A 183,078-nucleotide genomic window follows, 5' to 3' on the forward strand; every position below is an offset into this window, starting at 1 on the left:
CGACTGGTCTCGACGGGACGGACTCGCGGTCGAGGTCACCGCGCTGGATGCCGACGCGAGAGCAGACCGGTGGGCGCGCAGTCGCGGCGGGGGCGTGGAGTATCGGTGCGCGTACACCAGCGACCTCGTGGATGCCGGTGCGACGTTCGACATCGTGATCTCCAACCATCTGCTGCACCATCTGTGCGACGACGAGCTGACGGCACTGCTCGGGGAATCCGCCGCGCTCGTCCCCGACGGCGGTCTCGTCATGCATCGGGACATCGCGCGCGGCCGGCTCGCGTACCTGGGTTTCGCCGCTGGCACGCTCCCGTTCGCGAGGAACCTGCTCGCCGGCTCCTTCATCCGCGCTGACGGGCTCACCAGCATCCGTCGTGCGTACACGCCGGCCGAGCTCGCCGCGGTCGTCCCCAGCGGCTGGCAGGTGCGGACCGCCTTCCCGGCGCGCCTCGAGCTGCGGTACGAGGTTCCAGATGCCGGATCATGACGTCGCGATCGTCGGCGGGGGACCCGTCGGCCTCCTGCTGGCCTGCCTTCTGGCTCACGCCGGGATCGATGTCGCGGTCTATGAGAAGCGGAGCATGGGCGATGCCCGCTCCCGGGCGATCGGGATCCACCCCCCTGGCCGTGCCGCCCTCGACGCGGTGGGGCTGGGCGAGGAAGCGAGACGCCAGGCGCTGGAACTGGACGGGGGTGACGTGCTCTGCAGCGGCGAGGTGCTCGCGTCGGTCTCCTTCACCTCCCGCCAGCAGGTGCTGATCCTCCCGCAGCACCGCACGCATGCACTCCTCGTCGAGCGCCTCGCCCATGTACAGCCGGATGCTGTGCATCTCGGCCAGGTCGTACGCGACGTGCGCGATGAGGGAGAGGTCGTGCGGCTTTCGCTCGAGGCAGATGGTGTGGGCCGTGAAGTCACCGCGTCGGTCGTCGTCGCGGCAGATGGGGTGAGGAGCGGGGTTCGTCGCCTCCTGGGCGTCCGATGGCGTGCGCGACGCGGAAGCGGCTCTTACGCGATGGCCGATGTCGCCGATGTCGAGCCCAGCACAAGGGTGCGGCTGTACTGCGAACCAGGCGGAATCGTGGAGTCCTTCCCGCTTCCCGATGGACGACGGCGCTGGGTGGTGGCCGATCCGTTGGACCGGCTGCACGACGGAGCCGCCTTCGCACGGGAGATCCAGGATCGCACCGGCATCCGTCCGGGTGAGGCGACTGCGCTCGAGCCCACCGTGTTCCGGGCGCAGCAGCACCGTGCGTCGCGGGCGGCCGTCGGCCGCATCGTGCTCCTCGGAGATGCACTGCACGAGACCAGTCCGATCGGCGGTCAGGGGATGAACCTCGGTTGGAACGCAGCGCGACGCCTTGCGGCAGCCATCGAAAGGTCGTTGCGGAGCGGGACGCCCGACTTCGGGGCGTACGAGCGCAGCGCACTACGTTCTGCTGCACGTGCGCAGCGACGTTCGCACTTCTACATGACGATGGGGCGTCCGGTCGATGGGCTCTCTCTCGGTGCTCGTAACGCCGTGATCAGGGCACTCGGTTCGCCTCCGTTGCGCCGAAGCGCTGCCGATCTGATCACCATGCGGGGCCTATGAGCCGTCATGAAAGAAGGAAAACCCGGCCTCCGAGTCGAACTCGGAGGCCGGGTTTTCCTTCTTTGACAGTGCGCCTGAGGGTCAGAAGTTGATCATGTGGCCCGCGAGGCCGTGGAAGCCCTCCTGCAGTGCCTCCGACAGGGTCGGGTGCGTGTGCACGTTGCGCGCGAGTTCCAGCGCCGTGAGGTCCCACTTCTGCGCGAGCGTCAGCTCGGGGAGAAGCTCGGAGACGTCAGGGCCGATCATGTGCGCGCCGATGAGCTCGAGGTGCTCGGCATCGGCGATCAGCTTGACGAAGCCGACAGGCTCGCCGAGGCCGTGCGCCTTGCCGTTGGCCATGAAGGGGAAGGTCGAGACCTTGATCTCGCGGCCTTCGTCCTTGGCCTGCTGCTCGGTGAGGCCGAACGAGGCGACCTGCGGTGAGCAGAACGTCGCGCGAGGCATCATCCGGTAGTCGCCCAGCGTCTGCGTCTCGGCTCCGCCGATCGTCTCGGCCGCCACGACACCCTGAGCCTCCGCGACGTGTGCGAGCTGCAGCTTCGCGGTGACGTCGCCGATCGCATAGATGCCGTCGACGTTCGTCTTCATGTGGTCATCGATGTCGATCGCGCCGCGCTCGGTGAGCGTCACACCCGCCTTGTCCAGGCCGAAGCCCTCGACGTTCGGCGCGAAGCCGACGGACATGAGCACCTTGTCGGCATCGATCGAGGCCTGGTTGCCGTCCTTGCCGGTGTACGTCACCGTGACGGACGAGCCGTTGTCGACGATGGTCTCGACCTTGGTGGAGGTCAGGATGTCGACGCCGTAGTTCTTGTACTGCTTCGTGATCTCCTTCGACACATCGGCATCCTCGTTGGGGAGCGCGCGGTCGAGGAACTCGATGATCGTGACCTTGACGCCGTAGTTCGTCATGACGTAGGCGAACTCCATGCCGATGGCACCGGCGCCGACGATGACGATCGACTTCGGCAGTTCCCGGCTGAGGATCTGCTCTTCGTACGTGACGACGTTGTCGCTGAGCTGCACGCCGGGCAGCAGCCGAACCTTGGAGCCGGTCGCGATGATGACGTTGTCGAACGTGACCTCTTCGGTGCTGCCGTCGGACTTGGCCACCGAGATGGCCTTGGGACCGGTGAAGGTGCCTCGACCGTCGTACTCGGTCACCTTGTTCTTCTTCATGAGGAAGTGGATGCCTTTGACTCGGCCGTTGGCGACCTCGCGCGAGCGGTCGAACGCCTTGCCGTAGTCGATCGTGAACTCACCGGAGATGCCGAAGAATTCGGCCTTGTGGTTCAGAGTGTGGGCGAGCTCCGCGTTCTTCAGGAGAGCCTTGGAGGGGATGCAGCCGACGTTGAGGCAGACACCGCCCCAATACTTCTCTTCGATGACCGCGGTCTTCAGACCGAGCTGTGCGCTGCGGACCGCGGCGACGTACCCGCCGGGGCCCGCGCCGAGGATGACGACGTCGAAATGTGGCATGCCTAAAGCCTATCGCTCTGCAGGCTCGTCGGAATCGGAAGCAGCGTCGTCGGAATCGGAAGCAGCGTCGTCAGAATCGGAAGATGCGGCGCTCTTTCGACTGCGAGCGACGAGGACCGCCACGAGAGCGCCGGCGCCTCCGGCAACGACGAGGGCGATGAGGATCCATGGCAGGACGCGCAGGAATGCGTCGCCGTCTGCGGGGGTCCCCTCCTCGGGCGCCTGCGTCGCCGGCGTGCTGCTCTCTGCCGACGGCGTCGTCGCCGCATCCGGTGCCGGGGAGGCAGGAGGAGAAGTCTCGGGGGCGGAGTTGTCGGATGTCACGGTGAAGTCGAACTCGCCCGAGGTCGGATGTCCGTCGCTGGAGACGACCTTCCAGATCACGTGATACTCGCCGGCCGTGCCATCGGATGCGAGCGGTTGGATGACCATCGCGCCGTCGAGCTCGGGGTCGCCCTCCGCGACGTTGTTCTCGTCGGCATCGAGCACCACGACCTCGGTCGAGCCTTCGCCGCCGATCAGCGCCGCGCTGAAGGTCAGCGTGAGCTCGGGGGGAAGCAGCTCGATGCTCGAATCGGCGGCCGGATTTGAATCGACGAGCGAATCATGGGCCGCCGCCGACTGGGGCCATGCGAAGAGCAGCACGAAGGCGGCGAGCAACATCGCAGCCAGCGCGAGGGGGACGGCGGAACGTCGAACTGTGAGGGTGCGCACAGTCTCAGCATAGGAAACTTCGTTGTGCGGGCGCTGACTCGCACAGACCCTCCCGGCGGCGGCGTGTGATCAGTTAGTCTGGTGTCAGAGGAGGGCCACCGTGACAGACAACGACAGCCGATCGGCAGGCGACGCCGCAATTCATCGCGGCGGCGAGCAGAGGCACGACGCCACACAGACCTTCGGACACGACTCCGATCTCTCCTTCGTGCCATTCGGCGCAGAGCTCACCGATGTGGAGCAGACGGCGATCGCTGCGCTTCCCGCAGGGTCCGCGCTGCTGCTGGTCCGCTCCGGCGCGCTGGCTGGTGCGCGTTACCTGCTGGACACCGATGTCACCACCATCGGACGCCACCCCGAGGCCGATATCTTCTTCGACGATGTCACTGTCTCGCGTCGCCACGCCGAGATCACTCGCAGTGGCAATGCGTTCGAGATCACCGATCAGCGCTCCCTCAACGGCACGTACGTCAACGGTGAGCGCGTGGATCGCAGCGCGCTGGCGAACGGCTTCGAGCTGCGAGTCGGCAAGTTCCGGCTGAACTTCTTCGCTTCGACCGCTGATCTCCCGGCGGCGAACGCCTGATGGTGGCACTTCACGCCCGCGATCGCTCTGCGTCCGCGGGTCTACTGAGCATTGGTCAGGTGCTCGCCCGGCTCACTCCGGAGTTCCCCGATCTCACGTCGAGCAAGCTGAGGTTCCTCGAGGTGCAGGGCATCGTCAGCCCGTCGCGCACCGAGTCGGGCTACCGCAAGTTCTCGCAGGCCGACATCGACCGTCTGCGACTCGGACTCACCCTGCAGCGCGATCACTACCTGCCGCTGAGCGTCATCCGCGAGCAGCTCGACGAGGCTGAGGCCAACGGCGACGCGTCGACGGCCTTCCCTCCGCCACCATCGATCGCTCCTGCCCCCAGGCGCTATCGGCGTGATGAACTGCTCTCCGCGGCCGGCGCCGGCCCGCAGATCCTGAACGACGCCATCAGCACCGGCATCATCGCGGCGGCTGAGAGCTATCCCGAGACGACCGTCACCCTGCTGCGCAGCCTCGTCGCCCTGGACCGCCACGGGATCGAGCCACGCCACCTTCGCACGCTGCGCCAGAGCGCGGAGCGCGAGGTCTCACTGATCGAATCGGCGATGTCGGCGCTGCTGCGCCGAACGGATGCCACATCAAGGGGGAAGGCGCGCGAGATGGCGCCCGAACTCGCCACGAAGATCGACGAAGTGCGCTCGCTCTTCGTCAAGGAAGCACTCACTCGAGTGCTTTCGTAACGAACTGGTTGCGACACACCTTCGCCGATGCGCGGATGTCATTGCCGGTGCCGGGGCACTGCTCTAGCGTGGGAGTTAATTGCTTCAGGGAGGACTTCATATGAATGCGGATGAGCTTTCAGGCGACCCGCGGTTCGTCACCGAACTCCTCTTCACCGACGGTCTGCCCGCGATGGACGACGAGGTCGGTTACCGCGGCGCGGTCGCCGCTCGCGCTGCAGGCATCACATACCGTCAGCTCGATTACTGGGCTCGCACCGAATTGGTCGAGCCCACCGTCCGTGGTGCAAGCGGCTCCGGCTCGCAGCGCCTTTACGGGTTCCGCGACATCCTCGTGCTCAAGCTCGTCAAGAGACTGCTCGACACCGGCATCTCGCTGCAGCAGATCCGCACCGCCGTCGATCAGCTGCGTGCCTCAGGCATCCGCGATCTCGCCGGTACCACGCTCATGAGCGACGGCGCGTCCGTGTACCTGTGCACCTCGAACGATGAGGTCATCGACCTCGTCAGCCGTGGCCAGGGCGTCTTCGGCATCGCCGTCGGCAAGGTCCTGCGCGAGGTCGAGTCGACGCTCGTCGAGTTCGACCCCACTTCGCCCGATCCGGTCGACGAGCTCGGTGCTCGTCGCGCCAAGCGCACGGCCTGAATCTTCGATGGGCTCGATGCCCGTCCAGAGAAAAACGCGCTCAGCGATGCTGGGCGCGTTTTCGTCTTGACCGGTCAGGCCTGGGCGCCGCTCTCCGGAACGGGGACGCGGCCGGTGCGGATGATCCGATCCAGCAGCAGGTCGAAGTCGGCTGCGAGCTCCTGGGCGGAGTCTCCCGGCCAGATGTGCAGCGGCTTGGCCGCTCCCTGTGCCTGCTGCAGCGATGTGCGCTCCGGCAGCTGGGGGGAGAGGACCAACGGGCCGAACATGTCGCGCAGCTCCTTGATGCGGAACTGGTGCTCGATCGACTGCGGGCGCACGCGGTTCACGACGATGCCCAGCGGCTGAAGGCGAGGGGAGAGTCCTCGGCGGATCTCCTCGATCGCGCGCAGTGCACGATCGGCGGCCGCCACGGAGAACAGTCCGGGCTCGGTGACCACGATGACCCGGTCACTGGCCGCCCAGGCCGTGCGGGTGAGCGCGTTCAGCGAGGGAGCGCAGTCGACCAGCACGAGGTCGTAGTCGCTCTCGACGGCAGCCAGTGCCTCTTCGAGCTTCCAGACGTCGCGCACGCTGGGGTGCGGGCCGTCGAAGTTGATGGCAGACGGGCTGCCGATGAGCACGTCGATCGTGCCGGGGTGCACTTTCGCCCAGCCGCTGGAGGTGATCGCCTGACGGACGACCTTCTCCTTCGGGTTCGCCAGCACGTCGGCGATGTTGAGCCGGCCGGCGACCTGGATGTCCATGCCAGTGGACACATCGGATTGCGGGTCGAGGTCGACGACGAGGGTCCGGACGCCTCGGGCGAAGGCCGCTGAGGCCAGTCCGAGAGTCACGGTCGTCTTGCCGACGCCTCCCTTGAGAGAACTGACGCTGAGTACGTGCACGGAGACCACGTTACCTTCCCCTAGGCTTGGAGCACACTCAGCCCCGCCCCGTGAGCGTCGAATACGGCGTACAACGAGTCATCAGAGGTGTGCATGTTCCAGAAGATTCTTGTGGCCAACCGCGGTGAGATCGCGATCCGCGCGTTCAGAGCCGCTTTCGAAGTAGGAGCCCGCACGGTCGCGGTGTTCCCTTATGAGGACAGGGGTTCTCAGCACAGGCTCAAAGCCGATGAGGCATATGAGATCGGCGAACACGGACACCCGGTTCGCGCCTATCTCGACGTCGACGAGATCATCCGCGTGGCGCTCGAATCCGGGGCCGATGCGATCTACCCCGGCTACGGTTTCCTCTCCGAGAATCCGGAACTCGCTGAGAAGGCGGCGGCGAACGGCATCGTCTTCATCGGTCCGCCGTCGAAGGTGCTCGAGATGGCCGGCAACAAGGTCGAAGCCAAGCACCACGCGATCGAGGCCGGTGTCCCCGTGCTGCGGTCGACGGAGGCATCCTCCGACGTCGACGCACTGGTCGCCCAGGCCGATGACATCGGGTTCCCGCTGTTCGCGAAGGCGGTCGCGGGTGGCGGAGGCCGAGGAATGCGCCGTGTCGAGACGAAGGGCGAACTCGCCCCGGCACTCGCCGAGGCCATGCGCGAGGCGGAGAGCGCCTTCGGTGACGCTCGGATGTTCCTGGAGCAGGCAGTCGTGCGCCCCCGGCACATCGAGGTGCAGATCCTCGCCGACAAGACCGGCGAGACCGTGCACCTGTTCGAGCGCGACTGCTCTGTGCAACGTCGTCATCAGAAGGTCGTGGAGATCGCTCCTGCCCCGAACCTCGACGACAGCATCCGCACCGCGCTTCACGGATATGCGATCGCGTTCGCCCGTTCGATCGGTTACGAGAACGCGGGCACCGTGGAGTTCCTGCTCGAGACCGCAGGGGAGCGCACCGGAGAAGTCGTCTTCATCGAGATGAACCCGCGCATCCAGGTGGAGCACACCGTGACCGAGGAGGTCACCGACGTCGACCTCGTGCAGTCGCAGATGCGCATCGCCGCAGGGGAGACGCTCGCCGAACTCGGTCTGCAGCAGGGAGACATCCGACTGCGCGGCGCGGCGCTGCAGTGCCGTATCACCACCGAGGATCCGACGCAGGGATTCCGTCCTGACACGGGCAAGATCACGACGTATCGTTCGCCCGGTGGCGCCGGGATCCGCCTCGACGGCGGCACAGTGCATCAGGGCGCGCAGATCAGCCCTCACTTCGACTCGATGCTTTCGAAGCTCACCTGCCGCGGGCGTGATTTCGAGGCGGCCGTCGGCCGTGCACGTCGCGCGCTGGCCGAGTTCCGCATCCGTGGCGTCTCCACGAACATCCCGTTCCTGCAGGCGCTTCTGGCGGACGACGCGTTCATCTCGGGCGACGTCAGCACCTCCTTCATCGACGAGCGGCCCGACCTGCTCCAGGGGAGGACCTCGAAGGACCGCGGTACGAAGCTGCTGAACTGGCTGGTCGATGTCACGGTCAACAAGCCGAACGGCGCGCACCCCGGTGTCGCAGACCCTGTCACCAAGCTGCCGGACGTCGATCTGAATGTCGAGCCGGCCCCCGGCTCGCGTCAGCGTCTGCTGGAGCTGGGGCCTGACGGCTTCGCCAAGAGCCTGCGTGCGCAGAGCGCACTGGCCATCACCGACACCACGTTCCGTGACGCGCACCAGTCGTTGCTGGCCACCCGTGTGCGCACACGCGACCTCGTCGCTGCGGCTCCATATCTCGCCCGGCTCACGCCCGGTCTGCTGTCGGTCGAGGCCTGGGGAGGGGCGACCTACGATGTCGCGCTCCGCTTCCTCGGTGAGGATCCGTGGGAGCGCCTGGACAAGCTGCGCACCGCGTTGCCGAACATCAACATCCAGATGCTGCTGCGCGGGCGCAACACCGTCGGATACACGCCGTACCCGAGCGCGGTCACCGAGGCGTTCGTCGCCGAGGCCGCGACGAGCGGTGTCGACATCTTCCGCATCTTCGATGCTCTCAACGACGTCTCGCAGATGCGCCCGGCGATCGATGCCGTGCGCGCCACCGGCACGTCGATCGCCGAGGTCGCGCTCTGCTACACCGGCGATCTGCTCAATCCCGCGGAAGACCTGTACACGCTCGACTACTACCTCCGCCTCGCCGAGCAGATCGTGGATGCCGGCGCACATGTGCTGGCCATCAAGGACATGGCGGGGCTGCTGCGGCCTGCTGCGGCCGCGAAGCTCGTCACGGCGCTGCGTGCGCGTTTCGATCTGCCGGTGCATCTGCACACGCACGACACCCCGGGTGGGCAGCTCGCGACCCTGCTCGCGGCCAGTGCCGCCGGCGTCGATGCGGTGGATGCGGCATCCGCTCCTCTTTCCGGCACGACGAGCCAGCCCTCGTTGTCGTCGCTCGTCGCCGCTCTGGTCCACACAGAACGCGACAGCGGAATCGACCTGGATGCCGTCTCCGATCTCGAGCCGTACTGGGAGGCCGTGCGCAACCAGTACGCGCCGTTCGAGTCCGGCCTGCCAGGTCCCACCGGCCGGGTGTACCACCACGAGATCCCCGGCGGTCAGCTCTCCAACCTCCGCCAGCAGGCCAAGGCGCTGGGTCTCGCGGATGACTTCGAGCTCATCGAGGACATGTACGCCGCAGCCGACCGCATCCTCGGTCGCGTCCCCAAGGTGACGCCCTCGTCGAAGGTCGTCGGCGACCTCGCCCTGCATCTCGCTGCTGTGCGCGCCGACCCCGCCGACTTCGAGGCCAACCCGGAGAAATACGACGTGCCGGACTCGGTCGTCGGATTCATGGCAGGCGAGTTGGGCGATCTTCCCGGCGGCTGGCCCGAGCCCTTCCGCACTAAGGTGCTCGCCGGTCGTGAGGTGCGTGTGGGCCTGACCGAGATATCGGCTGATGATGAGAAGGCGCTGGCCGGCTCCAGCCTTGAACGTCGGGAGCGGCTGAACTCGCTGCTGTTCCCCGTGCCGACGCGCGAGTTCGCACAGCAGCGCGAGTCGTTCGGCGACCTGTCCGTGCTCGACACCAGCGACTACCTGTACGGCCTCGTCCAGGGGCAGGAGCATCTGGTCGAGATCGACCGCGGTGTGCAGTTGTACGTCGGGCTCGAGGCCATCGGCGAAGCCGATGATCGTGGCATGCGAACGGTCATGACGACGCTGAACGGTCAGCTGCGACCGGTGTTCGTGCGTGACCGATCGATCGCGGTCGATGCGCACGAGGTCGAGAAGGCTGACACCGCGAAGCCCGGTCAGGTGGCAGCACCGTTCTCTGGAGTGGTGTCGTTGAAGGTCGAGGTCGGCGACGTCGTGCGTGCCGGTGAGCCGGTCGCATCCATTGAGGCCATGAAGATGGAAGCGGCCATCACCGCCTCTGTCGACGGTGTCGTGGAAAGGCTCGCGATCGGCGCCACTCAGCAGGTGGATGCCGGAGACCTTTTGGTCGTCATCCGTCCTGCCCAGTAATCTTGGGCGAGCGACACGCTCGCCCAAGCTTGGAGTGACACAGTGACACCGAAGAACGAACCAGACTCCGCGGAGGACGACAACCGCGGCATCCTCGACGAGGCAGCCTCGTTGGACACCACAGGAATCGGCATACTCGGACAGACGGCGCAGGTGAGTGTCACCCTTCCACAGGACGCGGATGACGACCTCGTCGACGACGCGGTCGTGGACGGTGAGATCCTCTCGGAGCTCATCGTCGACCCGCCGATCGACGCCGCTGCGGTGGCGGCCACCGATGCGAGCGTGGGTCGTATCGACGATGACAAGATCGGCATCGTCATCGAGATCCCGGCGGAGCAGCCCGCGGAAGAAGAGGTGCCAGCGGAGGTGCTGGACGCGTCGGATGAAGTGATCGTGGAGGCTGTCGTCGAGCCCGAGCCCGAGGCTGTCACGGATGCCGAGCCGCATGCGCAGGCTGATGACTCTGCGGAGGTCGTCGCGGATGAAGACGTCTCCGCAGAGACCGCAGACGTGATCGTGGACCCCGTGGTCATCGCCGCGGCCGCTCCGGCGGAGCCAGCACCGAAGAACAACAAGCCGAAGTCCAAGAAGAAGCCCCGCGCTCACGCGGCGACGCCGAGCGAGCCTGAGCCTGTGCCGGCACCTGTTGCTGAACTTCAACCTGAACCTGAACCTGAAGCTGAACCGGCTCCTGAGCCGGTGACGGAGTCGGACAAGGCGCCTCGTGAGAAGGCACCGCGCGGCGAGAGCGCGACGTCGGCGTGGATCGCCGCCGCATTGCAGCAGGAGGCCACGCCGGTCCCGACACCGACGCCCGCGGCGTCCGTTCCGGCCGAGAAAGCGAAGAGCGAGACTGTGATGAACCCAGATGAAACGCCCAAGTCGGCCCAGAAGCCTGCAGAGACGGCGATCGCTCAGCGGTCGGCGGTGTCTCGACCCGAGGTCGCGCTGACCTCGAAGCGGCTCGGAGACCAGCTCGGTCAGTCGACTCGTGAGTCCGCCGACCTGCTGACCGCCGACCGGCTGCTCGATCCTCATCAGGTGACGAAGCCGGAGCCGGAGGGCGCGTGGAGTCACTTCCTCTACGCGGCTTCGGGGCGACGAATCAACATCGGTGACGGCAGACGTGCCCGCGCGCGCAAGGCGCTCACCGCACGGATCTCCGCACCTCTCGTGGGCGGTGCGCGCTTCGTGCCGGTACTGTCGCGCAAGGGCGGTGTCGGCAAGACGACCATCACGGCGCTGCTCGGCATGGCGCTGGCTGATGCTCGTGATGACCGAGTGATCGCAGTGGACGCGAACCCGGACCGCGGCACGCTGGCCGATCGCATCGTCCGCACGCACAGCAGATCCGTTCGTGACCTCGTGCGCATCCACGATGAGGTCAAGGGTTATCACGATGTCTCGTCGATCGTCGCACGCGATTCCACGCGACTCGACGTGCTGGCATCGGATGCGGATCCGCGCATCGCCGAGGCTTTCAACGATGACGACTACCGGGACGTCGCGAATGTCGCGGCGCACTACTATTCGCTGGTGCTCACCGACACCGGCACGGGCATCGTGCACTCCGTCATGGGAGCGACGCTCGATCTCGCGGACCAGCTCATCATCGTCTCCGGTCTGAGCGTCGACGAGGCACGGCTCGCCTCCGAGACTCTGACCTGGCTCGAGACGAACGGCTACGCCGAGCTCGCACGACGATCGATCGTCGTCCTCAACCAGTCGACGCCGGGCAGCCCGCTGGTGCGGTTGAACGAGTTGGAGGCGCACTTCGCCACACGTGCGAAGAGCGTCGTGCGGATGCCGTATGACTCGCAGATCGCCGGTGGCGGCGCGATCGTGTTCGCCAACCTGCAGCCTGAGACGCGTCAGGCCGCTCGCGAGCTCGCCGCCTCGCTCGTCGAGGGCCTTCGGGCGAGCGCTGCCTGATGGCGGTTCGCGAGATCCGGGTCTTCGGCGACCCTGTGCTGCGCACGGTCTGCACACCGATCGTCGAGATCGATGACGGCGTGCGCGCGCTCGTCGCCGACCTCGTCGAGACCGTCGAGCTCCCGGGCCGCGCCGGTGTGGCGGCTCCTCAGATCGGTGTAGCCGCGCGCGCCTTCAGCTACAACATCGACGGCGACATCGGCTACGTGCTCAACCCTGTGCTGACCGAGGTGCGCGGCGAGCCGGTGCCGACAGGGGAAGGCTGCCTCTCGGTTCCTGGCCTCTGGCACGATGCGCTCCGACACCCGTGGGCGCGCGTCGAGGGGATCGATCTCGACGGCAACCCGGTGGTTCTCGAGGGCGAGGGACTTCTCGCGCAGGCGCTGCAGCATGAGACCGATCATCTCGACGGCACGCTGTACCTCAGCAGACTCTCGCCGGAGGATCGCAAGATCGCCATGCGCGAGGTGCGCGAGAGCGATTGGTTCTGAATGAGGAACGCCCCCGCTTCGGCGGGGGCGTTCCTCATTCTCACCTGCGTCAGCCGCCGAGCGCGACGTTGGTCGTGTTGACCGGCTCGTCGTAGATCGCCGCGACGTCGTCTGCGAAGTCCGCCATGATGACGTTTCGCTTGATCGACATCTTCGGCGTGAGGTGACCGCTGTCCTCTGTCCACTCGATGTCGAGGATCTTGAACTTGCGGATCGATTCGGCCCGCGACACGTTGCCGTTCGCGATGTCCACGGCGCGCTGGACCTCGGCGCGGACGGCTTCGTTCTTCGCTGCCTCGGCCAGGCTCATCTCGGCCGGGAGACCGTTGTTGCCGAGCCATGTCGGCAGCATCTCGGAGTCCAGGGTGATCAGCGCGGAGATGAACGGTTTCTGGTCGCCGACGACCACGACCTGCCCGACGATCGGGTTGGCGCGGATCGGGTCCTCGAGCGCGGCCGGGGCGACGTTCTTGCCGCCGGCCGTGACGATGATCTCCTTCTTGCGGCCGGTGACCGTGAGGAAGCCCTCCGAGTCGAAGCTGCCGATGTCTCCGGTGCGGAACCAGCCGTCATGGAATGCCTCGGCTGTGGCCTCCGGGTTGTTCCAGTACTCCTTGAAGACGTTGATGCCCTTGACTTCGATCTCGCCGTCGTCTGCGAGTCGGACCCCGACTCCGGGGAGTGCGGGGCCGACGGTCCCGATCTTCGACTTGTCGGCGAGGTTCACCGTTGCCGGAGCCGTCGTCTCGGTGAGACCGTAGCCCTCCAGGATCACGACCCCGAGGCTGTGGAAGAAGTGGCCGAGGCGCGGGCCGAGAGGCGCGGAGCCGGAGACCGCGTAGACGATGTTGCCACCCATGGCTGCGCGCAGCTTGCTGTACACGAGCTTGTCGAACAGGGCGAACTTGATCTTGAGCCCGAACGGGATCTTCTTGCCCTCTTCGAGCAGGCGGGAGTGCTCGATCGCCGCGGCCGCAGCGGCGCGGAAGATCTTTCCCTTGCCACCGGCCTCGGCCTTCTGCTCCGCCGAGTTGTAGACCTTCTCGAACACACGCGGCACAGCGAGGAGGAAGGTCGGCTTGAACGAGCCCAATGCGGGCAGCAGCTGCTTCGTGTCGGGCTGGTGCCCCGTGCGCACGCCGGCGTGGATGTTGAGGTGCGAGATGAATCGCGCGAAGATGTGCGCCGTGGTGATGAACAGCAGGGTGGATGCCCCTGGCGTCTCCACGACGGCATTGAGCGACTTCGCAGAGTTGCGGCAGAGCTCGACGAAGTTGCTGTGGGTCAGCACGCACCCCTTGGGGCGTCCGGTCGAACCGGAGGTGTAGATGAGGGTCGCGATGTCGGATCCCACGGCGAGGTTGCGGCGGCGCTCGATCTCTGCGTCCTCCACGGCGACGCCCGCCGCCGTGAGCGTGTCGATGGCGCCGAGGTGCAGCTGCCAGACCTCGCGGATCAACGGAAGATCGCCGCGGACCTCGTCGAACTTGGTGAAGTGGTCGGCGGATTCCACGATGAGCGCCGTGGCTCCGGAGTCCTCGAGGATCCACTGGATCTGTGAGGGCGAGCTCGTCTCGTAGATGGGCACCATGACTGCGCCGGCGTAGAACAGGGCGAAGTCGACCAGTGTCCACTCGTATGTGGTGCGTGCGAGGAATCCGATCTTCTCGCCGGGCTGGACGCCCACCGCGACGAGGCCCTTCGCCAGCGCGATGACAGCGGTCTGGAAGTCGGCAGCGCTGATGTCGCGCCATCCGTCACCGTTCGGCACGGAGAACAACGCCCGGTCAGGAGTGGCTTCTACGCGCTTGGCCAGCAGATCGGTGACGTTCGCATCGGGATCAGCAGGGACGATCGCGGGAACTTCGAATTGAACCACGGCAACTCCTTCGGTACCGGTCGGGCACGGGTTTCCCATGAGTCTAGGGCACAACGTTCGCTGAATCGTGGCCATTTTGGAATTGAGTCACGCGGCTTCTGACACTCAGTCGCGCCTGTCGCGGCATCCGTTCACGAGTGTCATGACGGGCGGCGGCGGGCCCGGGGATAGACTTCGTGACGATGTTCTACTGGCTGATGAAGTACGTCGTGATCGGCCCCGCGGTCAAGGCGATCTTCCGTCCCTGGATCGTGGGTCGCAGCAACGTGCCCAAGAACGGCGCGGCGATCCTCGCGAGCAACCACCTGTCGGTATCCGACTCGGTGTTCCTCCCGCTGCTGATCGACCGGCCGATGTCGTTCCTCGCCAAGAGCGACTATTTCACCGGGCGCGGGCTCAAGGGCTGGGCGACGAAGTACTTCATGAAGGCCACTGGCCAGATCCCCATCGACCGCTCCGGCGGGAAGGCCTCTGAGGCCTCGCTGAACACCGGCCTTCAGGTGCTCGGTCGCGGCGACCTGCTCGGCATCTACCCCGAGGGCACCCGCAGTCCCGACGGCAAGCTGTACCGCGGTCGTACCGGCATCGCACGGATGGCGCTCGAGGCGAAGGTTCCGGTGATCCCCGTGGTCATGGTCGACACCGACACCGCCATGCCGATCGGCCGCAGCGTGCCACGGATCGTGCGGGTGGGAATCGTGATCGGCGAGCCCCTGGATTTCTCTCGCTACGAGGGCATGGAGAACGACCGCTACATCCTGCGCTCCGTGACCGACGAGATCATGGTCGCCCTGCAGCGACTGGGGGAGCAGCAGTACGACGACGTCTACGCGTCGTCCGTCAAGGATCGGATGCCGCAGCGCTCCTGACGGCTGCTGTCATGACGGCAGGGCAGGGCCCTGTCGGCCAGTAAGCTGGGAAGATGCCTCAGCAGCACGACGCCGCCCTGGATGCTTGGCGCGCACTTCCCATCAAGCAGCAGCCGTCCTGGCCCGATGCGGACCGCGTCGCTGACGTGTCGTCGCAGATCGCGGCGCTCCCGCCGCTGGTGTTCGCGGGTGAGGTCGACAACCTCCGCGATCGCCTCGCGCGCGCAGCATCCGGCAAGGCGTTCCTGCTGCAGGGCGGTGACTGCGCCGAGACGTTCGCCGGCGCCACCGCGGAGCAGATCCGCAACCGCATCAAGACCGTTCTGCAGATGGCCGTGGTACTCACCTACGGTGCATCGATGCCGATCGTCAAGATGGGCCGCATGGCGGGGCAGTTCGCGAAACCGCGCTCGAGCGACTCGGAGACACGCGGCGACATCACGCTGCCCGCGTACCGCGGCGACATCGTCAACGGCTACGACTTCACCGAGGGCTCCCGCCAGGCAGACCCCGGTCGCCTGCTGCAGGGCTACCACACGGCTGCCTCCACGCTGAATCTGATCCGTGCCTTCACGCAGGGTGGGTTCGCCGACCTCCGTGAAGTGCACTCCTGGAACAAGGGCTTCGCGCAGAACCCCGCCAACCAGCGGTACGAGCGCATGGCCTCTGAGATCGATCGTGCGATCAAGTTCATGGAGGCTGCCGGCGCTGACTTCGACGAGCTCAAGCGCGTCGAGTTCTTCACCGGCCACGAGGGCCTGCTGATGGATTACGAGAGCCCGATGACGCGCATCGACTCGCGCACGGACACGCCGTACAACACTTCGGCTCACTTCCTCTGGATCGGGGAGCGCACGCGCGATCTCGATGGGGCGCACGTCGACTACTTCTCGAAGATCCGCAACCCCATCGGCGTGAAGCTCGGCCCGACCACCACGCCCGAGACGGCGCTCGCGCTCATCGACAAGCTCGATCCGAACCGTGAGCCCGGCCGTCTCACCTTCATCACGCGCATGGGTGCGGGCAAGATCCGCGACGCACTGCCGCCGCTGCTCGAGGCCGTTCGCGAATCCGGAGCGCAGCCGCTCTGGGTCACGGACCCGATGCACGGCAACGGCATCACGACGCCGACCGGATACAAGACGCGTCGCTTCGATGACGTGGTCGACGAGGTGCGCGGCTTCTTCGAGGCCCATCGCGCCGTCGGCACATTCCCCGGCGGCATCCACGTCGAGCTCACCGGTGACGACGTCACCGAGTGCCTCGGCGGTTCTGAGCACATCGACGAGGCCGCCCTGGCGACTCGCTACGAGAGCCTGTGCGACCCGCGCCTGAACCACATGCAGAGCCTCGAACTCGCGTTCCTCGTCGCCGAGGAGCTCGAGAAGCGCTGACGCGTTGTTGAGCCGGTGAGCGGTGCGCTCAGCCGGTGAGCTGGATCGTGAGTTCCACCGCGCTGCCGGCGCGCAGCGACCCGTCGGATCCCGGGTTCTGTGCCGTCACGACTGCCATGTCGGCGAAGCCGGGAAGGTCTCCCCACGCGGCGTACGTCGAGGTGAAGGCGCCTTCAGACGACGCCAGAATGTCCTTCGCCTCCGCGAGTTTCTTGCCTGTGACGTCGGGAACGGCGAACAGCTGCGGTCCGAGCGAGACGACCAGCGTCATCGTGTCGCCGGGTCGCCAGTTCGGAGATCCCTCACGATCCGGGATGCGGATGACCCGCCCCTGCTCGACGTCGTTGCTGTACTCCTCGACGGTCGTCGTCTGGATGTCCTTCTCGCCCAGTGCCGAGGATGCCTCGGAGGCCGTCATCCCGATGACGTCGGGGAGTCCGCCCAGTGACACGATCAGGTGTGCGGTGTCGGCCTCGAACACGTCGCATCCTTCGCCGCAGCCGATGTCGTCGCCGCCGGCACGCGGGGTGATGCTGGCATTGATGACGACGCCTTCGTCTGCTCCCGAGTAGAGCAGGAGATCGTCATCAGCGACGGCGATACCGAGCTCTGCGAGATAGCTGCGTGCCTCGTCTGCGGTCTTGCCGTTCAAAGCATCGACCGCACGTGGAGCCGGGCCTGTCGAGACGAAGACGTTCACCTTTGTGCCGCTGTCGAGGCGCTCGCCCTCCTTCGGGTCGGTGTACAGGGCGATGCCCGGTTCGACGTCGACGGAGCTCTCTTCCGCGCGGACGGGGACGAACCCCTCTTCAGTCAAAGCCGCGGCGGCTTCCTCATAGCTGAGACCGGCCACCGGCGGCACGCCGACGAGCGAGCCGGGACCAGACCCGAACCACCAGCCGACTCCGCCAGCGGCGACTGCGAGCAGAAGCACGAGTGCGAGGAGGAACGCGCCACGGGCCCGTCGCTTGGAAGTGCGTCGTCGCAGCAGCGTGGCATTGTCGAGGGGCTGTTGAGGTGTCACCTGCCCAGCGGAATCCTCGATCACCATCGTCGAGGGGATGACCTTGGTCAGTTCACCGGAGTCGCTCTGCGAACGGATCGGTGTCGTCGTCGTCGCGACAGCGGCGGGGGACACCCCGAGGGATCGCTCGATCTCGCGCAGACGATCGAGCATCTCCTGCGCGTCGTTCGGTCGCTCATCCGGCGACTTCTCTGTCGACCACAGAACCAGCTCGTCGAGCTGCTCGGGCACCCCGGGGTTGCGCGCGCTCGGGCGCGGCACCGACTCGGTCGCGTGCTGGAACGCGATCTGCATGGGCTGCTCGCCCTTGTACGGCTGCTCGCCGACGAGCATCTCGTAGAGCATGATGCCGAGTGCATAGATGTCACTGCGAGCGTCGGCCGTGCCGCGGGTGACGAGTTCTGGAGCGAGATAGGCGATGGTTCCCAGTAGCTGCTGACCCGTGGCGGTGTTCGCCGTGGTGGCGCGGGCAAGGCCGAAATCGCCGATCTTGATGCGGCCGTCCTCGGCGAGCAGCACATTCTCAGGCTTCACGTCGCGGTGCACGATGCCGGCCTTGTGCGCAGCGGCGAGCCCGGCGAGGATCGCGTCCATGATCGTTATCGTCTGCGGGATCGTGAGACGGCGCTGCTCGCGCATCAGCTCACGCAGGGTGATGCCGGGAAGATACTCCATCACCAGATAGGCGAGTTCGCCGTCCTGGCCCTGATCGAAGACGTTGACGACGTGAGGATCGGCGAGGCGAGCAGCCGCACGCGCCTCCTGGATGAATCGGCTCTGGAAGACCGAATCGTCGCTCAGGTGGCCGTGCATCACCTTCAGGGCGATCCTGCGCTCCAGACGAAGATCGGTGGCGACGTACACGGTGGCCATGCCGCCTCGGGCGATCCTGGCGCGCACCCGGTAACGGCCGTCGACAAGCCGCCCGATGAGGGGATCAGCCTGCTGATTGGTCGTCACGTACAGAGTCTATGAAGAAGTGGCTGGCAGACCGCGGAGCGGCTCACCCTTTCGACGACCGGATCGGCTGGGAATCAGCCATACAGGGCGATCCACTTGTAGGCCTGAGCCTCCCACTGGTCGTAGCGATCCGGGTACGCCGAGATCTGCACGGCCTGGGCGGCATCCTTGAAGGCTATGCCGTCCCAGCCGCCGACATCGAGAAGTCCTCGGGTCGTCGTGCCGTTGGGGTCATGCGCGCCACCGTAGAAGACACGGATGCTGCGGTCGCGATCCATGATCTGATCGGCTGTGCCCCAGCCGGTGCTCGGTCGCTGTTGGAACAGACCCAGCGAGTCGCGGTCCCCCCAGTCGAGATTGCGCAGCCACGATTCGACCATGGAAGTCGCCAACGCGATCGCGATGCCTCGATCCGAGACTCCGAGCTCGCGCCCGATCCGGATGATCATGGTGGCGTTCTCGGCCTGTGCCGCGTTGAGAGTCGCCGTTCGGGCCGGTAACGGCGCGGATGTCGCGGGCGCGGCCGGTGCTGCTGTCGCGGGCGCGGATGCTGCCGGTGCTGCTGCCGCGACGATGATGGATTGCCCTGGGTAGATGATGGAAGACGCGCTCAGGCCGTTCGCCGCGTAGATGGCGTCTACAGATGTGCTGTGCTTCTTCGCGATCGCGAAGATGGTGTCGCCGGCGACGACCGTGTGCGCTGTGCCGCTGGCAGCCGGCTTCGCGGGTGCAGGGGACGGCGCCACGGCCGGTGCGGGGGCGGGTGCAGTCGTGCCGGAGATCGCGATGGTCTGCCCGGGGTAGATCACCGAACTGCGGCTCAGCCCGTTGGCGGCGAGGACAGCTTCGACCGTCGTGCCGTGCTTCTGCGCGATCGCGAAGATCGTGTCACCGGCGACCACTGCGTGCGTGCTCTTGGAGGAGGCCGGAGCTGCGGGGGCCGCCGGAGCCGCCGCAGCGGGTGCTGCAGCCGGAGCAGCCACGGCGAGCGTCTGGCCCGGGTGGATCACCGATCGCCAGCTGAGGTCGTTCCACGTTAGGACGTCGACCGTACGCAGGCCGAAGCGCTGCGCGATCGAGAACACGGTGTCGCCCTCCTGGACGGTGTACGTCGTGGGATTCGTCGTGGCCGGCAGCACGCGAGACAGTGCGGTGAGTCGACTCTCGGAGCCGCGCTCCGCCGGTGCTGCGGCGGTGGCCGGTGCGGTGTGGATCGCGCTCGCGAGCACACCGAGGACGGCAGCTGGAACGCCGAGCTGGACGTATCTGGCGCGGGTTCTCATGGTGTTCGGTCTCAAGGTTTCCCCCCTTTGCTGACCCTGAAACGCTGACACGGATGTAAACGGATGTCAATCAAAGTGACTGATGTGACTGAAGTGGAAGAAGTCCTGATGTGCGGTACGGAGCCGAAGGTGAGATAGTCGAAACGTGTCTGAGACTGCCCCCGAACCCACGGCCATCACCTGGCTGACGATGCCCGAGCTCGTAGAGCGCCTTGACGAGCCGCTGGGGCGCGTGCGTCGGATGATCTCAGAGCAGTACCTGGTCGGATCTCGCAGGAACGGAGTCTTCGGCGTCCCCGCGCAGTTCATCGTCGACGGCCATCCGCTGTCTTCGCTGCGTGGCACGATCATCGTCCTCACCGACGCGGGCTTTTCAGACGACGAGGTGATCGACTGGTTGTTCAGTGAAGAGGAAGAGCTCGGTCGTACGCCGATCGCGGCTCTGCTCGACGGACACAAGAGCGCGGTCCGCCGCGTCGCACGAACTCTCGCCTGACCGAACTCACGCGGTGCGCACAGTCGCTGCACGTGCGAGATCTCGCAGCTCGCCGACGGCGGCGTTGTCAAGCGGCGCACCCGAGAGCGCGCGGTCGGCCTCCTGAGCGTAGACGTCGATGAGCTCCTCCACGCGCGCCAATGCGCCGGACTTGGCGATGGTCGCCTGGAGCGCGGAAACCTGGTCCGCAGTGAGCGCCGCATCCCCGAGCAGCTCATCGAGCACTCGACGGGCCGAACCATCCAGATGCTCACGCGTGAACGCGATCAGCACGGTGCGCTTGCCCTCGCGCAGATCGTCTCCCGCCGGCTTTCCGGTGAGCGACTGATCACCGAACACTCCGAGCACGTCGTCGCGCAACTGGAATGCCATGCCGATCGGATGACCGAAACGGCGCAGCGCATCCTGTTGCGATTCGTCGGCCCCCGCGAGCAGCGCGCCCAGCAGCAGTGGCTGCTCGATGCTGTACCGCGCGGACTTCAGCGACACGACGCGCAACGCGCGGTCGGCGTGCTCAGAGAGGGGATTGACGAGCCAGGCCGACTCCTCCGCGATGTCGAGGAACTGACCGGTGGTGACGTCGCGCCGCATACGGGCGTACTCGCGGCGGACCGTAGGGGCCTCCTCGAGGCCTGTCAGAGCCGACTCCAGCAGGTCATCGCTCCACGCCACGAGGAGATCCCCGAGGAGTATCGCGGCAGCTCGCCCGAACGACTCGGCGTCTCCTGACCAGGCGAGCGAGCGGTGCTGATGCTCGAGCGAACGGTGCGCTGCCGGTCGGCCGCGTCTCGTGTCGGAGTTGTCGATCAGATCGTCGTGCACGAGAGCGGCGGACTGGAATATCTCCAGTGCGGCGCAGAGGTCCCACAGTGCGTCCGTCTCGGTGGCTCCGCGCGCGGAAAGACGCGCCACCGAGCCCCAGCCTGCGTGGCAGAACCGTGCTCTCAGACGCTTGCCCCCCTGCAGCGTGGCTGCTGCGGACGCGAAGAACATCTCGGCATCCGGACCGTATTCCTGCGCCTGGGAACCGAGCGCGGAGAGGAACCGATCAAGACGAGCGGAGACGGCGTCCTGGACAGGCGTGGAGGAGGGCACGATAATCAGCTTAGGTTCTCAGCCGATAACTAGCCTCGGCGGTTCTGCGAGCGTAGAATGAAAGACACTGAACCAAGGGGGGCGTCATGCCACTGTCTGAACAGGAGCAGCGTCTGCTCGATGAGATGGAACGCCATCTCTTGCACAACGACGCAGACATTGTAACCGCGCCCTCCGGCGATCGAACGCTCAGCTACCGCAACCTCGTGTACGGCGCCGTACTGCTGCTCGTCGGTGTCGGTGCTCTCGTCGCCGGCGTCGCCCTGGGCGCTCAGCTCGGTCCTGTCGCCAGCATCATCGTGGGAGTGATCGGATTCGCGGCAATGGTCGCGGGCGTCATCCTCGCCGCGACCCCGGTGCGTCGGGTCGGCGGCACTCCTCGTGCTCGAACAAGTGCAACGTCGAAGCCACCGCAGGCCTCGGCATCGTTCATGGATCGTATGAACGACCGTTGGGATCGTCGCCAAGACGGCCGCTGACCCCCTACTTCATCAGCCCGGATGCATTGCGCATCCGGGCTTTTCTGCGTCTGCGGGTGTCTGCGCACCCTGACGACGCGCTGAGGCGCACAGCGATCTCGGCTTTTCCCTCCACCGTCCTCCACTGATCACTCGCGCCGTTTTTCGCCGGAATCACGGGGGAGTCGAGCGTCGCTCGAACGCGATATGCCATGCTGTCCACGTTTGCTCATATGAAAGTGGAGCAAAGTGGAGTAAAGTGGGGCTCACCTCGAGTTGGCCGGACGCAGAGGGGGTGATGGCCGATGTTGTTGGGAACGCATTCACCGAAGCTCGACGACAAAGGCCGAGTCATCCTGCCCGCGAAGTTCCGTGAGGACCTCGGCGGCGGCATCGTCGTCACCCGCGGTCAGGAACGGTGCCTCTACGTGTTCAGCACGGCCGAATTCGAGGCGATGCACGAGCGGATCCGACAGGCGCCGCTCAGCAACAAACAGGCTCGTGACTTCCTGCGCATGTTCCTCTCGGGGGCCAGCGCTGAGATGCCGGACAGCCAGAACCGCATCACCATCCCAGCCCACCTCCGTCAGTACGCGGGGCTCGAGAAGGAGCTCATCGTCACCGGCGTGGGTGCCCACGCCGAGATCTGGGATGCCGCGGCATGGAACGACTACCTCGCCGCCGGTGAGGACAACTACTCAGAACTCGAACAGGAGGTGATTCCGGGACTGTTCTGACCTCGACTGTGATGCCCCGCCGCTCCCGCCCCGACACACTTCCCCGGTGCCGGGTCGAGAAGCGGAGGGGGATCAGAGTCGAAGGTCACCCGAGAAGATCATGAACCTTCGCGACATCCACACCCCGGTCCTCCTCGAGCGATGCATCGAGCTGCTGGCACCTGCCCTGCAGCATGACGGTGCTGTGCTCGTCGATGCGACGCTCGGCATGGGCGGACACTCCGAGGCACTGCTCGAACGATTCGACAACATCCGTTTGATCGGGCTCGACCGAGACACCGATGCCCTGCGCATCGCCGGCCAGCGGCTCGAGCGCTTCGCCGACCGGATCACGCTCGTGCACACCGTGTACGACGAGATCGGGATCCACGCGCACGGCGCGTCAGGCATCCTGATGGATCTCGGCGTCTCCTCTCTGCAGCTGGACGAAGCAGAGCGTGGTTTCGCATATTCCAAGGACGCCCCACTGGACATGCGCATGGATCAGACGAAGGGCACCACCGCCGCCGAGGTCCTGGCGACGTACAGCGAGGGCAACCTCCGCCGCATCTTCGAGCGCTACGGCGAGGAGAAGCTCGCCGCTCGTTACGCCCGCTTCATCGTGCAGGCGCGCGACGAGAAGCCGCTCGTACGCTCGCAGGACCTCGTGGATCTGCTCCAGGCCGCGACGCCGGCCGCCGTGCAGCGTGCTGGTCATCCTGCCAAGCGGGTGTTCCAGGCGCTGCGCATCGAAGTGAACTCCGAACTCAGCGTGCTCGCCGACGCGATCCCTGCCGCAATGGATGCGTTGGCCGTCGGTGGACGGATCGTCGTCATGAGCTACCAGTCGCTCGAGGACCGTCTCGTGAAGCAGGCGTTCGCCGCAGCATCCGCTTCGACGGCACCTGCCGGACTTCCCGTCGAACTGCCGCAGCACGCGCCGCGATTCCGCACCATCACGAAGGGCGCGGAGCTCGCCGGCGACGACGAGAAGGCACGCAATCCTCGTGCCATCCCGGTGCGACTGCGCGCCGCGGAACGAATCAGGGAGGCAGCATGAGCCGTCAGGCCGCGACAGCACTGCTGCCGGAACCGATCACCCCTGCACCCCGCGCACCGCGGCGGCTGAAGCCCGTCAGCGCGCCTGCGCGGCGCGCCAAGCCCAAGCTCGCCTATGCCCTCATCGCACTCGGCGGTGCGGCAGCCATCGGCATCGCGCAGATCGGGCTGTCTTTGGCGATAACGCACGACTCGTTCGTGCTGGCGGATCTCACGTCCCAGCAGCGTGAACTCAATCTGCAGGCGAGTGCACTCGAAGACGAGCTCGCCGGTACGAGTTCGCCCCAGTTGCTCGCGACCAAGGCCTCCGAGCTGGGAATGGTGGTCGCGGGGTCTGCATCGTATCTGCGCCTCAGCGATGCTGCCGTTCTCGGCGCGAACACCGGCGCCGACGGGAGATCCACGATCGATCCGAACGGGACAGGTGCAGTGCACAATGCACTGCTGAACCAGAAGGCGCTTGCGACGGCTGCTGAAGACGAGGCCGAGGCCTCCACAGACGGCACTGCCGATGCCGTCGATCCGAATCTTCCCCCGCCCATCACCGACGGACTCCCGAGCCCGACGACCCGCTGAACACGACTGAGAGAGCGACATGACGACAAGAGCCACTCGCGGCCCACGGCGCCGCACCGTCGTCGCACTCGCGGTCATCCTCGCGGTGCTGTCGGCATTCGTCATCCGCCTCGTCGACATCCAGGTGGTGAGCGCCGACGATCACGTCGAGGACTCGCTGCAGGTCGGACAGCTCGGCGACACCGTGACGCTGTACGGCAGCCGCGGCTCGATCGTCGACACGAACGGCACCACGCTCGCATCCAGCGTCACCGTCTACGACGCTCAGCTGGACCCGAAAGTGATGAAGCAGATCGAGGACAATGCCGAGAACCCGCCGAAGGTGGCGTGGGCTGAGGCAGCAGACCAGATCGCGGCGATCACTGGACAGGACGCCGAGGAGATCCGCACAGGAGTCGCTGAGACGCTCGCGAGCGATCCGAGTTCGCAGTACTACCCGCTCAAGAAGGGGCTCAGCACCGAGAAGTACCTCGAGCTGCGCGATCTCGGGCTCGTCTACCTGCACATGAAGCCTCGCGAGACCCGCGTCTACCCCAACGGCGCCGTCGCCGGCAACCTGATCGGTTACGTCGACAGTGCAGGCGCCGGCCAGTCCGGTGTCGAGCAGTTGGAGAAGCAGTGCCTCTCGCCGACCAGCGGGGAGCGCACGTACCTGCGTGGCAAGGACGGCAATGTCATCCCCGGCAGCGACCGCACCGTCGCGGCGGAGGACGGCGGATCGGTGCAGCTGACGATCGACAGTGACCTGCAGTGGTACTTGACGCAGATGATCTCCGAAGAAGGGCAGAAGATGGGCGCCCAGTCCGGAACCGTGACCGTCGTCGAAGTGAAGACGGGCAAGATCCGGGCCGCAGCTGAATGGCCGTCGCTCGACCCCAATGACCTCAACGCCTCTTCGCCCGATGACTGGGGCACGCGCCTGTTCACCCGCACCTTCGAGCCTGGGTCGACCTTCAAAGCGATCACGGCTTCCGCAGTGCTCGACTCCGGCGCAGCCGATCTGAACACGACAGTGTCCGCGGCCAGCAGGGAGACCTTCCCCAACGGCGCCGTGATCAACGACGCGTTCGTGCACGGTGCAGAGAACTACACACTCGCCGGCGGACTCATCGACTCGTCGAACGTGACGCTGTCGAAGTTCGGCACGATGGTCGATCCGCAGGTGCGCTTCGACTACCTGCAGAAGTTCGGCGTCGGCGAGAAGACGATCGACTTCCCCCGCGAGGAGCCAGGCGAGCTGCACCCCGCCTCGGAGTGGGATGCCCAGTCGCTGTACACCACGACGTTCGGGCAGCACTTCACCATCACTGCTCCGCAGCTCGCCGGCGCCTACCAGGCGATCGCGAACGGCGGCGAGAAGATCGACCTGTCGCTGATCGAGTCGTGCACCAAGGGCGACGGCGAGGTCGTGAAGGCGGACACACCTGCACACGAGCAGATCATCAAGGAATCGACCGCCGACACGGTGAGCAGGATTCTGGAGAACGTCGCCGTGCAAGGTGGTCTGTCCAAGATGATCGAAGTTCCCGGGTACCGCGTCGCGATCAAGACGGGCACCGGTGAGGTGCCAGATGGCAAGGGCGGGTACAAGCAGGGGGTGTACTTCACGAGCATGGTCGGCTTCGCTCCGGTGGACGACCCGCAGTACGTCGTGGTGGTCACTCTCGACCAGCCGACTAAGGTTGTATCGTCCACCGCCACGGCATCCGCCTTCCAGCAGGCGATGACACAGGTGCTGAAGACCTACCGTGTCTCGCCCTCGACCGTCCCGATGGACGAGCTGCTTCCCAAATTCAAATAGCCGGCACTGAGCCGCGCATGGAGATTTCATGATCGCCCTGACGCTTGCCGAGATCGCCGCAGTTACCGGTGGCGACTTGCGTCTCGTAGACCCCGACACCGCGGAGACCACTGTGTCCGGCGTCGTCGACACCGACTCGAGGAACATGGCCCCCGGCGGCATCTTCATCGCCAAACCCGGAGCGGAGACCGACGGGCACCGCTTCGTCTCGGCGGCGGTGGCGGGTGGAGCGTCATTGGCGATCGTCGAGCACGTCGTCGACGCGCGGGTGTCGCAGGTGGTCGTGAAGAATGCCGTCGCCGCTCTCGCTGATCTCGCCCGAGCCGTCGTCGCGCGGGTGCGCGCAGGCGGCCGACTGCAGATCGTCGGAATCACGGGCTCGAACGGGAAGACGACCACCAAGAACCTCCTCGCCCGCATCCTCGAGGACGAAGGCGAGACGATCGCGCCGATCAACTCTTACAACAACGAGGTGGGCGCGCCCGTCACCATGCTCCGTGTGACGGAGGACACCAGATACCTGGTGAGCGAGTTCGGCGCCGCGGGTCCTGGCAGCATCGCCCATCTCGCAGGTCTGGTCGAACCGGACATCGCCGTCGTCCTGATGGTCGGGATGGCTCACGCCGGCGGCTTCGGCGGTATCGAGGCGACGGCCAAGGCCAAGGCGGAGCTCATCTCTGCCTCTCGCCCGGGCGGGACCGCCGTGCTGAACATCGACGACTCGCGGGTCTCGGCCATGCGCGAGACAGCCGAGACGCGCGGTATGAACGTGATCGGCTTCGGTCAGGACGGCTCCGCCGACGTCCGCGCGAGCGAGGTCCAGGTGGCGGCGGACGGCACCAGGGCCGTCATCACCACGGCAGATGCGAGCCTTCCACTGCATCTGAAGGTGCTCGGCGCCCACCACATCACCAATGCCCTCGCGGCGATCGCTGCCGCTGGTGCTCTCGGCGTGCCACTCGCGGACGCGATCGCGCGTGTCGAGACCGTCCAGGTCGCCGAGCGCTGGCGGATGCAGCCGCTCGGCAACGACCGCGTGCGCATCATCAACGACGCCTACAACGCCAGCCCCGACTCCATGGCCGCCGCTCTGCGGACGCTCGCCCAGATCACCGGCCCCGACGAGCGCACTGTTGCCGTCCTCGGGGCGATGAGCGAACTCGGCGAGAGCGCGGGGGAGGAGCATGACCGCATCGGACTGCTCGCCGTGCGCCTGAACATCCGACGCATCGTCGTCGTCGGACCCGAGGCGCGCCGGTTGTACCTCTCCGTCGTCGGCGAGGGGTCGTGGGACAGTGAGGCCGTCCACCTGCCTGACCAGGACGCCGCATTCGAGTACCTGCGCACCGAGCTCCGTGACGGAGATCGTGTGCTCGTGAAATCATCCAATTCCGTGGGGCTTCGGCATCTCGGCGATCGTCTGGGAGAATTGTTCTCGTGAGATCACTCCTCATGGCGGCTGCGATTTCGCTCGCCTTCACCCTGTTCCTCACCCCCGTCTTCCTCCGGCTGTTCCGCCGGTGGGGCTGGGGGCAGGTGATCCGCACCCCCGAAGACATCGCGAACCCCAGCCACAGCGCCAAGCGGGGAACTCCGACGATGGGTGGCCTCATCTTCATCGTCGGCACCATGGTCGGCTACTTCGTCGGTGTCTACGCCGGCGGCAGCACCCCGGCCCTTTCGGCGATCCTCGTGCTCTGGCTCATGGTCGGTTTCGGTGCCGTCGGCTTCATCGACGACTACATGAAGGTCAAATCCCAGCGCAGTCTTGGTCTCTCCGGATGGCGCAAGGTGATCGGGCAGCTGATCGTGATGATCCCGTTCGGGGTCGTCGCGCTGAACTTCCCGAACCAGTTCGGTCAGAGGCCCGCGAGCGGCTACGTCTCGCTGTTCCGTGACATCACCTGGCTCGATCTGTTCAGCTTCGGCGTCATCATCGGTTGGATCGCGTACCTGATCTGGATCGCCGTGATCGGCATCGCCACGTCCAACAGCGTGAACCTCACCGACGGCCTGGACGGTCTCGCATCCGGCGCGGGCGTGTTCGTCGTCGGGGCCTACAGCCTGATCGCCTTCTGGCAGTTCAAGCAGTCCTGCGCGAGCGCGGGAGTGGACACCGGAGCTCTCGACGCGTGCTACGAGGTGCGAGATCCGTTCAGCCTTGCGATCGTCTCGGCATCATTCGCTGCCGGGCTGATCGGGTTCCTCTGGTGGAACGCGCCGAAGGCCAAGGTCTTCATGGGCGACGTCGGTTCGATGGCGATCGGCGGCGTCATCACGGCGATGGCGATCCTCACCCGCACCGAGCTGCTGCTGTTCGTGATCGCCGGTGTGTTCGTGCTGTCCTCCGGATCGGTCATCGTGCAGCGCCTCTACTTCAAGATCACTCGCGGCAAGCGCCTGTTCCTGATGAGCCCGTTCCATCATCATCTGGAGATGCGCGGCTGGTCGGAGATGACGATCGTCGTGCGCCTGTGGATCATCGCCGGCCTCCTGGCGGTCTCCGCGGTCGGTCTGTTCTATGTCGAATGGCTCACCGGAGTGGACGGATGAGCATCGCTCGCCTGGATGCGCTGACCAGCTGGCACGCGGACTGGAAGGGCCTGCGCGTCGCGGTGCTCGGACTTTCCGTGACGGGTTTCTCCGCGGCGGACACCCTCGCGGAGCTCGGTGCCGATGTGCTCGTGCTGTCGGAATCGGCTGCCGAGGAGTACGAGCGGCTCGTTCCGGTGATCGGCGCCCGCCTCGAACTCGGCGCACTCGAGGTGCCCCAGTCGCTGCGGGACTTCGAGCCGGAGGTCGTCGTCGCTTCCCCCGGCTTCTCACCGTCGCATCCGATCATCCGGTGGGCACAGGATGAAGGCATCGCCCTGTGGGGGGATGTGGAGCTCGCCTGGCGGGTACGCGACAAGGTGGTGCGTGCGGACGGCACCCCGGCCGAATGGGTGCTCATCACTGGCACGAACGGCAAGACCACGACGACCCAGCTCACCGCCACCCTGCTCGCAGAGGGTGGACTGCGCGCTGCACCGTGCGGGAACATCGGCATCCCGGTGCTGGACGCCGTACGCGATCCCGCCGGCTTCGACGTGCTCGTCGTTGAGCTCTCCAGCCATCAGCTCTGGTACATCGGCCAGAGCCGCGGCGTCGGTGAGCTCGTGCCCTATGCGTCCGTGTGCCTGAATCTCGCGGACGACCATCTCGTCTGGCACGGGAGCGCAGACGCCTATCGTGACGCGAAGGCTTTCGTCTACCGGAACACCCGCGTCGCCTGCGTGTACAACAAGGCCGACGAGGCGACGCGCATCATGGTCGAAGAAGCCGAGGTCATCGAAGGTGCTCGGGCGATCGGGTTCGACCTCGGCGTTCCAGGTCCGAGCGATCTCGGCGTGGTCGACGGCATCCTCGCCGACCGTGCGTTCCACGCCGACCGCGCGCGCAGTGCTCTCGAACTCACCACGGTCGCCGATCTCGCCGAAGCGGGGCTTTCGGCACCCCACATCGTGCAGAACATCCTCGCCGCGAGCGCGCTCGCGCGCTCGCTCGGCACGACGCCGGAGGCGATCAGGCGTGCGCTGCAGGCGTTCCGTCTCGACGAGCATCGCATCCAGGTCATCGCCCGCCACGCCGGCATCACCTGGGTCGACGACTCCAAGGCCACCAACCCGCACGCCGCGGCGTCGTCGCTGCGCGCATACCCCGGTGCTGTCTGGATCGTCGGGGGCGACCTCAAGGGTGTGGATCTCTCGGCCCTCGTCGCCGACGCCGGAAGAACCGCCGGCGCGGCGCTCGTGATCGGCGTCGAACGCGGCGAGGTGGTCGCGGCATTCGAGCGACACGCGCCCGCAGTGCCGGTGATCGAGGTGGTCACTGACGAGACTGAAGATGTCATGACCCGCGTGGTGGAACTTGCCGCAGGGATCGCCGATGACGGGGGAACGGTTCTATTGGCTCCCGCCGCGGCATCCTTCGACCAGTTCACCAGCTACGCGGATCGTGGCCACCGCTTCGCCGACGCGGTGCGCACATGGATCGATCGGGGGAGCGCCGATGACGCAGGTAGCCCGCCCACCGCGCACTGACCAAGGGCAGCGACGAGGCCTCGCCGCACGCGTCTCGCTCGGACGCATCTTCACGCCGCCGTCGAACGAGTTCGTCCTCATCGCGTCCACGGCGCTTCTGCTGACCGTCTTCGGGATCATCATGGTGATCTCCGCCACCAGCGCCACAGAGGCCGGCGTGATGGACACGGCCATCAAGCAGGCCATGTTCGCCGCAGTCGGCATTCCGATGATGTTCCTGGTCAGTCGCCTGCCGGTCGCCTTCCTCAAGAAGATGGCGTGGCCTGCGCTCATCCTCGCAACGATGCTCCAGCTTCTCGTCTTCATCCCCGGCATCGGCGTCGAGAACGACGGCAACCGCAACTGGATCAACGTCCTGGGCTTCTCCCTGCAGCCATCGGAATTCCTCAAGCTCGCGATCGCGCTGTGGGTCGCCTACGTGCTTCTGCGCAAACGCGTGCTGCTGGGTATCTGGCACCACGTGTTCATCCCCGTCATCCCCGTCTCTCTGCTGGCGATCGGCACGGTCATGGCGGGGCACGACCTCGGTACCGTCATGGTGCTCGTGCTGATCCTTCTCGGCTGCCTGTTCTTCGCGGGCGTCAAGCTGCGCCTCTTCATCCTCCCCGTGCTGCTCGGCATCATCGGGGTCATCGCACTGGCGGTCGTGAGCCCTGACCGGATGCGACGCATCTCGGCGGTGTGCACCGACATGACCAACTACGAGAACGACTGCTATCAGTCGATCCATGCCGTGTGGGGCATGGCGAACGGCGGGATCTTCGGTCTCGGCCTCGGCAACTCCCAGGAGAAGTACGGCTGGCTTCCGGCTGCGGCGAACGACTTCATCTTCGCCATCGTGGGCGAAGAACTCGGCCTCATCGGCTGTCTCGTGGTTCTCGCGCTCTTCACGTTCTTCGCCGTCGGTGCGTTCCACATCATGCGCAAGACGACAGACCCGTTCATCCGCGTCGCAGCCGGCGGCATCACCGTGTGGATCCTCGGCCAGGCGCTCATCAACATCGGCGTCGTGATCGGCATCTTCCCCGTGCTCGGCGTGCCGCTGCCGTTCATGTCGCAGGGCGGTACTGCTCTGCTCGCCGTGCTCCTTGCCTGCGGCGTGCTGCTCGCCTTCGCTCGCACGATCCCCGCATCCCCGCGGGGTAAAGTCACCAGGTGACCACGTACCTCCTCGCCGGCGGTGGCACCGCCGGCCATGTAAATCCGTTGCTCGCCGTCGCCGATTCGCTGCGTGAGCGCGACCCTGCGTCGAGCGTCCTCGTGCTCGGCACGAAGGAAGGGCTGGAAGCCCGACTCGTTCCGGAGCGCGGCTACGAGCTGCTGATCGTCGACAAGGTCCCCTTCCCACGCCGGCCGAACACGCAGGCGGCCGCGTTCCCCGGGCGCTTCAGGAAGGCGATCGCGCAGGTGCGCTCGCACATTCGCGAACACCGCGTCGACGTGGTCGTCGGGTTCGGCGGCTACGCGTCGGCACCTGCCTATCTGGCCGCACGTCGCGAGAAGGTGCCGTTCGTCGTGCACGAGGCCAACGCGAAGCCGGGGCTGGCGAACGTGCTGGGCGCTCGGCGTGCAGCGGGAGTCGGCGTCGCGTTCGAAGGCACCCCGCTCAAGGGCGGCGAAGTGGTCGGGATGCCGTTGCGCCACGAGATCGTGGATCTGGACCGTTCAGCCACACGGTCGGAAGCTGCAGTGCAATTCGGGCTGGATGCTGCGCGGCCAGTGCTGCTCGTCTTCGGGGGCTCGCTCGGTGCGCAGCGACTGAACGAGGCGTTCGCGGATTCCTGGGGTGACGTGCTCGCGGCGGGGTGGCAATTGCTGCACGTGACGGGAGAGCGCAGCGAGCTCGAGGACCCTGAGGTTCCCGGATACGCGGTGCGTCGCTACGTCGACCGGATGGATCTGGCATTCGCGCTTGCCGACCTGATCGTCTCCCGCGCGGGCTCCGCGACGGTGAGCGAGGTCAGCGCACTCGGTATCCCCGCCGTGTACGTGCCGTATGCGGTCGGGAACGGAGAGCAGCGGTTGAATGCCGCCTCTGCGGTCGCCGCAGGGGCGGCGATCCTGCTGCAGGACGGCACCTTCACCGGTGAGGTCGTCCGCGAGGAGATCATCCCGCTGCTGACCGACACCGATCGCCGCGCCCGGATGGCGTCTGCCGCAGAGCATGTCGGCACCCGCACCGGCACGGAGAACGTGATCGCGATGATCGACCGAGCGCTCGGCAGCGCGAATTAGGATGGACAGGACATGATCAGACCTGACCTCTCGCTCCCGATCCCGGACACCATCACCGCCGCCCACTTCATCGGGATCGGCGGATCCGGGATGAGCGGCCTCGCGAAGATGTTCCTTGATGCCGGCATCCGCGTGTCCGGATCCGATCGCGCCGACAGCGATGCGCTGCGGTCGCTGGCAGCGGCCGGAGCCACCGTGCACGTCGGCCACGACGCGGACCATCTCGGCGATGCCGACACCGTTGTCCACACCGGAGCCATCTGGCCCGAGAACCCTGAGTTCGTCACCGCCAAGGTACGCGGTCTGCATGTCATCCACCGCTCGCAGGCGCTGCACTGGCTCATCGGCGGACGTCGTCTGATCTCGGTGGCAGGCGCGCACGGCAAGACGACGTCGACCGGGATGATCGTGACAGCGCTGAAGTCGCTCGGCACTGACCCGAACTACGTCAACGGCGGAGTGATCGAGCAGCTGGGCACATCCAGTGCGTCCGGAGCCGACGACCTCTTCGTCGTCGAGGCCGATGAATCCGACGGCACGTTCCTGCTCTACGACACGGCGATCGCCCTGATCACGAATGTCGACCCGGACCACCTCGACCATTACGGATCGGATGACGCGTTCCACCAGGCGTTCATCCGGTTCGCGGACGCGGCGAGCGAAGCAGTGGTGATCTCCAGCGATGACGCCGGTGCGCTCAGGGTGAAAGCAGGCCTCTCACATCAGAACGTGATCAGCTTCGGCGTCGCCGCAGACGCCGACGTCCGCCTGACCGACATCTCGACCGCAGGCCCGGTGGCAGCGACCATCACACACGGGGAGCGCAGCGAGCGACTGCAACTCGTCGTGCCAGGAGCGCACAACGCGATCAACGCCGCTGGGGCCGTCGCCGTACTTCTGACCCTCGGTCATGAGCTCACAGATGCGGTGCGTGCTGTCGAGGGATTCGCCGGTACCGTGCGCAGGTTCGAGCTGCACGGTGTGGAGCGGGGTGTCAGCGTGTTCGATGACTACGCGCATCACCCGACCGAGGTGAAGGCCGCCCTGGTGGCGGCTCGCAGTGTCGTCGGCGACGGCCGGATCATCGCGATCCAGCAGCCGCACACTTACTCGCGCACTCAGCACATGTATCGCGAGTTCGCCGATGTGCTCGAGACCTACGCCGATCACACCGTCATGCTCGATGTCTACGGAGCCCGTGAAGACCCGGTACCAGGGGTCACCGGGGCGCTCGTCAGCGACGCATTCAGCGACCAGGAGCACGTGCACTACGTCGTCGACTGGCAGGCGGCTGCCGACTACACGGCGACGGTCGCACGTGAAGGCGACTACGTCATCACGCTCGGATGCGGCAACGTGCACCTGATCATCCCTCAGGTGCTCGAATCACTGCGGCGGACGACCGGAGTCTGACCGATGCGTCGCCCGGCACCGCTTCCGACTCCGCCGGAGCAGGAGACGAAGCCCACCCCTGCTCGTTCGCCGCGCCATGCGCGCGACGAACGAGCGGATCGGGACACGTCCGCGCCGCAAGGGGACGGACAGGTCGCTCCGATCAAGAGCATCGAGGACGTCGGTGCGGACGCCGACGACCAGGAACCCGAATCGCTGGAAGGCCTCACAGCAGGCGACGTCTGGCGTGCCGCGCGCGCGCGCCGCAAGGCCCTGCGCGCGGAGATCCGTCGCTTCACACAGCGCTCGCGGCGTCGGCGACTGATCTGGCTCGGTGCGATCGGCGCCGTGGTCCTGCTGATCGGGGGCAGCGTCGCGGCCGCGTACAGCCCGCTGTTCGCCGTCGAGAAGATCACCGTGGCCGGCGCATCGGCTCTTGATGCAGCATCCGTGGAGGCTGCTCTGAGTGACCAGCTCGGCACGCCGTTGGCGCTCGTGAGCGAGAGCGAGGTGAAAGCTGCGCTCATCGCCTTCCCACTGATCGAGACCTACGCACTCGAGGCCAAGCCGCCGCACGACCTCGTCGTTCGGATCGTCGAACGCACACCGATCGGCGTGATCGAATCCGGCGCCGGCTTCACTCTGGTCGATGCGGCAGGTGTCGCGCTGTCGACCACAGAGGCACGCCCGGAAGGACAGCCGGTGATCGCTGTCGACGGCGGCATCGAGTCCGACGCGTTCGAATCGGTCGGACTCGTCGTTCGTTCGCTCCCCGCAGACGTCCGAGCCACCGTCACCGACGTCTCCGCCTCCACACTGGACGACGTCACGCTGAAACTCTCGAGCGGGCTCACCGTGGTGTGGGGGAGTGCGGACGAGTCGGCGTACAAGGCCAGGGTGTTGGCGACGACGATGCAGGCGAACCCGGCTGCGCGAGAGATAGACGTCTCCTCTCCCGACGTCATCGTGGCCGGCTGACCCGAGGCCCACGAGCGGCGCGGTCGTGCTGCAGGTGTTCTTGCACGTCAAAGCGGCGACACGCCCGTGTCTTTGCGCTCACGAGGGCCTGTGGCGCATACCTTCGATCAAGAGAACGCAATACCGGGAAATACTTTACACCTCTAGTTGAGGTTTAAGGTTCACATTCGTTTCCAGGCTCGACACATCGGAGGCCGGCCATGAGCCAGAACCAGAACTACCTCGCCGTGATCAAGGTCGTCGGCGTCGGCGGTGGCGGCGTCAACGCCGTGAACCGCATGATCGATCTCGGCCTGCGCGGGGTCGAGTTCATCGCCGTCAACACCGACGCGCAGGCGCTGCTCATGAGCGACGCCGACGTCAAGCTCGATGTGGGCCGTGAGCTCACCCGGGGTCTCGGCGCGGGTGCCGACCCCGAGGTCGGACGTCGTGCTGCCGAGGACCACGCGGAGGAGATCGAGCAGGCCCTCACCGGTGCCGACATGGTCTTCGTCACCGCGGGTGAGGGAGGCGGAACGGGTACCGGTGGTGCTCCGGTCGTCGCCCGCATCGCCAAGTCGATCGGTGCGCTCACCATCGGCGTCGTCACCAAGCCGTTCTCATTCGAAGGTCGTCGCCGTCAGAGCCAGGCAGAGGCCGGCGTCTCCAAGCTGAAGGAAGAGGTCGACACCCTCATCGTCGTGCCTAACGACCGGCTGCTGGAGATCAGCGACCGCGGCATCTCGATGATCGAGGCGTTCGCCACTGCCGACCAGGTGCTCCTCGCCGGTGTGCAGGGCATCACCGACCTCATCACCACACCGGGTCTCATCAACCTCGACTTCGCTGACGTCAAGTCGGTCATGCAGGGCGCCGGATCCGCACTGATGGGCATCGGCTCCGCTCGTGGCGCGGATCGCGCGATCAAGGCCGCAGAGCTCGCTGTCGAATCTCCGTTGCTCGAGGCTTCGATCGAAGGCGCGCACGGCGTGCTGCTCTCGATCCAGGGCGGTTCGAACCTCGGCATCTTCGAGATCCACGACGCTGCAGATCTCGTCAAGGAGGCCGCGCACCCGGAGGCGAACATCATCTTCGGTACGGTCATCGACGACACCCTCGGCGACGAGGTGCGAGTCACGGTGATCGCGGCAGGCTTCGACGGCGGAGAGCCTTCGCTGCGGCTCGACCCGATGGTCGTCTCGCGCCCGGCGGCCGACACTCTGCCCGAGGTCTCCCTCTCGGATTCCGCCGAGGCTCCTGCTGCCGAGCAGAAGCAGAGCGAGGCCCCCCAGCAGCCCGCACCGCGTATCGCGGCGACGAGCCTGGAGCCGGCCTTCGCCGACGACGACATCGACATCCCCGAGTTCCTGAAGTAGGGGCGACTTGTCCGACCTTGCTGCGCGGCTGTCTGCGATCGATTCGCAGATCGCGGACGCCGCGCGCATCGCAGGGCGGGATGCCGCGGACATCACCCGCATAGTGGTGACCAAGTTCCATCCGGCGTCCCTCGTGCGCGAACTTCATGCGCTCGGCGTGCGTGATGTCGGTGAGAACCGTCAGCAGGAGCTCGAAGCCAAGAGAGGCGAGCTCGACTCGCCCGAGGGCGAGCGGGAGCTCGACGGACTGCGTTGGCACTTCATCGGTCAGGCGCAGACGAACAAGGCCGCCTCGATCCGAAGGAGCGCGGACGCGGTGCACTCGGTCGACCGCATCAAGCTCGCCGATGCACTGCACAGAGCGGCGGGCAACACCGACGAAGTCGAGCCGAGCGTCCTCGATGTGCTCGTGCAGGTCAATCTCACAGACGACGACGGTCGAGGCGGTGTCGCCCCTGAGGGTGCGCTGCACCTGGCGGAGCACATCCTCGCACTGCCGTCGCTGCGGCTGCGCGGAGTCATGGGTGTCGCACCGCTCGACGAGGCACCGGCATCCGCTTTCGCCCGCCTGCGCGGCATCGCAGACACGATCACGGCGCTCGACCCGAGCGCCACCTGGATCTCCGCCGGCATGACCGGCGACTTCGTCGAGGCGATCGCCGCAGGTGCGACACACCTGCGGATCGGCTCGGCAATCACAGGACCACGACCTGACCGGGGTTAACCTCGAATCAGATCAGCCCACGTCGAACACGGAGGACACGATGGGAAACCCGCTCAAGAAGACCATGGTGTACCTGGGACTCGCCGATGAGGAAGAGGCCTACGAAGAGCAGCTGGCTCCGGCCCCTGCTCGGGCTCACCGTGAGCGTGACCGCGATCGCGAACACGAGGAGGCCGCGCCTGCCCCGGTGACGCCACTGCGTCGCCCCGTGGCTGTGCGTCAGCCCTCGGCCGGCACCGTCAACGAGATCCTCACGGTGCACCCCAAGCAATACCGCGACGCGCAGCTGATCGCCGAGAGCTTCCGCGAGGGCGTTCCTGTCATCATCAACCTGTCGCAGATGAGCGACGCCGACGCGCGTCGCCTGATCGACTTCGCCAGCGGGCTCTCCCTCGGCCTGTACGGCCGCATCGAGCGCGTCACCAGCAAGGTGTTCCTGCTTTCGCCGGAGAACATCGCGGTGTCGGGTCATGGCGGCATCGCGAGCGCAGACCCGGAGTCTGCGGGCTTCGATCAGTCATAAGCCGTGACCGCACTGGTCTCGGTGATCGCATCGATCATTCATCTGGTCCTGTTGATCTACATCTTCGTGCTCTTCGCGCGGCTGATACTCGACTACATTCCGCTGTTCAATCGTGAGTGGCGACCCAAGGGTGGCGGTCTCATCGCCGCAGAACTCGTGTACACGGTGACCGACCCTCCGATCCGGCTGTTCCGGCGCTTCATCCCTCCACTGCGCATCGGCACGCTCTCACTGGATTTCGGCTTCACCTTCACCATGCTGGCCGTGCTGATCCTGATGTCGATAGCGCGCGCGTTCATCTCCGTGTGACCGGGCGGCGCTGCCGCTGACGTCTCACATCGCGTCACTTGCGAGCGGGGACTATGCTTGCTCGGAGGTGCGCGCCCCGGGTACGCGCCGGATCAATACCGAGCCACACTTCAGTCACTGGCAACAGAACTCATCGAAAGAGGAGCCGAGAACAATGGCACTGACCCCGGATGACGTCGTCACCAAGCAGTTCCAGCACGTCCGTTTCAAGGACGGCTTCGACCCGGACGAGGTCGATGACTTCCTCGACGAGATCGTCGTCGAGTGGCGCAAGGCCCTCGAGGAGAACGCCGAGCTGAAGACGAAGCTCGCCGCATACGAGTCCGGAGAGACTCCGGCTGCTCCGGCCGCCGAAGCGCCGGCCGTCGTCGACGAGGTCCCTGCTCCCGTCGTCGCAGCGGCTCCCGCTCCTGTCAGCGAAGCCTCGGCCGGTGGACCCACGACCGCGACCGCCGGCATCATCGAGCTCGCGCAGCGTCTGCACGACGAGCACGTCGCCGAGGGTGAGGCCAAGAAGAGCCAGCTCATCTCGGAGGCGCAGGCCGAGGTCGACCGCATCCGTGCCGACGCTCAGGCGAAGGAGCGCGAGGAGTCCGCTCGCCTCGAGCGCGAGCGCAACACGCTCGAAGCGCGCATCACCGAGCTGCGCAACTTCGAACGCGACTACCGCACCCAGCTTCGCGGCTACATCGAGGGCCAGCTCCGCGATCTCGACGAGAAGTCGGCATCGACGGACTCGACCCCGGTCTCGGCCATCGGGCTCTAGGTCGTCCCTTTGCCAGGACGTCGTCCACTCAGTCGGTCGGCGGCCGGTGTCATCGTCGCGGTTCTCGCGGCGCTGGTGCTGGCCGCCGATCAGTTTGTGAAGCACCTCACCATCGAGAATCTGCCTCTGCATGAGGTGGTGCCGGTACTGGGTGAGTTCCTTCAGCTGTACTACATCCGCAACTCTGGTGCGGCATTCTCGCTCGGCAGCGAGGTGACGTGGATCTTCACGATCGCGCTCACCGTCGTCGCCGGCATCATCATCTGGAAGTCGTTCGGTCTGCGCTCTCGGCTGTGGGCGGTCGTGCTGGGACTGCTGCTCGGCGGCGTACTCGGCAACCTCACCGATCGGCTGCTGCGCGAGCCCGGCTTCGCGGTCGGCCATGTCGTGGACATGATCTCGATGCCGTGGATGATGCCCGCGATCTTCAATGTCGCCGACATCTTCATCGTGTGCGGCATGATCGCCGTCGCGCTGCTCGTCGTGCTCGGACTGCGCTTCGACGGCACGCGCGAGCGGGACGACGTCGCGCCGGGGGCAGAGGTCGATCCCGACGAATCCGCCGACAGGAATACCGACACCACCGCTGATGCGGAGGTCCCCGCGGCCGAGAAGGCTCAGACTCCGATCGACGCTGAACCCGAACAGGCCAACTGAGGATGGAATCCCGGTCGCTGCCGGTTCCGGACGGCCTCGAGGGCGCACGCGTCGACGCGGCGCTCGCGAAGATGCTCGGCTTCTCGCGCACGTTCGCCGCAGAGGTCGCGGAAGCCGGAGGCGTGAGCCTGGACGGCGTGACGCTGGGCAAGTCCGATCGGCTGCACGCCGGCGGCTGGTTGAGCGTGGACTGGCAACCGAAGGAAGAGCCGAAGATCGTACCGGTCGTCGTGCCGGACCTCGGCATCATCTATGACGATGACGACATCGTCGTGGTGGACAAGCCGTCCGGCGTGGCCGCCCACCCGTCGCAGGGATGGGACGGCCCGACCGTGCTCGGGGCGCTGGCGGGTGCAGGATTCCGAATCGCCACCAGTGGTGCGGCCGAGCGGGCCGGCATAGTTCATCGGCTGGACGTCGGAACGAGCGGTCTCATGGTGGTCGCGAAGTCCGAATCCGCCTACACGGCGTTGAAGCACGCCTTCAAGGAGAGAACCGTCGAGAAGGTCTACCACGCGGTCGTGCAAGGACATCCTGACCCGCTCGCCGGCACCATCGACGCGCCGATCGGACGGCATCCGAACCACTCGTGGAAGTTCGCCGTCACCCCCTCGGGCAAGGACTCGATCACACACTATGAAACGCTCGAGGCGTTTCCAGGGGCCTCGCTGCTCGAGATCCACCTCGAGACCGGGCGCACGCATCAGATTCGCGTGCACATGGCCGCTCACCGGCATCCGTGCGTCGGCGACCCGCTCTACGGCGCCGACCCGAGGATGTCGGCCAGGCTAGGACTCACTCGTCAATGGCTGCACGCCCATCGGCTCGGATTCACCCATCCGGCGACGGGGGAATGGGTGCAGTTCGAATCGCCGTATCCTGCCGATTTCGTGCGCGCATTGGAGATTCTGCGCGGGGAGTGAAGGCGGATCGTCCGTGGCATCCGACACACTGAGAACATGACGATCGACGTGCGCCCGGCGACCGTGTTCGACGATGTCGCAACGCTCGTCGGCCCGAAGAAGGCGACATCGAACGTGTGCTTCTGCCTGAGCTATCGGCTGGGGAACAAAGAGAACGTGGCGCTGCGCGGAGAGGCGCGTGCTGAGCGCGTGCGCGAGCTGTGCGACCACGACCCGCCCCCGGGGGTGATCGCCTACCTCGATGACGAGCCCGTCGGATGGGCGGCGCTGCATCCGCGTCGAGACACGAGTTTCGCCCGCAACCGATTGATCCCGCACGTCGACGAGCTCGATGTCTGGTCGTTGTGGTGCTTCCGCGTGAGGCCGGGACATCGCAAGCAGGGCGTCATGCATTCGCTGATCGACGGAGCCGTCGCGTACGCGCGCGAACGAGGAGCGCCGGCGATCGAGGGGTACCCCGTCGACAATCGGGGGGAGAAGGTCGATCTCACCATGGCGTACGTCGGCACGAAGGCGATGTTCGAGAAGGCGGGTTTCGAGCAGGCCGCCCTGACGAGTTCTGTACTGAACGGATTCCCACGGGTGCTGATGCGGCTCGACCTGCGAAAGAATCCGTGAACTGTTTTCGCGCGGCAGAGCAATACACAGTGTGAGACAGCGAGATCATCGCGCGATCGGTCGACGATCCAGGAGCCTTCTCCGGGATCTTCGAGCGGCACGTCCGTCCTGTCGGCGGATACATCCGGCGGCGAGTAGGGGTGGATGCCGTCGACGATGTCCTCAGCGAGACATTTCTCGTGGCGTTCCGCCGCCGTTCGTCCTTCGACGGCGCATGGGAATCGGCGCTGCCCTGGTTGCTCGGAATCGCCACGCGTGTGATCAAGAGCCAGCATGCGGCGGAAGCGCGCCAATGGCGGGCATTCGAGTCCTCGGCATCCGCCAACGCGGTCATCGAAGAACTGCCGCATTCGTTTTCAGAATCACGACTTGATGCCGACGCCGCACTGCGTGCGCTGGCACCGAGGATCGCGGGACTGAACAGGAAGGACAGGGACACCCTGCTGCTGTACGCCTGGGGAGACCTGACGTACGAGCAGGTCGCCGTGGCTCTCGATGTTCCGGTGGGCACGGTGCGTTCTCGTCTGAATCGCGTTCGTCGCAAGCTCGCGCCGCCAGGATCGCATGGCGCGACCCGGCTGACACCCATAGTCACGATGATGGCGAAGGAGGAGAGCGATGTCTCTTATGGAACGAGTGCGTGAGATCGGGGCGGATGAGGCCGACACAGCTGACGAGAGCGTTCGGCTGGCGCGGAACGCACTTTCGCGCGAGATCGCGCGAAGCGGGCAGCCGGAGAGGTTGCGCCGCACGCGTCGCCGCTGGGCGGGGATCGGCATCGGAGGATTAGTGGCCGGCGCCGCGGCGACGGCGATCGTCATCGGCTCCGTGTTGGCACCCGTCGATGCGCCGACCGCATCGGCAGCGGACGCGCTGAATGCGGCGGCGAACGCGACGCTCGCGGCAGTCGCGCTGGACCCGGGACCAGGGCAGTACATCAGGATTCAGGAGGTCTCGACGCAGGAGCTCGGCTGGACACCGGATCCGAGCCTTCCCGAGGGAGGGTACCTCGACGGTCGCGGCTCGGCCACGCAGGCGTCTGTGCGCCAGTCGCGGTCACTGTACGTGCCGGCCGACCGATCACAGGACTGGGTGGAGGACTACGACGAGTCCACCGAAGTGCTGGAGGTGTCCGGACCTGATGCTGCTGCTGCACGCGCGGTGCTCGAATCCGAAGGCGCCGGTCCGAGAATGGGCGTGCAGGTGTATCCCGGTGGCATGTACACCCAAACAGGTGCCGGTGCTGAAGGCGTCGACCCGGAGGACGTGCTCACGTTCTCGCGCAACGCGCTCGCCTGCTACTACGACGAGATGCCGCGTGATCCTGAGGAGTTGGTCGCATGGCTCGACGATTCCTCGTACGAATATCTTTCGGATTGTCCTCCGCCGCAACTCGGGGAACCCATCGATTTCAACCTCGCCCCGGCGGACCTGCGCGCCGCTATGTTCCAGGCGCTCGCGCTCGTCCCCGGGGCGCACGTCGAACGTGTCGAGGGCGATATCACCACGATCGCCTTCCCGGAGGACGGTGAGAGCGATTGGATGCAGACCGTCGACGTGGACACGTCGCAGGGGCTGATCGTCGGTCGAGGGAATCTTGACGGCGGCAGTTGGTCGAGTCGCGTGCACATCACCGTGATCGATCAGATCCCCGCGTCCGTGAACGCGCCGCAGCCGTAGCATCCGATATGGGTTCCGCGGGTGCTCAGTGCGACCTCGGGCCCCATACCAAAATGCCGACGTCTGCGCCCCGACGTAGACTCGAGCACGTGGCATCCGACTCCTTCGTACACCTGCACGTGCACAGCGAGTACTCGATGCTGGATGGTGCTGCCAAGATCAACTCGATGACGCAGGCGGCCGCCGATTACGGCATGCCGGCCATCGCTGTCACGGATCACGGCAACACCTTCGCGGCCTTCGAGTTCTACAACGCGGCGAACAATGCCGGCGTGAAACCGATCATCGGCCTCGAGGCCTACGTCACCCCCGGAACGCACCGCAGCGACAAGACGCGTGTGGCCTGGGGGTCGCCGGATCAGAAGCGCGACGACGTCTCCGGTTCCGGTGCCTACACCCACATGACCATGTGGAGCCAGAGCACCGAGGGCATGCACAACCTCTTCCGGCTGAGCTCGCTGTCCAGCCTCGAGGGCCAGTACTTCAAGCCCCGTATGGACCGCGAGCTGCTCCAGACGTACGGCAAGGGACTCATCGCCACCACCGGCTGCCCGTCCGGCGAGATCCAGACCCGCCTGCGCCTCGGACAGTACGACGCAGCGCGTGCCGCCGCGGCTGAGTTCCAGGACATCTTCGGCAAAGAGAACTACTTCGCCGAGATCATGGATCACGGACTCTCGATCGAACGTCGGATCATGACCGACCTCCTGCGTCTGGCCAAGGATCTCGGCATCCCGCTCGTCGGCACGAACGACTCGCACTACACGCATCAGCATGAGGCCGACGCGCACGCGGCTCTGCTGTGCGTGCAATCAGGCTCGACGATGGACGACCCGAACCGCTTCAAGTTCGACGGCGACGGCTACTACATCAAGACGGCGCAGGAGATGCGCCAGCTCTTCCGCGACAACCCGGAGGCGTGCGACAACACGCTGCTGATCGCCGAACGCTGCCAGGTCGATTTCAACACCTCGGCCAACTACATGCCGCGCTTCCCTGTGCCCGACGGCGAGACCGAGGACAGCTGGCTCATCAAAGAGGTCGAGGCCGGGCTGCACTACCGCTACCCGTCCGGCATTCCCGACAAGGTGCGCAAGCGCGCCGAATACGAGACCGGCGTCATCCTCCAGATGGGGTTCCCCGGCTACTTCCTCGTGGTCGCCGACTTCATCAACTGGGCCAAGGACAACGGCATCCGCGTCGGTCCCGGCCGTGGTTCCGGTGCCGGTTCCATGGTCGCCTACGCGATGAAGATCACCGACCTCGACCCGATCGAGCACGGCCTCATCTTCGAGCGCTTCCTCAACCCTGATCGTGTCTCGATGCCCGACTTCGACGTCGACTTCGATGATCGTCGCCGCGGCGAAGTGATCGACTACGTCACCGAGAAGTACGGCTCTGAGCGCGTCGCGCAGATCGTCACGTACGGCACGATCAAGTCCAAGCAGGCGCTGAAGGATGCCGGACGAGTGCTCGGCTTCCCGTTCAGCATGGGCGAGCGTCTGACCAAGGCCATGCCACCGCCCGTGATGGGCAAGGACATGCCGCTGGACGGCATGTTCGACTCGAAGCATCCGCGGTTCAAAGAAGCCAGCGAATTCCGCACACTCATCGAGACCGATCCAGAGGCCAAGACGGTCTTCGACCGTGCCGTCGGGCTGGAGGGTCTGAAGCGGCAGTGGGGTGTGCACGCCGCTGGCGTGATCATGTCGAGTGAACCTCTGCTCGACATCATCCCGATCATGCGCCGCGAGCAGGACGGCCAGATCGTCACGCAGTTCGACTACCCGTCGTGCGAGAGCCTCGGCCTGATCAAGATGGACTTCCTGGGGCTGCGCAACCTCACGATCATCTCGGACGCGCTCGACAACATCCGCACCAACAGGGGCGAGGAGCTCGATCTCGAGCATCTCGAGCTCGATGACCAGGGCGCCTACGATCTGCTCGGCAAGGGCGACTCGCTCGGCGTGTTCCAGCTCGACGGCGGACCGATGCGTTCACTGATGCGTCTGATGAAGCCCGACAACTTCGGTGACATCTCGGCGCTGATCGCGTTGTACCGGCCTGGCCCCATGGGCGCGAACTCGCACACGAACTATGCGCTGCGCAAGAACGGGTTGCAGCCGATCACCCCGATCCATCCGGAGTTCACCGAATCGCTCGCCGAGATCCTGGACGAGTCCTACGGCCTCATCATCTACCAGGAGCAGGTGATGGCGATCGCGCAGAAGGTCGCCGGGTTCTCCCTCGGCCAGGCCGATATCCTCCGCCGCGCGATGGGCAAGAAGAAGAAGTCGGAACTGGACAAGCAGTTCGCGGGCTTCCAAGCGGGAATGCACGCCAACGGGTACTCCGACGGTGCGGTGAACGCGATCTGGGAGATCCTGCTGCCGTTCTCCGACTACGCGTTCAACAAGGCACACTCCGCCGCGTACGGCGTGGTCTCGTACTGGACCGCATACCTCAAAGCTCACTATCCCGCCGAGTACATGGCCGCACTGCTCACCAGCGTCGGCGACTCCAAGGACAAGATGGCGATCTACCTGAATGAGTGCCGCCGTATGGGCATCCAGGTGCTGCCGCCGGATGTGCGGGAGTCGATCAACTTCTTCGCGGCAGTCGGTGACGACATCCGCTTCGGCCTCGGCGCGGTCCGCAACGTGGGCAGCAACGTCGTCGACGGCATCGTCCAGGCCCGAGAGAAGGAGAGCTTCGACTCCTTCCATGACTTCCTCAAGAAGGTGCCGCTGCACGTCTCGAACAAGCGGACAGTCGAATCTCTGATCAAGGCTGGCGCGTTCGACTCGATCGGCGACACTCGCCGCGCACTCATGGAGATCCATGAGGATGCTGTGGAGGCGGCCGTCGGTCAGAAGCGGAACGAGGCGCAGGGTGCCATCGGATTCGACTTCGACAGCCTGTACGACGCGGTGGAGGAAGCCGTGCCTGCGAAGGTTCCTGATCGGCCCGAGTGGGTGAAGAAGGACAAGCTCGCCTTCGAACGCGAGATGCTCGGCCTCTACGTCTCCGACCATCCGCTCGCCGGGCTCGAGGTGCCGCTCGCCAAGCACGCGTCGATCTCGATCAGTAACCTGCTCGCCTCGGAGGACCTGCAAGACGGTGACCAGGTCACTGTGGCCGGTCTCGTAACGAGCGTGCAGCATCGCGTGGCGAAGGCCAGCGGTAATCCGTACGGCATGATCACCGTCGAGGACTTCAACGGTGAGGTCACCGTGATGTTCATGGGCAAGACCTACACCGAGTTCCAGCACACGCTGCAGCAGGATGCGATCCTGGCAGTGCGCGGTCGGGTGTCGCGTCGGGATGACGGCCTGAATCTGCACGCGCAGTCGGCGTTCTCGCCCGACGTCGGTTCGTTCGATGCGGCGGGCCCTCTCGCCCTGGTGCTCGCCGAGCAGCGCGCGACAGAGCGGGTGATGAACGACCTCGCCGAGGTGCTGCGGCGTCATAACGGCGAGACCGAGGTGGTGTTGAGAGTACACAGAGGCAGCACGGCGAAGGTGTTCGAAGTGCCGATGCCCGTGAAGGTCTCCGCCGATCTGTTCGGCGACCTGAAGTCGCTTCTCGGCCCTGCCTGCCTGGGATGACCGGGTAGTTCTCCCCTTGCATCCGGACACGCCGCCCGGATGCAACAGGTAGTATCGGGACGCGTTGGGCGCGCATGATCAGTCGGAGTGCGCCACGTTGAAAGGACCACGCTTCATGAGCACGGAATCTCCCCTCCCCAGCGACTCGGAGCCGTTCAACGACTCGGAGCACGCCGCCGACGCCACGCCTCTCGCGGAGGACGACGGTGTGCTCTACGACGAAGAGGTCACTCCGCAGTATGGAATCGTCGGCTTCACGCTGCGTGAACTGCTCATCGTCGGCGTATGGTTCATCGCCTTCGTCACGTCTTTCTTCCCGGTCTACGCCTACGAGGGCTCCACCTCGCTCTGGGCGCAGGGTATTCAGTGGATCCTCGCTCTCGGACTGCCCACGGCCGCAGTGTTCCTCATCGTGCTCCGCCGCTTCTCGCCGGACGGCATCCGCAGAGTGGGCTCGCTCGGAATCGACCAGTTCGCATCCGTGTCGTTCTCAGTGAGCGCTCTCTTCTGGGCAGCGGCCAACTGGGATCTCATGATCGTCACGGTGGCCACCGGCGACTTCGCTTTGACCTGGCTCACGATCCTCCAGCTCATCACGGCGCTCGCACTCGTCGTGCTCACCGTCTTCGCGCCGCTCATCCCCGGACTGCGTGACGACTTCCGCGGGCGCCTGGTGACGCTCGCGCATCGCAACGCCAACCCCGTCCGTCCTGTGATCGAGCGACCGCGTCCCGAGAAGCCCGCGCCGGCGCAGCAGGAGACACCGGTCGTGGATCCTGAGCTCTCTGATGACGAGCGCACGAGCGACGAGATCGCGCACCTCGGGCTCGGCGATCGCCTGTCTTCCACGTCGCACGCGTCGAGCAGGGAACGCGGCATCGCGCCAGGTGTCGGAGACGAGATCGGTCTGGGCACGACTGTCGGCGCTGACGACAGCGAGTACGTTCCCGCGTACGCGCGTACGTCGCGCGGCCAGTTCGACATCGAAGACGATCAGGATGCCGTGACACCCGACCTCACCGAACCGACTGCCGCGGCAGATCGCGAAGAGGTCGTCGAGACTGCAGGGAACGAGAATCTCACGGAGGTCATCGACGATCTCGACATCACGGCACCTCGCGAAGTGACTGCCTCGCCGGAGGCGATCACCGAGACATTCGCCGATGCCTCTCCAGCCGTGTCGTCGCAGCCGTTCTGGGCCCTCGCCCCCACTGAGCGCGATGTGTTCGACGAGCGCGGGGAGCCCTTGTTCCGCATCGGTCCGAGTGCATGGGCTCTCGTGGTCGAAGACCGTGGCGGCGCTTACGTGGTCCGACACGACGACGGTCGCATCGGTTACCTGCACGACATCGCAGACATCACGAGGGGCTGACGTGCGCACCATCGATCTGCGAGGGCAGAAGCTCTCGCCTGCAGACATGCTCGCAGCTGTGCCTCGCGCCACACAGGCCAGGGCCGAGGCGCTCGAGACGGCGGCGCGGATCGTCGAAGACGTGCGTGCCGGGGGAGAGGACGCCCTGCGCGCGCAGGCGGAGAAGTTCGATGCGGTCACAGGACACGCCGTCCGTGTGCCGAAGTCTCACCTCGACGACGCCGTCGCATCTCTCACATCCGAGATCAGATCCGCTCTCGAGGAGACGATCCGTCGCGTGCGTCAGGCGTCCACCGCCCAGGTGCCGGATGATCGTGTGACGGAGATCGGCCCTGGCGCGCGGATCACGCAGCGCTGGCAGCCTGTTCAGCGCGTCGGCGTCTACATCCCGGGCGGCAAAGCGGTCTACCCCTCCAGTGTGATCATGAACGTCGTACCTGCGCAGGTCGCCGGTGTCGAGCAGATCGCGCTCGCCTCCCCGCCGCAGCGCGATCAGGACGGCCGGATCCACCCGGTCATCCTGGCCGCGGCCGGGCTCCTCGGCATCACCGAGGTGTATGCGATGGGCGGAGCCGGCGCCATCGGGGCTTTCGCGTGGGGAGTTCCCGGCCTCGACCTCGACCCTGTCGATGTCGTCTCCGGGCCGGGCAACAACTACGTGGCCTCCGCGAAGCGCGCCGTCGCAGGAGTCGTCGGCACGGATTCAGAGGCCGGAGCGACCGAGATACTCATCGTCGCGGACGCCGCAGCGGACGCACGTCTGATCGCGGCCGACCTCATCAGCCAGGCCGAGCACGACGAGCAGGCCTCCGCCGTGCTCGTGACCGACAGCGCGGACCTCGCCGAGCGGGTCGCGACAGAGGTCGAGCAGCTGGCTGCCGCGACCAGGCACAGCGAGCGCGTCGCAGTCTCACTCGCCGGCCCGCAGTCGGCGATCGTCCTCGTCGACGATCGTGCCATGGCGACGGCCTTCAGCAACGCTTATGCTCCCGAGCACCTCGAACTGCACCTTGCCGACGCCGAGGCCGCGGCATCCGCGTTCACCAGCGCCGGTGCGGTCTTCGTCGGCGATCAGACGCCGGTGAGTCTCGGCGACTACATGGCCGGCAGCAACCACATTCTGCCGACCGGCGGTCAGGCGCGCTACGCGCCCGGCCTCGGCGCGTACACGTTCCTGCGTCCGCAGCAGGTCATCTCCTACGATCACGCCGCTCTCGCGGTCGTGCGCGAAGGCGTCGTCGCTCTCGCGAACGCCGAGGTGCTGCCGGCGCATGGCGAGGCGATCGAAGCGCGCTTCCAGGGAGCGGCCCAGCCAGCGACTACGCTGTAACACCATGCACTGCCCCTTCTGCCGTCATCCGGACTCCCGCGTGATCGACTCCCGAACGAGTGACGACGGACTCTCGATCCGTCGGCGTCGTCAGTGTCCCGAATGCGGGGGGAGATTCACCACCACCGAGACGGCGAGCCTCAACGTGATCAAGCGTTCGGGTGTCATGGAACCGTTCAGCCGAGAGAAGGTCATCTCCGGTGTCCGCAAAGCCTGCCAGGGGAGACCTGTGACCGAGGCGGACCTTGCGATCCTCGCGCAGCGTGTGGAAGAGGCGGTGCGTCAGACCGGCGTCTCGCAGCTGGACGCCAACGAGATCGGTCTCGCCATCCTCGGACCCCTGCGGGATCTGGACGAGGTGGCGTACCTGCGTTTCGCGAGCGTCTACCAGGCGTTCGATTCGCTGGAGGATTTCGAGAGCGTGATCAGCGAACTGCGCGCCGAGCACGCTCAGTCCAAGACGGAGTCCGCTGAACGGTAATCTGGCAGGGATGTATCCGCTGCTCTTCCGCGCCGTCCTGTCGCGCTTCGAACCCGAGTTCGCCCACCATGCCGCGATGGTGGTGATCCGTGTGCTCGGCGCACCGCCGTTCTCGTGGGCCACGCGTGCGCTCACGTCGCCTTCGACCGAGCAGCGAGTCGAAGCACTCGGCCTCGCCTTCGACTCGCCGTTCGGCGTCGCCGCAGGTTTCGACAAGAACGCCGTCGGTGTTCGCGGGCTTGCCGCCCTGGGGTTCGGTCACGTCGAGGTCGGGACGATCACCGCCGTCGGTCAGGACGGCAACCCCAAGCCTCGTCTTTTCCGTCTCGTGCAGGATCGCGCCCTGATCAACCGGATGGGCTTCAACAACGCGGGCGCGGATGCTGCGGTACGGCGCCTCGAGAAGCTCCGTCGACGACGTCCGAAGACCGTCATCGGCGTGAACATCGGCAAGAGCCGAGTCGTCGATGTGGAGCACGCGACCGCCGACTACGTCGCCAGCACCACGAAACTCGCACCGCTCGCCGATTATCTGGCCGTCAACGTCTCCTCGCCGAACACGCCGGGCCTGCGCGGTCTGCAGGCGGTCGAGACGCTCGCGCCACTGCTGCGGGCCGTGAAGGCAGCAGCAGGGCCGACACCGCTGCTGGTGAAGATCGCTCCTGATCTCCCAGACGAGGAGATCGTCGCGATCGCGAGACTCGCTGTGTCGGAGGGCCTCGATGGGATCATCGCCCACAACACGACGATCAGCCGTGAGGGCCTCGCAACGGACCCTGAGATCGTCGAAGCGGCGGGGGCAGGCGGGCTCTCAGGTGCGCCACTGCGCGAGCGTGCGATGGCGGTGCTCGAGGTGGTCCGCGCGGCCGTTCCGAGCGAGTTCTGCGTCATCTCGGTAGGCGGAGTCGACACTGCTGCAGACGTGCAGGAGCGGATGGATGCCGGTGCGACCCTGGTGCAGGGCTACACGGCGTTCCTCTACCGCGGACCGCTCTGGGCGCGTCAGATCAACCGGGAGCTGGCTCGGATCAATGCCGCGAAGCGGCGCTGAAGCGAGCGCGACTCGAGTTGAGTGAGCGTAGCGAGGCGATACCCCGCTAGGCCGGGTACTGACCGCGCTTGACCTGCGGCTTGGGCAGGCGCATGAAGCGCATCTGGAGCGCGCGCATCCCCGCGTACCAACCGAGGCCCTTCTCCATCCGATCCTTGCCGAACTTCGCGGCGACCTTGCGCTTGACGCGGATCCCGAGCAGCACCATGTCGATCACTGCGACGACGATGAACGCCCACAGGCCGATGAATGCGAAGAACGAGAACGTCGGATCCGGGACGAGCGACACGAGGATGACGACGACCATGAGGGCCATGACCCATTCGGCGAGGTGCCAGCCGGCGTCGACGTAGTCGCGCACCCACCGGCGCTGCGGGCCCTTGTCGCGCGGCGGAAGGTACTTGTCCTCGCCGGCGGCCATGCCTGCCTGTGCGCGCTCGCGCTGCTCGCGCATCTGCGCCTTCGCCGCCGCGCGAGCCTCTTTGGTGTCCGCCACCAAAGGTCGTCGACGTGCTGCTTCCTGCTCGGCGCGGCTCGGCGTCGGGCGTCCCTTGCCGGCGACCGGCGTCTGGGCCGCGTCGTCGTTCGTCGGTGGGGTGGAAGTGGCCACGAGGCTCCTCGGATAGAAATCGGTGTTCAGCCTTAAGATTACTCGCATGACTTCACACACGCCGAACGTCGACCCCACGATCGAATCAGCAGTCACAGAGGCGGTGGCCATCGGCATCCCCTCGGCGCTGTCGGATCTGGGCGATCTCGTGCGGATTCCCGGGATCGCATGGCCCTCGTTCGACCAGACTCAGCTCGAGCGCAGCGCCGAACGCGTCGCCGCGCTCGCGACGGACACCGGCGTCTTCGACGACGTGAGGGTGCTGCGCGCGGCGATCCCCGGCACGGAGGAATACGGGCAGCCGGCTGTGCTGGCGACTCGGGCGGCGAAGGGCGGCAAACCGACCATCCTGCTCTACGCGCACCACGACGTGCAGCCCCCAGGCGCCGAGGAACTCTGGGAGACGCCGCCGTTCGAGCCCACAGTCAGAGACGGACGTCTGTACGGGCGCGGCGCCGCCGATGACAAGGCCGGCATCATGGCGCACATCGCATCGTTGCGGGCGGTCTCCGAAGTGCTCGGCGACGACCTCGAGTTGGGTGTCTCGTTGTTCATCGAGGGGGAGGAGGAATACGGCTCCGCATCCTTCGCGCAGTTCCTCAGCGACAACGCCGAGGCCCTTCGAGCGGATGCGATCGTCGTCGCCGACTCCGGAAACTGGGACTCGACGACTCCGGGGCTCACGGTTTCCCTGCGCGGGAACGCCCGCTTCTTGATGAAGGTGCGGACGCTGGATCACGCGTCTCACTCCGGAATGTTCGGGGGAGCGGTGCCTGACGCCATGATGGCGACCGTGCGCCTGCTGTCCACGCTCTGGGACGAGGACGGTGCCGTGGCCGTCGACGGCATGTCCGAGACCGACACACCGACGCCCGACTACAGCGAGGAGACGCTGCGCGATGAGGCTGGGCTGCTTCCCGGTACGTCGCCGATCGGACGCGGCAGCATCCTCAGCCGAATCTGGAACAAGCCGGCCGTCACGGTCATCGGCATCGATGCCACCAGCGTGGCGTCGGCTTCCAACACCCTTCTTCCGGAGGTGACGGTCGTCATCAGCGCGCGCGTCGCACCGGGGCAGACGGGTGAAGACGCGTACAGAGCACTCGAGGCGCATCTGCGTTCGCACGCCCCCTTCGGCGCTGAGCTGACGTTCTCCGACGTCGATCTCGGTGACGGATTCCTCGTCGACACCAGCGGCTGGGCTGTCAGCCTCGCCCGCCAGGCGATGGCGGACGGCTACGGAGTCGATCCCGTCGATCTCGGCGTCGGAGGCTCCATCCCGTTCATCGCCGACCTCGTGAGGGAATTCCCGCAGGCGCAGATCCTCGTCACCGGGGTCGAGGATCCGCACGCCCGTGCGCACAGTCCGAACGAGTCGCTGCACCTCGACACGTTCCGGCACGCCGTCGCCACCGAGGCATTGCTGCTGACCCGTATGAACGAGATCACGGACTGAGCGCGTTTCGCACCGGATCAGCGCCCGTTCGGGCGCCCGAAGGTAGAATCAGAACAAACCGCCGCCTGCACGCGCGGCCTGTCACAAGGAGCGACATGAGCGACACCACGCTGACCACAGAGACCTCGACCGCACACGGCGTCACCCTGACCGACGCGGCGGCGACCAAGGTGAAGAACCTCCTGGAGCAGGAAGGCCGTGACGACCTCCGTCTGCGCGTCGCCGTTCAGCCCGGCGGATGCTCTGGTCTGATCTACCAGCTCTACTTCGACGAGCGCTACCTCGATGGCGACGAGACCGTCGATTTCGACGGCGTGGAGGTCATCGTCGACAACATGAGCGTTCCGTATCTGGACGGTGCGGCGATCGACTTCAAGGACACGATCTCGGAGCAGGGCTTCACGATCGACAACCCGAATGCGGCTGGCAGCTGCGCCTGTGGAGACAGCTTCCACTGAGCGCAAGCCGTGCCCGACCTGCGTGGTTGGCATGAATCAGGTGTGAGGTTGCCCTAGACTTGACTACGCCTTGTCCGTCATCTTGAAAGGTGCATCGTGCCCTCGAAACGCCGCCTTCGTTGGGTCGCCATTCCTGTGGGAATCGCGACAGCCGTGGCCCTGGCGGGATGCTCTCCCACCGAGCTCCACGGATTCCTCCCGGGCTTCGTAGAAGACGGCACTGCCGCAACGAACCAGACCGACCGCGTCGCCGGTCTCTGGGTGAACTCCTGGATCGTCCTTCTCGCCGTCGGCATCATCACGTGGGCGCTCATGGGATGGGCAGCCGTCGCGTACCGCCGTCGCAAGGGCCAGACCGGCCTGCCGGTGCAGATGCGCTACAACATGCCGATCGAGATCTTCTACACGGTGATCCCGCTGATCCTCGTGATGGGAATGTTCTTCTTCACGGCCCGCGACCAGGCTGAGATCGAGACGCAGTGGGACGACGCAGACGTCGAGATCACCGCGATCGGCAAGCAGTGGGCGTTCGACTTCATGTACGCCGGCGAGGACGACGATCTTTCCGACGCCGTGTGGACGATGGGTGTGCAGGCGCAGCCCGATGCCGAGGGCAACGTCGACACGGAGAAGCTGCCGACACTGGTGCTTCCGGTCGACCAGAAGGTGCACATCAGCCTTCAGTCGCGCGACGTCATCCACTCGTTCTGGATCATCGACTTCCTCTATAAGAAGGACATGTACATCGGGAAGGACAACTCCTGGTCGTTCATCCCGACGCGCGTGGGCGAATACGCCGGAAAGTGCGCCGAGCTGTGCGGTGAGTACCACTCGATGATGCTCTTCAACGTGAAGGTCGTGGAGCAGGACGAATACGACGACTACGTCGAGTCCCTCCGCGAAGAGGGGAACACGGGCGACATCACAGACGCGTACGACCGTCTCAACAACCTCCCCGGCACCACAGGAACGACGTCCGAGACGGACTCCGAGGAAGAGGGAGAGTAGACCTCATGTCGACCACCACTGAGTCACCAAGTCAGACAGCCCCCGGCGCTCGGCCGACGGCCATTCCGGCACGCCAGGCAGCTTTGATGAGCTCCTCGCGCGTCGAGCAGAAGGGCAACATCGTCGTCAAGTGGATCACCTCCACTGACCACAAGACCATCGGGTACATGTACCTGATCGCCTCGGTGCTCTTCTTCCTCCTCGGCGGCGTGATGGCGCTCGTCATCCGTGCTGAGCTGTTCGCGCCGGGAATGCAGATCGTTCCCACCAAGGAGCAGTACAACCAGCTGTTCACGATGCATGGCACGATCATGCTGCTGATGTTCGCGACGCCTCTGTTCGCGGGCTTCGCGAATGCGATCCTGCCGCTGCAGCTCGGGGCGCCTGACGTGGCGTTCCCTCGTCTGAACGCATTCGCATTCTGGCTCTTCTCCTTCGGCTCGATCATCGCGATCGCCGGCTTCCTCACCCCGCAGGGTGCGGCGTCGTTCGGTTGGTTCGCATATCAGCCGCTCGCCAGTGCGACCTTCACGCCCGGCGCTGGTGGAAACCTCTGGATGGTCGGACTCGGCATGTCCGGATTCGGAACGATCCTCGGTGCAGTGAACTTCATCACCACGGTCATCACGATGCGTGCGCCCGGCATGACGATGTGGCGGATGCCGATCTTCAGCTGGAACACGCTGATCACGAGCCTGCTGATCCTGATGGCCTTCCCTGTGCTCGCGGCCGCGATCTTCGCCGCTGCTGCCGACCGCATCCTCGGCGCGCACATCTACGATCCGGCCAACGGCGGCGTGCTGCTCTGGCAGCACCTGTTCTGGTTCTTCGGCCACCCCGAGGTCTACATCATCGCGTTGCCGTTCTTCGGCATCGTCTCGGAGATCTTCCCGGTGTTCAGCCGGAAGCCGATCTTCGGGTACAAGACCCTCGTCTACGCGACGATCGCGATCGCGGCGCTTTCGGTAGCGGTGTGGGCTCACCACATGTACGTCACCGGTTCGGTGCTGCTGCCGTTCTTCGCACTGATGACCATGCTCATCGCGGTACCGACGGGCGTGAAGATCTTCAACTGGATCGGAACGCTCTGGCGAGGCTCCGTGACCTTCGAGACGCCGATGGTCTTCGCGCTCGGCTTCCTCGTGTCGTTCGTCTTCGGCGGTCTGACCGGTGTCATCCTCGCGGCTCCGCCGCTGGACTTCCACCTCAGCGACTCGTACTTCGTCGTCGCCCACTTCCACTACGTCGTCTTCGGCACCGTCGTGTTCGCGATGTTCGCCGGCTTCTACTTCTGGTGGCCCAAGTGGACTGGACGGATGCTGAACGAGCGTCTCGGTTACGTGCACTTCTGGATGCTGTTCGTCGGCTTCCACATGACGTTCCTCATCCAGCACTGGTTGGGCGTGGACGGCATGGTGCGTCGCTACGCGGACTACTCGGCAGCCGACGGCTGGACCTGGGGCAACCAGGTGTCGACGATCGGTGCGATCATCCTCGGTGCGTCCATGCTCCCGTTCTTCCTGAATGTGTGGATCACGGCGCGCAAGGCGCCCAAGGTCATGGTCAACGATCCATGGGGTTACGGCGCATCGCTCGAGTGGGCGACCAGCTGCCCACCGCCGCGTCACAACTTCACGTCGATCCCGCGCATCCGCAGCGAGCGTCCTGCGTTCGACCTGAACCACCCCGAGGCCGCGGAACATCCTGTCGGCGTACCGGAGCCCGCCTTCGCGGGTGCAAGCGGAGAGGCCAAGTAAGCCATGCGATCGAACGTCGTCCTCTGGTGGGTTCTCACCGTCTTCTTCCTGGTCGTCGCCGCGGTGTACACAGGATGGAACATCCTGGCTCACCCAGGCCTCGAGCTCGTCAACCAGATCGAGTGGGTCGGTTCCGTCGCGTTGCTCTTCACCGCCTTCATGGGCGCGATGGTCGCCGTCTACCTCCAGCGCACGCACAAGGCTCAGGGCGGCGAGCTCCCCGAGGACATCCTCACCGCCGACATCGATGACGGAGATCCTGAGCTCGGTGAGTTCAGCCCGTGGTCGTGGTGGCCCATCGTGCTCGCGGCCTCTGCTGCGGTGTTCCTGATCGGCATGGCCGTCGGACACTTCCTGCTGCCGATCGGCGTCGCGATCTTCGCCGTCGCGATCGTCGGGTGGGTGTACGAGTACTACCGTGGAAACTTCGCGCGCTGAGTCGCTTCACTCATGCGGAAGGCCCCTGGACTTCGGTCCGGGGGCCTTCTCATTCATAAGGGCGGTGGGATACTCAGGCGTGTGTGCGGATGCGCGCGACGCCCGTGAGCGGGTCGACCGGGCGACGGTGGATGCCGTCGGCGTCTGCAACGGGGTAGCCCTCACGGACCCAGTACTCGAAGCCGCCGATCATCTCGCGGACCCGGTATCCGAGCTTTGCGAACTCCAGGGCCCCTTTGGCGCCGGCGTTGCATCCTGGGCTCCAGCAGTACACGACGACTTCGGACCCTGCGGGGATCTCCGCCGGGGCGCGGGTGGCGATCTCGCCGTAGTGCATGTGAATCGCGCCTGCAACGCGTCCCTGCGCCCACGCCTCGTCGGAGCGGACATCGATGACCACGACTGGATCCCCGGCCTTCTGGCGGGCGTAGAGGTCGCTCGCGTCGGTCTCGTTCGCGAGTTTGGCGGCGAAGTATTCGGCGGGTTCGATCATGGATCCAGCTTAGGGAGCCGTGGGCTGACGCGACGCGTTCTCACGGTCGCGCAGCATCCGATTTCCGCCATCATCGAAGTGGGGCCGTCATCTGAATGCGTGCACCCCAACGCTCCAGCTGGAGTCGAGACTCGACCTCGACCAGTTGCAGTTGGAACTCGCTCGTCGGTGCGCTCGGCGTGAATCCGCAGGACGCATAGAACGGTGCGTTCCAGGGCACGTCGCGATACGTGCGCAGCGTGAGCTCCCGGTGACCTCGGCCGAGCGCCTCGGATTTCGCTGCGGTGACCAGCATCCGTCCGTATCCCCGACGACCGTGCTCAGGGAGGACGGAGAGCTGTTCCAGGTGGGCGATGCCCTCGATCTCGAGCACTTGGACGAAACCGACGGTGCCTGCGCCCTCTCGTCGCATGAGCAACGTGAATCCCGGGTACGCGGCGCGTTCAGCTGCCGGTGTCGCCGGCGGCCATTCCTGGGCTGAGAAGAGCGCCGTGAGAAGCATGTCCCCGGCAACCTCGATCTCCTCGAGTCGGACGAAGTCCTCCGCGTCAGCGAACAGGATCTCAGTGGCAGGCGACATGATCTCGAGCGTAACGAAGAAGGCCCCGTCCGCGCTCCGAGGAGCGGCGGACGGGGCCCGGGGGAGCGGCGGTGTCTACTCGCCGTCCTCCGTCTTCTTCTTCGGCTTCTTCACCGGCTCGGTGGCGATCACCGAACTGGGTGTGTTGGCGGTCTCGTCGAGGTGTGTCTCGGCCGGAGCCGACAACGGTGCATCGGGTACGCCTGCGCGCGCGTGGGCGCCCTGGATCTCCTCAGCCTCGGCCTCGTCCATATGTGCCGTGACGTGACGCTGGTGCGCGTCCGCCGCCGCGATCTCGGTCTGCGTGAGCGGGGCGAGACGATCCTCGTAGAACCAGCGCGAGATGGAGGAGCGCAGGTTCTCGGTCCACGGGATGCGTCCCTTGTCGTTGGGGCGCACGACGAGGGGCTCGTAGCCGTCGACGTCGATGAGCTTCCAGCGGTCGTACGTGTCGACGGGCTGGTGGACTTCGATGTACTCGCCGCCGGGGAGGCGGACGATGCGGCCGGACTCGTAACCATGCAGCACGATCTCGCGGTCCTTCTTCTGAAGCGCGATGCAGATGCGCTTGGTGATGAAGTAGCCGAGGATCGGACCGAGGAACAGCAGCGCCTGAAGCGTGTGGATCACGCCTTCCATCGTCAGCATGAAGTGCGTGGCGATGAGGTCGGAGGATGCTGCCGCCCAGAGGACTGCGTAGAAGATGACGCCGGCGGCACCGATCGCAGTGCGCGTCGCGGCGTTGCGCGGACGCTGTGCGAGGTGGTGCTCACGCTTGTCTCCGGTGATCCACGCCTCGAGGAACGGGTAGATCGCGACGGCGACGATGAACAGGCCGAGAACCAGCACGGGAATGATGATCCCGAACGACCAGGTGCGGTCGAGGAAGACGAGATCCCAGTTCGACGGTGCCAGACGCAGCGCGCCATCCGCGAATCCGATGTACCAGTCGGGCTGGGTACCTGCCGAGACGGGGGACGGGTCGTACGGTCCGTACGCCCAGATCGGGTTGATCTGGAAGAACGTCGCGATCAGCACGATCGAGCCGAAGACGATGAACAGGTAGCCGCCCATCTTCGACATGTACACCGGCATCATCGGGTAGCCGACGACGTTGTCGTTCGTGCGGCCGGGGCCGGCGAACTGGGTGTGCTTGTTGATGACCATGAGCATCAGGTGCACCACGATCAACGCGATGACCAGCATCGGCAGCAGCAGGATGTGCAGCGAGTAGAGGCGGCCGACGATGTCGGTGCCGGGGAACTCTCCACCGAAGATCAGGAACGATGTCCACGTGCCGATCAGGGGGAGGCCCTTGACCATGCCGTCGATGATGCGAAGGCCGTTGCCGGAGAGTAGGTCGTCGGGGAGCGAGTACCCGGTGAAGCCCTCGGCCAGCGCCAGGATGAACAGCACGAATCCGATGACCCAGTTGAGCTCGCGCGGCTTGCGGAATGCTCCGGTGAAGAACACACGCAGCATGTGGATGCCGATGCCTGCGACGAACACGAGAGCGGCCCAGTGGTGGATCTGGCGAACCAGCAGGCCACCGCGCAGGTCGAACGAGATGTGCAGCGTCGACTCGAGCGCCGCCGACATCTCGATGCCGCGCATGGGCGCGTAGGCACCCGTGTAGTGCGTCTCGACCATCGATGCCTGGAAGAAGAACGTCAGGAACGAGCCTGAGATGAAGACGACGACGAAGCTCCACAGCGCGATCTCGCCGAGCATGAAGGACCAGTGGTCGGGGAAGATCTTGCGACCGAGCTCCTTGACGAAGCCCGAGAGGCTGGTGCGCTCATCGATGTAGTTCGATGCGGCTCCGACGAATCGGCCGCCGAGGGGCGCTTTGTTGTCCTTGTCCTCTTTGGACAGCGTTGCGGTGCTCAATGGCGCTCCCAGAAGCTCGGGCCGACAGGCTCGGTGAAGTCGCTGCGCGCGACGAGATAGCCCTCTTCATCGACGGTGATCGGCAGCTGCGGCAGCGGGCGCGCGGCCGGGCCGAAGATGACCTTGGCGTGATCGGTGACGTCGAACTGTGACTGGTGGCACGGGCACAGCAGGTGGTGGGTCTGCTGCTCGTAGAGTGCGACGGGGCAGCCGACGTGCGTGCACACCTTGGAGTAGGCGACGATTCCGTCGTACGACCAGTCCTTGCGATCCTCGGCCTCGACGAGCTGCTCAGGACGCAGTCGCATCATGAGCACGATCGCCTTCGCCTTCTCCTCGAGGTACCCGTCGTGATGGCTCAGCTCGGCGAGGTCCTCGGGGATCACGTGGAATGCGGAGCCCAGCGTGACGTCCGCCGCACGGATCGGTGTGCCGTCGGGGTCGCGCACAAGACGCTGCCCCTCCGCCCACATGGTGTGCTTCAGCAGGACGACCGGGTCGCCGGCCGTGGGGTCATCAGGAGTGCTGTGGGGCGCGAGACCGCGGAAGAGCGCGACGCCCGGGATGATCGATGCGACCACCGCGGCGAACAGCGAGTTGCGGATCATCGTGCGACGCCCGAAGCCGGACTCCTCGTTCGCGTCTGCGAACGCCTTGACCGCGGCTTCACGTGTCGAATCCTTGCCGCGGGTGGGGTGGCGGTGCTCGACGAACTCCTTGTCGGACATCAGCGCCTTGGACCAGTGGATGGCCCCGATCCCGAGTGAGAGCAGTGCCAGCGCGATGCCCAGACCGATGAAGAGGTTGTTGTAGCGGATCGAACCCAGCGAGCCGTCTTCGATCGGGAACAGCATGTACGCCGCGACAGCCCAGATGCTGCCCGCGAGCGACAGGTAGAACAGGGTGTAGACCGTGCGGACCGCGCGCTTCTCAGCCTTGGGGTCCTTGTCGGTCATCCGCTCACGGTGTGGCGGCAGCCCCGGGTTCTGCACGGGATCGCTGACTGCGACACCCAGCCCCGGAGAGGGCTGGTAGGCCCGGTCAAGGGCCTTCGAGTCGTCGTCGTGTGCCATGGTGCTCCTCGTACGTTCCTCTTCGATGAATAAGCGTCAGTTGGACTTCGCCGTGATCCACACGGTGATGGCGACGAGGCCACCGATGCCGAAGATCCAGACGAACAGGCCCTCCGAAACGGGGCCAAGGTTGCCGAGCGAGAATCCGCCGACCGAGACCGACTCCTGCTGGAAGATCAGCGCGGAGATGATGTCGCGCTTGTCCTCGTCAGACAGGTTCATGTCGCCGAACACCGGCATGTTCTGCGGGCCGGTGACCATAGCGGCGTAGATGTGCAGCGCGCTGGTGTTGGCGAGGCCCGGGGCGTACTTGCCCTCGGTGAGAGCACCACCGGCGGCAGACACGTTGTGGCACATCGCGCAGTTGACGCGGAACAGCTCGGCGCCGTGCGCGACGTCGCCCTCGCCGTCGAGGATCTCATCGGCGGGGAACGTGGGACCAGGCGCTTCGGACTGCACGTATGCAGCCATCGCGTCGATCTGCGGCTGCGTGAACTGCGGTGGCTTCTGCGGAGCCTGCGGCCCCTGCATCTGCAGCGGCATGCGCCCGGTGGCCAGCTGGAACTCCACAGAAAGCTCGCCGACGCCGTAGAGGCTCGGACCAGCGTCTGTGCCCTGCAGGTCGAGACCGTGACAGGTGGCGCAGTTGGACTGGAACAGCTTCTCGCCGTCTTCGACGCTGAGCGCTGTGCTCGCGCTCGTCTGGGAGTCGGTCGCGGCGATTGCCGCTGATGCTCCGGCGTAGATGCCTCCCGTGATGAGGAGGCCCGCGCCGATCAGCGCAGCAGCAGCCAGGGGGCTACGTCGTCCGTTTGAGCGACGCTTCTTCTCTCGTGCCATTTCGCAGGTCAGCTCCGCTCTTATTTCAGGAAGTAGATGACGAAGAACAGCACGATCCAGACGACGTCGACGAAGTGCCAGTAGTAGGACACAACGATCGAGGAGGTCGCCTCCTTGTGCGTGAAGTTCTTCACTGCGAACGCGCGGCCCATGATGAGCAGGAACGCGATGAGTCCGCCGGTGACGTGGAGGGCGTGGAAGCCCGTCGTCAGGTAGAAGGCCGAGGCGTAGGAATCCGCCTGGATCGGCATGCCTTCGGCGACGAGCTGGGCGTACTCCCAGACCTGGCCGGAGACGAAGATCGCTCCGAGAGCGAAGGTGAGCCAGAACCACTCGATCATGCCCCAGCCGAACAGTCGGCGACGGCCTGCGCCGTTCAGCTGCCCCTTCGCGAGGCGGTACGGCTGAAGGTCTTCCGCCGCGAACACGCCCATCTGGCACGTCACGGAGGAGAGAACCAGGATCGCGGTGTTGACTGCGGCGAACGGAACGTTCAGCAGCTCAGTGCGGTCTGCCCATAGTTCGGGAGACGTGCTTCGGAGGGTGAAGTAGATCGCGAACAGTCCCGCGAAGAACATCACCTCGCTGCCGAGCCACACGATGGTGCCGACAGCTACCGAATTCGGGCGCTTGATCGTTCTTGCCGCCGGGGCATAGGTCGCTGAGGTGGTCACCCCTCCATTATGGCCGATCTGCGGGCGTGATTCTTGCATCGGCCACACCCGTTTCACTGAACCAACACTTAGGGGAGCCTAAGAAGACGCTGCGAATCCTCGGTGAATTCAAGGGAAATCAAGCATGCACGTCCGTAGGGCTCAGTGCAAGGAATTTATTCGCGCCGATAGGATCACAGACATGCCTGATTCCTTGACATGGCCCGATGTGCTCACCACCCTCCTGGAGCGGCGCGATCTCAGCGTGTGGGAGTCCACGTGGGCGATGCGTCAGGTCATGCAGGGGAAGGTCTCGGACGCGAAGCTCGCCGGCTTCCTGATCGCGTTGCGTGCGAAGGGCGAGACGATCGATGAGATCGTCGGGTTCCGCGATGCCATCCTCGAGGCCGCCGTTCCGTTGCCCGTCTCGGCCAACGTCCTCGACATCGTCGGCACCGGCGGCGACCGAGTGGGAACGGTGAACGTGTCGACCACGGCGGCGATCATCATCGGCGCAACGGGCATCCCCGTCGTCAAGCACGGCAATCGGGCGGCCAGTTCGGCCTCCGGTTCGTCCGACGTGCTGGGCGCGCTGGGGCTGGAGTTGTCGCTCGCTCCCGAAGAAGTCGCTGCAGTGCTCGATCGCACCGGCATCACGTTCGCGTGGGCGGCAGCATTCCATCCCGGCTTCAAGCACGCGGGCACGGCTCGAGGCGAGCTTGGCGTGCCGACGGTGTTCAACATGCTCGGCCCGCTCTGCAACCCGGCGCGCGCCGAGGCGAATGCGGTCGGCGTCGCGCAGTTGGAGCGCGTTCCCCTGATCACCGGCGTGTTCCGCACCAGAGGGGCGACAGCCCTCGTGTTCCGCGGCGACGACGGTCTCGACGAGCTGACGACGACCGGCCACAGCCGTATCTGGGAGGTCAACCTCGGAGACATCCACGAGCACGACCTCGACCCTCGCGATCTCGGAATCCCGACCGCGGATCTCGCCGACCTCATCGGTGGCTCTCCTGAGCACAACGCCGGAGTGCTGCGCGACACGCTCGACGGCAAGAAGGGTCCGGTGCGCGACATCGTCCTCCTCAATGCCGCCGCAGGAATCGTCGCGTTCGAGCTGTCCCAGGACGCGACGCAGGTGCAGCGTCCGATCCTCGATCGCCTCCGCGAAGGGTACGCACGCGCTGAGGCTGCGGTCGACGACGGCAGCGCTGCGGCGAAGCTGGAGGCATGGGTGGGCGCGACTCGCGAGCTCGCCTCTGCCTGAACGATCATGGATCCCGTCGCCGCACTGCTTGAGATCGCGACCCTGCTGGAGCGGGAGCGGGCCTCGAGGTACCGCGCGAAGGCGTTCCGCCAGGCCGCGGCGACCGTTCAAGGGCTGCCCGACGAGGTGCTGAATGATCCGACGCGGCTTCGTGCCGCCAAGGGCATCGGTGAGTCGACATTCGCTGTCATCCGCCAGGCGCAGGCCGGAATGACACCGGACTACTTGGTGGAGCTGCGCGGCGAGGTCGAGCCGGAGCGGACATCCCTCCTTCGCGGAAAGCTCCGCGGTGACCTGCATGCGCACACGGACTGGTCGGACGGAACGACTTCGATCAGCACGATGGCCGAGGCGGCGCGCGCGCTCGGACACGAGTATCTGGCGATCACCGACCATTCGCCGAGACTCAGGGTCGCACGTGGGCTGTCAGCAGAGCGCCTTCGCGAGCAGGTTCCGCTGGTCCGCGCCGAGTCGACAGCGAATTTCACCCTGTTCGCCGGGATCGAGGTCGACATCCTCGACGACGGCGCTCTCGATCAGGAAGCTGACCTGCTGAGCTCGCTCGACATCGTCGTGGCGTCCGTGCATTCCAAACTGCGCATGGAAGCGCGACCGATGACCGCGCGCATGATCGCTGCGGTGAAGAACCCGCACGTCAATGTGCTCGGGCACTGCACCGGACGCCTGGTTCAGGGCGACCGCGGCACACGCCCGCCCTCTCAGTTCGACGCGCAAGCGGTGTTCGACGCGTGTGCGGAGAACGGCGTCGCCGTGGAGATCAACGCTCGCCCGGAGCGGCAGGATCCGCCGGACGAGTTGATCGCCATCGCGCTGGATGCCGGTTGCCTGTTCTCACTCGACTCGGATGCGCACGCACCGGGGCAGCTGTCTCTGCTCGACTACGGCGCCGAACGTGCCGAGAAGGCGGGCGTGCCCGCCGAGCGGATCGTGACGACCTGGGGCGTGGACCGACTGAGGGCCTGGGCGGAATAGCTCACCGCCGCCGCGCTGGACGCGCGGATCAGCGCCCGAGGGCCGCGATCGCCCGATCCATCGACGAACCAAGGTTCCACTTCTGCGCGAGAGTCGTGGCGGCATCTGCCTCGGACGGGTCGAGCGCGCGCACCGGCTCAGTGGGCGGTGCGATGTCGAGTGAGCGTGCGACCTCGACCACGGTCGGTGCGACGTCGAGGTACAGGGAGGCGCCGAGGATCTTCGCGCGCAAGCCCGCGCTCATTCCTTCGCCTGCTTCGGCAGCCGCTCGGATGCCGGCGAGATCGCCGTGCGTCTGCAGAAGGGTTGCCGCGGTCTTCTCTCCGACTCCCGGAACCCCGGGGAGTCCGTCTGACGCGTCACCGCGCATCGTCGCGAAGTCGGCGTACTGCGAGGGAAGCACGCCGTACTTGGCTACGACGCTCTTCTCGGTGAGGATCTCGAGGTTGCTCATGCCGCGGGCGGTGTAGATGACCCGGACGCTGCGATCATCATCGATGAGCTGGAACAGGTCACGATCGCCCGTCACGATGTCGACCGGCATTGCCGCGAGCGTTGCGAGGGTTCCGATGACGTCGTCCGCTTCATGGGCTGCGACACCGATGATCGGAATTCCGAGTGCGGTCAACGTCTCGCGGATCAGTGGAATCTGCGCTTCGAGCGGGTCAGGCACCTCTTCGACGTCGGGACCCGCAGGTACGACCTCGACGACACGATGCGACTTGTAGCTGGGGATGAGATCGACGCGCCACTGCGGGCGCCAGTCGTCGTCCCAGCAGGCGACGATGTGGGTCGGCTCGTACAGGGTGACGAGCTTGGCGACGATGTCGAGCAGGCCGCGCACCGCGTTGATCGGGGAGCCGTCCGGCGCCTTCACCTTGTCCGGTACGCCGTAGAAAGCACGGAAGTAGAGGGAAGCGGTGTCCAGCAGCATCAGCCTGTCGCTCATGGGATCAGCATGGCACAGGGCTCTGACGGCACAGGGCTCTGACTGCACAGGGTGTTGACGGCGGAGGGCGTCAGCAGCCGGGGGAGCTCGGCGCCTGCTCGCAGGTGTGCGCGACAAGAGCGGTGTGAGCCTCGAAGATGCGGATCTCCTGCGCTGCCCCGACTGAGGTGACCTCGCCTGAGATCGGGAACCAGCCGACTCCGAAGTCGACCTCCGCGGTGTAGCGCACGTCGACCTGAGCCGAGTAGGTGCCACGCTCGGCGTACGTATGGCTCGTGGGTGTGGGGGTGAATTGGGCCTGGCCGAGATCAGCCCAGGACTGGCCTCCGGAGGTCGTGGTCGCCGTCGTTCCATCACCGAAGCTGAAGTCGTAGCCGGCTGGAGTGAAGCGCACGGCGACGGGGAACCCGAAGAGCGAGTCGTTCACAGTGTGGACGGATGCTGTCGCGACGAAGTTCGTCGGCAGGCCGACCACGCCGACGTCGTCGGGCTCGCCGGCGATGGCAGAGCCGTCCGGGGCGAACCTCGCGACATCCGCGATGGTGATCGCGGGGATGGTGGGAGCGGCGTCCTCCTCTGCCGGCTCGTCTTCAGTCTCTTCGGATGCCCGGAAGCAGTGGATGTAGGAATCCCAGTTGTCCAGGCACGTCTGGAAGTTGAACTCCGGGGGTGGCGTCCAATCGGACGGCGGGGTCCAGGGCGTATCGGTGCCTGGGTTCGGATTTGGGTTGCCGATCGGGGAGGTGCCGGGGGTCCCGGGGTCCGTTCGGGTGTCGTCGATGATGATCTCGCTGCCCGTATTCGTTGGGCACAGACCAAGAAGTTCAAGTTCCTTCGAGCACGGCTGGTCCGCAGCAGCGACGGTAGCGGGTGTGGACAACATCGCGCATGCAACCGCGAGGCTTGCCGCGACAGTCAGTATCAACCGCGGTCGCAAGGCTCCTCCTTTGCTGAATCCTCCATTGAGATCAGTAGCTCGCTGTCTACCCCGATAAAACTGATCGCTTGGGCGACAACGGGGACTCGGTTACTGGGTGTTACGTCGGTCCCGTCCTCGTCGATGACTTGGGTCTCGGTGGCATCGAGGCACACGACGGCCTCCACTTGAACGTCACCGTGCTCGAGCTTGGCTGAGACCGGAGTGAACGATGCGACCTCTACGTGGCCGACTAGATGCAAGCCCGCAGTCTCCAGTCGATTCAACGCATCGATGTCGCCCTCAAGCGCAGTGCCGATCAAGAAGTCCTGCGGATTTGGGTCAGACTGGCCGTTTCGCCGGGCGTTGCCCGCATCGTTGTACGCCCGATAGACCTCTTCCGCCGCGGCGAACGCCTCCGCTTCCGACGCGAACGCGGCGGTGGGTGTCGGCGTCGGCTCGGGAGTCGGCGTGCAGGCGCTCAACGCTGACGCCGTGAGCGCGAGCAGTGCCAGCATCCGGATCCGGCTCGACTTCGATCGGGGGAGTGTCACCCGTTCACGGTAACGTGAAGCCCCGGCATCCGTCGGAGTTATCCACAGCACCGTTCGTGACGATTCTCTGATAATCTGAAGCGTCACTCGTGGCGTGCACACGCATGCCCGGTGGTTGAAAATCCAAATCCATTCGCTTCAGGCGATCACTCATGCGTGCATGAGCGCCCGTGGCCCGAGTACCCACCCAACAAGGACAACCCACTACATGACTACCGCAACGACCGCCCCGGCCACCAAGCAGGTCGCCATCAACGACATCGGATCTGCTGAGGACTTCCTGGCCGCGGTCGAGAAGACTCTGAAGTTCTTCAACGACGGCGACATCATCGAAGGAACGATCGTCAAGATCGACCGCGATGAGGTTCTGCTCGACGTCGGATACAAGACCGAGGGTGTCATCCCCTCCCGCGAACTCTCCATCAAGCACGACGTCGACCCCAACGAGGTCGTCAAGGTCGGCGACGAGGTCGAGGCTCTTGTTCTCCAGAAGGAGGACAAGGAAGGCCGTCTGATCCTGTCCAAGAAGCGTGCGCAGTACGAGCGTGCTTGGGGCGACGTCGAGAAGATCAAGGAAGACGACGGCGTCGTCACCGGTACGGTCATCGAGGTCGTCAAGGGTGGACTCATCGTCGACATCGGCCTCCGTGGCTTCCTGCCGGCATCGCTCATCGAGCTGCGCCGCGTCCGCGACCTGACCCCGTACCTGGGCCAGGAGATCGAGGCGAAGATCCTCGAGCTCGACAAGAACCGCAACAACGTCGTCCTGAGCCGCCGCGCGCTGCTCGAGCAGACGCAGTCCGAGTCGCGCTCGAACTTCCTCAACAACCTGCACAAGGGCCAGGTCCGCAAGGGCCAGGTCTCCTCGATCGTCAACTTCGGTGCGTTCGTCGACCTGGGTGGCGTTGACGGCCTCGTGCACGTCTCCGAACTGTCCTGGAAGCACATCGAGCACGCGTCCGAGGTCGTCGAGGTCGGCCAGGAGGTCACCGTCGAGATCCTCGAGGTGGACCTCGAGCGCGAGCGCGTCTCCCTGTCGCTCAAGGCGACGCAGGAGGACCCGTGGCAGGTCTTCGCCCGCACCCACGCGATCGGCCAGATCGCACCGGGCAAGGTCACCAAGCTCGTTCCGTTCGGTGCGTTCGTTCGCGTCGCAGACGGCATCGAGGGCCTCGTGCACATCTCCGAGCTCTCCAGCAAGCACGTCGAGCTGGCTGAGCAGGTCGTGTCCGTCGGCGAAGAGGTCTTCGTCAAGGTCATCGACATCGACCTCGAGCGTCGTCGCATCTCGCTGTCGCTCAAGCAGGCCAACGAGTCGGTCGACCCCAACGGCACCGAGTTCGACCCGGCCCTGTACGGCATGCTCGCCGAGTACGACGACAACGGCGAGTACAAGTACCCGGAGGGCTTCGACCCCGAGACCGGTGCGTGGAAGGAAGGCTTCGACTCCGCACGCGAGGCATGGGAGCAGGAGTACGCTGCAGCCCAGACCCGCTGGGAGGCTCACAAGGTCGCGGTTGCCAAGGCAGCCGAGGCCGAGGCCGCTGCAGGCGACGACTTCGCTGCGGCACAGTCCTTCACGAGCGACTCCGGCGCCGGAACGCTTGCCGACGACGAGGCTCTCGCCGCTCTGCGCGAGAAGCTCTCGGGTGGCAACGCGTAATAACGCCATTCACGGAACGGGTCGTCACCTTCGGGTGGCGGCCCGTTCTGCTTTCCCCGCGTCGCGGCTTTTCCCCCGCGTCGCGGCGCCGATGGGAGCTTTTCGCATGCGGGGCGGGCTGAATGCGTGCGGAAAGCTCCCATCGGCAGCATCCGCACGAGCCTGGCGCCGCTGCCCCGGCCGGTGTGACGGAAGATTACGCTCGCTTTCGTAACATGGGTGCGCCTCCACGACGATAGGGGTATGTCCTCCGCACTCCTTGCTCCGCGCACCAGCGCGCCGGTCGCCCTGGGTGCGGCGAACGCCGTCCGCCTGGAGAACGTCGAGCGCGGATTCCCCATGCCGGAGGGGCGACGCGAGGTTCTGCGCGGGGTCGACGTCGAGTTGCGGGCCGGCGAGATCGTCGCGGTGGTCGGTCCGTCCGGCTGCGGCAAGTCAACGCTTCTCCGGCTCGTCGGAGGACTGGATGCCCCGACGAGCGGACGCATCAGCCTCGACGGCACCGGCGTCACCGACACCGATGAGCGAACCGCGATCGCGTTCCAGGAGCCCCGACTGCTCCCGTGGCGCACGCTCGCACAGAACGTCGAGCTGGGGCTGCCGCGCGGCACGCGCCGCCGAGACGGACGCGAGCGCGTGCGCGAACTCCTGCACCTCGTCGGCCTCGACCACGCCGCCGACCAGCATCCGCGCGAGGTTTCCGGCGGGATGGCCCAGCGCGCTTCGCTCGCGCGTGCCCTGGCGCGCAACCCGGGAGTACTGCTGCTGGATGAGCCATTCGGCGCTCTCGACGCACTCACGAGGCTCCGGATGCAGGATCTTCTGCTCGAGATCCACGCAGCAGAGCCCACCACTGTCCTCCTCGTCACACATGACGTCGAAGAGGCCCTCTATCTCGCCGACCGCGTGCTGCTGCTGCGCTCGCTCGTCGGTGAGACAGGCACGGACGCGACGTCAGTCGCTCGCACCATCACCGTGCCAGGCATTCGCCCGCGTGACCGCGCCGATCGTGGCCTCGCGGACCTTCGCGCCGACCTTCTCGAAGGACTCGGCGTCGACACCCACCACCGCATTTCCACCGAGGAGACCCGATGAGCACCATCACCCGCCGAATCGTCCCTGCGATCGCCATCGCCGGAACGATGATGCTCGTCGCCACCGGCTGCGTCGCCGGAGAGAACGCCGGAGCCTCCGAGTCCGACGGCTCCGCTGCCACGGGCGAGTGGTCCTCCGACACGCTCACCGTCGACTTCGCGACCTACAACCCGCTCAGCCTCGTCATCAAGGACCAGGGCATCCTCGAAGACATCGTCGGCGACGACGTCGAGGTCGAGTGGGTGCAGTCCGCCGGATCCAACAAGGCCAACGAGCTGCTGCGCTCCGGTTCGGTCGACGTCGGATCGACGGCCGGATCTGCCGCATTGCTCGCTCGCGCCAACGGCTCGCCCATCCAGGTCATCGACATCTACTCCCAGCCCGAGTGGTCGGCCATCGTGGTCGGGCCCGACAGCGAGATCACCTCGCTCGAAGACCTCGCCGGCACCTCGATCGCGGCGACCAAGGGCACCGATCCGTACTTCTTCCTGCTGCAGGCGCTCGAAGAGGGCGGCCTCTCGCTCGACGACGTCGAAGTGCAGAACCTGCAGCACGTTGACGGGCGCGCGGCGCTCGACGGCGGCTCAGTGGACGCCTGGGCAGGTCTTGACCCGATCATGGCAGCAGCCGAGGTGGAGTCGGGCGACCAGCTCATCTACCGCAACGTCGACTTCAACACCTACGGCTTCCTCAACGCCACCGAGGACTTCATCGACAACCACGCCGATCTCGCTCAGGCCGTCGTCGACGCCTATGAGCAGGCACGCGTCTGGGCGCTCGAGAACCCTGAAGAGACCGCCGCGCTGCTCGCCGAGGTCGCGGGCATCGACATCGCGGTGGCCACGACCGTCATCGAGGAGCGCTCCAACCTCGACGTGAACGGCATCCCCGGCGACGCGCAGATCGAGGTTCTCGAGAAGATCGCCCCTGTGCTCGTCGACTCCGGTGATGTGCAGGGCGGACAGGCCTCCGTCGACAAGGCCCTCGAGACGATCGTGAACGCCACCTTCGCCGAGAAGGCGACCAAGGGCGAATGATCAACCCGGACCAGCGAGTCGTCGTCCCGGCGGATTCGCGGGACGCCCTCGATTTCGCCAAGGGGGAGCGCAGACGAGCGGATGCCGGTACCCGAGGCATCTGGGATCGCACGGGCGTCCGTGTCGTCGCCGGACTGCTCCTACCCGTCATCATCCTCGTCGTCTGGCAGGTCGTCACCACGAGCGGCCTGGTGCCGCCGTATCGCCTTCCCACACCGGCATCCGTGTTCATCGCGGGCGTCGAGCTGGCCGAGGCGGGCCAGCTATGGACGCATATCGCGATCTCGGTGCAGCGCGTGCTGCTCGGGTTCGCGATCGGATCCGTGATCGGTCTCGCGATCGCCGGGATCGTCGGCCTCTCCAGACTCGGCGATGTCCTGCTCAGCCCGACCCTCGCAGCCCTCCGTGCCGTGCCTTCGCTGGCGTGGGTGCCGCTGCTCATCCTGTGGCTGCAGATCGGGGAGGAGTCGAAGGTCACGCTGATCGCGATCGGTGCCTTCTTCCCCGTATACACGACAGTCGCCTCAGCGCTGCGTCACGTCGACCCGCAGCTGGTCGAAGCAGGTCGCTCGTTCAGCCTCCGCGGATGGTCGCTGTTTCGCACAGTGCAGCTCCCGGCCGTCGTGCCCTCGGTCGTCTCAGGTCTGCGTCTGGCGCTCGCGCAGGCCTGGTTGTTCCTCGTCGCCGCTGAGCTCATCGCGTCCTCGATGGGACTGGGCTTCCTGCTCACGGACTCGCAGAGCACAGGGCGCGTCGATCGCATCCTGCTCTCGATCGTGCTGCTCGCGCTGCTCGGGACGATCACGAACGGCATCCTCGCGCTGGTCGAGAAGCACCTGCTCAAGAAGTGGGCGTGAGCGTGACCGAAGCCCGATTGCAGGAGTCGCGCGAATACGCACCTCCGGCCGCTTTCACCGCGCAGGCGAACGTCACCTCCGAGGTCTACGCCGAAGCGGATGCCGATCCCACCGCATTCTGGGAGCGCGCAGCCCGGCGACTCGACTGGGCTGAACCGTGGCACACCGCGCACGAGTGGGAGCCGCCCACCGACGGAGCGATCCCGGCGGCCCGCTGGTTCGTCGGCGGCAAGCTCAACGTCGCGCACAACTGCGTCGACCGCCACGTCGAAGCAGGCCGTGGTGACAAGGTCGCGCTGTACTTCGAGGGCGAGCCGGGCGACCGCGCGGCCGTGACCTACGCCGATCTGCGGCGGCGCGTATCGCAGGCCGCCAACGCCCTGATCTCGCTCGGCATCGAGCCGGGCGACCGTGTCGTGATCTACCTCCCGGTGCTCGTCGAGACGATCGTGATCACGCTGGCGTGCGCGCGGATCGGCGCCGTGCATTCGCTCGTCTTCGGTGGCTTCTCGGCCGAGGCCGTGCGCTTCCGCCTCTCGGACACCGGAGCGAAGCTGCTCGTCACGAGCGACGGGCAGTACCGAAGGGGAGCGGCGACCGAGGTCAAGTCGACGGCCGATGCCGCAGCCGCCGACCTGCCAGAGCTGGAACATGTGCTCGTGCTTCGACGCACCGGCCAGGACGTGCCGTGGACCGAGGGCCGCGATGTCTGGTGGCACGACGTCGTCGACACCGCTTCGACCGAGCACGAGACGCAGGCGTTCGACGCCGAGCATCCGCTCTTCATCATCTACACCTCCGGCACCACGGGAAAGCCCAAGGGGCTGGTCCACACATCCGGCGGTTATCTGGCGCACACGAGCTGGGCGCACTGGGCGCACTTCGACGCCAAGGCGGACGACGTCCACTGGTGCACGGCCGACCTCGCGTGGGTCACCGCGCACACGTACGAGATCTACGGGCCGCTCTCCAACGGACTGACACAGGTCATCTACGAGGGCACGCCGGACACGCCTCACCGCGAGCGGCATCTGGAGATCATCGAGCGCTACGGCGTCACGGTCTACTACACCGCGCCCACTTTGATCCGCACGTTCATGACGTGGTTCGGCTCCGCGCTGCCGCAGGGACATGACCTCTCGAGCCTGCGCCTGCTCGGCACCGTCGGCGAAGCGATCAACCCGGAGGCGTGGATCTGGTTCCGTCGCAACTTCGGCCGAGATGAACTGCCGATCATCGACACGTGGTGGCAGTCCGAGACCGGGGCCGCGATGATCGTGCCGCTGCCAGGCGTGACGACGCTGAAGCCCGGCTCCGCCACCGTTCCGCTGCCCGGCATCGACGCGACCGTGGTCGACGAGTACGGCGACGAAGTCGCGCCGGGGCGCTCCGGAACGCTGGTCGTGCGGCGCCCGTGGCCGGGCATGGCGCGCACGGTCTGGGGGAACCCGCAGCGCTACCGCGACTCCTATTGGGCGACCTTCGCCGGTCATGGCCGGCACGGCGGATACTACGTCGCCGGCGACGGAGCGACGAAGGATGCCGACGGACACATCTGGATCCTCGGACGCCTCGACGACGTCGTGAACGTCTCCGGCCACCGGCTCTCCACGATCGAGATCGAGTCGGCTCTCGTCGCACACGAGAGTGTGGGAGAAGCAGGCACCGCCGGTGTGTCCGATCCGGTCACAGGCCAGGCTGTCGTCGCTTTCGTGACGCCGGCCGGGACGGCAGCGGTGACGGAATCCGATCTCCGCGATCAGGTCGCGCAGGCGATCGGACCGGTCGCCAAGCCGAAGCACATCGTCGTCGTCGCCGACCTGCCCAAGACGCGCTCGGGGAAGATCATGCGTCGCCTGCTCGCGCAGCTGTGGGAGGCTGAACAGGATCGACGCGCCGGCCGGGAGCCCAAGGCGCTCGGAGACACGACATCACTGCAGAACCCGTGGGCCGTCGACGGCATCGCCGACGTGCTGGCCGCGGCTTAGACGAGGACATCATGACGGAAGAGCACCGCTTCGGGTTCCGCACCCGCGCACTCCACGCGGGCGGCACGCCCGACGCATCCACCGGCGCGCGAGCAGTGCCGATCTATCAGACGACGTCGTTCGTGTTCGACGACGCAGCGGACGCCGGCAACCTCTTCGCCCTGCAGAAGTACGGCAACATCTACTCGCGTATCGGCAACCCCACCGTCGCCGCGCTGGAAGAGCGACTCGCGTCACTCGAAGGTGGAATCGGGGCTGTGGCCACGGCATCCGGCATGAGCGCCGAGTTCATCACGTTCGCCGCTCTCGTCGGGGCAGGCGACCACGTCGTCGCCTCGGCGCAGCTGTACGGCGGCACGGTCACCCAGCTGGATGTCACTCTGCGGCGCTTCGGAGTCGAGACGACGTTCGTGCCATCGAGCGACCCGGCCGACTTCGCTGCCGCGATCAGGCCCGAGACCAAGGTCGTCTACGTCGAGATGATCGGCAACCCGTCGGGTGAGATCGCCGATATCGAGGGCCTCGCCGCGGTCGCGCATGAGGCCGGAGTGCCACTCGTCGTCGACGCGACGCTTGCCACCCCCTACCTCGCGCGGCCGCTCGAACACGGTGCGGACATCGTCATCCACTCTGTGACCAAGTTCCTCGGCGGGCACGGCACGACCCTCGGCGGCATCGTGATCGAGAAGGGCACGTTCGACTGGGGAAACGGCAAGTTCCCGCAGATGACCGAGCCGGTCGAGTCGTACGGCGGCATCAAGTGGTGGGACAACTTCGGCGAGTACGGTTTTCTCACGAAGCTCCGCTCCGAGCAGCTTCGGGACATCGGTCCTGCGCTGAGTCCTCAGTCGGCGTTCAACCTGCTGCAGGGCGTCGAGACTCTTCCTCAGCGCATCGACGCCCATCTCGTGAACGCGCGGATCGTCGCGGAGTGGCTGGATGCTGACCCCCGGGTGTCGTATGTCACCTGGGCAGGATTGGACGCGCATCCGCACCGTGAGCGCGCGGCCAAGTATCTTCCGCTCGGACCCGGTTCCGTGTTCGCGTTCGGCGTCGCAGCCGAGGACGGGCGCGCAGCTGGGGAAGCCGTGATCGAGAACCTGCAGCTCGCCTCGCACCTCGCGAACATCGGCGATGCTCGTACGCTCGTCATCCACCCGGCGTCCACCACGCACCGCCAGCTCACCGAGTCGCAGCTCGGTGCCGCGGGCGTGCGTCCGGATCTGATCCGCATCTCGGTCGGCCTCGAGGACCCGGACGACATCATCTGGGATCTCGATCAGGCCCTCACCGCAGCGACAGGAGCGACCCGATGAGCACGTCGATCCCCGCGGACTCCTGCGCGCTGCCGTCGCCGACGGATGCTGTCGCCTGCGCGCTGCCCGGCGTCGCCGTCGACGCGGCATCCGAACGCACATGGACCGGTCCGAACCAGCAGGAACGCTTCGCACTGCTGCGCCGAACGAGGTCGGTCGCCATCGTCGGGGCATCCAACAACCCCTCCCGCGCTTCGTACTTCGTGACGACGTACCTGCTCTCCAGCTCGCCTTACGACGTGTATCTCGTCAACCCGCGCGAGAAGGAGATCCTCGGCCAGCCCGTCTACGCATCGCTCGCCGAGCTCCCCGTCGTACCAGACATCGTCGACGTCTTCCGCAGGCATGATGACCTTCCCGGCGTCGCGCAGGAGGCCATCGATGTCGGAGCGAAAGCCGTGTGGCTCCAGCTCGGCTCCTGGCACGAGGAGGCGGCAGCTCTCGCGGAATCCGCAGGGCTCTCGGTCGTCATGGACCGCTGCATCAAGATCGAGCACGCGCGATTCCACGGCGGTCTGCACCTGGCGGGCTTCGACACCGGGGTCATCAGTTCCAAGCGTCAGCTGCTCGCACGCTGAATCAGTCGGAGATCGGGTGGGCGAGCCGATAGCCTCTCGATATGTCAATCGGCACGATCTCGCGGTGGAGCGGCATGCCCATCGACCGCACGCGTCAGCGAACGGTCACGCTCAACCAGCTTCTGCTCGGCGTGGTCGCCTTGATGTCCGCACTGATCGCGTTCGCGATGGAGGCGATCACAGCCGTCTCGTTTCTGCTCGGGGGACTTCTGCTCATCACGGTTCTGACGGGCGCGGCCATCGCCGTTCCCTGGAACCGCATCCACCCGCTGTGGAGTGCACTCCTGCCGATCGGTGACATTCTGGCAGTCGCCCTGATGCGAGAATCCAATCCTTCGGCCGGGTTCGCCCTGTTGTGGATCTTTCCGGCGATGTGGATCGCAGCGGCCTTCGGTCTGCTCGGGCTCGTCGTCGCGAACGTGCTCACCAACGGTGTCTACTGGTTGACCATCTTGATCGATCCGCGGCAGTCGATGGCGCCAGTCGTCTTCCTCGTTCCGATGACGATCATCGCGATCTCGACGAGCACCTACATCGCAACCCGGCGCGCGACAGCGCAACGGGCACTTCTCGATACTCAGGCGCGGCTGCTGGCACGTGCTGTCGAGCGCGCGCGCCGGCAGGAGGACACCGTGACGGAGGTTCTGGATGCCGTCGACTTCGGCGTGATCCGATTCGGCGCAGACGGCGACGAATCCGTTCGCAACGAGGCGCACGCGAGGATGCAGCGAATGCTCGCGCCCGATGGTCGAAGGCGTGGAGTGTACGCGAGCGACGGAATCACCGAACTGGCCTCCGACGCCATCCCGCTCGCACGTGCACGTCGCGGAGAGATCTTCGACGGCGACATGGTCTGGCACGGAGAGCCGGGAAAGGGGCGACGTGCGTTCAGCGTCACTTCCCGCGCCCTGGAAGGACGGACAGGGGAGCGCGTGGGGGGTATTCTCGTCTCCCGTGACGTCACCGATGAAGTGATGGCGCTGCGTGCACGCGAGGACCTCGTCGCTTCGGTCTCACACGAGTTGCGGACCCCGCTGACCTCGATACTCGGCTACCTGGAACTCGTGCTGGACGGCGACGACCTGTCCTCATCGGCGCGGCGCGGCCTCGAGGTCGCTGAGCGCAACGCCGCCAGGCTGTTGGACATCATCGCCGATCTTCTCGTCGTCTCCGCCGATGATCACGGGGGAGTGCGACTGTCGATCAAGGCGGAGAACGCCAGCGTCGACGGGATCGTGCGGGCCTCTGTCGAGGCCCTCGTCCCTCGAGCGGCCGAGCGCGACATCGTTCTGGATGCGACAGGGGTTGAGCAGGTCACGGCATTCGTCGACCCGCTCCGTGTTCGTCAGGTCGTCGACAACGTGATCGGCAATGCCGTCAAATACAACGTCGAGCATGGGCGGGTGGAGATCGGCGTCACCACCGACGCCGATCATGCGTGGATCGTGGTTCGCGATCATGGCCATGGCATCTCCGCGGAGGAGCTTCCGCGGCTGTTCGAGCGCTTCTTCCGCGCCGATGCCGTGCGAAACACGTCGATCCATGGCAGTGGCCTCGGTCTGTCGATCAGCAGAGACATCGTCAGGGCGCACGGAGGCGAGATCTCGGTGCAGTCAGAGCTCGGGAGAGGAACGACCTTCATCATCCGCCTCCCGATTCGCGAGAAAGGAAGGAACAGCTGATGGAAATGGACATCTTGTCCGTCTCGGCGATGACGGCCGTCGTCGTGATCGTGGCCGGCGTCGTGTTCATCCTGGAGACCCTTTTCCGTGAGGACGACATCGTCAGCAGACTCTGGTCGATCGGGTTCCTCTCCGGCATCCTCGCATCCGTGTCCTATGTGATCTGGGCATTCACTCCGGATGCGTGGGGCGCGGTCGCGATCGGTAATGCCGCGTTCGTCTCAAGCTCAGGATTCATGTGGCTGGGGTGTCGGAGCTTCAACAACCGCACGCTCGGCTGGGCGGGCATCGTGGTGGCCGCCTTCACGGTCACTGCAGGTGTTGCGGTGCTCCTCGAAGGGCCACAAGGCGGATCATGGGCCGGAGCCGAGATCATGTTCCTCGCACTCTGCCTCCTCCCTGCGGCAGCCGCATCGGAGATGGTTCGGGGATCGCTCGTCGGCATCAGAACGTCGATCAGCCTGGCCGTGGTGTTCGGCGCACAGGCCATCTACTATCTCGCGCGTCTGATCGTTCTGCTGGCCACAGGTCGGGACGGCGAGACATTCACGCAATGGTGGGGAACCATTCCGACGAGTGTGCTCACCATCACCCTCACCGTCGTCGCGGTCGTGATCACATCGCTGTTGCGCGCTGAGCGCACCGGCCTCAGAGGCCGCCGGACGCTGACTGCTCCAGGAACCAGCTTCAGCGGCGTGCTCGAACCACGATGGTTCGAGAGATTCGCGGCGGATGCGATCGAACGCGGGGCACCGAGAGCGGAGATCCTCGCGGTGATATCCACACGGATCGACGACCTTCCGCAGGTCGTGACGGCGTTCGGGGCGAGCGAGGCCGAGGACCTTCGCACGGCTTGGTATCGCGCCGTACGACTCTACGCCCCGACCCAGGCATGGATCGGTGACGACGGAAGCGGCGGGATCGCGATCAGTACGGTCGTCGAATCTGAGGCCGACGCCAGACGGCTGGCGGCAAGTCTGCACAGCGCGATCTACGACGCGCTCGATGCCGTCGAGGGCAGCGTTCTCCCGGTACTGGGCGTGGGCGTGGCGTTGAGCGACGTCGAACTTCATGACGCGGGTTCACTCATTTCGCGGGCCAGAGCCGCTGCGGCCGAGGCCGCGCTCAGCGAGGACAGCAGCGTCGTCGTCGCGGCCCCTGAAGATACTCAGGGAGTGAGTCGGTAGCCGATCCCGCGGATGGTCTCGATCCACCGAGGCTCTGATGGGGTCTCGCCGAGCTTGCGCCGCAGGTTGGCGACATGCACTTCGATGGCTCGGGTGTCGTGTTCGCTGACGAAGTCGCTTGACATTCCGCGCTCACCGCGGACGACGAGTGCGAGCTGAGTCTTGCTCACCACGCGGCCGCCCTCCTCGAGCAACTCGAGGAGGATGTCGAATTCGCTCCGGGTCAGCTCCACCTGCTCGCCGTCGGTCTCGGCGATGCGCATATCCGAGTGCGCGCGCAGACCGCGATGTTCGCGCCAGCCATCAGGTTCGGGTCGGCTATCCGTAGGCGCGGCGACATCGTCGTGCAACGCGCGCGGACGGCGGAGCATCGCCTCGATCCTGGCGCGCAGCTCGCGCGGACGGAACGGCTTGGTGATGTAGTCGTCCGCCCCGGACTGAAGTCCCTGGAGCGCGTCGATCTCTTCCGAACGAGCAGTGAGCATGAGCAGGTACGTGGAGCTGATCGCCCGGATGCGCTTGGCAGCCTCGAAGCCGTCCATTCCCGGCATGCTGACATCCAGCGTCGTGATGATCGGATCGTGCACGCGCACGAGTTCGATGCCTTCCAATCCCGCTCAGGCGGCATGCACTGCGAATCCCGCCTGCTCGAGGATGTCGGACAGCAACGAGCGGATGTCGGGTTCATCCTCGATGACGACGGCAGTGCGCATTGGCAGCGGACCCTCACTTTCCCGCTCCACGCCCTCGCAGTCAGCGCCGGTAGCGGGTCGAGCTGCGGGGAGCGGAGCTTCGGTGATGATATCGCAGAAGATTCTCGCGAACGCTTCACCCGGCATGAACGCTGCCGTACCCAGAGGCGTCGATCACGAGCACATCGCCGGCGTGCTGCCCAGACGCTCGACCGCCTGGAAGTAGATCGTCGTCGTCTGCCAGTCGACTCCCGTGCCGCGCACGCGCGGGAGTTGAGAGCAGTTCCAGCCATCACGCGGCGTGAACTGGGCTCCGCTCAGCACCCTCGCGGTACTCCAGGACCAGGAGGAGGCGTTGCCGGTCGCTGTCGTCAGATCGACGTCGAAGCTCACCGAGCGCGTCCCCTGAGGAGTCTGGAAGTTGATGTAGTAGTTCCGCGTCTGAGCTCCAGGGGTTCCCCAATTGTTGTAGGTGATGCCGCTCACGACGCACCCGTTGAGGGCCTTGCCGTTGGGTCCGTAAGCGACGCAGGTGCTCACGGAGGGCGTCGACCAGGTGCCGGCCTTCACGACCGCTGACACACTGGTCCGATCAGCCCAGGCTGCGGAGGTGCTCTCGAGAGGTCCCTGACCGGCGGCAACGATCCCCAGCGTGCCGCCGATCAGGAGAGCGAGTGCGACGGCGAGGAGGCGTGATCCCCTCACGCCACAGCCAGTTTCGGGGCGGGTCGATCGGCGTTGGGTGTCAACATCGTGAGCCCCAGCAGTCCGAGAAGCCCCACCAGCAGTGGCAGCGCGACAGCGGGAGTCGTCATCCGCATGATGGCGGTGCCCCAGCCGGACAGCTGCAGAGACGGCTGCCAGACGTCGCCTGAGACGGCGTAATCCAGTGCATCCGAGAACGCATTGTTGTCACCCTTCATGGTGACCATGAATCCGCCGTGACCATCGGGTTCGATGGCTTCGATGCGGTGCGTCACGAGGTCGCCGGTGAGGTCACTCGGCACACTGATCACGTCGCCGACATTCAGGGCATCAGCGGAGACACGGGTATCGATGATGAGATCGCCGGTCATGATTCCCGGTTCCATCGAACCCGAGATCACGACCAGGGGTTTGATGACCCCTGCCGCGCTCGCGCCCCATACCAGGCCGCACGCGGCTCCCACCGCGGCAAGCAGCCAGAGCATGATGAAGGAGAGGCGGCGCACGGTCTGCATCATCGTCGTCTTTCTTCAGTCAGCGGACAGGATCAGGAGGTCGCGGTCGCAGAGACGGTCACGACCATGGTGCCGGACTTGCCCTGGTTCGTCGGCGCCCAGTCAGCGGGTGTGGTGACGGTGAGCTGGAACTGGTCCTGCGCGCCGGTGGTGCCGGTCGGAGTGAGGGTCGCGACGAGGCCGGCCAGCGCAGGCGTCGGCTTCGTGGTGAATGTGGTGCTCGCACCGAATGCCACCTGCGAGGTGAGAGCGGCGTTGACGGTGCTCTCGTTGCGCACCCAGAGGTCGATCGTGCGAGTCTGTCCTGGCAGCAGGTCGACGAACTTGCTCGCGGGGATGACCAGCTCGAGGGTGTCGGCCGTGTCCGACTGCGCCCAGGTCTTGCCGTCGAGCGAGCCTTGAAGGTCGAAGGTCGCGGCCGCGGCGGGTGCGGCGAACAGGGTGTTGTCCGTCCACGCGGCGCTGGTGATGGCCGCGCCGACGCCGCCGATGGCGAGGGCAGCCAGGCCGAAAGCGACGAGGGGGTGGCGTTTGCGGCGCTCCTGCGTGGGGGCGTTCTCCGTGGTGTTCTCCGTGGTGTTCGATGTCATGCTCTGAGGTTATGAAGAGGACCTCAGCCCCCACCCAAGTCCGGCTCAGCAACGCCTGAGGTTCTGTCGAAGATCTCGTCCGGAGCGAACGCAGACGACATGGCAGACTGATTCATATGCCTCTCATCGCGCTGACCGGGGGAATAGCCTCCGGAAAGTCCACGATCGCCCGCCGTCTTGAGTCGCTCGGTGCGGTGGTGGTCGATGCGGATCAGATCGTCCGCGACGTGCAGTCGCCCGAATCTCCGGTGCTGCGGGAGATCGCTACGGCGTTCGGTGACGAGGTGCTCGACTCATCCGGGGCGCTGGATCGCGCTGTCCTCGGTGCGCGCGTGTTCTCCGATCCGGAGGCCCTCGCCCGGTTGAACGGCATCGTGCACCCCGCTGTGCGTCGCGAGTCGCAGCGCCGATTCGAGGTGGCGTTCGCCGAGGACCCGCACGCCGTGGTCGTGTACGACGTACCGCTGCTCGTCGAGGCGCGCGTCGACGACCCGTGGGACACCATCGTCGTCGCGCACGCACCGGCCGAAGAGCGCCTGCGCCGCCTGATCGAACTGCGCGGGATGGAGCCTCGGGAGGCACAGAACCGCATCGACGCCCAGGTGGCGGACGAGAAGCGGCTCGCGATCGCGGATGTCGTGGTCGACACCGCCGGCTCGCTCGAGCACACTGAGCAGCAGGTGGACGCGCTGTGGCAGCGTCTGACGGAAGAGTGAATGCGGACGATCTCTTCGCGGGACATATTCCTCGGACGCGGTCGTACCGACGGCTGATCGCAGGGTTGTTCTTCGCCGGTGTCGCGACGTTCGCTCAGCTCTACTCCCTGCAGGCGGTTCTGCCGCAGGTCGCCGCCGATCTGGAAGTACCGGCGGCGACGGCGGCCTTGACGGTCTCCGCCGCGACCCTCGGGATCGCGGTAGCCGTCATCCCGTGGTCCCTCGTCGCGGATCGCATCGGTCGGATCCCTGCGATGGCGATCGGCATCATCGCCGCGACGTCCTTCGGGCTCGCGGCACCGCTGAGCACTGAGATCACCGTGCTGCTGGCACTGCGCCTCGGCGAGGGACTCGCGCTCGGCGCCGTGCCAGCGGTGGCGCTGGCATACCTCAGTGAAGAGGTGCACGCGCGGCATGTCGCGGCAGCCGCCGGCAGTTATACGGCGGGGACCACCGTGGGCGGACTCTCCGGGCGTCTACTAGCGGGACCTGTGGCGGAGGCGTTCGATTGGCGCGTCGGCGTCTGGAGCGTCACGGCTGTCTGCGCCGTCGCCGCAATCCTGTTCCTCCGGCTCGTGCCGCGAGCGCGGCGGTTCGTCCCGGGACGGATGCGAACGGATGCCGGACCGGGCATGTTCGCACGCCTCATCCGTGCGCTGCGCTCACCCCGGCTGCTGGCGCTGTACGCGCAGGGCTTCCTTCTCATGGGTGCGTTCGTCGCGGTGTACAACTACCTGGGCTTCCACCTGATCGCGCCGCCGTTCCTCCTGCCGGTCTGGTTGGTGACCCTGCTGTTCCTCGCCTACCTGGCCGGTACGGTGTCGTCACCAAGGGCAGGGGCGCTGGCCGTGAGGTACGGACGTCGCCGCGTGCTGCTCGCGGCGATCGGGCTGTTCGGGGCCGGGGCGGCCCTGATGTACGTGCCGTCGCCGATCGTCATCCTCATCGGTCTTGTCATGTTCACCGGCGGCTTCTTCGGAGCGCACGCCATCGCATCGAGCTGGGCGCCCGTACTCGCTGATCCGGAGAGCCGTGCGCAGGCGCCCTCGCTGTACTACTTCGCGTACTACGCCGGCTCGAGCCTGTTCGGGTGGGCGCTGGGAATCGTGTTCGGTCAGGCCGGCTGGGAATGGTTCCTCGGGGGCGTGATCGCCATGGGAGCTCCCGCCGCACTCATCGCGACGGCTCTGCTGCGTTCGGACCGGATGACGGATGCCTAGACTCGAGTCCGTGCAGCACACCCTCCTCGACGCCTACGACTCTCAACTGCGCACCTCCTCGGAGATGTTGCGCGTATCGAACACCGGGCGGCACGGCCCGTTGTGGTTCGCTCTCTTTCCCGGCGGGCACGGATTCGTCACCTACGAATCCCTCGACGGCGCCGACGAGGCCGGGATCGCTGAACTCGTCGACGCGGCGCTGGAACACTTCGGAGCCCGCTCAGATGTCGAGGACATCGAATGGAAGACGAGGGCGCACGATGTCGCGCCGGGTCTGCACGAGGCTCTCGTCTCCCGCGGCTTCGCGCCGGAGGAATCGGAATCGATCATGATCGGGGAAGCCGCGCTGCTTGCTCAGGCATCGCCGATGCCTGCCGGAGTGGAGATCCGGCAGGTGCGCGACGAGGCAGAGATCTGGGCGATGGAGAAGATGCAGGGCACTGTCTTCGCCGATCCGGGCTGGGAGGCGCGCGCACAGGCGACCGTCGCCGAGTGGTCGGCAGGCTCCGACATCGGGCTGTGGATCGCGCTTGTGGACGGTGACGTCGTGAGCGCTGGACGCCTCGAGCCGGTCGCCGACACGGATTTCGCGGGGCTGTGGGGCGGAGCGACCCTGCAGCAGTGGCGTGGCCGCGGCACCTATCGTGGGCTGACAGCCCGCCGGGCACGTTCTGCGCTGCTCCAGGGGAAGAAGTATCTGAATGCGGATTGCACCGAGCTGTCACGACCGATCCTCGAGCGATCAGGACTGGTCAAGGTGTCCACCACCACGCCGTACATCCGCCGTCAGCCGTCGACCTGAGCCGCTGATCGCCTCCGGCCACGACGTCGTCGGAAGAACAGCACGACCGCGACGATCAGGCCGATCAGAAGAAGGCTCGCGAGCACGGGAACGATGATGGCGAGCGCGGCGAGCAGGAAGGAGGCTCCGTCCTCGGCTGTGCTCAGCACCGGCGCCGCGAGTCCGCCGGTGACGGTGTTCGCAGCCACCCGCGCGCTGGCCTTGACGATGTGCACCACCAGCGCGATCACGATGCCGGTGACGATCGGCACCCAGGTGTTCTCGGAGAAGAAGGACGAGGGATCGTCGACGGCGACCGTCTGCGAGCTCGCACCCGCGCCGAACACGATCCCACCGGAGGCCGGCCGCAGCACGCTCTGGACGATGTCGTTGATCGAGTCGAGCGCGGGGATCTTGTCGGCGACGATCTCCAGCAGCAGCAGGACGCCGAGCACCCACAGGGCGATGTCGCTCGAGATCCACGACCAGCCGGATGGAAGACTCACGGCCGGAAGAAAGCGGTCGGCGAGACCGAGCAGGAACAGCGGCATCCAGGCGTTGAGCCCTGCCGAAGCCGCAAGGCTGGAGCCGATCAGGAACTCGATCACGGCCCCACTATAAGGCGTCGATTTCTCGACGCGGGCCCGTACGCATGGCCCGCGACCCCGATGTCCGAGGGGCCGCATACGCTGGAACCATGCAACCCACGCGCAGCGTCCGTCCCTTCGAGGTGATCAGCGAGTACGAGCCGGCCGGCGATCAGCCGCAGGCGATCGCCGAACTCGCGTCGCGCATCAACGCCGGCGAGACCGACGTCGTCCTGCTCGGTGCGACCGGTACCGGAAAGTCCGCGACGACGGCCTGGCTGGTCGAGCAGGTACAGCGACCGACCCTCGTGCTCGCGCACAACAAGACCCTCGCCGCTCAGTTGGCGAACGAGTTCAGAGAGCTCATGCCGAACAACGCGGTGGAGTACTTCGTCTCGTACTACGACTACTACCAGCCGGAGGCGTACGTCCCGCAGACCGACACCTTCATCGAGAAGGACTCCTCGGTCAACGCAGAGGTCGAGCGTCTGCGTCACTCCACGACCAACTCGCTGCTCTCTCGTCGCGACGTGATCGTGGTCTCCACCGTGTCCTGCATCTACGGTCTCGGTGCGCCCGAGGAGTATCTGCGCGCGATGGTCGCGCTGCAGGTGGGGGAGCGTTACGACCGCGATGCGCTGATCCGCCAGTTCATCGCCATGCAGTACAACCGCAACGACGTCGACTTCTCGCGCGGCAACTTCCGGGTGCGGGGCGACACCATCGAGATCATTCCGGTCTACGAAGAGCACGCGATCCGCATCGAGCTGTTCGGCGACGAGATCGAAGCGCTCTACACGCTGCATCCGCTCACAGGCGACGTCATCGAGAAGCTCGACGCGGTTCCGATCTTCCCCGCATCACACTACGTCGCCGGCACGGATGTCGTGCAGCGAGCCATCGGCACGATCGAACACGAGCTCGCCGAACGCCTCAAGGAGTTCGAGCGCCAGGGCAAACTGCTCGAGGCGCAGAGGCTTCGCATGCGGACCACATTCGATCTCGAGATGCTCCAGCAACTCGGATTCTGCTCCGGCATCGAGAACTACTCGCGTCATATGGACGGCCGTGCGCCTGGCGAGCCGCCGCACACGCTTCTTGACTTCTTCCCCGATGACTTCCTCATGGTGATCGACGAGTCGCACGTGACCGTGCCGCAGATCGGCGCCATGTACGAGGGCGACGCCTCGCGCAAGCGCACTCTGGTCGACCACGGCTTCCGCCTGCCCAGCGCGATGGACAACCGGCCGCTGCGGTTCGACGAGTTCAAGAACCGCATCGGTCAGACCGTGTACCTTTCGGCGACGCCGGGCAAGTACGAGATGGGCATCGCCGACGGTATCGTCGAGCAGATCATCCGCCCGACCGGCCTCGTCGACCCGGAGATCATCGTCAAGCCGTCAAAGGGGCAGATCGACGATCTGCTGGAGGAGATCCGCCTGCGAGCAGGGCGGGACGAGCGGGTGCTCGTCACGACGCTGACGAAGAAGATGGCGGAAGAGCTCACCGACTTCCTCGGCGAGCACGGAGTGCGAGTGCGGTACCTGCACTCCGACGTCGATACGCTGCGGCGCGTCGAGCTGCTCAGCGAACTCCGCTCCGGCGTGTACGACGTGCTCGTCGGCATCAACCTGCTGCGCGAGGGGCTCGATCTCCCTGAGGTGTCTCTCGTCGCGATCCTCGACGCTGACAAGGAGGGGTTCCTTCGTTCGGGGACATCCCTCATCCAGACGATCGGACGTGCCGCCCGAAACGTGTCCGGCCAAGTGCACATGTACGCCGACAAGATGACCGACTCGATGGCGAAGGCGATCGAGGAGACCGATCGTCGTCGCGAGAAGCAGGTCGCGTACAACAAGGAACGCGGCATCGACCCGCAGCCGCTGCGCAAGAGGATCGCCGACATCACCGACGTTCTGGCACGCGAGGCGTCTGACACCGAAGATCTGCTTCGAAGCAAGAACAGGACGAAGTCCGGTCGCGGAAAGAGCCCGACGCCTCAGCTGCGTCGAGAGGGGATCGCGGCTGAGGGCGCGGAGCAGTTGGAGGACATGATCAAGGATCTGTCCGATCAGATGCTCGCGGCGGCGGCCGAGCTGAAGTTCGAGCTCGCCGGTCGACTTCGCGACGAGGTGCAGGATCTCAAGAAAGAGCTGCGCGCCATGGAGCGCGCGGGGCACGCATAAGGGCGGTGATGTCGAGCATGGATGCTGCTGCCACTGAACTCGCCGATCGGGTTCGAGCGCTGCTGATGTCAGAGCCAGGGCTCGAGGAGAAGCGCATGTTCGGTACGCGCGCGTTCTTGCTGAACGGGCGGATCCTCGTGGGCACCCGCAAAGAAGGTGTGCTCCTCGTGCGGGTCGCTGAGGAGAAGGGCGCTGCGCTGCTGGCCGAGCCTGGCGTCTCAGTCGCCGTGATGGGTGCGAAGACGATGGGCCCGAGTTGGTTGGACGTGGCACCGTCGGTGATCGAGGGCGATGATGCGCTGATGTCGTGGATCGACGCTGCACGGGAGAGTGCAGGGGATTAGAGTTCGGCGGTCGAACCAGCTCAGGGGCCGGTCAGGGGCAGTGCATGAGAGGTTTCGGGCCGGACCGGTCGATCTCGTGTTCAGTCATGGGATGACCGCACAGTGGGCACGCCCGCTCGGCTCGCTGAGAGGCCGTCGGTGGAGGAGTGGCCTCGTACGGGCCGACGGCGGCCGGACCGGCGAGGCGGATGAGGTTCTTGTTGAACCAGCGATACAGCCCACCCGCTTCGCGGATGCGTGTGCGGAGCGGCACTCGGTCAGAACTGTTCGTCATGTTCATTAGTGTACTAATGATTAGCCCAATCTGTATAATCGGGTTGTGACCGATTCGGACGACCTCCTCAAGCTCGAGAACCAGCTGTGCTTCGCCCTCGTGACGGCAGCACGCAATGTCGTGGCGATCTATCGTCCGATCCTTGAGCCGCTCGGACTCACACACCCGCAGTATCTGGTGATGCTGGCGCTCTGGGAGCGGTCGCCTCGCACGCTCAACGACCTCGCTGCAGAGCTGGCGCTTGATCCTGCGACGGCGTCGCCGTTGGTCAAGCGCCTCGAGAAGGAGGGCTTGATCGCACGAGAGCGCAGCAGCGAGGATGAGCGTCGCCTCGACATCCGCCTGACGCCATCCGGACAACAGCTTCGGCAGCGGGCGCTCGACGTTCCTCACCAGGTCATGGCGGCCGTGCACATGGACATCCAGCAGGTGGCGACGCTGCGCGACGGGTTGTCCCCATTCGCAGGTCGCGCTCCGATCGGCGAGATGCGGGCAGAGCGCGGCTGAGACCGTTCCTGAGCATGGACACAGAGCCGATGTCTGTGGCCCCTCGTAGACTTGTCCGGTGCCCATTGTCCCCGTTGCCACCCCCAGCAAACTCAGTGTTCGCGGTGCCCGCGTACACAATCTCAAGAACGTCGACATCGACATCCCGCGCGACTCGATGGTCGTGTTCACCGGCCTGTCCGGGTCCGGGAAGTCGAGCCTCGCGTTCGACACGATCTTCGCCGAAGGCCAGCGTCGCTACGTCGAATCGCTGAGTGCGTATGCGCGGCAGTTCCTCGGCCAGGTGGATCGTCCGGACGTCGATTTCATCGAGGGACTGAGCCCTGCGGTCTCGATCGACCAGAAGTCGACGAACCGCAATCCGCGGTCGACCGTCGGCACGATCACCGAGATCTACGACTACATGCGTCTGCTGTGGGCGCGCATCGGCATTCCGCACTGTCCTGAGTGCGGAGAGAAGATCCAGCGCCAGACGGTGCAGCAGATCGCCGATCAGCTCATGGAACTGCCAGAGCGAACCCGCTACCAGATCGTCGCGCCGATCATCTCGCAGAAGAAGGGCGAGTTCGTCGATCTGTTCCGCGAGCTCGGCGCCAAGGGGTACTCACGTGCGATCGTGGACGGCGATCTCATCCAGCTGGCCGAGCCGCCGAAGCTGAAGAAGAGCTACAAGCACGACATCGCGGTCGTCGTCGACCGGCTCGTGGCATCCGATGACATCCTCGGGCGGGTCACCGACTCGGTCGAGACGGCGCTCGGCCTCGCCGGCGGCGTCGTGCAGGTCAACTTCGTCGACGAAGAGGGCGACGATGCGTGGCAGTCGTACTCCGAGAAGCTCGCGTGCCCCAACGGGCATGCGATCACGCTGACCGAGATCGAGCCCCGCACCTTCTCGTTCAACGCGCCGTTCGGCGCCTGCCCGACGTGCTCCGGCCTCGGCACGCGCATGTCGGTCGACGTCGATCTGATGCTCGACGATGAAGAGCTCTCGATCCGCGAGGGCGCCATCATCCCGTGGACGACGCAGGGCAAGGGACTCTTCCAGTATTACGAGCGACTGCTCGAGGGGCTCGCCCGCGACCTCAAGTTCGACCTCGACACCCCGTGGAAAGACCTGCGTGTCGACGTGCAGGACGCGATCCTGCGCGGTGACAACTACAAAGTCACGGTCAAGTGGAAGAACCGCTATGGCCGTGAGATGCGGTACGCCTCCGGCTTCGAGGGTGTGGTGCCCTACATCGAGCGTCAGTACGCGCAGGCCGAGAGCGACAACCAGCGGGCGCGGTGGGCCGAGTACCTCCGGGAGGTGCCGTGCCCCGCGTGCGACGGCAATCGCCTCAAGCCCGAGGTGCTCGCAGTCAAGGTGCACGGTCACTCGATCGCCGAGGTCTCGCACCTCAGCCTCGCCGATGCCCGCGGCTTCATGGAGACGCTGACACTCACCGAGCGCGAAGCGAAGATCGCGGCCCAGGTGCTGCGTGAGATCCGGCTCCGCCTCGACTTCCTGTTGCAGGTGGGTCTCGCGTACCTGAACCTCAGCCGTGCCGCCGGTTCGCTCTCCGGTGGAGAGGCTCAGCGGATCAGGCTCGCGACCCAGATCGGTTCCGGGCTCACTGGCGTGCTCTACGTGCTGGACGAGCCGTCGATCGGCCTGCACCAGCGTGACAACCGCCGCCTCATCCAGACGCTGCAGACGCTGCGCGACCTCGGCAACACCCTGATCGTCGTCGAGCACGACGAGGAGACGATCGAGGCCGCCGACTGGGTCGTCGACATCGGTCCAGGTGCCGGCGTCAACGGCGGTTCAGTCGTGCACTCCGGTCCGTATTCGGCGCTGCTCACCGAGACCGATTCGATGACGGCCGACTACCTCGCGGGGCGCCGAGAGATACCGACCCCGAAGAAGCGCCGCAAGATCGACAAGAAGCGCATGCTGAGCGTGGTCGGCGCCAGGGCGAACAACCTGCGCAACGTCACCGCGGAGTTCCCCCTCGGCGTGCTCACCGCAGTCACCGGCGTGAGCGGCTCCGGCAAGTCGTCGCTGGTCAACGACATCCTCTACCGCGTGCTCGCGTCCAAGCTCAACGGCGCGCGCACGCTCGCAGGAAAGCACACCCGCGTCACCGGGCTCGACAACCTCGACAAGGTCGTGCACGTCGACCAGGCGCCCATCGGTCGTACTCCACGATCGAACCCCGCGACCTACACCGGTGTCTTCGACCGCATCCGCACCCTGTTCAGCGAGACGCCGGAGGCGAAGGTGCGCGGCTACCAGCCCGGCCGATTCAGCTTCAACGTCAAGGGCGGTCGCTGCGACGCATGCTCGGGTGACGGCACGATCAAGATCGAGATGAACTTCTTGCCCGACGTCTACGTCGACTGCGAGGTCTGCCACGGCAAGCGATACAACCGCGACACCCTCGCGGTGCACTACAAGGGCAAGAACATCGCCGAGGTGCTCGAGATGCCGATCGTGGAGGCCGCAGAGTTCTTCGAGCCGATCCAGGCGATCCACCGGTACATGAAGACGCTCGTCGACGTCGGCCTCGGATACGTGCGACTCGGCCAGTCGGCGACGACGCTCTCCGGTGGTGAGGCGCAGCGCGTCAAGCTCGCCACCGAGCTTCAGCGTCGCAGCAATGGCCGCAGCATCTATGTTCTCGACGAGCCGACCACCGGTCTGCACTTCGAAGACGTCCGCAAGCTCCTCGAGGTGCTGAACGGCCTGGTGGACAAGGGCAACACCGTGATCGTGATCGAGCACAACCTCGATGTCATCAAATCCGCGGACTGGGTCATCGACCTCGGACCGGAGGGCGGCTCCGGTGGCGGCGAGATCCTCGCGACCGGCACGCCGGAGCAGATCGCGCGCGTCGAGGAGAGCCACACCGGCATGTTCCTCGGCGAGATCCTCGGTGCGGGACGCGGGGCGCGGAAGGCCAGCTGATGGCCGACGTCCTGCCGTACAAGCCCACGCAGGGCGAGATCCCCACGGATCCGGGGGTGTATCGCTTCCGCGACGCCGAGGGTCGCGTGCTGTACGTGGGCAAGGCCAAGAACCTGCGCCAGCGGCTGTCGAACTACTTCGCGCCGCTGCGCACGCTTCACGAACGAACCAGGCGGATGGTCACCACCGCCTCGTCCGTGGAGTGGACGGTCGTCCCCACCGACGTCGACTCCCTGCAGCTGGAGTACATGTGGATCAAGGAGTACGATCCGCCGTTCAACGTGCGCTACAAGGACGACAAGTCATACCCGTTCATGGCGGTCACACTGGGGGATGAGGCGCCACGCGTGCTCGTCACCCGCAATCGCAAGATCCCTCGGGCGCGGTACTTCGGGCCGTATCCGAAGGTGTGGGCGGTGCACGAGACCATCGACCTGATGATCAAGGCCTTCCCGATCCGCACCTGCAGCGATGCGAGCTACAAGCGCGCTATGGCTACGGGGCGACCGTGCTTCCCCGGCCAGATCGGCAAGTGCGGTGGCCCGTGCTCCATGAAGGTGACGATCGAAGAGCACCGGGCGATGGTCGACGATTTCGTCGCTTTCATGGCCGGAGGCGATGAGCGCTTCACGAAGGAGCTCACGAAGCGGATGCTCTCGGCATCCGCCGCGATGGACTACGAGGCCGCCGCGAAGTATCGCGACCAACTCGCATCGATCCAGGCTGTACTGGGTAAGAGCTCGCTGGTGCTTCCATCCGACGAGGACGCCGATCTGTTCGGCATCGCCGAGGACGAGCTGGCGGCGACGGTGCAGCACTTCGTGATCCGCGGCGGCCGTGTGCGCGGAGTGCGTGCCACGACGATCGAGAAGGAGATCGACATCTCCGGAGCGGACCTCGTCGAGCAGGTGCTGCAGCGCACCTACGGCGAAGGTGTGGATGTGCCACGGCGCATCCTGGTGCCGTCGCTGCCGGATGATGCCGCTGAACTCGAGGAGTGGCTGCGAGAGCGGCGCGGACGAAAGGTCGAGATCGCCGTCGCCCAACGCGGTCAGCGCGCGGAACTGATGCGGAATGCGACTCTCAATGCGACGCAGGCGCTCATCCGCCACAAGACCCGTCGCACCAGCGATTATGTCGCGCGCACCCAGGCCCTCACCGACCTGCAGGATGCACTCGGTCTCGAGACGGCACCGCTGCGCATCGAGTGCTTCGACATCTCGCATCTCGGGGGAACGAACGTCGTCGCCTCCATGGTCGTGTTCGAGGACGGGCTTCCGCGTAAAGACCAGTACCGCTCCTTCAACATCGCCGAGACCACAGACGACACCGACTCGATGTACCAGGTGCTCATGCGGCGCCTGGCGTACCTGGACCGTCCGGAAGAGGCCGATGCCGCGATCGTCGATGCATCGCCGGGCTCGGTGATCGAGGTGTCAGGGGGCGAGGTCCGCACAGATCCGCTCGCCGTCGACGGCGAAGTCGTCACCGTCCGCAAGAAGCCCCGGTTCTCGTACCCGCCCCAGTTGCTGCTCGTCGACGGTGGAAAGCCCCAGGTCGAGGCGGCGGCTCGTGCGCTGCGCGACGCTGGTCACACCGAGATCGGGCTGTGCGGCATCGCCAAGCGGCTGGAGGAGGTGTGGCTGCCGGGGGAGGACTTCCCCGTCATCCTGCCCCGCACGAGCGAGGCGCTGTATCTGCTTCAGCGCCTGCGCGACGAGGCGCACCGTTTTGCCATCATCCACCAGCGAAAGCGCCGCAGGCGCGACATCACTACGGTGCTGGATGAGGTGCCAGGGCTCGGCGCTTCGCGCATCAAAGTGTTGTTGAAGCACTTCGGATCCGTGACGGCGCTGCGGGGTGCGAGTGCGGAGGACATCCAGCAGGTGCCGGGCATCGGGCCCACTCTCGCTCAGAGCATCCATACGCACCTCGCGACTCGATAGGCTGGTGTTCACAGCGAGAGGAAGTGTCGATGTCCGTCGAGGAGAAGAACGAGTTCCTCATCGTCACCGGCATGTCCGGTGCTGGGCGTTCCACCGTGGCGAACGCCCTTGAGGATCTCGGCTGGTACGTCGTGGACAACCTTCCGCCGCAGATGCTGCGCCCGTTGCTCGATCTGACGGATCTCGGCGGGGGAGCACTACCGAAGGTCGCGGCCGTCGTCGATGTCCGTGGCCGCAATCTGTTCAACGACTTTCCCGAGGTGGCGCGTGCGTTGCGCTCAAGGGGCAGCGTGCGCGTGGTGTTCCTCGATGCGTCCGACGACGTCCTGGTCCGCCGGTTCGAGTCGGTCAGACGTCCGCACCCGCTGCAGGAGGACGGCACGCTGCTCGATGGCATCAGGCTCGAGCGCTCGCGCCTGACTCTCGTGCGCGAGGCGGCCGACATCGTCATCGACACGTCGTCATTGAACATCCATCAGCTGGCGACTCAGGTGTTCGAGGCGTTCTCCGACGAAGGAGCGGCGCGGCACCGGTTGACGATCCTGAGCTTCGGGTTCAAATACGGTCTGCCCACCGATGTCGACCTCGTCGCCGACATGCGCTTCCTGCCGAACCCGTTCTGGAACGACGACCTGCGCGGTCTCACGGGTCAGGATGCGCCGGTTCGCGATTATGTGCTCTCGCGTGAAGGCGCAACGGAGTTCCTGGATGCCTATGCCGCGGCGCTCGTGCCGGTGCTCGAGGGCTACCAGCGCGAGAACAAAGGGCATTCCACAGTCGCGATCGGCTGCACAGGAGGCAAGCACCGTTCGGTGGCGACGGCAGAGGAACTCGCGAAACGACTCTCCTCGATTCCCGGTGTCGCCGTCAATGTGCGCCACCGAGACCTCGGCCGCGAGTAGAACGGCGCGACGCCCGGTAAACTGTTCCTTTGCGTCGCGATCCGGCGCATGACGCTTTACAAGGAGTCCCGTGGCACTAACCACCGACGTCAAGGCTGAGCTCGTCAGCATCCGCAACGCACCCCCGACGGTCCGCGTCGCGGAGGTCACCGCAATTCTCCGGTTCGCCGGAGGACTCCACTCGATCGCCGGTCGCGTCGCAGTCGAGGCCGAGGTCGACGCTGACCTGCTGGCTCGTCGCGTTGCCCGCGATCTCGCCGAGATATACGGGGTTCGCCCGGAGATCGCCCAGGTGCAGTCCGCCAGCTCGCACGACGGGGCACGCTACGCGGTGCGAGTGATCGCAGCCGGGGAGACCCTCGCGCGCCAGACGGGTCTGCTCGATCAGCGACGCCGTCCGGTTCGTGGACTCCCCAACAGGCTCACCACCGGATCCCGCGAGGAGATCGCCGGCCTCTGGCGCGGTGCGTTCCTCGCCGCCGGCTCGCTCTCAGAGCCCGGACGCTCTGCCATGCTCGAGGTCTCCTGCCCGACATCCGAGGCCGCAATGGCTCTGGTCGGCGCAGCTCACCGGCTCGGTGTCGCCGCCAAGGCCCGCGAAGTACGCGGTCTGCCGCGCGTGGTGGTTCGCGAGGGCGAAGCGATCCGTTCGATTCTCAGCCAGATGGGTGCGCAGAAGACGGCAGCCGCATGGGAGGAGATGCGTCAGCGCCGTGAGGTGCGCGCCGGCGTGAACCGCCTCGTGAACTTCGACGACGCCAACCTTCGTCGTTCCGCGCAGGCAGCCGTCGCCGCATGCGCGCGCGTCGAACGCGCTCTCGAGATACTCGCCGACGATGTGCCAGACCACCTGCGCGTCGCCGGCGAACTGCGCCTCGCGCACCGCGATGCGAGCCTCGACGAACTCGGTCACCACGCTGATCCGCCTCTCACGAAGGATGCTGTGGCAGGTCGCATCCGCCGGCTGCTCGCCATGGCGGACAAGCGCGCGCAGCAGGAGGGCGTTCCCAGCACGGAGGATGCCGTGCCCGCTGGGCTCGACGTCTGATCAGCCCCCTCGCGTTCGCAGACATTTCCCGTCACGGACGGAAGGATCCGCACCGGTGCGCGGTTGACGTCAGTAGGATGAAAAAGTCTGCTCCGCACCGCAAACGGGTGATGCGGAGGACCGACAAGCGCCGCGGCGCGGCGCGGATTGGATGAAAGCGACATGGCGATCTACACGCTCCCCGACCTTCCCTACGACTTCGCAGCCCTCGAGCCGCACATCAGCGGAAAGATCATGGAACTGCACCATGACAAGCATCACCAGGCGTATGTGACCGGCGCGAACGCAGCACTGGAGGGCCTTGCAGAGGCCCGCGACAGTGGCAACCTCGCGAACGTGAACAAGCTCGAGAAGGACCTCGCGTTCAACCTCGGCGGCCACGTCAATCACTCGATCTTCTGGACCAACCTCTCCCCGAACGGCGGCGGTCAGCCCGAGGGCGAGCTGCAGGCAGCGATCGACGAGTACTTCGGTTCGTTCGAGAAGTTCCAGGCGCACTTCACCGCAGCGGCGACCGGAATCCAGGGCTCCGGATGGGCGGTGCTGAGCTGGGACTCGATCGGCCAGCGCCTGATCATCCAGCAGCTGTTCGACCAGCAGTCCAACACCGCGCAGGGCACGATCCCGATCTTCCAGCTCGACATGTGGGAGCACGCCTTCTACCTCGACTACCTCAACGTCAAGGCCGACTACGTCAAGGCTGTGTGGAACATCGCCGACTGGCAGAACGTCGCCCAGCGTCTCGACGTCGCCCGCAAGCAGACGAACGGCCTGCTGGTACTGTCGTAACCAAGACGGGCGTCCCGACGGACAACACCCCGTCGGGACGCCGTCGTCCACGAATTCTCTATTGATAACGCGCGAAAGCGCACGAGAAACACAGGAGACCTGAGTGTCTGTAAAGATCGGCATCAACGGCTTCGGCCGTATCGGACGCAACTACTTCCGCGCAGCTCTTGCGCAGGGAGCAGACCTTGAGATCGTCGCGGTCAACGACCTCACCGACAACAAGTCGCTTGCGCACCTGCTGAAGTACGACTCCGTGGGCGGCGTCCTGGACGCCGACATCAGCTTCGACGACGACAGCATCACGGTCAACGGCAAGCAGATCAAGGCGTTCGCCGAGCGGGACCCTGCCAACCTCCCCTGGGGTGAGCTGGGTGTCGACATCGTCATCGAGTCGACCGGCTTCTTCACCAAGGCCGAGCTCGCCAAGAAGCACATCGATGCCGGCGCGAAGAAGGTCCTCATCTCGGCTCCGGCCACCGGTGCTGACGGCACGTTCGTCATGGGCGTGAACGAGGAGACTTACGACGCGGCCAACCACCACATCATCTCGAACGCGTCGTGCACGACGAACGCGCTCGCCCCGCTCGCCAAGGTGTTCAACGACGCCTTCGGCATCGAGCGCGGCTTCATGATGACCGCGCACGCCTACACCGCCGACCAGAACCTTCAGGACGGCCCGCACAGCGACCTGCACCGCGCTCGCGCTGCGGCGATCAACATCGTCCCCGCCTCCACCGGTGCGGCGAAGGCCATCGGCCTGGTCCTTCCGGAGCTGGAGGGCAAGCTCAGCGGCTCTTCCTACCGCGTTCCGGTTCCCACCGGTTCCATCGTCGACCTGACGCTCGTCACCGAGCGCACCGACCTCACGGTCGATGAGATCAACGAGGCTTACCGCAAGGCCGCAGCCGAGGGAAGCCTCGCCGGCTACCTGCAGTTCAACGCGGACCCGATCGTCTCCAGCGACATCCAGCACAACCAGCACTCGTCGATCTTCGACTCGACGTTGACGAACGTCAGCGGCAACCTGGTGAAGGTCTCCAGCTGGTACGACAACGAGTGGGGCTACTCCAACCGTCTCGTCGACCTCACCGAGTACGTCGCAGAGCGCATCTGAGCTCGTCATGACTCTGCGCACCCTGGATTCGCTGGGTTCGCTCGAAGGCAAGCGCGTCATCGTCCGTTGTGACCTGAACGTCCCCCTGAAGGACGGCGTCATAACGGACGATGGGCGTGTGCGCGCTTCGCTGCCGACTCTCAACGCCCTGATCAATGCGGGTGCACGTGTGATCGTGTGCTCGCACCTGGGCCGCCCCGATGGGGCGCCCGACCCGCAGTACAGTCTCGAGCCGGTCGCCCAGCGACTCTCGGAGCTGCTCGGCAAACCCGTCGCATTCGCACGAGACACTGTCGGCGAATCGGCGAAGGAAGCGGTGGCGTCTGTTGAGGACGGCGGCGTCGTCGTGCTTGAGAACCTCCGTTTCAACGCGGGGGAGACGGCGAAGGATGACGCAGAGCGTCAGGCGTTCGCCGCCGAACTCGCGGAGCTGGGCGATGCGCTCGTCTCCGACGGCTTCGGCGTCGTACATCGCAAGCAGGCGAGTGTCTACGACCTCGCCGAGATCCTGCCGTCTGCGGCAGGGCTGCTGATCGCCACGGAGCTCGATGTGCTGGACCGCCTCACCGAGAACCCGGAGCGGCCGTACACGGTCGTTCTCGGCGGATCCAAGGTCAGCGACAAGCTCGGCGTGATCTCGCACCTGCTGCCACGCGTCGACCGGATCCTCGTCGGCGGAGGGATGCTGTTCACCTTCCTCAAGGCCCAGGGGCACGCCGTCGGCTCCAGCCTCCTCGAAGAAGACCAGCTCGACACTGTGCGCGGCTACCTGAAGGAAGCCGTCGAGCGCGGAGTCGAGATCGTGCTGCCCACCGATGTGGTCGTCGCGGCGTCGTTCTCAGCGGATGCTGCGCACGAGGTGACGGCCGCGGATGCCATCGAGCAGACGTCGTTCGGAGCATCCGGTATCGGACTCGACATCGGGCCGGACACCGCTCAGGCATTCGCCGAGGCGATCCGTGGGTCGAAGACCGTGTTCTGGAACGGTCCCATGGGCGTGTTCGAGTTCCCGGCGTTCGCCGCAGGAACCAAGGCCGTCGCACAGGCGCTCACCGAGGTCGACGGCCTCGGAGTCGTCGGCGGCGGTGACTCAGCGGCCGCCGTGCGTCAGCTCGGCTTCGCTGATGACCAGTTCGGTCACATCTCGACGGGCGGAGGCGCAAGCCTCGAGTTCCTCGAGGGCAAGAAGCTACCCGGCCTGGAGGTGCTCGGATGGGCAACAGCATGATCTCGTCTGCTCCGCAGAACAGGACCCGTACCCCGCTGATCGCGGGCAACTGGAAGATGAATCTCGACCACCTGCAGGCGGTCGCATTCGTGCAGAAGCTGCATTGGGCGCTCAAGGACGCCAAGCACGAGGACGGCTCTGTCGAGGTGGCGGTCTTCCCGCCGTTCACCGACATCCGCAGCGTGCAGACGTTGATCGACGCGGACAAGATCCCGTTCGCGCTCGGTGCGCAGGACGTCTCGGCGCACGACTCCGGTGCGTACACCGGGGAGATCTCCGGTGCGTTCCTCGCGAAACTCGACGCCAAGTACGTCATCATCGGCCACTCGGAGCGTCGTGAGTACCACGCCGAGTCGGACGATGTCGTGGCCGGCAAGGTGCAGGCAGCGCTCAAGCACGGCCTCGTTCCCGTGATCTGCGTGGGCGAGACGGCCGAGGACCTGGAGAAGTTCGGTGCGAGCGCCGTGCCCGCCGGCCAGTTGGAGGCGGCGCTGAAGGGTGTTCCGGCATCCGCAGACATCGTCGTCGCCTACGAGCCGGTGTGGGCCATCGGCTCGGGCCAGGCGGCGACTCCTCAGCAGGCGCAGGACGTCTGCGCCGCGCTTCGCGGCGTTCTGGCGAAGACACTCGATGAGGATGCGGCTGCCCGCACCCGCGTCCTCTACGGCGGATCGGTGAAGGCGGCCAACATCGCCAGCTTCATGCGCGAGCCCGATGTGGACGGTGCGCTGGTCGGCGGGGCGAGCCTCGTCGTCGACGACTTCGCCGCGATCATCCGGTTCGAAAAGCACGTCGGAGTGTGAGCATGTGACGGGGCTGCGGCCCCGTCACTGCGTATACTTGACCCTTACGGGCAGACAGCCCCTTCGAAAGGCTCTTCTTCGTGGCAATTCTTGAGTTCGTCCTTCAGGTTCTGCTGGGCATCACCAGCGTCCTGCTGACACTCCTCATCCTTCTCCACAAGGGCCGCGGTGGCGGCCTGTCCGACATGTTCGGCGGTGGGATGACCTCTGCGGTCGGCTCGTCCGGTCTCGCAGAGCGAAACCTCAACCGGTTCACCATCGTCCTTGCGCTCGTGTGGTTCATCTCCATCGTCGCGCTCGGACTCATCACGAAGCTCGAGGTGATCTGACCATGGCAAGTGGAGGAAACGCGATCCGCGGAACGCGTGTGGGCTCCGGCCCGATGGGCGAGCAGGACCACGGCTACCACGCTGACCGCATCGCGGTGTCGTACTGGGACGGACTCGGAAACGAGACGGTCCGATACTTTGCCGCCGGGCTCCCCGAAGAGGAGATCCCGGACACGATCGATCACCCGCAGTCCGGGCTTCCCGCCGGCCGCGACAAGGCGAACCCGCCGGCGCTGGCCAAGAACGAGCCCTACAAGACGCACCTCGCGTATGTGAAGGAACGCCGTACGGACGATGAGGCCTCGCAGCTTCTCGACGACGCGCTCGCCCAGCTGCGCGAGCGCCGCGGGCAGTCCTGATCTGCGCGTTCTGAAAAACGGTGAAAGCCGCCGCGACCCGCCTGTCGTGGCGGCTTTCGTGTGTCTCGCGATGGTCGCACGCTTGGCTCAGCGGCACCCGGCGGCTGTATCGATCAGCGACTGCGGGGGAGGACCGTAGGCGGAGGTGCCGTTGGCCGCGTCCGTGTAGCCCATGCTGATCGCCCAGGCAGTGGCCCACGCTTCGATGCTCGCCTGCGTCGAGTCGTCGTACATGCCATCGCACTTGACGCTGATCGTATGGCCGACCTCGTGTGCGACGAGTGCCTGGCTGCGCGCGCTGGGCCAGTAGGCGGCGACCGAATTCGACAGTTCGATGGTCGCGTAGCCCGGATCGTCGTACCACCAGGTGGCGTAGCCGCCCATGCTGTCGGCGTATCCGTACCCGTTGACGAGCTCGGACCAGTCGAAATCGAGCAGCACGTCAGGGGCGAGTCCTCGAGCGAAGGCTTCGACCTCCAGACGGGCGTCGTAGAGCGCTCCGCTCTTCTCTGCGAGCTCGGCCTGCTCCGACACCAGCATCTGCGATGCCGCGGCTTCGAGGTCGGCGTATGCGGCGGCCGCGGTCTCATCGAGTGTCCCGCCACTCTGCTGCACCTGCTCAGCGGACGTCCGCAGGGCGATGATGTCGAGGTTTCGCGCCGAGACGTGCGCGGCTTCGAACCCGGCGGCGGCATCCGCCGCCGACGCGATCGCCGCAGCACCCGCGTCTTCGACCGCATCTGCCGCGTCACCGGCCGCATCTCCTGCATCATCGAAGTCGGAGACGAGGTCTCCGGCGGCGCCTGCGTCCGCGTTCAACTGTGTCGTCTCGCCGAACAGCTCCCAGGCCCAGGTGGGTTTCTCCCCGGAGGACGGGAGTTGCTGTTCGCGCACAGTGGCGCCGTCTGTCGCTGTCGCCTTTGCGTCATCGAGGGCGGCGACCAGAGCATCCTTCGACGCGACATCCATGAGTGATCCGGTGGCGGTGTCCACGATTGCGGAAGCCACAGTGAGTGTGCTGTCCAGAGCAGCGAGTTCATCATCGAGCAGCGCGCCGCTGTCCTCGGCATCATCGACCGCAGTCTCGAAGGCGGCGAGGGCATCGTCATAACCGAGATTGGCGCCCACCTGGACGCCAGAACAGATCCCCGCGATCAGCACGACACCGATACCCGTCCAGATCAGACCTGTGCGCTTTCCGCGCTTTCTCGGAGCGGACGGCTGATCCGCAGCGACAGGAGCGCCGAAGGTCGTGCCGAGATCGTGGCCGCCTGGAGTGGGAGCAGACGGTCCGGTCACGAATCCTCCTGAGGAGAAGTGGAGGGGCTGACGAGAATCGAACTCGCATCATCTGTTTGGAAGACAGAGGCTTTACCACTAAGCTACAGCCCCGGAAACCGCCCTTTTGAGGGGTGCGGATGCCGACCTGATAATCATAGCGGACGATGAGAGAGCTGCTGTCCGTTAGACTCGTCAAGGCCGTTCCCGTGCGCGGGGTCACGGGGCGTAGCTCAGCTTGGTAGAGCGCCCGCTTTGGGAGCGGGAAGTCGCAGGTTCAAATCCTGTCGCCCCGACCACGGCCCTCCATACCTCACGACCGCATCGTTACGCGGAAATCACAAGGAGAACACACAAGCATGGCGAACAGCACCGTTGAGAAGCTGACCCCGACCCGGGCCAAGCTCACCATCACGGTCACCCCGGACGACCTCAAGCCCAGCGTCGCGCACGCGTACGAGCACATCGCCCAGGACGTCCAGATCCCCGGCTTCCGCAAGGGCAAGGTCCCGGCCCCGATCATCGATCAGCGCATCGGGCGCGGCGCCGTCATCGAGCACGCCGTAAACGAGGGCCTCGACAAGTTCTTCCGCGAGGCTGCCAACGAGCAGAAGCTGCGCGTCGTCGGCCGTCCGTCCGCCGACATCACCCAGTGGCCGAACGAGAAGGACTTCTCCGGCGATCTGATCGTCGAGGTCGAGGTCGATGTCCGTCCCGAGATCGAAGTTCCCTCGTTCGATGACATCACACTGACGGTCGACGCCGTCGAGACCGACGAAGCAGCGCTCGACGCCGAGCTCGACACTCTGCGTGCCCGCTTCGGCACTCTCATTCCGGTCGACCGTCCGGCTGCCAAGGGCGACTTCGTCGAGCTCGACCTGGTCGCCACGATCGACGGCGCAGAGATCGACCGCGCCGAGGGAGTCTCGTACGAGGTCGGCTCCGGTGAGCTGCTCGAAGGCATCGACGATGCGATCGAGTCACTCACCGCCGGTGAGGACACCACCTTCAACTCGAAGCTCGTCGGGGGAGACCACGCCGGTTCCGAGGCCGAGGTCTCCGTCTCCGTCAAGGCCGTCAAGGAGCGCGAGCTTCCCGAGGCCGACGACGACTTCGCACAGATCGCGAGCGAGTTCGACACGATCGCAGAGTTGCGTGCCAGCCTCGCGGAGCGTGTGAGCGAGCAGGCCGTCTTCGGTCAGGGCTCGGCCGCTCGCGACCAGCTCATCGAGACCCTTCTCGAGAAGATCGACATCCCCGTGCCGCCGAAGCTCATCGAGGACGAGGTGCACAACCACCTCGAGTCCGAGAACCGCCTCGAGGACGACGAGCACCGCGCAGAGGTCACCGAGGCGAGCGAGAAGCAGTTCCGCACGCAGGTGCTGCTCGACACGATCGCCGAGCAGGCCGACGTCCAGGTCTCGCAGGAAGAGCTCAGCCAGTACATCATCCAGTCCGCGGCGCAGTACGGCATGGCTCCCCAGGAGTTCGTCGAGGCTCTGCAGTCCTCGAACCAGCTCCCCGCGCTCGCCGGTGAGGTGGCTCGCAACAAGGCGCTGGCTGTCGCGCTCGGCAAGGTGAAGGTCGTCGACTCCAACGGCAAGACCGTCGACCTGTCCGGCTTCGTCGCCGTCGATGACGAGGACGAGACCGAAGCGGTCGCCGAGGAGAAGCCGGCCAAGAAGGCTCCGGCGAAGAAGGCTGACGACGCCGACGCCGCTGAGAAGCCCGCCGCGAAGAAGGCTCCGGCCAAGAAGGCCGACGACGCCGAGAAGCCCGCCGCCAAGAAGCCGGCTGCGAAGAAGGCCCCGGCCAAGAAGGCTGCCGACAAGGCTGAGTGATCGCACTGCGATCGTGACGAGAGGGCGGATGCTGCGGCATCCGTCCTTTCGCGTCTGAGGAGACGAGATGAAGAACTGGGAAGATCGCATCGCCGATGTCTGGGAGGATGCGGCGAACGAGCTCGTCGATGACGAGGTGATCGCGCGCATCGATGCGATCGCGGCCGAGCGCGGTGCTGACGACGCGAGAGCCGAGTTCGAGCGCGCCGGTGCACGAGATTCGGCAGGGCGTCCACTCGAGGCGATCCCGCACTACCGCAGAGCGCTCACGCTCGGCCTCGACGCAGAGCATCAGCCGCAGGCGATCATCCAGCTCGCGAGTTCACTGCGGAACGTCGGCGAGACCGCCGAGGCGCTCGCGCTGCTCGAGAGGGCGCAGCAGGATGCCGCGGGCTCCCCGTACGGCGATGCCATCGCCGCGTTCCACGCCTTGTCGCTCGCGAGCTCTGGCGCACCGTACAAAGCCCTTTCCGTTGCGCTGCTCGCGCTCGTGCCGCACCTTCCGCGCTATCACCGTTCGCTGACCGCCTATGCGCGGGAGATCGGCGACCGCGACGCCTGATATGCCGACGGCGAACAGGGCCTTCGTGCTGTGTCGTCGCCGGTAGATTCGAAACATCGAACACGGAAACAGGAGCTGAAATGGCTGCAGAACCCCTTGTCGCTACAAGCGTCTTCGACAGGCTGCTGAAGGACCGCATCATCTGGCTGGGGTCGGAGGTGCGTGACGATAACGCCAATGAGATCTGCGCGAAGATTCTTCTTCTCGCCGCAGAGGACTCAGAGAAGGACATCTACCTCTACATCAACTCGCCCGGTGGCTCCATCACCGCGGGCATGGCCATCTACGACACGATGCAGTACGTCGCGAACGACATCGTCACGGTCGGCATCGGCATGGCTGCCTCGATGGGACAGCTGCTGCTCACGAGCGGCACCAAGGGCAAGCGCTACATCACCCCGAACGCGCGCGTTCTGCTGCACCAGCCGCACGGCGGCTTCGGCGGAACGTCGAGCGACATCCAGACGCAGGCTCAGCTCATCCTGTCGATGAAGCGCCGCCTCGCGGAGATCACGGCCGGCCAGACCGGCAAGTCAGTCGAGCAGATCAACGAGGACGGCGACCGCGATCGCTGGTTCACCGCTGACGAGGCGCTCGAGTACGGCTTCGTCGACCACATCCGCGAGCACGCCAGTGACGTGACCGGCGGCGGCGGAACCGACCAGGACGCCAACTAAGCGGATTCGAAAGGACTCCTATGTACACCCCCACTTTCCAATCCGCCGGCAACCTGCCATCCAGCCGCTACGTCCTCCCGCAGTTCGAGGAGCGCACGGCGTACGGGTTCAAGCGTCAGGACCCGTACAACAAGCTCTTCGAGGACCGCGTGATCTTCCTGGGCGTGCAGGTCGACGACGCGTCCGCCGATGACGTGATGGCTCAGCTCCTCGTTCTGGAGAGCCAGGATGCCGAGCGCGACATCACGATGTACATCAACTCGCCCGGTGGCTCCTTCACTGCGATGACAGCGATCTACGACACGATGCAGTACGTCGCGCCGCAGATCCAGACGGTCGTGCTCGGTCAGGCGGCTTCTGCAGCATCCGTGCTGCTCGCCGCCGGCGCTCCGGGCAAGCGTCTCGCGCTGCCGAACGCCCGAGTGCTGATCCACCAGCCCGCGATGGGCGAAGCGGGTCAGGGTCAGGCCTCTGACATCGAGATCCAGGCGGCGGAGATCCTCCGCATGCGCACATGGCTCGAAGAGACCATGGCCGCGCACACCGGCAAGCCCGTCGAGCAGATCAACCGGGACATCGACCGCGACAACATCCTGTCTGCGGCAGAGGCGCTCGAATACGGCATCGTCGACCAGGTGCTGACGACGCGTAAGCGCATCTCCTCGTAATCGGTTCCAAAAGGGGCTGCAGTCTTCGGACTGCAGCCCCTTTTTCGTGCGCACCGGGCGCGGCGATCACGCGAGTGCTGCGGATGTGCAGCGTTCTGCTCGAGTTGTGCGCATGTGAGCAGTCAGCCGCGCGGCTGCGTGTTCCTGGCTACGCTGGTACGCAGAAGGAGGATGCCGTGGACGAAGATCTGCTGACAGTGCGTGTCGCCGAGCTCTACTATGACGAGGCGAAGACGCAGGACGAGATCGGTGCCCTCCTGAAGATCTCGCGTTGGAAGGTCGGGCGGCTCCTGACTCAGGCGAGGGACAAGGGCATCGTGCGGATCGAGATCGTGCATCCGCGCGCCCGCAGGCTCACTCTCGAACGTGAGATCGTCGAACGCTTCGGTCTCGCCGACGCCATCGTCGTCCCGATGCCGGATGACGAGAGCACGACCCTCGATCGTGTCGCTCAGGCCGCAGCAGATCACCTGACGGCCCTTCGCCCCGTGCCGCGCACGCTCAGTGTCAGCTGGGGACGCACGCTGACGGCCGTCGCCGAGGCACTGCCTCAGGGATGGGCGAACGGTGTGACTGTCGTCCAGCTCAACGGCGGGGTGAGCCTGAATCGGCGCTCGGGCGGAGCAGCGACCCTGGCGATGACGATCGCGCAGCGTGCCGGGGGACAGGCGACTCTGCTCCCCAGCCCCGCGATCCTTGAACGTGTGGAGACGAAGCGGGCGATCGAAGCGGATCGCACGGTCTCAGCCATCCTGGAGCAGGCTGCCGACGCGCAGACCTACCTTTACTCCGCCGGTCCGGCGGATGCGACGTCCGCCCATGTCGAGAACGGCTATCTGACGCCGGCGGACATCGAGGAGCTGGCTCGGCGCGGCGCGGTGGGCGACGTGCTCGGTCGCTACGTCGACGCCGACGGCAACATCGTCGATGCACAGCTCGACGCGCGCACGGTCGGCGTCGGACTTGATCGCCTGCGCTCGGCGAAGCAGTCGATCTTCGTCACCGCCGGGCCCCTGAAGCACGACATCGCGCGTACAGTCGTGACCAGCGGACTTTGCAGCGTTCTGGTGACAGATGAGAACACAGCTCGAGCATTGTTGGAGGAACGATGACAACCAAAGAACTCACCCGCCGCTCTGCGGTGGATGTGCTGGGCGGAGAGCCCGACGATGCCACACTGCGTCGATTCCTGCACGGACTCCCCGGCGTGGATGCGACCGGACTGGAGCAGCGTGCAGCCGGCCTCGGCACGCGCTCGATCAAGACGACGTCGAAGGCCTGGGCGATAGACAAGATCATCTCCCTGATCGACCTCACGACGCTCGAGGGGGCTGACACCCCCGGCAAGGTGCGTTCGCTCGTCGCCAAGGCGAAGACGCCGGACGCCGCAGACCCGTCGACACCGCTCGTCGCGGCCGTCTGCGTCTACGGAGACATGGTCGGGCACGCCGTCGAGGCGCTCGGTGCGTTGCACGGAGACCCGGACGACGGGCGGATCTCGGTCGCGGCCGTCGCCACCGCGTTCCCGAGCGGCCGCGCATCGCTCCCCATCAAGCTCGCCGACACCGCGGAGGCGGTCGCCGCCGGCGCAGACGAGATCGACATGGTCATCGACCGCGGGGCGTTCCTCTCCGGGCGCTACGGACTCGTCTTCGACCAGATCGCAGCGGTGAAGGAGGCGTGCCGTCGTGAGGACGGCAGCCACGCCTCGCTCAAGGTGATCCTCGAGACAGGCGAACTCAACACTTACGACAACATCAAGCGGGCCTCGTGGCTCGGCATCCTCGCCGGTGGCGACTTCATCAAGACCTCCACAGGCAAGGTGCAGCCCGCGGCCACGCTGCCCACGACGCTGCTGATGCTCGAGACCGTGCGCGACTGGTACCGGGCGACCGGCGAGAAGATCGGCGTGAAGCCGGCCGGCGGCATCCGCACGTCCAAGGACGCCATCAAGTACGTCGTCACCGTGGCGGAGACAGCGGGGGAGGAATGGCTCCAGCCGCACCTGTTCCGCTTCGGTGCGTCGAGCCTGCTCAATGACGTGCTGCTGCAGCGTCAGAAGTTGACCACCGGCCACTACTCCGGCCCCGACTACGTCACGATCGACTGAGGACCAGATATGTCATTCCTGGAATATGCCCCGGCGCCCGAATCGAAGGCGATCCTGAACCTGCGTGACAGTTACGGCCTGTTCATCGACGGCGAGTTCGTCGACGGCTCGGGCAAGAGCTTCACGACCATCTCACCTGCCGACGAGTCGCGCATCGCCGAGATCGCCGGCGCTGACGACGCAGACATCGATCGCGCCGTCACCGCGGCGCGTCGCGCGTACGACAAGGTGTGGTCGAAGATGAGCGGGCGGGATCGAGGCAAGTACCTCTTCCGCATCGCGCGCCTCGTGCAGGAGCGCGCCCGCGAACTCGCAGTGGCGGAGAGCCTCGACAACGGCAAGCCCATCAAGGAGAGTCGTGACGTCGATGTGCCGCTCGTCGCGTCGTGGTTCTTCTACTACGCCGGTTGGGCGGACAAGCTCGATCACGCCGGCCTCGGCGCGAACCCCCGCGCTCTCGGTGTGGCGGGTCAGATCATTCCGTGGAACTTCCCGCTGCTGATGCTCGCGTGGAAGATCGCGCCCGCCCTCGCGGCAGGCAACACCGTGGTCCTCAAGCCCGCGGAGACGACGCCGCTCACAGCGCTCATCTTCGCCGAGATCCTGCAGCAGGCAGACCTTCCGGCCGGTGTCGTCAACATCGTCACAGGTGCCGGCTCCACCGGAGCGACCCTCGTGCGTCACCCCGATGTCGACAAGGTCGCCTTCACCGGCTCGACCGGCGTCGGACGCGACATCGCCCGCGCCATCGCCGGCACCGGCAAGAAGGTCACTCTCGAGCTCGGCGGAAAGGCCGCGAACATCGTGTTCGATGACGCGCCGATCGATCAGGCGGTCGAGGGGATCGTCAACGGCATCTTCTTCAATCAGGGTCACGTCTGCTGCGCCGGCAGCCGTCTCCTCGTGCAGGAGTCGATCCACGACGAGGTCATCGATCGTCTGAAGACCCGTCTGTCGACTCTGCGCCTGGGCGACCCGCTCGACAAGAACACCGACATCGGTGCGATCAACTCCGCCGCGCAGCTCTCGCGCATCCGCGAGCTCAGCGACATCGGTGAAGCCGAGGGAGCCGAGCGCTGGACCGCCGATTGCGCGATCCCCGACAAGGGGTTCTGGTTCGCACCGACGATCTTCACCGGCGTCGAAGCATCGCATCGCATCGCCCGTGACGAGGTCTTCGGTCCCGTGCTCTCGGTTCTGACGTTCCGCACACCTGCCGAGGCGATCGCCAAGGCGAACAACACACCTTATGGACTGTCGGCCGGCATCTGGACTGACAAGGGCTCGCGCATCCTCGCCGTCGCCGACCAGCTCCGCGCCGGCGTCGTCTGGGCGAACACCTTCAACCGGTTCGACCCGGCGAGCCCGTTCGGTGGCTACAAAGAATCCGGATACGGCCGCGAGGGCGGCCGACATGGTCTCACCGCATACCTGAAGGGGGCTTCGGCATGAGCAAGCGACTGACTGTTCCGAAGACGTACAAGCTCGCGATCGGTGGGAAGTTCCCTCGCAGTGAGTCAGGGCGCACCTACGAGGTGCTCTCGGCGAAGGGCGCGTTCCTCGCGAACGCGTCGAAGGGCTCCCGCAAGGACGCTCGGGATGCCGTGGTCGCCGCCCGCGCGGCCGTCAAGGGCTGGTCCGGAGCGACGGCATACAACCGCGGCCAGGTGCTCTATCGGGTCGCAGAGGTGCTGGAAGGACGACGCGCGCAGTTCGTCGACGAGATCGTCGCGCAGGAGGGCGTCTCCACAGCAGCTGCCGGCGCACAGGTCGATGAGGCCGTGGACCTGTGGGTCTGGTACGCCGGTTGGTGCGACAAGTACGCCCAGGTCGCAGGAAACGCGAATCCGGTCGCAGGTCCGTACTTCAACATCTCGGTACCAGAGCCCACCGGTGTCGTCGCGATCGTCGCGCCGCAGGAATCGGCGCTGCTCGGACTCGTCTCGGTCGTCGCCCCCGCGCTCGTCGCCGGCAACGCCGTCGTCGTGATCGCGAGCGAGCAGCATCCGCTCTCGGCCATCAGCTTCGCCGAGGTCCTCGCGACGAGCGACGTGCCAGGGGGAGTCGTGAACGTGCTCACCGGATCTCCGGCGGAGATCGCGCCGTGGCTCGCTTCCCACGCCGACGTCAACGCCCTCGATCTCGCCGGCGCTGATGCGCTCGAATGGGTCGACCTCCAGATCGCAGCGGCGGACACGCTCAAGCGCGTGCTCACACCCGGCGAGGTGACGGCGTCTCCGGAACGGATCGCGGCGTTCACCGAGACGAAGACGGTGTGGCACACGAAGAGTTTGATCTGACCTGGGCCGCGCCAATGCGGCCCAGTGTCTGAGGGAGAGGTTAGGCTCGAAGGAGTTTCTCAGTCTCCCCAAGGAGGACGCGCATGGCCCGAATCGGTGAAAGCGCTGACCTGTTCAAGTGCTCGTTCTGCGGAAAGAGTCAGAAGCAGGTGCAGCAGCTGATCGCTGGCCCCGGTGTGTACATCTGCGACGAATGCGTCGAGCTGTGCAACGAGATCATCGAAGAGCGCATGGCGGAATCGTCCGCCGACGGGGTCGCCGATTTCGATCTCCCCAAGCCTCGTGAGATCTTCTCGTTCCTCGAGGAGTACGTGGTCGGTCAAGAGCCTGCGAAGCGCTCTCTCGCCGTCGCCGTGTACAACCACTACAAGCGCGTCCGCGCGCACGGCACGCTTCAGCTCGCCGAGCAGAAGGCCGACGAGGTCGAGATCGCCAAGAGCAACATCCTGCTCATCGGTCCGACCGGGTGCGGCAAGACCTATCTCGCTCAGACACTCGCCAAGCGGCTCAACGTGCCGTTCGCGGTCGCGGATGCCACGGCTCTCACAGAAGCCGGCTACGTGGGCGAAGACGTCGAGAACATCCTCCTCAAGCTCATCCAGGCCGCCGACTACGATGTGAAGCGCGCCGAGCAGGGCATCATCTACATCGACGAGATCGACAAGATCGCCCGCAAGGCCGAGAACCCGTCGATCACGCGGGATGTGTCCGGCGAGGGCGTGCAGCAGGCGCTGTTGAAGATCATCGAGGGCACCGTCGCAGCGGTTCCGCCGCAGGGCGGACGCAAGCACCCGCACCAGGAGTTCCTGCAGATCGACACGACGAACGTGCTCTTCATCGTCGCCGGCGCCTTCGCGGGCCTCGAAGACATCGTGTCGTCGCGCATCGGCAAGCACGGGGTCGGCTTCGGCGCTCCGCTGCACGACAAGAGCAAGGATCTCGACCTGTACAGCGAGGTTCTTCCTGAGGACCTGCACAAGTTCGGGCTCATCCCGGAGTTCATCGGGCGACTTCCGATCATCGCCTCGGTTTCGCCACTGGATCAGGACGCGCTGATCGACATCCTCACCGGACCGCGCAACGCACTCGTCAAGCAGTACCAGCGCATGTTCGAGATCGATGGCGTCGAACTCGAGTTCGACGATGACGCGCTGCGTTCGATCGCCGACCTGGCGGTGGAGCGCAAGACGGGTGCGCGTGGGCTTCGCGCCATCCTCGAAGACGTGCTCGGACCCATCATGTTCGAGATCCCGTCTGCCGAGGACGTCAAGAAGGTCGTGGTCACTCGTGCCGCTGTCGACGAGGGCGCGCCGCCGACCATCGTGATGGAACGCAAGCGCAAGAGCGCGTGAGCCCGGCGGGGCGCAGCCGCCCCGAACCCTGGCAGACGATCTCGAGCGAGACGATCGTCGCGGATCGCTGGATCCGGTTGAGGGCGGACGAGTGCGTGGATGCGGTGGGTCGCACGATCTCGCCGTACTACGTGCTCGAGCCCAGTGAGTGGGTGTCCGTCCTCGCTGTGGACGTCGATGGCCAAGCGATCGTCGTCGAGGAGTATCGACACGGCGCCGGGATCGTCGCTTCGGGCACGATCGGCGGTGCTGTGGAACCAGGCGAGGAGCCGGGTGATGCAGCCGCGAGGGAGCTTCTCGAAGAGACCGGGTTCCAGGCTCAGGAGATGGTCGACCTCGGCGCGACATGGGCGAACTTCGGCAACCACACGAATCGCGTCCATCATTTCCTCGCCCGGGAGTGCTCTCGCGTGGCGGAACAGGAACTCGACGAGGGTGAGCTCATCACCGTCCGCATTCTCCCTCTCGCCGGGCTGGGGGAGCACTTGCAGCAGAGCTATCACCAGTTGACCTGGTACAAGGCGCTCGCTCACATGTGACGCGGCGTCTCCGGCGAACGCGATGTCTGCGGCTGGATCTAGGGTGGCGCCATGCGAAGCTTCCGGATATCCGTTGCTGAGGACGTCGTCGTCGATCTGCGAGAGCGACTCTCGCGTGCACGATTGCTTCCCGACTCGCCCCGGCGTCCCGAGGCCGGCATGTCTGCGGACTATCTTCGCGACTTGGTCGACTCATGGCGCTCATTCGACTGGCGCGAACGCGAAGAATGGCTGAATCAGCATCCGCAGTTCATCGCCGATGTCGAGGGCACCGACATCCACTTCGTCCATCTGAGATCCGAACGCTCTGATGCTCCTGCGCTGCTGGTGATGCACGGATGGCCGCACACCTTCGCGCTCCAGCTCGAGTTCGCCCGCTTGTTGCCGGACTTCCACGTGGTCGTTCCGAGTATGCCCGGATTCGCCTTCTCCGCACCGTTTGACGCAACCATGACGGAGAGCGTGATGGCTCGGCTGATGCACTCCCTCATGAGCGACGTGCTGGGCTATGAGCGATATCTCACGTACGGCGAGGACATCTCGGCGAACGTGAGCGATCTGATCGCGGCGACGTACCCTGACCATGTACATGGCATTCTCGCCACACACGCCCACTTCGGCACGGATGAGGAGCGGGCACGCGTGGATGACCCGGCCGCTCGAGCCTTCTTCGATCGACTCTCCGCCAGTGGCGGGCCGGATGGTGCCTACGGTCACATCCAGGGAACACGTCCGGATACTCTCGCCGCGGCGCTGAACGACTCTCCGACGGGTCTCATCGCCTGGATCGCCGAGAAGCTGGTCGAATGGAGCGACACCCCGACGGCCGAGCCCGAGTTGCTCGAGCGCAGGATCTCGCGCGATCGGATCCTCACCGAGGCGATGATCTACTGGTCCACGCAGAGCATCGCGACGTCGTTCCGAAGTTATTTCGACGGTGGTGAGTACCGCCGGATCCCTCCCGTCGACGTACCGGCTGCAGTCGCGATCCAGCGTCACGAGCATGATTATCCCGAGAGCGTGGCGCGGGCGTATTACCGAGACCTGCGCTCGTTCGATCGGATGCCGGAGGGCGGGCACTTCGCGATCGCCGAGGTGCCGCAGGCGATGGCCACCCGCATGCGCGCCTTCGGGCGCGAGCTCGGGCTGTTGCCGTCGTAGCTCGGATCCCGCCGCGCGAACGATCAGCGCGGAGTGGGCACCCACTCCGCGATCAGAAGCGTATCGACCTCGTCCGACCAGAGTATTGATCGGATGATGGCGAAACCGTGTCGCGCGGCCGTCGCAGAGAGCTGCTCCCGTGTTTCAAACGGCCGATGATCCGCGGGATATCGGTGATCTCTCCGCAACGGACCCTTTCGCCCGTCCGCGACGAACGTGGCCGAGACGACGCGTCCGCGCGTTCGTAGGAGTCGATGCCACTCGGACAGTGCAGCGGCGGTGTTCGCGATCGCGTGCAATGCGGTGACGCAGGTGATGAGATCGGCGCAGGCGTCGGCGAACGGTATGAGAGCGGCATCCGCTTCGATGAACGACGCTTCTGGCAGTTGCCGTCGCGCAACCTCGACCATTGCGGGGGCCACGTCGATGCCGGTCAGCGTGATCGCACGGGAGCGCCGCGCGAGTGCGCGCAGTACCAGGCCGGTGCCCGACGCGACGTCGAGGACGTCGTCGACATCCGTCAGATCGACGAAGTCGGCAACCGCTGCGGCGACGTCACGATGCATCGTGCTCTCGTCGTACGTGGCGGCTCGCGCATCGAAGGCTGTTCGGATCTCCTCACGCCGCTGAGCCTGCTCCACCCGTCCGCGCGAGGCGCCTGGCTTCGCAGCATCCATCAACCACCCAGGCCGCGGCGCTTGAGCAGCGGGGCGATATCGGCGTCGCGGCCACGGAAGTCGCGGTAGGCCTCGAGCGGATCCTTGGATCCGCCGACGCCGAGCAGCCGCGCGCGGAAGCGGTCGCCGTTCTCACGGGTGAGGCCGCCGTTGTCGTGGAACCACTCGACAGTGTCGGCGTCGAGCACCTCGCTCCAGATGTACGAGTAATATCCGGCGCTGTAGCCGCCGGAGAACACATGCGCGAAGTAGGTGGAGGAATAGCGTGTCGGCACGGCAGGGTTGTCGAGTCCGATCTCCGCGAGGGCTTCCGCCTCGAACGCGGTGACGTCGTCGATCTGCGCGTCTGTGCTGACGCGGTGCCAGGCCTGATCCAACCACGCGGCGGCCAGGTATTCGCTCGTGTCATGCCCCTGGTTGAACGTCTCCGTCGCACGCAGACGTTCCACGATGCCGGCATCCAGCGCCTCGCCGGTCTCGTAGTGGCGCGCGTAGTTGTCGAGCACTTCCGCCCACAGGATCCACATCTCGTTCACCTGGCTCGGGAACTCCACGAAGTCTCGGAACACGTTCGTGCCGGCGAAGTGCGGGTAGTTCACCGTCGCGAACAGGCCGTGCAGCGCGTGACCGAACTCGTGGAACAGCGTCGTCACCTCATCGAGCGTGAGGAGCGTCGGCTGCCCGTCGCCGGGTTGCGCCACGTTCAGGTTGTTGACGACGACTGGCGCAGTGCCGCGGAGGGCGGATTGGCTGACGATCGGGTTCATCCACGCGCCGCCGCGCTTCGTGTCGCGCGTGTACAGGTCGAGCACGTACAGGCCGAGCGCGGTGCCGCCCGCGTTGTGCACCTCGAAGACGCGCGCACCGGGGTGGTAGGCGACCAGATCTGCACGCTCGGTGAACGTCACACCGTACAGCCGAGTCGCGGCGTGGAAGACGCCGTCCTGCAGCACCCGCTCTGCCTCGAACCATGGCCGCAGTGCTGCAGTGTCGATGTCGTACTTCGCTGTGCGCACCTTCTCGGTGTAGAACGCCCAGTCGTGCGCCTCGAGCGCGAACGGTGCATCCTCCGACTCGTCGACGATCGCCTGAAGCGCTTCCTGCTCGGCGCGAGCGTTGGATGCCGCGGCCGGCGCCAGACGATGAAGCAGGTCGGAAACGGCATCGGGTGTGCCAGCGGTCTCGTCAGCCGTCACGTATGCCGCGTGCGAGGGATACCCGAGCAGTGCTGCGCGCTCGGCTCGGAGCGCGACGATCTCGGTGAGCACCGCCCGGTTGTCGTTCGCGTTGCCGCGCGCACCACGAGAGCGGGAAGCCTCCATGATCAGGCGTCGGCTCTCGCGATTCGTCAACGACGCAAGATATGGGTGCCCCGTGAACAGGGTGAGTGAGATCAGGAAGCTGCCCTCGTGCCCGCGCTCTGAAGCAGCACGCGCCGCCGCTGAGAGCTCACCGTCGGCAAGACCGTCCAGTTCGGAGGCATTCTCGAACAGCACAGCAAGGTCCTTGGTATCGGCGAGGAGGTTCTTCTCGAACGTCGTGGTCAACGTGGACAGCTGCTGGTTCAGCGCGGTGAGCCGCGACTTGGCTTCATCATCGAGCCCGGCACCGGCGTGAGTCATCTCACGGAAGTGGCGTTCCACGAGGTAGCGGCTCTCGCCGTCGAGTCCTGACTCGTCGAGATGATCGTGCAGGCTCTTCACCCGCCAGTACAGCTGCGCGTCGAGACGGATGGCGTCCTCGTGCGCGGCCATCAGAGGAGCGAGTTTCTCGTCGATCGCCTGGATCTCTTCCGTGGCGTCAGCAGAGCTCACCGTGTAGAACGCGTGGGCGACGCGCTCGAGCACGGCCCCTGCCAGCTCCAGCGGCACCATCGTGTTCTCGAAGGTCGGCATCGATCGCACCATCGTGATACGTCGGATCTCAGCGAGGTGCTCATCGAACGCCTCCTGGAACGCCGGCAGGTAGTGCTCGGGACGGATGGCAGTGTAATCCGGAAGCGAATAGGGGAGAGCGGATGGCGTCAGGAGCGGGTTCGCGGCATCGGTCATGAGACGAGCCTATGGGTGCCCGTCGGTGAGACGCGAGCGACGTGCAAAGAAATGCTTGCAAAGAATCATTTGCAAAGAAACCTTTGCAAGGTTATCTTTGTAACGTGCCCGAGAATGAGAAGCTCCCCGTCGCCGCACAACGACGCGTGCTGGACGTCGGAGCGCTGCGCGCGCTGTCGCACCCGCTGCGCGTGCGGATGTTCGACATCCTCGCTCAGGAGGGTCCCCAGACGGCGAGTACTCTTGCGGAGATTCTGGGGGAGTCCTCCGGCGCGACCAGTTACCACCTTCGGGCGCTGGCACGGCACGACCTGATCCGCGAAGTCGAGGGCGAACGCGCCGGGCGGGAACGCTGGTGGGAACGACCGGCTGGCGGTGTCGTCTACGACTCACGCGCTGTGCAGGGATCGCCCGCGGGAGAGGCCGCCCTTCAGGTTGCGGTCGCCGAAGCGATGCGCCGCCGACACGACGAGCTCATGGAGTTCTTCAGCGGACGCATCGATAAAGAGCCGGCCGAGTGGGCGGACGCCAGTTCGTCACTGACCAGCGGAATCAGCATGACCGCAGAGCAGACGATCGACCTCATCAAGAGGATCCAAGGCGTCATCGATGAAGCCGCAGAGGCCTACCGCGACCAGAAGGGTGAGGGCGTGCGACGCGTGAGCGTGCGTGCCGACGTCTTCGCGTTGAAGAATCTCACGAACAAGAAGGAGTCCGCATCATGAGCGCTGTAACCGCCACTCGCGCGATCACGATACCGCGGGGCGCCTCCACGATCGAACGCGCATCCATCCGCCTCGCCGCGGCCATGACTGGTTGGGCGACGCGAAGAGCCGAGCGTCGTGGAGACCGTCGGGAGCGGATGCTCGCGGCCGTCAAGGAGCAGCAGACCCGCAAGAACGACTCTCGCGCAACGGATCACCTGCTGTCGCAGATGGGGTTGCCGCGACGGTAGAGACCGTTTCGGCTCGCCCGTCCGCGCGCTCAGTCCTGGAACTCGCGCGCGACCACTTCGCCGGATGATGTGACCAGCACTTCCCATCCGGCATCCAGCTCGGCGATCGGTCGTCCCTCCAACCACGTGAGCGTCCACATGCCGTTGACGCCGCGTGCCTCGACCTCGGCGATGGCCGGCCGCAGGGCGGCGGGCACGGATGCCGGGGCGTCAGAGCCCGTCGCCCACCGCGTGCCGAGTTGCATCAGCTCGCCTCGACCGGGGCGAGTTCGATCTCGGTGACGGCGAGTTCCTCGCCCACGACGAACTCCAGTTCGGCGATCCGACCGACAGCGCGCAGATCATCAGCTGCAGCACGCACGGCCTCCAGCGTCTCGGCCGGAGCGACGATCACTGCACGCGAGACCGGCGTCTTCTGCGAGGCCTTCGCCTCGGTCTTGGCGCGGCGGATGCCGATCAGTGCCGCACTGGCTGCGGCCAGCACGGCAGGATCGCCTTCGGCCGCGAGCGGCTCCGGCCAGGCTGCAGTGTGGATCGAGCCCTCTTCGAACCAGCTCCACGACTCTTCCGTCGCGAACGACACGACAGGTGCGAGCAGGCGGAGCAAAGTCGACAGTGCGATCCGCAGCGCGAGCGCGGCAGAGGGCTGGCCGACATCGGTCTGGTCGTAAGCGCGCTCCTTGACGAGCTCGAGGTAGTCGTCGCAGAACGCCCAGAAGAACGACTCGGTGATCTCGAGTGCGCGGGCGTGATCGAACGCGTCGAACGCCTTGGTCGTCTCGCGGATGACGTCGTCGAGAGCGGTGAGCATCGATGCGTCGAGCGCATGCGTCACCTGGGCGCCTTCTGGCACGGGGAACGACAGCACGAACTTCGCGGCGTTGAGCACCTTGATCGCCAGGCGACGACCGATCTTCATCTGGGTGGGGTTCTGCGGATCGAACGCGGCGTCCACTCCGAGGCGGCTGGAGGCCGCCCAGTAGCGGACGGCATCCGAACCATGCTTCTCGAGGATGTCGGCAGGGGTGACGACATTGCCCTTGGACTTCGACATCTTCTTACGGTCGGGATCGACGATGAAGCCCGAGATCGAAGCGTGCTTCCACGGCGAACGGCCGTCTTCGAGCGTCGAGCGCAACATGGTCGAGAACAGCCAGGTGCGGATGATGTCCTGCGCCTGCGGACGCACATCGAACGGGGCGACGAGGTTCCACAGCTCCTCGTCGCGCTGCCATCCACCGGCGAGCTGCGGAGTCAGCGAAGAGGTGGCCCACGTGTCGAGGATGTCGGTCTCGGCCTCGAAGCCGCCCGCGACACCACGCTGGTCCTCGGTGTAGCCGGCGGGGACGTCGCTGGTCGGGTCGATCGGCAGCTGCTCTGGCGATGCCATCAGAACGCGGTCGTAGTCCCGTTCGCCGTTCGCGTCCAGGCCGTACCAGACCGGCAGCGGCACGCCGAAGAAGCGCTGACGCGAGACAAGCCAGTCGCCGGTGAGGCCGCCGACCCAGTTCTCGTACCGCACGCGCATGAAGTCGGGGTGCCACTGCAGCCCCTTGCCGTGCGCGATCAACCGGTCGCGCAGATCCTGGTCGCGCGCGCCGTTGCGGATGTACCACTGGCGGGTCGAGACGATCTCGAGCGGGCGGTCGCCCTTCTCGAAGAACTTCACGGCGTGGTTGAAGGGCTTGGAGACTTCGAGCAGCTCGCCCGATTCCTCCAGCAGCTCCACGACACGCTTCTTGGCGCTGAAGACGGTCTTGCCTGCGAGCTCGGCGTAGGCAGCGGTGCCGGCATCCGACTCGATCGCTTCGGGAGCTTCCGCGATCACGCGGCCGTCCAGACCCAGGATCGTACGGATCGGCAGGTCGAGCTCGCGCCACCAGATCATGTCGGTGACATCGCCGAACGTGCAGACCATCGCGATGCCCGAGCCCTTGTCCTGCTGGGCGAGGTGGTGCGCGAGCACCGGCACCTCGACGTCGAACAGCGGTGTGCGTACGGTCTGGCCGAAGTAGGGCTGGTAGCGCTCGTCGTCCGGGTGCGCGACGAGGGCGACACATGCCGCGAGCAGCTCTGGGCGCGTCGTCTCGATGTGGATGTCGCCGGAGCCGTCCGTCTTGTGGAACGCGATGCGGTGGAACGACGCCTGCTGGTCGCGGTCTTCGAGTTCCGCCTGGGCGATGGCCGAGCGGAAGTCGACGTCCCACAGTGTGGGTGCGAGCGCCTGGTACGCCTCGCCGCGTTCGTGGTTGCGGATGAAGCCGAGCTGGCTCTGTCGGATCGTCTCGTCCGAGATCGTGCGATACGTCTGCGTCCAGTCGACACTGAGGCCGAGTTGGCGGAACACATCCTCGAACTGCTTCTCGTCCTCGACGGTGAGACGCTCGCACAGCTCGATGAAGTTGCGGCGGCTGATCGGCTGCTGGTCTGCGGCCTTCAGGCTCTTCGCGTCGCCCTCGAAGGGAGGGACGAAGTCGACGTCATAGGGGAGCGTAGGGTCGACGCGCACTCCGTAGAAGTTCTGCACGCGACGCTCGGTCGGCAGACCGTTGTCGTCCCACCCGATCGGGTAGAACACGCTCTTGCCGCGCATGCGCTCGTATCGGGCCTTCACGTCGGTGTGGGTGTAGGAGAACACATGGCCGATGTGCAGAGAGCCGGATGCCGTCGGCGGCGGCGTGTCGATCGAGTAGACGCCATCGCGGCCGAGTTCCGCTGCGCGGATGCGATCGAACAGGTACGTGCCCTGCTCGGCCCAGACGCCGTCCCACTTCGCTTCGAGGCCTTCGAGTGCGGGCTTGTCAGGGATCTGGTTCTGGACGGTTGCCGACATGGAGGTCTCCTTGCGCGATGTATGCGGCACTGTGTGAGCGTGCCTGAGTGTGGGTTGTGACCGCCAGTCTACCGAAGGCCGTTGCGGCCGCACGTCGACGTAGATCGACCCTGTCCAAAAACCCCGGCTAGAATTGACTGACCCCTTCCACTCTTTCTGAGGACTCGCATGCCCGGTCTGCTCGTGCGTCGCATTCTGCCCATCACCGCGCTCGCTGCGGCCACAGCCCTCGCGCTCAGCGCGTGCGCCGGCCCTGGCGGCTCCGAGTCCGAAAGCGGAGGGGAAGTCGTCTGGGCCATCGAGGGAGCGAACCTGTCGGCCGGGCACATGGACCCGCAGACGAGCCAGCTCGACGTGTCGAGCATGGTGCAACGCGCAGTCCTCGACTCACTGGTGTTCCAGGAGTCCGACGGCTCGTTCTCCCCGTGGCTCGCCACCGACTGGACGGTGTCCGATGATGGCACCGTCTACACGTTCGAGCTGCGCGACGATGTCACCTTCCACGACGGAGAGCCGTTCAATGCGGATGCCGTGAAGGCGAACTTCGACCGCATCGCCGACCCCGAGACGGCCTCGGCGCAGGCTGCGAGCATGCTCGGCGGCGAGTTCTACGCCGGCACCGAGGTGATCGACGAGTTCACGGTCGAGGTCACCTTCAGTCAGCCGTATGCGCCCTTCCTCCAGGCCGCGAGCACCCCGCTGCTCGGCTTCTACTCACCGGCGGTGCTGGAGAGCTCCGCCGATCAGCTGAAAGCGGGCGGTCCCGGCGTCACAGTGGGAACCGGTCCCTTCGCACTCACCGAGTACACCCCGGACCAGGAGATCGTCTACACTCGCAACCCCGACTACGCATGGGGACCGGACGGCGGCGAGGCCGCACAGTTCGAGACGCTGCGCGTGGAGATCCTGCCCGAGGCGTCGGTGCGAGCCGGAGTGGTGGAGAGCGGTGAAGCCGACCTCGCCAGCAACATCCCGCCGAACCTCGCCGTCGAGCTTCCCGACACGCTCACGGTCGACGCGAACGAGTACCCGGGGCTGCCGTACTCGCTGTATCTGAACGAGAAGTACGGGGTCTTCGCCGACGAGAAGGTGCGGCAGGCGTTCGCCAGAGGCGTCGACATCGACGCAGCCGTCGAGGAGATCTTCTTCGGCCAGTTCCCCCGGGCATGGAGCATCCTCGGCTCGACGACGCCGGGCTATGACGCGTCGCTGGAGGGCAGCTGGCCGTTCGACCAGGACGAGGCGAACAGCCTGCTGGATGAAGCCGGATGGTCCGAACGTGACAGCGACGGCATCCGCATGAAGGACGGCCAGCGGCTCTCCGTGCGATGGATCGCCTACACGCCGGTGTCCGACGACAATGCCGCGCTGGCCAACGCCATCCAGTCCGATCTCGCCGACATCGGCTTCGAGGTCGTACGAGAGGTGCTGGAACCAGGTGCCTACAACGCGCAGTACGGCCCGAAGACCTTCGACCTCACCGACTGGGGTTTCTCCGGCGTCGATGGTGATCTGCTGCGCAGCCACCTGCACACGGACGGCTTCCAGAACGCCTCGCAGGTCACCGACCCTGAGATCGACGGCTTGCTCGAGGAAGGCGTCGCCACCAGCGATACCGATGCGCGAACCGCCATCTACCAGCAGCTGCAGCAGTGGAACGCGCAATACACTGCGATCGTGCCGCTCTACAGTCCGTCGCTCATCACTGCCGTGAACGAGACCGTCGCGGGTCTCGAGTACGACCTGTATGGCCGTCCGCTGTTCTACGAGGTCACGGTCGGCTGATCTGGTCGTGAAGGCTCTCCTCATCCGGATTGCGGGACTCGCGGCATCCGTCGTCATCGTCCTCTGGGGTGCAGCCACGCTCGCGTTTCTCTCTTTCAGAGTGATCCCTGGCGACCCCGTCTCGGTGATGCTCGGGCCGCAGGCCCAGGTGAGCGAAGCGGTCAAGGACGGCATCCGGGCAGAGCTCGGGCTGGATCGGCCACCCCTGGAGCAGTACTTCTCATATCTGTGGCAACTGCAGCAGGGGAACCTGGGGGAGTCGTACCAGCTGCGGATGCCGGTGACCGAGGTGATCGGTCGTCAGCTCGGCGCCACCGTGCAGTTGACGGCGCTGGCGCTCGTGATCGCGGTCGTGCTCGCGCTCGCCGTGGCGCTGTTCGCCCGAGGAAGGGTGTCCCGTGGCATCGTGGCCGGAGTCGAGCTGGTGGTGCTGTCCTCGCCGGTCTTCTGGATCGGAATCATTCTGCTGAGTGTCTTCGCCTTCGCACTGGGATGGTTCCCGGTGTCGGGCACGCGCAATCCGGCGACGATCGTGCTTCCGGCGGTCACGCTCGCGCTTCCCGTCGCGGCTCTGCTCGGCCAGGTGCTCCGCGACGGCATCGAGGCGGCTGAGCGTCAGCCGTGGGCGACCACTGTGCGGGCGCGAGGGGCGGGGCAGGTGCGGCTGGCCGCGCACCATACGCTCCGTCACGGCGCCGCGGGAGCTCTCACACTCGCCGCCTACCTCGTCGGGTCGCTGCTGGGCGGCGCCGTGCTCGTCGAGACGGTGTTCGCCAGACCAGGACTCGGGCGCGTGACCCTGTCGGCGATCACCGACCGCGACCTGCCAGTGATAACCGGCATCATCCTGTTCAGCGCTGTGGTGTTCGTGGTCGTGAACCTCGTCGTCGAGCTGCTGTACCCGGTGCTCGACCCTCGTCTGCGTCCCATCGACGCCCGTGTCAGGGAGGCCCGCCCATGACGGTGTCGTCTCGTCCGGGCGCGGCAGGGCGCGTGCACGCGCCGGGGCAGACAGGCGGCCCGCGTCGTGTGCTGATGTGGGCCGCGCTCGGGGTCATCGCCGTGGTGGCTGTCATGGCGCTGTTCCCACAGCTGTTGGCGACGCACGATCCGCTGCGCACCGACGTCCGCGCCGCATTGGAGGCTCCGAGCGCCGGCCATCTGTTCGGCACGGATCAGAGCGGGCGCGACGTGTTCTCACGCGTCGTCCACGGCGCCGGTCGTTCGGTGGGAATCGGATTGCTCGCCACTGCTCTGGCGCTTGTGACCGGACTCGTCCTCGGGGCGCTGTCAGGAAAGGCGCCCCGGGCGGTGGACGCCACTGTGATGCGCGTCACGGACGTGCTGCTCGCGTTCCCCGAGTTCCTCGTCGCGCTCGTGGTGGTGGCGATCCTCGGACCTGGACCGACCAACGTCGCGATCGCGGTCACCATTGCCGCTGTCCCGGTGTACGTGAGATTGGCGCGAGTCCAGACGCGGTCGCTCGCACTCGCCGAACACGTCGAGGCTGCGCGCATCCTCGGGGTGCCGCCGATGAAGGCGTTCGTGCGACACGTGGTTCCCGGCGTGCTCGGCTCGCTCAGCGTGCTCGCGACGATCGGGATCGGCTCCAGCATCCTCGCCGCCGCAGGCCTCAGCTTCCTCGGGCTCGGACCGACAGAGCCGGCGCCGGAATGGGGGCTGATGCTCTCTGCCGGGCGCAACGTGCTCGGGTCGGCGTGGTGGATCGCCGTGTTCCCTGGCGTCGCGATCACGCTGACCGTAGTGTCGGCCACGATCGTCGGCCGGAGCCTGCGGGCACGGGCCGAGGGGAGGCTCTCATGAGTGCGCTCGCCGTGCGCGAGCTGTCGATCACGATCCGCGGGACGCTGCTCGTCGACGGCATCTCGTTCGAGGTGTCTCCGGGCGAATGCCTGGCCATCGTGGGCGAATCCGGTGCCGGGAAGTCCCTGACAGCATCTGCACTGCTCGGACTGACACCGGACGCCGCGCACGTCTCGGCTGACGTGCTGAACGTCGACGGCGTCGATGCGAGGGGCTTCTCCGATACCGAATGGCGCGAGTTGCGTGGCAACCGCGTCGGACTCGTCTCGCAGGACGCGCTGGTCTCGCTCGACCCGCTGCGCCGCGTCGGGGCTGAGGTGGCGGAGCCGCTCGCGATCCACACCCGCCTGTCGCGAAGCGAGCGTCGGCATCGTGCCGTGGAACTGCTCGAGTCGGTGTCCATGCCGGATGCCGCTCGGCGCATGGGGCAGTACCCGCATGAGCTCTCCGGCGGGCTTCGTCAGCGGGCGCTGATCGCCTCTGCGCTCGCCGGTGGTCCTGCCGTGCTCATCGCTGATGAGCCGACGACAGCGCTGGATGCCACGGTGCAGGCCCGAGTGCTCACTCTGCTGCGATCGATCGCGGACGCAGGCACCGCCGTCGTCTTCATCAGCCACGACATCGCGGCGGTGCGCCGGGTCGCGGATCGTGTGCTCGTGATGCGATCCGGCCGTGTCATCGAGCAGGGCGCCGTCGCCGATGTGCTTGATGCACCCCAGGAGGAATACACCCGACGACTGATCGCCGCGACGACGCATGAGCCGCGTGCGGATCGCTTCGGTCTGGGGGATGCGGTGCTCACCGGTGTGGACGTGTCCAAGGCGTTCTCGGGGGTTCCCGCGGTCGCGGGTGCGTCGTTCACACTGCTGCGAGGCCAGACACTGGGGATCGTCGGGGAGTCGGGTTCGGGCAAGACCACCCTGGCACGAATGATCGTGGGGGTGGAGAGGCCGGACTCAGGCGACCTCCGCTGGAATGGTGATCACCGCGTGCAGCTCGTGCACCAGAACCCGCTCGGTGCATTCGATCCGCGCTGGACGATCGAGCGGTCGTTGCGCGAGGCGCTCGAGGCGGGTGAGGTGCCTCGTGCGGCGCGCGGCGCGCGCGTGGCGGCGCTGATGAAGGAAGTGGATCTGGATCCGTCGCTGGCCAGACGCCGTCCCGCGCAGCTGTCCGGAGGTCAGCGGCAGCGGGCAGCGATCGCGCGTGCGCTCGCCGCCGACCCTGATGTGCTGGTGCTCGACGAGCCGGTCTCCGCGCTGGACCCGTCCGTGCGTGAGACGGTGCTGCAACTGCTCGGTCGTCTGCAGCGCGAGCGCGAACTCACGATGATCTTCGTCTCCCACGACCTCGATGTGGTCGCTGCGGTCTCGGACGACGTGCTCGTGATGCAGGACGGTGTCGTGGTGGAGCAGGGGCCGGTGGCCGCGGTCTTCGCGGCTCCGCAGCATCCGTTCACTCAGGAGCTCATCGCCGCGGGGCGGTGAGGGTACGCTGCGAAATCTCAGTCCTTGACCTGGATGCCGACGCCGGCGGCCAGTGTCGGTGCGAGGTGCTGCACCTGGAACGTCGTGAGCGTCGTACCGCGCAGCCCGTTCGCGTCCACGAATGCGATCGCGTCGAGTCCGCGCAGATCGACGTCGGTCGCCCGAAGACCGCGTGGGTCGACCTCGTCGCTGCGGCAGTCGTCGAAGCGTACTCGGGTGAGTTCGGCCTGGGGCATGTCGAGCGTGCGGATCGTGCATCCCGTGAAGAGGACGTCGGTGCCCTTCGCGCCGCCGAGGTTCAGATAGTCGACGCGCAGATCGCGCAACTCGAGCTCGTCTATGCGGGCACTGCTGAGGTCGAGCGTGCCGATGCGACCGCCGGATACGCGCAGTCTGCGTATGCCGGCGTTGCGCAGGCTCAGTGACGCGACGCGGATGTCGGGGATGTCGACGTCGAGGATCGTCGCGCCGATCAGATCGATTCCGTCGGCGTCAGCGGCGAGCACGCATTGCTCGAGAGATGCGTAGGCGAGGTCGACCGTGCCCGCGAGATCGAGCCGCGCGGCGAGCAGGTCGGCGTTGCGTGCGGCCGAGACATCGCTGAGGTGAGGCGGGATGTCGGGTGCTGAGACGCGGGGAGGAGCAGGGGATTCAGATGGGCGGGCCACCCCTCGAGCGTACGGGGTGGTGCGGACACGGCTTGCGACTGACGCCGCCGTTGGCTATGTTGCTAGCATGCGAGCAAATGATTCGACGGGCGACAAGAAGGCTCAGTTCAACGTGTATCTCCCGCCTGAGCTGATCCGCGAGGTGAAGCACCGCGCGATCGACGACGGCGTGAGCCTGTCGGCTCTCGTCGAATCAGCTCTTCGTGCCTACGTGGAGGAGAAGTGATGACCGTGATCGTGCAGCAGATCGTGTACACCGCGAAGCCGCAGCGCTGGTGGCTTCTGGCGGAGGCGCTCGGCTTCGTCGCGCCGTTCCCGCCGGATCCTGCCTGGGCCGAGTTCCACGCCGACGGCGTACTGGCGGTGCACGAGGTGACGCCCGAGCACGGCGCCGGGACGACCGAGATCCACCTCCTCGTCGATGATCTGAATGCCGCGGCATCCGCGCTGTCGGCCTTCGATGTCTCGCGCGCCGACATGGAGGGCGTCGGAGAGGTGCTGACCGTTCGTGCGGCATCTGGTGTCTCCGTCACGGTGTCGGCGGGAGTCGCGGCGCCTGCAGGTGGAGACATCGCTGTGCAGCCGATCTGGTTCCAGGAGGATCTCGCCGAGCCTCGCACGATCCTCGAGTCGCTCGGTCTTCGTGCCGGCATCTCCGCGGATCGCGGCGGCTGGGTGGAGATGCTCAGCGACGGCGGTTCGGTCGGCCTGCATGAGGGCGAGCCGCGGATCGGTCTGTCGTTCGAGGCGCGCGGTGATCTCGACGCGCGTGCTTCGAGGCTGACGGATGCCGGATTCGAGGCATCAGTGGTGGATGAGGCGTTCGCGCGCACTGTGCGGGTGGCCGATCCCGACGGAGGCGCCGAGGTCTGGATCAACGGCATCCAGGATGACCTGCACGGCTATCACCGCTGAGTCGTGAGCGACGGTGCGCCCGGCGTGCAGTTTCTTCTGCCCGGCGTGCAGTTTCTTCGGAGATGTGCGACCACTTCGGAGAGCATGCGGCGAAAGCTCCGAAGAACGCGCACATCTCCGAACGAAGCAACTCCTGAACCTGCTCTGCACGACGGCGTCTGAGAGTCTTCCGCTCACAGATCCTGCGATCTCGAGAGTGAAGCGGGTGACGTGTCGTCAAGTATGGCTGGATGCACCATCCGTACACTCCTGACCCTGCCGAGCTCGTGATCGAGCTGGGCGGCGTCGTGAGGGTGGAACGGCTCAGAACGCTGGGCGTGGGTCGGCGTGCGCTTGACGCGGCGCTGCAGTCGGGCGTGCTCACGCGCGTCCGACGAGGATGGGTGGCGATCGCGGATGCTGATCCCGTTCTGGTGGCGGCCGCGCGCGCCGGGGTCGTCGTCACGTGCGTCTCCCAGGCTGCGCGACTCGGACTCTGGGTGCACGAAGCACCGACGATATTCCACGTCGGCGCTGGGCCGAACAGCGCTGGCAAGAAGATAGAGAGCGCGCACGTTCACTGGTCGATACCGCTGCTTCGTCGTCACCCGGACGCGTTGGTGGATCCGATCGAGAATGTGCTCGCGATCGTGGCAGTGTGCGAGCCCTATGAAGGCGCCCTGGCAACGTGGGAGTCGGCACTCAATCAGGGTTTGGTGACACTGACCGGGCTGGCCGAGTATCCGTGGAGACCGGAGGCCAGGCAGCTGCTGGCTGCAGCGAATCCCTTCGCGGATGCCGGGACCGAGACCTATCTGCGCAACCGTTTGCGCTGGCTGAGGCTCCCGATGGTCGTCCAGGCGTGGATCGCAGGTCACCGAGTGGATACGTTGATCGGCGAACGACTCGTGCTGCAGATCGACGGGAAGCACCACGTCGGCGCACAGCGAAGCGAGGACATCCGGCATGACGCCGAACTGAGCCTGATGGGATTTCACGTGATCCGAATCAGCTACCAGCAGTTGATGTTCGAATGGCCGACGGTCCAGGATCTGATCATGCGAGCAGTCGCCCAGGGTCTGCATCTCGCTGCCTGACGGGCAGTCAGCCCCCTAGGCTGCGCAATGTTCTTCGGAGATGTGCAGTTTCTTCGGAGAGAGGCGGCGAGAAGCCTCCGAAGAAGCTGCACATCTCCGAGCGAAGCGCACGCACCACCACTACCACGACCACGCGTACAATGGACGCACACGCTTTGATCCGGCCATCACCGGGGAGCTCTCGGAAGAACGGCCGATGCCTTGACGGGCACGGCCAAGTAGAACCGAGCGGGGCAGGCCCGTCATCGCCGCAGTGAGAGTGGCAGTGCCGTGAGGCACCGCACGTGAGGTGGTACCGCGGTCCGAGAGGATCGTCCTCGCACGGAGCATCCGCCACGAGCACTGCGAGCACACATGACCTACCCTCGACCCTCCGCCTTCGGCCCCGCCGCCGACGCCTCCGTCGTTCCCAGCCCTCGGTTCCCGCAGATCGAGCGCGAGGTGCTCGACTTCTGGGAGCAGGACGACACCTTCCGCGCATCCATCGCGCAGCGCGAGGGCGCAGAAGAGTGGGTCTTCTACGACGGCCCACCGTTCGCCAACGGGCTGCCGCACTACGGCCACCTGCTGACCGGGTACGCCAAGGACCTCTTCCCGCGGTTCCAGACCATGATCGGCAAGAAGGTCGACCGTGTCTTCGGCTGGGACACGCATGGTCTTCCCGCGGAGCTCGAAGCGATGAAGCAGCTCGGCATCACCGAGAAGAGCGAGATCGAGGCCATGGGCATCGACGTCTTCAACGCGAAGGCGCGCGAATCGGTTCTCACGTACACCGACCAGTGGCAGGACTACGTCACGCGCCAGGCGCGCTGGGTCGACTTCGAACGCGGCTACAAGACGCTCGACACGAACTACATGGAGAGTGTGCTCTGGGCGTTCAAGACCCTGTACGACAAGGGTCTCGCCTACGAGGGCTACCGGGTGCTGCCGTACTGCTGGCGCGATGAGACGCCGCTCAGCGCCCACGAACTGCGCATGGACGACGACGTGTACAAGATGCGTCAGGATCCGTCCGTGACCGTCACGTTCCCGCTCACCGGCGCCAAGGCCGAGTCGCTCGGACTCACAGGCGTCCGCGCCCTCGCGTGGACGACGACCCCATGGACCCTGCCGACCAACCTCGCGCTCGCCGTGGGGCCTGCGATCGAGTACGTCGTCCTCCCTGCCGGACCGGCCGGCGCTGCCGACGTGCACAACGCGGACGAGCCGGTCGAGGCATCCGCCCACCGCTACCTGTTGGCCCGCGACCTGCTCGCCGGCTACGCCAAGGATCTCGGCTACGAGTCGGCGGCGGATGCTGTGGCCGCTGTCGACGCCACAGTCACGGGCGCCCAACTGCAGGATGTCACCTACGACCACTTGTTCGACTACTACGCCGACGCCGAGACCTACGGCACGCAGAACGCCTGGCGCATCCTCGCCGACGACTACGTCACCACCACCGACGGCACGGGCATCGTCCACCAGGCTCCCGCCTACGGTGAAGACGACCAGCGAGTGGCCGGCGCGGCCGGCATCCCGACGATCATCTCCCTCGATGACGGCGGACGGTTCCTCCCGAACGTCACCGACGTCGCAGGTGAGTTGTGGATGGACGCCAACCGTCCGCTCATCCGCCTGCTCAAGGACAGCGGGCGGCTCGTCCGCGAGGCGAGCTACGAGCACTCCTACCCGCACTGCTGGCGCTGCCGGAACCCCCTGATCTACAAGGCGGTCTCGAGCTGGTTCGTGCGTGTCACGGACATCAAGGACAAGATGCTCGCCAACAACGAGCAGATCACGTGGGTGCCGGAGAACGTCAAGCACGGCCAGTTCGGCAAGTGGCTCGAGGGGGCGCGCGACTGGTCGATCAGCCGCAACCGCTACTGGGGCTCGCCCATCCCGATCTGGAAGAGCGATGACCCTGAGCACCCTCGCGTCGACGCGTACGGTTCGCTCGAGGATCTGGAGCGCGACTTCGGTACGCTGCCGCGCAACCCGGAGGGCGAAGTCGACCTGCACCGCCCGTACATCGACGAGCTCACCAGGCCCAACCCCGATGACCCGACAGGGCAGAGCACGATGCGCCGCATCGAGGACGTCTTCGACGTCTGGTTCGATTCCGGATCCATGCCGTACGCCCAGGTGCACTACCCGTTCGAGAACCAGGAGTGGTTCGACTCGCACTCGCCTGCCGACTTCATCGTCGAGTACATCGGGCAGACTCGTGGGTGGTTCTACCTCATGCACGTGCTGTCGACCGCGCTGTTCGACCGGCCGGCGTTCACCGGCGTCAGCTGCCACGGCATAGTGCTAGGCAGCGACGGCTACAAGATGTCGAAGTCGCTTCGCAACTACCCTGACGTCTCCGAGGTCCTCGACCGTGACGGCTCCGACGCGATGCGTTGGTTCCTTATGTCGAGTTCAGTGCTGCGCGGAGGCAACCTCGCCGTCACGGAAGAAGGCATCCGCGCCGGCGTCCGGGAGTTCCTGCTGCCGCTGTGGAGCTCGTGGTACTTCTTCGCGACGTACGCGAATGCCGCTGGCGCTGGTGGTGCCGACGCTTCGGGCGGCGGGTACGAAGCCGAATGGCGCACCGATTCCACCGACGTGCTCGACCGCTACATCCTGGCGCGCCTCGGCGATCTCGTCCGGGAGGTACGCGCCGATCTCGAAGGACTCGACTCGACCACGGCATCCGCTCGACTCCGCGACTTCGCCGAGGTGCTGACGAACTGGTACATCCGCCGTTCGCGGGACCGCTTCTGGACGGGCGTGACCGACGATCAGAAGAGCCGCGAGGCCTTCGACACGCTCTACACCGTGCTCGAGACGCTCACTCGCGTCGCCGCCCCGCTCGTGCCCCTCGTCAGCGAGCGTGTGTGGCAGGGACTCACCGGCGGTCGCAGCGTCCACCTGACCGACTGGCCGGATGCTGACGCGTTCCCGGCTGCGGATGACATCCGTGACGCGATGGATGCCGTGCGCGAGCTCTCCAGCGTCGGCAACGCGCTGCGCAAGAAGGAGAAGCTGCGCGTGCGCTTGCCGCTCGCACGCTTCAGCGTCGTCTCGCCGCTGGCGCACACCCTCGGACAGTTCGAGGACATCCTGCGCGACGAGCTCAATGTGAAGTCGGTCGAGCTCGTCCAGCTCACCGACACAGCGGCAGCCGAATACGGCATCAGTCACCGGCTGAGCGTGAACGCGCGTGCAGCAGGGCCGCGCCTCGGCAAGCAGGTGCAGCACGTGATCGCCGGCGCGAGAGCAGGACTCTGGGAAGAGAAGGACGGCGTGGTCATCGTCGACGGGATCGCGCTCGAGCCCGCCGAATACGAGCTCGCGCTCGAGACGACGGGCCGGCCGGAAGGCGAGGCGCTCGCGATCGTGCCGAGCGGCGGCTTCGTCCTGCTCGACACCCAGACCACGCCCGAACTCGAATCCGAGGGCATGGCGCGCGACGCGATCCGCGTCGTTCAGGAGGCGCGCAAGAACGCCGGTCTGGACGTCAGCGATCGCATCGTCCTGGCACTGAACGTCTCGCCGGAGAACGCCGACGCGTTGCGCGGACACGCCGACCTGATCGCGGGGGAGACGCTCGCCGTCGCCTTCGCCGTGCAGCCGACCGACGACATGGACGAGCTGGTGCGGACCGTCACCAGCCCCGGCGACGGCGTGTTCCGCAGCGGCGCCACAGCGCTCGGCTCGGACAAGTCCGCGATCATCGTCACGATCGACTCCAACATCGAGGGGGCATCCGCATGAGTGACCGCAGTCGCGCCGACGCTGTCTACGACGCTCTGCTCGAGCGGGCGGGGGAGCGCTGGGTGCAACCGCGCAAGGAGCGCACCGCGCGCATCCTCGAGCTCCTCGACGACCCGCAGCGCACCTACCGCGTCGTGCACATCACCGGCACCAACGGCAAGACGTCGACGGCCCGCATGATCGAGAGCCTGCTGCGCGCGCACGGTCTGCGCACCGGGCTGTTCACGAGCCCGCATCTGGAGCGCTTCACGGAGCGGATCATGATCGACGGCGAGCCCATCGACGATGGTGCTGTCGCTGACGCCTGGGATGAGATCGAGCCCTTCGTCGCGATCGTGGATGCCGAGTTCGAGAAGTCCGGAGATGCTCCGCTGACCTTCTTCGAGCTGCTCACGGTGCTGGCGTTCGTCGCCGCGTCGGATGCTCCGGTCGATGTGCTCGTGCTCGAAGTGGGTATGGGCGGCTCGTGGGACTCCACGAACACCGCTGACGGCGACGTCGCCGTCTTCACCCCGATCGCCATCGACCACGCCGACCGTCTCGGCGACACGATCGGGAAGATCGCGGAGGTCAAGGCCGGCATCATCAAGGACGGCGCGGCCGTGGTGTCCGCGCAGCAGCCGGATGAGGCCGCCGAGGTGCTGCGTCGCGTCGCGAGCTCGAAGAACGCGACCATCGCGTTCGAAGGCGATGGGTTCGGATTGACAGATCAGAAGCTCGCAGTCGGAGGTCAACTTCTGACGATCCGCGGCCTCGCCGGCGCCTACGTCGAGGAGTACCTGCCGCTGTACGGCGCGCACCAGGGTCATAACGCGGCACTGGCCGTGGCCGCCGTCGAGTCATTGATCGGCGCAGGGTCGCAGCACATCGCCGGCGACATCATCACGGAGGGACTGCAGGGCGCGACCTCCCCAGGACGACTCCAGCTGCTCGGTATCGCGCCGACAGTCGTCGTCGACGCAGCTCACAATCCGCACGGGGCGAAGGCGCTCGCTCAGTCGCTCGACGACAGCTTCGACTTCGATGAGTGGGGGCTCGTGCTCGGCGTGCTCGCAGACAAGGACGCAGCCGGCATCATCGCCGAACTCGCACCTGCGGCGTCCCACGTGTTCGCTACCGCCCCAGAGAGTGACCGTTCGAATGATGCGGATGCCATCGCCGATCTCGTCGAGGCGGCCGGGCACCGTGCCACGGTGCATCCGTCACTCGCCGAAGCCGCAGACGCGGCACGCGAATGGGCCGCCTCGTCGGATCGTCGCGCGGTCGTGATCGCCGGATCCATCGTCCTGGCAGGCGAAGCGATCGCCCTGGCGGAGGAAGAGGACTGGAAGTCGGGGTGGCGCGCATGAGCGATGCCGCACCGCGCCACGCCCGCGCTCCCCGCACGCTGGTGCAGAAGCTCGCACCGATCGTCCTCGGATTCGAGGCGATCGTCGTGCTGCTCGTCGGGCTGACGATCTTCGGACTCAACTCGCTTCCCTGGGGCTTGCCGCAGTGGTGGGCGATCGTCGGAGGCGTCGTGGTGGCGATCGCGATGGTGGCTGTGGCCGGCATGATCACCAGGCCGTGGGCGATCAGCGCGGGATGGGTGCTGCAGGTGATCGTGGCGCTGTCGGCGTTCTTCGTACCCGCCATCCTTCTCGTCGTGCTGGTTTTCGGTGGCATGTGGGCATATGCGACGATCATGGGGGCCCGTTTGGACGCACGACGTCCTTCCGACCCGAGCCGACTCACTGAAGAAACCGAAACTCACAGAGAGAGCGATTGACATGGCCACCGAAGAAACCCTCGTCCTCGTCAAGCCCGACGGCGTCGCCCGCGGCCTCACCGGCACGATCCTCGCCCGCATCGAGGCGAAAGGATACGCACTCGTCGACATCCGCCTCGTCGAGCCCGACCGCGATGTGCTCGCCGAGCACTATGCAGAGCACGAGGGCAAGCCGTTCTACGAGCCCCTGCTCGAGTTCATGATGTCCGGCCCGTCAGTGGCGATCCGCCTCACCGGCAACCGCGTGATCGAGGGTTTCCGCTCGCTCGCCGGCACCACCGACCCGACCACCGCTGCACCCGGCACGATCCGCGGCGATCTCGGCCGCGATTGGGGCCTCGCCGTGCAGCAGAACCTCGTGCACGGATCGGACAGCCCTGAGTCCGCCGCTCGTGAGCTGAGCATCTGGTTCTGACGATCTGGACTCAATGCCGCGCAGCGGCATTGAGTCCAGGTCGAGGCGAGGTCGAGCGAGCGTCAGAGAGTAGGAGCCCCACCCGCGTCGCACCTCAGAACAGGATGCTCGCCATCTCGCCGAGGAAGTCGAGCCCCTGCAACTGCGCCATCAGCACGATGAGCGCGTACGCCAGGATCGTCGCGAGCGGCACCCACGGCATCAGGCGTCCGGCGCGGGCGCGCACCTTCTCAGAACGGGTGAACGTCCCGTTGCGCAGCAGGTGCACCATCGTCGCGAAGAACGTGGGGATCGTGACGGCCCACGTCACCATGCACCAGGGGCACAGCACGAACAGATCGTAGAGGCTCTGTGCGATCAGCCAGCAGACGAGGCCGAACGCGAACGTGATGCCGGCCCCGAACGCGGCCCAGAACCAGCGCGGGAAGCGAGCCCCAGCGAGAACAGCGACGCCCACGACCAGCGGTGCCATCCAACCGGTGAGGCCGATCAGCGGGTTCGGGAAGCCGAAGACGGAGCCCTGCCATGACTCGAGGTTCGTGCTGCACTGGATGAACGGGCTGAGATCGCAGGCCAGCGCCTCTTGCGGGTTCTCCAGCAGCGCGAACTTCTCGACTGTGAGCTGGAACGCCGCCCACCAGCCGATCACGCTGGCTACGATCAACCAGATTCCGAAGCCGACGGGGCGGGTGCGCTGCTCGCTCATGTCGCGATTATCTCAGCGGATCCTATGGATCGCAGACCAGTCATGAACGGCGCAACAGCGCGGACTCCGCCGCTCTGATGCTCCGGATGCCGCGAACTGGCCCACAAGGTGCGATAATGACATCTGATGCATCGAGCGGCGCCGCCGCAAAACGCATCGACGCAGACTTCGGGGTCCAATGCCCCTCGCGATCAGAGCCATGAGCCGGTCGCAAACCGAGTGAGTTCGCGGCACCCGCGGGTGCCGCATGAGATTTCGCGGAGCATCCGGTGCTCCGCGCAGGGAGTTAGCCAGAGATGGCCGATGAGAACAATGACAACAACACCCCTACCCTCGACGCGGATGCGGAGGCTTCGGTAACACCGGAGGAAACGCTTCCCGCCCCGGACACGGTCGTCGAGACCGACTCCGTCGAGGCGATCGTTGAGGAGTCCCCGCAGGCGGATGCCCCTGAGGAGCCCGTGGCTGCGCCTGAGGAGCCCGTGGCTGAGCCTGAGGCGCCGGAGGCTGCACCTGAGGAGCCGAAGGCTGAACCCGTCACGGATTCCGCACCGGCAGCGCCGACGAAGCCCGAACCCGTCACCGCCGTCACGTTGGGATTGATCCCCGAGGTGTTCGTCTCGCAGGTGTCGACTCAACTGCGCTTCTACGCTCCCGAGATCGTTCCGCTGCCGGCACTGCCCGGCCGCGACCGTGATCGCGATCGTGAGCGCGACTCTCGTAGTGACTCCCGTGGTGGTCGCGATCGCGATCTCCGCGACAGTGATGAGGACGAGTCTCCGTCAGCGCGTCGTGGACGCCGTCGTCGTGGCAGCAGCGACGGCGACGAGCAGCGCGATGAGCCTCGTCAGCGCCAGCGCGCCGTCGAGTACATCACCGAACCGAAGGCGATAAAGGGCTCGACCCGCCTCGAGGCCAAGAAGCAGCGCCGCCGCGACGGCCGGGATGCCGGACGTCGTCGCCCTGTGGTGACCGAGGCCGAGTTCCTCGCTCGCCGCGAATCAGTGGACCGCAAGATGGTCGTTCGCTCCAAGAACTCGCGCACGCAGATCGGCGTCCTCGAAGACGGCGTGCTCGTCGAGCACTACGTCGCCCGTAACCAGGATGCATCGCTGATCGGCAACGTCTACCTCGGTCGCGTGCAGAACGTGCTGCCGAGCATGGAAGCAGCCTTCGTCGACATCGGTCGCGGACGCAACGCGGTGCTCTACTCCGGCGAGGTCGACTGGGACGGCATCGACACGGGCAACCAGCCCCGCCGCATCGAGCTGGCGCTGAAGCCGGGCGACCGCGTCCTCGTGCAGGTCACGAAGGACCCGGTAGGCCACAAGGGCGCCCGCCTCACCAGCCAGATCTCCCTCCCGGGGCGCTACCTCGTGTACGTGCCGAACGGGTCGATGAACGGCATCTCGCGCAAGCTTCCAGACAACGAGCGGGCTCGCCTCAAGCGCATCCTCAAGGAGGTGCTGCCCGAATCTTCTGGCGTCATCGTCCGCACCGCGGCAGAGGGCGCGACAGAGGACCAGCTGACCCGCGACGTGCAGCGTCTCACCAGTCAGTGGGAGCACATCCGCAAGCAGGTCGAGAACCAGTCGGCTCCTGCGCTGCTGCACGCCGAACCGGACCTCCTCGTCAAGATCGTCCGTGACGTCTTCAACGAGGACTTCACGAAGATGCTGATCCAGGGCGAGGATGCTCAGCAGACCATCCGCGCGTACCTGGAGAGCGTCGCTCCTGATCTGCTCGAGCGCGTCGAACCGTACGAGGACGAGACCGACCCGTTCGACGCGTTCCGCATCACGGAGCAGATCGAGAAGGCGCTGGACCGCAAGGTGTGGCTGCCCTCGGGCGGCTCCCTCGTCATCGACCGCACCGAGGCCATGACAGTCGTCGACGTGAACACGGGCAAGTTCGTCGGCTCAGGGGGAAACCTCGAGGAGACCGTCACGAAGAACAACCTCGAGGCAGCGGAGGAGATCGTCCGCCAGCTGCGACTGCGCGACATCGGTGGCATCATCGTCGTCGACTTCATCGACATGGTGCTCGAATCCAACCGTGATCTCGTGCTGCGTCGACTGATCGAGTGCCTGAGCCGTGACCGCACCAAGCATCAGGTCGCAGAGGTCACCTCGCTCGGCCTCGTGCAGATGACCCGCAAGAAGCTCGGCCTGGGCCTCCTGGAGACCTTCAGCGAAGCCTGTGAGGTCTGCGCCGGTCGCGGAGTCGTCGTGCACCACGACCCGGTGGTCAAGCACCGTTCGAGCTCCACCAACGGTGGCCCATCGAACAACCGCCGCCAGCGCGGGGGGAACGGTCAGCAGGGTCAGAGCACTCAGCCGTCCAGCACTGCGACGCACAGCATTCCCGAGGGCGCCAAGACAGCGCTCGCACAGATCGCGGCCTCGACGCGCGCGCCGAGTGCGGATGCCGTCGCGGACACCGGTGCCGGTGTCGATGCGGCCGTTGTGGGCGAAACCGAGCAGCAGGCACCCGTCGAACGGCCGAAGAAGCCCCGCAAGAAGCGTTCGTCAGAGCGCGCCAAAGCGGCGCCGAAGACGCAGGCCGAGCAGCTGCTGGACTCCGTGCTGGATGCCCTTCCCGAGCCGAAGGCACCCGGTCAGGGTCGCAACAGGCGCCGGGTCACGACTGCGGCACTCACCGGCACTCCTGTGTCTGTGAACTCGTCAGCGACGTCGGTCGCGGGCGGGGACTCGGAGTCCTGAGGCGATCAGTCTCCTCGTGAGCTCCTTGCCGCCGACGCGCACAGCGCCGGCGGCGATGAGCCGGGGGAGTGCGTCGTCCGGCACGTCGTAATGATCGAGATCGAAGGCGCGAGCCGGAATGCCGTTCCCGAGCGCGAACGCGTGCAGTTCGTCGAGGCTGTCCTCGCTGACGAGGTGGGCCCAGAGCCGTCCGTGCGCTGGCCAGATGGGGTCATCGATCAGTACGGTCACTCCGCGATCCTACGGCGCTGAACACGCGGGCCGGCTCGCTTTGCGACTCGGCCCTCTATCCGGTAAAGTTGTCCTTTGGTGCGCGAGCTGAGTCGTCCCCACGGGTCGGCGCGGTACAGCCTTGTGCTCGCACCCGTCGGACTTGCGACGAACGCAGGCACAGTCTTCCCGTGAGATTTACGGAGCCGTGAGCTCCCCAACGAAACAGGTATGAAGTGGTTTACGCAGTAGTGCGCGCCGGTGGACGGCAGGAGAAGGTCGAGGTCGGCACGATCGTTCAGCTCGACCGTGTCAAGGCTGCCCAGGGCGAGAAGATCGAACTGGCCGCAGTGCTCCTCGTCGACGGCGCTACGGTGACCACCGACGCCGACAAGCTGGCAAAGGTCAAGGTGACCGCAGAGGTCATCGGCAACCTTCGCGGCCCGAAGATCGTCATCCAGAAGTTCAAGAACAAGACCGGCTACAAGAAGCGCCAGGGTCACCGTCAGGACCTGACGCGCGTCAAGATCACCGGCATCAAGTAAGCACAGAAGAGGCTCAGGACATGGCACATAAAAAGGGCGCAAGCTCCACCCGTAACGGTCGTGACTCCAACGCCCAGCGACTGGGCGTGAAGCGCTTCGGCGGTCAGCAGGTCAGCGCAGGCGAGATCATCGTCCGTCAGCGCGGCACCCACTTCCACCCCGGCGTCAACGTCGGCCGTGGCGGTGACGACACGCTGTTCGCTCTTGAGGCGGGCGCGGTCGCATTCGGCGCGAAGGGCGGCCGCAAGGTCGTCAACATCGTCGCCGCTGCTGCGGAGTAATCGCAGCACAGCACACATCCGGTTCGGGGCGGGCTTCGGCTCGCCCCGTCCGCGTATCTGAGGGTCCTTCGAGGGGCCCAGGATGCATCGGCAGGCTCAGCAACCAGAGGAAACCAGACATGGTCACGTTCGTCGACACGGTGACGCTGCATCTGCGCGCCGGCAAGGGCGGCAACGGCTGTGTCTCCGTCCACCGTGAGAAGTTCAAGCCCCTCGGTGGTCCCGACGGCGGCAACGGCGGCAACGGTGGCGACATCGTGCTCGTGGCAGACGACCAGACCGGCACGCTGCTGTCGTACCACCACTCGCCGCACCGCAAGTCGGCGAACGGCGGTTTCGGTATGGGGGATCATCGCTCCGGTTTCGACGGGGAGGCATTGGAGCTTCCCGTGCCGGTCGGCACCGTTGTGAAGACTCCTGATGGTGAAGTGCTCGTCGACATGGTCGTCCCCGGCGACCGCTTCGTCGTCGCGCAGGGTGGACGCGGGGGGCTCGGCAACGCCGCGCTCGCCACGACGAAGCGCAAGGCACCGGGCTTCGCCCTGCTGGGCACCCCCGGCTTCGAGGGTGACATCACGCTCGAGCTCAAGACCGTCGCCGATGTCGCCCTGGTGGGCTACCCCTCAGCAGGCAAGTCGAGCCTGATCGCCGCGGTATCCGCGGCTCGTCCGAAGATCGCGGACTACCCCTTCACCACGCTTCACCCGAACCTGGGCGTGGTCCAGGCAGGTGACGCCCGTTACACCGTCGCTGACGTCCCAGGTCTCATCGAGGGCGCAAGCGAAGGCCGCGGCCTCGGACTCGAGTTCCTCCGCCACGTGGAACGCTGCTCCGCGCTGCTGCATGTCCTCGACTGCGCGACGCTCGAACCAGGTCGCGACCCGATCTCGGATCTGGACGTCATCCTCGCCGAACTCGCTGCATACGAGGTGCCAGAGGGGCAGACGCCGCTCCTGGAGCGACCGCAGCTCGTCGCCCTCAACAAGATCGACGTTCCCGAGGCTCGCGACCTCGCCGATCTCGTGCGCCCCGAGCTCGAAGCACGCGGCTTCCGTGTCTTCGATATCTCGACCGTCTCGCACGAGGGTCTGCGTCCGCTGACATTCGCGCTCGGCGAGATCGTCGAGAAGCATCGCGCCGAGACCGCGGCTGAAGTGCCCGTCGAGCGCGTCGTCATCCGGCCCCGGGGCTCGGAGAAGCCGTTCACGATCCGCGTCGAAGGCGGATCGTACGGAACGTACTACCGCATACTCGGTGAGAAGCCGGTGCGTTGGGTTCAGCAGACCGACTTCCAGAACGAAGAGGCCGTCGGCTACCTCGCCGATCGTCTCGAGCGTCTCGGCGTCGAGACCGAGCTCTTCCGCCTCGGCGCGACACCGGGAGCCACCGTCGTCATCGGCGAGGGTGAGGGACTGGTGTTCGACTGGGAGCCGGCGATGAGCTCTGCCGCGGAGCTGATGACCGCGCCGCGTGGCACCGACCCGCGTCTCGCGCCGAATTCGCGACGCACGACGAGTGAGCGTCGCGAGAAGTACTACGAGCGGATGGACGCCAAGGCGGCGATCCGCGCCGAGCAGGACCTGAAGCGTCGCGTCACGGTCGAGGAGGACTTCGACGGAGACGGCGCATGACCGCACGCACGCGCGCAGAGCTGGCCACAGCCGAGCGCATCGTCGTGAAGGTCGGGTCTTCGTCGATCAGCGGTGAGTCCTCGTGGCGCATCCCTATGATCGTCCACGCTCTCGCGGCTGCGCACGCGCGTGGGTGCGAGGTCGTGCTGGTCTCATCCGGCGCCATCGCCACCGGCATCCCGTTCCTGGATCTGGATGCCAGGCCCACCGATCTCGCGACGCAGCAGGCCGCCGCTGCAGTCGGGCAGAACATCCTCGTCTACCGCTACCAGGAGGCGATGCGCCCATTCAAGGTCGTCGCCGGCCAGGTGCTGCTCACCACCGGCGATCTCGAGAACGCGATGTCGCGCAGCAACGCCCGTCGGGCGATGGAGCGTCTGCTCGGCCTGCGAATCCTTCCGATCGTGAACGAGAACGACACCGTCGCAACGCAGGAGATCCGCTTCGGCGACAACGACCGGCTCGCGGCACTGGTGGCGCAGCTCATCCAGGCCGACGCTCTGGTGCTTCTCAGCGACATCGAGGCGCTCTACACGAAGCCGCCGACCGAACCGGACGCCGAGCCGATCGAGCTGATCGCCGCGGATGCCGACCTCGCGGGTCTCGAGTTCGGCGCGACGGTCGTGAACAGCGTCGGAACCGGTGGGGCGGCGACCAAGGTCTCCGCAGCGAGACTCGCCGCAGCATCCGGAATCGGCGTTCTCGTCACGAGCGCCGACCTCGTCGGCGAAGCGCTCACCGGCAAGGACATCGGCACGTGGTTCGAGCCGGCCGAGCCCGCGGTCGTCTGATTCGTCATCAGCGATCGGACGCGGATCGGCGCCGATAGAATGACCGGATGATCGACACCGCTTCCTCGACTGACAGTGCCGCTTCGTCTGAGACGGTGCTGCCGACCGAGTCGTCGGAGACCGCGCAGGACCGTCTCGTGCGGGCCAAAGAGGCGTCTCGCGCCATCGCGCGTCTCACCAGCGATGACAAGGTGCGTGTGCTTGAGGCGATCGCACGTGCGCTGGAGGCGAATGCCTCGGTGATCATCGATGCCAACGCACGCGACGTCGAACGCGGTCGTGCGAGCGGAATCAGCGATGGTCTGATCGATCGGCTGCGTCTCGACGAGAAGCGCATCGCGGCGCTGGCTTCTGCAGTGCGCGAGGTCGCAGCTCTCGCAGATCCTGTAGGACAGGTCGTCGGCGGTCACCGCATGCCCAACGGCGTCGCCCTCGAGCAGGTGCGAGTGCCGTTCGGAGTGGTCGGGGTGATCTACGAGGCAAGGCCCAACGTCACCGTCGACATCGCGGCCCTTGCTCTGCGCTCCGGAAATGCCAGCGTGCTGCGCGGCGGCAGCGCTGCACGGGAGTCCAACACAGTGCTGGTCCGGGTGATGCGCGATGCGCTCCAGGGGGCAGGCGTGACGCCGGAGGCGATCCAGACCGTCGACGACTTCGGTCGTGACGGTGCGAAGGCGCTCATGCGCGGGCGTGGATTCGTCGACGTGCTCGTGCCTCGCGGGAGCGCATCATTGATCGAGACCGTGGTCACCGAGTCGACCGTGCCCGTGATCGAGACCGGTGCAGGCAACGTGCACATCGTTCTCGACGAATCAGCACCGGATGACTGGGCGCGTGAGATCGTCGTGAACGCCAAGGTGCAGCGACCCAGCGTCTGCAACGCCGTGGAGACCGTACTCGTGCTGCGGCAGGCGGCACCCCATCTCGTCCCCATGATCGCGAGTGCGCTGCACAGCGAGGGCGTCGCGATCCACGGCGACGACGTCGTGGCGGGGATGGTCGGCAACATCATCCCGGCCACGGAGGAGGACTGGGCGACCGAGTATCTCGGCCTCGAGATCGCGATGAGGGTCGTCGACACTCTGGATGACGCGCTCGCGCATATCCGCCAGTACAGCACCGGTCACACCGAGTCGATCGTGACGACGGACACCCGCAACGCCGAGCGGTTCCTCGCCGAGGTGGATTCGGCGGTCGTGATGGTGAATACGTCGACCCGGTTCACCGACGGAGGCGAGTTCGGGTTCGGCGCGGAGGTGGGGATCTCCACTCAGAAGCTGCATGCGCGTGGTCCGATGGGACTCTCCGAGCTGACGAGCACGAAATGGCTCGCGCGTGGGTCGGGTCAGACGCGCGCCTGAGCGATAGGATGGACGAGCGTCTTCTCGCAACCGGTCACGAAACGGAGTCAGGATGAACCTCGTCGCACAGATTGCGATGGCTGCAGCCGAAACGGAGCACCACGGGAACGTGGCCATGGAGACTCTCATCTTCGGCCTCATCGCCGCGGCGCTGTTCGCATTGCTCGGTCTCGTCACTTTCTCCTACCGCAACGTCGCGAACCGTCACTCGGCCAAGGCCGAGGCCTGGGCTGAGAAGCACGGCAAGGACGGCCACGGGGCAGGGCACGGCCACTAGGGCGTATGGAGACCACGACCACGCGCGCCCCGAGAATCGGAGTGATGGGCGGAACCTTCGACCCGATTCACCACGGGCACCTGGTCGCGGCGAGCGAGGTCGCACACTCGTTCGACCTCGATGAGGTCGTGTTCGTTCCCACGGGTCACCCGTGGCAGAAGTCGAACGTCACGCCCAGCGAGCACCGCTATCTGATGACGGTGATCGCCACCGCGTCCAACCCCCGGTTCACGGTGAGCAGGGTCGACGTCAACCGTGAGGGACCCACCTACACGATCGACACGTTGCGCGATCTGAAGCGTGAGCGGCCCGATGCTGAGCTCTTCTTCATCACCGGAGCCGATGCCGTGGCGCAAATTCTCAGTTGGAGGGACCATGATGAGTTGTGGGAGTTGGCCCACTTCGTCGCGGTATCCCGTCCAGGACATGTCCTCAGCACAGATGGACTGCCGAGCGAGAACGTCAGCCAATTGGAGGTTCCGGCCCTCTCGATCTCGTCGACAGCCTGTCGAGAGCGCGTAGGCGATGATCAGCCGGTCTGGTATCTCGTTCCCGACGGGGTCGTTCAGTACATAGCGAAGCATCATCTGTATCGGAGCAAGGCATGAGTACATCGGATCAGCAGGGGAAAACGCCGCTGACCCGCAAGCAGATGCGGGAGATTCGTCTCACCGGCAGCACACCGGTGATCAGCGAAGAAGAGGCGGCGGCTGCCGCAGGCGAAGCGCAACCCGCGCCGGCGGTTCCGGTGCCGCGACCCGCTGAGCCCGTCGAGATCGAGCCGGTTCCGACCGCGGACGCCGACGTCGACCTGGAATACGCGCCGCTCACCCGCCGCCAGGCGCGGGAGCAGGAGCGCATCCGCACGGCGTCCGTCCCCGTGATCACGCCCGAGGAATCAGACGCTGCCGCGGCCGATGAAGCTGCAGACGAAGAAGTCGTCTCCGGCGTACCGACTTTCGCTGCGGCGACCGCGGACGACGAGCAGCCACCGGCTGTCTACGCTGACGAGGACGATGCCGACGTAAACGACGAAGAGGACGATCTCGACGAAGACGCGGTCGACATCGCGCCCGTGAGCGCCGCTGTCGCTGCTGATTCCACCGGTGACATCCCACTCGACGCCGACGAGCCCACTGCGGACTCGCCGGAAGAATCGCCCGTCGACGTGCACGACGAAGACCCGATCAGCGTCCTCGACGTCGACGCGGACGACGACGAGGACGCCGCCGACGATGCCGAATCGGACGAGCTGCCCGTCGCCGAGCCGGTCGCGACGGGGGAGAACCTCGTCGTCAACCCGACGTTCGGCAACGGTCTGCTCGCGGAAAAGAGCGAGGTGCCCTCATTCGCACCGTCGTTCGATGAGCTCATCACCGCTGATTCCGGCGGCTCTCAGCATCTTGCTCCGAATACACTGATCTTCAACCCGTCGCCGGGCGAGGGATCTCTTTCAGGCCCGGTCGCCTCCACGGGCGAGATTCTCGTGACGGGAAGCTATGAGCTTCCGCGGGGTATCGGTTCGCAGGGCCACGCGCACGGCGCCGCAGACGGCAAGGAATCGGATGCCGTGCTCATCGATGGAGAGCTGCCCTCGGCATCCTCTCCTACGCCGATCGCGGCAAGCTCCGCGATCAGCACGATCAAACCTGCCGGTGAGGTCATCCGACCCCCGGCGCCTGAAAAGGGCAACAAGCTCATGCTGATCTTGGCCATCACGGCGGGCGGGCTCGCGCTCGCCCTCGCCGTGGCGCTCATCGTCGCATTCACCACGAATATATTCTCTTGATGCAATCACCTGAAAATGCCGAAGAGATGCTGCAGCTCGCAGCATCCGCCGCCGTGTCCAAGGGCGGGGAGGATCTCGTCGCGCTGAACGTGTCGGAACCACTGCCGCTCGTCGACATCTTCCTGATCGTCACCGGTAACAGCGAGCGCAACGTCGCCGCGATCGCCGATGAGATCGAAGACACGCTCATCGAGGCCGGCCACAAGCGTGTCCGCCGCGAAGGACGCCAGGAAGCCCGTTGGGTCCTGCTGGACTTCGGTGACCTGATCGTGCACGTCTTCCATGGCGAAGAGCGCGTGTACTACGGCCTGGAGCGGCTCTGGAAGGACTGCCCTGTCGTCCCGATCGATGTCGCCGAGTCCGCCACGACCGACAGCATCTGACGTGACGGCTTCCCTGACATGAGCGTGCACCTGATCACCGGTGCCGGATCGGGCATCGGCGCCGCCCTCGCGCGTCGCCTGCTCGATCGGGGCGATGAACTCGTGCTCTTCGCCAGGGATGCCGGTCGCGCGCGTGAGATCGCTGCGGAGTTTCCCGGCGCATCGACCCTCGTCGGAGATCTCGCGCAGCCGGGACGTCTGTCGTGGGCGCTGTCGAAGCAGAACCTCCCGGAGCGCATCGACTCGCTGGTGCATGTCGCAGGAGTCGTCGATCTGGGAAGCGTCGCGGATCTCTCACCGACGCTGTGGGAACGGCAGTTGGCCGTCAACCTGATCGCACCCGCCGAGCTCACGCGTCTGCTTCTTCCCGTGCTGCGGGTCTCACGCGGCCAGGTGGTCTTCGTGAACTCCGGTGCAGGTCTGCGCGCTCACGCGAACTGGTCCGCGTACGCGGCATCGAAGCACGGGCTCAAGGCCCTCGCTGACGCGCTGCGTGCCGAAGAGACGGAGAGCGGTGTCCGCGTGACGTCGATCTTCCCCGGACGCACATCCACGCCCATGCAGGCACGCGTGCATCAGCAGGAGGGTCGCGAGTACGATCCTGAGCTCTTCATCGATCCTGATTCGGTGGCGACGACGATCCTGACCGCGCTCGATCTGCCCCGCGATGCGCAGGTCGTCGATCTCTCGGTGCGACCTGGTCGGTGAGGCGCGCTCTCATCCGCGCAGTTGGTATCGAAGCTCCGGCCGACCGACGGCGCCGTAAGTAGGAGAGCTCGCGGCGAGCCCTGACTCCACGAGGCGCTCGAGATAACGTCGCGCACTGACCCGCGACATCCCGAGGACTTCGGCGAGCTCGCTGGCCGACAGCGGCTCACGACCTTCCTGCATCGCCTGCACCACACGCTGAAGGGTGACGCGTGAGACGCCCTTGCGCTGCCCCGCCATCGCGATCGCATCACGTCGCATGAGCGCGTCGACACTCGCCTGGTCGAGCTCGCCGGTGGCGGTGTACTCCGCATCACGTGCGAGCACACGCCACACATCATCGAGACGCTCATGCAATGTCCGCATCGGAAAGGGCTTCACCACGTAGTGGTGCACGCCGTGCGCGCGGGCGCGACGCACCGTCTCCAGGTCGCGGGCGGCCGTGACGGCGACGACCTCGACGTGTGCACCAGCGGCGCGGGCTCGTCGCAGCACCGTGATGCCGGACATGTCGGGCAGATACACGTCCAGCAGCATGACATCCGGTTCGAGTTCGTCCAGCGCGCGCAGCGCGTCTGCGCCCGTCGGCGCGACCCCGACGACTTCGTAGTGCGGATGCCGCTCCACGAACCCACGAGTGACGTGCGCGACGGCGAAGTCGTCCTCGACGATGAGAGTGCGCAACCGGCTCATGCGCCCGCCTCGGCGAGTGCGGATGCCGGGATTCGCACGGTGAAGCGCGCACCACCGCTTTCGGAGGGCGAAAGCTCGACCGAGCCGCCGAGACGATCGACGACGCGAGCGACGAGAGTCAGCCCGTAACCGCGCTGGCGATCGTCGGTCTTGGTGGAGTACCCGAGGCGGAAGACGTCGCCGCGCCGTTCCATCGGCACCCCTGGGCCGTCGTCCTCGACACCGATGCGGATGCCGCCGTCGTCGGTCTGCGTGATCGATATGGCCACGTGACCGCCGCGAGCGGCGGCGTCCATGGCGTTGTCCAGCAGATTGCCCACGACTGTGCCGAGATCGCCGTCTCCCTGGCGGGCCGGCAGCCGCCCGTCATCCGAGATCGTGAGGTTCACCCCCAGCTCACGTGCGCGTGCGCGCTTGGCCAGCAGGATCGCCGCGAGTTCGATGTCCTGTACGCCGTGTGGTGCGTCCAGTCTACTCAGCGCTCCGCCGTCTCCGGCACGATCGACGACACGACGAGCAGCATCGAACTCGCCGAGCTCGATGAGGCCGCCGATCGTGTGCAGGGTGTTGGAGAACTCATGCTGCTGGGCGCGCAGTCCTTCTGCGAGGCTCTGTGCGCCTGCCAGCTCGCGCAGCGCACGATCGAGCTCAGTACGATCCATCAGGGTGACGACAGTGCCCACACGCCTCTCCTGAACACGCACGGGTGCGGCTCTCGCGACGAGCACGCGTTCCCCGGACAGTACGAGGCGCTGCGGCGCGGCATCGTCGTCGACCTCCGTCTCGGTGACGAGAGCGGCCAGACCGTCCAGCAGCTCTGACGCCGGCCGCCCTGCGGCCTCTGCAGGGCCGGACAGCCCCAGCAGCCGCGCTGCGGCATCGTTGCAGAGCGATACGATTCCCCGCTCGTCCAAAGCGAGCATGCCCTCACGGATTCCGTGGAGTGTGGCCTCCCTCGTCTCCAGAAGGCCGCGGATGTCATCGGGCTCGAGTCCGTAGATGCGGCGGCGGACGATTCTGGCGACCCCTGTCGCGGCGATCACGCCGATCACGGTGGCGGCGCCGAGAGCGAGCAGGAAACCGGTGATGTCGCCGACGAAGTCCGCTCGCAGCTCCGATTCGAGAATGCCGACCGATACCTGTCCGATCACGTCCTCTTCCGCATCGAACACCGGCACCTTCACGCGCCACGATTCTCCGAGAGTGCCGGTCTGGGTCCCGACGTACGTCTCGCCGGAGAGTGCGACGCTGGGGTCAGTCGAGACCGGCTCACCGATGCGATCGGGGTTCGGGTGCGAGAAACGGATGCCGTGATCATCCGTCACCACGACGTACGCCACGTTGGACGAATCGCGGATGAGTTCGGCGATCGGCTGGATCACTGCGGACGGGTCCGGAGCCTGGTAGGCCTCGACGATCGTCGGGAGCTGGGAGACGGACTGCGCCACCGCCACCATTCGCTCCTGCGATGCCTCGCGGATCTGCCGCTCCTGCATCAGCATCGCGGCGAGGCCGGCCGTCAGCACGATCGCGAGCACGATGACGACCTGCAGCAGCACCAGCTGCGTGCGGAGCGTCATCGCCTTCACCACACTCCCCATGCTAGGCGAGCCGCGATGACCCGACGGAGGTTACGAAATGACCAGAATTCACCGTTCTGAACACAAACAGATCCGCCGATGCACACGCTTCTAGGCTCGCGTCACCTGCTCCCGGCATCGGCGTCGGGCGGAAGGACTCGAGGAGGAGTTCATGACACAGCACACTCGCACCCGACTCGCGCTCGGCGCGGTCGTCGGCGTCGTCGCGTTGGGACTTGCCGCGTGCACCGGAACACCGGCGACCGGAGGCGGAGATGAAGGCGGCGGGGGCGGATCGAGCATCGACAGCGTCGCGGTGATCGCACCGGCAGACCCCGGCGGTGGGTGGGATCAGACCGCACGTGCGTTCGGGCAGGCCCTCAGCGATGAGTCCCTGGTCTCGTCTGCACCGGTGTCGAACATCGGCGGAGCAGGCGGCACCGTCGGCCTCGCCTCGCTGGCCACCGAAGGCGACCCGAACACCCTCATGATCACGGGCAGTGTCATGGTCGGCGCCGTCGAGACGAACGCATCGGACGTGCGGATCGAAGACATGACCCCGATCGCGAAGCTCACTGAGGAGCCTCTTGTGATCGTCGTTCCGAAGGACAGCCCGTACGACACTCTGGAAGACTTCCTGGACGCCTGGGTCGATGAGGGGGCGGACATGGCGGTCACCGGCGGATCGGCAGGAGGTATCGACCACATTCTCGCGGCGCTGCTGCTCACGGATGCCGGTGTGGATGCATCGGACGTTCCGGACACCCTCAACTACATCGCCAACTCGGGCGGCGGCGAGGCTCTCACGATGCTGCTCGGCGGCCAGGTGCAGGCCGGCATCTCAGGTGTGGGGGAGTTCTCGCAGCAGGTCGAGGCCGGCGAGCTCAAGGCGCTCGCTGTGTCGTCCGGAGAGCCGGCGCTGCTCCTGCCTGATGTGCCCACACTCACCGACGAGGGCGTCGAGCTCGTAGTGACGAACTGGCGCGGACTCATCGCCCCCGGTGACATCTCGGACGATGAGAAGAAGGCGCTGGAAGAGCTCGTGACCGCGGTTCACGACAGCGCGGCGTGGACCGACACTCTGGACACGAACGGCTGGACCGATGCATTCCTCGTCGGTGACGAGTTCTCGACCTTCCTGGATGAAGACATCTCCACGACGACGGAGACGCTCAGAACGATCGGGCTCATCGAATGACAGGCCAGATCACGACGGGGGCGTCGGCAGTCGCCGGCGCCCCCCGGTCCCGGAAGCGGGGAGAGCTCGTCTTCGTCGGGGTCATCGTCGTGTTCGCAGGTGTGGCGCTGGTGATGACGGGCTTCATCCGCGAGCCGGTCGGATCGTCGAACATCCTCGGCGCGCGCGTCGTGCCCTACGCGGTCACCGGTCTGATGCTGCTGTCATCACTCGCCGCATTCGTCGCGGTGCTGCGCGGAGACATCGGCGCACCGGATGAGGGTGAGGACATCGACACCGAGGCGCGCACGTCATGGAGGACCGTGATCTTCCTGGCGTTGGCGTTCGCTTCACTCATGGTCGTCATCCCCGTCGCGGGCTGGCCGGCGGCCGTCGTCGTGCTCTTCGCCGGCGCTTCGCTGGCCCTCGGGGCGTCGAGCTGGTGGAAGGCGCTCCTGCTCGGACTGGGCCTCGGCGTGCTGACACAACTGCTGTTCGGCACCCTGCTCGGTCTCTCCTTGCCGCCTTTCGGCACGATTGTGCCGGGGCTGATGGGCAGTTCGGGGGTGCTCGGTGGATAGCCTGCAGCTGCTCATGGACGGATTCGCGACAGCGCTGCAGCCGCAGTACCTGCTGTTCGCGTTCGTCGGCGTTCTGCTCGGCACGGCTGTCGGCGTTCTGCCCGGCATCGGCCCCGCGATGACCGTCGCACTGCTGTTGCCGTTGACGTACACGCTGGATGTCACGAGCGCGATCATCATGTTCGCCGGCATCTACTACGGCGGTATGTACGGCGGTTCCACGACGTCGATCCTGCTGAACACACCGGGGGAATCGGCATCCATCGTCACAGCGCTCGAAGGCAACAAGATGGCCAGGATGGGCCATGCCACGACCGCCCTGGCCACAGCGGCGATCGGCTCCTTCATCGCAGGTACGATCGCCACCGCGCTACTCACGCTGTTCGCCCCGTTCATCGCCGACTTCGCTGTGACGCTCGGCCCCGCGGACTACTTCGCACTGATGATCGTGGCGTTCCTCACGGTCGGGGCGCTGCTCGGAGCGAGTCCGATCCGTGGCATCGTGTCGCTTTCTATCGGCCTGTTCCTGGGGCTGGTGGGCACCGACACCCTCACCGGGCAGGCGCGCTTCACCTTCAGCATCCCGAACCTCGGCGACGGCATCGATGTCGTGATCGTCGCGGTCGGCCTCTTCGCGGTCGGTGAGGCGCTCTACGTCGGCTCGCGACTGCGCAGCGGGGCTCTTCCGATCATCCCGGTCTCAGGCAGCTGGCGCTCCTGGATGAAGAAGAGCGACTGGAAACGGTCGTGGAAGCCGTGGTTACGAGGCACCGCGATCGGATTCCCCATCGGAGCGATCCCCGCCGGCGGCGCGGACGTCGCGACGTTCCTGTCATACGCGACCGAGAAGCGACTCGCCAAGGATCCGTATCGGAAGCAGTTCGGGAAGGGCGCGATCGAAGGAGTGGCCGGCCCTGAGGCTGCGAACAACGCGGCCGCGGCCGGCGTGCTCGTCCCCCTGCTGACGCTGGGACTGCCGACCACGGCCACCGCGGCGATCATCATCTCGGCGTTCCAGACCTACGGCATCCGTCCCGGCCCGCTGCTGTTCGACAGTCAGCCTGCGCTGGTGTGGGCGCTGATCGCGAGCCTGTACATCGGCAACGTCGTGCTGATCATCCTCAACCTGCCGCTGGTGGGAATGTGGGCGAAGGTGCTGCAGATCCCACGGCCGTACCTGTACGCCGGGATTCTCGTGTTCGCGGGTCTCGGCGCATACGCCGCGAACTTCACGATCTTCGACATCGGCGTGCTGCTGCTGCTGGGCATCATCGGATTCTTCATGCGCCGGCACGGATACCCGGTGTCGCCGATGGTCGTCGGAGCGATCCTCGGCCCGATGGCGGAGGAGCAGCTGCGCAAGGCCATGGCGATAAGCCAGGGGGATCCGCTGTATCTGGTGCACAGCCCGATCTCGATCGTGATCTACTCCGCGATGGTGCTGATCATCGCGCTGGGTGTCTGGTTGAAGCACCGCCAGGCGCGGTTCGAGGCGGCGCTGGCCGATGTCGACACGGCGACGATCCGAACGGTGGATGAAGAGATCGCCCAGCAGCTGCGAGATCGGTGACGGATGGGGGCGGAGGAGGTGCCGATCAGGTGGCCGGCGCCTCCTGAGCACGACGCACGGTCAGCAGGAACACGCTGTCCTCCAGTGCGATGACACTGTGCCGCTCGGGTGGGATGGGGATGAGATCGCCAGCCACCAGCAGCCACTCGCGTTCATGTCCGCGCAAGCGCACGCGGCCGGTCAGCAGCTGCAGAGTCGCCTCCGGTGGACTTTCGTGCTCGGGAAGCTCGACATCGGCGAGCAGCGCCATGGTGGTCTGACGCAGGATCGCGTCCCGGCCGCCGTAGACCGTCTCGGCTGCGCGACGAGCGCTTGAATCGCGGGCCTTCGTCAACAATCGCTCCTGCAGCGAGAAGAGGTTCGTCGTGGCAAGCGGCAGCTCGGGGTCGATCATCGTCAGAGTTTCCTTCCCTGTGGCGTTCGACTGATCATCTCACTGGACGACGGACGGGCGGCAGCAGGCACTCTGCTGCCGCCCAGACGCGCATCAGATGATCTGACGGCCCTCCCGCTTGGCCTCGCGGGCGTCCTTCACGAAGGCGCGGATGATCACGGCGAGCACGCCGACCACGATCACCGGCCATACGAGAACATATGCGGTCATGAGAATGATGTCCATCATGCGTCCTTTCCTGCGAGCGCCGTGTCTCCGGCGGAATCCGCATCCTGCGCGGCGGCGACGGTGATGAGCTCCGACTCCGTCGGGTCGAACTCACCGGTGCGCTGTTTGATGAGCTCGAAATCGAACCGCTTCGTCTTGTTCAGCATGGTGATCGCAACGCACACGATCGTGCTGACCGCATACGCGACCAGAGACCCGGAAAGCACCGGATACGTGTGCAGGAAGCCGATCGCGAACGGAGCGGATGCCACGATCGACACGGCTCCGACTCCGATGGCGACCCTGAGTCCGAAGAATCCGAACGACATGAGTGCCAGCACGACGCCGATGCCGATGACCGACAGCACGTCACTGACGATTCCGAGGCCGCCGGACAGGTCGACCCACTCGAATCGCACAGGGAGGAACGCTGCGAGGGCGGCGACCACGGCGACGCTGAATGCCACGTTGGTGACGCGGTTCCAGTAGAAGCTCGCGATCACCGGGAAGACCAGCGCGCCCCACATGGCTCCGACGAACACCAGCAGGTCGAGGATGTTGAACTGCATCGATGCGAAGCCGAGTGCCGCTGCTGTCGCACCGACCATGGTCAGGCGTCCCACCAGCAGCATGATCTTCGGGTCGGCGTTCTTCTTGCCGGCGATGTTCTGGCCGTAGATGTCGGCCATCATGATGGACGAGAGCGCCGTCATGTCGGCATCAGCCGTCGAGGACAGCGAGCCGATGATCATGACGAAGAACACGCAGATCAGGAGCGGACTGAGGTAGGTCGCCGCCATCTGCGGGATGAGGTTGTTGACATCACCATCCGTCGGCTGGATACCGGCGTACAGGGCGAGGACGCCCAGCATTCCGACACCGATGATGGTCGCGCCGTAACCGACGGTCGCGGTGATGAACGTCTTCTTGATCAGATCCTCACGCACGGCGAACAGTCGCTGCGCGATCGTCTGGTTTCCGATGGCATAGGCGAGGACCGCAGCGATGTACGGGGCGCCTTGGTTGAAGAACGCGTCGGAGGAGAAGAAGTCACCCTGCTGCGGTGTCAGATTGGATGCCCCTGTGACGAACAGGTCGGGTCCGCCGGCGGCGAAGAAGATCACCGGGATGATGATCGCCACCGCTCCCAGCATCGCCAGCACCTGCGCGAAGTCGGTCAGCACGGAGGCGCGGAAACCGGACCACAACGTGTACGCCAGGACGCCGATCGCGATCGCGACGATGCCCTGGGTGAAGGTGAACGGCGACAGCATCGCGATGAGCGCACCGCCGGCGATCAGATTCGAGGTGAGGCTGATGAGACTGCCGAGGATGTTGGAGCCGGCGAGCATGAGCTGACTCGAGCGGCCGTGCCTGGCGAACATGACCTCGGCGATGGTGTGCGCTTTCGGCGCTACCTTACGTATGCGCCGGCCGAAGGGGTAGATGAGGAGGATCATCAACGCGCCCCAGAGTCCGTAGTGGATGGGGCCGGAGATCCCGTAGGTGTATCCGGACGTGGCGGAGGCGTACATCGATGACGCCCAGATCCAGGTCGCCGTCATGGACGCGGCGGAGATGCCGAATCCGATCTTGCCGCCGCCGGTCATGTAGCCGTCGGCGTTCTCCTTCTTGCGGGAGATGCGGATGGACATGTAGAGGCTGCCGCCGAAGAACAGCAGCATGAGCAGGACCACGATCGGTCCCGAGAGTGTTTGGAGGTCGCCCACCGGGTGTTCTCACTTTCTCGTCTTGGATGCGGCAGGGCCGCTGGTCGAAGGAGAGAGCGTTCGCTAGGTGGGGGAGTAGATGGTCATGTGGAGTTTTGACGCTGTGGGCATGGCGATGAACGAACCTGGACCACTGAGGCGCATGGCAGCGCACAGACGAGAGGCCCGGGGTGCGGCTCCTTTCACTGTCGGTCGTGTTCGAGGCGCACCGAATACCGATGCATCCTCAGCGGGATGGGAAATGATTGCGGCCGGCGCGCAATCGGGCGCACGTCACGCGTGAGAGCGCAGAACGAGCGTGCGCTCCCTGCTCATGCGGACACGAGCATCCTTGCCACCATAGCAAGTTCTCAGGGAACTCCTAATGGGGCCCGACGGTCACGGAAAATGCAAGAAGCCCCCGGTTTTCCGGGGGCTTCTTCATGGTGGACCTGAGGGGACTCGAACCCCTGACCCCCTGCATGCCATGCAGGTGCGCTACCAGCTGCGCCACAGGCCCATCTTCACGCCCCGGTTGAGCGGGGCAACTTGAAAAGAATACAACACGCGAAGCGACGACCGCCAATCGAGCGCGTGCGTCGTCGCAATCGGAGCGCGAGCGGGAACACCGACGGCGGTGTATGCGTTGTCATGGACATGCAGATCATGGAGAGCATCGTCATCGGCGCAGGGCAGGCCGGACTCTCCACCTCATTCCATCTGAAGCGCCTGGGGATCGAACACATCGTGCTCGACTCGAATTCTGCCCCTGGGGGCGCATGGCAGCACCGCTGGGATGCGCTGACCATGCACGACGTGCACGGCGTCGCGGAGCTGCCTGGTTCCACAGCGCCGGCCAGGGACGCACGACGCGCCAATGCCGTCGTGCCGGCGTCCTTCGCAGACTACGAACGCACGCAGGAGCTTCCTGTCATCCGCCCTGTCCACGTCGACAGGGTCACCGACGATGACGGGCTGCTGGTGGTTCACGCAGGCGCACAGGAATGGCGAACCCGCACCATCGTCAACGCCACCGGCACCTGGACGCAGCCGTTCCTGCCCCACTACGCCGGGATGGAGACGTTCGTCGGAGAACAGCTGCACACCGTCGACTACCCGGGGCCGGAGCATTTCCGCGGCAAGCGCGTGCTCGTCGTCGGCGGCGGAGCATCCGCCGTGCAATTCCTCGGCGCCCTTGCGCCGATCACCGAGACACTGTGGGCCACGCGTCGCGAGCCGGTCTGGCGAGACGACGACTTCACGTCAGAAGCCGGCGCTGCCGTCGTGGCCCTCGTCGAACAGCGCGTCGCGCAGGGACTGCCGCCGCAGAGCGTCGTCAGCGTCACCGGACTCATGCTGCGTCCGCAGGAGCGCGAAGCCGAGCGTCTCGGCGCCTACGCCGATCGTAGACCCATGTTCGACAGAATCGAGCCCGACGGCGTGCGCTGGGCTGACGGCTCCTTCGAACGGGTCGATGTGATCCTGTGGGCCACCGGATTCCGTCCGGCGATCGGGCACCTCGCCCCGCTGCACCTGCGAAGCGACGCGGGCGGTATCCAGCTCGACCGCAACGGAAGGGGCACGACCGCGATGAAGGACCCGCGTGTCCAACTCGTCGGCTACGGCCCGTCGGCGAGCACGATCGGCGCGAATCGCGCTGGGCGAACAGCGGCAAAGGGAGTGCAACGCGCGCTGGCCGCACTTTCGGAGCGGGTCACCAGCGGTTGAGCACGTCCTCGGCCCAGCCCTCGATGCCGTCAACGCTGACACGGGCACCCGTGGAATCCTGCACCCACCCGCTCCAGGTTCCGAACAGCTGATCGGTGCGCGTCGAGATCACGATCGCATTCGTCTGCGAGTGCTTGTTGTGCCACGGCGTGAACACCAGGTCCGCGCGTTCACCGTGCACGCGCCACGGCCGCATCCAGTCGGACGGGTCGTAGTCCCAGCTGAGCTCTTCGCTGATCTTCGACAACCGTCCGTCGACGACAACGGCGTTCTCGGTCGCGCCAGAGCCATCGGTCCATTTCGACCCGAGCTGCAGCCCGATCACCCGACCATCCACGACGCCGCTGCCCGCCGCCCAGTTCCACCAGACCCGATACGGCCAGCGCCCTCGGCCATGGTCGAGCACCGCCCAGCTGCCCTCCGGCACCTCGATCGTCGAGTCGTCGATCGCCAGCACTCCGTGCGCCGGGCGGGCGACATCCTTCACCGTGTACTGAAAACGCGCGGTGCTCTTGAAACCGTGAGCGCGGTCGGCCCGCCGCCAGGGCACGACGACTCCGAGTGACTCATGACCGGACGGTCGTGCCGCGGTGATGTCGAACGAGACGCGCGGGGCGGTGCCGCGGAGCCGCGTGCCGCCTTCGAGCTCGTCGATGTCCAGCGTTACCTTTCCGGTGCGTGCCCTCGCGGACCCATCGCCGAGCGAAGCCGGCAGCATCGTGCTGCGCCCACCCGGTGACAGCACCGTCGAGTCGATCTCGGCTCCGGTCGTGCGGTCGAGAACCCACACCGAGTGCAGTGAGACGTAGTCGATGCACGAGATCGTCAGTGCGACGATGTGCGTCGGTGTCATGACGCACCAGTACTCCCAGCGTTTGTTGCGGCCCCAATGCCCGTGTCCGGGAATGCCTGAGGTGTCGTGCATCGGGGTGCGCGTCCAGCCGAGCGCTGCGGGATTCAGCCCGCCTGCCGCGTCCGTGAGCGATACCGGCTCGGTGATCTCCCGCTCGATCATCTCTGTGCTCCTCCTCCGAGATTCTAAGGTGCGGCATCGGCCCCGTTCCCGACGCCGGGCGGATAGCCTGGAGAGACAGTCGTCAGACAGGAGATCCGTATGTCCCGCATCATCGTCTTCGGCGGCCATGGCCGCGTCGCCCTTCTGCTCGCACCGCTGCTCGTCGGCAACGGCGATGCGGTCACGGCCGTGATCCGAAACCCCGACCACGTGTCCGATGTCGAGAAGGGCGGCGCCACCGCACTCGTCGCAGACGTCGAGTCGATGGACACGGAAGCACTCGCCGAGATCATCCGCGACCACGATGCGATCGTCTGGTCCGCCGGCGCCGGCGGTGGGTCCCCGGAGCGCACGTACGCTGTCGATCGTGACGCCGCGATTCGCACCATGGATGCCGCGGCATCGGTCGGTGTCAGCCGCTACGTGATGGTGTCCTGGCTCGGCTCCAAGGCGGAGCACGGGGTACCGAAGGAGGATTCGTTCTTCGCCTACGCCGACGCGAAATGGGCGGCTGACGAGCACCTGCGCGGGTCGGGGCTCGAGGGCACGATCCTGGGCCCTGGTGCACTCACGGATGATGATTCCACCGGACGTATCGAACTCGATCCTCAGGATCGCGGCGCCGTGTCGCGCGCCGATGTCGCTGTCGTGATCGCTGCGGCACTGCACGCACCGCAGACCATCGGGCGCACGATCCGCTTCGGCAACGGCACGCCGGAGACCTCTGAGCCGATCGGGACCGCGCTCACACGCTGATCTCGACGCGCAGCCCTGCGGGACGGGTGCGCGACTACGGGTGCTTCGACGGCTGTGCACACATGACCAGCAGTGCGATGCCCCCGAACGGGGCGAGGGAGAGGAATATCCACGCCCAGTAGAAGCCGGCATCCCTGAGACGCCTCACGGTCACCGCCAGCAGCGGAACGATCGAAGCCATGGCGAACGCCCAGAGCGCGAGCAGGGCCAGCCAGCCCACGACGGGTATCCAGACCACGAGGATCACAGCGAAGACGATGATCAGCGACGCGAGCTGGGCGTACCAGAACTCCGGGCGGCTCGCGCGACCGTCGAAGCGTGCGTACTTCTGCACGCAGACACGCACGGCGTCGAAGATGTCGCGCACCGCCGGGCGGGAATCGACCGGCCCGCGCCATACCCCGACGGGGATGCGGGCGGGAATCTGCTGAGGGTACATGACCATGGGTGCCGCCGCCGGCGCGCCTGCTCGGGCCGCCGCGTTCGGCGCCGGCCGGGTGTGCGTGGTCCACGCGGCGCCATCCCAGTAGCGCAGGAACTGTGCCCCAGAAGGGTCCGGATACCAGTTCGCGGGCTGGACGTGCGGTGTCGACATGTGGGTCCTCTCCGCACACATTCAAGCATGACGGGGTCAGCCCCGAGACGTAGGGTGGAGGGCATGCGCCGTCATCTCCCGCTGCGGGTCGCCGCAGCCTCGGTGAGCGCGCTGGCCATCTCGCTCACACTCGTCTCGACCGGGGTGTCGGCGGCAATGCGCGGTCCGTCCGGCGCGCATCCGATCGACATCGGTCCGGCAGTCGTCGAACCTGCGGTCGTCGAGCCGGATCAGACCTCCGGCGCTGCCGCGCGGGCAGAGCAGCTCGTGGCAGGCATGAGCACCGCGCAGCAGGCTTCGAGCGTGGTCATGGGGCACATTCCCTCTGTGGACTCCTCGGCGCTGTCCGCCTACATGGCTGACACTGACCTCGGGGGCTTCATCCTGATGGGCGCGAACATCCCGAAGACCGAGGCGGAACTCCGGACTGTGACGGCCGCGCTGACGGTGGACCCGGCGCTGCCGCCCTTGATCGCGATCGATCAGGAGGGCGGATACGTGTCCCGGCTGCCCTGGGACGAGTTCCCCGCGTCGTCGGTGCTGAAGGATCGAGCACCGGAGGAGACCGCGGCCGCATTCGCAGCACGTGCGTCGCTGGTGGCGCGCGGCGGTGCGAACGTGAACTTCGGCATAGTCGCCGACACGACCGCCGACAGTTCGTCGTTCATCTACGGACGCTCACTCGGTGCCGATCCGAAAGCGGCGGCCGAGCGGGTCGCGTCCGCCGTCACAGCCGAAGAGCCGTTCGTCGCGTCCACACTCAAGCACTTCCCCGGTCACGGGGCCGCCCCTGGCGACTCGCACTCACTGGTACCCCGTACGGACAAGACACTGGACGAATGGCTCCGGAGTGACGCCTTGCCGTTCGTCGCCGGCATCGACGCGGGAGCCTCGATGCTGATGTTCGGCCACCTCGACTACGCTGCGGTGGACGCGGAGCCGGCTTCTCTCTCAGCGCGCTGGCACGAGATCGCCCGTGAAGACCTTGGCTTCGACGGCGTGATGGTCACGGACGACCTGGGCATGCTGCAGTCCACCGGAATCCCCGAATACGCCGATCCGGTGGCGAACGCCGTGGCAGCGGTCGCCGCAGGCAACGATCTCGTGCTCACGATCGCCCATTCCGCGCCCGAGACGGCAGGCGAGCTCGCGGCAGGAATCGCCGCAGCGGTCGAAGCCGGAACGTTGCCGGCTGAGCGGCTTCAGGACGCGGCGGAGCGGATCATGACGCTGCGACTCGAGCGGGCGGCATCCGGCGCCGTTTGGGCGCCCTGCGCGACCTGCACGCCCGTGCCCTGATTCGCCCCGAGCCACGCCGTCAACAGCCGTCCGCGCAGTTCATTGCCCCGCTCCGCGAATCCGCGCTGGCGGCGTACGTATTCCGCCTTGCCGTCCGGTGTCTCGATCGGCACAGGGACGACGCCCCACGCGGAGAGATCGTACGGTGCTGCTTCCATGTCGAGCAGGCGGATGTCGCCGGCGAGTTCGAATGCGTCGAGCAGCAGCTCCCCGGGAACGAGCGGACCGAGCTTCATCGCCCATTTGTAGAGGTCCATGCCGGCATGCAGGCACCCGGGCTGCTCGATCGTCGGCTGATCCTCGCGGCTCAGCGGCTGCCGGTTGCGCGGTGCGGCATCCGGGGTGAAGAAGCGGAATGCGTCGAAATGTGTGCAGCGCAGGTCGTGCGCCTCCACGACGGCGTCCGTGCCGTCTTGTCCCAGTCGCAACGGAGCGGTGTGGCGGTGCTCCTCGTCTCGGTAGACCATGGCCCACTCATGCAGACCGAAGCAGCCGAACTGGCCCGGACGTGCGGCGGTGCGGCGCAGCATCCGCTCGATGAGATCCGCCAGCGCGCCCTTCTCCGCCGCGAAGACCTCGGCGTCCGGCACAGCAGAACCGGGTGCCGTGCCGGGGGAGTACCAGCGCCAGCCCAGTCTCTCCGTGGCGTCTTCGAGCTGAACGCCGGCGCCGGGATGCCAACGGCGCAGCTGCGACGGCGAGTACGAGTAGTACGTGAACAGGAAGTCCCACACCGGATGCTTCTCGCCCCGCGCGGCGCGTTCGCGGTGGGCGGTGGTCAGCGCATCCGCTCGCTCGTGGTGCGCGCGTTCCAGATCGGTCCACGCGGTGCGATCAAGAGCGGATACAGACATGTCACCGACTGCTTCAGTGCAGGATGCCGGTGTCGGTGAGGCGCTCGCGGAGCCCAGCACCGTCGGATGCCGCCACCCACGGTGCCGAGTCGTCGGAGTGGTCGTCGGATTCGGAGCGTCCGCCGGCGAGGATCGCCTCGGCGGGTGAAAGGCGACGAATCGCCACTCCGGCGACAGAATCCGGGTGCTCCTGCATGAACTCCGTGTAGATGGATTCATCGTGCTGACCGTCGTCGCCGATCAGCAGCCACCGCACGTGGGGGAACTCTGCCGCGAGCCGACGCAGGTTGGTGAGCTTGTGCTCGCGACCGCTGCGGAACCAGCGATCATGCGTCGGACCCCAGTCGGTGAGGAGCATGGATCCATCCGGGAACAGATGGCGATTCATGAATCGGGTGAGCGTCGGGGCCACGTTCCACGCTCCGGTGGACAGGTAGATCATCGGCGCACCAGGGTGCTGTCGCATCAGCTGCTCGAGCAGCACGGCCATCCCCGGCACTGGGAGCCGCGCGTGCTCATCGACCACGAAGGAGTTCCATGCGGCGATGAACGGTCGAGGGAGGGCGGTCACCATCACGGTGTCGTCGATGTCGGAGAGCACACCGAAGTCGACTTCATCGCCGACTATGAAGGCTGTCGCATCGACCGGCTCCTGGCCCTCGACCGACATCGTGAACTTCTGCCACCCGGACGGGAGGCCGGCTTCGATGACCGTGTCGACGACGCCGCCTCGATCGGCGACGACCTCGTGTGCGCGTCCGGCGATCGTGATCTGCACGCTCGCGAAGCTGACCGGGATGCCGACGAAGCTGCGCCATCCGCGCACACTGGCGAATTCACCGCTCTCCGTGCGGCGCTGCGGAGGCACGATCAGCACTCTGCCGACGACGCGGACCCAGCCACTGCCGCCGTATCCGGCGAAGGGCAGCACGGTCGCGGTGCGTCCACGGCGGCGCGCTCGGCTCTCGCGCCAGACGTGCAGGCGGTGCTCCAAACGTGCGAACCAGTGGATCCTGGCGTTGAGGGCGCTGTCTTCGGACATCGCTTCAGTCTTTCATGTCTGAAGCGCCGTCCCCGTCTGCCTCATCGACGGCGACATGCATGTGGCGGCTCTCCCAACGCGTGAGCAGCTTCTTGCCGATGAAGATCAGCAGCAGGAAGGCGACGATGACACCGACGAAGATGTAGCCGGCGAAGTGCACCCGGTCGACGAGTTCGCGGAAGCCGCCTGCTGCGAGTGAGGTGACGCTGACGTAGGCAGTCGCCCAGATGAGGCAGGCGGGCGCAGTCCATGCCAGGAAGCGACGGTAGGAGTAGGTGCTCATGCCCACAGTGAGGGGGACGAGCGAGTGCAGCACGGGGAGGAAGCGGGAGAGGAAGATCGCGAGCCCGCCGCGACGGCGAAGATACCGCTCGGCGCGTTCCCAGTGCGCTTCGCCGATCCGGCGGCCGATCCAGGATCTGCGGATGCGGGGGCCGAGCCAGCGACCGAGCCAGAATCCGATGCTCTCGCCGATGAGCGCGCCGATCACGACCGCGATCACCATCGCGATCGTCTCGGCGGCGCCTTCGACCCCCATGGAGGCGATGATCACGATCGTGTCGCCGGGGACGATGAGACCGATCAGGATGCTGGTCTCGAGCATGACCGCGACACCGGCGATGAGCGTGCGGGCGACAGGATCGACGGCCTGCACGGCGTCGAGGATCCACAGCAGGATGTCGTCCACGAACACGAGAATACGTGTTCCGGCGCACCGTACGCTGAGAGGGTGATGCGCCCTCTCCCGCTCGAGCCCCGTCGCACGGATGCATCGGTCGACGTCGTGGCGCTTTTCCGGGTGCTCGCGGCGCGTCATGAGGACATGTTCTGGCTGGATGCCGGCGCGGGCGCCACAGAGGGCTGGAGCGTTCTCGGGGTGGGAGAGCTCGATCCTCGAGGCCCGGCGGATGTACGCCTCGATGTCACCTCGACGGCCGTTGCCGATGGACCGCCCTTCCGCGGCGGCTGGGTCGGATGGCTCGACTACGAAACCGGTGCGGCGTCCGCCGGGGCACCCGCTGCGCACTCGGAGGGCGGGCCGGCATGGTTGGGCGTGACGGCAGCGGTGGCGATCAACCACTCGACCGGTGCGGCATGGGAGCTGGGGGGTGGGCTCTCACCCCTCCTCGGGAGCCTCCTCGGGCCGTTGAGCGAGCGAAGCGAGACGGAACGCGTTGGAGCGCAGCGACGAGAAACGTCGAAGGTCGCAGCATCCGCCCGCCACACACCTGCGGAGTACACGGCGCTCATCGAGCGCTGCCGCGACGCCATCCGCGCGGGAACCGCGTATCAGCTCTGTCTCACCACCCGGTTCCAGGTCGACGGCCGCCACGATGACGTCGAGACGTACCTGCGCCTGCGGACGGCGACGCCCGCCCACCACGGAGGATTCGTGCGGGTCGGCGGCAGAGCGCTGCTGAGCGCGAGCCCGGAGACATTCCTGCATGCTTCCGGTGGTCGCATCCGCACTCGGCCCATCAAGGGCACACGTCCGCGCGGCGCCGATCCGGCATCCGATGCCGCGCTCGCCGCAGAGCTGCTGGCCAGCGATAAGGAGCGTGCGGAGAACGTCATGATCGTCGACCTCATGCGCAACGATCTTTCTCGCGTGTGCATGCCGGGCAGCATCCGTGTCGACGGCTTATGGGAGGTCGAGTCGTATCCGGCTGTGCACCAGCTCGTCAGCACCGTGAGCGGGCGGCCTGTCGACGGCCTCACTGTCCGCCGGTTGTGGGATGCCGCGTTCCCTGCGGGCAGCATGACCGGAGCTCCGAAACTGTCCGCGATGACGCTCCTGCACGAACTGGAGGGCGGCGCACCCCGCGGCGTGTACAGCGGATGCTTCGGCTACGTCGGCGTGGACGGCGCGATGGATCTGGCCATGGTGATCCGCAGCATCCTGATCGCCGACGATCACGCGGTCGTCGGCGCAGGCGGAGGCATCACGTGGGGCTCCGCGGCCGCAGACGAGGTCGAAGAGGTGGCGACCAAGGCACGCGCGCCGCTGGCGGCCCTCGGTGCGGGCCTTCCGGACGCCTGGCGTTCGTAGGGATCGGATATCCTGGAAGTTCTTGACTTCTGCAGTTCGAATGAATCTGTGCAGTCCGCTTCCTGAGATTGGCCGTTCGTTGTCTGAAAATCTGTCGTCATCCGCTGAGCCCGCCGACGAGTCTTCGTCGGCGCACGCCATCCAAGCCAAGTGGCAGAAGTACTGGGCGGACGACGAGACGTTCCTCGCCGGAGGTGCGCAGGACACCAGGCCGCGCAAGTACGTGCTCGCGATGTTCCCGTATCCCTCCGGCGACCTGCACATGGGCCACGCCGAGAACTATCTCTACTCCGACATCGTGGCCCGCTTCTGGCGTCACCGCGGGCACAACGTGCTCAATCCGATCGGCTGGGATTCCTTCGGCCTTCCGGCTGAGAATGCCGCGATCCGCCGTGGCGCAGATCCGCGGGAGTGGACGTACCAGAACATCGCGCAGCAGAAGGAGGGCTTCAAGGCCTACGGCGTCTCGTTCGACTGGACGCGCGAACTGCACACCTCCGATCCGGAGTACTACCAGTGGAACCAGTGGCTGTTCCTGAAGATGCATGAGCGCGGCCTCGCTTATCGAAAGAAGAGCCCCGTCAACTGGTGCCCGAACGATCAGACCGTGCTCGCGAACGAGCAGGTCATCGACGGACGCTGCGAACGCTGCGGTGCAGAGGTCATCAAGAAGAAGCTGACGCAGTGGTACTTCAAGATCACCGACTACGCCGACCGTCTGCTCGACGACCTGAACCAGCTCGAAGGATCGTGGCCGCACAAGGTGCTCCAGATGCAGCGCAACTGGATCGGCCGCTCGATCGGTGCGGACGTCGACTTCGTGATCGAGGGCCGTGACGAGCCGGTGACGGTGTTCTCCACTCGACCCGACACTCTGCACGGCGCGACGTTCTTCGTCGTGGCGCCGGATGCGGAGCTCGCCACCGAGCTGGCAGCGGATGCTCCTGAAGAGGTCCGTCAGCGGTTCCAGGAGTACTTGGCGAAGGTGCAGAAGACCACAGACATCGATCGGCAGGCGACTGACCGGCCGAAGACCGGTGTGTTCTTGGAGCGCTACGCGATCAATCCCGTCAATGGCGAGAAGCTGCCGATCTGGGCCGCCGACTACGTGCTCGCCGACTACGGCCACGGTGCGGTGATGGCCGTGCCGGCGCATGATCAGCGCGACCTCGACTTCGCGCGCGCCTTCGACCTGCCGGTCAAGGTCGTCGTCGACACGACGGCGCCGATCACCGGTGCGATGCCGGTCATCGAGGTCGACGAGGACGGCGTGCCGATCGACACGCTGCCCGCTCTCGATGACAAGCCGAGCCTCGACGACCAGCATCCGTCGGTCACCGGTGTCGCTCTCACCGGCGAAGGCCGGATGATCAACTCGGGCGATCTGAACGGCCTGTCCAAGCGCAACGCCGTCGCACGCGCGATCGAACAGCTCACGGCGAACGGCACCGGCCGCGCAGCGAAGAACTATCGACTGCGCGACTGGCTGATCTCGCGCCAGCGGTTCTGGGGTACGCCGATTCCGATGCTGCACGCCGAGGATGGCCGCATCATCCCGGTCGCCGAGGACCAGCTGCCGGTGAAGCTGCCGAGCGTCGAGGGCCTCGACCTCTCCCCGAAGGGGGCATCGCCGTTGGGCGCTGCCGAGTCGTGGGTGCGCACCGTCGACCCCGCGAGCGGCGACCCAGTGCTGCGCGATCCCGACACCATGGACACGTTCGTGGACAGCTCGTGGTACTTCCTGCGCTTCCTTTCGCCGAACAGCGACCAGTTCGCCTTCGATCCGGCCGAGGCGTCGCGCTGGGCGCCGGTCGACTCGTACATCGGCGGCGTCGAGCATGCGATCCTGCACCTGCTCTACGCGCGCTTCATCACCAAGGTGCTCTTCGACATGGGCCTGATCGACTTCACCGAGCCGTTCAGCAGCCTGATCAACCAGGGCATGGTGATCCTCGACGGCGCGAAGATGTCGAAGAGCAAGGGCAACCTGGTGCTCTTCCAGGAGGAGCTCGACAAGTTCGGCGCCGACGCGCTGCGCGTCGGGCTCGCGTTCGCCGGTCCGGTGGAGGACGACAAGGACTGGGCCGACGTGTCGATGACCGGGGCTCAGAAGTTCCTCGCGCGTGCCCTGCGTCTCAGCCACGACGTGGCGAGCCCGGTCGACGTGCTGTTCAAGGGCGGGGATGCGGCGCTGCGGCGCGGCACGCACCGCCTGCTCGCTGATGCGCCGTCGCTCGTCGAGCACACGAAGTTCAACGTGCTGGTCGCACGACTGATGGAGCTGGTGAACCTCACCCGCAAGACGATCGACTCCGGAGCCGGCGCTGCCGACCCTGCCGTCCGCGAAGCCACCGAGACCATCGCCGTGATGCTCGACCTCATCGCCCCGCACACCGCGGAGGAGATGTGGGAGATCCTCGGACATGAGCCCTCTGTCGGACTCGTCGGCTGGCGGCAGGCCGACCCGACGCTTCTCGTCGAGGATTCGGTCACGGCAGTCGTGCAGATCGGCGGCAAGGTTCGTGCGCAGCTCGAGGTGCCGGCCCGCATCAGCGAGGGCGACCTTGAGGCGCTCGCGCGCGCGGATGAGCGCGTCATCCGCGCGCTCGGCGACAAGGAGATCGTGCGGGTCATCGTGCGTGCGCCGAAGATCGTGAGCTTCGCCGTCAAGGGCTGAGCGCTCAAGACGTCCTTCGCGGCGCCCGTCCGCGCCGCCGAAAGGAGCTTTCGGTCGGTTATCAGCGCTCATAACCGACCGAAAGCTCCTTTCAGCGCGGTGACCACGTCCGGCGTTCGTGCGCAGTCTCCCTGCACGGGCGTGAACCGACCCGACCTGTCCACGGACCTCGGGAATCCGGCATCCGCACGGGCGGCCAGGCGCCTAGCGTGGCGGGGTGCCAGCGACTGAGAAGGTGCCCGCGTCTTCGGATGCGCCCGCGCCCGTGGCGCACCCCCGACTGAGGCTGAGCATCGGCGCCGCCGTCGTGCTCGGACTCGTCGTGCTGTCGGCCGCGGTCGGACTCGGCATCATGCGCGGGCAGGCGCAGCCGGTGCAGACCGTGCCGCTGTCTGAGACTGCGGACGAGGCCTCCGTCGACGGTGAACTGTATGTGCACGTGCTCGGCCAGGTAGCGCACCCTGGTCTGTACATGCTCGAGCTCGATGCGCGGGTCGTCGACGCTCTCGCAGCGGCGGGAGGAACGCTGGACGACGCTGACCTCCAGTCGGTGAACCTCGCGCGACCGCTCAGCGACGGGGAGCAGCTGATCGTGCCGGCCGCCGGTACAGCGGGGGAGACCGGCGGACCGACGACGCCCGTCGGCGATGGCCTGATCGACCTCAACAATGCGGATCAGGCGGCGCTCGAGACGCTTCCCCGCATCGGACCCGCGCTGGCGCAGCGGATCATCGAATGGCGAGAGACGAACGGACGCTTCCAGTCCGTGGACGATCTGCTCGCCGTGCCTGGTATCGGAGAGAAGTTGCTCGCGGGCCTTGCGGAGCTGGTGCGGGTGTGACCGGCGGCATCCGCGCGCGCGACTTGCGGCTCGTACCGGTCGCGGCCACAGTCTGGGCCGTGGCGCTGCTGTGCGCATTCCTGCCGGGTACGGCATGGTGGTGGGCTGTCGGCGGAGGGCTGATCGGCGCGGTGGCATTCGGCATGCTGCTCCGAACGCATGCGCACGGTGCGGCCCGGGCGCGCGGTGGGCTGCTGGCGGTGCTCGCCCTTGCTGCGGCAGCGGCGGCGATGACGGCGGGCTTCGCCATGCCCGAGCGGGCCGGTGCTGCCGCGTTGGACGCTCGTGTGATCGACGTTCACGCGGAGATCTCATCGTCATCGGCGACCGGCAGCGACGGACGGCTGTGGTTCGACGCGCAGACGAGCCACGCCGGGATCCCTGGGCGCCCCGATCCGTTGACAGTACCGATCCGGATCGGTGTGGAACGGGTGGCGGGGTTGGATCTCGGCGCCGCCATCCGCGTCACGGGGCAGGTCATGGCGACCGACCCGGGGGAACGGGCAGCGCTCGTGATGTTCGGCACCGAGGTGCAGATCATCGAGCCTGCGCGAGGAGTGTTCGCCCTCGCGGCTCAGGTGCGAGAGGACTTCGTCGAACGCGCCGTCCGACTTCCCGAGCCCGGCGCCGGTCTGCTCCCGGGGCTCGCCGTCGGCGACACCCGCGCGGTGACGCAAGAGCTCGACGACGCCATGCTCGCCTCCGGTCTCAGTCACCTCACGGCGGTCAGCGGGGCGAACTGCGCGATCGTCGTCGGCGCGGTGTTCTGGCTCGTGGCGCTGTGCGGAGGCGGTCGGACACTCAGAGTCACCATCGCGCTCACCGCTCTTGCCGCCTTCGTGGTGCTCGTCACGCCGGAGCCCAGCGTGATCAGGGCAGCAGTGATGGCAGCGGTCGCGATGCTGACCGTGCTCTGCGGGCGCCCCAGTGCCGGCGTCGGCGTTCTGTGCCTTGCCGTGGCCGGCATCCTCGTCGCAGACCCCTGGCTGGCAGCGACACCGGGGTTCGCCCTGTCGGCGGCGGCCACCGCAGCGCTCATCGTGCTTGCACCGCCGCTCGCGCGAGGGCTCGCCAGGTGGATGCCGTATCCGCTTGCGCTGGCGATAGCGATCCCTCTCGCCGCTCAGCTCGTCTGCGGGCCGATCATCGCATTGTTCTCGGAGCAGCAGTCGATCATCGCGATCGTCGCGAACATGGTCGCCGATCCTGCCGCCCCCATCGCGACGGTGATCGGGCTGCTCGCGTGCCTGGCTGCTCCCGTCGCGCCACTCGCCGACCTGCTGGCCGCGTGCGCGTGGCTGCCTGCGGCATGGATCTCGACCACCGCGACTGTGTCGGCGGGCCTCCCCGGCGCGCAGGTGGCGGTGATTCCCGGCATCCCTGCGGCGATCCTCGTCGCAGTGCTGAGCACATCGGTCGGCGTGGTGCTCAGCACCGACGGGATCGCCGCGAGACGCGGCGTGCGTCGGATCTCGGTCGTCGTGCTCGTCGTCGCCGTCGCGCTGTCCGGCGCGAGGATGCTGCTGGCAGGACCCCTGGTGGGCACGACGGTCCCGGAAGGCTGGGCGATCGCGGCCTGCGACGTCGGTCAAGGAGACGCACTGGTGGTGCGGTCAGAGCAGCAGGTGGCACTGATCGACACCGGGATGGAGACCGAACCGCTGTCGACGTGTCTGAATGCCCTCGGGATCGGCAGGATCGATCTGCTGGTGCTGACCCACTTCGATGCCGATCACGTCGGCGCGGCGGCATCGGTCGTTGGGCGCGTGGAAACGGTGCTGTACGGCCCGGTCGGTTCACCGGAGGATGCGCACCTGCTGAGGAAGCTGGCGGACGGGGGCGCGGCCCTCGTCGAGGCGTCGACCGGCATGCACGGCATGATGGGCGCCGCATCCTGGAGAGTGCTGTGGCCACGGAAGGACTCCGCCGCATTCCCCGCGGGAAACGACGCCAGCGTCGTGCTGGAGTTCGACGGGGGAGAAGTGCCGCGTTCGCTCTTCCTCGGCGACCTCTCCGCCACGCCTCAGCGGATGCTGCGCGATCAGTTGCGCGGCACGTATGCGGTCGTGAAGGTCGCGCATCACGGCAGCGCCGATCAGGACACCGGCCTGTACGAGCTCCTGCGGCCGACTGCAGCGATCTTCAGCGCCGGAGCGGACAACGACTATGACCACCCGAGGGCGGAGACGCTGGCATTGCTGGAAGCCGCAGGCGCTGTGGCGTTGCGCACTGACCAGCAGGGCAGGATCCTGATCGGCGTGGTGGGGGAAGAGCTGGTGCTGTGGACTGAGCGTTCGGCTGATCATCCCGATGCCGGCACCTCGGATGTCGACGACCCCGGGTAGGCTCGAATCATGGCCGCTCCTCGTTCCTCAGCCCGTGGCGGCGCGAAGGCGACGAAGATCCCTCAGGTGTCGTGGCGCGACCCAAGGCCGGCGCCGCTCGTACTCATCTTCGGGCCGGAAGAGGTCTGCGCAGAACGTGCGACCGCCGGCATCCGCGACTACCTCCGCGCCGAAGACCCTGCGCTCGAGATCAGCGATGTGCGCGCCGACGACTACGCGCCCGGCACGCTCCTGTCGCTCACCTCGCCGTCGCTGTTCGGCGAGCCGCGACTGGTGCGTGTCTCCGGAGTGGAGAAGTGCTCGGATGCCTTCCTGCAGGAGGCGGTGTCGTATCTGGCGAATCCCCAGGAGGGCGCGACCGTCCTGCTGCGTCACACGGGCGCCAGCGTGCGGGGTAAGAAGCTTCTCGACGCGCTGCGCGCCGGTACCGGCGGCGGCATCGAGATCCCGTGCCTCGCGGTGAAGCGCGACGCGGACCGCGTGGACTTCGCGGCGGGAGAGTTCTCAGCGGCGAAGAAGCGCATCGCCCCGGCAGCGCTCAGGGCACTCGTGTCGGCGTTCGCCGACGACCTGACCGAACTCGCGGCCGCGTGTCAGCAGTTGATCCGCGACGTCGAGGGTGACATCGCCGAGGAGACGGTGACCAAGTACTACGGCGGACGGGTCGAAGTATCGGCGTTCGTCGTCGCCGACACGGCGATCTCCGGCCGGTACGGCGAAGCCCTCGTCGCGCTGCGGCACGCGCTCGACTCCGGAGCAGACCCGGTTCCGATGGTGGCGGCGTTCGCCATGAAGCTGCGGACGATGGCGCGGGTGGCAGGTCAGCGCGAGCCCAGCAGAAGTCTCGCGCAACGTCTCGGCATGAAGGACTGGCAGGTCGATCGCGCCAGACGCGACCTCAGCGGATGGAATGAGCGGTCATTGGGCCTCGCGATCCAGGCGACAGCACGGGCGGATGCCGAGGTGAAGGGCGCGGCTCGCGATCCGATCTTCGCCCTCGAGCGCATGGTGACGGTCATCGCCACGCGCACGCCGTTCGGGGAGTGACGCGCTGCGCACCCAGGAAACGAAAGAACCCGCCCCAGTGGGACGGGTTCTTTCAGAAGAGTTCGGCTCAGAGAGCGGCGACCTGCTTGGCGATCGACGACTTGCGGTTCGCTGCCTGGTTCTCGTGCAGCACGCCCTTGCTGACGGCCTTGTCGAGCTTCTTCGACGCGACCTTCAGCGCTGCCTCAGCAGCAGCCTTGTCGCCCTTGGCGATGGCCTCGCGGGTACCGCGGACGAGGGTCTTGAGTTCGCTCTTGACGGCCTTGTTGCGCGCCGTAGCCTTCTCGTTGGTCTTGTTGCGCTTGATCTGCGACTTGATGTTTGCCACGCGTGGAAACTTTCGTTCAGGGATGGATGGGAAGTGCCGTGAGCAGAAGAGGGCTGCTGTCGGGCGATCGTGAGGGAAGAACCCACACGCAAGCCAAGAACCAACTCTACCAGGTCTCACGCGGTCTCCTCTCGCACCGCTCATCGCGCGGCACTGTCGCAGAGACCGATCCATGCGGCATGCTGAGCTATCGACCCGAAGGAGTCATCCATGGCGGATGCAACTGTTCGAACCTTCCCCGTGCCCGCTGGGTTGCGATGGTCCGCGGCGACCGCGGCCTTCCAGATCGAGGGCGCGCGCCGCGCCGACGGACGCGGACGCTCGATCTGGGACGACTTCGTCGACACGGCAGGTCTGGTCAGGGACGGATCGAGCGCGGAACCAGGACCGGACAGCTATCACCGCAGCGACGACGACGTCGCGCTGCTGCACGGCCTCGGCGTCGACAGGTACCGTTTCTCGATCTCGTGGGTGCGAGTGCAGCCTGATGGCGCAGGTGCCGTCGAACCTGCAGGCCTGGCGTATTACGACCGGCTGATCGACAGGCTGCTCGGTGCAGGGATCGTGCCGTTTCCGACGCTGTATCACTGGGACCTGCCCTCGGCCCTCGAAGCCGATGGCGGCTGGCTCTCGAGAGACACCGTCGAGCGATTCGCCGAGTACGCGGAGATCGTCGGGGCGAGGCTCGGAGATCGCGTGAAGAACTGGTACACGATCAATGAGCCCGTCTCGACGTCGTTGCAGGGCTATGCCGTCGGCGAGCTCGCCCCTGGCCGGCGACTGCTCTTCGACTCGCTGCCGACCGTGCACCACCAGCTGCTCGCGCACGGGCGCGCGGCCGCGATCCTGCGTGGCCACGGGGCATCAGCGGTCGGCATCGTGAACAACCACACCTGGGTGCGGCCCGCGACGGACGCTGAGGCCGACCATGCTGCCGCCCAGGTCTACGACCTGATCCACAATCGTCTCTTCGCTGATCCCGTGCTGACCGGTGCGTACCCCGATCTCGCAGCGCTCGGCGTCGAGATGCCGGTGCATGACGGCGACATGGCGCTGATCTCCGAGGCATCAGAGTTCTACGGTGTGAACTTCTACAACCCCACCACGATCGCCGCGGCGCCGGAGGGCGCACCGGTGCCTTTCGTGCAGGTTCCGACTCCCGGCATCCCGCACACCGGATTCGGGGAACTGTGGGGGATCGAGCCGCACGCGCTCAGCGCGTTCCTCATAGACGCCGCTCATCGCTACGGCGACCGCCTGCCGCCCTTCATCATCGGCGAGAACGGTGCCTCGTTCCCCGAACCCGACGAGGTCGACGACCCGCTCGACGACACCCAGCGGATCGAGTATCTCGCCGCCCATATCGGCGCGGTGGCGGATGCTGTCGCACAGGGCGTCCGCATCGAGGAGTACACCGTGTGGAGCCTGCTCGACAACTTCGAATGGGCGGACGGCTTCACACAGCGGTTCGGTCTCGTACATGTGAATCAGCAGACATCGAAGCGCACGCCCAAAGCGTCGTACGACTGGTATCGCGCGCTGATCGCTTCGGCCAGGACGCCGAAGGCACACGCATGAAGGCGCTGATGCCACGCGACGGACGCGTGGGCGGAGGATGGCTGACGCTGTTCGCGGTGGCGTGGCTGGCAGTGTGGACGGTGCAGCTCACGCCGGTGCAGCTGCTTCTGCCGTTGCAACTGGACACGCCGGGCGGCGAGAACGACTGGATCACCGGCGTCGTCTGGTCCGGATTGATCCTGTCCGTCGGTGGCATCGCGGGTGTGATCGCCGGGCCCATAGCCGGCACGCTCTCCGACCGCACGAGGTCGCGTTGGGGGAGGAGGCGGCCGTGGGCGATCGGCGGCTCGGTGCTGACCGCCGCGTCACTCCTGCTCACCGGAGCGGCGAGTGAGCCGGTGGCGGTGGGGGCCGCCTGGATCGGCGTCTCCGTCGGCGTCGCGGTCGTCTCCGCGGCCCTCACCGCGATGATCGCCGATCAGGTGTTCGCGCAACGAGGCGCGGCATCGGCGCTGGTCAGCTCCGCGCAGGCGGTGGGAATCGTGGTCGGTGTCGGAGCCGTCGTGCTGCTCGGGCTGGGCATCGGGGCGAGCTATGTCGTGCTGGCGGGATTCATCCTCCTGGTCGGAGTCGGCACCGCCCTTCTGCTGCCAGACCCGCAGACACACCGGGAACGCTCGACCGCGCAGAGGGACTGGCGAGAGCGGATGGGCGTGCTCCGCGATCGGAACTTCATGTGGGTACTGGCGAGCAGACTCACCGTCAACATCGGCAACGCGTTGGGGACGGCGCTTCTGCTGTTCTTCCTGCTCTACGGAGTCGGCTCGCCCGCGGCGACGGCCGAAGACGATCTGCTCGTGCTGATCGTGATCTACACGATATTCGTGGTCGCAGCATCCGTCGTCGCAGGCGGGATCTCGGACCGCACAGGGCGGCGCAAGCCGATCGTCATCGTGGCGGCGCTCGTGCAGGCGCTGTCCGCCGTCATGATCCTCGTCTCTCCGACGTTCATCGGCACCGCCGTCGCGGCGGCCGTTATGGGTGTCGGGTATGGCGCCTTCATGGCCGTGAGTCTCGCTCTCGCCACCGATCTGCTCCCGCGGGTCGAAGACCACGCGCGCGATCTCGGCATCGTCAACGTCTCTGCCAGCCTCGGTCAGCTGCTGGGGCCGCTGCTCGGTGCCGCACTCGTCGCACTCGTCGGCGGGTTCTGGCTGCTCTTCCTCGTGGCCGGCATCCTGTCGGTGATCGGTGCCGTCATGACGGTTGCGGTGCGCCCTGCTCGAGTGTCGCCACAGCGAGGTCCAGCAGCGCATTGAACACGCGTGGTCTCATCGCGGTCACCAGGTGCGACGTGCGCGGAACAACGATGAGTTCGGACTGCGGCGCGAGCCGCTGGAACAGCCGCTCTTGGGGGCGCAGCTGGTCGAACTGCCCATTGATCCACCACAGCGGCATCCGGAGTCGGTGCACGTCCGCAGCGAGGTCGAGGGTGCTCAGGCTCGCGAGTGCGACATCCTGCGCGTCGAAGGCGTAACCGCCGGCCGCGAAGTCGCCCCTGGTCTCGTCCGGCAGCGTCGCGGCCAGCATGTGCGTGGTCAACCACAGCCCTTTGTCTGGGAGCGCGTTGAATCTGCGTGCGAGGAATCGATAGGCGGCGAGGCCGGCGCCACGTGGGAAGGCTGTGCAGGACGCACCGATGAACCCGGCCACCGGCGGGGCCTCCTCCGCGCCGGCGTAGGCGATCGAGATCAGACCGCCCATCGAGTGGCCGACGAGGAGCACAGGTCCGCGTGTCGCGGCATCCCGCACCGCTTCGTCGATCGTGGCCATCGCCGCGTCGAGGACGAAGGCCTCGGACATGCGCGTACCGTGGCCGGGAAGATCGATGGCCGCCGCCGCGACCCCGCGTTCGGCGAGGTGCGAGAGTTGGGCGCGCCACATCGTCGCGGAGGTACGGATGCCGTGCACGAAGACGACCTGGATGCTCATGGGCTCCAGCATAGGAAAAGCGGGGCCGGTGGATGAACCACCGACCCCGCTCGTCACTTCGCTCGCTGAGCGTGTCGAAGCGTTACTTCTCCCAGCCCACGTTCTCCACCGGCTGGACGCCGAAGCCGTCCAGGCCCACGTAGGGCTCAGGGGTGAGGTTCGCGAGACCGGTCTTGACGGCCGAGATGGACGGGCCGTTGTAGAGCGGGATGAGGCCCCAGTCCTGGAAGATCTCTGCCTCGAGCTTCATCGCGGCAGCCGTCTGCTCTTCAGCAGTCGGAAGGGACTCGACCTCTTCGTGAATGCGCTGGTCCATCTCCTCCGACTGCACGCCGGAGAGGTTCAGGCCCATGTCCATGCAGTACAGCTGGCAGAACCAGGCGGCACCGAACGGGTCGGACGAGGTGAACCGGAGCGAGGAGACGTCCCAGTTCATCGTGTTGTAATCGTTCGAGAAGTCAGTCGAAGGACGGATGTCGATCTTGAAGTCGATGCCGACCTCCTTCATCTGCGCCTGGAGCGACTTGGCGATCGCTTCCTGCGTGGGGTCGTCGCTCCACACCGGGAAGACAACAGACAGCTTCTCGCCGTCCTTCTCGCGGATGCCGTCCTCGCCCTCGGTCCAGCCTGCCTCTTCGAGGAGGGCCTTGGAGTCGTCCGGGTTGTACTCCCAGCCGGCCTCTTCGAGCGCGTTGGAGTAGCCGGGCTGGAACGGGAACAGCGTGAGCGAGCCGGCCGGCTCCTCTTCGTAGTCCAGGCCGTTCCATGCGATCTGCTTCTGCTGATCGATGTTGATGGCCTTGAAGAACGCCTCGCGGACCTTGACGTCCTCGAACTGCGGCTTCGTGGAATCGACCTGGATCAGCGTGTTCGCGGTCTGCGTGGAACGGTAGATCGTGATGTCTTCCATGTCCTTGACCTGCTCGAGGCGATCCTTGGTGCCGACACCGACCGAGTCGATCTCGTCAGCCTTGAAGGCGTTGATCGAGGCTGCGTCTTCCATTCCCTGGAAGGAGACCTTGTCGAGCAGCGGCTCGTCGCCCCACCACTCGGGGTTCGGGACGAACGAGACGTAGTCGGCGTTCGCGTCGAACTCGTCGATCGTGTACGGGCCAGCACCCCACTCGGCGTGCGGGTTGTCGATCATCGCTTCGTTGAACGTGGTCGGGTCAGCCAGAGCCGGGTGGATGATGCCCGTGAGGAACGGCATCTCCGGCCAGGCGAACTCGCCATCGAACGAGACGATCGCCGTCTTTGGCGTGTCGCCCTGCTCGACGGACGTGATGGCCTTGTAGCCGTCTGTCGCGTTCGGGTTGAAGCCCTCGTCAGTGGAGCGGTTGGCCTTCCACGTGGCGTCGATGGCGGTCCAGTCCATGTCGGTGCCGTCGTTCCAGTGCGCCTCATCCGTGAAGGTGAAGGTGATCTGGGTGTTGCCGTCGACGGTCTCGATCTTCCACTCGTCGAGGTACGCGTCGTGCTTGTACGGCGTGCCGTCGGCCTCCTGAAGGAGGATCTGCGGCGTGTACCAGGCTGCGACACGTGCCGTGTCCGCCGATGCGTCGCCGTTGAACGAGTTCAGCTGCTCGGGGATCTCCTGGATCGGGAAACGGGCTTCGCCGCCCGTCTGAAGCGCATCGCGCTCCTGCGGGTTGTAGTCCGCTGCTTTGGTCTCGACGGCCTCTCCGCCGCCGTCGCCACCGTCATCACCGGTGCCGCTCGCGCAGCCCGCGAGGGCAAGTGCGAGGACGCCGCTGAATGCGATCGCCCCCATCAGCTTCTGCTGCTTCATGGTTCTCCTTCCGCCTTTCGGCGTGTCATACAGGGAAGAATAGTTCGGACGATCACCGAAATCGCGTGGTCGCAGTGAATAGCGCGTAACTGTTATCGGACGGTGACCAGCCGTTACCGCCCGGAAACATGATCAGACCGTGGATGCCTCGGCCTGCATGGTCTCCGGGTTGAACGTCAGCCGCTCACGGGTGCGCTCGATGTCCGGATCCGGCACCGGGATCGCCGAGAGCAGCGCCTTGGTGTACGGATGCTGCGGGTTCTCGAAGATGTCGTCGACATCGCCGTGCTCCACGAAGTCGCCGAGATACATCACGGCGACGCGGTCGGCGATGTGGCGTACGACGGACAGATCGTGGGCGACGAACAGATACGACACGCCGAGTTTGACCTTGAGCTCGTCGAGCAGGTTGATGACGCCTGCCTGGATCGACACGTCAAGGGCCGAGACCGGTTCATCCAGAACGATGACCTTCGGGTTGGTGGACAGCGCGCGGGCGATGCCGATGCGCTGGCGCTGGCCACCCGAGAACGCGCCCGGGAAGCGGTCGATGTGTGCGGGGTTGAGCCCCACCACATCCATCAGCTCCTTGACCCGACGCTGCACCTCGTCCTTCGAGGTGCCGATCGCACGCAGTGGTTCGGCGATGACGTCGGCGACGGTCATGCGCGGGTCGAGCGCGCCCATCGGATCCTGGAAGACGATCTGGATGTCGCGACGGACCTTGCGCTCGATCGAGTGGCTCGTGATGTCGTTGACGCTGGTGCCGTTGATGATGATGTCACCGTCGTGCTGCTTGACGAGATCCATGATCTGCAGCAGCGTCGTCGTCTTGCCACTGCCGGACTCTCCGACGATCGCCATCGTCTCGCCTTCGCGGACGTCGAAGCTCACGTTCTTGACGGCGTGCACCTCGCCGACCTTGCGCTTGAAGAAGGCGCCCTTCATGAGCGGGAACACCTTGTTCATGTTGCGCACGTCGAGCGTGATCGGCCGCTGCTCGCGCGGCGTGCGGGTCAGGTCGCTCTCCGGGATCTCCGGGACCGGATAGACGGGGAGACCGCCGATCAAGCCGTTCTCGTCGATCTCGTGGGCACGGATGCACGCTGCCTGGTGGGGGACACCGGTGAGCGAGGGCACTTCCACGAGTTCCGGCTCGCGCTGTCGGCACGCATCCATCACGATGGGGCAGCGGTCGGCGAACGGGCAGGCGTCAGGCAGGTCGATCAGCAGCGGCGGGTTGCCCTTGATCGGAGTCAGTGGCTCCTTCTCCGCCTTGTCGACGCGAGGGATCGCGCCGAGCAGACCGATGGAGTACGGCATCCGCGTGTTGTGGAAGAGCTCGCCGACAGCGGCGTGCTCGATCGGCTTGCCTGCGTACATGACCATGACGTCGTCGGCCAGACGGGCGACGACACCCATGTCGTGGGTGATCATGATGGTCGCGGCGCCAGTCTCCTGCTGCGCCTTCTCGATGAGATCGAGGATCTGCGCCTGGATCGTCACGTCGAGGGCAGTGGTGGGCTCGTCGGCGATGATCAGTTTGGGGTTGTTGGCCATCGCGATCGCGATGACGACGCGCTGCCGCATGCCACCGGAGAACTCGTGCGGGAAGCCCTTCATGCGCTTCTCGGGCTGCGTGATGCCGACGAGTCGCAGCAGCTCGATCGAGCGATCCCACGCCTCCTGCTTCGACATGCTGCGGTGCACGGTGAGTGCCTCGATCAGCTGGTCGCCCACGGTGAAGACCGGCGTCAGCGAGGTCAGCGGATCCTGGAAGATCATGGCGATGCCGTTGCCGCGGATGACCGACATCTGCTTGTCGGATTTGCCGAGCAGCTCCTGGCCGTCGTAGATGATCGATCCGCTGACGCGGGCGTTCTCATCGAGCAGCCCCATGATCGCCAGGGAGGTGACGGACTTGCCGGAACCGGATTCGCCGACGATGCCGAGAGTCTTGCCCGCTTCGAGGTCGAAGGAGACGCCGCGGACGGCGTCGACGCGTCCGGCCTCTGAGGGGAAGCTGACCGTGAGATCACGGACGGAGAGAACATTGCTCATGCGCGGCCTCCTGCTGCCGAAGTGGGATCGAGGGCGTCACGCAGTCCGTCGGCGACGAGCGCCATGGACACCGTCAGCAACGTCAGGGCTCCTGCCGGGAAGTAGAACAGCCACGGCGCGCTGGTGATGGTGTTGGCGCCCGAGCCGATCAGTGACCCGAGGGAGACATCGGGGATCTTCACACCGAACCCGATGAACGACAGGCCCGTCTCTGCCATGACGGCGCCGACGATGCCCAGGGTGAAGTTGATCACGAGCAGCGAGCCGATGTTCGGCAGCAGGTGACGGACGACGATGGTCATACCGCGCACGCCCATGTAGCGGGCGGCGTGGATGTACTCGCGCTCGCGCAGTGAGAGGGCGGTGGTCCAGATCACGCGGGCGGGGAAGTACCAGCCGACGACGAAGATCATGATCAGCGCGATGACACGCCAGTCGCCGCCTGAGCGATTCGACATGAGCGAGAGGATCAGGAAGCTCGGGATCACCATCATGAAGTGGATGACGGTGAGCGTGACCCTCTCCGTCCAGCCTCCGAAGTACGCGGCCGCTGTACCGACCAGCGCCGAGATGATCGTCGTTCCCACCGACACCGTCACGGCGATCATGAGGGAGCGCTGCAGGCCGATCGCGACCTGGGCGAACGTGTCGTTGCCCGAAGCGGTCGTGCCGAACCAGTGCTCGGACGAAGGCGGTGTGCCCAGGTTCAGGAAATCGAGCTCGATGTGGTCGTACTTCGCGATGAGCGGTGCGAAGATCGCGAACAGCACGAGGAGCAGGAAGATGATGATGCCGCCGACGGCGGGCTTGTTGCGCATGAATCGCCGCGTGTACAGCGTCCATTTCGACAGGGCTTTGCCATCCGATTTCCCGGGGAGCACGGGGTCTGCGGGTGCCTCGACGGTGGGGTCGATCATTTCGCTCATGGTCAGTTCACCCTCACTCGCGGGTCGAGAACGACGACCACGATGTCGGAGAGGATCGCTCCGAGCGCGGTCAGGAGGCCGGCGAACGCCGCGGTGGCAACGACGCCGTGGATGTCGCTCTTCACGATGGTTTCGATGAAGTACTTGCCCATGCCGTTCCAGGCGAAGATCGTCTCAGTGAGGACGGCGCCCGTGAACACGGCGGGGATGCTGAAGGCGACCTGCGTGGCCACCGGGATGAGCGATGTGCGCAGCGCGTGCTTGCGGATCGCCTGCTGCTTGGTGAGCCCCTTGGCCCGTGCGGTGCGCACGTAGTCGGCATTGATGTTGTCGAGCAGCAGCGAGCGCTGCAGGAAGTGCGTGCTGGCGTAGCCGACGATCACGAGGCCGATGGTCGGCAGAGTGATGTGTTGGAGCGCGTCTATCAGGACGGGGAAGAATCCCTCCACGCCCTTGCTCGAGGAACCGGTCACGTAGAACACGCGGACGCCGAGCCAGTCGTTGAACGCGATCGCGAGGAGCACGAGCCCGAGACCTGCGACGATGACGTTGATGTTCATCGTGATGATCGAGGTCGCCTGACCGATGCGGTCGGCGAGCTTGTACTGCCTGGACGCGGTGTAGACGCCGAGCCCGATTCCGAGGACGGTCATGATGATCGTCGCCCCGAGCACGAGCTCGGCACTGATCCACATCCGATACGCGACCTGCTCGTTCACAGAACCGCCGGTCGGGCTCAGGCCCCAGTCCCACCGGAAGATGATGCCGGAGATCCAGGTCCACCACCGTTCGAGCAGCGGCACGGTGTCACTGAGATTGCGCGGCTCGAGAAGGTTGTTGATCTGCTCTTCGCTGAGCGGGGGGCGACGACCGACGTAGTTGTTCCGCGGGTTGAGGAAGCCCCAAGCCAGGAAGTACGTGATGTTGGTCGCGACCACGATCATCAACAACCAGCCGAGGGTACGGCGGAGGAGATACTTGATCAAGGTTTTGTCTTTCTCTTTTACAGACGCGCTCGGGATCGTCCGACGCAACGCTGAATCGGGAGGATCGCCTGTGGCACTCAGTCTCACAGATCTGAACCAAGGCAACCTCGGGAGACTATCACTCGTCAAGACGAATCGGGGATTAGGGCCTCCTGAACGTAGAATCGACAGGACATGTCCCCACGCGCTCTCACTCCGCTCCCGCCTGCCGCGACGCCGCCTTCGCAGATCCGCAACTTCTGCATCATCGCTCACATCGATCACGGCAAGTCGACTCTTGCCGACCGCATGCTCCAGATCACCGGTGTCGTCTCCGACCGCGACATGCGAGCGCAGTATCTCGACCGCATGGACATCGAGCGCGAGCGCGGGATCACGATCAAGAGCCAGGCCGTGCGGATGCCGTGGCAGGACGACACCCAGACGTTCGCGCTGAACATGATCGACACCCCTGGTCACGTCGACTTCACGTATGAGGTCTCACGGTCGCTGGCAGCGTGCGAGGGCGCCATCCTGCTCGTGGACGCAGCACAGGGGATCGAAGCGCAGACGCTCGCCAACCTGTACCTGGCGCTGGAGAACGATCTGCACATCATTCCCGTGCTGAACAAGATCGACCTTCCCGCTGCCGATCCCGACAAATTCGCGAAGGAGCTCGCAGACCTCATCGGCGGCCGCCCGGAGGACGTCCTGCGCGTCTCCGGCAAGACCGGCGTCGGCGTGGAGGAGCTGCTCGACCGTATCGTGCGGGACATCCCGGCTCCGAAGGGCGACGCGGATGCTCCGGCCCGCGCCATGATCTTCGACTCCGTCTACGACTCCTACCGCGGCGTCGTGACCTACGTGCGCATGATCGACGGGAGCCTGTCGCCTCGCGAACGAATCCAGATGATGTCGACGCGCGCGAACCACGAGCTTCTTGAGATCGGCGTCTCCAGCCCGGAACCTATCCCGTCCGACGGACTCGGCGTCGGCGAGGTCGGCTATCTCATCACCGGCGTGAAGGACGTGCGCCAGTCGAAGGTCGGAGACACCGTCACGACCAGTCGCGGTGGAGCGACCCAGGCGCTGCCCGGCTACACCGACCCCAAGCCCATGGTCTACTCCGGGCTGTACCCGATCGACGGCAGCGACTATTCAGAGCTTCGTGAGGCGCTCGACAAGCTGAAGCTGTCCGACGCCTCCCTCGTGTACGAGCCGGAGACCTCTGTCGCGCTCGGTTTCGGGTTCCGCTGCGGGTTCCTCGGACTGCTGCACCTGGAGATCATCACAGAGCGACTGACGCGCGAGTTCGATCTCGACCTCATCACCACCGCTCCGAGCGTGATCTACGAGGTCACCACCGATACCGGCGAGAAGGTCACGGTGACCAACCCGAGCGAGTACCCGGACGGCAGGGTCGCTTCGGTGGCCGAGCCGATGGTGAAAGCCGCGATCCTGCTACCGAAAGACTACGTCGGCACCGTGATGGAGTTGTGCCAGTCACGGCGCGGTTCGCTCCTGGGCATGGAGTACTTCTCCGAGGAGCGCGTCGAGCTGCGGTACAACATGCCGCTCGGAGAGATCGTGTTCGACTTCTTCGACCAGCTGAAGTCGAAGACCCAGGGCTACGCGAGCCTCGACTACGAGCCGTCGGGTCAACAGGACGCTGACCTGGTGAAGGTCGACGTCCTGCTGCAGGGCGACAAGGTCGACGCGTTCAGTGCGATCGTGCACCGAGACAAGGCCTATGCCTATGGCACGCTGATGGCCGAGCGACTGCGCAAACTGATCCCTCGCCAGAACTTCGAAGTGCCCATCCAGGCGGCGATCGGCGCCCGGATCATCGCACGCGAGACGATTCGTGCACTCCGCAAGGACGTGCTCGCGAAGTGCTACGGCGGTGACATCAGCCGCAAGCGCAAGCTGCTCGAGAAGCAGAAGGAGGGCAAGAAGCGCATGAAGATGGTCGGCCGCGTCGAAGTCCCCCAGGAGGCGTTCATCGCAGCCTTGAGCGGCGACGTCGACGGCAAGGACAAGAAGTAGCAAGGGCACCCTCCGCGGTGCGGGGGTGTTCGTTCAGGTAACCCGAAGTAGGCTGGAACTCATGCGGCGCGGGACTTTCCGAGACGACACGGTGGACTATGCCGCCGTCGGGGCTACTCACGCCCCTGACCTGATGCACTTTCCCCCCGAGCGCAGCGTGCCGGCCGAGGATTCGTGGCGAATCGGCAGCGGTGAGGAACGTTTCCGATCCGCCGGTGAGGCGCTCCTGTCGTGGACGGCGCAGCGGGCGGCGGGTCTGAGCATCGAGGATGTGCGCCCTGCTGCCGGCCCTGCCTACTCAGGGGTCAGCTTCGACGCCGAAGGCAATCCGATCGCGCCGAGCACCCGTGAGATCGAGCAGCGCTTCGACGCCGAGGGCGTGCCGTTCGTGGGGCCGGGTATGACCTTGCGCCTGCACGGGCGGGTCGCCGGGATGCGTGCCGACGCCGAGCTTCGCGTCATCTCCGTGACAGAGGAGCCGCGAAGGGTCGGCTTCGTGCTCGGCACTGTCGGCGGCTCCGTGGTCAGCGGCGAGGAGCTGTTCGAGATCGAGTGGCGTGAGGGCACTGACGAGGTCTGGTTCACGGTCCGCGCGTTCGATGCGCCGAATGCTCTCGTCTACCGGATGCTTCGCGGACTCGTGAAACGCCGCCGCAAGGAACTGTTCGCGCGCTATCTTCGCGCGATCTCGCCGCTCTACGCGACGCCGCTGTGATGGCGCGAATCTGATGGCCGGGCTCTGATGGCCGGGCCCCTGCCGCTCGGAGACCCTGCGCCGAAGGACGGTCACCTGCCGGCCGATCTGCCGGTGGACGCGAGCGTGCCCTTCTCGGCATACCTGCACATCCCGTTCTGCCGGGTGCGCTGCGGATACTGCGACTTCAACACGTACACGTCGGGTGAACTGCGCGGTGCGCGGCAGGAGGACTACGCCGAGACGCTCACGACGGAGATCGCACTCGCTCATCGCGTTCTGTCGGATGCCGGCGCGCTGCGTCCGATGGACACGGTGTTCTTCGGGGGAGGGACGCCGACGCTGCTTCCTGCCGGAGATCTGGCACGGATGCTGGAGCGCGCCATCGATGCGTTCGGCATCGTGGACGGTGCAGAGATCACGGTCGAGGCGAACCCCGACACAGTGACACCCGCGGTCGCGCGAACGCTCGCGAATGCCGGGGTCACGAGGCTGTCGGTGGGGATGCAGTCGGCTGTGCCTCATGTGCTGGCCGCGCTCGATCGGACCCACCGGCCCGAGAACGTGCGCACCGCGGTCGATGCGGCGAAGGATGCCGGACTCGCCGTCAGCGTGGATCTGATCTACGGCGCGCCGGGGGAGTCGCTCGCCGACTGGGAGATGTCGTTGGACGGCGCGCTCGCGCTGGATTCGGATCACATCTCGGCGTACGCCCTGATCATCGAGGACGGTACGAAGCTCGCGCGTCAGATCCGCCGCGGCGAAGTGCCGAGGCCGGACGACGACCTGCAGGCCGACATGTACGAACTCGCTGATGCGCGCCTCGCCGCGGCGGGGTTCGACTGGTACGAACTGAGCAATTGGGCGCGCAGCGAGGATCAGCGCTCCCGCCATAACATGGCTTACTGGCGGGGGAGCGACTGGTGGGGTTTCGGTCCGGGTGCACACAGTCATGTCGCCGGTCTTCGCTGGTGGAACGTGAAGCACCCCGCCGCGTACGCGCAGCGGCTCGCGGCATCCGAATCGCCGGCAGCGGGGACTGAGAGGCCTGACGCAGAGGCGCACCTGCTCGAGCGGGTCCTGCTGGAGAGCAGGCTGGCTGACGGGCTCGCGATCGCGGACGTCCCCGAGCACAATCGCGAGCGGGTGGCCGGGCTCATCGCGGACGGCCTGATCGACGGAGCCGCCGCAGTGCGCGGGCGTGTGCGACTCACTCTGCGCGGGCGACTGCTCGCCGATGCAGTGGTGCGAGCACTGACCGGTTGATATGGGTGTGCGCGGCCTCCCGCCGGCTGTCAGCACGAGCGGGGTAGAATTGGCACTCGGAGTATTCGAGTGCCAGGCGGGAGGAGTGTGACATGGTCAGTGAGCGCGGTCTGCAGGTTCTCAGAGCCATCGTGCAGGACTACGTCGAGTCGCACGAGCCCGTCGGCAGCAAGTCCATCGTCGATCGGCACTCCTTCGGAGTCTCGGCGGCGACGATCCGCAACGACATGGCCCAGCTCGAGGACGAAGAGCTGATCACGGCGCCGCACACGTCATCCGGCCGAGTGCCGACCGACAAGGGCTACCGCGTCTTCGTGAACCATCTCGCGCAGTTGCGTCCGCTTTCGACCGCGCAGCGCAGCGCCATCGAGTCGTTCCTGACGGACCCGGCAGACCTCGACGACCTGATGGCGCGCACGGTGCGAGTGCTCACGCAGCTCACGGGGCAGGTCGCCCTGGCGCAGTATCCGTCGTTCGCCCGTGCTCATCTGACGCACATCGAGCTGGTCGCGCTCGCCCCGAACCGTCTGCTAGTGGTGCTGGTGACGGACGCCGGTGGAGTGTCGCAGCGCATCGCGGGTCTGCCGGTGGATCTCGAAGATGCGGATGTCGCGGTGCTGCGCGCACGCCTGTCGGCGTTGCTCACCGGTCAATCGGTGCGCGAGGCGTCAGATCGAGTGCAGCTGCTCATCAGCGCACAGGACAGCAGTCGCACGGACGCGGCGATCCAGGTGCTGGGCGGGATCATCGGCGAAGAGCTGGCCGAGTTCCGACAGGAGCGGCTGGTCATGGCAGGGGCCGCGACCCTTGCTCGTCGCGAGCAGGACTTCCGCGGCAGCATCCATCCACTGCTCGCAGCCATCGAGGAGCAGGTGACGCTGCTGCGCCTCATGAGCGAGATGGTGACGGATGAGCACGGACTGGCGGCGAGTATCGGCGCCGAGAACGAACCCTTCGGGCTCCCAGAGGCCTCCATCGTCGCGAGCAACTACGTGACGCACGGCGGCACAGCACGAGTCGGCGTCATGGGGCCGACGCGTATGGACTATCCGAGCAATCTTGCGGCGGCCCGGGCTGTGGCCCGGTACCTGTCGCGCATGCTCGATGAAGACGAGACGAGCCGTTGAGGCGGGTCGATCCACAGCTTGCACATGCAGAAAGGTGATTGTGGCGGACCACTATGAGGTTCTCGGAGTGTCACGAGACGCGACGACGGACGAGATCAAGAAGGCGTACCGGAAGCTCGCTCGACAGCTGCACCCGGATGTGAATCCCGGTGAGGATGCGGCCGAGCGCTTCAAGAGCGTGACCCATGCCTACGACGTGCTCAGCGATGACGAGTCGCGTCGCCGCTATGACATGGGCGGTGGCGACGGCGTCGGCGGTGGGGACTTCGGCGGGTTCGGAGGCTTCGGCGACATCTTCGAGACGTTCTTCGGAGCGGCGCAGGGCGGCGGGCGTGGTGGGCGTCCGCGCTCGCGTCGAGAGCGAGGTCAGGACGCGCTGGTGCGTGTCACGCTCGATCTCGGCGATGTCGTCTTCGGTGCGCACCGTGACATCGAGGTCGACACCGCTGTGCTGTGCGAGACCTGTCAGGGCTCGTGCACGCAGCCGGGCACGTCGCCCGTGACATGCGACATCTGCGGCGGCACCGGCCACGTGCAGCGTCAGGTTCGGAGTCTGCTCGGAAACGTCGTCACGTCGCAGCCCTGCGGCAGCTGCGAGGGCTACGGCACCACGATCCCGCACCCGTGCGGCACGTGCGCCGGCCAGGGGCGCGTGCGTTCTCGTCGGACCGTCTCACTCGACATCCCTTCCGGCGTGGAGACCGGCCTGCGTCTGCAGCTTCCCGGCTCTGGCGAGGTCGGCAAGGCCGGCGGCCCGAACGGAGATCTGTACGTCGAGGTCACCGTGTCGCCCCACGCATCGTTCAGCCGTGACGGCGACGACCTGCTCGCGACGCTCGAGGTGTCGATGTCGGACGCGATCCTCGGCACCGAGACCGCGATTGATGCGCTGGACGGCAAGGTCGACCTCGAGATCCGCCCCGGCGTGCAGTCGGGCGACGTCCTCACGATCAAGGGACGTGGCATCACTCCGTTGCGCGGCACCCAGCGCGGCGATCTCCGAGTCGGTGTGCAGGTGGTGACGCCGACGAAGCTCGATTCGGCGCAGCGCGCGCTGATCGAGGACTTCGCGAAGAAGCAGAAGGCACCTGGTCCACAGCTCGCGCAGTTCCAGCAGGGACTGTTCTCGAAGCTGCGTGACAGGTTCCGCCACTGATCTGGAGGAACCATGGCCCTGCATTTCCTCGTGGAGAGCTCGGGCTCGGCAGCGATCGGCGACACTGTGTCGCTGACGGGCGCCGAGGCCAAGCACGCCGCGGTCGTGCGCCGACTGCGAGTCGGCGAGACCGTGACGATCGGTGACGGCGCCGGCACGTGGCTGGACGGCGCGGTCACTGATGTCTCGGCGACGCGCGTCGATGTGCAGATCACCGGACGCGCTGAAGCAGACACTCCGTCGACCCGCCTGGTGCTCGTACAGGCACTCGCCAAGGGAGATCGCGACGAACTCGCCGTGCAGGCCGCATGCGAACTCGGTGTCGATGAGGTCGTGCCGTGGCAGGCGTCGCGGAGCATCTCCCGGTGGGAGGGGCCCAAGGCGATCAAGGGGCGCGAACGGTGGGGTGCGATCGTGCGCGAGGCGTCGAAGCAGGCGCATCGTGCGTGGGTACCGGAGGTGTCCGAGCCGCTTTCGACCAGTCAGCTCATCGCACGGGCCGAGGAACAGCGGATGCTCGTTCTCGATCCCACCGCGACTGTGCGGCTGTCGTCGATCAAGACGGACGGCAAGGACCTGGTGCTCGTCGTCGGTCCGGAGGGCGGCATCACACCGGAGGAACTCGCGAAGTTCGAGGCAGCGGGTGCCGAGCGCGTGCGTCTCGGCGAGACCGTGCTGCGCACATCGACTGCCGGGCCCGCCGCGATCGCCGTGCTGTCCGCTGCGCTCGGCCGCTGGTAGCTCCGCTGCCGAGAGCTCCGCTGCCGAGGAAGAAGAGTTTCGGGGGGGGGGGGGGGCGGGGTGGGCCCCCCAGCAGGTTTGGGGTAA

The 183,078-nt window shown here is 66.1% G+C and carries 171 protein-coding genes and 3 tRNA genes (1 of these 174 only partly in view); 125 read left to right on the top strand and 49 right to left on the bottom strand.

The window, feature by feature from the left end; translation table 11 throughout:
• Both ACP7AR_RS02275 and ACP7AR_RS02280 read left to right on the top strand, forming a co-directional pair.
• Positions 1–487, top strand: partial view of a methyltransferase domain-containing protein gene (locus ACP7AR_RS02275; RefSeq protein ID WP_426182216.1) — the 3' portion only. Its footprint begins 230 nt before the window's first position; the window shows 487 of its 717 coding nt (coding positions 231–717); its start codon lies off the left edge, out of view; it ends in the stop codon at positions 485–487.
• Positions 474–1,592 (top strand): FAD-dependent oxidoreductase, encoded by a 1,119-nt coding sequence (locus ACP7AR_RS02280; protein ID WP_426182219.1) that lies wholly within the window; start codon positions 474–476, stop codon positions 1,590–1,592. The genes ACP7AR_RS02275 and ACP7AR_RS02280 overlap by 14 nt, the downstream gene beginning before the upstream one ends.
• Before the next feature lie 81 nt (positions 1,593–1,673).
• Here the strand turns inward: ACP7AR_RS02280 and lpdA are convergent, their stop codons facing one another.
• Together lpdA and ACP7AR_RS02290 are read right to left on the bottom strand one after the other, a co-directional pair.
• On the bottom strand, positions 1,674–3,071 hold the full coding sequence (lpdA, locus tag ACP7AR_RS02285; protein WP_426182222.1) for a dihydrolipoyl dehydrogenase: 1,398 nt from the start codon (positions 3,069–3,071) through the stop codon (positions 1,674–1,676).
• Between the two features lie 9 nt (positions 3,072–3,080).
• On the bottom strand, positions 3,081–3,785 hold the full coding sequence (locus ACP7AR_RS02290; protein WP_426182225.1) for a copper resistance CopC family protein: 705 nt from the start codon (positions 3,783–3,785) through the stop codon (positions 3,081–3,083).
• Between the two features lie 100 nt (positions 3,786–3,885).
• Here ACP7AR_RS02290 and ACP7AR_RS02295 point away from each other — a divergent pair, with 100 nt between their 5' ends.
• The 3 genes from ACP7AR_RS02295 to ACP7AR_RS02305 all read left to right on the top strand — a co-directional run bounded on the left by ACP7AR_RS02295 (position 3,886) and on the right by ACP7AR_RS02305 (position 5,706).
• Positions 3,886–4,371 carry an FHA domain-containing protein gene (locus ACP7AR_RS02295; protein ID WP_426182228.1) on the top strand — a complete coding sequence of 162 codons (486 nt, stop codon included), beginning with the start codon at positions 3,886–3,888 and terminating at the stop codon, positions 4,369–4,371.
• Entirely contained in the window at positions 4,371–5,060 is a 690-nt protein-coding gene (locus ACP7AR_RS02300; protein ID WP_426182231.1) for a MerR family transcriptional regulator, read from the top strand. Before ACP7AR_RS02295 ends, ACP7AR_RS02300 begins: the two co-directional genes overlap by 1 nt.
• A 100-nt stretch (positions 5,061–5,160) precedes the next feature.
• On the top strand, positions 5,161–5,706 hold the full coding sequence (locus tag ACP7AR_RS02305; RefSeq protein ID WP_426182234.1) for a MerR family transcriptional regulator: 546 nt from the start codon (positions 5,161–5,163) through the stop codon (positions 5,704–5,706).
• A 74-nt stretch (positions 5,707–5,780) separates the two neighbouring features.
• On the opposite strand, the gene ACP7AR_RS02310 is transcribed toward ACP7AR_RS02305, so the two are convergent.
• A complete protein-coding gene (locus ACP7AR_RS02310; RefSeq protein ID WP_426187583.1) occupies positions 5,781–6,593 on the bottom strand; it encodes a ParA family protein in 813 nt (270 codons plus the stop codon).
• Between the two features lie 93 nt (positions 6,594–6,686).
• Between ACP7AR_RS02310 and ACP7AR_RS02315 the strand changes: the two genes are divergently transcribed.
• The 3 genes from ACP7AR_RS02315 to ACP7AR_RS02325 are packed head-to-tail and all read left to right on the top strand — an operon-like array spanning position 6,687 to position 12,520.
• A complete protein-coding gene (locus ACP7AR_RS02315; RefSeq protein WP_426182237.1) occupies positions 6,687–10,094 on the top strand; it encodes a pyruvate carboxylase in 3,408 nt (1,135 codons plus the stop codon).
• A gap of 42 nt (positions 10,095–10,136) precedes the next feature.
• On the top strand, positions 10,137–12,029 hold the full coding sequence (locus ACP7AR_RS02320; RefSeq protein ID WP_426182240.1) for an AAA family ATPase: 1,893 nt from the start codon (positions 10,137–10,139) through the stop codon (positions 12,027–12,029).
• Positions 12,029–12,520 carry a peptide deformylase gene (locus ACP7AR_RS02325; RefSeq protein ID WP_426182243.1) on the top strand — a complete coding sequence of 164 codons (492 nt, stop codon included), beginning with the start codon at positions 12,029–12,031 and terminating at the stop codon, positions 12,518–12,520. Before ACP7AR_RS02320 ends, ACP7AR_RS02325 begins: the two co-directional genes overlap by 1 nt.
• 49 nt (positions 12,521–12,569) lie before the next feature.
• Here ACP7AR_RS02325 and ACP7AR_RS02330 read toward each other — a convergent pair whose 3' ends face one another.
• Positions 12,570–14,399, bottom strand: a complete 1,830-nt coding sequence (locus ACP7AR_RS02330) for an AMP-dependent synthetase/ligase (RefSeq protein ID WP_426182245.1) — start codon at positions 14,397–14,399, stop codon at positions 12,570–12,572.
• 182 nt (positions 14,400–14,581) lie between these two features.
• On the opposite strand from ACP7AR_RS02330, the gene ACP7AR_RS02335 reads away from it, so the two are divergent.
• Together ACP7AR_RS02335 and ACP7AR_RS02340 are read left to right on the top strand one after the other, a co-directional pair.
• Positions 14,582–15,268, top strand: coding sequence for a lysophospholipid acyltransferase family protein (locus tag ACP7AR_RS02335; RefSeq protein WP_426187585.1), 687 nt, complete (start codon positions 14,582–14,584; stop codon positions 15,266–15,268).
• Positions 15,269–15,321: 53 nt separating this feature from the next.
• Entirely contained in the window at positions 15,322–16,662 is a 1,341-nt protein-coding gene (locus ACP7AR_RS02340) for a class II 3-deoxy-7-phosphoheptulonate synthase (protein WP_426182248.1), read from the top strand.
• A 28-nt stretch (positions 16,663–16,690) separates the two neighbouring features.
• On the opposite strand, the gene pknB is transcribed toward ACP7AR_RS02340, so the two are convergent.
• Both pknB and ACP7AR_RS02350 read right to left on the bottom strand, forming a co-directional pair.
• Positions 16,691–18,646, bottom strand: a complete 1,956-nt coding sequence (pknB, locus tag ACP7AR_RS02345; protein WP_426182251.1) for a Stk1 family PASTA domain-containing Ser/Thr kinase — start codon at positions 18,644–18,646, stop codon at positions 16,691–16,693.
• Positions 18,647–18,720: 74 nt separating this feature from the next.
• On the bottom strand, positions 18,721–19,929 hold the full coding sequence (locus ACP7AR_RS02350; protein ID WP_426182253.1) for a LysM peptidoglycan-binding domain-containing protein: 1,209 nt from the start codon (positions 19,927–19,929) through the stop codon (positions 18,721–18,723).
• 145 nt (positions 19,930–20,074) lie between these two features.
• Between ACP7AR_RS02350 and ACP7AR_RS02355 the strand changes: the two genes are divergently transcribed.
• Complete coding sequence (locus ACP7AR_RS02355) at positions 20,075–20,425, top strand: Rv2175c family DNA-binding protein (RefSeq protein ID WP_426182256.1); 351 nt, start codon at positions 20,075–20,077, stop codon at positions 20,423–20,425.
• A gap of 6 nt (positions 20,426–20,431) precedes the next feature.
• Here the strand turns inward: ACP7AR_RS02355 and ACP7AR_RS02360 are convergent, their stop codons facing one another.
• Entirely contained in the window at positions 20,432–21,520 is a 1,089-nt protein-coding gene (locus ACP7AR_RS02360; protein ID WP_426182259.1) for a polyprenyl synthetase family protein, read from the bottom strand.
• An 86-nt stretch (positions 21,521–21,606) separates the two neighbouring features.
• On the opposite strand from ACP7AR_RS02360, the gene ACP7AR_RS02365 reads away from it, so the two are divergent.
• The 27 genes from ACP7AR_RS02365 to ACP7AR_RS02495 all read left to right on the top strand — a co-directional run bounded on the left by ACP7AR_RS02365 (position 21,607) and on the right by ACP7AR_RS02495 (position 50,214).
• Positions 21,607–21,999: a DUF3040 domain-containing protein gene (locus tag ACP7AR_RS02365; RefSeq protein WP_426182262.1), complete on the top strand. Its 393-nt coding sequence runs from the start codon at positions 21,607–21,609 to the stop codon at positions 21,997–21,999.
• A gap of 284 nt (positions 22,000–22,283) precedes the next feature.
• The gene (gene mraZ / locus ACP7AR_RS02370; protein WP_426182265.1) at positions 22,284–22,715 is read left to right on the top strand and encodes a division/cell wall cluster transcriptional repressor MraZ; all 432 of its coding nucleotides are present in this window, start codon (positions 22,284–22,286) and stop codon (positions 22,713–22,715) included.
• A gap of 100 nt (positions 22,716–22,815) precedes the next feature.
• The gene (gene rsmH, locus ACP7AR_RS02375) at positions 22,816–23,754 is read left to right on the top strand and encodes a 16S rRNA (cytosine(1402)-N(4))-methyltransferase RsmH (protein WP_426182267.1); all 939 of its coding nucleotides are present in this window, start codon (positions 22,816–22,818) and stop codon (positions 23,752–23,754) included.
• On the top strand, positions 23,751–24,329 hold the full coding sequence (locus tag ACP7AR_RS02380; RefSeq protein WP_426182270.1) for a hypothetical protein: 579 nt from the start codon (positions 23,751–23,753) through the stop codon (positions 24,327–24,329). The genes rsmH and ACP7AR_RS02380 overlap by 4 nt, the downstream gene beginning before the upstream one ends.
• A 19-nt stretch (positions 24,330–24,348) precedes the next feature.
• On the top strand, positions 24,349–26,130 hold the full coding sequence (locus ACP7AR_RS02385; RefSeq protein WP_426182272.1) for a peptidoglycan D,D-transpeptidase FtsI family protein: 1,782 nt from the start codon (positions 24,349–24,351) through the stop codon (positions 26,128–26,130).
• 28 nt (positions 26,131–26,158) lie between these two features.
• Positions 26,159–27,571, top strand: a complete 1,413-nt coding sequence (locus tag ACP7AR_RS02390; RefSeq protein WP_426182274.1) for a UDP-N-acetylmuramoyl-tripeptide--D-alanyl-D-alanine ligase — start codon at positions 26,159–26,161, stop codon at positions 27,569–27,571.
• A complete protein-coding gene (mraY, locus tag ACP7AR_RS02395; protein WP_426182277.1) occupies positions 27,568–28,683 on the top strand; it encodes a phospho-N-acetylmuramoyl-pentapeptide-transferase in 1,116 nt (371 codons plus the stop codon). Before ACP7AR_RS02390 ends, mraY begins: the two co-directional genes overlap by 4 nt.
• Entirely contained in the window at positions 28,680–30,212 is a 1,533-nt protein-coding gene (gene murD, locus ACP7AR_RS02400; protein ID WP_426182280.1) for a UDP-N-acetylmuramoyl-L-alanine--D-glutamate ligase, read from the top strand. The genes mraY and murD overlap by 4 nt, the downstream gene beginning before the upstream one ends.
• Entirely contained in the window at positions 30,181–31,371 is a 1,191-nt protein-coding gene (gene ftsW / locus ACP7AR_RS02405) for a putative lipid II flippase FtsW (RefSeq protein WP_426182282.1), read from the top strand. Before murD ends, ftsW begins: the two co-directional genes overlap by 32 nt.
• Positions 31,368–32,447 carry a UDP-N-acetylglucosamine--N-acetylmuramyl-(pentapeptide) pyrophosphoryl-undecaprenol N-acetylglucosamine transferase gene (locus ACP7AR_RS02410; protein WP_426182285.1) on the top strand — a complete coding sequence of 360 codons (1,080 nt, stop codon included), beginning with the start codon at positions 31,368–31,370 and terminating at the stop codon, positions 32,445–32,447. Before ftsW ends, ACP7AR_RS02410 begins: the two co-directional genes overlap by 4 nt.
• 12 nt (positions 32,448–32,459) lie before the next feature.
• Positions 32,460–33,860: a UDP-N-acetylmuramate--L-alanine ligase gene (gene murC, locus ACP7AR_RS02415; RefSeq protein WP_426182287.1), complete on the top strand. Its 1,401-nt coding sequence runs from the start codon at positions 32,460–32,462 to the stop codon at positions 33,858–33,860.
• 3 nt (positions 33,861–33,863) lie between these two features.
• Positions 33,864–34,817 (top strand): FtsQ-type POTRA domain-containing protein, encoded by a 954-nt coding sequence (locus ACP7AR_RS02420; RefSeq protein ID WP_426182290.1) that lies wholly within the window; start codon positions 33,864–33,866, stop codon positions 34,815–34,817.
• Between the two features lie 200 nt (positions 34,818–35,017).
• Positions 35,018–36,172 carry a cell division protein FtsZ gene (gene ftsZ / locus ACP7AR_RS02425; RefSeq protein ID WP_426182293.1) on the top strand — a complete coding sequence of 385 codons (1,155 nt, stop codon included), beginning with the start codon at positions 35,018–35,020 and terminating at the stop codon, positions 36,170–36,172.
• Positions 36,173–36,179: 7 nt separating this feature from the next.
• Positions 36,180–36,896 (top strand): YggS family pyridoxal phosphate-dependent enzyme, encoded by a 717-nt coding sequence (locus tag ACP7AR_RS02430; protein WP_426182296.1) that lies wholly within the window; start codon positions 36,180–36,182, stop codon positions 36,894–36,896.
• Positions 36,897–36,936: 40 nt separating this feature from the next.
• A complete protein-coding gene (locus ACP7AR_RS02435; protein WP_426182298.1) occupies positions 36,937–37,419 on the top strand; it encodes a cell division protein SepF in 483 nt (160 codons plus the stop codon).
• A 3-nt stretch (positions 37,420–37,422) separates the two neighbouring features.
• On the top strand, positions 37,423–37,728 hold the full coding sequence (locus ACP7AR_RS02440) for a YggT family protein (protein WP_426182301.1): 306 nt from the start codon (positions 37,423–37,425) through the stop codon (positions 37,726–37,728).
• Between the two features lie 154 nt (positions 37,729–37,882).
• A complete protein-coding gene (locus ACP7AR_RS02445; protein ID WP_426182304.1) occupies positions 37,883–38,494 on the top strand; it encodes a DivIVA domain-containing protein in 612 nt (203 codons plus the stop codon).
• A 9-nt stretch (positions 38,495–38,503) separates the two neighbouring features.
• On the top strand, positions 38,504–39,151 hold the full coding sequence (lspA, locus tag ACP7AR_RS02450; protein ID WP_426182307.1) for a signal peptidase II: 648 nt from the start codon (positions 38,504–38,506) through the stop codon (positions 39,149–39,151).
• Positions 39,152–39,153: 2 nt separating this feature from the next.
• Entirely contained in the window at positions 39,154–40,074 is a 921-nt protein-coding gene (locus ACP7AR_RS02455; RefSeq protein WP_426182310.1) for an RluA family pseudouridine synthase, read from the top strand.
• Positions 40,075–40,110: 36 nt separating this feature from the next.
• On the top strand, positions 40,111–40,692 hold the full coding sequence (locus ACP7AR_RS02460; RefSeq protein WP_426182313.1) for a GNAT family N-acetyltransferase: 582 nt from the start codon (positions 40,111–40,113) through the stop codon (positions 40,690–40,692).
• 86 nt (positions 40,693–40,778) lie between these two features.
• A complete protein-coding gene (locus tag ACP7AR_RS02465) occupies positions 40,779–41,336 on the top strand; it encodes an RNA polymerase sigma factor (protein WP_426187587.1) in 558 nt (185 codons plus the stop codon).
• Positions 41,311–42,372, top strand: a complete 1,062-nt coding sequence (locus ACP7AR_RS02470) for a hypothetical protein (protein ID WP_426182316.1) — start codon at positions 41,311–41,313, stop codon at positions 42,370–42,372. The genes ACP7AR_RS02465 and ACP7AR_RS02470 overlap by 26 nt, the downstream gene beginning before the upstream one ends.
• A 137-nt stretch (positions 42,373–42,509) precedes the next feature.
• The gene (gene dnaE, locus ACP7AR_RS02475; RefSeq protein ID WP_426187589.1) at positions 42,510–45,980 is read left to right on the top strand and encodes a DNA polymerase III subunit alpha; all 3,471 of its coding nucleotides are present in this window, start codon (positions 42,510–42,512) and stop codon (positions 45,978–45,980) included.
• Between the two features lie 115 nt (positions 45,981–46,095).
• On the top strand, positions 46,096–47,352 hold the full coding sequence (locus tag ACP7AR_RS02480; RefSeq protein WP_426182319.1) for a hypothetical protein: 1,257 nt from the start codon (positions 46,096–46,098) through the stop codon (positions 47,350–47,352).
• 1 nt (position 47,353) lies between these two features.
• Positions 47,354–48,682 (top strand): histidinol dehydrogenase, encoded by a 1,329-nt coding sequence (gene hisD / locus ACP7AR_RS02485; protein WP_426182322.1) that lies wholly within the window; start codon positions 47,354–47,356, stop codon positions 48,680–48,682.
• A 4-nt stretch (positions 48,683–48,686) separates the two neighbouring features.
• On the top strand, positions 48,687–49,163 hold the full coding sequence (gene nrdR, locus ACP7AR_RS02490) for a transcriptional regulator NrdR (protein ID WP_426182325.1): 477 nt from the start codon (positions 48,687–48,689) through the stop codon (positions 49,161–49,163).
• A 10-nt stretch (positions 49,164–49,173) separates the two neighbouring features.
• A complete protein-coding gene (locus tag ACP7AR_RS02495) occupies positions 49,174–50,214 on the top strand; it encodes a quinone-dependent dihydroorotate dehydrogenase (RefSeq protein ID WP_426182328.1) in 1,041 nt (346 codons plus the stop codon).
• A gap of 46 nt (positions 50,215–50,260) precedes the next feature.
• On the opposite strand, the gene ACP7AR_RS02500 is transcribed toward ACP7AR_RS02495, so the two are convergent.
• Positions 50,261–50,824: a DUF3043 domain-containing protein gene (locus tag ACP7AR_RS02500; RefSeq protein WP_426182329.1), complete on the bottom strand. Its 564-nt coding sequence runs from the start codon at positions 50,822–50,824 to the stop codon at positions 50,261–50,263.
• A gap of 46 nt (positions 50,825–50,870) precedes the next feature.
• On the opposite strand from ACP7AR_RS02500, the gene ACP7AR_RS02505 reads away from it, so the two are divergent.
• The 5 genes from ACP7AR_RS02505 (at position 50,871) to ACP7AR_RS02525 (ending at position 55,941) form a co-directional block, all read left to right on the top strand.
• Positions 50,871–52,280 (top strand): dipeptidase, encoded by a 1,410-nt coding sequence (locus ACP7AR_RS02505; RefSeq protein WP_426182331.1) that lies wholly within the window; start codon positions 50,871–50,873, stop codon positions 52,278–52,280.
• A gap of 95 nt (positions 52,281–52,375) precedes the next feature.
• Positions 52,376–52,738 (top strand): iron-sulfur cluster insertion protein ErpA, encoded by a 363-nt coding sequence (erpA, locus tag ACP7AR_RS02510; protein WP_188437432.1) that lies wholly within the window; start codon positions 52,376–52,378, stop codon positions 52,736–52,738.
• Between the two features lie 96 nt (positions 52,739–52,834).
• Positions 52,835–53,746, top strand: a complete 912-nt coding sequence (coxB, locus tag ACP7AR_RS02515; RefSeq protein ID WP_426182334.1) for a cytochrome c oxidase subunit II — start codon at positions 52,835–52,837, stop codon at positions 53,744–53,746.
• An 86-nt stretch (positions 53,747–53,832) separates the two neighbouring features.
• Positions 53,833–55,503 (top strand): cytochrome c oxidase subunit I, encoded by a 1,671-nt coding sequence (gene ctaD / locus ACP7AR_RS02520; protein ID WP_426182337.1) that lies wholly within the window; start codon positions 53,833–53,835, stop codon positions 55,501–55,503.
• 3 nt (positions 55,504–55,506) lie between these two features.
• A complete protein-coding gene (locus ACP7AR_RS02525) occupies positions 55,507–55,941 on the top strand; it encodes a cytochrome c oxidase subunit 4 (protein WP_426182340.1) in 435 nt (144 codons plus the stop codon).
• A 73-nt stretch (positions 55,942–56,014) separates the two neighbouring features.
• Here the strand turns inward: ACP7AR_RS02525 and ACP7AR_RS02530 are convergent, their stop codons facing one another.
• The 6 genes from ACP7AR_RS02530 to ACP7AR_RS02555 all read right to left on the bottom strand — a co-directional run bounded on the left by ACP7AR_RS02530 (position 56,015) and on the right by ACP7AR_RS02555 (position 61,530).
• Entirely contained in the window at positions 56,015–56,434 is a 420-nt protein-coding gene (locus tag ACP7AR_RS02530) for a rhodanese-like domain-containing protein (RefSeq protein ID WP_426182343.1), read from the bottom strand.
• 70 nt (positions 56,435–56,504) lie between these two features.
• Positions 56,505–57,014: a GNAT family N-acetyltransferase gene (locus tag ACP7AR_RS02535; RefSeq protein ID WP_426182346.1), complete on the bottom strand. Its 510-nt coding sequence runs from the start codon at positions 57,012–57,014 to the stop codon at positions 56,505–56,507.
• A gap of 75 nt (positions 57,015–57,089) precedes the next feature.
• Positions 57,090–58,904, bottom strand: coding sequence for a cytochrome b (locus tag ACP7AR_RS02540; RefSeq protein ID WP_426182349.1), 1,815 nt, complete (start codon positions 58,902–58,904; stop codon positions 57,090–57,092).
• A complete protein-coding gene (locus tag ACP7AR_RS02545; RefSeq protein ID WP_426182352.1) occupies positions 58,901–59,977 on the bottom strand; it encodes a Rieske 2Fe-2S domain-containing protein in 1,077 nt (358 codons plus the stop codon). The genes ACP7AR_RS02540 and ACP7AR_RS02545 overlap by 4 nt, the downstream gene beginning before the upstream one ends.
• 36 nt (positions 59,978–60,013) lie before the next feature.
• A complete protein-coding gene (locus ACP7AR_RS02550; protein ID WP_426182355.1) occupies positions 60,014–60,817 on the bottom strand; it encodes a c-type cytochrome in 804 nt (267 codons plus the stop codon).
• 20 nt (positions 60,818–60,837) lie between these two features.
• Positions 60,838–61,530, bottom strand: a complete 693-nt coding sequence (locus ACP7AR_RS02555) for a cytochrome c oxidase subunit 3 (protein WP_426182358.1) — start codon at positions 61,528–61,530, stop codon at positions 60,838–60,840.
• Positions 61,531–61,672: 142 nt separating this feature from the next.
• Here ACP7AR_RS02555 and trpD point away from each other — a divergent pair, with 142 nt between their 5' ends.
• Together trpD and ACP7AR_RS02565 are read left to right on the top strand one after the other, a co-directional pair.
• Complete coding sequence (gene trpD / locus ACP7AR_RS02560) at positions 61,673–62,737, top strand: anthranilate phosphoribosyltransferase (RefSeq protein ID WP_426182361.1); 1,065 nt, start codon at positions 61,673–61,675, stop codon at positions 62,735–62,737.
• Between the two features lie 6 nt (positions 62,738–62,743).
• Entirely contained in the window at positions 62,744–63,730 is a 987-nt protein-coding gene (locus tag ACP7AR_RS02565; protein ID WP_426182364.1) for a PHP domain-containing protein, read from the top strand.
• Positions 63,731–63,758: 28 nt separating this feature from the next.
• On the opposite strand, the gene ACP7AR_RS02570 is transcribed toward ACP7AR_RS02565, so the two are convergent.
• The 3 genes from ACP7AR_RS02570 to ACP7AR_RS02580 all read right to left on the bottom strand — a co-directional run bounded on the left by ACP7AR_RS02570 (position 63,759) and on the right by ACP7AR_RS02580 (position 66,113).
• Entirely contained in the window at positions 63,759–64,679 is a 921-nt protein-coding gene (locus tag ACP7AR_RS02570; RefSeq protein WP_426182366.1) for a 5'-3' exonuclease, read from the bottom strand.
• Between the two features lie 70 nt (positions 64,680–64,749).
• Complete coding sequence (locus ACP7AR_RS02575; protein WP_426182369.1) at positions 64,750–65,559, bottom strand: hypothetical protein; 810 nt, start codon at positions 65,557–65,559, stop codon at positions 64,750–64,752.
• A 41-nt stretch (positions 65,560–65,600) separates the two neighbouring features.
• Positions 65,601–66,113, bottom strand: a complete 513-nt coding sequence (locus tag ACP7AR_RS02580) for a hypothetical protein (protein WP_426182371.1) — start codon at positions 66,111–66,113, stop codon at positions 65,601–65,603.
• A gap of 244 nt (positions 66,114–66,357) precedes the next feature.
• On the opposite strand from ACP7AR_RS02580, the gene rpsA reads away from it, so the two are divergent.
• The 9 genes from rpsA (at position 66,358) to ACP7AR_RS02625 (ending at position 77,552) form a co-directional block, all read left to right on the top strand.
• Positions 66,358–67,812: a 30S ribosomal protein S1 gene (gene rpsA, locus ACP7AR_RS02585; protein ID WP_426182374.1), complete on the top strand. Its 1,455-nt coding sequence runs from the start codon at positions 66,358–66,360 to the stop codon at positions 67,810–67,812.
• Between the two features lie 243 nt (positions 67,813–68,055).
• On the top strand, positions 68,056–68,907 hold the full coding sequence (locus ACP7AR_RS02590; RefSeq protein ID WP_426182377.1) for an ABC transporter ATP-binding protein: 852 nt from the start codon (positions 68,056–68,058) through the stop codon (positions 68,905–68,907).
• Positions 68,904–69,944 (top strand): aliphatic sulfonate ABC transporter substrate-binding protein, encoded by a 1,041-nt coding sequence (locus ACP7AR_RS02595; protein ID WP_426182380.1) that lies wholly within the window; start codon positions 68,904–68,906, stop codon positions 69,942–69,944. The genes ACP7AR_RS02590 and ACP7AR_RS02595 overlap by 4 nt, the downstream gene beginning before the upstream one ends.
• The gene (locus ACP7AR_RS02600) at positions 69,941–70,801 is read left to right on the top strand and encodes an ABC transporter permease (protein ID WP_426182383.1); all 861 of its coding nucleotides are present in this window, start codon (positions 69,941–69,943) and stop codon (positions 70,799–70,801) included. Before ACP7AR_RS02595 ends, ACP7AR_RS02600 begins: the two co-directional genes overlap by 4 nt.
• Complete coding sequence (acs, locus tag ACP7AR_RS02605) at positions 70,792–72,789, top strand: acetate--CoA ligase (RefSeq protein ID WP_426182385.1); 1,998 nt, start codon at positions 70,792–70,794, stop codon at positions 72,787–72,789. Before ACP7AR_RS02600 ends, acs begins: the two co-directional genes overlap by 10 nt.
• Positions 72,790–72,800: 11 nt before the next feature.
• Positions 72,801–74,105, top strand: a complete 1,305-nt coding sequence (locus ACP7AR_RS02610) for an O-acetylhomoserine aminocarboxypropyltransferase/cysteine synthase family protein (RefSeq protein ID WP_426182388.1) — start codon at positions 72,801–72,803, stop codon at positions 74,103–74,105.
• A complete protein-coding gene (locus tag ACP7AR_RS02615) occupies positions 74,102–74,683 on the top strand; it encodes a CoA-binding protein (RefSeq protein WP_426182391.1) in 582 nt (193 codons plus the stop codon). The genes ACP7AR_RS02610 and ACP7AR_RS02615 overlap by 4 nt, the downstream gene beginning before the upstream one ends.
• A gap of 41 nt (positions 74,684–74,724) precedes the next feature.
• Positions 74,725–76,365, top strand: coding sequence for a sensor histidine kinase (locus ACP7AR_RS02620; RefSeq protein ID WP_426182394.1), 1,641 nt, complete (start codon positions 74,725–74,727; stop codon positions 76,363–76,365).
• Positions 76,365–77,552, top strand: a complete 1,188-nt coding sequence (locus tag ACP7AR_RS02625) for a hypothetical protein (RefSeq protein ID WP_426182396.1) — start codon at positions 76,365–76,367, stop codon at positions 77,550–77,552. Before ACP7AR_RS02620 ends, ACP7AR_RS02625 begins: the two co-directional genes overlap by 1 nt.
• Here the strand turns inward: ACP7AR_RS02625 and ACP7AR_RS02630 are convergent.
• From ACP7AR_RS02630 to ACP7AR_RS02645, 4 genes are all read right to left on the bottom strand, one after another.
• The gene (locus ACP7AR_RS02630) at positions 77,534–78,163 is read right to left on the bottom strand and encodes a response regulator transcription factor (RefSeq protein WP_426182398.1); all 630 of its coding nucleotides are present in this window, start codon (positions 78,161–78,163) and stop codon (positions 77,534–77,536) included. The two genes, ACP7AR_RS02625 and ACP7AR_RS02630, sit on opposite strands and share 19 nt — an antisense overlap.
• Before the next feature lie 255 nt (positions 78,164–78,418).
• Positions 78,419–78,949, bottom strand: a complete 531-nt coding sequence (locus tag ACP7AR_RS02635; protein WP_426182401.1) for a hypothetical protein — start codon at positions 78,947–78,949, stop codon at positions 78,419–78,421.
• Positions 78,946–79,467 (bottom strand): signal peptidase I, encoded by a 522-nt coding sequence (locus ACP7AR_RS02640; protein ID WP_426182404.1) that lies wholly within the window; start codon positions 79,465–79,467, stop codon positions 78,946–78,948. The genes ACP7AR_RS02635 and ACP7AR_RS02640 overlap by 4 nt, the downstream gene beginning before the upstream one ends.
• Before the next feature lie 29 nt (positions 79,468–79,496).
• Positions 79,497–80,054 carry a hypothetical protein gene (locus ACP7AR_RS02645; protein ID WP_426182407.1) on the bottom strand — a complete coding sequence of 186 codons (558 nt, stop codon included), beginning with the start codon at positions 80,052–80,054 and terminating at the stop codon, positions 79,497–79,499.
• Between the two features lie 116 nt (positions 80,055–80,170).
• On the opposite strand from ACP7AR_RS02645, the gene coaE reads away from it, so the two are divergent.
• Genes coaE through ACP7AR_RS02660 form a run of 3 tightly spaced genes read left to right on the top strand, consistent with a single transcriptional unit; the run spans position 80,171 to position 82,792 of the window.
• Positions 80,171–80,770: a dephospho-CoA kinase gene (coaE, locus tag ACP7AR_RS02650; RefSeq protein ID WP_426182410.1), complete on the top strand. Its 600-nt coding sequence runs from the start codon at positions 80,171–80,173 to the stop codon at positions 80,768–80,770.
• Complete coding sequence (locus ACP7AR_RS02655) at positions 80,746–81,990, top strand: MFS transporter (protein ID WP_426182413.1); 1,245 nt, start codon at positions 80,746–80,748, stop codon at positions 81,988–81,990. The genes coaE and ACP7AR_RS02655 overlap by 25 nt, the downstream gene beginning before the upstream one ends.
• 10 nt (positions 81,991–82,000) lie before the next feature.
• The gene (locus ACP7AR_RS02660) at positions 82,001–82,792 is read left to right on the top strand and encodes a GNAT family N-acetyltransferase (RefSeq protein ID WP_426182416.1); all 792 of its coding nucleotides are present in this window, start codon (positions 82,001–82,003) and stop codon (positions 82,790–82,792) included.
• Here ACP7AR_RS02660 and ACP7AR_RS02665 read toward each other — a convergent pair.
• Entirely contained in the window at positions 82,777–83,379 is a 603-nt protein-coding gene (locus tag ACP7AR_RS02665) for a DUF4126 domain-containing protein (protein WP_426182419.1), read from the bottom strand. The genes ACP7AR_RS02660 and ACP7AR_RS02665 overlap by 16 nt on opposite strands.
• A gap of 89 nt (positions 83,380–83,468) precedes the next feature.
• Between ACP7AR_RS02665 and uvrB the strand changes: the two genes are divergently transcribed.
• Entirely contained in the window at positions 83,469–85,544 is a 2,076-nt protein-coding gene (gene uvrB / locus ACP7AR_RS02670; protein WP_426182421.1) for an excinuclease ABC subunit UvrB, read from the top strand.
• An 8-nt stretch (positions 85,545–85,552) separates the two neighbouring features.
• Complete coding sequence (locus ACP7AR_RS02675) at positions 85,553–85,888, top strand: TfoX/Sxy family protein (RefSeq protein WP_426182423.1); 336 nt, start codon at positions 85,553–85,555, stop codon at positions 85,886–85,888.
• Positions 85,889–85,919: 31 nt separating this feature from the next.
• Here ACP7AR_RS02675 and ACP7AR_RS02680 read toward each other — a convergent pair whose 3' ends face one another.
• Positions 85,920–86,162 carry a hypothetical protein gene (locus tag ACP7AR_RS02680; RefSeq protein WP_426182425.1) on the bottom strand — a complete coding sequence of 81 codons (243 nt, stop codon included), beginning with the start codon at positions 86,160–86,162 and terminating at the stop codon, positions 85,920–85,922.
• A 45-nt stretch (positions 86,163–86,207) separates the two neighbouring features.
• Here ACP7AR_RS02680 and ACP7AR_RS02685 point away from each other — a divergent pair, with 45 nt between their 5' ends.
• The 11 genes from ACP7AR_RS02685 to ACP7AR_RS02735 all read left to right on the top strand — a co-directional run bounded on the left by ACP7AR_RS02685 (position 86,208) and on the right by ACP7AR_RS02735 (position 98,134).
• Positions 86,208–86,669: a MarR family winged helix-turn-helix transcriptional regulator gene (locus tag ACP7AR_RS02685; RefSeq protein ID WP_426182428.1), complete on the top strand. Its 462-nt coding sequence runs from the start codon at positions 86,208–86,210 to the stop codon at positions 86,667–86,669.
• A gap of 58 nt (positions 86,670–86,727) precedes the next feature.
• The gene (gene uvrA, locus ACP7AR_RS02690; protein ID WP_426182430.1) at positions 86,728–89,616 is read left to right on the top strand and encodes an excinuclease ABC subunit UvrA; all 2,889 of its coding nucleotides are present in this window, start codon (positions 86,728–86,730) and stop codon (positions 89,614–89,616) included.
• Positions 89,616–91,562: an excinuclease ABC subunit UvrC gene (gene uvrC / locus ACP7AR_RS02695; RefSeq protein ID WP_426182432.1), complete on the top strand. Its 1,947-nt coding sequence runs from the start codon at positions 89,616–89,618 to the stop codon at positions 91,560–91,562. Before uvrA ends, uvrC begins: the two co-directional genes overlap by 1 nt.
• A 29-nt stretch (positions 91,563–91,591) precedes the next feature.
• Positions 91,592–92,464 (top strand): RNase adapter RapZ, encoded by an 873-nt coding sequence (gene rapZ, locus ACP7AR_RS02700; RefSeq protein ID WP_426182434.1) that lies wholly within the window; start codon positions 91,592–91,594, stop codon positions 92,462–92,464.
• Between the two features lie 70 nt (positions 92,465–92,534).
• A complete protein-coding gene (gene whiA, locus ACP7AR_RS02705) occupies positions 92,535–93,512 on the top strand; it encodes a DNA-binding protein WhiA (RefSeq protein WP_426182436.1) in 978 nt (325 codons plus the stop codon).
• A 162-nt stretch (positions 93,513–93,674) separates the two neighbouring features.
• A complete protein-coding gene (locus tag ACP7AR_RS02710) occupies positions 93,675–94,301 on the top strand; it encodes a superoxide dismutase (RefSeq protein WP_188437394.1) in 627 nt (208 codons plus the stop codon).
• Between the two features lie 103 nt (positions 94,302–94,404).
• A complete protein-coding gene (gene gap / locus ACP7AR_RS02715) occupies positions 94,405–95,415 on the top strand; it encodes a type I glyceraldehyde-3-phosphate dehydrogenase (protein ID WP_426182439.1) in 1,011 nt (336 codons plus the stop codon).
• 7 nt (positions 95,416–95,422) lie between these two features.
• Positions 95,423–96,643: a phosphoglycerate kinase gene (locus ACP7AR_RS02720; protein ID WP_426182442.1), complete on the top strand. Its 1,221-nt coding sequence runs from the start codon at positions 95,423–95,425 to the stop codon at positions 96,641–96,643.
• Positions 96,628–97,446, top strand: coding sequence for a triose-phosphate isomerase (gene tpiA / locus ACP7AR_RS02725; protein WP_426182445.1), 819 nt, complete (start codon positions 96,628–96,630; stop codon positions 97,444–97,446). The genes ACP7AR_RS02720 and tpiA overlap by 16 nt, the downstream gene beginning before the upstream one ends.
• Positions 97,447–97,526: 80 nt before the next feature.
• Positions 97,527–97,775, top strand: a complete 249-nt coding sequence (secG, locus tag ACP7AR_RS02730) for a preprotein translocase subunit SecG (protein WP_033107536.1) — start codon at positions 97,527–97,529, stop codon at positions 97,773–97,775.
• 2 nt (positions 97,776–97,777) lie between these two features.
• Entirely contained in the window at positions 97,778–98,134 is a 357-nt protein-coding gene (locus ACP7AR_RS02735; protein ID WP_426182447.1) for an RNA polymerase-binding protein RbpA, read from the top strand.
• Between the two features lie 87 nt (positions 98,135–98,221).
• Here the strand turns inward: ACP7AR_RS02735 and ACP7AR_RS02740 are convergent, their stop codons facing one another.
• Positions 98,222–99,433, bottom strand: coding sequence for a hypothetical protein (locus ACP7AR_RS02740; protein ID WP_426182449.1), 1,212 nt, complete (start codon positions 99,431–99,433; stop codon positions 98,222–98,224).
• A 19-nt stretch (positions 99,434–99,452) separates the two neighbouring features.
• Positions 99,453–99,526, bottom strand: a tRNA-Gly gene (locus ACP7AR_RS02745).
• Positions 99,527–99,634: 108 nt separating this feature from the next.
• On the opposite strand from ACP7AR_RS02745, the gene ACP7AR_RS02750 reads away from it, so the two are divergent.
• The 12 genes from ACP7AR_RS02750 (at position 99,635) to ACP7AR_RS02805 (ending at position 110,622) form a co-directional block, all read left to right on the top strand.
• Positions 99,635–99,711: transfer RNA gene (locus ACP7AR_RS02750), tRNA-Pro, on the top strand.
• A 60-nt stretch (positions 99,712–99,771) separates the two neighbouring features.
• Positions 99,772–101,253 (top strand): trigger factor, encoded by a 1,482-nt coding sequence (gene tig / locus ACP7AR_RS02755; protein WP_426182451.1) that lies wholly within the window; start codon positions 99,772–99,774, stop codon positions 101,251–101,253.
• A gap of 67 nt (positions 101,254–101,320) precedes the next feature.
• A complete protein-coding gene (locus tag ACP7AR_RS02760) occupies positions 101,321–101,815 on the top strand; it encodes a tetratricopeptide repeat protein (RefSeq protein WP_426182453.1) in 495 nt (164 codons plus the stop codon).
• Positions 101,816–101,895: 80 nt separating this feature from the next.
• A complete protein-coding gene (locus ACP7AR_RS02765; protein ID WP_426182455.1) occupies positions 101,896–102,492 on the top strand; it encodes an ATP-dependent Clp protease proteolytic subunit in 597 nt (198 codons plus the stop codon).
• 20 nt (positions 102,493–102,512) lie between these two features.
• Entirely contained in the window at positions 102,513–103,160 is a 648-nt protein-coding gene (locus tag ACP7AR_RS02770; RefSeq protein WP_426182458.1) for an ATP-dependent Clp protease proteolytic subunit, read from the top strand.
• A gap of 176 nt (positions 103,161–103,336) precedes the next feature.
• Positions 103,337–104,272 (top strand): sugar-binding transcriptional regulator, encoded by a 936-nt coding sequence (locus ACP7AR_RS02775; RefSeq protein WP_426182460.1) that lies wholly within the window; start codon positions 103,337–103,339, stop codon positions 104,270–104,272.
• A complete protein-coding gene (gene deoC / locus ACP7AR_RS02780) occupies positions 104,269–105,270 on the top strand; it encodes a deoxyribose-phosphate aldolase (RefSeq protein WP_426182463.1) in 1,002 nt (333 codons plus the stop codon). The genes ACP7AR_RS02775 and deoC overlap by 4 nt, the downstream gene beginning before the upstream one ends.
• Positions 105,271–105,279: 9 nt before the next feature.
• Complete coding sequence (locus tag ACP7AR_RS02785) at positions 105,280–106,722, top strand: aldehyde dehydrogenase family protein (RefSeq protein ID WP_426182466.1); 1,443 nt, start codon at positions 105,280–105,282, stop codon at positions 106,720–106,722.
• Positions 106,719–107,570: an aldehyde dehydrogenase family protein gene (locus tag ACP7AR_RS02790; protein ID WP_426182468.1), complete on the top strand. Its 852-nt coding sequence runs from the start codon at positions 106,719–106,721 to the stop codon at positions 107,568–107,570. Before ACP7AR_RS02785 ends, ACP7AR_RS02790 begins: the two co-directional genes overlap by 4 nt.
• A gap of 83 nt (positions 107,571–107,653) precedes the next feature.
• On the top strand, positions 107,654–108,922 hold the full coding sequence (clpX, locus tag ACP7AR_RS02795; RefSeq protein ID WP_426182470.1) for an ATP-dependent Clp protease ATP-binding subunit ClpX: 1,269 nt from the start codon (positions 107,654–107,656) through the stop codon (positions 108,920–108,922).
• Complete coding sequence (locus ACP7AR_RS02800; protein ID WP_426182473.1) at positions 108,919–109,461, top strand: NUDIX hydrolase; 543 nt, start codon at positions 108,919–108,921, stop codon at positions 109,459–109,461. The genes clpX and ACP7AR_RS02800 overlap by 4 nt, the downstream gene beginning before the upstream one ends.
• Before the next feature lie 51 nt (positions 109,462–109,512).
• A complete protein-coding gene (locus ACP7AR_RS02805) occupies positions 109,513–110,622 on the top strand; it encodes an epoxide hydrolase family protein (RefSeq protein ID WP_426182475.1) in 1,110 nt (369 codons plus the stop codon).
• Between the two features lie 23 nt (positions 110,623–110,645).
• Here the strand turns inward: ACP7AR_RS02805 and ACP7AR_RS02810 are convergent, their stop codons facing one another.
• Positions 110,646–111,299, bottom strand: coding sequence for a class I SAM-dependent methyltransferase (locus tag ACP7AR_RS02810; RefSeq protein WP_426182477.1), 654 nt, complete (start codon positions 111,297–111,299; stop codon positions 110,646–110,648).
• Positions 111,299–113,350: a M3 family metallopeptidase gene (locus ACP7AR_RS02815; protein ID WP_426182480.1), complete on the bottom strand. Its 2,052-nt coding sequence runs from the start codon at positions 113,348–113,350 to the stop codon at positions 111,299–111,301. Before ACP7AR_RS02815 ends, ACP7AR_RS02810 begins: the two co-directional genes overlap by 1 nt.
• A gap of 104 nt (positions 113,351–113,454) precedes the next feature.
• Here ACP7AR_RS02815 and ACP7AR_RS02820 point away from each other — a divergent pair, with 104 nt between their 5' ends.
• On the top strand, positions 113,455–114,075 hold the full coding sequence (locus tag ACP7AR_RS02820) for an ArsR/SmtB family transcription factor (RefSeq protein ID WP_426182482.1): 621 nt from the start codon (positions 113,455–113,457) through the stop codon (positions 114,073–114,075).
• Positions 114,072–114,305, top strand: coding sequence for a hypothetical protein (locus tag ACP7AR_RS02825; RefSeq protein WP_426182485.1), 234 nt, complete (start codon positions 114,072–114,074; stop codon positions 114,303–114,305). Before ACP7AR_RS02820 ends, ACP7AR_RS02825 begins: the two co-directional genes overlap by 4 nt.
• Positions 114,306–114,334: 29 nt before the next feature.
• Here the strand turns inward: ACP7AR_RS02825 and ACP7AR_RS02830 are convergent, their stop codons facing one another.
• Together ACP7AR_RS02830 and valS are read right to left on the bottom strand one after the other, a co-directional pair.
• Entirely contained in the window at positions 114,335–114,550 is a 216-nt protein-coding gene (locus ACP7AR_RS02830) for a hypothetical protein (protein ID WP_426182487.1), read from the bottom strand.
• Positions 114,550–117,138: a valine--tRNA ligase gene (gene valS, locus ACP7AR_RS02835; protein WP_426182490.1), complete on the bottom strand. Its 2,589-nt coding sequence runs from the start codon at positions 117,136–117,138 to the stop codon at positions 114,550–114,552. The genes ACP7AR_RS02830 and valS overlap by 1 nt, the downstream gene beginning before the upstream one ends.
• Positions 117,139–117,306: 168 nt before the next feature.
• On the opposite strand from valS, the gene ACP7AR_RS02840 reads away from it, so the two are divergent.
• Genes ACP7AR_RS02840 through ACP7AR_RS02855 form a run of 4 tightly spaced genes read left to right on the top strand, consistent with a single transcriptional unit; the run spans position 117,307 to position 122,234 of the window.
• The gene (locus ACP7AR_RS02840) at positions 117,307–118,923 is read left to right on the top strand and encodes an ABC transporter substrate-binding protein (protein WP_426182492.1); all 1,617 of its coding nucleotides are present in this window, start codon (positions 117,307–117,309) and stop codon (positions 118,921–118,923) included.
• 7 nt (positions 118,924–118,930) lie between these two features.
• Positions 118,931–119,884: an ABC transporter permease gene (locus ACP7AR_RS02845; RefSeq protein ID WP_426182495.1), complete on the top strand. Its 954-nt coding sequence runs from the start codon at positions 118,931–118,933 to the stop codon at positions 119,882–119,884.
• Positions 119,881–120,747 (top strand): ABC transporter permease, encoded by an 867-nt coding sequence (locus ACP7AR_RS02850; RefSeq protein ID WP_426182498.1) that lies wholly within the window; start codon positions 119,881–119,883, stop codon positions 120,745–120,747. Before ACP7AR_RS02845 ends, ACP7AR_RS02850 begins: the two co-directional genes overlap by 4 nt.
• Positions 120,744–122,234, top strand: coding sequence for a dipeptide ABC transporter ATP-binding protein (locus tag ACP7AR_RS02855; RefSeq protein WP_426182501.1), 1,491 nt, complete (start codon positions 120,744–120,746; stop codon positions 122,232–122,234). The genes ACP7AR_RS02850 and ACP7AR_RS02855 overlap by 4 nt, the downstream gene beginning before the upstream one ends.
• A 17-nt stretch (positions 122,235–122,251) precedes the next feature.
• Here the strand turns inward: ACP7AR_RS02855 and ACP7AR_RS02860 are convergent, their stop codons facing one another.
• Positions 122,252–122,902, bottom strand: coding sequence for a pentapeptide repeat-containing protein (locus tag ACP7AR_RS02860; RefSeq protein ID WP_426182504.1), 651 nt, complete (start codon positions 122,900–122,902; stop codon positions 122,252–122,254).
• A 67-nt stretch (positions 122,903–122,969) separates the two neighbouring features.
• On the opposite strand from ACP7AR_RS02860, the gene ACP7AR_RS02865 reads away from it, so the two are divergent.
• The 7 genes from ACP7AR_RS02865 to ndk all read left to right on the top strand — a co-directional run bounded on the left by ACP7AR_RS02865 (position 122,970) and on the right by ndk (position 130,817).
• Positions 122,970–123,128 carry a CopG family transcriptional regulator gene (locus ACP7AR_RS02865; protein WP_426182507.1) on the top strand — a complete coding sequence of 53 codons (159 nt, stop codon included), beginning with the start codon at positions 122,970–122,972 and terminating at the stop codon, positions 123,126–123,128.
• Positions 123,128–123,817, top strand: coding sequence for a hypothetical protein (locus ACP7AR_RS02870; RefSeq protein ID WP_426182510.1), 690 nt, complete (start codon positions 123,128–123,130; stop codon positions 123,815–123,817). The genes ACP7AR_RS02865 and ACP7AR_RS02870 overlap by 1 nt, the downstream gene beginning before the upstream one ends.
• Positions 123,818–124,047: 230 nt before the next feature.
• Positions 124,048–124,893 (top strand): DUF559 domain-containing protein, encoded by an 846-nt coding sequence (locus ACP7AR_RS02875; protein WP_426182512.1) that lies wholly within the window; start codon positions 124,048–124,050, stop codon positions 124,891–124,893.
• 354 nt (positions 124,894–125,247) lie between these two features.
• The gene (gene ileS, locus ACP7AR_RS02880) at positions 125,248–128,634 is read left to right on the top strand and encodes an isoleucine--tRNA ligase (RefSeq protein ID WP_426182515.1); all 3,387 of its coding nucleotides are present in this window, start codon (positions 125,248–125,250) and stop codon (positions 128,632–128,634) included.
• A complete protein-coding gene (locus tag ACP7AR_RS02885) occupies positions 128,631–129,983 on the top strand; it encodes a bifunctional folylpolyglutamate synthase/dihydrofolate synthase (RefSeq protein WP_426182518.1) in 1,353 nt (450 codons plus the stop codon). The genes ileS and ACP7AR_RS02885 overlap by 4 nt, the downstream gene beginning before the upstream one ends.
• Positions 129,980–130,402 carry a DUF4233 domain-containing protein gene (locus ACP7AR_RS02890; RefSeq protein WP_426182521.1) on the top strand — a complete coding sequence of 141 codons (423 nt, stop codon included), beginning with the start codon at positions 129,980–129,982 and terminating at the stop codon, positions 130,400–130,402. Before ACP7AR_RS02885 ends, ACP7AR_RS02890 begins: the two co-directional genes overlap by 4 nt.
• A 1-nt stretch (position 130,403) precedes the next feature.
• Positions 130,404–130,817 (top strand): nucleoside-diphosphate kinase, encoded by a 414-nt coding sequence (gene ndk, locus ACP7AR_RS02895; RefSeq protein WP_426182524.1) that lies wholly within the window; start codon positions 130,404–130,406, stop codon positions 130,815–130,817.
• 94 nt (positions 130,818–130,911) lie between these two features.
• On the opposite strand, the gene ACP7AR_RS02900 is transcribed toward ndk, so the two are convergent.
• Complete coding sequence (locus ACP7AR_RS02900; protein WP_426182527.1) at positions 130,912–131,523, bottom strand: vitamin K epoxide reductase family protein; 612 nt, start codon at positions 131,521–131,523, stop codon at positions 130,912–130,914.
• Between the two features lie 296 nt (positions 131,524–131,819).
• Here ACP7AR_RS02900 and ACP7AR_RS02905 point away from each other — a divergent pair, with 296 nt between their 5' ends.
• The gene (locus ACP7AR_RS02905) at positions 131,820–134,246 is read left to right on the top strand and encodes an Rne/Rng family ribonuclease (protein WP_426182529.1); all 2,427 of its coding nucleotides are present in this window, start codon (positions 131,820–131,822) and stop codon (positions 134,244–134,246) included.
• Here the strand turns inward: ACP7AR_RS02905 and ACP7AR_RS02910 are convergent.
• A complete protein-coding gene (locus ACP7AR_RS02910; protein ID WP_426182532.1) occupies positions 134,208–134,477 on the bottom strand; it encodes a DUF4031 domain-containing protein in 270 nt (89 codons plus the stop codon). The genes ACP7AR_RS02905 and ACP7AR_RS02910 overlap by 39 nt on opposite strands.
• Before the next feature lie 215 nt (positions 134,478–134,692).
• Here ACP7AR_RS02910 and rplU point away from each other — a divergent pair, with 215 nt between their 5' ends.
• The 10 genes from rplU to ACP7AR_RS02960 all read left to right on the top strand — a co-directional run bounded on the left by rplU (position 134,693) and on the right by ACP7AR_RS02960 (position 142,222).
• Entirely contained in the window at positions 134,693–135,001 is a 309-nt protein-coding gene (rplU, locus tag ACP7AR_RS02915) for a 50S ribosomal protein L21 (protein WP_426182535.1), read from the top strand.
• 20 nt (positions 135,002–135,021) lie between these two features.
• Entirely contained in the window at positions 135,022–135,282 is a 261-nt protein-coding gene (gene rpmA / locus ACP7AR_RS02920; protein WP_033107563.1) for a 50S ribosomal protein L27, read from the top strand.
• Positions 135,283–135,401: 119 nt separating this feature from the next.
• Positions 135,402–136,913 carry a GTPase ObgE gene (obgE, locus tag ACP7AR_RS02925; RefSeq protein ID WP_426182538.1) on the top strand — a complete coding sequence of 504 codons (1,512 nt, stop codon included), beginning with the start codon at positions 135,402–135,404 and terminating at the stop codon, positions 136,911–136,913.
• Positions 136,910–137,704, top strand: coding sequence for a glutamate 5-kinase (gene proB / locus ACP7AR_RS02930; RefSeq protein ID WP_426182541.1), 795 nt, complete (start codon positions 136,910–136,912; stop codon positions 137,702–137,704). Before obgE ends, proB begins: the two co-directional genes overlap by 4 nt.
• A gap of 47 nt (positions 137,705–137,751) precedes the next feature.
• Positions 137,752–139,065: a glutamate-5-semialdehyde dehydrogenase gene (locus tag ACP7AR_RS02935; RefSeq protein WP_426182544.1), complete on the top strand. Its 1,314-nt coding sequence runs from the start codon at positions 137,752–137,754 to the stop codon at positions 139,063–139,065.
• Positions 139,066–139,117: 52 nt separating this feature from the next.
• On the top strand, positions 139,118–139,342 hold the full coding sequence (locus ACP7AR_RS02940) for a hypothetical protein (protein ID WP_426182547.1): 225 nt from the start codon (positions 139,118–139,120) through the stop codon (positions 139,340–139,342).
• Between the two features lie 5 nt (positions 139,343–139,347).
• Positions 139,348–139,950 carry a nicotinate-nucleotide adenylyltransferase gene (nadD, locus tag ACP7AR_RS02945; protein WP_426182550.1) on the top strand — a complete coding sequence of 201 codons (603 nt, stop codon included), beginning with the start codon at positions 139,348–139,350 and terminating at the stop codon, positions 139,948–139,950.
• Positions 139,947–141,131, top strand: a complete 1,185-nt coding sequence (locus tag ACP7AR_RS02950) for a hypothetical protein (protein ID WP_426182552.1) — start codon at positions 139,947–139,949, stop codon at positions 141,129–141,131. Before nadD ends, ACP7AR_RS02950 begins: the two co-directional genes overlap by 4 nt.
• The gene (gene rsfS, locus ACP7AR_RS02955; protein WP_426182555.1) at positions 141,131–141,514 is read left to right on the top strand and encodes a ribosome silencing factor; all 384 of its coding nucleotides are present in this window, start codon (positions 141,131–141,133) and stop codon (positions 141,512–141,514) included. Before ACP7AR_RS02950 ends, rsfS begins: the two co-directional genes overlap by 1 nt.
• Before the next feature lie 18 nt (positions 141,515–141,532).
• Positions 141,533–142,222 (top strand): SDR family oxidoreductase, encoded by a 690-nt coding sequence (locus ACP7AR_RS02960; RefSeq protein ID WP_426182558.1) that lies wholly within the window; start codon positions 141,533–141,535, stop codon positions 142,220–142,222.
• A gap of 9 nt (positions 142,223–142,231) precedes the next feature.
• Here the strand turns inward: ACP7AR_RS02960 and ACP7AR_RS02965 are convergent, their stop codons facing one another.
• Together ACP7AR_RS02965 and ACP7AR_RS02970 are read right to left on the bottom strand one after the other, a co-directional pair.
• Positions 142,232–142,915, bottom strand: coding sequence for a response regulator (locus ACP7AR_RS02965; protein ID WP_426182561.1), 684 nt, complete (start codon positions 142,913–142,915; stop codon positions 142,232–142,234).
• Positions 142,912–144,507, bottom strand: coding sequence for an ATP-binding protein (locus ACP7AR_RS02970; protein WP_426182564.1), 1,596 nt, complete (start codon positions 144,505–144,507; stop codon positions 142,912–142,914). The genes ACP7AR_RS02965 and ACP7AR_RS02970 overlap by 4 nt, the downstream gene beginning before the upstream one ends.
• A gap of 160 nt (positions 144,508–144,667) precedes the next feature.
• On the opposite strand from ACP7AR_RS02970, the gene ACP7AR_RS02975 reads away from it, so the two are divergent.
• Genes ACP7AR_RS02975 through ACP7AR_RS02985 form a run of 3 tightly spaced genes read left to right on the top strand, consistent with a single transcriptional unit; the run spans position 144,668 to position 147,823 of the window.
• On the top strand, positions 144,668–145,693 hold the full coding sequence (locus ACP7AR_RS02975; RefSeq protein WP_426182567.1) for a Bug family tripartite tricarboxylate transporter substrate binding protein: 1,026 nt from the start codon (positions 144,668–144,670) through the stop codon (positions 145,691–145,693).
• Positions 145,690–146,253: a tripartite tricarboxylate transporter TctB family protein gene (locus ACP7AR_RS02980; protein ID WP_426182570.1), complete on the top strand. Its 564-nt coding sequence runs from the start codon at positions 145,690–145,692 to the stop codon at positions 146,251–146,253. The genes ACP7AR_RS02975 and ACP7AR_RS02980 overlap by 4 nt, the downstream gene beginning before the upstream one ends.
• Positions 146,246–147,823 carry a tripartite tricarboxylate transporter permease gene (locus tag ACP7AR_RS02985; protein ID WP_426182573.1) on the top strand — a complete coding sequence of 526 codons (1,578 nt, stop codon included), beginning with the start codon at positions 146,246–146,248 and terminating at the stop codon, positions 147,821–147,823. The genes ACP7AR_RS02980 and ACP7AR_RS02985 overlap by 8 nt, the downstream gene beginning before the upstream one ends.
• Positions 147,824–147,848: 25 nt before the next feature.
• Here the strand turns inward: ACP7AR_RS02985 and ACP7AR_RS02990 are convergent, their stop codons facing one another.
• From ACP7AR_RS02990 to ACP7AR_RS03005, 4 genes are all read right to left on the bottom strand, one after another.
• Complete coding sequence (locus ACP7AR_RS02990; RefSeq protein WP_426182576.1) at positions 147,849–148,217, bottom strand: LuxR family transcriptional regulator; 369 nt, start codon at positions 148,215–148,217, stop codon at positions 147,849–147,851.
• Positions 148,218–148,310: 93 nt separating this feature from the next.
• A complete protein-coding gene (locus ACP7AR_RS02995) occupies positions 148,311–148,445 on the bottom strand; it encodes a putative transporter small subunit (protein ID WP_426182578.1) in 135 nt (44 codons plus the stop codon).
• Positions 148,442–150,109, bottom strand: coding sequence for a sodium:solute symporter family transporter (locus ACP7AR_RS03000; protein ID WP_426187591.1), 1,668 nt, complete (start codon positions 150,107–150,109; stop codon positions 148,442–148,444). The genes ACP7AR_RS02995 and ACP7AR_RS03000 overlap by 4 nt, the downstream gene beginning before the upstream one ends.
• 468 nt (positions 150,110–150,577) lie before the next feature.
• Positions 150,578–150,653, bottom strand: a tRNA-Ala gene (locus tag ACP7AR_RS03005).
• A gap of 137 nt (positions 150,654–150,790) precedes the next feature.
• Between ACP7AR_RS03005 and ACP7AR_RS03010 the strand changes: the two genes are divergently transcribed.
• Positions 150,791–151,861, top strand: coding sequence for an NAD(P)-binding domain-containing protein (locus ACP7AR_RS03010; protein ID WP_426187593.1), 1,071 nt, complete (start codon positions 150,791–150,793; stop codon positions 151,859–151,861).
• On the opposite strand, the gene ACP7AR_RS03015 is transcribed toward ACP7AR_RS03010, so the two are convergent.
• A complete protein-coding gene (locus ACP7AR_RS03015; RefSeq protein WP_426182581.1) occupies positions 151,848–152,876 on the bottom strand; it encodes a DUF2804 domain-containing protein in 1,029 nt (342 codons plus the stop codon). The genes ACP7AR_RS03010 and ACP7AR_RS03015 overlap by 14 nt on opposite strands.
• Before the next feature lie 99 nt (positions 152,877–152,975).
• Here ACP7AR_RS03015 and ACP7AR_RS03020 point away from each other — a divergent pair, with 99 nt between their 5' ends.
• On the top strand, positions 152,976–153,632 hold the full coding sequence (locus ACP7AR_RS03020) for an NAD(P)H-binding protein (RefSeq protein WP_426182584.1): 657 nt from the start codon (positions 152,976–152,978) through the stop codon (positions 153,630–153,632).
• 34 nt (positions 153,633–153,666) lie between these two features.
• On the opposite strand, the gene ACP7AR_RS03025 is transcribed toward ACP7AR_RS03020, so the two are convergent.
• Positions 153,667–154,227 (bottom strand): DUF805 domain-containing protein, encoded by a 561-nt coding sequence (locus tag ACP7AR_RS03025; RefSeq protein WP_426182586.1) that lies wholly within the window; start codon positions 154,225–154,227, stop codon positions 153,667–153,669.
• Between the two features lie 63 nt (positions 154,228–154,290).
• Here ACP7AR_RS03025 and ACP7AR_RS03030 point away from each other — a divergent pair, with 63 nt between their 5' ends.
• Complete coding sequence (locus tag ACP7AR_RS03030; protein ID WP_426182588.1) at positions 154,291–155,526, top strand: glycoside hydrolase family 3 N-terminal domain-containing protein; 1,236 nt, start codon at positions 154,291–154,293, stop codon at positions 155,524–155,526.
• On the opposite strand, the gene ACP7AR_RS03035 is transcribed toward ACP7AR_RS03030, so the two are convergent.
• From ACP7AR_RS03035 to ACP7AR_RS03045, 3 genes are read right to left on the bottom strand one after another with little or no spacing between them, the layout of a single operon-like run.
• Positions 155,430–156,380 (bottom strand): 3-methyladenine DNA glycosylase, encoded by a 951-nt coding sequence (locus ACP7AR_RS03035; RefSeq protein ID WP_426182591.1) that lies wholly within the window; start codon positions 156,378–156,380, stop codon positions 155,430–155,432. The two genes, ACP7AR_RS03030 and ACP7AR_RS03035, sit on opposite strands and share 97 nt — an antisense overlap.
• Positions 156,381–156,393: 13 nt before the next feature.
• Positions 156,394–157,422, bottom strand: a complete 1,029-nt coding sequence (locus tag ACP7AR_RS03040) for an App1 family protein (protein ID WP_426182594.1) — start codon at positions 157,420–157,422, stop codon at positions 156,394–156,396.
• A 4-nt stretch (positions 157,423–157,426) separates the two neighbouring features.
• On the bottom strand, positions 157,427–158,110 hold the full coding sequence (locus tag ACP7AR_RS03045) for a DedA family protein (RefSeq protein ID WP_426182597.1): 684 nt from the start codon (positions 158,108–158,110) through the stop codon (positions 157,427–157,429).
• A 45-nt stretch (positions 158,111–158,155) separates the two neighbouring features.
• Here ACP7AR_RS03045 and ACP7AR_RS03050 point away from each other — a divergent pair, with 45 nt between their 5' ends.
• The 5 genes from ACP7AR_RS03050 to holA all read left to right on the top strand — a co-directional run bounded on the left by ACP7AR_RS03050 (position 158,156) and on the right by holA (position 166,382).
• Positions 158,156–159,472, top strand: coding sequence for an anthranilate synthase component I family protein (locus ACP7AR_RS03050; RefSeq protein WP_426187595.1), 1,317 nt, complete (start codon positions 158,156–158,158; stop codon positions 159,470–159,472).
• Between the two features lie 40 nt (positions 159,473–159,512).
• Positions 159,513–162,149 carry a leucine--tRNA ligase gene (leuS, locus tag ACP7AR_RS03055; protein ID WP_426187597.1) on the top strand — a complete coding sequence of 879 codons (2,637 nt, stop codon included), beginning with the start codon at positions 159,513–159,515 and terminating at the stop codon, positions 162,147–162,149.
• Positions 162,150–162,366: 217 nt separating this feature from the next.
• Entirely contained in the window at positions 162,367–162,990 is a 624-nt protein-coding gene (locus tag ACP7AR_RS03060; RefSeq protein WP_426182599.1) for a helix-hairpin-helix domain-containing protein, read from the top strand.
• Positions 162,987–165,335: a ComEC/Rec2 family competence protein gene (locus tag ACP7AR_RS03065; protein ID WP_426182601.1), complete on the top strand. Its 2,349-nt coding sequence runs from the start codon at positions 162,987–162,989 to the stop codon at positions 165,333–165,335. The genes ACP7AR_RS03060 and ACP7AR_RS03065 overlap by 4 nt, the downstream gene beginning before the upstream one ends.
• A 9-nt stretch (positions 165,336–165,344) precedes the next feature.
• Positions 165,345–166,382: a DNA polymerase III subunit delta gene (holA, locus tag ACP7AR_RS03070; RefSeq protein ID WP_426182603.1), complete on the top strand. Its 1,038-nt coding sequence runs from the start codon at positions 165,345–165,347 to the stop codon at positions 166,380–166,382.
• Between the two features lie 67 nt (positions 166,383–166,449).
• Here holA and rpsT read toward each other — a convergent pair whose 3' ends face one another.
• Complete coding sequence (gene rpsT / locus ACP7AR_RS03075; RefSeq protein ID WP_033107283.1) at positions 166,450–166,710, bottom strand: 30S ribosomal protein S20; 261 nt, start codon at positions 166,708–166,710, stop codon at positions 166,450–166,452.
• Positions 166,711–166,920: 210 nt separating this feature from the next.
• Between rpsT and ACP7AR_RS03080 the strand changes: the two genes are divergently transcribed.
• On the top strand, positions 166,921–168,288 hold the full coding sequence (locus ACP7AR_RS03080; RefSeq protein ID WP_426182607.1) for a GH1 family beta-glucosidase: 1,368 nt from the start codon (positions 166,921–166,923) through the stop codon (positions 168,286–168,288).
• The gene (locus tag ACP7AR_RS03085) at positions 168,285–169,547 is read left to right on the top strand and encodes an MFS transporter (protein WP_426182610.1); all 1,263 of its coding nucleotides are present in this window, start codon (positions 168,285–168,287) and stop codon (positions 169,545–169,547) included. Before ACP7AR_RS03080 ends, ACP7AR_RS03085 begins: the two co-directional genes overlap by 4 nt.
• Here ACP7AR_RS03085 and ACP7AR_RS03090 read toward each other — a convergent pair.
• The 5 genes from ACP7AR_RS03090 to ACP7AR_RS03110 all read right to left on the bottom strand — a co-directional run bounded on the left by ACP7AR_RS03090 (position 169,486) and on the right by ACP7AR_RS03110 (position 175,982).
• Positions 169,486–170,220 carry an alpha/beta fold hydrolase gene (locus tag ACP7AR_RS03090; RefSeq protein WP_426182613.1) on the bottom strand — a complete coding sequence of 245 codons (735 nt, stop codon included), beginning with the start codon at positions 170,218–170,220 and terminating at the stop codon, positions 169,486–169,488. The two genes, ACP7AR_RS03085 and ACP7AR_RS03090, sit on opposite strands and share 62 nt — an antisense overlap.
• Before the next feature lie 82 nt (positions 170,221–170,302).
• On the bottom strand, positions 170,303–172,009 hold the full coding sequence (locus ACP7AR_RS03095) for an ABC transporter family substrate-binding protein (protein WP_426182616.1): 1,707 nt from the start codon (positions 172,007–172,009) through the stop codon (positions 170,303–170,305).
• 132 nt (positions 172,010–172,141) lie between these two features.
• Positions 172,142–174,070 (bottom strand): ABC transporter ATP-binding protein, encoded by a 1,929-nt coding sequence (locus tag ACP7AR_RS03100; RefSeq protein ID WP_426182619.1) that lies wholly within the window; start codon positions 174,068–174,070, stop codon positions 172,142–172,144.
• Positions 174,067–174,996, bottom strand: a complete 930-nt coding sequence (locus ACP7AR_RS03105; protein ID WP_426182622.1) for an ABC transporter permease — start codon at positions 174,994–174,996, stop codon at positions 174,067–174,069. The genes ACP7AR_RS03100 and ACP7AR_RS03105 overlap by 4 nt, the downstream gene beginning before the upstream one ends.
• A gap of 2 nt (positions 174,997–174,998) precedes the next feature.
• Complete coding sequence (locus ACP7AR_RS03110; RefSeq protein ID WP_426182625.1) at positions 174,999–175,982, bottom strand: ABC transporter permease; 984 nt, start codon at positions 175,980–175,982, stop codon at positions 174,999–175,001.
• Between the two features lie 174 nt (positions 175,983–176,156).
• On the opposite strand from ACP7AR_RS03110, the gene lepA reads away from it, so the two are divergent.
• From lepA to ACP7AR_RS03140, 6 genes are all read left to right on the top strand, one after another.
• Entirely contained in the window at positions 176,157–178,007 is a 1,851-nt protein-coding gene (gene lepA, locus ACP7AR_RS03115) for a translation elongation factor 4 (RefSeq protein WP_426182628.1), read from the top strand.
• A gap of 61 nt (positions 178,008–178,068) precedes the next feature.
• Positions 178,069–178,722 carry a DUF1990 family protein gene (locus ACP7AR_RS03120; protein ID WP_426182630.1) on the top strand — a complete coding sequence of 218 codons (654 nt, stop codon included), beginning with the start codon at positions 178,069–178,071 and terminating at the stop codon, positions 178,720–178,722.
• 27 nt (positions 178,723–178,749) lie between these two features.
• The gene (gene hemW / locus ACP7AR_RS03125; protein WP_426182633.1) at positions 178,750–179,967 is read left to right on the top strand and encodes a radical SAM family heme chaperone HemW; all 1,218 of its coding nucleotides are present in this window, start codon (positions 178,750–178,752) and stop codon (positions 179,965–179,967) included.
• Positions 179,968–180,059: 92 nt separating this feature from the next.
• Positions 180,060–181,094: a heat-inducible transcriptional repressor HrcA gene (gene hrcA / locus ACP7AR_RS03130; RefSeq protein ID WP_426182635.1), complete on the top strand. Its 1,035-nt coding sequence runs from the start codon at positions 180,060–180,062 to the stop codon at positions 181,092–181,094.
• Positions 181,095–181,134: 40 nt separating this feature from the next.
• Complete coding sequence (dnaJ, locus tag ACP7AR_RS03135) at positions 181,135–182,250, top strand: molecular chaperone DnaJ (RefSeq protein ID WP_426182638.1); 1,116 nt, start codon at positions 181,135–181,137, stop codon at positions 182,248–182,250.
• Between the two features lie 12 nt (positions 182,251–182,262).
• Complete coding sequence (locus ACP7AR_RS03140; RefSeq protein ID WP_426182640.1) at positions 182,263–182,991, top strand: 16S rRNA (uracil(1498)-N(3))-methyltransferase; 729 nt, start codon at positions 182,263–182,265, stop codon at positions 182,989–182,991.
• Positions 182,992–183,078: the final 87 nt, after the last annotated feature.

The sequence above is a fragment of the Microbacterium sp. TWP3-1-2b2 genome, from assembly GCF_049896145.1.
Classification (GTDB): domain Bacteria; phylum Actinomycetota; class Actinomycetes; order Actinomycetales; family Microbacteriaceae; genus Microbacterium.

What these genes read in the sequence shown, in the direction of transcription:
- ACP7AR_RS02280 (WP_426182219.1), top strand. Translation starts at nt 474, where the DNA reads ATGCCGGATCATGACGTCGCGATCGTCGGCGGGGGACCCGTCGGCCTC.
- lpdA (WP_426182222.1), bottom strand. Translation starts at nt 3,071, where the DNA reads ATGCCACATTTCGACGTCGTCATCCTCGGCGCGGGCCCCGGCGGGTAC.
- ACP7AR_RS02300 (WP_426182231.1), top strand. Translation starts at nt 4,371, where the DNA reads ATGGTGGCACTTCACGCCCGCGATCGCTCTGCGTCCGCGGGTCTACTG.
- ACP7AR_RS02305 (WP_426182234.1), top strand. Translation starts at nt 5,161, where the DNA reads ATGAATGCGGATGAGCTTTCAGGCGACCCGCGGTTCGTCACCGAACTC.
- ACP7AR_RS02315 (WP_426182237.1), top strand. Translation starts at nt 6,687, where the DNA reads ATGTTCCAGAAGATTCTTGTGGCCAACCGCGGTGAGATCGCGATCCGC.
- ACP7AR_RS02325 (WP_426182243.1), top strand. Translation starts at nt 12,029, where the DNA reads ATGGCGGTTCGCGAGATCCGGGTCTTCGGCGACCCTGTGCTGCGCACG.
- ACP7AR_RS02335 (WP_426187585.1), top strand. Translation starts at nt 14,582, where the DNA reads ATGTTCTACTGGCTGATGAAGTACGTCGTGATCGGCCCCGCGGTCAAG.
- ACP7AR_RS02340 (WP_426182248.1), top strand. Translation starts at nt 15,322, where the DNA reads ATGCCTCAGCAGCACGACGCCGCCCTGGATGCTTGGCGCGCACTTCCC.
- ACP7AR_RS02350 (WP_426182253.1), bottom strand. Translation starts at nt 19,929, where the DNA reads ATGAGAACCCGCGCCAGATACGTCCAGCTCGGCGTTCCAGCTGCCGTC.
- ACP7AR_RS02365 (WP_426182262.1), top strand. Translation starts at nt 21,607, where the DNA reads ATGCCACTGTCTGAACAGGAGCAGCGTCTGCTCGATGAGATGGAACGC.
- mraZ (WP_426182265.1), top strand. Translation starts at nt 22,284, where the DNA reads ATGTTGTTGGGAACGCATTCACCGAAGCTCGACGACAAAGGCCGAGTC.
- rsmH (WP_426182267.1), top strand. Translation starts at nt 22,816, where the DNA reads ATGAACCTTCGCGACATCCACACCCCGGTCCTCCTCGAGCGATGCATC.
- ACP7AR_RS02380 (WP_426182270.1), top strand. Translation starts at nt 23,751, where the DNA reads ATGAGCCGTCAGGCCGCGACAGCACTGCTGCCGGAACCGATCACCCCT.
- ACP7AR_RS02385 (WP_426182272.1), top strand. Translation starts at nt 24,349, where the DNA reads ATGACGACAAGAGCCACTCGCGGCCCACGGCGCCGCACCGTCGTCGCA.
- ACP7AR_RS02390 (WP_426182274.1), top strand. Translation starts at nt 26,159, where the DNA reads ATGATCGCCCTGACGCTTGCCGAGATCGCCGCAGTTACCGGTGGCGAC.
- murD (WP_426182280.1), top strand. Translation starts at nt 28,680, where the DNA reads ATGAGCATCGCTCGCCTGGATGCGCTGACCAGCTGGCACGCGGACTGG.
- ftsW (WP_426182282.1), top strand. Translation starts at nt 30,181, where the DNA reads ATGACGCAGGTAGCCCGCCCACCGCGCACTGACCAAGGGCAGCGACGA.
- murC (WP_426182287.1), top strand. Translation starts at nt 32,460, where the DNA reads ATGATCAGACCTGACCTCTCGCTCCCGATCCCGGACACCATCACCGCC.
- ACP7AR_RS02420 (WP_426182290.1), top strand. Translation starts at nt 33,864, where the DNA reads ATGCGTCGCCCGGCACCGCTTCCGACTCCGCCGGAGCAGGAGACGAAG.
- ftsZ (WP_426182293.1), top strand. Translation starts at nt 35,018, where the DNA reads ATGAGCCAGAACCAGAACTACCTCGCCGTGATCAAGGTCGTCGGCGTC.
- ACP7AR_RS02435 (WP_426182298.1), top strand. Translation starts at nt 36,937, where the DNA reads ATGGGAAACCCGCTCAAGAAGACCATGGTGTACCTGGGACTCGCCGAT.
- ACP7AR_RS02445 (WP_426182304.1), top strand. Translation starts at nt 37,883, where the DNA reads ATGGCACTGACCCCGGATGACGTCGTCACCAAGCAGTTCCAGCACGTC.
- ACP7AR_RS02455 (WP_426182310.1), top strand. Translation starts at nt 39,154, where the DNA reads ATGGAATCCCGGTCGCTGCCGGTTCCGGACGGCCTCGAGGGCGCACGC.
- ACP7AR_RS02460 (WP_426182313.1), top strand. Translation starts at nt 40,111, where the DNA reads ATGACGATCGACGTGCGCCCGGCGACCGTGTTCGACGATGTCGCAACG.
- ACP7AR_RS02470 (WP_426182316.1), top strand. Translation starts at nt 41,311, where the DNA reads ATGTCTCTTATGGAACGAGTGCGTGAGATCGGGGCGGATGAGGCCGAC.
- dnaE (WP_426187589.1), top strand. Translation starts at nt 42,510, where the DNA reads ATGCTGGATGGTGCTGCCAAGATCAACTCGATGACGCAGGCGGCCGCC.
- ACP7AR_RS02480 (WP_426182319.1), top strand. Translation starts at nt 46,096, where the DNA reads ATGAGCACGGAATCTCCCCTCCCCAGCGACTCGGAGCCGTTCAACGAC.
- nrdR (WP_426182325.1), top strand. Translation starts at nt 48,687, where the DNA reads ATGCACTGCCCCTTCTGCCGTCATCCGGACTCCCGCGTGATCGACTCC.
- ACP7AR_RS02495 (WP_426182328.1), top strand. Translation starts at nt 49,174, where the DNA reads ATGTATCCGCTGCTCTTCCGCGCCGTCCTGTCGCGCTTCGAACCCGAG.
- ACP7AR_RS02505 (WP_426182331.1), top strand. Translation starts at nt 50,871, where the DNA reads ATGACTTCACACACGCCGAACGTCGACCCCACGATCGAATCAGCAGTC.
- erpA (WP_188437432.1), top strand. Translation starts at nt 52,376, where the DNA reads ATGAGCGACACCACGCTGACCACAGAGACCTCGACCGCACACGGCGTC.
- ctaD (WP_426182337.1), top strand. Translation starts at nt 53,833, where the DNA reads ATGAGCTCCTCGCGCGTCGAGCAGAAGGGCAACATCGTCGTCAAGTGG.
- ACP7AR_RS02525 (WP_426182340.1), top strand. Translation starts at nt 55,507, where the DNA reads ATGCGATCGAACGTCGTCCTCTGGTGGGTTCTCACCGTCTTCTTCCTG.
- ACP7AR_RS02530 (WP_426182343.1), bottom strand. Translation starts at nt 56,434, where the DNA reads ATGATCGAACCCGCCGAATACTTCGCCGCCAAACTCGCGAACGAGACC.
- ACP7AR_RS02535 (WP_426182346.1), bottom strand. Translation starts at nt 57,014, where the DNA reads ATGTCGCCTGCCACTGAGATCCTGTTCGCTGACGCGGAGGACTTCGTC.
- ACP7AR_RS02545 (WP_426182352.1), bottom strand. Translation starts at nt 59,977, where the DNA reads ATGGCACACGACGACGACTCGAAGGCCCTTGACCGGGCCTACCAGCCC.
- ACP7AR_RS02550 (WP_426182355.1), bottom strand. Translation starts at nt 60,817, where the DNA reads ATGGCACGAGAGAAGAAGCGTCGCTCAAACGGACGACGTAGCCCCCTG.
- ACP7AR_RS02555 (WP_426182358.1), bottom strand. Translation starts at nt 61,530, where the DNA reads ATGCAAGAATCACGCCCGCAGATCGGCCATAATGGAGGGGTGACCACC.
- trpD (WP_426182361.1), top strand. Translation starts at nt 61,673, where the DNA reads ATGCCTGATTCCTTGACATGGCCCGATGTGCTCACCACCCTCCTGGAG.
- ACP7AR_RS02565 (WP_426182364.1), top strand. Translation starts at nt 62,744, where the DNA reads ATGGATCCCGTCGCCGCACTGCTTGAGATCGCGACCCTGCTGGAGCGG.
- ACP7AR_RS02570 (WP_426182366.1), bottom strand. Translation starts at nt 64,679, where the DNA reads ATGAGCGACAGGCTGATGCTGCTGGACACCGCTTCCCTCTACTTCCGT.
- ACP7AR_RS02580 (WP_426182371.1), bottom strand. Translation starts at nt 66,113, where the DNA reads ATGCTGGCACTGCTCGCGCTCACGGCGTCAGCGTTGAGCGCCTGCACG.
- rpsA (WP_426182374.1), top strand. Translation starts at nt 66,358, where the DNA reads ATGACTACCGCAACGACCGCCCCGGCCACCAAGCAGGTCGCCATCAAC.
- ACP7AR_RS02590 (WP_426182377.1), top strand. Translation starts at nt 68,056, where the DNA reads ATGTCCTCCGCACTCCTTGCTCCGCGCACCAGCGCGCCGGTCGCCCTG.
- ACP7AR_RS02595 (WP_426182380.1), top strand. Translation starts at nt 68,904, where the DNA reads ATGAGCACCATCACCCGCCGAATCGTCCCTGCGATCGCCATCGCCGGA.
- ACP7AR_RS02600 (WP_426182383.1), top strand. Translation starts at nt 69,941, where the DNA reads ATGATCAACCCGGACCAGCGAGTCGTCGTCCCGGCGGATTCGCGGGAC.
- ACP7AR_RS02610 (WP_426182388.1), top strand. Translation starts at nt 72,801, where the DNA reads ATGACGGAAGAGCACCGCTTCGGGTTCCGCACCCGCGCACTCCACGCG.
- ACP7AR_RS02615 (WP_426182391.1), top strand. Translation starts at nt 74,102, where the DNA reads ATGAGCACGTCGATCCCCGCGGACTCCTGCGCGCTGCCGTCGCCGACG.
- ACP7AR_RS02620 (WP_426182394.1), top strand. Translation starts at nt 74,725, where the DNA reads ATGTCAATCGGCACGATCTCGCGGTGGAGCGGCATGCCCATCGACCGC.
- ACP7AR_RS02625 (WP_426182396.1), top strand. Translation starts at nt 76,365, where the DNA reads ATGGAAATGGACATCTTGTCCGTCTCGGCGATGACGGCCGTCGTCGTG.
- ACP7AR_RS02640 (WP_426182404.1), bottom strand. Translation starts at nt 79,467, where the DNA reads ATGATGCAGACCGTGCGCCGCCTCTCCTTCATCATGCTCTGGCTGCTT.
- ACP7AR_RS02645 (WP_426182407.1), bottom strand. Translation starts at nt 80,054, where the DNA reads ATGACATCGAACACCACGGAGAACACCACGGAGAACGCCCCCACGCAG.
- coaE (WP_426182410.1), top strand. Translation starts at nt 80,171, where the DNA reads ATGCCTCTCATCGCGCTGACCGGGGGAATAGCCTCCGGAAAGTCCACG.
- uvrB (WP_426182421.1), top strand. Translation starts at nt 83,469, where the DNA reads ATGCAACCCACGCGCAGCGTCCGTCCCTTCGAGGTGATCAGCGAGTAC.
- ACP7AR_RS02675 (WP_426182423.1), top strand. Translation starts at nt 85,553, where the DNA reads ATGTCGAGCATGGATGCTGCTGCCACTGAACTCGCCGATCGGGTTCGA.
- ACP7AR_RS02680 (WP_426182425.1), bottom strand. Translation starts at nt 86,162, where the DNA reads ATGACGAACAGTTCTGACCGAGTGCCGCTCCGCACACGCATCCGCGAA.
- uvrC (WP_426182432.1), top strand. Translation starts at nt 89,616, where the DNA reads ATGGCCGACGTCCTGCCGTACAAGCCCACGCAGGGCGAGATCCCCACG.
- rapZ (WP_426182434.1), top strand. Translation starts at nt 91,592, where the DNA reads ATGTCCGTCGAGGAGAAGAACGAGTTCCTCATCGTCACCGGCATGTCC.
- ACP7AR_RS02710 (WP_188437394.1), top strand. Translation starts at nt 93,675, where the DNA reads ATGGCGATCTACACGCTCCCCGACCTTCCCTACGACTTCGCAGCCCTC.
- ACP7AR_RS02720 (WP_426182442.1), top strand. Translation starts at nt 95,423, where the DNA reads ATGACTCTGCGCACCCTGGATTCGCTGGGTTCGCTCGAAGGCAAGCGC.
- tpiA (WP_426182445.1), top strand. Translation starts at nt 96,628, where the DNA reads ATGGGCAACAGCATGATCTCGTCTGCTCCGCAGAACAGGACCCGTACC.
- ACP7AR_RS02735 (WP_426182447.1), top strand. Translation starts at nt 97,778, where the DNA reads ATGGCAAGTGGAGGAAACGCGATCCGCGGAACGCGTGTGGGCTCCGGC.
- tig (WP_426182451.1), top strand. Translation starts at nt 99,772, where the DNA reads ATGGCGAACAGCACCGTTGAGAAGCTGACCCCGACCCGGGCCAAGCTC.
- ACP7AR_RS02760 (WP_426182453.1), top strand. Translation starts at nt 101,321, where the DNA reads ATGAAGAACTGGGAAGATCGCATCGCCGATGTCTGGGAGGATGCGGCG.
- ACP7AR_RS02765 (WP_426182455.1), top strand. Translation starts at nt 101,896, where the DNA reads ATGGCTGCAGAACCCCTTGTCGCTACAAGCGTCTTCGACAGGCTGCTG.
- ACP7AR_RS02770 (WP_426182458.1), top strand. Translation starts at nt 102,513, where the DNA reads ATGTACACCCCCACTTTCCAATCCGCCGGCAACCTGCCATCCAGCCGC.
- deoC (WP_426182463.1), top strand. Translation starts at nt 104,269, where the DNA reads ATGACAACCAAAGAACTCACCCGCCGCTCTGCGGTGGATGTGCTGGGC.
- ACP7AR_RS02785 (WP_426182466.1), top strand. Translation starts at nt 105,280, where the DNA reads ATGTCATTCCTGGAATATGCCCCGGCGCCCGAATCGAAGGCGATCCTG.
- ACP7AR_RS02790 (WP_426182468.1), top strand. Translation starts at nt 106,719, where the DNA reads ATGAGCAAGCGACTGACTGTTCCGAAGACGTACAAGCTCGCGATCGGT.
- clpX (WP_426182470.1), top strand. Translation starts at nt 107,654, where the DNA reads ATGGCCCGAATCGGTGAAAGCGCTGACCTGTTCAAGTGCTCGTTCTGC.
- ACP7AR_RS02805 (WP_426182475.1), top strand. Translation starts at nt 109,513, where the DNA reads ATGCGAAGCTTCCGGATATCCGTTGCTGAGGACGTCGTCGTCGATCTG.
- ACP7AR_RS02810 (WP_426182477.1), bottom strand. Translation starts at nt 111,299, where the DNA reads ATGGATGCTGCGAAGCCAGGCGCCTCGCGCGGACGGGTGGAGCAGGCT.
- ACP7AR_RS02815 (WP_426182480.1), bottom strand. Translation starts at nt 113,350, where the DNA reads ATGACCGATGCCGCGAACCCGCTCCTGACGCCATCCGCTCTCCCCTAT.
- ACP7AR_RS02825 (WP_426182485.1), top strand. Translation starts at nt 114,072, where the DNA reads ATGAGCGCTGTAACCGCCACTCGCGCGATCACGATACCGCGGGGCGCC.
- ACP7AR_RS02830 (WP_426182487.1), bottom strand. Translation starts at nt 114,550, where the DNA reads ATGCAACTCGGCACGCGGTGGGCGACGGGCTCTGACGCCCCGGCATCC.
- valS (WP_426182490.1), bottom strand. Translation starts at nt 117,138, where the DNA reads ATGTCGGCAACCGTCCAGAACCAGATCCCTGACAAGCCCGCACTCGAA.
- ACP7AR_RS02840 (WP_426182492.1), top strand. Translation starts at nt 117,307, where the DNA reads ATGCCCGGTCTGCTCGTGCGTCGCATTCTGCCCATCACCGCGCTCGCT.
- ACP7AR_RS02850 (WP_426182498.1), top strand. Translation starts at nt 119,881, where the DNA reads ATGACGGTGTCGTCTCGTCCGGGCGCGGCAGGGCGCGTGCACGCGCCG.
- ACP7AR_RS02855 (WP_426182501.1), top strand. Translation starts at nt 120,744, where the DNA reads ATGAGTGCGCTCGCCGTGCGCGAGCTGTCGATCACGATCCGCGGGACG.
- ACP7AR_RS02865 (WP_426182507.1), top strand. Translation starts at nt 122,970, where the DNA reads ATGCGAGCAAATGATTCGACGGGCGACAAGAAGGCTCAGTTCAACGTG.
- ACP7AR_RS02870 (WP_426182510.1), top strand. Translation starts at nt 123,128, where the DNA reads ATGACCGTGATCGTGCAGCAGATCGTGTACACCGCGAAGCCGCAGCGC.
- ACP7AR_RS02875 (WP_426182512.1), top strand. Translation starts at nt 124,048, where the DNA reads ATGCACCATCCGTACACTCCTGACCCTGCCGAGCTCGTGATCGAGCTG.
- ileS (WP_426182515.1), top strand. Translation starts at nt 125,248, where the DNA reads ATGACCTACCCTCGACCCTCCGCCTTCGGCCCCGCCGCCGACGCCTCC.
- ACP7AR_RS02885 (WP_426182518.1), top strand. Translation starts at nt 128,631, where the DNA reads ATGAGTGACCGCAGTCGCGCCGACGCTGTCTACGACGCTCTGCTCGAG.
- ACP7AR_RS02890 (WP_426182521.1), top strand. Translation starts at nt 129,980, where the DNA reads ATGAGCGATGCCGCACCGCGCCACGCCCGCGCTCCCCGCACGCTGGTG.
- ndk (WP_426182524.1), top strand. Translation starts at nt 130,404, where the DNA reads ATGGCCACCGAAGAAACCCTCGTCCTCGTCAAGCCCGACGGCGTCGCC.
- ACP7AR_RS02900 (WP_426182527.1), bottom strand. Translation starts at nt 131,523, where the DNA reads ATGAGCGAGCAGCGCACCCGCCCCGTCGGCTTCGGAATCTGGTTGATC.
- ACP7AR_RS02905 (WP_426182529.1), top strand. Translation starts at nt 131,820, where the DNA reads ATGGCCGATGAGAACAATGACAACAACACCCCTACCCTCGACGCGGAT.
- rpmA (WP_033107563.1), top strand. Translation starts at nt 135,022, where the DNA reads ATGGCACATAAAAAGGGCGCAAGCTCCACCCGTAACGGTCGTGACTCC.
- obgE (WP_426182538.1), top strand. Translation starts at nt 135,402, where the DNA reads ATGGTCACGTTCGTCGACACGGTGACGCTGCATCTGCGCGCCGGCAAG.
- proB (WP_426182541.1), top strand. Translation starts at nt 136,910, where the DNA reads ATGACCGCACGCACGCGCGCAGAGCTGGCCACAGCCGAGCGCATCGTC.
- ACP7AR_RS02935 (WP_426182544.1), top strand. Translation starts at nt 137,752, where the DNA reads ATGATCGACACCGCTTCCTCGACTGACAGTGCCGCTTCGTCTGAGACG.
- ACP7AR_RS02940 (WP_426182547.1), top strand. Translation starts at nt 139,118, where the DNA reads ATGAACCTCGTCGCACAGATTGCGATGGCTGCAGCCGAAACGGAGCAC.
- nadD (WP_426182550.1), top strand. Translation starts at nt 139,348, where the DNA reads ATGGAGACCACGACCACGCGCGCCCCGAGAATCGGAGTGATGGGCGGA.
- ACP7AR_RS02950 (WP_426182552.1), top strand. Translation starts at nt 139,947, where the DNA reads ATGAGTACATCGGATCAGCAGGGGAAAACGCCGCTGACCCGCAAGCAG.
- rsfS (WP_426182555.1), top strand. Translation starts at nt 141,131, where the DNA reads ATGCAATCACCTGAAAATGCCGAAGAGATGCTGCAGCTCGCAGCATCC.
- ACP7AR_RS02960 (WP_426182558.1), top strand. Translation starts at nt 141,533, where the DNA reads ATGAGCGTGCACCTGATCACCGGTGCCGGATCGGGCATCGGCGCCGCC.
- ACP7AR_RS02965 (WP_426182561.1), bottom strand. Translation starts at nt 142,915, where the DNA reads ATGAGCCGGTTGCGCACTCTCATCGTCGAGGACGACTTCGCCGTCGCG.
- ACP7AR_RS02975 (WP_426182567.1), top strand. Translation starts at nt 144,668, where the DNA reads ATGACACAGCACACTCGCACCCGACTCGCGCTCGGCGCGGTCGTCGGC.
- ACP7AR_RS02980 (WP_426182570.1), top strand. Translation starts at nt 145,690, where the DNA reads ATGACAGGCCAGATCACGACGGGGGCGTCGGCAGTCGCCGGCGCCCCC.
- ACP7AR_RS02990 (WP_426182576.1), bottom strand. Translation starts at nt 148,217, where the DNA reads ATGATCGACCCCGAGCTGCCGCTTGCCACGACGAACCTCTTCTCGCTG.
- ACP7AR_RS02995 (WP_426182578.1), bottom strand. Translation starts at nt 148,445, where the DNA reads ATGATGGACATCATTCTCATGACCGCATATGTTCTCGTATGGCCGGTG.
- ACP7AR_RS03000 (WP_426187591.1), bottom strand. Translation starts at nt 150,109, where the DNA reads ATGCTGCTGTTCTTCGGCGGCAGCCTCTACATGTCCATCCGCATCTCC.
- ACP7AR_RS03010 (WP_426187593.1), top strand. Translation starts at nt 150,791, where the DNA reads ATGCAGATCATGGAGAGCATCGTCATCGGCGCAGGGCAGGCCGGACTC.
- ACP7AR_RS03015 (WP_426182581.1), bottom strand. Translation starts at nt 152,876, where the DNA reads ATGATCGAGCGGGAGATCACCGAGCCGGTATCGCTCACGGACGCGGCA.
- ACP7AR_RS03020 (WP_426182584.1), top strand. Translation starts at nt 152,976, where the DNA reads ATGTCCCGCATCATCGTCTTCGGCGGCCATGGCCGCGTCGCCCTTCTG.
- ACP7AR_RS03025 (WP_426182586.1), bottom strand. Translation starts at nt 154,227, where the DNA reads ATGTCGACACCGCACGTCCAGCCCGCGAACTGGTATCCGGACCCTTCT.
- ACP7AR_RS03030 (WP_426182588.1), top strand. Translation starts at nt 154,291, where the DNA reads ATGCGCCGTCATCTCCCGCTGCGGGTCGCCGCAGCCTCGGTGAGCGCG.
- ACP7AR_RS03035 (WP_426182591.1), bottom strand. Translation starts at nt 156,380, where the DNA reads ATGTCTGTATCCGCTCTTGATCGCACCGCGTGGACCGATCTGGAACGC.
- ACP7AR_RS03040 (WP_426182594.1), bottom strand. Translation starts at nt 157,422, where the DNA reads ATGTCCGAAGACAGCGCCCTCAACGCCAGGATCCACTGGTTCGCACGT.
- ACP7AR_RS03050 (WP_426187595.1), top strand. Translation starts at nt 158,156, where the DNA reads ATGCGCCCTCTCCCGCTCGAGCCCCGTCGCACGGATGCATCGGTCGAC.
- leuS (WP_426187597.1), top strand. Translation starts at nt 159,513, where the DNA reads ATGAATCTGTGCAGTCCGCTTCCTGAGATTGGCCGTTCGTTGTCTGAA.
- holA (WP_426182603.1), top strand. Translation starts at nt 165,345, where the DNA reads ATGGCCGCTCCTCGTTCCTCAGCCCGTGGCGGCGCGAAGGCGACGAAG.
- ACP7AR_RS03080 (WP_426182607.1), top strand. Translation starts at nt 166,921, where the DNA reads ATGGCGGATGCAACTGTTCGAACCTTCCCCGTGCCCGCTGGGTTGCGA.
- ACP7AR_RS03085 (WP_426182610.1), top strand. Translation starts at nt 168,285, where the DNA reads ATGAAGGCGCTGATGCCACGCGACGGACGCGTGGGCGGAGGATGGCTG.
- ACP7AR_RS03090 (WP_426182613.1), bottom strand. Translation starts at nt 170,220, where the DNA reads ATGAGCATCCAGGTCGTCTTCGTGCACGGCATCCGTACCTCCGCGACG.
- ACP7AR_RS03095 (WP_426182616.1), bottom strand. Translation starts at nt 172,009, where the DNA reads ATGAAGCAGCAGAAGCTGATGGGGGCGATCGCATTCAGCGGCGTCCTC.
- ACP7AR_RS03100 (WP_426182619.1), bottom strand. Translation starts at nt 174,070, where the DNA reads ATGAGCAATGTTCTCTCCGTCCGTGATCTCACGGTCAGCTTCCCCTCA.
- ACP7AR_RS03105 (WP_426182622.1), bottom strand. Translation starts at nt 174,996, where the DNA reads ATGAGCGAAATGATCGACCCCACCGTCGAGGCACCCGCAGACCCCGTG.
- lepA (WP_426182628.1), top strand. Translation starts at nt 176,157, where the DNA reads ATGTCCCCACGCGCTCTCACTCCGCTCCCGCCTGCCGCGACGCCGCCT.
- ACP7AR_RS03120 (WP_426182630.1), top strand. Translation starts at nt 178,069, where the DNA reads ATGCGGCGCGGGACTTTCCGAGACGACACGGTGGACTATGCCGCCGTC.
- hemW (WP_426182633.1), top strand. Translation starts at nt 178,750, where the DNA reads ATGGCCGGGCCCCTGCCGCTCGGAGACCCTGCGCCGAAGGACGGTCAC.
- hrcA (WP_426182635.1), top strand. Translation starts at nt 180,060, where the DNA reads ATGGTCAGTGAGCGCGGTCTGCAGGTTCTCAGAGCCATCGTGCAGGAC.
- ACP7AR_RS03140 (WP_426182640.1), top strand. Translation starts at nt 182,263, where the DNA reads ATGGCCCTGCATTTCCTCGTGGAGAGCTCGGGCTCGGCAGCGATCGGC.